This is a genomic window from Streptomyces sp. NPDC001194 (assembly GCF_042896985.1).
Classification (GTDB): domain Bacteria; phylum Actinomycetota; class Actinomycetes; order Streptomycetales; family Streptomycetaceae; genus Streptomyces.
Genome location: NZ_JBIAXU010000007.1, coordinates 39,382 through 270,067, shown reverse-complemented (window position 1 = coordinate 270,067; position 230,686 = coordinate 39,382). Strand labels below are relative to the sequence as shown.

The 230,686-nt window shown below is 72.1% G+C and carries 183 protein-coding genes, 1 tRNA gene, 6 pseudogenes and 1 riboswitch (1 of these 191 cut by a window edge); of the genes and pseudogenes, 93 read left to right on the top strand and 97 right to left on the bottom strand.

The features are described from left to right. The 3 genes from ACFY1T_RS18465 to ACFY1T_RS18455 all read left to right on the top strand — a co-directional run. On the top strand, positions 1–359 hold the final stretch of the coding sequence (locus ACFY1T_RS18465; RefSeq protein WP_390789076.1) for a SpoIIE family protein phosphatase. 1,705 nt of this gene lie to the left of the window's left edge; only the last 359 of its 2,064 coding nucleotides appear in the window; the start codon falls outside the window, past its left edge; it ends in the stop codon at positions 357–359. Between the two features lie 48 nt (positions 360–407). Beyond that, entirely contained in the window at positions 408–1,268 is an 861-nt protein-coding gene (locus ACFY1T_RS18460; protein WP_390789075.1) for an Fpg/Nei family DNA glycosylase, read from the top strand. Positions 1,269–1,381: 113 nt separating this feature from the next. Further along, positions 1,382–1,738, top strand: a complete 357-nt coding sequence (locus tag ACFY1T_RS18455) for a hypothetical protein (protein ID WP_390789139.1) — start codon at positions 1,382–1,384, stop codon at positions 1,736–1,738. A gap of 79 nt (positions 1,739–1,817) precedes the next feature. On the opposite strand, the gene ACFY1T_RS18450 is transcribed toward ACFY1T_RS18455, so the two are convergent. Next, complete coding sequence (locus tag ACFY1T_RS18450; RefSeq protein ID WP_390789138.1) at positions 1,818–2,282, bottom strand: hypothetical protein; 465 nt, start codon at positions 2,280–2,282, stop codon at positions 1,818–1,820. Between the two features lie 201 nt (positions 2,283–2,483). Next, complete coding sequence (locus ACFY1T_RS18445; RefSeq protein WP_390789074.1) at positions 2,484–3,023, bottom strand: sigma-70 family RNA polymerase sigma factor; 540 nt, start codon at positions 3,021–3,023, stop codon at positions 2,484–2,486. Positions 3,024–3,309: 286 nt separating this feature from the next. Between ACFY1T_RS18445 and ACFY1T_RS18440 the strand changes: the two genes are divergently transcribed. Beyond that, a complete protein-coding gene (locus tag ACFY1T_RS18440; protein ID WP_390789073.1) occupies positions 3,310–4,524 on the top strand; it encodes a CapA family protein in 1,215 nt (404 codons plus the stop codon). Between the two features lie 24 nt (positions 4,525–4,548). Here ACFY1T_RS18440 and ACFY1T_RS18435 read toward each other — a convergent pair whose 3' ends face one another. Beyond that, positions 4,549–5,010, bottom strand: a complete 462-nt coding sequence (locus ACFY1T_RS18435; RefSeq protein ID WP_366102102.1) for a universal stress protein — start codon at positions 5,008–5,010, stop codon at positions 4,549–4,551. Between the two features lie 59 nt (positions 5,011–5,069). Between ACFY1T_RS18435 and lysX the strand changes: the two genes are divergently transcribed. Both lysX and ACFY1T_RS18425 read left to right on the top strand, forming a co-directional pair. Continuing rightward, a complete protein-coding gene (lysX, locus tag ACFY1T_RS18430; protein WP_390789072.1) occupies positions 5,070–8,375 on the top strand; it encodes a bifunctional lysylphosphatidylglycerol synthetase/lysine--tRNA ligase LysX in 3,306 nt (1,101 codons plus the stop codon). A gap of 70 nt (positions 8,376–8,445) precedes the next feature. Then, entirely contained in the window at positions 8,446–9,378 is a 933-nt protein-coding gene (locus tag ACFY1T_RS18425) for a polysaccharide deacetylase family protein (RefSeq protein ID WP_390789071.1), read from the top strand. Positions 9,379–9,445: 67 nt separating this feature from the next. On the opposite strand, the gene ACFY1T_RS18420 is transcribed toward ACFY1T_RS18425, so the two are convergent. Further along, complete coding sequence (locus ACFY1T_RS18420; protein ID WP_390789070.1) at positions 9,446–10,141, bottom strand: class F sortase; 696 nt, start codon at positions 10,139–10,141, stop codon at positions 9,446–9,448. Positions 10,142–10,496: 355 nt separating this feature from the next. Here ACFY1T_RS18420 and ACFY1T_RS18415 point away from each other — a divergent pair, with 355 nt between their 5' ends. Beyond that, entirely contained in the window at positions 10,497–11,072 is a 576-nt protein-coding gene (locus ACFY1T_RS18415; protein WP_390789069.1) for a hypothetical protein, read from the top strand. Positions 11,073–11,387: 315 nt separating this feature from the next. Here ACFY1T_RS18415 and ACFY1T_RS18410 read toward each other — a convergent pair whose 3' ends face one another. From ACFY1T_RS18410 to ACFY1T_RS18400, 3 genes are all read right to left on the bottom strand, one after another. Then, positions 11,388–11,960, bottom strand: a complete 573-nt coding sequence (locus tag ACFY1T_RS18410) for a hypothetical protein (RefSeq protein ID WP_390789068.1) — start codon at positions 11,958–11,960, stop codon at positions 11,388–11,390. A gap of 180 nt (positions 11,961–12,140) precedes the next feature. Beyond that, positions 12,141–12,911, bottom strand: coding sequence for a hypothetical protein (locus ACFY1T_RS18405; protein ID WP_390789067.1), 771 nt, complete (start codon positions 12,909–12,911; stop codon positions 12,141–12,143). Between the two features lie 56 nt (positions 12,912–12,967). After that, the gene (locus tag ACFY1T_RS18400; RefSeq protein ID WP_390789066.1) at positions 12,968–13,093 is read right to left on the bottom strand and encodes a hypothetical protein; all 126 of its coding nucleotides are present in this window, start codon (positions 13,091–13,093) and stop codon (positions 12,968–12,970) included. A 920-nt stretch (positions 13,094–14,013) separates the two neighbouring features. Here ACFY1T_RS18400 and ACFY1T_RS18395 point away from each other — a divergent pair. Further along, positions 14,014–14,844, top strand: coding sequence for an SAM-dependent methyltransferase (locus ACFY1T_RS18395; RefSeq protein WP_030862109.1), 831 nt, complete (start codon positions 14,014–14,016; stop codon positions 14,842–14,844). A gap of 107 nt (positions 14,845–14,951) precedes the next feature. Then, complete coding sequence (locus tag ACFY1T_RS18390; protein ID WP_390789137.1) at positions 14,952–17,123, top strand: putative bifunctional diguanylate cyclase/phosphodiesterase; 2,172 nt, start codon at positions 14,952–14,954, stop codon at positions 17,121–17,123. 60 nt (positions 17,124–17,183) lie between these two features. On the opposite strand, the gene ACFY1T_RS18385 is transcribed toward ACFY1T_RS18390, so the two are convergent. After that, a complete protein-coding gene (locus tag ACFY1T_RS18385) occupies positions 17,184–18,254 on the bottom strand; it encodes an FAD-dependent monooxygenase (protein ID WP_390789065.1) in 1,071 nt (356 codons plus the stop codon). A 120-nt stretch (positions 18,255–18,374) separates the two neighbouring features. Here ACFY1T_RS18385 and ACFY1T_RS18380 point away from each other — a divergent pair, with 120 nt between their 5' ends. Beyond that, complete coding sequence (locus ACFY1T_RS18380; protein ID WP_390789064.1) at positions 18,375–19,019, top strand: TetR/AcrR family transcriptional regulator; 645 nt, start codon at positions 18,375–18,377, stop codon at positions 19,017–19,019. Positions 19,020–19,165: 146 nt separating this feature from the next. Here the strand turns inward: ACFY1T_RS18380 and ACFY1T_RS18375 are convergent, their stop codons facing one another. Continuing rightward, positions 19,166–20,044 (bottom strand): LysR family transcriptional regulator, encoded by an 879-nt coding sequence (locus ACFY1T_RS18375; protein WP_390789063.1) that lies wholly within the window; start codon positions 20,042–20,044, stop codon positions 19,166–19,168. A gap of 94 nt (positions 20,045–20,138) precedes the next feature. Between ACFY1T_RS18375 and ACFY1T_RS18370 the strand changes: the two genes are divergently transcribed. The 5 genes from ACFY1T_RS18370 to ACFY1T_RS18350 all read left to right on the top strand — a co-directional run bounded on the left by ACFY1T_RS18370 (position 20,139) and on the right by ACFY1T_RS18350 (position 26,339). After that, positions 20,139–20,843 (top strand): succinate dehydrogenase, encoded by a 705-nt coding sequence (locus ACFY1T_RS18370; RefSeq protein ID WP_390789062.1) that lies wholly within the window; start codon positions 20,139–20,141, stop codon positions 20,841–20,843. A 1-nt stretch (position 20,844) separates the two neighbouring features. Further along, entirely contained in the window at positions 20,845–22,848 is a 2,004-nt protein-coding gene (locus tag ACFY1T_RS18365) for a fumarate reductase/succinate dehydrogenase flavoprotein subunit (RefSeq protein WP_390789061.1), read from the top strand. Then, positions 22,845–23,594 (top strand): succinate dehydrogenase/fumarate reductase iron-sulfur subunit, encoded by a 750-nt coding sequence (locus ACFY1T_RS18360; protein WP_384706941.1) that lies wholly within the window; start codon positions 22,845–22,847, stop codon positions 23,592–23,594. The genes ACFY1T_RS18365 and ACFY1T_RS18360 overlap by 4 nt, the downstream gene beginning before the upstream one ends. 180 nt (positions 23,595–23,774) lie before the next feature. Beyond that, positions 23,775–25,556 (top strand): Stealth CR1 domain-containing protein, encoded by a 1,782-nt coding sequence (locus ACFY1T_RS18355; protein ID WP_390789060.1) that lies wholly within the window; start codon positions 23,775–23,777, stop codon positions 25,554–25,556. 117 nt (positions 25,557–25,673) lie between these two features. Further along, entirely contained in the window at positions 25,674–26,339 is a 666-nt protein-coding gene (locus ACFY1T_RS18350; protein WP_390789059.1) for a hypothetical protein, read from the top strand. A gap of 22 nt (positions 26,340–26,361) precedes the next feature. On the opposite strand, the gene ACFY1T_RS18345 is transcribed toward ACFY1T_RS18350, so the two are convergent. The 3 genes from ACFY1T_RS18345 to ACFY1T_RS18335 form a co-directional block, all read right to left on the bottom strand. Next, positions 26,362–27,939 (bottom strand): serine/threonine protein kinase, encoded by a 1,578-nt coding sequence (locus tag ACFY1T_RS18345; RefSeq protein ID WP_390789058.1) that lies wholly within the window; start codon positions 27,937–27,939, stop codon positions 26,362–26,364. A gap of 141 nt (positions 27,940–28,080) precedes the next feature. Then, entirely contained in the window at positions 28,081–30,477 is a 2,397-nt protein-coding gene (locus tag ACFY1T_RS18340; RefSeq protein ID WP_390789057.1) for an ABC transporter, read from the bottom strand. Positions 30,478–30,504: 27 nt separating this feature from the next. Next, on the bottom strand, positions 30,505–31,521 hold the full coding sequence (locus ACFY1T_RS18335; RefSeq protein ID WP_390789056.1) for an LLM class flavin-dependent oxidoreductase: 1,017 nt from the start codon (positions 31,519–31,521) through the stop codon (positions 30,505–30,507). 53 nt (positions 31,522–31,574) lie between these two features. Between ACFY1T_RS18335 and ACFY1T_RS18330 the strand changes: the two genes are divergently transcribed. Beyond that, positions 31,575–32,069, top strand: coding sequence for a hypothetical protein (locus tag ACFY1T_RS18330; RefSeq protein ID WP_390789055.1), 495 nt, complete (start codon positions 31,575–31,577; stop codon positions 32,067–32,069). A gap of 8 nt (positions 32,070–32,077) precedes the next feature. Here the strand turns inward: ACFY1T_RS18330 and ACFY1T_RS18325 are convergent, their stop codons facing one another. Beyond that, the gene (locus ACFY1T_RS18325; protein WP_030862070.1) at positions 32,078–32,293 is read right to left on the bottom strand and encodes a dodecin; all 216 of its coding nucleotides are present in this window, start codon (positions 32,291–32,293) and stop codon (positions 32,078–32,080) included. Between the two features lie 167 nt (positions 32,294–32,460). Here ACFY1T_RS18325 and ACFY1T_RS18320 point away from each other — a divergent pair, with 167 nt between their 5' ends. The 3 genes and pseudogenes from ACFY1T_RS18320 to ACFY1T_RS18310 form a co-directional block, all read left to right on the top strand. Beyond that, complete coding sequence (locus ACFY1T_RS18320) at positions 32,461–33,723, top strand: extracellular solute-binding protein (protein WP_390789054.1); 1,263 nt, start codon at positions 32,461–32,463, stop codon at positions 33,721–33,723. A 197-nt stretch (positions 33,724–33,920) separates the two neighbouring features. Continuing rightward, the gene (locus tag ACFY1T_RS18315) at positions 33,921–34,775 is read left to right on the top strand and encodes a GNAT family N-acetyltransferase (protein ID WP_390789053.1); all 855 of its coding nucleotides are present in this window, start codon (positions 33,921–33,923) and stop codon (positions 34,773–34,775) included. Beyond that, a pseudogene (locus ACFY1T_RS18310) lies at positions 34,772–35,302 on the top strand (lysophospholipid acyltransferase family protein); the annotation flags it as partial. The gene ACFY1T_RS18315 and the pseudogene ACFY1T_RS18310, both read left to right, overlap by 4 nt. Positions 35,303–35,538: 236 nt before the next feature. Here the strand turns inward: ACFY1T_RS18310 and egtD are convergent. Genes egtD through egtA form a run of 4 tightly spaced genes read right to left on the bottom strand, consistent with a single transcriptional unit; the run spans position 35,539 to position 40,086 of the window. Then, a complete protein-coding gene (gene egtD / locus ACFY1T_RS18305; RefSeq protein WP_390789052.1) occupies positions 35,539–36,615 on the bottom strand; it encodes an L-histidine N(alpha)-methyltransferase in 1,077 nt (358 codons plus the stop codon). Continuing rightward, positions 36,612–37,370, bottom strand: coding sequence for an ergothioneine biosynthesis protein EgtC (gene egtC, locus ACFY1T_RS18300; RefSeq protein WP_390789051.1), 759 nt, complete (start codon positions 37,368–37,370; stop codon positions 36,612–36,614). The genes egtD and egtC overlap by 4 nt, the downstream gene beginning before the upstream one ends. Continuing rightward, positions 37,370–38,746 (bottom strand): ergothioneine biosynthesis protein EgtB, encoded by a 1,377-nt coding sequence (egtB, locus tag ACFY1T_RS18295; protein ID WP_390789050.1) that lies wholly within the window; start codon positions 38,744–38,746, stop codon positions 37,370–37,372. The genes egtC and egtB overlap by 1 nt, the downstream gene beginning before the upstream one ends. Next, positions 38,743–40,086, bottom strand: coding sequence for an ergothioneine biosynthesis glutamate--cysteine ligase EgtA (egtA, locus tag ACFY1T_RS18290; RefSeq protein WP_390789049.1), 1,344 nt, complete (start codon positions 40,084–40,086; stop codon positions 38,743–38,745). The genes egtB and egtA overlap by 4 nt, the downstream gene beginning before the upstream one ends. Positions 40,087–40,220: 134 nt before the next feature. On the opposite strand from egtA, the gene ACFY1T_RS18285 reads away from it, so the two are divergent. After that, entirely contained in the window at positions 40,221–41,081 is an 861-nt protein-coding gene (locus ACFY1T_RS18285) for a TIGR02452 family protein (RefSeq protein WP_390789048.1), read from the top strand. Between the two features lie 33 nt (positions 41,082–41,114). Here ACFY1T_RS18285 and ACFY1T_RS18280 read toward each other — a convergent pair whose 3' ends face one another. Together ACFY1T_RS18280 and ACFY1T_RS18275 are read right to left on the bottom strand one after the other, a co-directional pair. Next, the gene (locus ACFY1T_RS18280; RefSeq protein ID WP_030862046.1) at positions 41,115–41,579 is read right to left on the bottom strand and encodes a type II toxin-antitoxin system PemK/MazF family toxin; all 465 of its coding nucleotides are present in this window, start codon (positions 41,577–41,579) and stop codon (positions 41,115–41,117) included. A 41-nt stretch (positions 41,580–41,620) separates the two neighbouring features. Further along, positions 41,621–42,283 carry an O-methyltransferase gene (locus ACFY1T_RS18275; RefSeq protein WP_390789047.1) on the bottom strand — a complete coding sequence of 221 codons (663 nt, stop codon included), beginning with the start codon at positions 42,281–42,283 and terminating at the stop codon, positions 41,621–41,623. A 190-nt stretch (positions 42,284–42,473) separates the two neighbouring features. Between ACFY1T_RS18275 and ACFY1T_RS18270 the strand changes: the two genes are divergently transcribed. Further along, a complete protein-coding gene (locus ACFY1T_RS18270; protein ID WP_390789046.1) occupies positions 42,474–43,031 on the top strand; it encodes a pyridoxamine 5'-phosphate oxidase family protein in 558 nt (185 codons plus the stop codon). 76 nt (positions 43,032–43,107) lie between these two features. Here ACFY1T_RS18270 and ACFY1T_RS18265 read toward each other — a convergent pair whose 3' ends face one another. The 3 genes from ACFY1T_RS18265 to rox all read right to left on the bottom strand — a co-directional run bounded on the left by ACFY1T_RS18265 (position 43,108) and on the right by rox (position 47,598). Next, entirely contained in the window at positions 43,108–43,731 is a 624-nt protein-coding gene (locus tag ACFY1T_RS18265) for a histidine phosphatase family protein (protein ID WP_390789045.1), read from the bottom strand. A gap of 128 nt (positions 43,732–43,859) precedes the next feature. Further along, positions 43,860–45,905, bottom strand: coding sequence for a calcium-binding protein (locus tag ACFY1T_RS18260; protein WP_390789044.1), 2,046 nt, complete (start codon positions 45,903–45,905; stop codon positions 43,860–43,862). Between the two features lie 214 nt (positions 45,906–46,119). After that, positions 46,120–47,598, bottom strand: a complete 1,479-nt coding sequence (rox, locus tag ACFY1T_RS18255) for a rifampin monooxygenase (RefSeq protein WP_390789043.1) — start codon at positions 47,596–47,598, stop codon at positions 46,120–46,122. Positions 47,599–47,854: 256 nt separating this feature from the next. Here rox and ACFY1T_RS18250 point away from each other — a divergent pair, with 256 nt between their 5' ends. Both ACFY1T_RS18250 and ACFY1T_RS18245 read left to right on the top strand, forming a co-directional pair. Continuing rightward, positions 47,855–48,520, top strand: coding sequence for a DUF5701 family protein (locus tag ACFY1T_RS18250; RefSeq protein ID WP_390789042.1), 666 nt, complete (start codon positions 47,855–47,857; stop codon positions 48,518–48,520). 375 nt (positions 48,521–48,895) lie between these two features. Beyond that, positions 48,896–50,818: a hypothetical protein gene (locus ACFY1T_RS18245; protein ID WP_390789041.1), complete on the top strand. Its 1,923-nt coding sequence runs from the start codon at positions 48,896–48,898 to the stop codon at positions 50,816–50,818. A 90-nt stretch (positions 50,819–50,908) separates the two neighbouring features. Here ACFY1T_RS18245 and ACFY1T_RS18240 read toward each other — a convergent pair. The 3 genes and pseudogenes from ACFY1T_RS18240 to ACFY1T_RS18230 form a co-directional block, all read right to left on the bottom strand. Then, positions 50,909–51,220, bottom strand: a pseudogene (locus ACFY1T_RS18240) (amidase family protein); the annotation flags it as partial. A gap of 69 nt (positions 51,221–51,289) precedes the next feature. Further along, positions 51,290–52,024 (bottom strand): alpha/beta fold hydrolase, encoded by a 735-nt coding sequence (locus ACFY1T_RS18235; protein ID WP_390789040.1) that lies wholly within the window; start codon positions 52,022–52,024, stop codon positions 51,290–51,292. 120 nt (positions 52,025–52,144) lie between these two features. After that, on the bottom strand, positions 52,145–53,422 hold the full coding sequence (locus ACFY1T_RS18230) for an MFS transporter (protein WP_390789039.1): 1,278 nt from the start codon (positions 53,420–53,422) through the stop codon (positions 52,145–52,147). Between the two features lie 331 nt (positions 53,423–53,753). Between ACFY1T_RS18230 and ACFY1T_RS18225 the strand changes: the two genes are divergently transcribed. The 5 genes from ACFY1T_RS18225 (at position 53,754) to ACFY1T_RS18205 (ending at position 59,967) form a co-directional block, all read left to right on the top strand. After that, positions 53,754–54,767 carry a LacI family DNA-binding transcriptional regulator gene (locus ACFY1T_RS18225; RefSeq protein WP_390789038.1) on the top strand — a complete coding sequence of 338 codons (1,014 nt, stop codon included), beginning with the start codon at positions 53,754–53,756 and terminating at the stop codon, positions 54,765–54,767. A gap of 271 nt (positions 54,768–55,038) precedes the next feature. After that, positions 55,039–56,256, top strand: coding sequence for a thiolase family protein (locus tag ACFY1T_RS18220; RefSeq protein WP_390789037.1), 1,218 nt, complete (start codon positions 55,039–55,041; stop codon positions 56,254–56,256). 163 nt (positions 56,257–56,419) lie between these two features. Then, complete coding sequence (locus tag ACFY1T_RS18215) at positions 56,420–57,859, top strand: aldehyde dehydrogenase family protein (protein WP_390789036.1); 1,440 nt, start codon at positions 56,420–56,422, stop codon at positions 57,857–57,859. Between the two features lie 121 nt (positions 57,860–57,980). Continuing rightward, positions 57,981–58,370 carry a thioredoxin family protein gene (locus ACFY1T_RS18210; protein WP_390789035.1) on the top strand — a complete coding sequence of 130 codons (390 nt, stop codon included), beginning with the start codon at positions 57,981–57,983 and terminating at the stop codon, positions 58,368–58,370. Positions 58,371–58,527: 157 nt separating this feature from the next. Then, positions 58,528–59,967 (top strand): dihydrolipoyl dehydrogenase family protein, encoded by a 1,440-nt coding sequence (locus ACFY1T_RS18205; protein ID WP_390789034.1) that lies wholly within the window; start codon positions 58,528–58,530, stop codon positions 59,965–59,967. On the opposite strand, the gene ACFY1T_RS18200 is transcribed toward ACFY1T_RS18205, so the two are convergent. Beyond that, positions 59,939–60,259 (bottom strand): DUF2087 domain-containing protein, encoded by a 321-nt coding sequence (locus tag ACFY1T_RS18200; protein ID WP_390789033.1) that lies wholly within the window; start codon positions 60,257–60,259, stop codon positions 59,939–59,941. The two genes, ACFY1T_RS18205 and ACFY1T_RS18200, sit on opposite strands and share 29 nt — an antisense overlap. Before the next feature lie 165 nt (positions 60,260–60,424). Between ACFY1T_RS18200 and ACFY1T_RS18195 the strand changes: the two genes are divergently transcribed. After that, positions 60,425–63,181: a penicillin acylase family protein gene (locus tag ACFY1T_RS18195; RefSeq protein WP_390789032.1), complete on the top strand. Its 2,757-nt coding sequence runs from the start codon at positions 60,425–60,427 to the stop codon at positions 63,179–63,181. A 102-nt stretch (positions 63,182–63,283) separates the two neighbouring features. Here the strand turns inward: ACFY1T_RS18195 and ACFY1T_RS18190 are convergent, their stop codons facing one another. From ACFY1T_RS18190 to ACFY1T_RS18165, 6 genes are all read right to left on the bottom strand, one after another. Then, the gene (locus ACFY1T_RS18190; protein ID WP_390789031.1) at positions 63,284–63,934 is read right to left on the bottom strand and encodes a hypothetical protein; all 651 of its coding nucleotides are present in this window, start codon (positions 63,932–63,934) and stop codon (positions 63,284–63,286) included. After that, the gene (locus tag ACFY1T_RS18185; protein WP_390789030.1) at positions 63,931–64,398 is read right to left on the bottom strand and encodes a DUF6114 domain-containing protein; all 468 of its coding nucleotides are present in this window, start codon (positions 64,396–64,398) and stop codon (positions 63,931–63,933) included. The genes ACFY1T_RS18190 and ACFY1T_RS18185 overlap by 4 nt, the downstream gene beginning before the upstream one ends. Beyond that, positions 64,389–65,051 (bottom strand): DUF6230 family protein, encoded by a 663-nt coding sequence (locus tag ACFY1T_RS18180; RefSeq protein ID WP_390789029.1) that lies wholly within the window; start codon positions 65,049–65,051, stop codon positions 64,389–64,391. The genes ACFY1T_RS18185 and ACFY1T_RS18180 overlap by 10 nt, the downstream gene beginning before the upstream one ends. Positions 65,052–65,189: 138 nt before the next feature. Further along, entirely contained in the window at positions 65,190–65,984 is a 795-nt protein-coding gene (locus tag ACFY1T_RS18175) for a MerR family transcriptional regulator (RefSeq protein WP_390789028.1), read from the bottom strand. Positions 65,985–66,036: 52 nt separating this feature from the next. Next, the gene (locus ACFY1T_RS18170; protein WP_390789027.1) at positions 66,037–67,233 is read right to left on the bottom strand and encodes a methyltransferase; all 1,197 of its coding nucleotides are present in this window, start codon (positions 67,231–67,233) and stop codon (positions 66,037–66,039) included. A gap of 48 nt (positions 67,234–67,281) precedes the next feature. Further along, entirely contained in the window at positions 67,282–67,671 is a 390-nt protein-coding gene (locus ACFY1T_RS18165; protein WP_390789026.1) for a tetratricopeptide repeat protein, read from the bottom strand. 119 nt (positions 67,672–67,790) lie between these two features. On the opposite strand from ACFY1T_RS18165, the gene ACFY1T_RS18160 reads away from it, so the two are divergent. Then, positions 67,791–68,756 (top strand): pirin family protein, encoded by a 966-nt coding sequence (locus ACFY1T_RS18160; RefSeq protein ID WP_390789025.1) that lies wholly within the window; start codon positions 67,791–67,793, stop codon positions 68,754–68,756. Between the two features lie 422 nt (positions 68,757–69,178). On the opposite strand, the gene ACFY1T_RS18155 is transcribed toward ACFY1T_RS18160, so the two are convergent. Together ACFY1T_RS18155 and ACFY1T_RS18150 are read right to left on the bottom strand one after the other, a co-directional pair. Next, positions 69,179–69,967, bottom strand: coding sequence for a hypothetical protein (locus ACFY1T_RS18155; RefSeq protein ID WP_390789024.1), 789 nt, complete (start codon positions 69,965–69,967; stop codon positions 69,179–69,181). Then, on the bottom strand, positions 69,964–70,509 hold the full coding sequence (locus ACFY1T_RS18150; RefSeq protein WP_390789023.1) for a hypothetical protein: 546 nt from the start codon (positions 70,507–70,509) through the stop codon (positions 69,964–69,966). The genes ACFY1T_RS18155 and ACFY1T_RS18150 overlap by 4 nt, the downstream gene beginning before the upstream one ends. A gap of 624 nt (positions 70,510–71,133) precedes the next feature. Between ACFY1T_RS18150 and ACFY1T_RS18145 the strand changes: the two genes are divergently transcribed. Next, positions 71,134–72,036, top strand: a complete 903-nt coding sequence (locus ACFY1T_RS18145; protein ID WP_189733929.1) for a helix-turn-helix domain-containing protein — start codon at positions 71,134–71,136, stop codon at positions 72,034–72,036. Between the two features lie 162 nt (positions 72,037–72,198). Further along, entirely contained in the window at positions 72,199–73,176 is a 978-nt protein-coding gene (locus tag ACFY1T_RS18140; RefSeq protein WP_390789022.1) for a hypothetical protein, read from the top strand. Between the two features lie 145 nt (positions 73,177–73,321). Here ACFY1T_RS18140 and ACFY1T_RS18135 read toward each other — a convergent pair whose 3' ends face one another. Beyond that, entirely contained in the window at positions 73,322–73,837 is a 516-nt protein-coding gene (locus ACFY1T_RS18135) for a helix-turn-helix domain-containing protein (RefSeq protein ID WP_252310438.1), read from the bottom strand. A gap of 100 nt (positions 73,838–73,937) precedes the next feature. Here ACFY1T_RS18135 and ACFY1T_RS18130 point away from each other — a divergent pair, with 100 nt between their 5' ends. The 3 genes from ACFY1T_RS18130 to ACFY1T_RS18120 all read left to right on the top strand — a co-directional run bounded on the left by ACFY1T_RS18130 (position 73,938) and on the right by ACFY1T_RS18120 (position 76,048). Continuing rightward, a complete protein-coding gene (locus ACFY1T_RS18130) occupies positions 73,938–74,723 on the top strand; it encodes an SDR family oxidoreductase (protein WP_390789021.1) in 786 nt (261 codons plus the stop codon). 25 nt (positions 74,724–74,748) lie between these two features. Beyond that, a complete protein-coding gene (locus ACFY1T_RS18125) occupies positions 74,749–75,108 on the top strand; it encodes a nuclear transport factor 2 family protein (protein WP_390789020.1) in 360 nt (119 codons plus the stop codon). A gap of 463 nt (positions 75,109–75,571) precedes the next feature. Next, complete coding sequence (locus ACFY1T_RS18120; protein ID WP_266782098.1) at positions 75,572–76,048, top strand: cupin domain-containing protein; 477 nt, start codon at positions 75,572–75,574, stop codon at positions 76,046–76,048. 410 nt (positions 76,049–76,458) lie between these two features. Here ACFY1T_RS18120 and aspA read toward each other — a convergent pair whose 3' ends face one another. The 5 genes from aspA to ACFY1T_RS18095 form a co-directional block, all read right to left on the bottom strand. After that, positions 76,459–77,868 carry an aspartate ammonia-lyase gene (gene aspA / locus ACFY1T_RS18115; protein ID WP_073772927.1) on the bottom strand — a complete coding sequence of 470 codons (1,410 nt, stop codon included), beginning with the start codon at positions 77,866–77,868 and terminating at the stop codon, positions 76,459–76,461. Positions 77,869–77,939: 71 nt separating this feature from the next. Next, positions 77,940–78,962: an asparaginase gene (locus tag ACFY1T_RS18110; RefSeq protein WP_390789019.1), complete on the bottom strand. Its 1,023-nt coding sequence runs from the start codon at positions 78,960–78,962 to the stop codon at positions 77,940–77,942. An 84-nt stretch (positions 78,963–79,046) separates the two neighbouring features. Then, entirely contained in the window at positions 79,047–80,486 is a 1,440-nt protein-coding gene (locus tag ACFY1T_RS18105) for an amino acid permease (protein ID WP_073796631.1), read from the bottom strand. Further along, a complete protein-coding gene (locus tag ACFY1T_RS18100; protein WP_073796630.1) occupies positions 80,483–81,214 on the bottom strand; it encodes a FadR/GntR family transcriptional regulator in 732 nt (243 codons plus the stop codon). The genes ACFY1T_RS18105 and ACFY1T_RS18100 overlap by 4 nt, the downstream gene beginning before the upstream one ends. A gap of 32 nt (positions 81,215–81,246) precedes the next feature. After that, positions 81,247–82,038 carry a gamma-glutamyl-gamma-aminobutyrate hydrolase family protein gene (locus tag ACFY1T_RS18095; protein ID WP_390789018.1) on the bottom strand — a complete coding sequence of 264 codons (792 nt, stop codon included), beginning with the start codon at positions 82,036–82,038 and terminating at the stop codon, positions 81,247–81,249. A 247-nt stretch (positions 82,039–82,285) separates the two neighbouring features. Between ACFY1T_RS18095 and ACFY1T_RS18090 the strand changes: the two genes are divergently transcribed. The 5 genes from ACFY1T_RS18090 (at position 82,286) to ACFY1T_RS18070 (ending at position 85,754) form a co-directional block, all read left to right on the top strand. Then, positions 82,286–83,194: a LysR family transcriptional regulator gene (locus ACFY1T_RS18090; RefSeq protein WP_390789017.1), complete on the top strand. Its 909-nt coding sequence runs from the start codon at positions 82,286–82,288 to the stop codon at positions 83,192–83,194. A gap of 214 nt (positions 83,195–83,408) precedes the next feature. After that, entirely contained in the window at positions 83,409–84,674 is a 1,266-nt protein-coding gene (locus ACFY1T_RS18085; RefSeq protein WP_390789016.1) for a hypothetical protein, read from the top strand. A gap of 49 nt (positions 84,675–84,723) precedes the next feature. After that, positions 84,724–84,975 (top strand): hypothetical protein, encoded by a 252-nt coding sequence (locus ACFY1T_RS18080; RefSeq protein ID WP_390789015.1) that lies wholly within the window; start codon positions 84,724–84,726, stop codon positions 84,973–84,975. Beyond that, positions 84,909–85,559 (top strand): aldo/keto reductase, encoded by a 651-nt coding sequence (locus tag ACFY1T_RS18075; protein ID WP_390789014.1) that lies wholly within the window; start codon positions 84,909–84,911, stop codon positions 85,557–85,559. Before ACFY1T_RS18080 ends, ACFY1T_RS18075 begins: the two co-directional genes overlap by 67 nt. A 72-nt stretch (positions 85,560–85,631) precedes the next feature. Next, positions 85,632–85,754 carry a hypothetical protein gene (locus tag ACFY1T_RS18070; RefSeq protein WP_390789013.1) on the top strand — a complete coding sequence of 41 codons (123 nt, stop codon included), beginning with the start codon at positions 85,632–85,634 and terminating at the stop codon, positions 85,752–85,754. On the opposite strand, the pseudogene ACFY1T_RS18065 reads toward ACFY1T_RS18070, so the two are convergent. After that, positions 85,745–86,606: pseudogene (locus ACFY1T_RS18065) on the bottom strand (hypothetical protein). The gene ACFY1T_RS18070 and the pseudogene ACFY1T_RS18065 sit on opposite strands and share 10 nt — an antisense overlap. Positions 86,607–86,783: 177 nt before the next feature. Between ACFY1T_RS18065 and ACFY1T_RS18060 the strand changes: the two are divergent. The 4 genes from ACFY1T_RS18060 (at position 86,784) to ACFY1T_RS18045 (ending at position 89,549) form a co-directional block, all read left to right on the top strand. Next, a complete protein-coding gene (locus ACFY1T_RS18060) occupies positions 86,784–87,221 on the top strand; it encodes an NUDIX domain-containing protein (protein WP_390789012.1) in 438 nt (145 codons plus the stop codon). Positions 87,222–87,777: 556 nt separating this feature from the next. After that, the gene (locus tag ACFY1T_RS18055) at positions 87,778–88,026 is read left to right on the top strand and encodes an ABC transporter permease (RefSeq protein ID WP_229344821.1); all 249 of its coding nucleotides are present in this window, start codon (positions 87,778–87,780) and stop codon (positions 88,024–88,026) included. Between the two features lie 29 nt (positions 88,027–88,055). Next, on the top strand, positions 88,056–88,316 hold the full coding sequence (locus ACFY1T_RS18050; protein WP_229335148.1) for a hypothetical protein: 261 nt from the start codon (positions 88,056–88,058) through the stop codon (positions 88,314–88,316). Between the two features lie 15 nt (positions 88,317–88,331). Further along, positions 88,332–89,549, top strand: coding sequence for a hypothetical protein (locus tag ACFY1T_RS18045; RefSeq protein ID WP_229335147.1), 1,218 nt, complete (start codon positions 88,332–88,334; stop codon positions 89,547–89,549). On the opposite strand, the gene ACFY1T_RS18040 is transcribed toward ACFY1T_RS18045, so the two are convergent. The 3 genes from ACFY1T_RS18040 to ACFY1T_RS18030 form a co-directional block, all read right to left on the bottom strand. Further along, positions 89,477–90,103, bottom strand: a complete 627-nt coding sequence (locus ACFY1T_RS18040; RefSeq protein WP_390789011.1) for a cadmium resistance transporter — start codon at positions 90,101–90,103, stop codon at positions 89,477–89,479. The two genes, ACFY1T_RS18045 and ACFY1T_RS18040, sit on opposite strands and share 73 nt — an antisense overlap. An 86-nt stretch (positions 90,104–90,189) precedes the next feature. Next, positions 90,190–90,684, bottom strand: coding sequence for a GNAT family N-acetyltransferase (locus ACFY1T_RS18035; RefSeq protein WP_390789010.1), 495 nt, complete (start codon positions 90,682–90,684; stop codon positions 90,190–90,192). Continuing rightward, positions 90,681–91,043, bottom strand: a complete 363-nt coding sequence (locus ACFY1T_RS18030; protein WP_390789009.1) for an ArsR/SmtB family transcription factor — start codon at positions 91,041–91,043, stop codon at positions 90,681–90,683. Before ACFY1T_RS18030 ends, ACFY1T_RS18035 begins: the two co-directional genes overlap by 4 nt. Before the next feature lie 114 nt (positions 91,044–91,157). On the opposite strand from ACFY1T_RS18030, the gene ACFY1T_RS18025 reads away from it, so the two are divergent. The 4 genes from ACFY1T_RS18025 to ACFY1T_RS18010 all read left to right on the top strand — a co-directional run bounded on the left by ACFY1T_RS18025 (position 91,158) and on the right by ACFY1T_RS18010 (position 97,653). Beyond that, complete coding sequence (locus ACFY1T_RS18025; protein ID WP_390789008.1) at positions 91,158–92,519, top strand: NAD(P)-binding domain-containing protein; 1,362 nt, start codon at positions 91,158–91,160, stop codon at positions 92,517–92,519. Positions 92,520–92,524: 5 nt separating this feature from the next. Then, positions 92,525–93,742 carry an MFS transporter gene (locus ACFY1T_RS18020; RefSeq protein ID WP_390789007.1) on the top strand — a complete coding sequence of 406 codons (1,218 nt, stop codon included), beginning with the start codon at positions 92,525–92,527 and terminating at the stop codon, positions 93,740–93,742. Between the two features lie 399 nt (positions 93,743–94,141). After that, positions 94,142–96,850: an IPT/TIG domain-containing protein gene (locus tag ACFY1T_RS18015; protein WP_390789006.1), complete on the top strand. Its 2,709-nt coding sequence runs from the start codon at positions 94,142–94,144 to the stop codon at positions 96,848–96,850. Positions 96,851–97,464: 614 nt separating this feature from the next. Beyond that, a complete protein-coding gene (locus tag ACFY1T_RS18010) occupies positions 97,465–97,653 on the top strand; it encodes a hypothetical protein (RefSeq protein WP_390789005.1) in 189 nt (62 codons plus the stop codon). A gap of 34 nt (positions 97,654–97,687) precedes the next feature. Here ACFY1T_RS18010 and ACFY1T_RS18005 read toward each other — a convergent pair whose 3' ends face one another. The 5 genes from ACFY1T_RS18005 to ACFY1T_RS17985 all read right to left on the bottom strand — a co-directional run bounded on the left by ACFY1T_RS18005 (position 97,688) and on the right by ACFY1T_RS17985 (position 109,388). Next, entirely contained in the window at positions 97,688–99,853 is a 2,166-nt protein-coding gene (locus ACFY1T_RS18005; RefSeq protein WP_390789004.1) for a PQQ-binding-like beta-propeller repeat protein, read from the bottom strand. Positions 99,854–99,957: 104 nt separating this feature from the next. Further along, a complete protein-coding gene (locus ACFY1T_RS18000) occupies positions 99,958–102,321 on the bottom strand; it encodes a PQQ-binding-like beta-propeller repeat protein (RefSeq protein WP_390789003.1) in 2,364 nt (787 codons plus the stop codon). Between the two features lie 65 nt (positions 102,322–102,386). Beyond that, entirely contained in the window at positions 102,387–104,414 is a 2,028-nt protein-coding gene (locus tag ACFY1T_RS17995; RefSeq protein ID WP_390789002.1) for a PQQ-binding-like beta-propeller repeat protein, read from the bottom strand. A 455-nt stretch (positions 104,415–104,869) separates the two neighbouring features. Then, positions 104,870–107,236 carry a non-reducing end alpha-L-arabinofuranosidase family hydrolase gene (locus ACFY1T_RS17990; protein ID WP_390789001.1) on the bottom strand — a complete coding sequence of 789 codons (2,367 nt, stop codon included), beginning with the start codon at positions 107,234–107,236 and terminating at the stop codon, positions 104,870–104,872. A gap of 592 nt (positions 107,237–107,828) precedes the next feature. Further along, entirely contained in the window at positions 107,829–109,388 is a 1,560-nt protein-coding gene (locus ACFY1T_RS17985; RefSeq protein WP_390789000.1) for a sigma-70 family RNA polymerase sigma factor, read from the bottom strand. A 676-nt stretch (positions 109,389–110,064) separates the two neighbouring features. On the opposite strand from ACFY1T_RS17985, the gene ACFY1T_RS17980 reads away from it, so the two are divergent. Then, entirely contained in the window at positions 110,065–112,611 is a 2,547-nt protein-coding gene (locus ACFY1T_RS17980; RefSeq protein WP_390789136.1) for an RICIN domain-containing protein, read from the top strand. 152 nt (positions 112,612–112,763) lie between these two features. Here the strand turns inward: ACFY1T_RS17980 and ACFY1T_RS17975 are convergent, their stop codons facing one another. From ACFY1T_RS17975 to chvE, 8 genes are all read right to left on the bottom strand, one after another. After that, entirely contained in the window at positions 112,764–113,573 is an 810-nt protein-coding gene (locus ACFY1T_RS17975; protein WP_390788999.1) for a hypothetical protein, read from the bottom strand. Next, on the bottom strand, positions 113,570–114,103 hold the full coding sequence (locus ACFY1T_RS17970) for a SigE family RNA polymerase sigma factor (RefSeq protein WP_390788998.1): 534 nt from the start codon (positions 114,101–114,103) through the stop codon (positions 113,570–113,572). The genes ACFY1T_RS17975 and ACFY1T_RS17970 overlap by 4 nt, the downstream gene beginning before the upstream one ends. 125 nt (positions 114,104–114,228) lie before the next feature. Next, the gene (locus ACFY1T_RS17965) at positions 114,229–115,131 is read right to left on the bottom strand and encodes an expansin EXLX1 family cellulose-binding protein (RefSeq protein WP_390788997.1); all 903 of its coding nucleotides are present in this window, start codon (positions 115,129–115,131) and stop codon (positions 114,229–114,231) included. A gap of 187 nt (positions 115,132–115,318) precedes the next feature. Then, a complete protein-coding gene (locus ACFY1T_RS17960) occupies positions 115,319–115,780 on the bottom strand; it encodes a helix-turn-helix domain-containing protein (RefSeq protein WP_390788996.1) in 462 nt (153 codons plus the stop codon). Between the two features lie 211 nt (positions 115,781–115,991). Further along, the gene (locus ACFY1T_RS17955) at positions 115,992–116,117 is read right to left on the bottom strand and encodes a hypothetical protein (protein WP_390788995.1); all 126 of its coding nucleotides are present in this window, start codon (positions 116,115–116,117) and stop codon (positions 115,992–115,994) included. A gap of 186 nt (positions 116,118–116,303) precedes the next feature. Beyond that, a complete protein-coding gene (mmsB, locus tag ACFY1T_RS17950; protein WP_229335131.1) occupies positions 116,304–117,539 on the bottom strand; it encodes a multiple monosaccharide ABC transporter permease in 1,236 nt (411 codons plus the stop codon). A gap of 3 nt (positions 117,540–117,542) precedes the next feature. Further along, on the bottom strand, positions 117,543–119,090 hold the full coding sequence (gene mmsA, locus ACFY1T_RS17945) for a multiple monosaccharide ABC transporter ATP-binding protein (RefSeq protein ID WP_390788994.1): 1,548 nt from the start codon (positions 119,088–119,090) through the stop codon (positions 117,543–117,545). A gap of 105 nt (positions 119,091–119,195) precedes the next feature. Beyond that, positions 119,196–120,287: a multiple monosaccharide ABC transporter substrate-binding protein gene (gene chvE / locus ACFY1T_RS17940; protein ID WP_308284550.1), complete on the bottom strand. Its 1,092-nt coding sequence runs from the start codon at positions 120,285–120,287 to the stop codon at positions 119,196–119,198. 459 nt (positions 120,288–120,746) lie between these two features. Here chvE and ACFY1T_RS17935 point away from each other — a divergent pair, with 459 nt between their 5' ends. Further along, entirely contained in the window at positions 120,747–120,935 is a 189-nt protein-coding gene (locus ACFY1T_RS17935; RefSeq protein WP_390789135.1) for a substrate-binding domain-containing protein, read from the top strand. Between the two features lie 1,052 nt (positions 120,936–121,987). After that, the gene (locus ACFY1T_RS17930; protein ID WP_390788993.1) at positions 121,988–122,530 is read left to right on the top strand and encodes a hypothetical protein; all 543 of its coding nucleotides are present in this window, start codon (positions 121,988–121,990) and stop codon (positions 122,528–122,530) included. 81 nt (positions 122,531–122,611) lie between these two features. On the opposite strand, the gene xylA is transcribed toward ACFY1T_RS17930, so the two are convergent. Next, entirely contained in the window at positions 122,612–123,784 is a 1,173-nt protein-coding gene (gene xylA / locus ACFY1T_RS17925; protein ID WP_390788992.1) for a xylose isomerase, read from the bottom strand. A 92-nt stretch (positions 123,785–123,876) separates the two neighbouring features. On the opposite strand from xylA, the gene xylB reads away from it, so the two are divergent. Together xylB and ACFY1T_RS17915 are read left to right on the top strand one after the other, a co-directional pair. Beyond that, positions 123,877–125,307, top strand: coding sequence for a xylulokinase (gene xylB, locus ACFY1T_RS17920; protein WP_390788991.1), 1,431 nt, complete (start codon positions 123,877–123,879; stop codon positions 125,305–125,307). 13 nt (positions 125,308–125,320) lie between these two features. Further along, positions 125,321–126,538, top strand: coding sequence for an ROK family protein (locus ACFY1T_RS17915; protein WP_390788990.1), 1,218 nt, complete (start codon positions 125,321–125,323; stop codon positions 126,536–126,538). 96 nt (positions 126,539–126,634) lie between these two features. On the opposite strand, the pseudogene ACFY1T_RS17910 reads toward ACFY1T_RS17915, so the two are convergent. Next, positions 126,635–127,234 (bottom strand): annotated as a pseudogene (locus ACFY1T_RS17910) (ABC transporter permease); the annotation flags it as partial. Positions 127,235–127,323: 89 nt separating this feature from the next. On the opposite strand from ACFY1T_RS17910, the gene ACFY1T_RS17905 reads away from it, so the two are divergent. Further along, entirely contained in the window at positions 127,324–127,602 is a 279-nt protein-coding gene (locus ACFY1T_RS17905; RefSeq protein WP_390788989.1) for a hypothetical protein, read from the top strand. Positions 127,603–127,678: 76 nt separating this feature from the next. Here ACFY1T_RS17905 and ACFY1T_RS17900 read toward each other — a convergent pair whose 3' ends face one another. The 4 genes from ACFY1T_RS17900 to ACFY1T_RS17885 all read right to left on the bottom strand — a co-directional run bounded on the left by ACFY1T_RS17900 (position 127,679) and on the right by ACFY1T_RS17885 (position 132,625). Next, on the bottom strand, positions 127,679–129,121 hold the full coding sequence (locus ACFY1T_RS17900) for a GH1 family beta-glucosidase (RefSeq protein WP_390788988.1): 1,443 nt from the start codon (positions 129,119–129,121) through the stop codon (positions 127,679–127,681). Between the two features lie 110 nt (positions 129,122–129,231). Then, positions 129,232–130,125: a carbohydrate ABC transporter permease gene (locus tag ACFY1T_RS17895; RefSeq protein ID WP_229335124.1), complete on the bottom strand. Its 894-nt coding sequence runs from the start codon at positions 130,123–130,125 to the stop codon at positions 129,232–129,234. A 4-nt stretch (positions 130,126–130,129) separates the two neighbouring features. Beyond that, a complete protein-coding gene (locus tag ACFY1T_RS17890) occupies positions 130,130–131,170 on the bottom strand; it encodes a carbohydrate ABC transporter permease (RefSeq protein WP_229335123.1) in 1,041 nt (346 codons plus the stop codon). A gap of 105 nt (positions 131,171–131,275) precedes the next feature. Beyond that, the gene (locus ACFY1T_RS17885) at positions 131,276–132,625 is read right to left on the bottom strand and encodes an ABC transporter substrate-binding protein (protein ID WP_390788987.1); all 1,350 of its coding nucleotides are present in this window, start codon (positions 132,623–132,625) and stop codon (positions 131,276–131,278) included. 431 nt (positions 132,626–133,056) lie between these two features. Between ACFY1T_RS17885 and ACFY1T_RS17880 the strand changes: the two genes are divergently transcribed. After that, positions 133,057–134,112, top strand: a complete 1,056-nt coding sequence (locus tag ACFY1T_RS17880; RefSeq protein ID WP_390788986.1) for a LacI family DNA-binding transcriptional regulator — start codon at positions 133,057–133,059, stop codon at positions 134,110–134,112. Positions 134,113–134,219: 107 nt separating this feature from the next. Here ACFY1T_RS17880 and ACFY1T_RS17875 read toward each other — a convergent pair whose 3' ends face one another. Continuing rightward, positions 134,220–135,956, bottom strand: a complete 1,737-nt coding sequence (locus ACFY1T_RS17875) for a glycoside hydrolase family 6 protein (RefSeq protein ID WP_390788985.1) — start codon at positions 135,954–135,956, stop codon at positions 134,220–134,222. Positions 135,957–136,627: 671 nt separating this feature from the next. On the opposite strand from ACFY1T_RS17875, the gene ACFY1T_RS17870 reads away from it, so the two are divergent. Beyond that, positions 136,628–139,552: a glycoside hydrolase family 48 protein gene (locus ACFY1T_RS17870; protein ID WP_390788984.1), complete on the top strand. Its 2,925-nt coding sequence runs from the start codon at positions 136,628–136,630 to the stop codon at positions 139,550–139,552. 156 nt (positions 139,553–139,708) lie between these two features. Here the strand turns inward: ACFY1T_RS17870 and araA are convergent, their stop codons facing one another. Together araA and araB are read right to left on the bottom strand one after the other, a co-directional pair. After that, positions 139,709–141,220: an L-arabinose isomerase gene (araA, locus tag ACFY1T_RS17865; RefSeq protein ID WP_390788983.1), complete on the bottom strand. Its 1,512-nt coding sequence runs from the start codon at positions 141,218–141,220 to the stop codon at positions 139,709–139,711. A gap of 82 nt (positions 141,221–141,302) precedes the next feature. Next, positions 141,303–142,997 (bottom strand): ribulokinase, encoded by a 1,695-nt coding sequence (gene araB / locus ACFY1T_RS17860; protein ID WP_390788982.1) that lies wholly within the window; start codon positions 142,995–142,997, stop codon positions 141,303–141,305. Positions 142,998–143,536: 539 nt separating this feature from the next. Between araB and ACFY1T_RS17855 the strand changes: the two genes are divergently transcribed. From ACFY1T_RS17855 to ACFY1T_RS17835, 5 genes are all read left to right on the top strand, one after another. Next, on the top strand, positions 143,537–144,532 hold the full coding sequence (locus ACFY1T_RS17855) for an ABC transporter substrate-binding protein (RefSeq protein ID WP_390788981.1): 996 nt from the start codon (positions 143,537–143,539) through the stop codon (positions 144,530–144,532). 94 nt (positions 144,533–144,626) lie between these two features. Further along, on the top strand, positions 144,627–146,189 hold the full coding sequence (locus ACFY1T_RS17850; protein WP_390788980.1) for a sugar ABC transporter ATP-binding protein: 1,563 nt from the start codon (positions 144,627–144,629) through the stop codon (positions 146,187–146,189). A 58-nt stretch (positions 146,190–146,247) separates the two neighbouring features. Next, entirely contained in the window at positions 146,248–147,282 is a 1,035-nt protein-coding gene (locus ACFY1T_RS17845; protein WP_390789134.1) for an ABC transporter permease, read from the top strand. Then, positions 147,279–148,301 (top strand): galactofuranose ABC transporter, permease protein YjfF, encoded by a 1,023-nt coding sequence (gene yjfF, locus ACFY1T_RS17840; RefSeq protein WP_390788979.1) that lies wholly within the window; start codon positions 147,279–147,281, stop codon positions 148,299–148,301. Before ACFY1T_RS17845 ends, yjfF begins: the two co-directional genes overlap by 4 nt. 105 nt (positions 148,302–148,406) lie before the next feature. Then, positions 148,407–149,531: an aldose epimerase family protein gene (locus ACFY1T_RS17835; RefSeq protein WP_390788978.1), complete on the top strand. Its 1,125-nt coding sequence runs from the start codon at positions 148,407–148,409 to the stop codon at positions 149,529–149,531. 144 nt (positions 149,532–149,675) lie between these two features. On the opposite strand, the gene ACFY1T_RS17830 is transcribed toward ACFY1T_RS17835, so the two are convergent. Then, entirely contained in the window at positions 149,676–150,698 is a 1,023-nt protein-coding gene (locus tag ACFY1T_RS17830; RefSeq protein WP_390788977.1) for a LacI family DNA-binding transcriptional regulator, read from the bottom strand. Positions 150,699–151,089: 391 nt separating this feature from the next. On the opposite strand from ACFY1T_RS17830, the gene araD reads away from it, so the two are divergent. Both araD and ACFY1T_RS17820 read left to right on the top strand, forming a co-directional pair. After that, positions 151,090–151,827, top strand: coding sequence for an L-ribulose-5-phosphate 4-epimerase AraD (gene araD, locus ACFY1T_RS17825; RefSeq protein ID WP_390788976.1), 738 nt, complete (start codon positions 151,090–151,092; stop codon positions 151,825–151,827). Positions 151,828–152,377: 550 nt separating this feature from the next. Then, positions 152,378–154,849: a glycoside hydrolase family 9 protein gene (locus ACFY1T_RS17820; protein WP_390788975.1), complete on the top strand. Its 2,472-nt coding sequence runs from the start codon at positions 152,378–152,380 to the stop codon at positions 154,847–154,849. Between the two features lie 662 nt (positions 154,850–155,511). Here the strand turns inward: ACFY1T_RS17820 and ACFY1T_RS17815 are convergent. Further along, positions 155,512–156,035: pseudogene (locus tag ACFY1T_RS17815) on the bottom strand (glycosyl hydrolase); the annotation flags it as partial. 163 nt (positions 156,036–156,198) lie between these two features. Then, positions 156,199–156,272, bottom strand: a tRNA-Met gene (locus ACFY1T_RS17810). A 182-nt stretch (positions 156,273–156,454) separates the two neighbouring features. Here ACFY1T_RS17810 and ACFY1T_RS17805 point away from each other — a divergent pair. The 3 genes from ACFY1T_RS17805 to ACFY1T_RS17795 are packed head-to-tail and all read left to right on the top strand — an operon-like array spanning position 156,455 to position 158,523. After that, a complete protein-coding gene (locus tag ACFY1T_RS17805) occupies positions 156,455–156,778 on the top strand; it encodes a type VII secretion target (RefSeq protein WP_390788974.1) in 324 nt (107 codons plus the stop codon). A gap of 3 nt (positions 156,779–156,781) precedes the next feature. Beyond that, positions 156,782–158,083: an amidase domain-containing protein gene (locus ACFY1T_RS17800; RefSeq protein WP_390788973.1), complete on the top strand. Its 1,302-nt coding sequence runs from the start codon at positions 156,782–156,784 to the stop codon at positions 158,081–158,083. After that, positions 158,083–158,523 (top strand): hypothetical protein, encoded by a 441-nt coding sequence (locus ACFY1T_RS17795; RefSeq protein WP_390788972.1) that lies wholly within the window; start codon positions 158,083–158,085, stop codon positions 158,521–158,523. Before ACFY1T_RS17800 ends, ACFY1T_RS17795 begins: the two co-directional genes overlap by 1 nt. Before the next feature lie 330 nt (positions 158,524–158,853). On the opposite strand, the gene ACFY1T_RS17790 is transcribed toward ACFY1T_RS17795, so the two are convergent. Then, complete coding sequence (locus ACFY1T_RS17790; protein WP_390789133.1) at positions 158,854–159,264, bottom strand: NUDIX hydrolase; 411 nt, start codon at positions 159,262–159,264, stop codon at positions 158,854–158,856. Between the two features lie 1,213 nt (positions 159,265–160,477). Here ACFY1T_RS17790 and ACFY1T_RS17785 point away from each other — a divergent pair. The 4 genes from ACFY1T_RS17785 to ACFY1T_RS17770 all read left to right on the top strand — a co-directional run bounded on the left by ACFY1T_RS17785 (position 160,478) and on the right by ACFY1T_RS17770 (position 168,210). Then, positions 160,478–162,373 (top strand): ATP-binding protein, encoded by a 1,896-nt coding sequence (locus ACFY1T_RS17785; protein WP_390788971.1) that lies wholly within the window; start codon positions 160,478–160,480, stop codon positions 162,371–162,373. A 95-nt stretch (positions 162,374–162,468) separates the two neighbouring features. Further along, positions 162,469–163,638, top strand: a complete 1,170-nt coding sequence (locus ACFY1T_RS17780) for an exonuclease SbcCD subunit D (protein ID WP_390788970.1) — start codon at positions 162,469–162,471, stop codon at positions 163,636–163,638. A 67-nt stretch (positions 163,639–163,705) separates the two neighbouring features. Next, positions 163,706–167,158, top strand: a complete 3,453-nt coding sequence (locus tag ACFY1T_RS17775; protein WP_390788969.1) for an AAA family ATPase — start codon at positions 163,706–163,708, stop codon at positions 167,156–167,158. Then, positions 167,155–168,210, top strand: a complete 1,056-nt coding sequence (locus tag ACFY1T_RS17770; RefSeq protein ID WP_390788968.1) for a hypothetical protein — start codon at positions 167,155–167,157, stop codon at positions 168,208–168,210. The genes ACFY1T_RS17775 and ACFY1T_RS17770 overlap by 4 nt, the downstream gene beginning before the upstream one ends. A gap of 68 nt (positions 168,211–168,278) precedes the next feature. On the opposite strand, the gene ACFY1T_RS17765 is transcribed toward ACFY1T_RS17770, so the two are convergent. From ACFY1T_RS17765 to ACFY1T_RS17750, 4 genes are all read right to left on the bottom strand, one after another. After that, positions 168,279–170,276 (bottom strand): N-6 DNA methylase, encoded by a 1,998-nt coding sequence (locus ACFY1T_RS17765; protein WP_390788967.1) that lies wholly within the window; start codon positions 170,274–170,276, stop codon positions 168,279–168,281. Continuing rightward, positions 170,267–170,899, bottom strand: a complete 633-nt coding sequence (locus ACFY1T_RS17760; RefSeq protein WP_390788966.1) for a restriction endonuclease subunit S — start codon at positions 170,897–170,899, stop codon at positions 170,267–170,269. The genes ACFY1T_RS17765 and ACFY1T_RS17760 overlap by 10 nt, the downstream gene beginning before the upstream one ends. A gap of 103 nt (positions 170,900–171,002) precedes the next feature. After that, positions 171,003–171,218, bottom strand: a complete 216-nt coding sequence (locus ACFY1T_RS17755; protein ID WP_390788965.1) for a hypothetical protein — start codon at positions 171,216–171,218, stop codon at positions 171,003–171,005. A 307-nt stretch (positions 171,219–171,525) separates the two neighbouring features. After that, complete coding sequence (locus tag ACFY1T_RS17750; protein ID WP_390788964.1) at positions 171,526–172,101, bottom strand: dihydrofolate reductase family protein; 576 nt, start codon at positions 172,099–172,101, stop codon at positions 171,526–171,528. A 284-nt stretch (positions 172,102–172,385) separates the two neighbouring features. Here ACFY1T_RS17750 and ACFY1T_RS17745 point away from each other — a divergent pair, with 284 nt between their 5' ends. From ACFY1T_RS17745 to ACFY1T_RS17735, 3 genes are read left to right on the top strand one after another with little or no spacing between them, the layout of a single operon-like run. Then, positions 172,386–175,739: a CHAT domain-containing protein gene (locus ACFY1T_RS17745; RefSeq protein ID WP_390788963.1), complete on the top strand. Its 3,354-nt coding sequence runs from the start codon at positions 172,386–172,388 to the stop codon at positions 175,737–175,739. Beyond that, on the top strand, positions 175,736–176,242 hold the full coding sequence (locus ACFY1T_RS17740) for a hypothetical protein (protein ID WP_390788962.1): 507 nt from the start codon (positions 175,736–175,738) through the stop codon (positions 176,240–176,242). The genes ACFY1T_RS17745 and ACFY1T_RS17740 overlap by 4 nt, the downstream gene beginning before the upstream one ends. Next, entirely contained in the window at positions 176,239–177,252 is a 1,014-nt protein-coding gene (locus ACFY1T_RS17735; RefSeq protein ID WP_390788961.1) for a hypothetical protein, read from the top strand. Before ACFY1T_RS17740 ends, ACFY1T_RS17735 begins: the two co-directional genes overlap by 4 nt. Positions 177,253–177,408: 156 nt before the next feature. On the opposite strand, the gene ACFY1T_RS17730 is transcribed toward ACFY1T_RS17735, so the two are convergent. Beyond that, positions 177,409–178,428, bottom strand: a complete 1,020-nt coding sequence (locus tag ACFY1T_RS17730; RefSeq protein ID WP_390788960.1) for an MASE1 domain-containing protein — start codon at positions 178,426–178,428, stop codon at positions 177,409–177,411. Positions 178,429–178,527: 99 nt separating this feature from the next. Then, positions 178,528–179,862 (bottom strand): PP2C family protein-serine/threonine phosphatase, encoded by a 1,335-nt coding sequence (locus ACFY1T_RS17725; RefSeq protein WP_390789132.1) that lies wholly within the window; start codon positions 179,860–179,862, stop codon positions 178,528–178,530. Between the two features lie 270 nt (positions 179,863–180,132). On the opposite strand from ACFY1T_RS17725, the gene ACFY1T_RS17720 reads away from it, so the two are divergent. Then, a complete protein-coding gene (locus ACFY1T_RS17720; RefSeq protein WP_390788959.1) occupies positions 180,133–182,613 on the top strand; it encodes a SpoIIE family protein phosphatase in 2,481 nt (826 codons plus the stop codon). Positions 182,614–182,632: 19 nt separating this feature from the next. Next, positions 182,633–183,367, top strand: coding sequence for a CPBP family intramembrane glutamic endopeptidase (locus ACFY1T_RS17715; RefSeq protein WP_390788958.1), 735 nt, complete (start codon positions 182,633–182,635; stop codon positions 183,365–183,367). Positions 183,368–183,381: 14 nt separating this feature from the next. Here the strand turns inward: ACFY1T_RS17715 and ACFY1T_RS17710 are convergent, their stop codons facing one another. After that, positions 183,382–185,079 carry an alpha/beta hydrolase gene (locus ACFY1T_RS17710; protein WP_390788957.1) on the bottom strand — a complete coding sequence of 566 codons (1,698 nt, stop codon included), beginning with the start codon at positions 185,077–185,079 and terminating at the stop codon, positions 183,382–183,384. A gap of 222 nt (positions 185,080–185,301) precedes the next feature. On the opposite strand from ACFY1T_RS17710, the gene ACFY1T_RS17705 reads away from it, so the two are divergent. Continuing rightward, entirely contained in the window at positions 185,302–186,639 is a 1,338-nt protein-coding gene (locus tag ACFY1T_RS17705) for a diacylglycerol/lipid kinase family protein (RefSeq protein WP_390788956.1), read from the top strand. 100 nt (positions 186,640–186,739) lie between these two features. Here ACFY1T_RS17705 and ACFY1T_RS17700 read toward each other — a convergent pair whose 3' ends face one another. The 9 genes and pseudogenes from ACFY1T_RS17700 to aceA form a co-directional block, all read right to left on the bottom strand. Next, a complete protein-coding gene (locus tag ACFY1T_RS17700; protein ID WP_390788955.1) occupies positions 186,740–188,584 on the bottom strand; it encodes a SulP family inorganic anion transporter in 1,845 nt (614 codons plus the stop codon). 13 nt (positions 188,585–188,597) lie between these two features. After that, on the bottom strand, positions 188,598–191,318 hold the full coding sequence (locus tag ACFY1T_RS17695) for a cation-translocating P-type ATPase (protein WP_390788954.1): 2,721 nt from the start codon (positions 191,316–191,318) through the stop codon (positions 188,598–188,600). A gap of 66 nt (positions 191,319–191,384) precedes the next feature. Then, positions 191,385–192,374, bottom strand: a complete 990-nt coding sequence (locus ACFY1T_RS17690; RefSeq protein ID WP_390788953.1) for a polyphosphate kinase 2 family protein — start codon at positions 192,372–192,374, stop codon at positions 191,385–191,387. A gap of 175 nt (positions 192,375–192,549) precedes the next feature. Continuing rightward, positions 192,550–193,980, bottom strand: a complete 1,431-nt coding sequence (locus ACFY1T_RS17685; RefSeq protein WP_390788952.1) for an MFS transporter — start codon at positions 193,978–193,980, stop codon at positions 192,550–192,552. 83 nt (positions 193,981–194,063) lie between these two features. Continuing rightward, positions 194,064–194,399 carry an antibiotic biosynthesis monooxygenase family protein gene (locus ACFY1T_RS17680; RefSeq protein WP_390788951.1) on the bottom strand — a complete coding sequence of 112 codons (336 nt, stop codon included), beginning with the start codon at positions 194,397–194,399 and terminating at the stop codon, positions 194,064–194,066. 16 nt (positions 194,400–194,415) lie between these two features. After that, positions 194,416–194,661 (bottom strand): annotated as a pseudogene (locus tag ACFY1T_RS17675) (ECF transporter S component); the annotation flags it as partial. A 319-nt stretch (positions 194,662–194,980) separates the two neighbouring features. Further along, positions 194,981–195,850 carry a 3-hydroxybutyryl-CoA dehydrogenase gene (locus ACFY1T_RS17670; RefSeq protein ID WP_390788950.1) on the bottom strand — a complete coding sequence of 290 codons (870 nt, stop codon included), beginning with the start codon at positions 195,848–195,850 and terminating at the stop codon, positions 194,981–194,983. Next, positions 195,847–197,439, bottom strand: a complete 1,593-nt coding sequence (gene aceB, locus ACFY1T_RS17665; protein WP_390788949.1) for a malate synthase A — start codon at positions 197,437–197,439, stop codon at positions 195,847–195,849. Before aceB ends, ACFY1T_RS17670 begins: the two co-directional genes overlap by 4 nt. Before the next feature lie 163 nt (positions 197,440–197,602). After that, positions 197,603–198,892, bottom strand: a complete 1,290-nt coding sequence (aceA, locus tag ACFY1T_RS17660) for an isocitrate lyase (RefSeq protein WP_390788948.1) — start codon at positions 198,890–198,892, stop codon at positions 197,603–197,605. Between the two features lie 374 nt (positions 198,893–199,266). On the opposite strand from aceA, the gene ACFY1T_RS17655 reads away from it, so the two are divergent. Continuing rightward, entirely contained in the window at positions 199,267–200,703 is a 1,437-nt protein-coding gene (locus ACFY1T_RS17655; RefSeq protein WP_390788947.1) for a short-chain fatty acyl-CoA regulator family protein, read from the top strand. 81 nt (positions 200,704–200,784) lie between these two features. On the opposite strand, the gene metE is transcribed toward ACFY1T_RS17655, so the two are convergent. After that, entirely contained in the window at positions 200,785–203,109 is a 2,325-nt protein-coding gene (gene metE / locus ACFY1T_RS17650; RefSeq protein WP_390788946.1) for a 5-methyltetrahydropteroyltriglutamate--homocysteine S-methyltransferase, read from the bottom strand. A gap of 189 nt (positions 203,110–203,298) precedes the next feature. Further along, positions 203,299–203,454, bottom strand: a riboswitch (cobalamin riboswitch). Between the two features lie 155 nt (positions 203,455–203,609). Further along, on the bottom strand, positions 203,610–205,175 hold the full coding sequence (locus ACFY1T_RS17645; RefSeq protein ID WP_390788945.1) for an oleate hydratase: 1,566 nt from the start codon (positions 205,173–205,175) through the stop codon (positions 203,610–203,612). 452 nt (positions 205,176–205,627) lie between these two features. Here ACFY1T_RS17645 and ACFY1T_RS17640 point away from each other — a divergent pair, with 452 nt between their 5' ends. Together ACFY1T_RS17640 and ACFY1T_RS17635 are read left to right on the top strand one after the other, a co-directional pair. Further along, the gene (locus ACFY1T_RS17640) at positions 205,628–206,053 is read left to right on the top strand and encodes a subtilase-type protease inhibitor (protein WP_390788944.1); all 426 of its coding nucleotides are present in this window, start codon (positions 205,628–205,630) and stop codon (positions 206,051–206,053) included. Between the two features lie 103 nt (positions 206,054–206,156). Further along, entirely contained in the window at positions 206,157–206,717 is a 561-nt protein-coding gene (locus tag ACFY1T_RS17635) for a hypothetical protein (RefSeq protein WP_390788943.1), read from the top strand. Here ACFY1T_RS17635 and ACFY1T_RS17630 read toward each other — a convergent pair. Continuing rightward, complete coding sequence (locus ACFY1T_RS17630) at positions 206,704–207,642, bottom strand: helix-turn-helix domain-containing protein (protein ID WP_390788942.1); 939 nt, start codon at positions 207,640–207,642, stop codon at positions 206,704–206,706. The genes ACFY1T_RS17635 and ACFY1T_RS17630 overlap by 14 nt on opposite strands. 275 nt (positions 207,643–207,917) lie before the next feature. Here ACFY1T_RS17630 and ACFY1T_RS17625 point away from each other — a divergent pair, with 275 nt between their 5' ends. The 5 genes from ACFY1T_RS17625 (at position 207,918) to ACFY1T_RS17605 (ending at position 212,060) form a co-directional block, all read left to right on the top strand. Then, on the top strand, positions 207,918–209,384 hold the full coding sequence (locus tag ACFY1T_RS17625; RefSeq protein WP_390788941.1) for a lamin tail domain-containing protein: 1,467 nt from the start codon (positions 207,918–207,920) through the stop codon (positions 209,382–209,384). Between the two features lie 117 nt (positions 209,385–209,501). Further along, a complete protein-coding gene (locus ACFY1T_RS17620; protein WP_390788940.1) occupies positions 209,502–209,924 on the top strand; it encodes a GNAT family N-acetyltransferase in 423 nt (140 codons plus the stop codon). An 84-nt stretch (positions 209,925–210,008) separates the two neighbouring features. Beyond that, positions 210,009–210,407 carry a VOC family protein gene (locus tag ACFY1T_RS17615; RefSeq protein WP_390788939.1) on the top strand — a complete coding sequence of 133 codons (399 nt, stop codon included), beginning with the start codon at positions 210,009–210,011 and terminating at the stop codon, positions 210,405–210,407. An 89-nt stretch (positions 210,408–210,496) separates the two neighbouring features. Further along, complete coding sequence (locus ACFY1T_RS17610) at positions 210,497–211,468, top strand: arylamine N-acetyltransferase (RefSeq protein ID WP_390788938.1); 972 nt, start codon at positions 210,497–210,499, stop codon at positions 211,466–211,468. Positions 211,469–211,556: 88 nt separating this feature from the next. Continuing rightward, the gene (locus ACFY1T_RS17605; protein WP_390788937.1) at positions 211,557–212,060 is read left to right on the top strand and encodes a MarR family winged helix-turn-helix transcriptional regulator; all 504 of its coding nucleotides are present in this window, start codon (positions 211,557–211,559) and stop codon (positions 212,058–212,060) included. 18 nt (positions 212,061–212,078) lie between these two features. Here the strand turns inward: ACFY1T_RS17605 and ACFY1T_RS17600 are convergent, their stop codons facing one another. Continuing rightward, the gene (locus tag ACFY1T_RS17600) at positions 212,079–213,113 is read right to left on the bottom strand and encodes a medium chain dehydrogenase/reductase family protein (protein WP_390788936.1); all 1,035 of its coding nucleotides are present in this window, start codon (positions 213,111–213,113) and stop codon (positions 212,079–212,081) included. A 174-nt stretch (positions 213,114–213,287) separates the two neighbouring features. Here ACFY1T_RS17600 and ACFY1T_RS17595 point away from each other — a divergent pair, with 174 nt between their 5' ends. After that, entirely contained in the window at positions 213,288–213,965 is a 678-nt protein-coding gene (locus ACFY1T_RS17595) for a TetR/AcrR family transcriptional regulator (RefSeq protein WP_390788935.1), read from the top strand. 112 nt (positions 213,966–214,077) lie between these two features. Beyond that, complete coding sequence (locus ACFY1T_RS17590) at positions 214,078–215,604, top strand: hypothetical protein (protein WP_390788934.1); 1,527 nt, start codon at positions 214,078–214,080, stop codon at positions 215,602–215,604. A 54-nt stretch (positions 215,605–215,658) separates the two neighbouring features. On the opposite strand, the gene ACFY1T_RS17585 is transcribed toward ACFY1T_RS17590, so the two are convergent. Together ACFY1T_RS17585 and ACFY1T_RS17580 are read right to left on the bottom strand one after the other, a co-directional pair. Continuing rightward, positions 215,659–216,312: a sigma-70 family RNA polymerase sigma factor gene (locus ACFY1T_RS17585; RefSeq protein WP_390788933.1), complete on the bottom strand. Its 654-nt coding sequence runs from the start codon at positions 216,310–216,312 to the stop codon at positions 215,659–215,661. Positions 216,313–216,468: 156 nt separating this feature from the next. Next, positions 216,469–217,131 (bottom strand): hypothetical protein, encoded by a 663-nt coding sequence (locus ACFY1T_RS17580; protein WP_390788932.1) that lies wholly within the window; start codon positions 217,129–217,131, stop codon positions 216,469–216,471. Positions 217,132–217,301: 170 nt separating this feature from the next. Here ACFY1T_RS17580 and ACFY1T_RS17575 point away from each other — a divergent pair, with 170 nt between their 5' ends. Beyond that, complete coding sequence (locus ACFY1T_RS17575) at positions 217,302–218,516, top strand: MFS transporter (RefSeq protein WP_390789131.1); 1,215 nt, start codon at positions 217,302–217,304, stop codon at positions 218,514–218,516. Further along, positions 218,513–219,583, top strand: a complete 1,071-nt coding sequence (locus tag ACFY1T_RS17570; RefSeq protein ID WP_390788931.1) for a sugar ABC transporter permease — start codon at positions 218,513–218,515, stop codon at positions 219,581–219,583. Before ACFY1T_RS17575 ends, ACFY1T_RS17570 begins: the two co-directional genes overlap by 4 nt. Positions 219,584–219,589: 6 nt before the next feature. Here the strand turns inward: ACFY1T_RS17570 and ACFY1T_RS17565 are convergent, their stop codons facing one another. Further along, positions 219,590–220,798 carry an acyl-CoA dehydrogenase family protein gene (locus ACFY1T_RS17565; RefSeq protein ID WP_390788930.1) on the bottom strand — a complete coding sequence of 403 codons (1,209 nt, stop codon included), beginning with the start codon at positions 220,796–220,798 and terminating at the stop codon, positions 219,590–219,592. Between the two features lie 120 nt (positions 220,799–220,918). Here ACFY1T_RS17565 and ACFY1T_RS17560 point away from each other — a divergent pair, with 120 nt between their 5' ends. From ACFY1T_RS17560 to ACFY1T_RS17550, 3 genes are all read left to right on the top strand, one after another. Then, positions 220,919–222,769, top strand: a complete 1,851-nt coding sequence (locus ACFY1T_RS17560; RefSeq protein ID WP_390788929.1) for a CoA transferase — start codon at positions 220,919–220,921, stop codon at positions 222,767–222,769. Then, complete coding sequence (locus tag ACFY1T_RS17555) at positions 222,766–224,463, top strand: class I adenylate-forming enzyme family protein (RefSeq protein ID WP_390788928.1); 1,698 nt, start codon at positions 222,766–222,768, stop codon at positions 224,461–224,463. Before ACFY1T_RS17560 ends, ACFY1T_RS17555 begins: the two co-directional genes overlap by 4 nt. Positions 224,464–224,578: 115 nt before the next feature. Next, positions 224,579–225,322 (top strand): DJ-1/PfpI family protein, encoded by a 744-nt coding sequence (locus ACFY1T_RS17550; RefSeq protein ID WP_390788927.1) that lies wholly within the window; start codon positions 224,579–224,581, stop codon positions 225,320–225,322. Between the two features lie 61 nt (positions 225,323–225,383). On the opposite strand, the gene ACFY1T_RS17545 is transcribed toward ACFY1T_RS17550, so the two are convergent. The 4 genes from ACFY1T_RS17545 to ACFY1T_RS17530 form a co-directional block, all read right to left on the bottom strand. Further along, a complete protein-coding gene (locus tag ACFY1T_RS17545) occupies positions 225,384–226,202 on the bottom strand; it encodes an ABC transporter substrate-binding protein (protein ID WP_390788926.1) in 819 nt (272 codons plus the stop codon). Beyond that, positions 226,160–227,038, bottom strand: coding sequence for a metal ABC transporter permease (locus tag ACFY1T_RS17540; RefSeq protein WP_390788925.1), 879 nt, complete (start codon positions 227,036–227,038; stop codon positions 226,160–226,162). The genes ACFY1T_RS17545 and ACFY1T_RS17540 overlap by 43 nt, the downstream gene beginning before the upstream one ends. Then, a complete protein-coding gene (locus tag ACFY1T_RS17535) occupies positions 227,035–227,670 on the bottom strand; it encodes a metal ABC transporter ATP-binding protein (protein ID WP_390788924.1) in 636 nt (211 codons plus the stop codon). The genes ACFY1T_RS17540 and ACFY1T_RS17535 overlap by 4 nt, the downstream gene beginning before the upstream one ends. 100 nt (positions 227,671–227,770) lie before the next feature. Further along, positions 227,771–228,457, bottom strand: coding sequence for a DUF4389 domain-containing protein (locus ACFY1T_RS17530; protein WP_390788923.1), 687 nt, complete (start codon positions 228,455–228,457; stop codon positions 227,771–227,773). Between the two features lie 214 nt (positions 228,458–228,671). On the opposite strand from ACFY1T_RS17530, the gene ACFY1T_RS17525 reads away from it, so the two are divergent. Both ACFY1T_RS17525 and ACFY1T_RS17520 read left to right on the top strand, forming a co-directional pair. Continuing rightward, entirely contained in the window at positions 228,672–229,652 is a 981-nt protein-coding gene (locus ACFY1T_RS17525) for a GlxA family transcriptional regulator (RefSeq protein ID WP_030872781.1), read from the top strand. Between the two features lie 118 nt (positions 229,653–229,770). Beyond that, positions 229,771–230,418 carry an isochorismatase family protein gene (locus tag ACFY1T_RS17520; protein WP_390788922.1) on the top strand — a complete coding sequence of 216 codons (648 nt, stop codon included), beginning with the start codon at positions 229,771–229,773 and terminating at the stop codon, positions 230,416–230,418. The last annotated feature ends 268 nt before the right edge of the window (positions 230,419–230,686 follow it).

Here is a 230,686-nt window from a genome sequence, read left to right as displayed (position 1 = left end):
CCCCGGGAGACCCGGAAGCCCTGGTCGCGGCCCGCCACATGATCGGCGCGGCGGTACGGGCGTGGGGCGCGCGGGAACGGTCCGACGAGATCGAACTGGTCGCGGACGAGCTCATCGTGAACGCCCTGATGCACACGGACGGCCCGGCCATCGTGACCCTGCGGGTCCTGACGGGCCCGCAGCGGCGCCTGCGCGTCGAGGTGGCGGACCGTTCCAGCGCCCTCCCGCGCCGCCGCGAAGCGGGTGAGTCCGGCGTCTCGGGCCGCGGCCTGATGCTGGTGGACCGCCTGGCGGACGTCTGGGGAGTGGAACCCCGGGGCAGCGGCAAATGCGTCTGGTGCGAGTTCGTGATGTCCTGAGCCCGCGCCCGGGTCGCCGGGGCGGGGGCCCAGGGGGAGGGTGGGGGTATGCCCGAGCTGCCCGAGGTCGAGGCCCTGAGGGAGTTCCTCGACGAGCACCTCGCCGGGCGGGTGGTGGAGCGAGTCCTCCCGCTCGCCGTCAGCGTGCTCAAGACGTACGACCCGCCGCTCGGCGCCCTCGAAGGGCAGCGGGCGGGGGCCACCGCCCGCCACGGGAAGTTCCTGGCGGTCCGGATCGGCGAGCTCCACCTCGTCACCCACCTGGCCCGGGCCGGCTGGCTCCGCTGGCAGGACGCCCTGCCCGACAAGCTGCCGCGTCCCGGCAAGGGGCCGCTCGCGCTCCGCGTCGCCCTGGAAGGGGGCGGAGGCTTCGACCTCACCGAGGCCGGGACGCAGAAGCGCCTGGCCGTCTACGTCGTGCGCGACCCGCAGGAGGTTCCCGGCATCGCCCGCCTCGGACCGGACCCGCTCGCCGACGGGTTCGACCGGGACGCGTTCGCCGCGCTCCTCGCGGGGGAGCGGCGGCAGATCAAGGGGGTGCTGCGCGACCAGGGCGTCATCGCGGGCATCGGGAACGCGTACAGCGACGAGATCCTGCACGCCGCGAAGGTCTCGCCCTTCAAACTGGCGGCCTCCTTCGACGAGGACCAGGTCACCCACCTGTACGAGGCCGTCCGGCGGACCCTGCGCGAGGCCGTCGAGCGGGCGCACGGCGTGGCCGCCGGGAACCTGAAGGCCGAGAAGAAGAGCGGGCTGCGGGTGCACGGCCGGGACGGGGAGCCCTGCCCGGTGTGCGGGGACACCGTGCGCTCGGTGTCGTTCGCCGACTCCTCGCTCCAGTACTGCCCGACCTGCCAGACGGGCGGCAAGCCGCTCGCCGACCGCAGGCTCTCCCGTCTCCTCAAATGACCTCCGCCTGCGTAGACTGCCGCCCCATGGCCGAGCAGCAGCAGCCGCGCCCGCAGCAGCCCCGCGCGCGCCCGCAGCAGGCGCCGCCGCCCCGGCGCGAGGTCGTCACGGGCGTGCCGCGGGGCACCCGGCGCCGCCCGCCCGCGCACACCCCGGCCCGCTCGGAGATCTCCGAGCAGACCACCCTGGGCGCCACGTACGTCCGGGCCCTGATGCGCAGTCAGCTGCGGGCCGGACTCGGTGCGCTGGGCGCCCTCGCCCTGCTCGTCGGGACGCTGCCGGTGCTGTTCACCCTGTCGCGCGCGGAGTCGGGGCCGCTGGTCTGGGTGGCGCTCGGCCTGGCGGCCTATCCGGTGATGTGGCTGATCGCCCGGTGGTACGTCACCCGGGCCGAGCGCAACGAGGCCGATTTCACCGGGCTGGTGATGGATCCGGCCGAGGCGCCGAGCATCCACCGACGGCCCGGCTGACCCCCGACCCGGCTGACCCCCGGCCCGCTGTCCGCCGTCCGCTGTGCGCAGCCTCCGGTCGGCGGGTCCGGTGTCCGCCTCAGAACAGGTGCATCGCCAAGTGCCCCAGCGGCAGGCCGAGCTGCCACGCGGGGGTCCACACCCGCGCGTTCTCGTCCAGCCCGGCCGGGGTGTCGGCGTGGCCGGTCCGGCCCGGGTCGAGGTTGGTGGCGAACAGTTCGGTGCGGTCCAGCCAGTGCCAGGCCGCCCGGGCCAGCTCCAGGTCCGGGTCCTCGCCGCCGCCGCGCTCCCGGGCCTCCTCGCCCAGCGCGAGGAACCGGGTGTCCACCCAGTCGCGCCAGGGGTGCCCGTACGCCGTGAGCGACATCCACTCGTCGAGCTGCGAGACCACCCGGATCCCGGAGAGCTGGCCGGCCGCGTCGGAGAGGTAGATCGTCAGCGCGAGCGTGTCCCGCCCGGCACGGAACTCCAGGGTACTGACCGGGATCAGCCGGCCCGTGCGCAGCAGTTCGTCGGCGATGTACTCGGCGTAGAGCCATGCCATGGGCACCGCGAGCCCGCCGTCACTGGTGCCGTTCGTACCCTCGGGCTGCACCGTTCCACCTTCTCCCGCGCGTCGAGCTTCCCGTCGTCAGCCATGAGCCTTCACCGAGCGACTCGCGGAACGTGGCATGTTTACCCAACTTGAACGCTCTGAGGCCGATTTCGATGCGTTTTGTGTCCGATCCGCATGCATTCGGTTCGTTCAGGCGCCGAGGCCGTACCCGTATCCCTGGAGGCCCTTCCTGAGGGCACGCAGGGCGTAGTACGTACGGGACTTGACCGTTCCGGCCGGAATCCCGAGCTCCGCCGCCGCCTCGGCCACCGAGCGGTCCTGGAAGTAGACCTGCATCAACACCGCGCGGTGCTCCGGCCCGAGGGAGCCCACGGCCCGGCGGACGTCGATCGCCGTGACCGAGCCGGCCACCGCGTCCTCGGGCGCGGGCGCCTGCTCAAGCCCTTCCGGGTCCACCTCCTGCGGGCGGGACAGCCGTGCCCGCCGGGCGTCGATCGCGAGCCGCCGCGCCACCGTGAACAGCCAGGGCCGCATGGAGTCGTGAGCGCTCTCCAGCACCTCGGGGTGCTGCCACACCCGCACCAGCGTCTCCTGCACGAGGTCCTCGGCGCGTTGCGAGTCCCCGGCCGTGAGTCCGAGCAGGAAGCCGAACAGGGCTCGCCCGTGGTCGCGTTGGAGCTCGGCCAGCGCCTCGGGATCCGTGCGCAGGAGGGTGGGGGAGAGGGGCACGAGTGGCTCCTTCCTGGGTCCGTTCGGCTCCGACGCACCCACCCTCACCTGCGCGGAGCGTCCCGGGAACCGTCCGGTGGCGCCGTTGCGCCCAAGCGTCCGGGTCGTCCGGTGGGCGGCCGTGCCCGGCGGTGAACGGTCGAACGGCGCGGCGAACGGCCGCCCGGGGCGCGGGGGGCGTCCCGGAGATCCCCCGGAGATCCATCGGAGCCGCCGGCCGACTGGTGACCTCTCTCCCCATGGATTACAGATAGTCAGATAGTCCTACTAATGAGAGCTGGCTCAGATGACCAAGCGCACCCGGCGGGCCCTCGCGCTCCTGTCGGCCGTCCTGCTGGCCGCGGCCGCCGCCGGCTGTTCCTCCGGCAGGGAGCCCGCGCCGGCCCGCCTCGGCGAGCCGCGCGCCCCGTCGCCCTCCACAGGCTCCGGGGCGAACTCGGCGCCGGCCGAAGGCTCCGCGAAGGGCTTCACCCTGGTCGCGTCCGGCGACGTACTGCCGCACGACTCGGTCATCAAGCGGGCGGCGGCGGACGCGGACGGCGACGGCCACGACTTCAGGCCGATGTTCTCCCTGGTCAAGCCGGTGGTCTCGGCGGCCGACCTGGCCCTGTGCCACATGGAGACCGTGTACGGGGAGGACGGCGGTCCGTTCACCGGCTACCCGGCCTTCCAGTCCCCGCCGGAAGTCGCCGACGGTCTCAAGGACGCCGGGTACGACGGCTGCTCCACGGCCTCGAACCACACCCTCGACGCCGGAGCCGAAGGACTGAAGCGCACCCTCGACAGGTTCGACCGGACCGGGCTGAAACACGCCGGTTCGGCCCGTACGGCGGCCGAGGCGGCCACGCCCACCCTCTACACGGCGGGGTCGGCGAAGGTCGCGCACCTCGCGTACACCTACGACACGAACGGCTACCCGATGCCGGAGGGGCAGCCCTGGGCGGTCAACCTGATGGAGAAGGACAAGATCATCGCGGACGCGCGGGCCGCCCGGAAGGCCGGCGCGGACGTGGTCCTGGTCAGCGTCCACTGGGGCACCGAATGGCAGACCGAGCCGGACGAGAAGCAGCTGTCGCTCGGCAAGGAGCTGACGGCCTCGCAGAGCGGCGGGCGCCCCGACATCGACATGATCCTGGGCACGCACGCGCACATCCCGCAGGCCTACGAGAAGGTCAACGGGACGTGGATCGTCTACGGCATGGGCGACCAGGTCGCGGGCGAGATGTTCAACTACTCCGGCGCGCGGGACATGCGCGGAAACTACGGCTCGATCGGCCGCTTCACCTTCGCCCCGCCGGCCGCCGCGGGGCAGCGCTGGCAGGTCACCAAGGCCGAGTTCATCCCGCAGATGATGGACCTGTCCGCCGGGAAGGTTGTCAACCTGCCCGCCGCCCTCGCCCAAGACCCCGGCGACGACGAGTACGAGAGCGCGCGGGACGCCGTCGCCGAGGCCGTCCTCGGCCGCGGCGCGGCCAAGGACGGACTGACGATGGCCAAGTAGCCGCCCCCTGTCAGGGCGCGCCGGTCACGGAACCACCGTGACCGGCCAGCGGCCCGCCTTCACCAGGCGGACCGCCACCGAGCCGACGATCCTGTGCCCGGCCTGCTCCGAGGCGCCGACCACCACCGCGTCCGCCTTCAGCTCGTCCGCCGCGCCCACCAGTCCCGCGTACGGGTCGCCGCGGAAGGTGTGGAACTGCCAGCGCACGTCGTAGACGCCCTTGACCCGCTCCGCCGCCTCCCGGATCTCGGCGACCAGACCCTCCGCGATCTCCCCGGTGGTGTCCGCCACCGGCGCGCCCAGCGAGGCCCCGGCCGGCATCACCGGCTGGACGTACACCAGCGCCAGCAGCGCGTGCTGCCGCCGGGCCAGACCCGCCGCGTACGCCGCCGCCCGCAGCGAGGACTCCGAGCCGTCCACCCCGGCGAGGATCACCTTGGGGCCGTCGGTACCGCGTTCGAATCCCGTGTTCACGTGCTCAGTCACCTCCCCACGGTATGTCCTTCGCCGCGCGCGGCGGCGCGGGCCTCCCTACAGTGCGAACCATGAGTGCCACCGTGGAGGAGACACGGGGCACCCGGAACCGCTTCCTGAACCGGGTGCCCGACGCGTTCGCCGCGTTCTTCGGAACGCTCGGACTCCTGTGCGCCGTACTGGCGCTCTCCCCGACGCTGCGGCACCTGCTCCGGCACATCGTGCGCTTCCTCGACGAGATCGTGGTGCCGGTCAGCGCCAACCTGGCCTACGCGGTCTTCCTCTTCCTGCTCGCCGCCGCGCTCGGCACCCGCAAGAAGGTCGCCTGGTGGATCGTCGTCACCTATCTGGCCCTGCTGGTCCTGGTCGACGTCCTGATCATCGCCGACGAGTACTACTGGATCGGCGGGCCCTCCATGGTCCTCGCCGTGGCCGCCCTCGGGATCCTGATCGCCGCCCGCAAGGAGTTCTACGCCGCGTCCCGGCCCGGCGCTTTCTGGCGCGCGATGCTCGTCCTGGGCCTCGGGCTGCTCGTGGCGGTGCTCGTCGGCTGGGGGCTGGTCGCCCTGTTCCCCGGCACCCTGCCCAAGGGGCAGTGGCTGGACTGGGCCGCCCGGCAGGTCTTCGGCGGGCTCGTCTCACCCCGCCAGTTCGACGGCCACCCGCCCCGCCCGCTGTACTTCTTCCTCGGCCTGTTCGGCGCCCTCGCCCTGCTGAACGCCGCCTCGACCCTGTTCCGCTCGCAGCGGCTGACCGCCGCCCTGCACGGGGACGAGGAGCCCCGCATCCGGGCCCTGCTCGGCGCCTACGGCCGGGGCGACTCCCTCGGCTACTTCGCGACCCGCCGCGACAAGGCCGTCGTGTTCGCCCCCAACGGCAGGGCCGGCGTCACCTACCGCGTCGAGGCCGGGGTCTGCCTCGCCAGCGGCGACCCGGTCGGCGACCCCGCCGCCTGGTCCGCCGCGGTCGACGCCTGGCTCACCGTCGCCCGCCGCCACGGCTGGCAGCCGGCCGTCATGGGCGCCTCCGAGGAAGGGGCCACCGCGTACGCCCGCTCCGGGCTGGGCGCCCTCCAGCTCGGCGACGAGGCCATCCTGCAGGTCGCCCACTTCGACCTCGACGGCCGCGACATGCGGGTCACGCGCCAGGCCGTCAACCGCGTCAAGCGCACCGGGGCCACCACCCTCATCCGCCGCCACTCCGTCCTCAGCGAGGAGGAGATGCAGCGGATCATCGAGCGTGCCGACACCTGGCGCGACACCGAGACCGAGCGCGGGTTCTCCATGGCGCTGGACCGGCTCGGCGACCCCGCCGACGGGGACTGCCTGCTCGTCGAGGCCTTCGACGCACAGGGCGAGCTGATCGCCCTGCTGTCCTTCGTCCCGTGGGGCAAGGACGGCATCTCCCTGGACCTGATGCGCCGCGACCGCACCGCCCCCAACGGGGTCATGGAGTTCATGGTCGCCGAGCTGTGCGCCGCCGCACCGGGCCTGGGCGTCCGGCGGATCTCCCTGAACTTCGCCGTCTTCCGCTCCGCCTTCGAGGAGGGCGGCCGGATCGGCGCCGGGCCGGTGCTCAAGCTGTGGCGCAAACTGCTGCTGTTCTTCTCCCGCTGGTGGCAGCTGGAGGCCCTGTACCGCTCGAACGTCAAGTACGGGCCCGAGTGGTACCCGCGGTTCCTCTGCTACCAGGACGCCGGCTCGCTCGCCCGGGTCAGCCTCGCCTCCGGCATCGCGGAGGGCTTCGTCTCCGTACCGAGCCTGCGCAAACTGTGGGGCAACGGGCACGCCAAGGGGCTCATCGCCCCCACCAGCACCGAGGGTCTGCCCTCCATCGAATCCCTGGCCCTCGACCTCGTCGGGATGGCGGACGGCACGGCAGCGCGGGGCGAGCGCCTGCCCGACCAGGTGCGCGTCCGCCACGACAAGATGGAGCGGATCCGGGCGGCCGGCACCGACCCGTACCCCGTGGGCATCCGGCAGCGCACCCACACCGTGGCCGAGCTGAAGGCAGCCCTCCCCGGGCTCGCGCCCGGCGCCCGCTCCGGGGAACAGGCCACGCTCGCCGGACGGGTGATGCTCGTGCGCGACCTCGGCGGCGTGGTCTTCGCCGTCCTGCGGGACTGGTCGGGGGACGTGCAGCTGATGCTCACCCGCGACGAGAGCGGCGCCGGGGCACTGGACTCCTTCACCTCCCAGGTCGACTTCGGCGACCACGTGGTCGCGAGCGGCGAGATCGGTGCCAGCCGCAGCGGCGAGCCCTCCCTCGTGGTCTCCTCCTGGCAGCTCACCGGCAAGTGCCTGCGCCCGCTGCCGGACAAGCGCAAGGGTCTCGCCGACCCCGAGGCGCGCGTCCGGCGCCGCTACCTCGACCTGGTCGCGAGCCCCGAGGCGCGGGACGTCGTACGGGCCCGCTCCGCGGCCGTGCAGGCACTGCGCCAGGGGCTGCTGGACCGCGGCTACCTGGAGGTCGAGACCCCGATGCTCCAGCAGATCCACGGAGGGGCCAACGCCCGGCCCTTCCGGACCCACATCAACGCCTACGACCTCGACCTGTACCTGCGCATCGCGCCCGAGCTGTACCTGAAGCGGCTGTGCGTCGGCGGCCTGGAGAAGGTCTTCGAGATGGGCCGCACCTTCCGCAACGAGGGCGTCTCCTACAAGCACAACCCCGAGTTCACGATGCTGGAGGCCTACCAGGCCTTCGCCGACTACGACGTGATGCTCGACCTGACGCGCGAGCTCATCCAGGGCGCGGCGACCGCCGCCTTCGGCTCTCCGATCGCCCACAAGGCGGGCCCGGACGGGAAGCTCGTCGTCCACGACATCTCCGGGATCTGGCCGGTCAAGACGATGTACGGGGCGATCGGCGAGGCGCTCGGCGAGGAGGTCGACGCCGACACCGAGGAGCACGTGCTCAGGCGGCTGTGCGACCGGGCGTCCGTCCCGCACACACCCGAGAACACCCGCGGCGACGTGGTGCTGGAGATGTACGAGCGGCTGGTGGAGGAGAAGACCAAGCTGCCCACCTTCTACAAGGACTTCCCCACCGACGTCTCCCCGCTGACCCGGCAGCACCGCAAGGACCCGCGCCTCGCGGAGCGCTGGGACCTGGTCGCCTTCGGGACCGAACTGGGCACCGCCTACTCGGAGCTGACCGACCCGGTGGAGCAGCGGCGCCGGCTCACCGTCCAGTCGCTGCTCGCGGCGGGCGGCGACCCGGAGGCGATGGAGCTGGACAACGACTTCCTGGACGCGCTGGAGTACGCGATGCCGCCGACCGGCGGCCTGGGCATCGGCGTGGACCGGCTGGTCATGTTCCTCACGGGCCTCACGATCCGCGAGACGCTGCCCTTCCCGCTGGTGCGGCGCGGCTGATCGGGTGAGGAGGAGCGCGCGCTTTCGCGCCTCTCGACATCCGCGTGGATGTCGTTGATACGTAGTAATAATGAAAAATGACGAGCCGACAGTAGGGCGACGCGTGCTCCTGCGTACCGCCGTCTTCCTCGGAGTCGCCGCGGCCTCCGGACTGCTCAGCGGCGGCGAGACCGGAGCCCCCGGCCAGAACGCGGCCGGCGGTGCACCCGGCGCAGGCCTCGGCGCCGCCCCCGGCAGCGGCCCGGCGGCCGGGCAGCCCGGACCCGGCGGAGCCGCCGGACCGGGCGGCGTCCGCGCCCTGCGACCACAGGCGCCCGGGCAGGCGGCGTACCGGCTGAGCCCCATGACCGGAGAGGCCCCGCTGCGGCCGCCCGCCGCGCGGCCCGCCGTACGGACCCGGCCCATCCTCGAACTGCCGGCCGACGCGAGCACGGCGAGCGCCATGGTGCTCACCTTCGACGACGGGCCCGACCCGCGCTACACGCCCGCCATCCTCGACACCCTCGCCCGGTACGGGGTGCGCGCCATGTTCTTCGTGTGCGGGGAGATGGCCACCGACAACCGGGACCTGCTGCGCCGGATGGCCGCCGAGGGCCACCTCATCGGCAACCACACCTGGACCCATCCGCTCATCCCCACGCTGAGCCGGCCCGCCCTCGCCTCCGAGATCGCCCGGACGAGCGAGGTCGTACAGCAGGCGGTGGGGGAGGCGCCGCAGTGGTTCCGGGCGCCCTACGGGGCGTGGAACCGGGCGGCGTTCGAGATCGGGGCCGAGCTGGGCATGGAGCCGCTCGCCTGGACGGTGGACACCCTGGACTGGAAGGAGCCGGGCACCACCACGATCGTCTCGAACGTCCTCAAGGGCGCGGCGCCCGGTGTCATCGTGCTCAACCACGACGCGGGCGGCGACCGCTCGCAGAGCGTGCAGGCGGTGAGCACCTACCTGCCCCAACTGCTGGCCCGGGGCTACCGGATGACGCTGCCCGCCCTGCCGCCCCGCTGAGGATCCTCCTCCTCGGCGGGGCGGGGCGGTGTCCGGGCGGGGCCGCGCGGCCGGGCGGCCCCGCCCTTCAGCGGGCCTCCACCAGCCGGGCGAAGACGACGACGTTGCCGTCGTAGCCACGGGCCTTGGAGTAGCCGCCGCCGCAGGTGATCACCCGCAGCTCCGCGTGCCCGTTGTCCCCGTACACCCGGGCTCCGGGGAAGGTCTCCTTGGAGAAGACCTCCACCCCGTACACCTCGAACACCGCCGTGCGCCCGTCGTACCGCTCCACCTCGATGTGGTTGCCCTTGCGCAGCGAACCCAGGCCGTAGAAGACCGCCGGGCCGCTCGCGTTGTCCACGTGGCCCACGATCACCGCCGAGCCGCGCTGGCCCGGCGAGATGCCGTTGAGGTACCAGCCGGCCAGATTCGGGTCCTGCGGCGGCGGGGCCTCGATCCAGCCCTGCGCGTCCAGCCCGACCGTCATCACCGGCGCGTCCACCTTGATGTTGGGGATGCGGATGCGCTGCACCGACGAGTGCTCCAGCGGTGCCACCTCCGCACGCGGCTGAGTCTGCTGCATCGGCTGCTCACCCTGCGCCGGCGGATTCGCCGGCAGCTGCTCGGCCGGCACCCCGACCGCCGCCGCGGCGGTCGGCTGCGGCGGCCCGTCGCCGATGTCCGCTCCGTTGCGCATCATGGCGAGGCCGCTGAGCATGACCAGTGCCAGCACGCCCCAGGGGGATCGTCTTCTCGGTGGCTGCTCGCTCTCGTCCTCGGTCATGGCTCTCCCTTCCCGACGCGGGGGTCCCGACCCGCGTTCTTGTCCCACCCCTGTACGCCCTTCCTCACGCACGCTAAGGCTGCGTGCGCAAGACGGCGATCGCTGAAGGGCGAACGGGTGGCGGGACGGCCGGAAGGGGTGCGCCCATCCAGGTATTCGTCACATAAATGCCTGACGGGTCGTGACCTGCGGATCCGTCAGCAGAGCCGCGCGCGCCTCGGCGTGTCGCTCAACCTTGCGGCCCAAAGCCGGAAATGCGCTGGTTGCGAGCCGCCCTGAGGGTTCGTCGTGGGAGGCGTTCTCGTCGATCTTCCCGGGCGACCGCTCCGGGGCGCTTCCCGCTGGAGGTTCCACCATGCGTGTTCTCCGCGCCCTCACCGTGGCCGCGGCGGCTGTCGTCGCCGTCGGGCTCAGTACCCCGTTCGCCGCCGCGAACCCGTCGGACCCACTGGGCGGAGCCCCGTTCGGCGGATCCCCGTCGGGCCAGGGCGGCAACGGCGGCAACAACGGCAACGGCGGCAACAACGGCAACGGGCCCAGCAATGTCACCGTCAACCCGTACTCCGTGCACCAGGGCTCGACGATGCAGGTCAGTGCGGCCGGCTGCCGCCACGGCGGCACGGTCTGGTCGGCCGGCAACTTTCCCCAGACGAACCTGTCGGCCGGCTCCATCGGGTTCGCCACCGTCCGGATCTTCAACCACGCCTCGCCCGGCAACCACACGCTGTCGGTCAAGTGCCACGACAACAGCCTGGTCGCCACGCACCGGTTCACCATCCTCCGGGGCAACGGCGCACAGGGCGGTATCGGCGGCTCGTTCGGCCCGTCCACCGCCGAGACCGCCATCGGGTCGAGCCTGGTCGGCGCCGCTGCCCTGGGCGCGGGCGTGCACGTGATGCGCCGGCGCCGTCCGCTGCGCGGGCGGGCCTGACGGCCGGGCCTGCCCGGTCGAGCCCTTCGCAGTCCGCAGTGGCCCGGGAACCGCCGGTCGCCCCCCCACCACCAACGGGTGGGGGGGGCCCCCCGGGGGGGGGTGCCGGCCGCCGGCCCCCGGCGGGGGGGGGGGCGGGGGGGGGGGGGGGGCCGGGGGCGCCCCGGGCGCCCCCGGGGGGGCCGCCCCCCCGCGGGCCCCCCCCCCCCCGGGGGGGGGGGGGGGGGCCCCCGGCGGTCGGTGCTCCGGGCCTCGGGCCTCGGGCGTGGTCGTGGCTGTGCAGGGCGTGCTGCCGTACGGGGCCGGCGGGCCGGGTCAGTGGCCGCGGGTGGAGGCGCGGCGGCGCAGTGCGTACGCCGTACCGCCGGCGGCCGCGAGGAAGAGGGCGGCGCCCGCGCCGAGCTCACGGGGATCCATCCCGGCCACGCTGCCGCCCAGACCGCCGCGGACTCCGAGGGAAGCGCCCCGGGTGGCCGCGGAGGCGGCCGTCGCCGTGGAGGTGGAGCTGGTGGTGGGTTTGGTGGTGCCGCCGGTGATGGTGAGGTCCGTCGAACCGGTCTCCCCGTTGCAGGTGAAGGAGACGGAGTACACGGCTCCGCGCCGGGCGTCGCGGTCCACGGTCACCCGGGCGGTCTGGCCGCGCGCGACGCTCACGGTGTCGAAGACTCCGGAGGAGACGGTGGCGTAGGCGGCGTTGCAGCCGGTGACGGAGAGCACCGTCTGGCCGCCCGGGGCGACCGTGGACGGGGTCAGGGCGAAGCCGAACGAGGTGACGGGCTGAGCCTCGGCCGCGGTCGCGGAGGGCGCGCCGAGGGCGCCGAGCGCGAGTACGGCGCTCATGGCGCCGGCGCTCAGCAGGGCGGTGGCGTTGCTGCGTATCGCACCCATGGTTGGTCTCCGGATCTCCGAGGAGCAGCCGCGGAACGGTTTCCGCACGTGGGGGGTCGTGCGCCTCGATGTCCGACACGCTAGGTCCGGGCGCGGTGAGCCGCGATCAGGAACGGGCGAATGGGGCACGGGGGTAGGCCGAACCGGGGACGGGGGGCCCGTCCCCGGTTTGCCGGACGCTCAGCCGCCGAGCGGCAGATGCGGGAACTGGGCGAGGAACGGCTCGGCGGTCGCCGCGACACCGCGGCCGAACGGTGCGTCGAAGTCCCAGATCAGGAACAGCAGGAACGCGATCAGCGCGCTGAACAGGCCCGCCAGCAGCAGCTCCCGGAACGAGCGGCGGATCTGCAGGGTGAAGATCAGGCCCACCGTCACGAGCGCCCCGGCGATCAGCCCGAACCACACCACCCCCGGCATCGTCGCCCCGGCGCTCTGGCCGCGGGCGCTGCGCGCGTCGTCCACCAGCGCGACCTGGTCCACGAGCGGCTGGTACGCCTGCCCCTCGTGGTCGGTCTGCGGGTCGTAGTCCGTGACGTCGCGCCGGATGCGCTCCAGCAGTTCCCCGCTGTGGTCGGTGAGATCGCCGTGGTCGGCCATCTCCTTCCATTCGGTGTCCACCACGTACGTCACGTACGCGTCGACGTCGGAGCGGATCCTCTTGCGCACCTCCGCCGGGTAGACCTCCGAGCGGACGCTGATCTCGTGCAGGGCCTGAGCCTCCTGGCGCACGTACTCCTGGGCGGCCCCGCGGCCCTCCCAGACACCGGCGATCGCCAGGCCCAGCACGATCGCGTAGATCACACCGATCATCATCGTCATGTACTCGATGACGTCCGGGGTCTCGTTGGGATCGTCGTCGTCGCCGATCCGCCGGTGGTTGAAGAAGGTGATGGACAGCACCACGGCGCAGGCCGCGGCCATCGCGAGGGTCAGGACGAGCCATTCCGACAAGATGACTCCCAATCGGGTCACGAGGGTGGTGTGCGGGGCAGCGGGTCAAGCCCCGTCTAGCGCGGGCGCAGCGCGACGATCGCGAGCACCGCGGGAGCCGCGGTCATCAGGGTGAAGGTCACCGGTGAGATGTGGTGCTCGGGCCGCTTCGCGGCAGCCGTGCGGTAGGCCGGCCTCGCCACCGGCTTCTTCGACGGCGGGGGCGGGGGCGGCGGTGTCACCACGGGGGCGGGCAACTTCACCTGGAGCGGGGGCGGTGGCACCGGCTTCGGCGGGGCCGGCACCGGCGGCCTCGGCTGCGGCTTCGCCTGCGGAGGGGGCGGGGGCGGTGGCGTGGGCTTCGGCGCGGGCGGAGGCGGCGGGGTCGGCTTCGGCGGGGGCGGCTTCGGTGTCGGGGTCGGCGTGGGAGTCGGGGTGGGGGTCGGGGTCGGCTTCGGCGGGCACGGCGGGGGAGGCGGGGGCGGGCAGTGGTGTCCGCCGTGCCCGTGGTGTCCGTGGTGGCCGCCGTGGCCGTTCCCGTGCCCCGGGCCGTTCCCGTGTCCCGGAAGGTGACCGTTTCCCGGGCCGTTTCCCGGGCCGTTTCCGTGGCCGTCGCCGTGATGTCCGCCACCCCGGCCGCTCGCTGCGGCGCCGCTCGCGGCGGTCGCGACCAGCTCGACGGCGTTCGCGCCGTCCCCGGCGTCGATCGTCGCGTAGGCGCTGCTATCAGCCACGGCCGGTGTGGCGGACAGCGCCGCCCACAGCAGGACCGGGACCACCAGCAGGCGTCTGGTACAGGCTCTGTTCACCCGGGGAGCATGGGCTCACGTGCGCCCGCGCACGCGGAGCTCGGCTGTGGTTCGCCTGAATGGGTGGCGTGAAGACCGTAGAGGTTTGAGCCACGGAATGAAGAATTCCGATCATCTACCTGCGCATTCCCAAAAGCGACTTGTCGGTTTCGGTCATTCGCTGCGGGAGGGGCCTTGGAGGCCTTTGGTGTGTGATGAAGAACGGATCACCAATTTCCGCTTTTGCTCGCTCCGTTGGGCAATGATCAGTACATTCGGCTCGGACAGGCGTCCGATCCCGGACGACCGCGCAGGACTACGGCTTGGAGACCCCGATGGAGCGCCCCGCCTGGGCCCCGCCAGGTATCGACATATCGGTGCCGAGCGTGTCCCGCATCTACGACTACTACCTGGGCGGCTCCCACAACTTCGAGGTCGACCGCCAGGCCGCCCGCCGAGCCATGGAGTTCCTGCCGGGCCTGCCCAAGATCATGCAGGCCAACCGGGCCTTCATGCGCCGTGCCGTCCGCTACGCGGTGGCCCAGGGCGTCACCCAGTTCCTCGACATCGGCTCCGGGATCCCGACCTTCGGCAACGTCCACGAGATCGCCCAGGCCGCCAGCCCCGAGGCCCGCGTGGTCTACGTGGACCACGACCCGGTCGCCGTCGCGCACAGCCGGGCCGTCCTCGGCGGCGACGAGCGCAGCGGCATCGTCGCCGCCGACCTGCGCAAGCCGCAGGACATCCTCGCCGCCCCCGAGGTCGCGCAGCTGCTCGACCTCGAACGCCCCGTCGCCCTGCTGCTCGTCGCCGTCCTGCACTTCCTGGAGGACTCGGACGACCCGTACGCCGCCGTCGCCGAGCTGCGCGACGCGCTGGCCCCCGGCAGCCTCCTGGTGGTCACGCACGCCTCCTACGAGGGGATCCCGCTCTCCCAGGAGGTCGCGAGCGGCACCGTCGGCGTCTACCGGGACATCCGCAACCCGCTCGTCATGCGCAGCGGCGAGCAGATCGGCCGCTTCTTCGACGGCTTCGAGCTCGTCGAGCCCGGCGTCGTGTTCATGCCGCTGTGGCACCCCGAGGGCACCGAGGACCCGGAGGACGGCGAGGCGCCCGAGGACCCGTACTCCTTCTCGGGCTTCGGCGGAGTGGGACGCAAGGCGTGAGATCCACGGCCGCGGTGCCCTCCGGCACACCGACCCCGAAGAACGAGGGGCCCGCGCAGACGGCGGAGCCCACCGCCCCTCCCACAGGCCCGCCGACTCCGGCGGGCCTGTCGGCGAGCGCGGGCCCGGCCGCGCTGCGGAGCGGGCTGGAGGACAGGATCGGGCGCTTCGCGACCATCTGGGGACGGGCGATCTTCCCCGTCACCGCGACCTCGCTGACCCGCGTCGAATTCGAACAGCACCTCATCCCGCTCGCCCGGACCCTCGCCGAGGCCCTGCACGCCCGGCCCTTCGACGCGGGCGTCGCCCAGCGGGTGGGCGCCGAACTCGTCGCCGTGCACTGCACCGACCCGGAGGCCCTGGCCGGCACCCTCGGCGTGGTCGAGTCCTACCTCGTGCTCTACTGCGGTCCCGACGGCGTCGGCGTGGAGGGCACCGAGGAGTACCGATCCCGCTGCGCCCGGCTCCAGCACGGGATCGCGGCGGGATTCGCCCGCGCCCTGCGCGAGCGCACCCTCAAGGAGCAGGAGGCCATCGCCCGCTCCGCGCTGACCGCCCGCATCGACGCCCAGCAGGCCCTGCACGCCAGCGAGGAGCGCTTCAAGGCGGTCTTCGAGGGCGCGGCCGTCGGCATCGGCATCGCCGACCTCGAAGGCAACATCCTCGAGGTCAACGACGCGCTGCTGCAGATGTTCGGCGGGATGCACGGGCACATGCGGGGCCGCAACGTCAGCGAGTGGGGCCACCCCGACGACGCCCCGCACGTCTGGCGGATGTACGGCGAACTCGTCCGCGGGGAGCGCGAGAGCTACCGCGTGGAGAAGCCGTACTACCGCCACGACGGAACGGTGCTGTGGACCAACCTGACGGTGTCGCTGCTGCGCGACGCAGAGGGAGTGCCCCAGTACCAGCTGGCGCTGATGGAGGACACCACCGAACGCCGCCTGCTGAACCTGCGGCTGCGCTACGAGGCCACCCACGACGCCCTGACCGGGCTGCCGAACCGGACGCTCTTCTTCGAACGCCTGGAGAAGGCCCTGAGCGGGGCCGGCGGCAGCCGCTTCGGCCTCTGCTACCTGGACCTCGACGGGTTCAAGGCCGTCAACGACAGCCTCGGCCACTCGGCGGGGGACCGGCTCCTGGTGGAGGTCGCCGACCGGCTGCAGAGCTGCGCGACGGGCCCCGGCGAGGTCGTCGCACGCCTGGGCGGAGACGAGTTCGTGGCGCTGACCACCGGCTCGGACACCGAGGAGAAGGTGACCGAACTGGCCGTCCGGATCCTGTCCGCCCTGTCGGTGCCCATCCGGATCGAGGGCCGCGAGCTGTCGGTCCGCGGCAGCATCGGCATCGTGGAGGGTCCGGCCCGCGAGCGCACCGCCGCGGAGGTGCTGCGCAGCGCCGACATCACGATGTACCGGGCCAAGGCGGCGGGCGGCAACCGCTTCGAGTTCGCCGACGCCGAGGCCGACGCCCGCGCCATCACCCGGCACGGCCTGACCAATGCGCTCCCGGCCGCCCTGGAGCGCGGCGAGTTCTTCATCGAGTACCAGCCGCTGGTCCACCTGCACGACGGCAGCGTCCACGGAGCCGAAGCCCTCGTCCGCTGGTCGCACCCGCAGTACGGGGTGCTGGGGCCGGACCGCTTCATCCCGCTCGCCGAACGGACCGGGCTGATCGTGCCGCTCGGCCGCTGGGTCCTGGAGGAGGCCGTCCGCCAGGCCCGCAACTGGCAGCGCCAGCACGGCGGCTCCGCCCTGCGGATCAACGTCAACCTCTCGCCGACCCAGCTGCACCACCCCGGCCTGGTCGCCGACACCGTCGCGGTGCTGGAGAACTCGGGCCTCGCCCCGGGCGCCCTGTGCCTGGAGGTCACCGAATCGGCGCTGATCGGGGCCGACGACGAACTCCTGGAACCGCTGCGCCGGCTCGCGGCCCTCGGCGTGGACATCGCGCTCGACGACTTCGGCACGGGCTACTCGAACCTGGCGAACCTGCGCCGCCTCCCGGTCAGCGTCCTGAAGCTGGACCGCTCCTTCACCAAGGGGATGCAGCAGCAGCCCGCCAACCCGGTCGACGTCAAGATCGTGGAGGGCATCGTGGCCCTGGCCCACAGCCTCGAGCTGGCGGTCACGGTCGAGGGGGTGGAGACCGGCGCCCAGGCCGCCCAGCTCCGCGACCTCGGCTGCGACACCGCCCAGGGCTGGTACTACGCCCGCCCCGGCGCACCCGACCGCATCCACACCCTCTCGCTCTCGGACGCCGTGCCCACGCCTTCCTGACGCCCGTCCGGCACCGGCCTGTCCGGCACGGACCCGTCCGGCACCGGCCCGGCCGTCCGGTCAGTCCAGTCCGGCCTCCGTCCCCACGCCGGGGGTGCGGACGGCCGACACGACCCGGTCGTACCGCCGCGCCGTGTCGGCCACGACCTCGACGGCCACCGGCAGGCGCTCCGCCTCGTACACGTCGAGCACCTCCTCCGCGCCCGGCCCGGTGAGGGCGGCGGCCAGGGTCCGGCCCAGGGCGGCCGCGTCGCCGATCCCCGTGTTCATGCCCAGCCCGCCGGCGATGGGGTGGACGTGCGCGGCGTCCCCGGCGAGGAAGACCCGGCCCTCGCGCATCCGGGTGACCACGCGGACGCTGACCCGCCAGGCGGAGAGCCAGGTGGCATCCGCGAGCCGGATCCCCGGTATCCGGGCGTGCCGGTCGAACAGCCGCTGGAAGGTCTCCAGCGAGGGCGGCACCGGTTCGCCGTGCTCGGCCTGCTCGGGTGAGGCCTGCAGCTGGAAGGTGTCCGTCCCCGGCATCGGGCAGAGCATGATCCCGCTGCCGTCGGAGCTGAACCACTGGTGCCAGAAGTCCCGGCTGAGCCCGGGGGCGCGGACGTCCCCGATGACCATGGCGGGCTCCTGCTCCGAGTTCCCCTCGAAGGGGATGCCGAGCAGCTTGCGGGTGGCGCTGTGCCCTCCGTCGCACCCGGCGAGATAGCGGGCCCCGATCACGGTGCCGTCCGCCAGCTCCGCGCGGACCCCGGCCGGGTCCTGGGTGATTCCGGTGAGCCGGGTCCCGTACTCGACCGTCACGCCCAGGCCGCCGAGCCGCTCGCGCAGCGCCTCCTCGATCTGCCACTGGCCCAGCAGCAGCCCGTTGCCGCCGACGGGGGTGTCGTTGACGTGCGCTCCGTCGAAGTACTTGCGCAGGACCACCTCGTCCTGGCCGACGGCGGCCAGGGACTCGGCCACCCCGAGCTTCTCGAAGATCTCCACGCTGCTCGGCCGGAGCCCCTTGCCGCGGGACTCGCGGTGCGGCCCGGTGCGCTGGTCGATGACGCGGACGGCGGCTCCGCGCAGGGCGAGGTCGCAGGCCAGGGTGAGTCCGGTGGGGCCGGAGCCCACGATCAGTACGTCAGTCATCGGATGTCCTCTCGGGTCGATCTCCGGTCTCGTCGATGTCTCAAGGAAAGCGGCTCCCGCCCCAAAAAGCAACCCGGTCAAGAAATTAACCGAGTCATGCTCTCGTGCTATCCTCGGGGCATGGAGAAGACGACGGGTCTGCGCGAGAACAAGAAGCTTCATACGCGCCGCCGGCTGGCGGCCACGGCGCTCGAGCTCTTCCTGGAACGGGGCTTCGATGCGGTGTCGGTGGCCGATGTCGCCGCCGCGGCCGAGGTCTCCAAGCCCACCCTCTTCCGGTACTTCCCGAGCAAGGAGGACCTGGTCCTCGACCGGTTCGCCGACCACCAGGACGAGGCGGCGCGCATCGTGCGCGACCGGCCCGCCGGGGGGACGCCGGTGGGTGCGCTGCACGCGCACTTCCTCGCGGCCCTCGCGGACCGGGACCCGATCACCGGGCTCTGCGACCATCCCGGGGTGGTCGCGTTCCAGCGCCTCCTCTACTCCACCGCCAGCCTGGAGAGCCGCATGTCCCACTACACCGACCGCGAGGTGGAGCTGCTGGCCGCCGTGCTCGAGGCGGAGTCGGTCCGGCCGCTCGCCGCGCGGCTGGCCGCGGTGCACATGGTGGCGGTCCGCCACGAGCTGGGCCGGGAGAACTATCTCCGCATGGCCGCCGGCCAGAGTGCCGACGAGGCACATCCGGCCGCCGTCGCCGATGCCGACCAGGCCTTCGCGATGCTGGCCGACGGGCTCGACAAGGCCCTTCCCGCAGCCGGAGGCTGAGGGGCGGGCCGCCCCCGGCGCCCCCGCCGGTGCCGCTCCCGCCCGCTCCATGCCGCGCGGAGTGCCCCGCCGCCCCCGCTCCACCCCGCACGGAGCGCCCCCTCGGCACGGCCCCCGCCCGCGGCCCCGCGCAGCGCGCACCCGGGTCAGCCCAGCAGGACGCGCTTCAGCTCGCGGGCCGCGCGCGGGGGAGCGACGTCCGTGCGGTGCGCCAGGGCGATGGTGCGGCGCAGCGGAGAGCCCGCCAGCGGGGTGGCGTGCAGCCCCGGACCGCCGTGGTCGACGACCATCGCGGGGACCACCGCCACGCCGAGCCCCGCGCGCACGAAGCCCAGCACCGCGTCCATCTCCCCGCCCTCCACGGTGAACGCCGGCTCGAAGCCCTCCGCCCGGCAGGCGGCCACCGTCAGGTCCCGCAGGTCGTAGCCGTGGCGGAACATCACCATCGGCTCGTCCCGGAGCGCGGACACCGTGAGCGGCCCTCCGCCCGCCGGTGGCGGCAGCTCCGCCGACGAGACCACCACCAGGTCCTCCGTCAGCAGCTCCACCGTGGTCAGCGCCGGGGCCGAGGGCGGCAGCGGAAGCGCGATGAGCGCCAGGTCCAGGGCCCCGCGCGCCAGTTCCCGTACGAGGTCCAGCGAGCCGCTCTCCTCGATCAGCAGCTCGATGCCCGGATGTGCGGCGTGGAAGGTGCGCAGAACGCCGGGCAGCAGCCCCGTGCACACGCTCGGCGTCGCCCCCAGCCGCACCCGCCCCCGCCGCAGCTGCGCCAGCTCCTGCACCTCCAGCCGCGCCGTGTCCGCGTCCGCGAGGATCCGCCGGGCCAGCGGCAGCAGCGTCTCGCCCGCGTCGGTCAGCGTGATGTTCCCGCGCGCCCGGCTGAACAGCTCTGCCCCCAGCTCCCGTTCCAGTGACTTGATCTGTTGCGAGAGCGACGGCTGGGCGACGTGCACCCGCTCCGCGGCCCGGCTGAAGTGACGGGTTTCGGCAACGGCCACGAAGTACAGGAGCTGCTGGAACTGCATCGCCCCAGGATACGCCGCCCATAGGAAGCCCCTATTGACATAAGCGCCATCATGTCTTGGACCTCTGGGGACTTTGGTCCTTACCGTCGGTGGCATGGCTCTGGCAACGCGGACGGGCCGACGGCCGTCCACCACGCGCACGCTCTGGGACTCCACCGTCGGCAAGAAGTCCGTGATGGCGGTGTCCGGGCTGATCATGCTCGGATACCTGGTGGTCCACATGCTCGGCAACCTCAAGATCTTCTTCGGGTCGGACGAGTTCAACGGCTACGCCCACTGGCTGCGCACCCTCGGCTCGCCCTTCCTCCACCACGAGTGGGCCCTGTGGATCGTGCGCGTGGTGCTCCTCGCCGCGGTCGTCGGCCATGCCGTGTCCGCGTACCAGCTCAGCCGCAGGGACATCAAGGCCCGCCCGGTCAAGTACGCCCACAAGCGCCGCCGGGCGAGCTACGCCACCCGCACCATGCGCTGGGGCGGCATCATCCTCGCCCTGTTCATCGTCTGGCACCTGCTCGACCTCACCACGCTCACCGTGAACGAGCGCGCGTGGGCCGGCCACCCCTACCAGAACGTCCTCGCCACCTTCTCCACCTGGTACGGGAACACGATCTACATCGTGGCGATGGCCGCCGTGGGCCTGCACGTCCGGCACGGCTTCTGGAGCGCCGCCCAGACCCTCGGCGCGGGCAACGCCCGCCGCGACCGGGCCCTGAAGTTCCTCGCCAACGCCCTCGCCCTCGTCCTCTTCACGGGCTTCGTCTCCGTGCCCGTCGCCGTCATGACCGGAGTGGTGAGCTGACATGAGCAACTACGCCCACGCAGACCACGCAGACCACGCCCACACCGACTACACCCACACTGACTACACCCACTACGGCACCGGCGAGCCCATCGCCGACACCAAGGCCCCCGAAGGCCCCATCGCCGAACGCTGGGACCGCCGCCGCTTCGAGGCCAAGCTCGTCAACCCGGCCAACCGCCGCAAGCACACCGTCATCGTCGTGGGCACCGGCCTGGCCGGCGGGGCGGCCGGCGCCACCCTCGCCGAACAGGGTTACCACGTCGTCCAGTTCTGCTTCTCCGACTCCCCGCGCCGGGCCCACTCCATCGCCGCGCAGGGCGGCATCAACGCCGCCAAGAACTACCGCAACGACGGCGACTCGGTGCACCGCCTCTTCTACGACACCGTCAAGGGCGGCGACTTCCGCGCCCGCGAGTCCAACGTCCACCGACTCGCGCAGATATCCGTCGAGATCATCGACCAGTGCGTGGCCCAGGGCGTCCCCTTCGCCCGCGAGTACGGCGGCCTCCTCGATACCCGCTCCTTCGGCGGCGTCCAGGTCTCCCGCACCTTCTACGCCCGCGGCCAGACGGGTCAGCAGCTCCTCCTCGGCGCCTACCAGGCGCTGTCCCGGCAGATCGCCGCCGGCAACGTCGAGATGCACGCCCGCACCGAGATGCTCGACCTGATCACCGTCGACGGCGTGGCCCGCGGCATCGTCGCCCGCGATCTGATCACCGGCAAGGTCTCCACGTACTACGCCGACGCCGTCGTCCTCGCCTCCGGCGGCTACGGCAACGTCTTCTACCTCTCCACCAACGCCATGAACTCCAACGCGACCGCCGTCTGGCGGGCGCACCGGCGCGGCGCCTACTTCGCCAACCCCTGCTTCACCCAGATCCACCCCACCTGCATCCCGCGCACCGGCGACCACCAGTCCAAGCTCACGCTGATGAGCGAGTCCCTGCGCAACGACGGCCGCATCTGGGTCCCCAAGGCCCAGGGCGACACCCGCCCCGCCGCCCGGATCCCCGAGGCCGAGCGCGACTACTACCTGGAGCGGATCTACCCCTCCTTCGGCAACCTGGTGCCCCGCGACATCGCCTCCCGGGCAGCCAAGAACGTGTGCGACGAGGGCCGCGGCGTCGGCCCCGGCGGCCAGGGCGTCTACCTCGACTTCGCCGACGCCATCCGCCGCATGGGCCGGGACAAGGTCGCCGAGAAGTACGGGAACCTCTTCGACATGTACGAGCGGATCACCGCGGAGAACCCGTACGAGGTCCCCATGCGGATCTACCCCGCCGTGCACTACACGATGGGCGGCCTGTGGGTCGACTACGACCTCCAGACCACCGTCCCCGGCCTCTTCGCCATCGGCGAGGCGAACTTCTCCGACCACGGGGCCAACCGCCTCGGCGCCTCCGCCCTGATGCAGGGGCTCGGCGACGGGTACTTCGTGCTCCCGTCCACCATCAACGACTACCTGGCCCGCCACCCGCACCAGGAGGCCGTCGACGACACCCACCCCGAGGCCGCCGCCGCGGTCCGGGAGGTCCGCGACTGCCTCGCCAAGCTGCTCGCCGTCGACGGGGACCGCACCCCGGACTCCTTCCACCGCGAGATCGGCGAGCTCATGTGGGAGTACTGCGGCATGTCCCGCACCGAGGAAGGCCTGCGCAAGGCCCTCGCCCGGATCCCGGAGATCCGCGAGGAGTTCTGGCGGCGGATCAAGGTCCCCGGCAGCGGAGAGGAGTTCAACCAGTCGCTGGAGAAGGCCAACCGCATCGTCGACTACCTGGAGCTCGCCGAGCTGATGTGCCTCGACGCCCTCCACCGCGCCGAGTCCTGCGGCGGCCACTTCCGCGAGGAGTCCCAGACCCCGGACGGCGAGGCCGCCCGCCGCGACGAGGAGTTCGGCTACGCCGCCGCCTGGGAGTACCGGGGCACCGGCGCGGCCCCCGTCCTGCACAAGGAAGACCTCGTCTTCGAGTACGTCCACCCCACCCAGCGGAGCTACGCATGAGGCTCAACCTGCGCGTCTGGCGCCAGCAGAACCCCGACGCCCCCGGCGCCATGGTCACGTACGAGGTCGACGGCATCTCCCGCGACATGTCGTTCCTGGAGATGCTCGACACCCTCAACGAGGACCTCATCCTGCGCGGCGAGGACCCGGTCGCCTTCGACCACGACTGCCGCGAGGGGATATGCGGGGCGTGCAGCCTCGTCATCAACGGCGACGCCCACGGCCCCGAGCGCACCACCACCTGCCAGCTGCACATGCGCTCCTTCGCCGACGGCGACACCATCGACGTCGAGCCCTGGCGGGCCGCCGCCTTCCCGGTCGTCAAGGACCTCGTCGTGGACCGCGGCGCCTTCGACCGGATCATCCAGGCCGGCGGCTACATCACCGCCCCGACCGGCTCCGCCCCCGAGGCGCACGCCACCGCCGTGCCCAAGGCCGACGCCGACTCCGCCTTCGAGCACGCCGAGTGCATCGGCTGCGGGGCCTGCGTGGCGGCCTGCCCCAACGGCTCGGCGATGCTCTTCACCTCCGCCAAGGTCAACCACCTGAACGTGCTGCCGCAGGGCTCGCCGGAGCGCGAGACCCGCGTCCTCGACATGGTGGCCCGCATGGACGACGAGGGGTTCGGCGGCTGCACCCTCACCGGCGAATGCGCCACGGCCTGCCCCAAGGGCATTCCGCTGCCGTCCATCGCCGCCATGAACCGCGAGTGGCTGCGGGCGGTCCGCAGGCACGGAGGAAACTGAGAAGTGCCTGTGAGACGGGGATAACGGACTCCCGGCCCTTGCGTGAAAAATGAACCAAGGGAAAGGTGGAGGTGAACGAGGCATCCGCCCCTGCCTGCCGGACGGCACCGCACCCCCGCACGCCGGGTGCCGCCCGCATCCTCGGGTGCCGCACACCGGCGCCGTCTCGCGAGGTCGTATATGCAGGGCCTGTCCCGTCTTCCCCTTCCCGTCGGCCTGCGCCGGATCGTACGGACACTGCGCAGGCCGGGCGGCGTGCCGCGGCAGCCGGACGCCGCGCAGCGGGAGCGGACGGGGAGCGGGAGCCGGGTGCCGCCCCCGCCCGGCCGGGCCCGTGAGGACGAGCTGCTGGCGGCTGCGGCGGACCTGGTCCGCCACCGGGGCCGGCTCTCGCGGGTCCGCGACGACCTGCTGCCCGCCGGAGCCCGGGACGCCAACCTGAGCGCGGTCGCCGCGGCACTCGAGACGGCCGCCGTCCCGTACGGGCTGGTCCCCGACGGAGAGCTGCGGCACCGGGTCGCCATCGCCCCCGGCGACCGCGAGGCCGCCCTGAAGGCGTGCGCCGCGGCCTTCGCCGGGCTCCCGGTGTACGCCCGGCTCCTCGGCGACGGCGACGGCGACGGCGACGGCGACCGCTCCGGCGACGGCGACCGCTCCGGCGCAGCCGGGGAACCCGCCGAGGTCCTCGCCGAATCCCTCCCCGAAGCCGTCGCGGCCCGGGAGGACGCGCCCGCCGGCGCCCCCCACCCGAAGATCAAGGGCATCCTGCTCTTCCAGCCGGTCGTCACCTCCGGCCGGACCGTGGTCTACGGCCCCGAAACCGGCTGCGACCTGGAGTTCTGGGAGGCCGCGGAATCGGGCATCGGCGCGATCGCCGGACTGCGCGAGACCCCGTACGGCTGGTGGGTGCCCACCCTCGAAGCCACGTCCACCACCCGCGTCGGCGACCGCGAACACCCCGTCGTCGACGCCTTCGCGGGCCGCTTCCCCGACGACATCGACTTCCCGGTCGACGCCGTGATCACCTGGGTCGACGCCGCGGATCCCGCCTGGCGCCGCCGCCGGGACCGCGCCGCGGAAGCCGTGGCGGGGGCCCGAACAGGAGCCGGCGGGCGCGCCCCCGTCGACCACGCGGAGAACCGTTACCGCGACCGCGGGGAGCTCCGCTACTGCCTGCGCTCCATCGCCGCCCACGCGCCCTGGATCCGCCACGTCTTCCTCGTCACCGACGACCAGACCCCGGCCTGGCTGGCCGCCGACCACCCCCAGGTCACCGTCGTCGACCACCGGGAGCTGTTCGCCGACCCCGCCGGCCTCCCCGTCTTCAACTCCCACGCCATCGAGAGCCGGCTCCACCACATCCCCGGCCTCGCCGAGCACTTCCTCTACTTCAACGACGACATCTTCCTCGGCCGCCCGCAGCGCCCCCAGAACTACTTCCTCTCCTCGGGACTGCCCAAGGTCTTCCACGACCGGCGGGCCGTGGCCCCCAGCGCCCCCGGCATCGACGACGACGACGTGTTCACCGCCTCCCAGAAGGCCACCCGCCACGCGATCGAACAGGCCGTCGGCCGCACCTACCCGCACATCCTGGCCCACACCCCGTACCCGCTCAGCCGCTCCCTCTTCGCCCACGTCGAGGAGCGGCTGCCCGGTCGGCTGACCACCATCAGCCGCTCGGTCTTCCGCAGCGCCGACGACCTCGCCCCCGTCACCCTCGCCTCCCACCTGGCCCTCGCCGACGGCCGCGCCGTGGAGGGCGAGCTGCACCACGCGTACGTCAGCACCGGCCGGGCCGAGGAGATCGCCCGGCTGCCCGACCTCGCGGCCGACCGCCGGTCCGACGCGATCTGCCTCGCCGACGACGACACCGCACCCGGGCTCTCCCCCGAGGAGCAGCAGCGCGCGGTCACCGCCTTCCTGGAGGCGTACTTCCCGGTGCCCTCGCCCTACGAGAGGTGAGGGCCCCGCGGGCCCCTCGGCCGATCGGCTGACCCGATCGGCCGACCGGGCGCTCGTGGCGGCCCTACGACGCGCCGCGCCGTGGCGGCGTCGGGCCCGTGGGGGACAGTGGGGCCCATGCCAGAAGCCCCCGCCGGGTCCGGACCGCGCCGCCGCACCCTCCTGGCGGCCGCCGCGCTCGCCCCGCTCGCGCTGACCGGCTGCTCGGCGCAGGACCCGTCCGGGGGCGCCGCGCGCGGCCCGGAAGCCGCACCGAAGGACGCCCTGGTCATGGTGATCCGGCACGCGGAGAAGCCGTACGCCGGGGACCTGGGCGAGGACGAGGACGGCAACGAGGACCCCGGATCCCTCGCCGGGCGCGGCCGCCGCCGGGCCGAGGAGCTGCACCGTCTCTTCCCGCCCGCCGGTGGATCGTCGCTGCCGCGCCCCGCCGTCGTCTTCGCGGCCGGCGGCCCGGCCGGTGCCGGCGGCCGGCCTCCCGCCCGCTGCCGTCAGACGGTCGAGCCGCTGATCGCAGCCCTCCGCACGCCCCTGCGCTCCGAGTTCGGAGTCGGCGCCGAAGAGGCCCTGGCACGGGCCGCACTGGCGGGGCCCATGCCCGTACTCGTCTGCTGGGAGCACACCGGCATCCCCCGCCTGATCCACGCCCTGGGCGCCCACCAGGTCCTCGGCGTCCCCGCCGTCTGGCCCGACCGCCACGACCTGGTGTGGATGTTCACCCGGCGGCAGGGGAAGTGGAGCTTCCGCGAACTCGCGCAGCACCTGCTCCAGGGCGACGCGTAGGCCGGCTGCCGCCGGGCCGCCCTCACCTCCGCCAGGACTGGCCGGTCTGCTGTGAGCAGGGGTTGAGCACCAGGTACAGGTTGAGTGCCGGGGGGCCGTTCGTGTCCAGGCACAGGCCGCTCGCCGGGTTGACGAACCGGCCGGCTCCGGTGTCGTAGCGCCATTGCTGGCCGCTGTAGTAGCCGCACGGATTGAGCACGGCCATGACGCCGGTGGCCGGGGGACCGTTCGTGTCCAGGCACAGGCCGCTGGGCGGGTTCGTGAGGTGCAGGCTCGTCTCGTCGTGGCCCCAGATCTGGCCGCTGTAGTTCCCGCACGCGCGGAGCACGACTTCGAGTCCGGGCCGCTGCGGTCCGTTGGTGTCGATGCACAGCCCGCTGTGGGTGTTGGCGATCGGGCCCGTGGACGCGGGGGGCGGGGACGGGGACGGGGGCAGGGGCGAGGGGATCGAGGCCGGGGTGGCCGGCGCCGTCGTCCGGGGAGCGGTCTGCCGGGGAGCCGATCCGCTCGGATCGGGGGCCGTGCGCGTCGCCGGGGCCGGCGCGGACGAGGAGGGCGCCGTGTTCGCCGGCCGGCCCGAAGGCGCGGTCGTGCCGGAGGCGGTCGGATCCGCGCCGCCGGGAAGCACCCCCCAGACGATCCCTGCGGTCGAGAGCAGCAGCGCCGCCGCCGCGGCGGCGACCAGCGCGGTGCGCCGCCCCGCCGCCGAGGCCGGCGGAGCCCCGGTCGCCGGCATCCGCCACGCGGTGGCGAGCAGCGTGCTGACGGCCTCGGCGTCGGCGACCGTCCCGGGATCCGTGGCACCGGTCAGCGCGGCGAGCAGGTGCCGGGGGGCGGGCCGCCGCTCGGGCGCCCTGTCCAGGGCCTGCGCCAGCAGTGTCCTGAGACGTGCCGGAACACCGTCGAGGTCGGGTTCTTCGTGCAGGACCCGGTACAGCAGGGCCTCGGACGGTCCGGTGCCGAACGGGTGGCGTCCGGTGGCGGCGTAGGCGACGGTCAGCGCCCACGCGAACACGTCGGCCGCAGGTCCCGCCTGCCCGCGCGCCTGTTCCGGCGCCATGTAGCCCATGGTCCCGACCACCACGCCGGGGCGGGTCAGCGCCGTGGCGTCGGCGGCCTGCGCGATGCCGAAGTCGATGACCTTCGGGCCCTGGTTCGACAGCAGCACGTTGCCGGGCTTGAGATCGCGATGGACGAGGCCGGCCCCGTGGATCGCCACGAGGGCCTCGGCGAGCCCGACGGCGAAGCCGTGCGCCATGTCACCGCGCAGCGGCCCGTGTTCGCCTACGTGCTCCGCGAGCGTCGGGCCCTGTACGTACTCCATGACGACGAACGGGCTGCCCGCCCCGGTCTCGACCGCCAGCACCCGGGCCGTGCAGGCGCCCTGGACGCGGAGCAGCGCCGCCGCCTCACGCCGGAACCGTGCCCGGAACTCGAGGTCCGAAGCGAACTCCTCGCGCAGCCGCTTGACGGCGACGAGCCGGCCGTCGGGCCCCTGTGCCAGGTAGACGACACCCATGCCGCCCGCGCCCAGCCGGCCGACGAGCGTGAAGCCGCCGATCCGCTCCGGATCCCCCGCCCGCAGCCCACCCAAACCCACTGGCTCCTCCTGAGACGCAGGGTCTTCGCGGACCGCGGGGGGCACGAGGACCTGCTGGTCCCGGCAGGACCGCCCCCTCGATCCGGCTCAGGATCAGCATGCCAGTACGTCAACTCGCTTGGCGGCGAACTTCGTTGAAACCTAAGGCCGGTCGAGCGCCCGCGCGAGGTGGCCCGCCGTGCGGCCCCCGCCCGCGGCGGCGACCTCCGCCGGTGTGCCGGCCGCGACGATCCGGCCGCCGTCCGCCCCGCCGCCCGGGCCCAGGTCGATCACCCAGTCCGCTCCCGCCACCACGTCCATGTCGTGTTCCACGACCACCACCGAGTGCCCGGCCTCCACCAGTCCGTGCAGCTGCCGCAGCAGCACCCGCACATCCGCCGGGTGCAGCCCGGTCGTCGGCTCGTCCAGCACGTACAGGGTGTGGTCGCGGCGCTGCCGCTGGAGCTCCGTCGCCAGCTTGATCCGCTGTGCCTCGCCGCCCGACAGCTCGGTCGCGGGCTGGCCCAGCCGCAGGTAGCCCAGCCCGATGTCCTCCAGCGCCCGCAGGCTGCGCGCCGCCGCCGGGACCCCGGCGAAGAAGGCCGCCGCGGACTCCACCGTCAGGCCGAGCACCTCCGCGATGTTCAGCCCCTCGTACCGCACGTCCAGGGTCTCGGTGTTGTACCGGGCTCCGGCGCACTCCGGGCAGGGGGCGTACGTACTGGGCAGGAACAGCAGCTCCACCGAGACGAACCCCTCGCCCTGGCAGGTCTCGCACCGGCCGCCCGGGACGTTGAAGGAGAACCGGCCCGCCTTCCAGCCGCGCTCCCGAGCCTGCGGAGCCGCCGTGAAGAGCTTGCGCACGACGTCGAACAGCCCCGTGTACGTGGCCAGGTTGGACCGCGGGGTCCGGCCGATCGGCTTCTGGTCCACCTCCACCAGCCGCCGCACCGGGAACCCCGGATCGGCGATCCGCTCCCCGACCTCGCGGGCGAGCACCTGGCCCACCAGTGTGGACTTCCCCGACCCCGACACGCCGGTGACCGCCGTGAACACCCCGAGCGGGAACTCCGCGTCCACACCCCGCAGGTTGTGCCGCTCCACTGCGGTGAGCCGCACCGATCCGTTCGCCGTCCGCACCGGCCGCCGCCCCCGCTCCTCCCCGCCCTGCGCGAACAGGTGGCGCGCCGTCGCGGACCCGGCCACCCCGGCCAGTCCCGCGGGCGGCCCGCTGTACAGCACGCGGCCGCCGTGCTCCCCGGCCAGCGGACCCACCTCCACCAGCCAGTCCGCGTGCCGCACCACGTCCAGGTGGTGCTCGACCACGAACACCGTGTTCCCCGCAGCCTTGAGCCGGTCCAGTACGCCGAGCAGCGCCTCGGTGTCGGCCGGGTGCAGCCCCGCCGACGGCTCGTCCAGTACGTACACCACCCCGAACAGCCCGGACCGCAGCTGCGTCGCCAGCCTGAGCCGCTGCAGCTCGCCCGCCGACAGGGTCGGTGCGGTGCGGTCCAGGCTCAGATAGCCGAGCCCCAGCTCCACGACCGGCCCGATCCGGCCCCGCAGGTCCTCGGCGAGCACCCGCGCCGCCTCCCCGTCCAGGGGCGCGCGGGCCAGTACGGCGTCCAGGGCGGTCAGCGGCAGCGCCGCCAGCTCCGCGATCGTACGGCCCGCGAACGTCACGGCGAGAGCCTCCGGCCGCAGCCGCCGCCCCTCGCACACCGGGCACGGGGAATCGGTCAGGAACCGCTCCGCGCGGGCCCGCAGCGTGGCGCTCTTGCTGTCGGAGAAGGTCCGCATCACATGGCGGTGGGCGCTCATGTACGTGCCCTGGTACGGCCGTTGGATGCGGTCCGCGTCGCGCACCGGGTGCACCGTGACCACCGGCTGCTCCTCGGTGAACAGGATCCACTCGCGGTCCTTCGCGGCCAACTCCCGCCAGGGCGCGTCCACGTCGTACCCGAGCACCTCCAGGATGTCGCGCAGGTTCTTGCCCTGCCAGGCCCCGGGCCAGGCGGCGATGGCTCCCTGGCGGATCGACAGCCCCGCATCCGGCACCAGGAGTGCCTCGCTGGTGCGGTGGATGCTGCCGAGCCCGTGGCAGGAAGGGCAGGCGCCGGCAGCGGTGTTGGGGGAGAAGGCGTCGGAGTCGAGCCGCTCGGCGCCGGGCGGGTAGGTGCCGGCGCGCGAGTACAGCATCCGCAGGGAGTTGGACAGCAGGGTCACCGTCCCGACCGAGGAGCGCGAGCCGGGGGAGGAGCGCCGCTGTTCCAGGGAGACGGCGGGCGGCAGCCCGGTGACGGAGTCCACCTTCGGGGCGCCGATCTGGTGGATGAGGCGGCGCGCGTACGGGGCCACCGACTCGAAGTACCGGCGCTGTGCCTCGGCGTAGAGCGTGCCGAAGGCCAGGGAGCTCTTCCCGGAGCCGGAGACCCCGGTGAACACGGTCAGGGCGTCGCGCGGGATGTCCGCGTCGACGCCGCGCAGGTTGTGCTCCCGGGCTCCCCTCACCCGTACGAAGGGGTCGCGGTGGGCCTCGGGCGCGGTGGAGTGGTGCATTCGCCCCAGTTTACGGGCCGCCCGCGGTCAGGGCCCGGCCGGCCCCGCCGCTCCCGTCAGCCCCGCCACCCGGGCCAGCCGCTCGAAGGAGTCCAGCAGCGCCGTGCGGTCGTACGTGGAGGTGGTGACCAGCAGCTCGTCCGCGCCCGTCCGCCCGGCCACCTCGGCCAGCTCCTGCGCGACCTGCGCCTGCGTACCGTGGATGTGCCCGGCGAGCCCGCCCTCGTACAGCTCCCGCTCCTTCGGGGTCATGGTCATCGCCTCGACCTCCTCCGCCGGGAGCAGGGGCGGGAAGCTGCCCCGGGTGCGGGAGTACGCGAGGGACCAGGCCTCCGGGACGAGGATGCGCCGGGCGGCGCCGGGGGTGTCCGCCACGGCCACCGTCCCGGAGACCATCACGTACGGCCGCGAGCCCGCGGCCGAGGGGCGGAACTCCGCGCGGTAGCGCTCGATGGCCTCCGTGACCCGGTCCCGGGCCCGCAGGTCGCCCACCACCAGCGGCAGCCCGGCCCGGGCGGCGATCCCGGCGCCCTCGCCGGTGGCCAGCACGTACGCGGGGATCCGCAGCCCCTCCGCCGGGTGGGCGTGCACCTCGGGATGCGCCCGCTGGGTGCCGTCCAGCCAGCCCAGCAGTTCCGCCAGCTGCTCCTCGAAGAGGTCGGCGTCCCCGGTGCCGCGGCCAAGAGCCCGCCGGATCCCGCCGGTGAAGCCGACCGAGCGGCCGAGCCCCATGTCGATCCGGCCGGGGAAGAGCGACTCCAGTACCCCGAACTGCTCCGCGACCACCAGTGGTTGGTGGTTGGGCAGCATCACCCCGCCGGTGCCGACCCGGATCCGCCGGGTGGCCGCGGCGACCGCCGCGGCGAGTACGGCGGGTGCCGAGCCCGCGACTCCGGGGACGCTGTGGTGCTCGGACACCCAGAAGCGGTGGTAGCCGAGCCGCTCCGCCGCGCGGGCGAGCTCCACGGTGTCGCGCAGGGCCTGCGGGGCGGTGTGCCCCGCGCGGGTGCGGGACCGGTCGAGGATGGAGATTCTGCGGATCACACCAGGCTGTAACGCACGGGCGCCGAAAGGATTCCCTGCCTACTCTGACCCGCATGAGTGACAGCAACGACAGCCGGCCGCTGGCCGTCTTCGACATCGACAACACCCTGGCCGACACCGATCACCGCCAGCACTTCCTGGAGGGCCGGCCCCGGGACTGGGACGGCTTCTTCGGCGCGGCCCCGGCCGATCCGCCGCTGGCGCGCGGGGTGGCACTGGCGGTGGAGCGGGCGGCCGACTGCGAGGTCGTGTACCTGACCGGGCGCCCGGAGCGGTGCCGCGCGGACACGCAGGAGTGGCTGACCCGCCACGGGCTGCCCGAGGGCCGGCTGTGGATGCGCGGGAACCAGGACCGCCGGCCGGCCCGGGTGACCAAGCTGGAGGTGCTGCGGCGGATCGCCCGGGGCCGTGAGGTGCGGATGCTCGTGGACGACGACGAGCTCGTCTGCCAGGCGGCGCGGGCCGCGGGCTTCAAGACGGTCCTGGCGGACTGGGCGGCGGACGCGCCGGAGCTCAAGTCCGCCCAGGAGGGTGAGGGGCGCACCTGAGACGGTGATCAGTCCTCGCCGTCGAGGCGGAACCCGACCTTGAGTCCCACCTGGTAGTGCGCGACCGCGCCGTTCTCGATGTGTCCGCGCACTTGGGTGACCTCGAACCAGTCCAGGTTGCGCAGCGTCTCGCCGGCCCGGGTGATGCCGTTGCGGATGGCCTGATCGATGCCCTCGGGGGAGGTGCCGACGATCTCGGTCACCCGGTAGGTGTGGTTCGACATGGGTTCTCCCGACGGTGGGGGGGCTTTTGCCTCGTTCCACGGTGCCCCAGTAAGTCCGACTCCGCGAACTTTGTGTGAACAGTCCCGAGTGAAAGGGCCTTGACCCACCCATTGGTCTATGCCAATTTCAAGCCATCTCCGAGACCGGACTCCAGAAGGTGACCTTCGTGAAGATGCGCTTCCTCGTCATGTGCACGGCTCTCGCGGCCGCGACGGCCCTCACCGGCTGCAGCCGGCTGGCGGGATCGGCCGGAGGAACGCAGAAGGTGACGCTCTGGCTCATGAAGGGCAGCGCCTCGGAGGACTTCATCGCGAAGTTCACCTCATCCTTCGAGAAGGAGCACCCGGGCGTCGACCTGGACGTCAGGATCCAGGAGTGGACGGGCATCGGCGACAAGGTCAACGCCGTGCTCGCGGGCAAGGGCGCGGAGAGCGCCGACGTCATTGAGGTCGGCAACACCCAGGTCGCGCAGTACATCGAGACCGGCGGCCTGTCCGAACTCACCCTCGAAGGTCTTCGCGAGTGGGGCAGCAAGGACTGGCTCAAGGGCCTCTCGGACCCGGCGAGCATCGACGGGGCCCAGTACGGCGTCCCCTGGTACGCCGCCAACCGCGTGGTGATCTACAACAAGGACCTCTTCGCGAACGCCGGCATCAAGACCCTGCCCAAGAACCGCCAGGAGTGGATCCAGGCCACCCAGAAGCTCGACAAGGGAGGCCGGCAGGGCATCTACCTGCCCGGCCAGAACTGGTACGTCCTCTCCGGGTTCATCTGGGACGAGGGAGGCGACCTCGCCGTCGAGACCGGCGGGGAATGGGTGGGCACCCTCGACGACGACAGGGCCCTGGCCGGCATGGACTTCTACAAGCAGCTCCAGGCCCTCGGCGACGGCCCCAAGAACGCCGACGAGGAGACGCCACCGCAGTCCGAGGTGTTCGCCGGGGGCGACGTCGCCCAGATCATCGCCCCGCCCGGCCAGGCCGCCGCCATCGAGGCCGCGAACCCGGCCCTCAAGGGAAAGCTGGGTTTCTTCCCGGTCCCCGGCAAGACCTCCGACAAGCCCGGCGCCGTCTTCACCGGCGGCTCCGACCTGATCATCCCGGAGCGGACGAAGCACCGGCGCCAGGCCGTCGACGTGATCAGTGCGCTGGTCAGCGAGACCTGGCAGACCGAACTGGCCCGCACGATGAGCTACGTACCCAACAAGGCCACCCTCGCGCACGTGGTCGACGGCAACGAGGGCGCCGCGAGCATGGCGCCGGGAGCCGCCCAGGGGCGCGCCACCCCGAAGTCCGCCCGCTGGGCCGAGGTCGAGGGCAAGAACCCGATCAAGCCCTACATGACGGCCGTACTCACCGGACAGGACCCCAGGCAGGCGGCCAAGACGGCCTCCGACACGATCAGCAAGGTGCTCAGCTCCGACCGCTGAGCGCCCCGGCGCCTTTCGCGCGCATGTCGAGTGCCCGTCGAGCGGGTGTCGAGCCGCGCCGCGCCCGCCGAGTTCAGCGTTCGCACATCCAAGTGCCGCTGAGCGGTCATGTCGAATCCAGCCGGTCACGGAAGAAGTAAAGGAGCCAGGCCGCACCACCCGACGGCCTGGCTCCCGTGCCCGGATCAGGAGCCGCCATGACCATCGCCCCCCTGTCCCCGTCCACCCTTCCCCCCACCGCGACCCCGGCCGTCACCGCCCTGCGCACCACGGCCGCCGTCCCCGCGGCCGCACCCGTCGCGGCACCCCCGGCCCTCCCCGCCACCCCCCACTACACCGTCCGCCTCGCCCGCGACGAGGACGAGGTGCGCGCCGCCCAGCGCCTGCGCCACCTGGTCTTCGCAGGCGAGCTCGGTGCCCGCCTCGACGGGCCCGAGCCGGGCCTCGACTCCGACGCCTTCGACGCCTACTGCGACCACCTCCTCGTCGTCGAGGAGGAGACCGAGCGGGTCGTCGGCACCTACCGGCTGCTGCCCCCGGAGCGCGCCGCCGTCGCAGGCCGCCTCTACTCCGAGGGCGAGTTCGACCTCTCCGCCCTCGCCCCGATCCGCCCGGACCTGGTCGAGGTCGGCCGCTCCTGCGTCCACCCCGACCACCGCAACGGCGCCGTCATCGCACTGATCTGGGCCGGCCTCGCCCGCTACATGGACCGCTCCGGCCACAACTGGCTCGCCGGATGCTGCTCGATACCGCTCGCCGACGGCGGGGTCCTGGCCGCCGCCACCCGCGAGAACGTCCTCACCCGCAACCTCGCCCCCGAGGAGTACCGGGTCACCCCGCACCTCCCCTGGAACCCCGAGGGCATCACCTTCCCGCCCCGCGTGGAACTGCCCCCGCTGCTGCGCGGCTACCTGCGCCTGGGTGCCTGGGTCTGCGGAGAGCCCGCCCTCGACGCCGAGTTCGGCTGCGCCGACCTGTACGTCCTGCTCTCCCTGCGGCGCACCAACCCGCGCTACCTCAAGCACTTCCTCTCGCTCGTCCCGGCCGCATGAGCGTCTGGCTGCCCACCTCGCCCTGCACCCCCGAGGCCTGCGCCGGCCACGAGGGGGAGCGGGCGGGCCCCGCCCGCGCGGTGCTCCGGCTCACCGCCGCCACCGCGCTGATCCTGCTCGGGATCCTGGGCTGCCAGCCGGTCCGGCTGCTCCCCGCCCGGCCCCGCCAGGCCCTGGTGCGGGCCTGGGCGACCGCCCTGGTCCGGGCCTTCGGGATCCGGATCACCGTGCACGGGAGCCCCGGCCCGGACGGCGGCCGCCTGATCGTCGCCAACCACGTCTCCTGGCTGGACATCGCGCTCGTCGCCGCCGCCATGCCCTGCCGGATGCTGGCCAAGAGCGACATCAGGAACTGGCCGGTGCTCGGCCCGCTCTCCCGGCAGAACGGCACCCTGTTCATCGAACGGGAGCGGATCCGCGCCCTCCCCGCCACCGTCGAGACCATCACCCACGCCCTGCTGGCCGGCGACCGCGTCACCGTCTTCCCCGAGGGCAGCACCTGGTGCGGCCGCGCCCGGGGGCCCTTCCGGCGGGCCGTCTTCCAGTCCGCCCTGGACGCCCGGGTGCCCGTACAGCCCGTGCGGCTCTCCTACCGGCTGGCGGACGGGAGCCTCGCCGCGGCGCCCGCCTTCGTCGGGGACGATCCGCTGACCGCGTCCCTGTGGCGGATCGCCCGGGCCCGCGGGGTGCGGGCCGAGGTCCGGCTGCTGCCGCGGATCCCGCCGGGCCGCCACGCGGACCGGCGGGAACTCGCGGCCGCGGCTCAGGCGGCCGTCGCCGTCGAATCCGCGCCCGTCACACCCGTCACACCCGTCACACCCGTCACCCCGATCCCCGCCTCCTCACTCCTGGCGGGCGTGCCGGCCCAGCCGAGCTCGCCGTCGGCGACCGACAGGGACAGCGCGAACCGGCCCTCCGCATCCGTCCACCACTGAGTCAACTCCAGACCGGCCTCGGCGAGTTCCTTCCGCACGCCCTCCTGGCGGAACTTCGCGGAGACCTCCGTCAGGATCTCCTCGCCCGCCGCGAACGGCACCACCAGATCCAGCGCCCGGACCTTCACCACCAGCTCCGCCCGGGCCCGCAGCCGCATCTCGATCCACTCCTGCTCCCGGTTCCACACCGCCACGTGCGCGAAGTCCTCGGTGCGGAAGTCGGCGCCCAGCTCCCGGTTGACGACGGCCAGCACGTTCTTGTTGAACTCGGCCGTCACCCCCTGCGCGTCGTCGTACGCGGCCACCAGCACGGCCTCGTCCTTCACCAGGTCCGTCCCCATCAGCAGGGCGTCCCCGGGCGACAGCATCGCCCGTACGGAGGCCAGGAACACGGCGCGCTCCGGCGGCAGCAGGTTGCCGACCGTGCCGCCGAGGAACACCACGAGCCGGGGCCCGGGCGTGTCGGGCAGCCGCAGCGGCTTCGTGAAGTCGGCCACCAGCGCGTGCACCCGCAGTCCCGGGTGCTCCGCCTGCAGCGTCCGTCCCGCCCCCTCCAGGGCGCTCCCGCTCACGTCCACCGGGATGTACGTGTCCAGCGCGGGCATCGCCTCGATCAGGTGCCGGGTCTTCTCCGAGGAGCCGGAACCCAGCTCCACCAGCGTGCGCGCCCCGCTGGCCGAGGCGATCTCCCCGGCCCGCGCCAGCAGGATCTCCCGCTCGGCGCGCGTCGGGTAGTACTCCGGCAGGCGGGTGATCTCCTCGAAGAGTTCACTGCCCCGCGCGTCGTAGAACCACTTGGGCGGCAGCACCTTGGGGGACACCGTCAGCCCGTGCAGGACGTCCGCGCGCAGCGCGGTGTCGGCGGAGTGCTCGTCGAGGGTGCGGGTCAACTGGAAGTCGCTCACGGGGAGGTCTCCTTCAGCGGGGTCAGGTCGACCCGTGTGCCACGGGCGGTCAGCAGGGTCCGGTCGGGTACTGCGCACCAGCGGGAATCGTCGTCGTAGGGTTCGGACGCCACCACCGTGCGCTCGGCCGCCGCGTCGGTCAGGTACCAGAGCGAATCGCCCCAGGCCGTCGCGGCGATGCCGGTGCCGTCGGTCAGCAGCAGGTTGAGCCGGGAGCCGGGCGCGGCCGCCGCGATCTCCCGCACCGGCTCGGCGAGCGCCGAGCCGAGGTCGTCCCCCCGCTGCAGCCGGTGCAGCACCAGCGCCCAGACCAGTGCCGAGTCGGTGCTCGCGGCCAGGGAGAGCAGCTCCGCGGGCGGCAGGGTGGCCGCGAGCGGCGCCACCGCGTCCGGCCAGTCCCGTACCGCGCCGTTGTGGCTGAACAGCCACGGCCCGGCGGCGAACGGCGCCGCCGCGGCCTCCCCGTCCGCCCCGAACACGGTGGCGTCCCGTACGGCGGCCAGCGCGGCCCGCGTACGGACGACCCGGGCCAGATCGGCGAGGTTCGGGTCCCCCCAGATCGGCCCGGCCCGCCGGTACCGCGCGGGGGCCGGGTCGCCCTCCGCGTACCAGCCGACGCCGAAGCCGTCGGCGTTGACCGTGCCGTGGCGCTGCCGGCGCGGCTCCCAGGACTGGCGCACGAGGGAGTGCTCCGGCTCGGTCAGCATCCGGGCCAGGGGTATCTCGGGCCCCACGAAGGCGATGTGGCGGCACATCAGGCATCCCTCGCGGTCCGGAACCCGGAGAAGATCTGCCGGCGCACCGGCAGGTCCCAGTTGCGGAAGGTGCCCCGGCAGGCCACCGGGTCCACGGCGAACGAGCCGCCGCGCAGGACCTTGTGCTCCGGCCCGAAGAACACCTCCGAGTACTCGCGGTACGGGAAGGCCCGGAATCCCGGGTACGGCAGGAAGTCGGAGGAGGTCCACTCCCAGACGTCGCCGATCAGCTGGCGCACCCCGAGCGGGGACGCCCCGGCCGGGTAGCTGCCGGCGGGGGCCGGACGCAGGTGGCGCTGGCCGAGGTTGGCGTGCGCAGGGGTCGGGTCCTCGTCGCCCCAGGGGTAGCGGGTGGAGCGGCCGGTGGCCGGGTCGTGCCGGGCAGCCTTCTCCCACTCCTCCTCCGTCGGCAGCCGGCGCCCCGCCCAGCGGGCGTACGCGTCCGCCTCGTACCAGCTGACGTGCAGCACGGGCTCGTCGGCGGGGACCGGCTCGGTCACGCCGAAGCGGCGGCGCAGCCACTGGCCGGCCTCCCGGCGCCAGAACAGCGGTGCCTCGATCCCGTGCCGGTGGATCTGGTCCCAGCCCTCGGGGGCCCACCAGCGCTCGTCCCGGTAGCCGCCGTCGGCGATGAAGGCCTGGTACGCGGAGCCGGTCACCGGCACCGTGTCGATCCAGAACGCCCCGGTGTCCCGCTCGTGCGCGGGCCGCTCGTTGTCCAGCGACCACGGCTCGGCCGAGGTGCCCATCGTGAACGGGCCCGCGGGGACGAGCACTTCGGTGGCCGCGGGCGGCGGGCCCTGCGGGGGGCCGGGGTCGGGGGCGGTGAGCACCGGTTCGCCCCGGCGCAGCTGATGGGTGATCAGCATGGTCTCGTCGTGCTGCTGTTCGTGCTGGGCGATCATCCCGAACGCGAAACCGTCGTCCAGCAGCGCGGAGCCCTCCAGCGCGGTCCGCTCCAGCAGGTCGAAGACCCGGCCCCGCACCTCGGCCGCGTAGCGGCGGGCCTCCGCCGGCCCCAGCAGGGGAAGCTTCGGCCGCTCGGCGCGGGGGTGCTGGAACGCGTCGTAGAGCGGGTCGATCTCGGGGTGCAGGGAGTCGTGTCCGGCGACGTTGCGCAGCAGCCAGAGCTCCTCCTGGTTCCCGATGTGGGCCAGGTCCCAGACGAGCGGGGACATGAGGGGGGAGTGCTGGGCGATCAGGTCGGGGTCGCTCACGGCGTCGGTGAGCAGGGCCGTACGGGCGCGGGCCGCGGTCAGGGCCGTGAAGGCCCGCTCGCGCAGGTCGGCGCGGTCGGCGTGTCCGGGGCGCCCGGCGCGGCCCACGAGCCCGGCGGGTGTCCGCCGGGTGGAGTCGGCTGAAGGCGATGCGGTCATGAGCGGGCCCCCGTCCCGGTGAGCTGCAGGTATCCGTCGTCGGCCGGGCAGCGGCCGCGCAGGGTGAAGCGTTCGGTGAAGGCGCCGACCACGTCCTGGACGTGCCGGCTCGCGCCGAGCCGCGGCAGCGCCTCGGCCGCGGCCCGGAAGCAGGCGGCCGCTGCCGTCCGCAGCTCCGGGTCGGCGAGGCCGTGCCGGGCGGCGGACTGCCAGAGGGGATTGCGCGGCGAGGGCCGCGGCCCGTGGGTGTCGGCCAGCGCCTTCGCCACCCGGTACGCGCTCTCGGCGGCCTCCGGATCGTCGAACAGCGCGTGGACGACCGCCACCGGCACCAGCCATCCGTCGTCGCCGGGCTGGGCGTCGATCATCCGGAACTCCAGGTGGCCGCGCGGGCGTACCGGCGGGAACAGCGTGGTCAGGTGGTACTCCAGGTCCTCGGCGGTCGGCGGCCGGAGCCCGTCCGTGCGCGGGGTGCGGGTGCCGCCCCCGCCGGCGGCCTCCTCCCCGGCGCGGAGCCAGTCGCGGAAGGTCATGCCGTACGGGACCGGCCACGGCTCCTCGCCGGCCGACCGTACGCACATCACCTCGGTGTCCAGCGCGTGCCGGGTCCAGCCGGCCCGCGGTTCGGCGTCGAGCGGCGGGGCCAGCGCGCGCCGGGCGTCGATGTCGCGCCAGATGCCCTGTCGCGAGCACCTCCAGCCGGCGTACGGGCCCCCGTGCGCGGGGGAGTTCGCGAAGGCCGCCACGAACACGGCGCCCAGCAGGTGCGCCAGCCGCCAGCGCCGGCCGTACCCGAGCGGGCCCGGTTCCTCGTACCCCGCGTCCACGCAGACCTGTACGGAGGCGGAGGAGCGCATCATGGCGCGCCCCGCCGGGCCGGTGCGGTCGAAGTAGGTCTCCATCGCGTCGTAGCGCGGGCTGCGCAGCATGCGGCGCAGTGGCCGGCGCGGGTCGCGGCCGGTGCCCCGCAGGACCAGGCCCCGGGACCGCAGGGCGGCCCGTACGGCGGTGAGATCGGCCTGCAGGCCGTCCACGCAGCCGGAGAGGGAGGGGGCGGGCGCGGAGCTGAGCTCCAGCTGGCCGCCGGGCTCGATGGTGAGCCGGGAGTGCAGGGGCAGGGCGCGGGCCGCGTCGTGCGCGGCGGTCAGCCGGTCCGGCGGGAGTATCGCGCCGGGCCGGTCGGCGTCCAGTACGAGCCATTCGAGCTCGGCGCCGAGGGTGCGGGGCGGTCCCGTTTTGAAACAGATGCCGTGGACCAGGTCCTCGGCCGCGGTTTCGCCGAGTGCGAGCGTGTCGCCCTGGGCCTTCGTGTCCGGTGGTGCGTAGGCGTCCTGTGGCATGGCAGGGTCTCCTGTCCACGGGTGTGACCTGACCATGCCTACCTACCCGTCCTCGTCGGCCTGAAAAGGGGGGCGCGCGCCACCCGGCGGAAAATCTCTGGCCCCGGGTGGTTCCTGCTGCCGATGATGGCGTCGTGAGCAGCAGATTGCGCGAGATCGCGCGGGAGAACGCGACCATCGTGGCGGCCGGCGGATACCGGACGCGGTCGGGGCGGCACGTCTCCCTGGCCGCCGCCCTGGAGGAATCCAGGGCCGGAACCAGAATATATGGGCCAAACCAGGTGATTCCAGACGAGAAACTTCCCGTCGAGCGGTGTGAGACGGCCGTCGAGGTCACGGGGGAGAGCAGCACGGTCGCGGCCCGCAGGCTCGCCGGGGCCGGTCCGGGACCGGTCGGCGGGGCCTCGGTCGCCGTCCTGAACTTCGCCTCGGCCCGCAATCCCGGGGGCGGATACGTCCGCGGGGCCAAGGCGCAGGAGGAGGCGCTGTGCCGCGCCTCGGCCCTGTACGAGACCCTGCTGGAGGCCCCGGAGTACTACGAGGTCCACCGCGCGGGGCGCAGCACCTTCTACACCGACCGGGTGATTCACTCCCCCGGGGTGCCCGTCTTCCGCGACGACCGGGGCGAGCTGCTGGACACCCCCTTCCGGGCCGGCTTCCTGACCTCGCCGGCTCCCAACGCGGGCACCATCCGCCGCCAGGAGCCGGAGCGCGTCGCCGAGATCCCGGCGGTCCTGGCGCGGCGGGCGGAGCGCGTCCTGGAGACGGCGGCGCTGCACGGATATCCGCGGCTCGTGCTGGGTGCGTGGGGGTGCGGAGTGTTCCGGAACGACCCGGCGCAGGTCGCGGAGGCCTTCCGGGCCCTGCTGGCCGGGCGTTTCGCGGGGGTCTTCGAACGGGTGGCGTTCGGGGTGCTGGACCGCGACCCGGGGCCGCGGGAGGCGTTCGAACGGGCCTTCGAGGGCTTGCGGGGCCCAGGGGGCTCCGCCGCGTAGGGGCCGGGGCCCCCGCGCGAGGCGGGGAGCCCGCTACCGCCAGCCGTAACGCTCCCGCAGCCGGTCCACGACCAGCTGGAACCTGCCCCGGTCCAGGGCGCAGGCCTCACGCCGCATGCCGTCCTCGTGTACGCGCAGCACCCGGTCCACGTCCACCCAGGACTCCCGCCCGGCGCCGTCCCACGGCCCGGTCCCGATCGGCACCCACTCCCGGTCGTTGTCGTGCCGCTTGCTGGACAGCTGTACGGCGAGCAGCGTCCGCCCGCCCGCCTCCCGGGCGACGACCAGTACCGGCCGGTCCTTGCCGCGGCCGTCGTTCTCCTCGAACGGGACCCAGGTCCACACGATCTCGCCGGGGTCGGGGTCGCCGTCCTTGTCGGGCGCGTACTCGGTGCGCACGGGCCCGATGGCGTGCGGATCGGCCTCGGTGGTGGCGGTGGCCCCGCCGCGCCCGGGCTGCTCGATGGGGTCGGAGCTGTGGTGGGAAAGTGCCGTCATGCGGCTGAGGTTAGTGGTTCGGGCTGTCGCCGCGCTGCGGGTCAGTCGGTGACCAGGGCCATGACGAGGCCGTCGTACCCCTTGCCGCCGACGGTCTGGAGGGCCGTGGCGGTCAACCGCGGGTGCTCGGCGATGAGTTCGGTGAACCGGCGGACGCCCTGGACGCGGGGGTCGGTGCTGTCGGGGTCGACGACGGCGCCGTCGCGCACGACGTTGTCGCCGATGATGACGCTGCCGGGCCGGGTCAGTTTGAGGGCCCACTTCAGGTAGTCCGGGTTCGACGGCTTGTCGGCGTCGATGAAGACCAGGTCGAACGGGGCGAGGTCCGTGAGCCCGGGCAGCAGGTCGACGGCCCGGCCGCGCCGGATGTCGACGACGTCCGCCAGCCCGGCCCGCGCGATGTTCGCAGCGGCTACGTCGGCGCACCGCGGGTCGGCCTCGAGCGTGACCAGCCGCCCGCCGGCCGGCAGGGCCCGGGCCAGCCAGATGGTGCTGTAGCCGCCGAGGGTGCCGATCTCCAGGACGGTGCGCGCGCCGCGGATCCGGGCGAGGAGGTGCAGCAGCTTCCCCTGGTTGGGAGCCACCTGGTGCGCGGGCAGTCCCGCGGCCGCGGCGTCCGCGTTGGCGGCGAGCAGTGCATCGTCCTCCTCGACGAGCAGCCCGTCGAAGTAGTCGTCGACGGCCGTCCACGTCTGCTGCCCCATGAGCTCTCCCGATCCCTTCGCCGATCCGACAAGCGGGTCCCGAAACTGGTTGGTTCCCAAAAGGAACTTACATGAACGGCGGATCTTCCAACAGACCGCGGCCGCGATGGGGCACACGGGCGAATGCGGGCCCGGCGACGGTTTCCGCGCGGGCGGCCGGTCGTTACGGGGAGAGGAAGGGAGGTCCGCCATGCCGGCACAGGGACCCGCGCAGCACCCCACGACCGAACTCGACGCCCGCTACAGCTCCGCCCTCAACCCCCGCCCGGGCGCCGAGGACGTCACCGCCACCGACTGGGCGCAGGCCCGGCGGCAGTTGGACGCCGCCGAGATCTTCTGGGTGTCCACGGTGCGGGCCGACGGCCGACTGCACGTCACCCCCGTGATCGCCGCCTGGCACGACGGGGCGCTGTACTTCTCGACCGGCCCGGGCGAACAGAAGGCGAAGAACCTCGCCCACAACGGCCACTGCGCGCTGACGACCGGGGGGAACTCCCTCACCGAGGGGCTCGATCTCGTGGTCGAGGGCCCGGTGGAGCAGGTCGCCGATCCGGCGCTGCTGGAACAGGTGATCACGGCGTACGAGACGAAGTACGGCTCCCACATCACCTCCTCCGAGGGCACCTTCCACGGCATCGGGGACGCGCTCCGCAAGGGCGACGTGGTGCTCTTCGGCGTGCACCCGGCCACGGCCTACGGCTTCGGCCGCGCCGACGGGGTCTACACCCACACCCGCTGGACCTTCTGAGCGGTGCACCCGGCCGCAGCGGGCGTCGCCGGCGTCCCGTCGGGGCGGCGCCGCTCGGCGCCGCTCCCCGGCTCCCTCAGGCCCGGAGCTCGGGCGGGAAGCCGGTCCAGCGCAGCTCATCGGGGAGGTGCGCCATGTCGTTCGAGAAGAGCACGGAGGCGGGCCGGTCGGGCGAGTACCGGATGACGGTCAGCGCGGCGTGGGCCTGGTTGAGGCCGATCCAGCGCCAGTTCGGCGCGTCGAGGGCGGCCCGGACGAGCCAGCCGATGAGGAAGTTGTGGGTGACGATCAGCTCGTGACGGGGCCGGTCGCCGTCGACGGGCCGCGCGAAACGGGCCAGAGCCGCGCGGGCCAGCTCCGGACCCCCTTCGCGCTCCTCGGCCGAGAACTGCGACAGGTGGGCCAGCGTGGCGTCGGCCGAGACCGAGGGCAGTTCCTCCCTCCGCGGCATGTACGGGATGTAGTCCCCGGCCAGCTTCGATTCCTCCAGGGCCACGCCGTCGAGCCGGTCGTGGACCAGCCGCGCCGTCTGCGCCGCCCGGGGAAGCGGGCCGTGGTAGACGGCGGACAGCGGAGTGTGCGCAAGCCGCTCGCCCAGGAGGGCGGCTTGACGGCGCCCGTCCGCCGTGAGCTCGCTCTCGTCGGCCGTGGCCTCACCGTGCCGTGCGAGGTAGAGGTAGCGGGCGGCTGTTCCTGTCATGGGCGGGTCCCTCTCGGCGTTCGTGATCTTGCGGATGCGTGAAGGGACGCCGACGTCGGTCGTGCGGTTCCGACGGGGGAGAGCCGCCGCCACGGGGGTGGCGACGGCTCTCCGGGGCAGGGGGCGGGTCAGGGGCAGCTGATGCGGGTGTCGCCCGGGTCGGTGGTGCAGGTGTCCGTGCCGGGGCCGCCGTTGGCGGTGTCGTTGCCGAAGACGGAGTCCGTGGTCGTGAGGCGGTCGTTGCCCTGGTCGCCCGTCACGGTGTCGTTGCCCGGGCCGCCGGTCACGGTGTCGTTGCCGAAGCCGCCGTCGAGGTTGTCGTTGCCGTAACCGCCGTGGACGGTGTCGTTCCCGTAGCCCGCGCGGACGGTGTCGTTGCCGCCGAGGCCGCAGATCACGTCGGTGAAGTAGCCGCCGGTCAGGGTGTCTGCCCCGGTGGTGCCGATGATCGTGCAGCCGTGGGCGTTGTTCGCCGAAGTCGTCCTCGCGGACGTGTTGTCGGAGGTGACGGGGTCCGGCTGCGCCGCGCTGGCGACGGCCGTGTTCGTGACCGTACCGGTGGCCCGGGGCTCGCCGGTCACCGTGACCGTCGCGCTCGCGCCCGGTGCCAGGGAGCCGAGGGCGCAGCTGGCGCCCGTCGCCGTGGTCGTGCACGTACCCTGCGAGGCCGTGGCCGAGGTCAGGCCCACGCCGGCTCCGGAGAGCGTGTCCGAGAGGGCCACGCCGGTGGCGGTGGCGGTGGAGGCCGCGGAGTTGGAGACCGTCACCGTGTACGAGGCGCGGTCGCCGATGCTCACGGCGGCCGTACCGGTCTGCGTCACCGACAGGTTCGCGCTCGGCGGCGGGGGCGTCGTGCCGTCACCGCCCTGGTAGCGGGCGAGGGCGAAGGCGAAGCCCGCCCCGAAGCCCGCGGCGACGATCTTGCCGTCCGGCTGTACGAGCACCCCGCGGGCGTCGTCCCAGTCCTGGAAGCCGGTGACCACGAAGCCGTCGCCGCCGAAGCCGGTGTCCACCGTGCCGTTGGTGTTGAAGCGGGCCAGGCCGAAGTCGTTGGCCTCCTGGCTGTTCGGGTCGTCGGCCTGCCCCGCGATGACGATCTTGCCGTCCGGCTGGAGCGCCAGCGCGTTCGCGCCGCCGCCGTCGCCGGGGAAGTGGACCGAGGTGCGCCCGCCGGTGCCGAAGCCGCCGTCGGGGCTGCCGTCGGCGTTGTAGCGCAGCAGGGCGACGCCGACACCGCCGGATCCCGCGGCGACGATCTTGCCGTCCGGCTGCACCGCGACGGCGTTGCCGAACTCGGTGCCGCCGAAGTTCGCCGTCACCGTGCCGTCACCGCTGAACGTGGTGTCGAGGGTGCCGTTGGGCAGGTAGCGGGCCACGCCGATGTCGAAGTTGGTGTTGCCCACGTACCCGACCGAGACGATCTTGCCGTCCGGCTGGAGGGCCATGCGGCGGGCGATGCCGCCGGCGTCCTGGGGCGAGGCGGGCGTGAAGCCCGCGACGACCGCGCCGTCGCCGCCCAGGCTCGGGTCCAGGTTTCCGGCGGTGTCGAGTCGGACCAGGGCGAAGCCCCCGCCGCCGCCCTTGCCCGCAGCGATGATCTTGCCGTCGGGCTGGACCGCCACGTCGGCGCCGTCCGCTGACCCGCCGAACTCCTCGACCCGTACGAGCCCGCCGTCGCCGAAGCCGGTGTCCGGGCTGCCGTCCGTGTTGTAGCGGGCCACGGAGAAGAAGCAGCAGCCGCCGCCCTCCTCCGCGATCACCTCGGTGGTGCCCGCCACGACGATCTTCCCGTCCGAGGGCTGGATCGCCACCGCGTTGGCCGTGTCGGAGCCGCCGCCGAAGTCGCCGGTCACCGTACCGTCCCCGCCGAAGCCGGAGTCGAGGCCGCCGTCGGCGTTGTACCGGGCGAGCGCGAAGTCGCCCTCGCTCAGGCCCGCCACGACCAGCTTGCCGTCGGCCTGCCGCGCGATGTCGTGGCCTTCCGCGTACCCGGGGAACGGGGTGACCACCCGGCCGTCGGGCCCGAAGGAGGGGTCCAGGTCGCCGGGGGCGGCCAGCGCGGATCCGGGCAGTGCGAGGACGAGCGCCAGGCCGAGCGCGGCGGCCAGCACCCCGGTCGTCCCGCCGGGTCCGCGGCGCCGGCGCCGGGCCGGTCTCAGGTGTGTGTCGGTCATGGCGTACGAACCTCCGGCCTCGCGGGGTGCAGGGAGCAGCGCACAGCTTCGTACGGGAGCCCGCCCGCGCCCCGCGAGACGTGCCGTACCGCGCCCGCCCGGCCACGGGAACCACCCCGGCGGAGGAGCGCGCGGGGGTGATCGCGGGTCGGTCGCCCGCGGCTGCGTGCCGGGCCGCGTGCGGCCGCGTGCGGCCGCGTGCGGTGCCGCGTGCTCAGCCGGCGGCGGCGCCGAACCACTTGGGCAGGTGGCCGAGCAGATCCCGCTGGTCGTCGCCGACCCAGGCCACGTGGCCGTCCGGCCGCAGCAGCACGCCGGGTGCGTCCGGTTCCGTACCGGTGTCGACGACGTGGTCCACCCGGTCCGCCCAGCCCGCCACCGAGAGCCGGCCGGTCCGGTCGAGCAGCAGGCCGCGGCCGCCGTGCATCAGCTCGTAGAGGCGGCCGCGCCCCAGCGTCACGTCCCGCATCCGCCGGCCGAGCAGCTCGTGGCCCTTCCCGCCGGCGTCGCCTTCGCCCCCTGAGCCCCCTTCGCCCCCTTCGCCCCCGCCGAAGTCATACCGGACGGAGATCGCGGCGATCTTCTCGATCAGGTGCCGGTTCACCTCCTCGAAGGCCATGAGTTCCGCCAGCAGCCGGCGCACCGCCTGCGGGCCCGGCTCGCCCGACATCAGCTGCATCTGTGCGCGGGTGTTGTCCAGTACGGCGGCGGCCACCGGGTGGCGTTCGGCGTGGTAGCTGTCCAGCAGCCCCTCCGGCGCCCAGCCGGCCACCTCGGCGGCCAGCTTCCAGCCGAGGTTGAACGCGTCCTGGATGCCGAGGTTGAGCCCCTGCCCGCCGGTCGGCGGGTGGATGTGCGCCGCGTCTCCGGCCAGCAGCACGCGGTCGACCCGGTAGCGCTCCGCCAGCCGGGTGGCGTCGCCGAAGCGGGACAGCCAGTGCGGCGAGCGCGCGCCGAAGTCGGTGCCGGCGAAGGCGCACAGCTGCCGCTTGAACTCGTCGAGCGTCGGCGGCGTGGCACGGTCCTCGGCCACGCCCCCGGCGGGCACGACCACGCGGTAGACCCCGTCCCCCAGGGGCATGGCACCGAACCGCATCTGGGTCTTGCGGACTTCGGCCCCCACGGCGGCGATCGTCTCCGGGGCTTCGGTCAGCTCCATCACGCCCAGCAGCGTCTCGACCCTGGAGGGCTCGCCGGGGAAGCCGACCCCGAGCAGTCTGCGCACCGTACTGCGGCCGCCGTCGCAGCCGACGACGTAGCGGGCGCGCAGTCGCGTGGCGTCGGCCAGCTCGACGCTCACGCCGTCCCCGTCCTGGCTCAGCGCGACCAGCTCGCAGCCGCGCCGGATCTCGGCGCCGACCTCGGCCGCGCGCTCGGCCAGCAGCCGCTCGGTGATCTCCTGCGGGATGTGGAGGACGTACGAGTGCGCCGTGTCCAGCCCCTGCGGCCAGGAGGTGCCGAGGCCCGCGAAGAAGCCCCCGACCGTGAACTGCCGCCCGAGCGGCAGGAACCGCTCCAGCAGGCCGCGCTGGTCCATCACCTCGATGCTGCGTACGTGCAGACCCTGCGCGCGGGACTGCCGGGTGGGCTCCCTCTCCTTCTCCAGTACGAGCACCCGCACGCCGTGCAGCCGCAGCTCGCAGGCCAGCATCAGTCCGGTCGGCCCGCCGCCGACCACGATCACGTCCATCATGAGAACCCCAGGTACGTCGACAACGGCACATGTTCTGCGCGAATCGGTTGTTTCGGCAGGTTCTGGCCTCGGCCGACGATTGTGCGGCATGACGGGACCCTTGCCGCAAGCCCCCCGGTGCGCTATATGTTGAGAGTGGCAAGGAGTGCGTGACCTCCTTGCCTTTCCTTTTGTCCCGCCGGGAACCTTCCGGCGGGCCGTCTCGTTGCTCCGGGGTCCGCTGCTCTGAACCGCGAACCGCAGGAGTGCCGTGCTCGTGGCCGCATCCGAAACCGCGTCCCAGCCCTTCGTGCCCTCACTTCCGTCGCTCGCCGCCCAGGCCGAGCGCCTGATCGAGCTCGGCGTGCACCAACGCGCGGGAATTCCCGCCGATTCGGTGCGCGCGTTCGCCTCCGCCAAGGACGCGGGAACGGGCGGAGGCCTGCTCGCCGTCCATCCGGACCGCGTCCCCGCCTCCGCGCTCGCTCCGCTGCTCCGCCGTGACGGCAGGCCGGGCTTCGTCGTCACCGACATGGCCGATGTCGACGGCTTCGCCCCGCTCGACGGCATGGAGGTGCCCGACGCCCCGCTCTACGTGGTCACCGGTCTCGATCGCGGCGACCACATGTCCAACTGGAGCCCGGAGGAGGCACTTCCGGCCCTGACCGAGGACGCGCGCACTCCGCTGCTGCTCGGTGAGGGCATCCACTGGGTGCTCCAGCAGCCGGCGGCGCTGGAACGCAACCGCTGCTTCATGACCATCGGCTCCCGGCTGCGCAAGCCGAACGGCACCCTGGACGCCCGTACCCCGGCGATCTGGATCAGCAACGGCACGGGACGCGACGGGCGCGACCGGCGCAACGCCCCGAAGGTCGGCTGGTGCTGGTGGGGCAACCGCCACACCTGGCTGGGCTTCGCCTCCACGACGGGCCGCACCCTCTAGGGGGTGTCCGCAAACTCCCGCCTGCCCCGCGACGCCCGGCACGCGCTCTCGGCGCACCGGGCGAAATCCCGAGTACGTCCAGTACGAGGGCTTCCGCCCGGCACGCCGAGAGCACGCACCGGACGCCGCGGGACCGCCCTTCGGGCGGCCGGCGCTACTTTGCGGACACCCCCTAGGGCATGCCCTGGCTCCGCCCTGGCAATTCGGCGCGCCGCCCCCGATGAACACACGGCCCCCCACGCTCCGATGGCCGAGCCGCGAGACCCCAGGGGGCTCCGCGGTCGCGAATCCGCGCTCGGAAATGCGACCCCGTGGAGGGGGCCGTCGGGGCGTTGGTTACCGTCGGGGCGACTACCAGGCGGGGGAGACACGGACATGGACGAGCGGCTCGAGGCCGAGGGCGAGGTCGCGGTGGCGCGGCTCTCCATCGACAGCGGCGACCTGCGGCACGCGGCGGCGCATCTCGGCAACGCCCTGACCGCCGCCCCCCAACTCCCCGACGCCTACGAAGCCCTCGCCGAGCTCGCCGTGGCCGCGGGCGGTCCGGTCGCCGCGCTGGAGCTGTTCTCCGCGGACGAGCCCTACATCGGCACGGTCGCCTGCATCGCCCACCTCCATGCCGCCGCCGGCCACTGGGACTCCGCCCTCCCGGCACTCGCCTCCGTGATCGGTGCCGACCCCGAGCGTCCCTGGGCCGAGGCGGCCTGGCTGGCCGACCCCGATCTGCCCGGCCGGGTCCCGCCGGACGCCGTCACGCAGGCCGTCGCCGTACTCGTACGCACCCTGCCCGATCCGCTGCCGCCGCAGCTCCGCGAAGGCGTCGGCCCCTTCTACGCCCTGGTCCGGGCCTGCGTGGGCGCCCACCCCGGGCACTCGCTGCTGCACACCGTGGGCTCCACCCTGGCCCGCCGCTTCGGCGACTCGTCCGTGGCCGTCGCATGGGCCGAGCGCGCCCGCGACCTCGACCCCGGCCACTGGCAGGCCGTCGTCCTCGGCGGCGCGCTGCGCGCCGCCGGACGACGGGACGAGGCCCTGGCCGTGTGGGAGGCGGAGATCGCGCGCGACCCGTCCGACGTGGACCTGTACGTGGACGTCGCCGAACTCCACCGGGACTGCGGCCGCCCCGCCGAGGGCCTCGCCTGGCTCGACCGCGGCCTCGCCGTCGAACCGGACCACCCCAAGGCCCTGCCCGCGTCGTTCGCCCTGCGCCACGCAGCCGACGGCGGTACGAAGGACCTGCTGGACCTCTCCGACCACCTGCGCTCCCACCCCGAACACGGCTACGCCGCCGCCCTCCTGGCCGAGCTGTGCGAGGACCGGCCGTGGCTCGGTCACGTGCATCCCGCCTCCGAGGCGAGCGTCAACGTGCTGCACCAGATGCTGGCCAACCCCTCGTCCGCCCGCGATCACGAGATCGAGCTGCTCGGCTCCGCCCTGGAGGCGCCCAGCACACGGCTCGCCGTACGCATGGGCTTCCCGAACTCGAAGATCGACTACCAGGCGGTGGCCGAGCCCGACCCCCGGGTCCCGCAGTACCGGACCGAGACGCCCCTGTGGCTGTTCGAGGGCCCCGAGGGGCTCGACGCCCGTCCCGCCCTCGACCCGCCCTCCGCCCGGGCGGCGGAACTCGTACGCGACGTCGCCGAGCCGGCATGGCCCGCGCCGGTCGCCGCGTACGACCACGCCGTCCGCCTCTCCGGCCTGGACCCCGAGGACCTGCTGGCCGTATGCGTGCACCCGCCGCTTCCCCGGGAGGACGAACAGGGGGCGTACCTGCTGGGCCGGCAGCCCGAGATGTGGGTCCGTGCCGTACAGGCCTTCGCCTGCCTCGGGCTTGCGCACCACCGGGCGGACGAGCCCTGGGAGGACTCCCGCCGCCGGGCCCTCCTCCTCGACCTGCTCTTCGGACCCGAGGACTGGACCAACGAAGCAGCCGGCTTCGCACTCCTCGCCACGGCCTGGGCGGACCCGGACGCCCGCGAGGACGTCGGGGCACGGCTCGTCGACCGCATGATGGCGGTCGGCAAGGCCTGGCGGGAGCGCGACGCCACGAGCCTCGCCTCGCTGTGCCGCCTCGTACTCGCCTGCCCGTGGCTGGACGAGACCTTCCTAGGCCTGGCGGAGAAGATGCTGGAGGCGGCCGCGGAGTTCGACGCGCGGACCCCGCAGGACGAAGAGGAACGCCGCACCGGCATCACGGCCGAGCTCGAGGCCCGGGCGTCCGGCGGCGCCGCGGCGCCGCAGGGCGTCCCGGAGCCCCGATCCTTCCTGAAGCGGCTCTTCGGCCGCGCCCGCTGAGGCCGGAGCCGTCCACGAGGGCCGTCCACGAGGGCCGTCCACCAGCCGGCCGGAACCTCTGAGGGCGGCCGGTCGCCGCGCCCGCTCCGCTCAGCCCGCGGCCGGCCGGTGGGCCGTCCAGGGATCCGCCGCCTCCGCCTGCGCCGCCAGGGACAGGAGCAGGGGCTCCGAGTCGGCCGGGCCCAGGAGTTGGGCGCCCGGGGGCCCCGGTGGTGAAGCCGGCCGGGACGTTCACCCCCGGCCAGCCCAGGACGTTCCAGGTCCGGGCGTACGGGCAGGCCGCGATCATCGCCCGGTCCGTGGCCATCGCCCCCGGCCCCGCCAGGGCCCGGTCCGCAACGGGGGAGTGGCCGTCGTCGGGGTCAGGGCCACGTCGAACCGGCCGAAGACCTCCCCGACCCGCCCCACCAGCCCGCCGGAGACGTTCGAAGCCTTCGTGCCTGACGGCGTCACCGATGTCGGACCTCCCCGTTACCGCTCGGGAAGGTTATGGGGAAGGCCCTGGAGCGGTTGGATCCAGCCCTCCAGCGAGGCCATGAACCCGTCGAAGTCGTCCCGGTGGATGGTGTGTCCGGCGCCGGCCACGGCACGCACCTCGAAACCGCGCTCCACGAGCAGCGCGGCCCGCTCCGGGGAGACGAGGAAGCTCGGGTCGGCGAGCTGGACGAGCGAGGGGACCACCGGCGCCGCCGGCAGCAGGTCCGTGCCGAGCAGCGAGGTCAGGCTCAGCGCCGTCCCCTCGTCCCACAGGGCCAGGGTCTCCAGCTCGATGTCGACGTCCGCCTCCTCCCAGCGCGGGTTCATCGCCCGGATCTGCTCCTTGGGCGCGGACTTGAACTGCGCGAACGCCTCCGGCCCCATCCCCTCCACCGGGGCGGCCAGGTGCCAGGCCGGGTCGGAGTACACGGCCCGCCGGGGCCTGAGCCGGTCCACGGCCAGCGAGAGGGCCAGCCCGCCCAGCGAGTGCCCGATGGCGAGGTCGGCCCCGGCCGGCAGGGTCTCGACCAGGTCCCGCGCGAACAGTTCGGAGCCGTACTCGCCCCGCCCGCTGGCGCCGTGGCCGCGCAGGTCCACGGCGATGACGCGGTAGCCGCGCCCGGCGAGCGCCGGCCCCACGCGGCGCCAGGTCCGGTGGTCGGCCATCATGCCGTGGATCAGGAGCGCGACGCGGTCGCCCTCGCCCCAGGTGCGGGTGTGCAGTTGCACGGTGATGCCCTTCTCGGATGTCTCGGATGTCTCGGATGTGTCGGGTGTGTCGGACGCCTTGGAAATCGCGGGACTTGCGGAAATCGCGGATGCCGCGGGGTCTGCGGAAGTCCCGGAGGCTCAGCGGACGCTGCGGATCGGCTTCACCGCCAGTGCGCCCGCCACCGCCAGGAGCGCCGCGACGATGAACAGAGCGGTGTAGCCGCCGCTCAGCGAGACGATCACCGATGCGATGAACGGCGCGACGATCTGCGGCCCCGCGTTCGCGATGTTCAGCACGCCCATGTCGCGGGCCGCGTCCTCCGCCTTCGGGAGCACCATCGTCACGAGCGCCGTGTCCACCGCCATGTACGAGCCGAACGCGAGCCCGTTGACGGCCGCGAAGGCCAGCATCGCCGTCCAGCTGTCCGACACGGCCGGGATCACGAGCGCGACGGCGGACAGCAGCGCGGAGGCGCCGACGAAGAGCTTGCGGCGGTCGAGCCGGTCGGAGAGGTACCCGCCGAGGACCGTGGAGACGACCATCGCCACGCTGGTCAGCGGCATCAGCACCGCCACCGCCGCCTCCGGCTTCATGCCGTCGGGCAGCACGGTGTGGTCCTGGAGGATGTACAGCTGGTACCCGCTGACCGCGAAGTACCCGAGGACGAGCAGCGCCCGGCCGATGAAGGCCCAGCGGAAGTCGTGGTCGCGCAGGGCGCCGGTGAAGGCGGCCAGCTGCTCCCTTACCGGCAGTGGGGCGCGTGCCGGCAGCCGCTCCTCGCGGGTGCAGGCGCTGAACAGGACCGCGGCGCCCGCCACGATCGCGCCGAAGACGAGGTACCCGGTGCGGTAGTCCTCCGAGAACGCCGCGCCGATCAGGGCGCCGGCGGTGGAGCCGAAGGGCAGGCCGAGCCCGACGGCGGCGGAGGCCTTGCCGCGCGCGGACACCGGGACCCGGTCGGGGACCACGGAGGTGATGGCGGCCTGGTAGACGTTCATGACGGCCTGGCCGAGGCACCAGGCGATCGTGATCAGCAGGATGGTGTCGGCGGCGCCGAGCAGGAGCATCGCCGGTACGGCGGCGATCCCGCCGCCCAGGATCCAGGGATTGCGCCGTCCGCTGCGGTCGGACAGGGCGCCGGCGACCGGGTTGAAGATCGTGGCGAAGATCGCCGAGACCCCCGCGATCAGGCCGAAGTTGGCGACCTTGTCCGCCGGGTCGACGCCCTCGACCTGGAGGGCGAGCAGGACGCCGGCGACGCCGATGTAGAGGGAGTACATGGCGCTGTTCCCGACCAGCAGCAAGGGGAACAGCCCGCGTCCGGGAGCGCGGCGGGCTCCGGTGGCGTCGGGTGCGGCGGACGCGTCGTCGGGGGTGGCTCCGGTGGTGCCGGTGCCGGAGGGGGAAAGGGCCACGGTGCCCTCCTGGGCGGGTTCTTCGTACGGATGAGGCTGGGGTGGAGCCGAGGTGGGAGGTGTGGGAGGGGGCGTCGGGAGGTGTGGGGAAGCAGTGCACATCGGGGTACGGGGGGTGCGCGCCGCCCTGCCGTGACGGCGGGGGTGCGTCGGAACACGACAGGACGGCGGCACGGCGGGGACACGGTCGGACACGTGCTGCGCGGACCCGGGGAAGGGGATGTGACGCCCGGGTTACACGTGTCAATGAATCGTGTAACCACTGTGTAGCATCCGTTTCCGGCCATCCGCTAGCCCCCGGGTGCAATCGGTCTGGAAAGATGCCACGGCAATGTCACAGTCATCGAAACCGCCGCAGCCGGCCCCCGTGCCGACCAGCGCCGACGTGGCCCGTCTCGCCGGCGTGTCGCGCGCGACCGTCAGCTACGTCCTCAACAACGCGGAAGCCGTACGGATCAGCGAGCCGACCCGTCGCAAGGTCCGCCGGGCCGCCGAGGAGCTCGGGTACGTACCCCACGCCGCCGCCCGGAGTCTGCGCGCCGGGCACACCCGCATCGTGCTGCTGCCCACCTCGCACGTGCCGATCGGACCGCTCTACAGCGCCTTCCTGAACGAGCTCCAGTGGTCGCTGCGCCGCCTCGACTACACCGTGGTCCAGTACGGCAGCCTCGGCCTCACCGGCGACGAGGCGGCCCGCGCCTGGGCCGAGCTGCGGCCGGTCGCGGTGATCTCGCTCGGTGAGATCACCCTGTCCGCGCACAACGTGGCCACGCTGAAGCGGGCCGGGGCCCGCGCGGTGATAACGATGGGCCCGGTCGGGGTCCCGGGAGCCCACGCGCTGGTCCTGGACCAGAGCGAGGTCGGTGCCCGGGCCACCGCCCACCTCGTCGAGCGCGGGCACCGGCGGATCGGCGTGGTCGTACCGGAGGAGGAGGGGATGGAGCTCTTCTCCACCCCCCGGCTGGAGGGCGCCCGTTCGGTCGCGGGCGCGGAGATCGAACCGCTGCCGATGGCCTACTCGGAGGAGTCGGCCGCGGCGCTGGCGGCCCGCTGGCCCTCCCTCGGCCTGGACGCGGTGTTCGCGTACAACGACGAGTACGCGATGCTGCTGATGCGCGCCCTGCTGGACGAGGGGTTGCGGGTCCCCGAGGACGTCGCGGTCATCGGCGCGGACGACCTGCTCATCGGCAGGCTGCTGCGGCCCCGGCTGAGCACGGTGCAGATCGAGCTGCCGACCGGTGACCACCTGGCCGAGCTGGTGGACCGGGCGGTGCGCGAGCCGGGCGAGATCACGCGGCGGCACGACCTGATCTCCGCCGTGGCCGTCCGGCGGGAGTCGACCTGAAAGGAGCCGTGGCGCCTCGGCCGTGACACCTCGGCCGTGACACCTCGGCCGTGACACCTCGGCCGCGCCGCGCTTCGCCCGCCCGTGGCCGCGGCCCGGGACCGGCACCGTCCGAACGGCCGGTCGTTGGCCGGCAGGGGGCCGTTGACAGCCGGTGACCTGCGGACGGAGACTGCGGGCGCGCCCCACCGGGCGCGCCCGGCGCCGCACCGGGTGCCGACCCCGGCACCGTCCCGGCGCCGCCCGTACGGATCCGCCCAGGAGAGCCCCGATGAGCATCCGCACCGCCCGCGACGGACGTGCCGTCCGCGACGTCTACGTCGTCGACGCCGTCCGCACCCCGATCGGCAAGTTCGGCGGAGCCTACGCCGGGGTCCGCCCCGACGACCTCGCCGCGCACGTCGTCCGCGCGCTGGTGGACCGTACGCCCGACCTCGACCCCGCCCGCATCGACGACGTGGTCTTCGGCGACGCCAACGGCGCGGGCGAGGACAACCGGGACGTGGCCCGGATGGCCGTCCTGCTCGCGGGGCTCCCGGTGTCCGTCCCCGGGGTCACCGTCAACCGGCTCTGCGGTTCGGGCCTCGAAGCGGTGATCCAGGCCGCCCGGGCCATCGCGCTGGGCGACGCCTGCGTCGCCATCGCGGGCGGCGTGGAGTCGATGAGCCGCGCCCCCTGGGTGGTGCAGAAGCCCGAGCGCCCCTTCCCGGCCGGCCACCAGCAGATGTGGTCCACCACCCTCGGCTGGCGGATGACCAACCCGCGCATGCCCGCGGAGTGGACGGGCTCGCTCGGCGAGGGCGCCGAACTCATCGCGGAGAAGCACGGCATCACCCGCGAGGCCCAGGACCTCTTCGCCCTGGAGAGCCACCGCAAGGCCGCGGCCGCCTGGGCCGCCGGGCAGTACGGGGACGAGGTCGTCGCGTACCCCGGAGTGGACCTCGTACGCGACGAATGCATCCGGGAGGGCTCCACGCCCGAGTCGCTGGCCCGCCTGAAGCCCGCCTTCCGGACGGACGGCACGGGTACGGTCACGGCCGCCAACGCCTCCCCGCTCAACGACGGCGCCGCGGCGCTGCTGCTGACCGACGAGGAGGGGCTGGCCGCCACCGGCCGGGAGCCGCTCGCCCGGATCAGTGCCTCCGCGGTCACCGGCATCGAGCCGCAGCTCTTCGGCCTGGGTCCGGTCGACGCCGTGCGCAAGGCGCTCGCCAAGGCGGGCCGGAGCCTGGCCGATCTGACCACGCTCGAACTCAACGAGGCTTTCGCGGCCCAGGCGCTCGGCTGCGTCGCGGCCTGGCCGGAGCTGGACCCGGCCGTGCTCAACCCGCGCGGTGGCGCCATCGCGATCGGCCACCCGCTCGGCGCCTCCGGAGCCCGGCTGGCCGGTTCGGTGGCGCACCAGCTGGCCGCGGCCGGCTCCGGCACGGGCATGGCCACGCTGTGCATCGGGGTCGGGCAGGGCATCGCGCTCGTCCTGGAGCGCTGAGCCGGCGCCCCGAACTCCCGTACGCCGCACCGCCGTCGATCGTTTCCGGTCACTGCGGCGCGTCAACTGCCCAATAACTGAACAGATGTGGTGCCTCCGGTCTGGCACGATGGCGCGTGCTGCCGCCCCCCGCCCCGCCCATCCCCACCGGAGGCCCCGCGCCATGCCGCTCCTCGATCCGACGCTCTGGCAGGACGGACCGACCCTCACCGGGGGCACCGCCCCCGTCGTCGAACCCGCCACCGGCCTCACGCTGGCCACCCTCGCCCTGGCCGCGCCCGCCGATGTCGCCGAGTCCGCCCTGCGGGCCCGCGCCGCCCAGGAGGAGTGGGGGCGGGCCGGGCACATGGAGCGGGCCGCCGTCCTGCGCCGTGCCGCAGACCTGTTCACCGCCCATGCCGGGGAGCTGCGGGACTGGCTGGTGCGGGAGTCGGGCTCCATACCGGGCAAGGCCGACTTCGAGCTGCACGTCGCCGCCCAGGAGTGCTACGAGGCCGCCGCGCTGGCCTCGCGCCCGACCGGGCAGGTGCTCCCGAGCGAGGCGCCGCGGCTCTCCTTCACCCGCCGGGTCCCGGCCGGGGTGGTGGGCGTGGTGGCCCCGTTCAACGCGCCGCTGATCCTGTCGGTCCGCTCGGTCGCCCCGGCGCTCGCCCTCGGCAACGCGGTGCTGCTCAAGCCGGACCCGCGGACCGCCGTGAGCGGGGGCCTCGCGCTCGCCGCCGTCTTCGCGGCCGCCGGACTGCCGGACGGGCTGCTGCACGTGCTGCCCGGGGGCGCCGGGACCGGGGCGGCGGTGGTCGCCGATCCCCTGGTCCGGGTGGTGTCCTTCACCGGGTCCACGGCCGCCGGGCGGCTCGTCGGGGAGCTGGCGGGCCGCCATCTCAAGCGGGCGCACCTGGAGCTGGGCGGGAACTCGGCCCTCGTCGTGCTCAAGGACGCCGATGTCGAGGCCGCCGTGGCGCAGGCCTCCTGGGGCTCGTTCTTCCACCAGGGCCAGATCTGCATGACGGCCGGCCGGCACCTGGTCCACGCCTCGCTGTACGACGAGTACGTGGAGCGGCTCGCCGCGCGGGCCGAGGCGCTGGCGGTGGGGGACCCGTACCGCGAGCGGGTGCACCTGGGGCCGCTGATCGACCGCGGCCAGCTGGAGCGGGTGCACGCTCTGGTCGAGGCCAGCACGGAGCAGGGGGCCAAGCTCGTCGCCGGCGGCACGTACGAGGACCTCTTCTACCGGCCCACCGTGCTGGCGGGCGTCGCCGACGACACCCCCGCCTACGCGCAGGAGGTCTTCGGCCCGGTGGCGCCCGTACGCTCCTTCGCGACGGAGGAGGAGGCGGTGGCCCTGGCCGCCGCCGGCCCGTACGGCCTCTCCCTCGGGATCGTGACGCGCGACGCGGCCCGGGGGATGGACCTGGCCGAGCGGATTCCGACCGGGATCGCGCACGTCAACGACCAGACCGTGAACGACGAGGCCGTGGCCCCCTTCGGCGGGGTGGGCGCCTCCGGCACCGGGGCCCGGTTCGGCGGCGAGGCGAACCTGGACGCGTTCACGGAGCTGCGCTGGACGACGGTCCGCTCGACCCCGGCGGGGCACCCCTTCTGAGACGGCGCGTGCGCGCGGGCCGCGGACGTCCCGCGGCCCGCCCGCCGGCGCGCCGCGGCGGAATGCGCGGGGCGAGCCGATCGTTCAAGGTGCATACAAGGCAATCAGGAGGTCTGGAACCGTGGCTACTGTCGAGCTCACCAAGGAGAACTTCGACCGGACGGTCAGCGAGAACCCGTTCGTGCTGATCGATTTCTGGGCGGGCTGGTGCCGGCCCTGCCTCCAGTTCGCCCCGGTCTACGAGAAGGCCTCCGAGGCCAATCCGGACCTGGTGTTCGCCAAGGTGGACACGGAGGCGCAGCAGGAGCTGGCCGCCGCCTTCCAGATCACCTCGATCCCGACGCTGATGATCGTCCGGGACCAGGTGGCGATCTTCTCGCAGCCCGGCGCGCTGCCGGAGGCCGCGCTGACCGACCTGATCGGGCAGGCGCGGTCGCTGGACATGGAAGAGGTGCGGGCGAAGATCGCCGCGTCGCAGCAGGACGGCCAGGCGGGTACCGCGCAGGCCTGAGCCCGCAGCGTCGCCCCGGTGCCCCGGTGCCCCGGTGCCCCGGTGCCCCGGTGCCCCGGTGCCCCGGTGCCCCGCGGGCCGCGCCGCCGCGCGTCTGCGGCGCGCCCCACGGTCCGCACGTAAGGTGACAGGGAAACAAGAGCCCCTGGAACCACGGATGGTGACTGTGTCGGAAGCGGTGGAGTACGACGTCGTGGTGCTCGGCGCGGGACCGGCCGGCGAGAACATCGTGGACCGGACCCGCGCCGCCGGGCTGAGCACCGCCCTGGTGGAGGCCGAGCTCGTCGGCGGCGAGTGCTCGTACTGGGCCTGCGTCCCGAGCAAGGCGCTGCTGCGCCCCGCGCTGGCCAGGGCCGAAGCCCGCCGGGTGCCCGGGCTCGCGGGCTCCGCGGCGGGGCCGCTCGACGCGGCGGCCGTGTTCGCGCACCGCGACTACTGGACCTCCAGCTGGAAGGACGACGGCGCGGTCGACTGGGTCGAGTCGACCGGCGCCCACCTCTACCGGGGCCACGGCCGCCTCTACGGCGTCCGCAAGGTCGCCGTCACCAGCCCCGAGGGCGAGCACGTGGTGCTCGCCGCCCGGCACGCCGTCGTCGTCGCCACCGGCACCCGCGCCCTGGTCCCGGACGTGCCCGGGCTCGCCGGGGCGCGGCCGTGGACCAGCCGCGAGGCCACCTCCGCCGGGCAGGTGCCGGGCCGGCTGCTGATCGTGGGCGGCTCCGTGGTGGCCGTGGAGATGGCCACGGCCTGGCAGGCCCTCGGTTCCCGGGTCACCGTCCTCGTGCGCGGCTCCGGGCTGCTGCCGCGGATGGAGCCCTTCGCCGGGGAGCTGGTCGCCGAGGCGCTGCGCGAAGCCGGCGCGGTGGTCCGTACGGACGTCGCCGTCGAGGCGGTCGTACGGGACGGCTCGACCGGGCCGGTCCAGGTCGTACTGGAGGGCGGCGAGATCCTGGAGGGGGACGAGCTGCTGATGGCGACCGGCCGTACCCCGCACACGGAGGACATCGGGCTGGAGACCGTCGGGCTGACGCCCGGGGGCTGGATCCCGGTCGACGAGACCTGCCGGGTCGAGGGCCACGACTGGCTGTACGCGGTTGGCGACGTGAACCACCGTGCGCTGCTGACCCACCAGGGCAAGTACCAGGGCCGGATCGCCGGGGCCGCCATCGCCGCCCGCGCGTCGGGCGCCCCCGCGCTCGACACGGGCCGCTGGGGCGCGCACGCCGCGACCGCCGACACGCAGGCCCTGCCGCAGGCGGTGTTCACCGACCCGGAGGCGGCCGCGGTGGGCCTCACCCTCGCCGAGGCCGAGCGGGCGGGCCACCGGGTCCGCGCCGTCGACTACGACCTCGGCAAGGTCTCGGGCGCCGGCCTGTACGCCGACGGGTACCGGGGCCGGGCCCGGATGGTCGTCGACCTGGACCGGGAGGTGCTCCTCGGGGCCACCTTCGTCGGCCCGGGCGCGGCCGAGCTGCTGCACGCGGCGACGATCGCGGTCGCGGGGGAGGTGCCGATCGCGCGGCTGTGGCACGCGGTCCCGGCGTTCCCGACGATCAGCGAGGTCTGGCTCAGGCTGCTGGAGACGTACCGGGGATAGCGGACGCACCGGCTCCGGCGCGCTCCACGGCGTCGGCCCGCCGGTAGCTGCCGCCGTCCCGGGTGCGGGTCAGCAGGCCCGAGGTGACCAGGTGGCGCCGCAGCGCCGAGCAGTCCTCGTGCACCGTGCGCAGCGCGTCGTTCACCTCGGGCTCCGTGTACGTCCGGCCCTCCTCGAAGAGTGTCTCGGTGAGGTGGGCGAGCAGCTGCTCGCGGCGGGCGGCCCTGCGCGGGACGGCGATGAGCCGGCCGCCGGAGAAGAGGTCGGCTACGTGGCGCTCTTTCTGTGACATGACAGCGACCCTCTCCGACGTTCCGCACGTCCGGCAACGCATTTATGCCGTCGGCCGGGGGTCGGCGTCAACTCTCCTCAAAAGTGACGGTCGTTCATCTTACTGAGTGGTAGGCCCGCCAGTACCCTCCCCCGTGACCGCTTCCCGCCCCACGGAGGAGCACGCATGCGACGTCCCACCGCCCGCCTGAGAACTGCCGTCGCCGCCGGGGTGATCGCCCTCGGCGCGGCCCTGCTCTCCCCGCTCGCGTCCGCGTCCGCCGCGCCGTCCGCCGACCCCGTCCCGCTGCCCGTCGCCGACTACTGCGGCGGTCAGTGCGCGGACATCCTGCCGCCCGGACAGAACGGCAACGCGACCCTCGCCCAGATCCTCCTGCACAAGGCGTTCGGCACGATGCCCGCCCACGCCTCCGACCAACTGGCCCGCTACGACTCGCTGGTGGCGGGCTACCCCGGTCTCACCGACGCCAAGGTCAACGACTTCTTCAACGACGCCTCGTTCGGGGTCCCCGCCGGCCAGGTCGAGTCGACGAGCAGCCCGCGCTCCGACGTCACCATCACCCGCGACAAGAAGACCGGCGTCCCCCACATCAAGGGCACCACCCGCTACGGGACTTCCTACGGCGCGGGGTTCGCCGCCGCCCAGGACCGGCTGTGGCAGATGGACCTCTTCCGTCACGTCGGCCGCGGAGACCTGACCCCGTTCGCCGGCGGCGCCCTCGCCAACCAGGGCCTGGAGCAGCAGTTCTGGCCGCAGGCCCCGTACACCGAGGCCGACCTGCAGGCCCAGGTGGACCGGATCCGCACCACCGAGGGCGACCGCGGCCGGCTCGCGATGGAGGACGCGCAGGCGTACGTCGACGGGATCAACGCCTACCGCGTCCAGTCCAAGAACGGCCGCTACTTCCCCGGTGAGTACGTGCTCACCGGCCACATCGACTCGATCACCAACGCCGGAGAGATCCAGCCGTTCAAGATCACCGACCTGATCGCCCTCGCCTCCGTCGTCGGCGGGCTGTTCGGCGGCGGAGGCGGCGGCGAGGTGCAGGCCGCGCTCTCCCTGCTCTCCGCGCAGCAGAAGTACGGCCTGGAGGAGGGCACCCGGGTCTGGGAGTCCTTCCGCGAGCGCGACGACCCGGAGGCCGTGCTCACCGTCCACGACGGCACGAGCTTCCCGTACGCGCAGAAGCCGGCGAACCCGCAGGGCACCGCGCTCCCGGACCCCGGATCGGTCACCGCCGAGCAGCTCGTGTACGACCGTACGGGGGCGGCGGCCACGGCGGCCGCCGCGAACCCGCCGAAGCCGGTCAAGCAGAGCATGTCCAACGCCCTGCTCGTCTCGGGGGCGAAGACCGCGAGCGGCCACCCCGTCGCCGTCTTCGGCCCGCAGACCGGCTACCTCGCGCCCCAGCTCCTCATGCTCCAGGAGATCCAGGGCCCCGGCATCAGCGCCCGCGGCGCCTCCTTCGCCGGCGTGAGCATGTACGTCCAGCTCGGCCGCGGCCAGGACTACGCCTGGAGCGCCACCTCCGCCGGGCAGGACATCACCGACACCTTCGCCGTCGAGCTGTGCGAGCCGGGCGGCGGGACCCCGACCACCGCGAGCGCCTCGTACCTCTACCGCGGCACCTGCACCCCGATGGAGAAGCTGGAGCGCACCAACGCCTGGAAGTCCTCGGTGGCCGACCCGACGCCGAACGGCTCGTACCGGATGCAGGTCTGGCGGACGAACTACGGCATCGTGACCCACCGCGCCACGATCGCCGGCAAGCCCGTGGCCTACGCCGCGCTGCGCTCCACGTACCGCCACGAGGCCGACTCGATCATCGGCTTCCAGATGCTCAACGACCCCTCGTACGTGACGGACGCCCGTACGTTCCAGCAGGCCGCCCAGCACATCGGCTACGCCTTCAACTGGTTCTACGCCGACGCGCGCGAAGCGGCCTACTACAACAGCGGGTTGAACCCGGTCAGGCCCGCCGGGGTCGACGCCGCGCTGCCGATCGCGGGCCGGCAGGGCTACGAGTGGCAGGGCTTCGACCCGGCGGCCAACACCGCCGCCTACACCCCGCCCGCGGAGCACCCGCAGTCCATCGGGCAGGACTACTACGTCAGCTGGAACAACAAGCAGGCCAAGGGGTACGCCGCGGCGGGCTTCGGCATGGGCTCCGTGCACCGCGGCGACCTCCTCGACCGGCGCGTCGCGCCGCTCGTCGCCGCGGGCGGGGTCACCCGCGCCAAACTCGCCCAGGCGATGGCGGACGCGGCCGTCACCGACCTGCGGGCCGAGAACCTGCTGCCCGAGCTGCTCGCCGTGCTGCGCAGCGCGCCGGTCACCGATCCGGCGGTGTCCGCCGCGGTCGACAAGCTGGCCGCGTGGCAGGCGGCGGGGACCGAGCGCAAGGAGACCGCCCAGGGCTCGAGGACGTACGCGCACGCCGATGCCGTCCGGATCATGGACGCCTGGTGGCCGCTGCTGATCGAGGCCGAGTTCGAACCGGGCCTGGGGGAGCCGCTGTACGACGCCCTGCGGGCCTCGCTGACCGTGGACGAGGCGCCCAACGCGGGTCACGGGCCCACCGGTTCGCATGCCGGGTCGGCGTTCCAGTACGGCTGGTGGAGCTACGCGGACAAGGACCTGCGCACGGTGCTCGGGCGTCCGGTGGCCGGTCCGCTGGCCAGGGCGTACTGCGGAGGCGGCTCGCTGTCCGCGTGCCGGGACGCGATGGCGGCCACGCTGAAGCAGGCGGCGGCCGCCACCCCGGCGTCCGTCTACCCGGCCGACGGGACCTGCGCGGCCGGCAACCAGTGGTGCGCGGACTCGATCGTGCAGCGTCCGGTGGGCGGGCTGAGCCACCCGCAGGTCAACTGGCAGAACCGGCCGACGTACCAGCAGGTGGTGGAGTTCCCGGCGCACCGCTGAGGATCCGGCCGTACGCGCGGGAAGGCCCGCCGGCCCCGGAGCGCTCCGGGGCCGGCGGGCCTCCTCGTCGCGGCCCCCGTCACGGGTGGCCGCAGCGGCCCGTCAGGGGCCGACGGTGATCTGCTGCGCCGGGTCGGTCGTGTCGGTGACCTTGTACACGGCGTTGAAGACGGACGCGGTCGCGCTGGTCGGGCAGCCGAACCCGCCGGTGACCGTGACCGGCACGGAGGCGTTGGTGAAGGTCAGGCTCGGCGGGGCGCCGTTCGCCCAGCTCCCGGCGACGTTCGCCGGGGCGGTCGGGGCGGCGGTGACCGTACAGGTGGCCAGGCCGGACGTCTGCACGACGAGCCCGCCGGTCGGAACGGTCATGGTGGCGGTGATCGGCGAGCCGTTCTGCATCGACACCGACCAGGCACCGCTGGTGGTGACGGTCGGGGTCACTCCCCAGACGCTGGAGGTGCAGGAGCTGTACGTCGGCGGGGAGATCGGAGAGGAGACGGGACCGGAGGCGTTCTGGTTCCCGGGCGCGGCCGGGACCGTGCCGGTGGAGACGGAGACCGTACAGGTCACCGTCACCGAACCGGCCTTGAGGGTGGCCTTGCCGCTGAGGGTGGCCTTGAACGAATGCCCGGCCGGGGTGACGGTGGTCGATCCGGCCAGCGGCGCGGGCGCGGCGGTGGCGGTGACCGAGGCCACCGACAGCGCTCCGGCGGCGGCCAACCCGAGGGCGAGCGCGGTACGCGTGCGGCTCATGGCTGTGCTCCTTGGGGATCGGGGTGCGCGGTGGTGCCGGTTGGGGTGGGTGCGGTGGAGGTGGTTCCCGTGGGGGTGGGGGAGTGCGGCTCGGGGGAGGGGTGCCGGGCGGCGGCGTTCGGCTGCCAGGCGAACATCAGGCCGCCGCCGAGGATCCCGAGCAGGGTGCCGATCAGGAAACCGCCGAGGTTCGACATGACCAGCGCGGCGGTGGCGATGAGCGTGGTGAGGACACCGGCGAGGCTGCGCTGCGCGGGCGAGAACCAGGCGGTGAGGCCGAGCACGATCATGACGATGCCCATCAGGACGGACGGGATGCCCGCGATGCCCTGCTGGAGCATCACCTTCAGCGGTGCGAGCGGCAGGGCGCAGATCTCCGCCCCGGCGAGGACGGCGAAGAACCCTCCCCAGAACGGCCTGCCCCGACGCCACTGCCGCCACCGCCGCCAGAGGCTCAGAAGCATTCCTTCTTGCCCTTGCTGATGTTCATGCTGAGCCCGGAGAGCTTGAACGTGCCCGCGTTCGTGGCCCAGGCCGTCTGCTGCAGATCGGTGATGGCGACGGTGTCCGCCTGCTGGGCGAACAGGTCCTGCATGCCCACGGCTTCCGCCGGCCCCTTGTCGAGGGTGGAGGCGTCGCGGCCGATCTCGATGTTGCTGAACACGGCGTCACCGGAGAGCTGGGTGGCGTCGACGAACAGGTTGCTGGCCTCGACGGGGGCCTTCTTGCCCGCGGTGAGGTTGAGCGAGATGTCGCCGACGACCGGGAGCGTGGTCACCACCGACTGGCAGAGACTGTGGAGCTTGGCCTCCTTGATGGCGGTGACGGCCACCGGGATGAGCTCCTCGCGGGCGTTGACGTCGATGCTGCCGTACTGGGCGAAGCCCTCGCCCTCCAGGCTCGAAGCCGACACCTTGAACTGCTGGCCCGACACGGCGAAGGAGGCGGCGAGCGCGCCCTGCGCGAGGGCGATGCCGAGGCCCGCGGTCACGGCGATGGCGGGGACGGTCAGGACGGCGAAGCGGCGCCAGCGGACGCGGCCGCCTCCCGCGTCTTCGCTGCCGCCGCCTCTGCCGGGCGGGGCGGAGGAATCCGATAAGTTGGGGGAATCTGCCATGAGATGGTCCCTTATTTCGGCTGTGCACCGTTGTTACCGACGAGTTGAATGTAAGAGTGCCAATGGGGGTTGGCAAGGTTGTTCGACCGTGCCTTTTCGGCCGACTCCTACCGATCGGTCACCGCTTCCGGGGCCGGTTCAGGGGTCCTTGCGGATCAGTTCCGCGACCTCCGCCTCCACTCGCCTGGCCATCGCCCGGGCGAACTCCGAAGCCACGACCTCGCCCGCCACCGGACGCAGCGCCGCCACCGCGTCCGAGATGTGATCCAGTTGGGTGGCCGAAAGTCGCTCCAGTCCGTCCGGTCCGATCACATGCCGCCGGAACAGTCCGACGAACCGGTCGGCGAGCGCGGCCGCCTGCGTCTGCACGAAGTCCCCCGCGTCGAGGATCTCCGCGAGCGGCACGCCCTGGCGCACGAGCGCGAGCGTCGCCTCCAGCAGCCGCCGGCTCTGGTGCGTGACCCGGTCGCCCTCGATCCGTACGTACCCCAGCTCCGCGGCCCGCCGGGTGTCCTCGGCCGTCCCCGCCGGGCCGAACAGCTCGCGCAGCTCGGCCAGGGTCATGGTGACCGGCTCCTCGTGGACCCAGTCGCGGGTCATCGCCCGCTCCAGGCCCAGGAGCTGGGACAGTCCGCTACCCGCCTCCCAGGCGTGCAGCAGCTCGGCGATCCCGTTGACGGTGTACCCGCGCCCGAGCAGATCGCTGATCAGGCGCAGCCGGGTCAGGTGGTCCGCGGAGTACCAGGCGATGCGGCCCTCGCGGCGCGGCGGCGGGAGCAGCCCGCGCTCCTGGTAGTAGCGCAGGTTGCGCACCTTGACGCCGGCCGCGCGGGCCAGGTCCTCCCGGCGGTAGCGCGTGCCGTCGGGGCCGGCGTCCGTACGGCTTCGCGCACTGCCGTCCGTACCGTCGTCTTCTCGTACCTGGCTGCTCACGCGGCCGAGTGTAGGACGAACAGGCGGAGCTACCGGCGGGTGTACCGGCAGGTCACATGGGTCGCCGGCGCTCCTCCTGCTTGACCGCGCGCAGTACGACGAACTTCGGTTCGCTCGCGGCGACTTCGCTGTTGCCGAAGAGGCGGCGCAGGTGGGTGTGGTAGCCCATGTGGCGGTTGGCGACCACCCACAGCTCACCGCCCGGGCGGAGCACCTTGCGCGACTGGGCGAACATGCGCAGCGCCGTGGCGTCCGTCGTCGCCTGGTGGGAGTGGAACGGCGGGTTGCACAGCACCAGGTCGACCGAGCCGGGGTCCAGCATGGCCACGCCGTCGCCGACGAGGAAGTCGGCCCGCTCGCGCTCGCGCTCGACGTTGGCGCGGAAGGTGGCCTTGGCGGAGGCGACGGCCTGGTACGACTCGTCGGTGAAGACGATCTCGGCCTTGGGGTCCGCGACCGCGACCGCCGTGCCGACGATGCCGTTGCCGCAGCCCAGGTCCACGACCCGGGCGCCGCCCGTGTTGTTCGGGATGCTCTGGAGGAAGAAGCGGGTGCCGACGTCGAGCCGGTCGGCGCAGAAGATGCCGGCGTGGTTGACGGCGGTCAGACCGGCGCCCGAGCCCGCGTCCTCGTCCAGCGTGTACGTCACCGGCCACGGGTCGACGGCGCGCGTCGAGGTGGCGCTCGGCGTGCAGAAGATCAGGCGGGCCTTCTTCTCGGCGAGCGAGGTCCTGGTCGGGCCGAGGATCTTCTCGAAGAGCTTCAGGGTGGAGGTGTGGATCTCCTTGACCATGCCCGTGCCCACGATGACCGTGCCGGCGTGCACGTGCGGCGCCAGCCGGTACAGCTGGTCCTCCAGCAGCGCCAGGCTCTTCGGCACCCGTACGAGGAGCACGTCGATCCGCTCGGGCGGCGCGTCCTGCGTGGTCAGCAGCCGCACCGTGGACTTGGCCGTGCCGATCCCGGCGCGGTCCAGGTTCCCGGCGGTGCCGGCCCGGGCGAGGTAGGAGTCGGTGATCTGCGTCGGGTGGTACGCGGCCAAGGCCGTCGTGAGCGCCCCCCAGCGGTCCCCGAGGATCGTGATCTGCCCGGCGCCGGCCAGGTCCACCGGGCCGTGTTCCCCCGTACCGGAGTCGAGGTGGCGCAGCAGGTACTCGTCGGCGGCGTCCCAGGCGCGGAGCTGGTCGCGCGGGTCTTCGGGGAAGCGGGTGAGCTCGTAGGAGCCGAAAGGCGTGGTCAGACGGTTCATCGTGACCCCAGGCTAACCGAGGCGGCGGCCGGGCCCCGCACCACTCGCTCAGTGCTCCGGGAACTCGCCCGCCATCGCGGCGGCCATCCGCAGGTGGGGGCGGGCCTCGTCGGGCCGGCCCTGGCGCTCCAGCGTCCGGCCGAGCATCAGCTGCGCGTAGTCCTCCACCGGCCAGCGCTCGAGGATGGCGCGGAGCTCGCGCTCGGCGCGGGAGAGCTGGGCGGAGTGGTAGTAGGAGCGGGCCAGCAGCAGCCGGGGGGCGAGCTGGTCAGGGGTTTCGCCGGCCAGCCCGTCCAGGATGGCCGCGGCCGTCGCGTACTCCTTCGCGTCGAAGAAGAGCAGGGCGCGCTCCCAGCGCTCGGCCGCCGTGCCGTGCTCGAAGTACGTCGTCGGCGTGTTCGCCGGCGTGTTCGTCGACGAGTCCATCGGCGAGTTCATCGGGATCCCTTCCGCCGTTCAGGTGGCGTCCTTGCCTGACCGTCCGCCTGCCACAACACGTGACGGCGGCCGGACATTCCACCGAACGCGGCACGGGCGGCGGTACTAGGTTGTGCGGTATGAGCAATCTCGATCGCCAGCCCGCTCTCTCCGCCTGCGGCGGCCGTGGCTTCGTCGTGGCCGAACCCGTGCGCGAGCTCCTCAGCCCGCGCACGGTCAAGCTCGGGGAATCCACCGAGGTCCGCCGACTCCTGCCGAACCTGGGCCGCCGCATGGTGGGCGCCTGGTGCTTCGTCGACCACTACGGCCCGGACGACATCGCGGGCGAGCCCGGCATGCAGGTCGCCCCGCACCCGCACTCCGGGCTCCAGACCGTGAGCTGGCTGCACGACGGCGAGGTGCTGCACCGGGACAGCGTGGGCAGTCTCGAGACGATCCGCCCGCGGGAGCTCGGCCTGATGACCTCCGGCCGCGGGATCAGCCACTCGGAGGAGAGCCCGCGCTCGCACGGCCGCATCCTGCACGGCGCCCAGCTGTGGGTGGCCCTCCCGGACGAACACCGGAACGTGGAACCCCATTTCCAGCACCACGCGGAGCTCCCGCAGGTGACCGCCCCGGGCCTGACGGCGACGGTGGTCCTGGGCACCCTGGACACGGCGACCTCGCCGGGCACGGCGTACAGCCCGATCGTCGGCGCGGACCTGGCGCTCGCGGAGGGTACGCAGACCCGCCTCCCGCTCGACCCGGACTTCGAGTACGCGGTGCTGTCGATGTCGGGGGAGGCCCACGTGGACGGCGTCCCGGTCCTCCCCGGCTCGATGCTCTACCTCGGCTGCGGCCGCACGGAACTCCCCGTCCGCGCGGCCTCGGACGCGGGCCTGATGCTCCTGGGCGGCGAGCCGTTCGAGGAGGAGATCGTGATGTTCTGGAACTGGATCGGACGCTCCAACGAGGAGATCGTACAGGCCCGAGAAGACTGGATGAACGGGTCGCGATTCGGTGAGGTGAAGGGCTACGACGGCCCTCCGATTCCGGCCCCAGAGCTTCCCCCAACCCACCTGAAGGCGCGAGGAAGGGTGCGTTGACCTGCTGGTTTGTGCGCGCGAGGGCTGGGTGTGGTAATCGCGCCCGGCCCTCCGGCTTTGGTTTCGCAGGGGAGGCTGTCGAATGCGGGGCGAGAGCCTTCGGCGCCGACGGTCGAGTCTCATGTGTCGCAGGCTGTAACCAGGTTTGGTCGGACGAATGCTGACCTTTTGCTGACCTTACTGACGAGTAGTTAGATCTGGTTGCCGGTTACGTCGCCGCCTCTTGGTAGTCAAGGGCGATGGTGGTCGCCGCCGGGCCGTCGCCTCCCACCACCCTGGCGGCGAACCCGGCCGGGGTCTGCGATCCATGGATGAGGGGGGCGGGTTAGTGCGCGGCGGGTGTTGTGCACAAGTGACAAGACATTGCTCGGCCGGTCCTCTTCGCCGCGCGGAGCTGGAAACGTCGTGTGAGAGCGGGAAGCCTACGGCTCCGATGTGACGGGGCGTTCCAGTGGAGTGCCCTCTTTGAGGAATCGGGTGACCGCGTCCATGCGGTCGGAGAATCCGACTGGTGTGTGGTCCGCCAAGAGGTCGAGGTGATCGGCGGGCCAAGCTTGGGGGTTGCCCTTCAGCAGCACGAGGCGCTGGTCGAAGGCGTAGTCCGCGCGCTCGATGCGCTGCACGAGCGACAGGGCATGCTCCAGGCCCTGCTCAGAGCTGCCGACGGCCTGCACCAGGACTGTTCGCTTGGGCAGGTTGATGCGCGCGGTGGGGCGTACCGTGGCGCCGCGGGGGAGCTCCACGGTGGGGCGCCGGTCGTAGGCGATGCGGGCATCGTCGAGGTACGCGTAGAACTGACGCACGAGCTTGCTGTCCCGGTCAGGGGCTGCGAGCCATCGCAGGCCGTCGGTGGTCAGCATCGCACTACTGATGTCCGATACGAGCGTCGCCGCCTGTTGCAGGGGCCGGCGGCCAACGATTCGTCCGTCCACTTCGCTGAGGCGGAATGCGCTGAGTGTCTCGGTCCAGGCGGTCGCTGCTCGGGTTGGGCCCCAGACGTCGACTCCGGCATCGGCCAAGCGAGAAACCATGGTGCCGCCGTCGCTGGCCAAGGCGTCGTCTCCGGACACTCGGAGAAGGACGGTCAGGCCGTCTCCGTCAGCGAAGTACGAGCGTCCTGTGAGTGCGACGGATCCCGGGCGGCTTGCCGGTGCGATGTGCCAGCAGCGCAAGTCCTCGGTGAGGCGAGGGTCGAGGGGGGAGGCGCTCATGGGTATTCCTCGAATCCCTCTAGCGTCGGGGCCGGTATCGGCGGCGTGGGCGGAACCCAAACGTAGCCTGCGGAGATGTCCATCTTGCATTCCAGGACGAAGTCCCTGACGACGCGGTCGTACTCTTCGTCCATAGAGGTGAGCGTCGCATTGGCGATCGGGTCCGGCGCGTGACGGATGTCGTCCGGGGCGTAGACGTCCCGGTTGCCTCGCTGTTCGCTCCACCTGTGTTTGTGCGTGCGATTGATGAAGTGCTCGCCCGTTTCACGGTCGAGGTGTGTCCCCCGAACATCGAGGCGGCGGAGGACCGTGCGGCTTCCGGGGTGGAGGAGTATCAGGCTGTACTCCCACGGCTTGTCGAGGCCTATTCGGAAGCGGAGGTCGAGGCGGCAGGAGAGATCGGTGCGGACGGGAGTGTTCGCCTCGACGTGGATAGGGGAGTACGCGCGACGCGGAGCATTCTTCTGTTTCCACCGGAACGGAAGGTGGAGAGCGCCTCCGACCTTGCCCCCGAGGATCTTGTCGGCCAGGGCATCGATCATCACGTCGTCAGGTCCATGCACTCCCCCCTCAGCATCGAGACGACGAACATAGAACCAGCACCACGGGATTGATAGTGGAACGGATCAACGTTTTGCGTCTTCCTCAAGGCCTTCGGCCACACCCCGCGCGAGCCTCCACCGCTCCAGCAAGCCGCCGGTGGTCTGGGCTCGGTCGACGCGGAGGGCGGTTCCTCTGTGCGTCGGCGCTGGCAGCAACTTGCCGACCGGGTTCGGAAGTCTGCGCAGTCGCCGTGACAGCCGCCGACACCAGAGAGCCGCGCCGTATGGCTCAGCAGATTCTTCGTCTGCTGGTGGTACACGCGCCACACCCGTCCTGAGCAGGCAAAATGAAGCAATCTACCTTCGATGGCTCGGTACTGGCCCGCATCTGGCCCGGATCGTGGTCGTGGGGGAGCCCAGGCCCCGACCTGGGGCCCGACGCCCTCGCGTTGGGGCTCCAGCGCCCGATGGCGGACACGTCACTGACCAGGTCGTAGACCCGGGCGGCGCGGCATCGACCCAGCCGTGCCGGGTGAAGGTGAAATCCGATGTGTCCAGGACCCGCTGTTGCCTGTCCACGCCAGGGTCAGGCTGTGCGGTCGGGCCCCGCCCATACTCGGATCCATGAAAGCAAAAGTGCGGCTCGGGGAGTTCCTGCAGACGCGGCGATCCCAGCTGCAGCCGGAGGATCTCGGGATACCCGACTACGGCGAGCGGCGCCGGGTGCAGGGTCTTCGACGCGAGGAGCTGGCGTCGCTGGCGGGTGTCAGCGTGTCCTACTACACCCGGCTGGAACAGGGGCAGTCCCTGAACGCCTCACCGCAGGTGCTGGACGCGATCGCACGGGCCCTGCGGCTGGAGGAAGCCGAGCGCCTGCACCTGCAGAACCTGGCCCGATCCTCGGCCACGGGCTCGGTACGAGGCCGCCGGCCCGCCCCGGAGCGGGTGACGGAGGCGACCGGCCAGCTGCTGGAGGCACTGGTCCACGTCCCGGCCATCGTGACCGGCCGCCGCAGTGACGTCCTGGCATGGAACCGGCTGGGCCATGCGCTGTTCGCCGGACACCTGGACCCGGGCACCCCGGACCGGCCGGCACAGCGGCCCAACATGGCCCGGCTGGTGTTCCTCGATGCGCACACCCGTGACCTGTACGCCGACTGGCCGGCGAAGGCCAGGGCCGTGGTGGGGAATCTGCGCCTGGTGGCGGGCCGGCACCCGGACGACACCGCGCTCCATGCGCTGGTGGGCGAACTGAGTGCGAAGAGCGCGGACTTCGCCTCGATGTGGGCCGACCACCGCGTCACGGCCTGCGCCGTCGCGACCTACGAGATGCGGCATCCGCTGGTCGGCCCGCTGACCGTCACCCAGCAGACCCTGAGCCCAGGCCAGGACCCGGATCAGGGGCAGAGCATCGTGGTCGCCACCACCGAGGCCGACTCGCCCGCGCGGACCACCCTGGCCCTCCTCGCCCAGGTCACCCCGCAGCACGACCCGGCGCGCCCGGGAGTCCGGGCCGGGTCGGGCTGACCCGGCCCACACCATCGGACGCCGCACAGACGTCCGCGAGTGCCCGTCCGTCCCTCCACTCGCCCCGGTACGAGCGGCCACCGGCCGCCCTTCCCTGAAGCCATCCCCAACCCCCGCGCGTCGGCGTACCGCTGCCGCATGCCCGAAAACAGTGAAGGAACCATGTTCAAGAACACGTACACGTGGTCCAAGACCGCCACGGCAGCAGCCGTCGTACTGACCGCGGCAGCGGTCCTCGCGGCCACCCCCGGCGTCGCGTCAGCCCTCGCCGCCCCGCTGAGCTGCGCACGCATCGCCACGCACTTCGACCTGGCCCGGCACCAGACGCCGGAGAACATCGCGCTGGCTCCCGACGGCAGCGCGTACGTCACCTTCGCCGCCGCCCGCCAGGTCGCCCGCATCACCCCCGGGGGATCCACGCGGATCCTGGCCACCCTGCCCGCGCCCGCCGACGGCGGCGTCCACACCCCGGTCCTGGGCTTCGCTCTGACCACCGGCATCGTCCGTGCGCACGACGGCACCCTGTACTTCCTGTACGCCACCGGCACCTCCGAACTGACCGGCTTGTGGCGCCTGCGCCCCGGCGGCGTACCGCAGCGCATTGCCGCGCTGCCCGCGGCCGGCCTGCCCAACGGCCTGGCCTTGGACCCGCGGACCCGGACCCTCTACGTCACCGACTCCGTCCTCGGTACCATTTCGAGCGTGCCCACCACCGGCGGCACCCCGACCATCTGGTCCGCCGCCCCCGAACTGGCCTCCACCGGATTCCTCGGCGCCAACGGGCTGAAGATCCGGGGCGGGGCGCTGTGGGTCACCAACCTTGACCGGGGCGTCGTCCTCCGCATACCCGTCCAGCGCGACGGTCGCGCCGGCCAGGTCCAGACCCGGGCCACCGGCCTGGCCGGGATCGACGACTTCGCCTTCACCGGCCACGGCGACCAGATCCTGGCCGCCCGCAACGGCCCCGGCGAGGTCGCCCTCGTCCAGCCCGACGGCACCCACTCCACCGTCCTGACCGCCGCCGATGGCCTGCAGAACCCCACCTCCATCGCCCTGCGCGGCGACACCGCCTACGTCCTGAGCGCCGCGTACGTCACGGCGAAGGACCCCAACCTCCTCCTGGCCCACCTGAACGGCTAGCCCCAATGTCGTGAGGGTCCATCAGGATTCATGGCACTCGCCACCCGCCGTTACGGCCGGTGCGACGGTCCCCGCAGCCGACGCCACATCGGCCGAGGCGCTGATCGCGGTTCTTGGAAACGTTCGGTGCTTGGCCGCGGCATCGCTACGCCTCCGAGGGTGTGGCCGGCCGCGTCGCGTAACGGTGGCGCATGGCGTCGCTGGCTGCGGGGCCTGCGGTGAAGACGTAGGTGTCGCTGTCGTCGAGCCGGCGGCCGGTCTTGGCGTCGACGACGACGGGCTCGACTTCCTCGCCGCTGTGCGCGTTGACGAGGATCATGCTGCGTTCGGCCGGTGTGAGGCGGGAGTTTCCCCACGCGGCCAGGGCGACGATCACCGGTCGCAGGGAGTGTCCGAGTTCGGTGAGGACGTACTCGTGACGCACGGGGTTGGTCTGGTAGGGCCGGCGCTCCAGTAGTCCGTCCGCGACGAGGGTTTTAAGCCGGGTGGTGAGCATGCTGGAGGAGATGCCCAGGCTCTCCTGGAACTGGTCGAAGCGGGTGTAGCCGTCGAAGGCGTCGTGGAGGATCAGCAGCGTCCACCACTCGCCGACGTGTTCCACCGTCGTGGACAGCGGGCATTCCCGGTCCTCCAGCCTGATCCGGCTTGCCAAGGCGACCATCCCCTCAGTTACTGCTAAAGTCGAAGTTAGTGACTTCCATTTTAGCAGTAACAAGGGATGGGGCGCCCTCTGCGCCCCGCACCCGGGAACGGAGCACAGCGTGACCGCATCCATCAGCGAATCTCTCGAAGGCCGGCGCGCTCTGGTCACCGGAGGCACCAAGGGCACTGGAGCCGCCATTGCCCGGCGTCTCGCCCAGGTCGGCGCGACCGTACTGGTCACCGCCCGCAGCCGCCCCGACGACGTGGAGGAGAAGACGTTCATCACCGCCGACCTGTCCACCCCCCAGGGCGCCGCAGACGTAGCCGCCGAGGTGGGGGCCCGCGTGGGAGGCGTCGACATCCTGGTCAACACCCTCGGCGGGTCCGAGGCACCGGCCGGCGGGTTCGCGGCGCTCGGAGAGGACCACTGGGCGAGGGAGCTGAACACGAACCTGCTGGCCGCCGTTCGTCTGGACCGCGCGCTCCTGCCGCACATGATCGCCACGGGCAAGGGCGCAGTCGTGCACGTCACCTCGATCCAGCGCCGCATGCCGCTGTGGAACGGAACTCTGGCCTACGCCGCAGCCAAGGCCGCCCTGACCACCTACAGCAAGGGCCTGGCGAACGAGGTCGCCCCGCACGGCGTCCGCGTCAACACCGTCTCGCCCGGCTTCGTGCAGACCTCCGCCGCCGACAACCTCATCGCCCGGATCGCACAGGAGGCAGACATCACCCAGGAAGCCGCGTTGGGCCGGCTCATGGACTCCCTGGGCGGCATCCCTCTCGGCCGCCCCAACCGGCCCGAGGAGGTCGCCGAGCTCGTCGCCTTCCTCGTCTCCGACCGCGCCTCGGCCATCGTCGGCGCCGAACACGTCATCGACGGCGGCACCACCCCCACCGTCTGAACCCGCCACCACACCGAGGAACGTCATGCACGACAACCAGCCCCGAACCATCACCCCGGACACCCTGCCCGAGGTGATCACCCGCTACCTCACAGCGCACCGCGCCCACGACACCGCAACCGCAATCGCGGCGTTCACCCGCGAAGCCACGGTGATCGACGACGGCAACACCTACGAGGGCAACAAGGCGATCGAGGGGTGGCTCGGCCGATCCGCCACCGAATTCACCTACACCGTCCACCTCGCGAACGCTCAGCAGACCGACGCGACCCACTACATCGCCACCCACCACCTCGAAGGCAACTTCCCCGGCGGCACCATCGATCTGCGCTACCAGTTCACACTCCGTGGCAACCTCATCGAACGCCTTGTCATCGAGCCCTGAGTCCGCTCACCTGTTGCCGCCTGCGCGACAAGCCCCGCTCACCCAGGGGCGCCCCTCCCAGCCGTGCCCAGTATCCGCCCGACCGCCGGGCCAGCCCGCGGTGCTGCCCGCCGGACTGGACGTAGCCGTAGACCTCATGACTGGTCTGGAGCCCGTTCACGACGGGCGGTTCGCTCGTGGAGGTCAGCCGCCTGGAGATACTCGATCGTCGCCTCGGTGTCCGACGTGATCTCGGCGAGCTCCCGGGCAGACGGTCTCACTTGGCTCTGACATCGAAGTCATCAACGTCGACAGGCTCCCGCTCCACTTCGACGCCGAGCTGCCGCGTGTGCCCGGGGCCCGTGGCAGCCCGGCTCGAGTGGCACTGGCGTCGGGCCAAAACATCCCGGTCAGTCTGGAAGGGTTGGCCCGGCGCAAAACCTGTGCCGGAACGCGTACCACCTCCGTCGACCGGGAGAGAAGCATGACCATCAAGGACATCGGGCCCGAACCTCAGAGTTTCGACCTCGAGCAGGCGACGCTGGAGAACACCAGCTACCGCTCGGTCGCCTGGTCAGGGAAGTACCTCCAGCTGACCCTCATGTCGATCCCGGTGGGCGAGGACATCGGCCTGGAGGCGCACCCGGAGACCGACCAGTTCCTCCGGCTCGACGCGGGTCGCGGCCGCGTTCAGATGGGCAGCGCGAAGGACCGCCTCGACTTCGATCAGGAGGTCGAGGACGGCTGGGCGGTCTTCGTACCCGCCGGCACGTGGCACAACGTCACCAACACCGGGGACGAGCCCATGCAGCTCTACGCCGTCTACGCCCCGGTCCACCACGCCCCGGGCAAGATCCACGCAACCTTCGCCGACGCGGAAAGCGACGAAGGGTCGGGCAACGACGAACCCCCGACCTGGTCGGTCCAGCCCACCCACCACCCCGCGGACAAGCACGCCTGACCACAGTGGGGACCCAGGAGAACAGACGAGCACCAGGTCGCTGACCTGGGCTCCGCTATGGAGCGGATGCCGGACCCGGATCGGCTTCCGGCACACGATCCGCTGACCGGGTCCGGTCGGTCCTCGCGGTATGCACCGCGCGTGGCGCCGGTTGCCGCGCAGTCCTCCCGCGACGACACCGCAAGCCCGGTCCCCCTCACCCAGAGGGAGCCGCCGATCGCCGGCGGGTGGCACGCGAGGCGCCATCGCGGCCTCAAGGCGCTGGCCGACGTCGGCGCGGCCCGGGAGGTGCTCGGCGGCGATCGTGGGCGTCGCCACCTCGGGCCGTATCCGCCCCGCACGACCACGTCCACCCGCCGCACCCCGCGCTCCGACCGGGCGGACCCAGTCCGGTCCCAGTCCGGTCCCGGTCAGGGACGGGCCGGGCCGGTTCCCGCGAGCACCTCGGGGCGCAGCAGGGAGGTGAGCCGCTCGGCCGGCAGCAGCCCCCGTTCCAGGACCAGCTCGGCCACGCCCCGGCCGGTGGCCAGGGCCTCCTTGGCGATGTCGGTGGCGGCGGTGTATCCGATGTGCGGGTTCAGGGCGGTCACCAGGCCGATGGAGTTCTCGACGGTGGCGCGCAGCATCTCGGTGTTGGCGGTGATGCCGCTCACGCAGCGTTCCGCGAGGGTGAGGCAGGCCGCGCGCAGGTGAGTGACGGACTTGGACAGCGAGTGCAGGATGACCGGCTCGAAGGCGTTGAGCTGGAGCTGTCCGGCTTCGGCGGCCATGGTGATGGTGATGTCGTTGCCGATGACCTCGAAGGCGACCTGGTTGACGACCTCGGGGATCACGGGGTTGACCTTGCCGGGCATGATGCTGGAACCGGCCTGGACCGGGGGCAGGTTGATCTCGCCGAGTCCGGCGCGGGGCCCGGAGGACAGCAGGCGCAGGTCGTTGCAGGTCTTGGACAGCTTGACGGCGACGCGCTTGAGGACGCCGGACATCTGGACGAAGGCACCGCAGTCCTGGGTGGCTTCGACCAGGTCGGGAGCGGTGACCAGGGGCAGGCCGGTGATGTCGGCGAGGTGGCGGCGGGCGGCCTCGGCGTATCCGGCCGGGGCGTTGAGACCGGTGCCGATGGCGGTGGCGCCGAGGTTGATCTCGTGGATCAGTCCGAGGGCCTCCGCGAGTCGGCTGCGGTCCTCGTCCAGCATGACGGCGAAGGCGGAGAACTCCTGTCCGAGCGTCATCGGCACGGCGTCCTGGAGCTGGGTGCGGCCCATCTTCAGGACATCGTGGAACTCGGCGGCCTTGCGGGCGAAGGCGTTCTGCAGGACGGCCATGGCGTCGAGGAGACCGCGCACCGCGAAGACGGTCGCGATCCGCACGGCGGTCGGGTAGACGTCGTTGGTGGACTGGCCGAGGTTGACGTCCTCGTTGGGGTGCAGGTGTCCGTACTCGCCCCTGGAGTGGCCCAGCAGCTCCAGCGCGCGGTTGGCGATGACCTCGTTGGCGTTCATGTTGGTCGAGGTGCCGGCGCCGCCCTGGATCACGTCGACGACGAACTGGTCGTGGAGCTCGCCGCCGCGGATCTCCTGGCAGGCGGCGACGATGACGGCCGCCTTCGTGGGCTCCAGCAGGCCGAGTTCCCCGTTGGCGAGGGCCGCGGCCTCTTTGACGGCGGCGAGGGCGTCGATCAGGTGCGGGTAGGTGGAGATGGGCGTGCCGGTGATGGGGAAGTTCTCGGTGGCGCGCAGGGTGTGGACGCCCCAGTAGGCGTCGGCGGGGACGTCGCGGTCTCCGAGCAGGTCGTGTTCGGTGCGGCTGGAGGCGGTCAAGGCGATCACGGGTGTACGGATCCTCTTCCTGAGGTGAGCGGATCGAAGGTGGGGAGAGGGGCAGGCGGGTGTCAGGCGGTTGCGGTGACGGGCGCGCCGGGCGGGTTCAGGGCCGCTACCGGCCGGATGCCGCCGACGGTCCGGCCGCCACCGGTGACGGGCTCGCCCGTGAACCCGGCGAGCAGCCGGGGCTCGACTCCCGCACGTGCGAGGGCGGCGGCCGTCACTGCCGTACGCGCGCGGTCGGCCCCGTCGGCGACCTTCACGGCGACGGCCCGGCCGTCGGGCAGCGCGGCCACCTGGACGCCCTCAAAGCCGTCCTTGGCCAGCAGTCCGGGCACCGCGCGAATCAGTGCGGCGGTGTCCCGCCCGGTACCGGAGGCCATCTCCGGGTGGAGGCGCAGTGCGTTCGCCACACGGTGCTCGGCGGTGTCCGGGGCGGCGGTGGCGATGCGGGCGGCGGCGCGGGCCAGGCCGTGCAGGGACACCGCGAACAGCGGGGATCCGCAGCCGTCGACGGTGACGTTCGCGATGTGCTGGCCGGTGAGCTCCTCGACGACCTCGGCGATCGCCCTCTGGAGCGGGTGGTCCGCGTCGAGGTAGCTCTCCGGGGGCCACCCGGACAGCTTGCACAGGTACAGCATCGCCGCGTGCTTGCCGGAACAGTTCTGGGCGAGCCGGGACGGCCCGCGGCCCTCGCGCAGCCAGGCGTCGCGGACGGCCGGGCCGTAGGGCAGGTCGGGGACGTTGCGCAGGTCGGCCTCGGTGAGACCGGCCAGCTCCAGGACCAGCCGGACACCCGAGAGGTGGTGCTCCTCGCCGGAGTGACTGCCCATCGCGAGGGCGAGCAGGGCTCCGTCGAGCGGCAGACCGGCCCGCACCATGGCGACGGCCTGGACCGGCTTGAGTGCCGAGCGTGGATAGCAGGCGGCCTCGATGTCTCCGATGCTGGTCCGGACCTCGCCCTCGCCGTCGAGGACGGCGACGGAACCGTAGTGGATCCCCTCGATCATGCCGCCCCGCATGACGTGGGCGACGGGGGCGTGCCGGGGCTCGCGGATCGCGGGCGCGTCCGCGGGGAAACTGCTGCGCATCACTGCCTCGTTCTGTGGTGGGTCGCTGCTGACAGGGGGTGGCGACCGGCACCCCCGGGCGCAGGGCACGGGCGGGCGCCCGGCTCAGCCGTCGCTCCGGGCGGCGGCGCGCGCCACGCGGCCGCGGACCGCGTACCAGCCGGCGACCAGCGCCGCGGCGATCAGCGGTACGCACAGCACGGTGGTGCGCCCCGCGCCTCCGTCGGCGTACATGAGGACCAGGACGGAGGCGAGGAAGGCCAGCGTCACGAGTTCGGTCCAGGGGGAGCCGGGCAGGCGGTAGGAGGGGCGGGTGAGTTCACCGTCGCGGGTCTTCCGCCAGAAGAGGAGGTGGCAGACCATGATCATGCCCCAGGTGGCGAGGATGCCGATCGCGGCGAGGTTGAGGACGATCTCGAACGCGTCGGCGGGGACCACGAAGTTGAGCCCGACGCCCAGGACGCACATGCCGCTGGTGAGGAGGATGCCGCCGTAGGGGACCTGGGTGCGGCTGAGCCGTGCGGTGAACTGCGGAGCGGAGCCGTTGACGGCCATCGAGCGCAGGATGCGGCCGGTGGAGTAGAGGCCGGAGTTGAGCGAGGACATGGCCGCGGTGAGGACGACCAGGTTCATCACGTCGGCGGCCGCCGGGACGCCGATGTGGGAGAGCACGGTCACGAACGGGCTCTGGCCCGCGCTGTAGCTGCTCCAGGGCATCAGCATCGACAGCAGGACGACCGAGCCGACGTAGAAGAGGCCCACGCGCCACATGATCGAGTTGATCGCCTTCGGCATGATCTCCTCGGGCTTCTCGGTCTCGCCGGCCGTGACGCCGACCAGTTCGACGGAGGCGTAGGCGAAGACGACGCCCTGGATGATCAGCAGCATGGGGAGCAGGCCGTTGGGGAATATCCCGCCGTTGCCGGTGATCAGGGCAGGGCCGGGGACGGCGCCGTCGACGGGGTGCCGGGTCGCCAGGAGGAAGATCGCGATCCCCATGAAGACGACCAGGGCGCCGACCTTGACGATGGCGAACCAGAACTCCAGTTCGCCGAAGATCCGCACCGAGATGAGGTTCACGGTGAGGACCACGGCCAGGGCTATGAGGGCGATCACCCACTGGGGGACATCGGAGAACAGGTGCCAGTAGTGGGTGTATGTGGCGACGGCGGTGATGTCGGCGATGCCGGTGGTCGCCCAGTTGAGGAAGTACATCCAGCCCGCGGTGTACGCGCCCTTCTCCCCCATGAACTCACGGGCGTAGGAGACGAAGGCGCCGGAGGACGGCCGGTACAGGACCAGCTCGCCGAGCGCGCGCACGACGAGGAACGCGAAGATCCCGCAGACGGCGTAGGCGATGAACAGGGAGGGCCCGGCCTCGGCGAGGCGTCCGCCCGCGCCGAGGAAGAGCCCGGTACCGATCGCGCCGCCGATGGCGATCATGTTGACGTGGCGGGGTTTCAAGGACTTGCTGTAGCCGGTGTCACCGGCGTCGACGTGACGGGTCGTGGGGCGCTTCTCGTCTTTGAGGAACTGCTCGCTCACGCCTCGGGTCTGCCTTCTGTAGGGGCGGTCGTGCGCTGGGAGCGCACGATGTCGGTAAGGGTCGTCTCGACCCGGAGCAGGTGGTGGGACATGGCCTCCACCGCGTCGTGCTCGCTGCCGTCGGCCAGCGCCTCCAGGATCGCCCGGTGCTCGCAGTTGGACTGCTCGCGCCGGCCGCCCAGTTCGTTGAGGAAGGTCGACTGACGCGCCAGTGCGTCGCGGATCTCCTCGATGACGCGGCGGAAGACGGGGTTGCGGGAGGCCTCGGCCACGGCCAGGTGGAACACGGTGTCCATCGCCACCCACGCGGTGGTGTCGGTCTCCTGCTCCATCCGGTCCAGCAGATGGCCCAGGTGGTCCAGGTCCTCGGGGGTGCGGCGCAGCGCTGCGTACCCGGCGACCGGGATCTCGACGTGCCGGCGCACTTCCAGCAGGTCGCTGGCGGCGTAGTCGCCGAAGGTGGGCTCATCGACCGTGTTCGCCAGGACGAACGTGCCCTTGCCGCTCTTGGACACGGTCAACCCCATGGCCTGCAGGGCCCGGAGGGCCTCCCGCAGCACGGGTCGGCTGACCTCCAGGGTGCGGCACAACTCGGCTTCCGAGGGGAGCTTGTCGCCCACGGCGTACTCACCGCGCTCGATGGCGCTGCGCAGGTGGCCGAAGACCGCTTCCATGGCACTGACGCGCCGCGGAAGGGGGCCACCTGTCTGGCTGTCTGACAGGTTCACGGTGTGATCCTGGGGGGGTCCGCCCCGGGGTGTCAAGGCACCTGTGCCGGGAAAGTCCGGCCCGGCGCGTTTCGCACCGTGCGCGTGTTCTGTCCGGCCGTCCGTGCAGGACCGGTACCTCCGGCGGAGCCCGCGGCAGCCACCAGGGCCCGCACGACCGGCGCGCCGTCGCCCATCTCCGGGTGCCACTGGACGCCCACGGCGAAGCGGTGCCGGGTGCTCTCGATCGCCTCGACGGTGCCGTCCGCCGCACGGGCGGCGACGACCAGTCCCGCGCCGAGGCGGTCCACCGCCTGATGATGGTGCGTGGCAACGTGGTGCGTCCCCGGCAACAGGGCGCCGACCCGTGTCCCGGGTACGGTGGTCACGGCGTGGGAGCAGAAGTGGCCCCGATAGGGGTTGTGGCCGTCGTGGCCCACCCGGTCGGGCAGGTGCTGGATCAGGGTGCCGCCCTCGTGTACGTTCATCAGCTGCATCCCCCGGCACACCCCGAGCACGGGTATGTCGCGGGCGAGGCCGGCAGCCAGGACGGCCCGCTCCCATGCGTCGCGCTCGCGCACCGGCGGCCCGGTACGCGGATGGGGCACGGCCCCGTACAGGGCGGGATCCAGATCCTCGCCTCCCGCCAGGAGGATCGCGTCCAGACGTTCGACCACGTCGGCCGCGGCTTCCGGCGCGTCCGGTGGCAGCAGTACGGCGCGGCCGCCGACCGCCCGGACGCAGTCCGCGTAGGCCGCGGGCAGCACTGCGGCAGGCAGGTCCCACTCACCCCACTGCGCGTGGGCGAGGTAGGTGGTGAGTCCGATGAGCGGTGGCTGGGGCATACCACTTCCTTTCGGGGCATGAGGGGTGGCCGTCGACAGCCGCAGCCGAACCGCCCGCAGCCGCCACGGCAGGCGGCGGCGGGTGGCGAGGTGGTACGGGCGGAGGCCACCGTGACGGCGGGGGAGGGGTGTTCGCGGTCCAGGAGCGCAGGCTTGCGTTTTCTTGCCGCGAGCAAGAATCCTGCTGGCGTTCATCTCCAATCACAAGAAAACACATCTTCGCGACAGATAAGTGAGCCTTAACTCCGTGCACGGACTCGACCCCCGCCTGCTCGCCACCCTCGAAGCCGTCGTGCGGCACGGCTCCTTCAGCGCCGCCGCACGCGAACTCGGCTACAGCGCGCCCGCCGTCTCCCAGCAGATCGCCGAACTCGAACGCCGCGCCGGCCTCAGGGTGCTGGAGCGGCGACCCGTTCGCGTCACACCGGCCGGCGAAGTCCTCCTCGGCGCGGAGCAGGGCGTCCGCAGCACGCTGGCGGCGGCGTCGGTCGAACTCGGCGCCATGCGCGCCGGGACGGCCGGACGGATCCGGCTCGGCGCCTTCGCCTCGGCCGCCACCGGCATCGTTCCGCAGGCGCTGGCCCGACTCCACGCGGCCTATCCCCACGTGCAGGTCAGCCTCAGCCAGCTGGAGCCCGAAGCCGGCTACAACCGGCTCAAGCGGGGGGACATGGACCTGGCGCTCAGCTACGACTACGACTTCATCCCCGTCCCGCCGCCGCGGATGCTGCGCCGGACGCTGGTCGCACGGGATCCGGTGGTGGCCGTCGTCCCGGCGCGCCACCCCCTGGCCGACCGGGAGGTCATCGACCTGGCCAGCCTCGCCTCCGAGACGTGGATCGCCGCTCCGGAGGCCGCGCTGCGCCTGGAACTGCTCTCGCAGATGGCCAACACGCCCGGCTTCCAGGCCCGCCTGCAATACGAGGGGGACGACTTCAACACCGTGCTGGGGTTCGTGGCCGCGGGCCTGTGCGTGGCCGTCATGCCGCGACTCGCCCTGCCCCGCACCCACACCCAGGTGGTGGCCCGCCCCTTGGCCGAGCCGCAGCTGACGCGCTTCATCTACGCCGTCCGCATCGACACCCGGCACGCCCCGCGCGTCGTCCTGGACCTGGAGGAGATGCTCGCCGCCCAGGCGTTGGTCGCGCTCGCGTAAGGCGCACGGTGTCCCGGGGTCAAGCGGGTGAACGGATCGTGGGGGAACGCGAAAAGCGGCCAACTTGACGGCCGTCGCACGCGCGTAGACCTCACCGGCACGCCGTACTTCCCATCGTGTCCGACTACCGGACACTGTGGCTGAAAGTTAAACTATTGTGTGACAGGCGCACTACGTTTGCCGCGGTTGACGTTCCACCGAGAGGAAACCCCTCATGACCGCAGCCGACAGCGTGCCGGGAACGGCGCACGTCCTCACCGGCTACCGCCCCGAGGACGGCTTCATGGCCGCAGAGCTGGACCCGCCCCCGGCCGAGTACGTATGGCACGACGAGAACGCCGAACAGCAGGACCAGCGTTACGGCCCGGGAGTCGGCTACCAACAGTGGCTGGCGGTGGACGCTCGCGACGGCGCCGTCTGGTTCGGCGACACCGACTGGCGAGCCCCGCAGGAGTCCCCTGGCAGCCGGCTCCCCGGCATCCCCCGCAGGGCACTCGGAGACGGGAACGTCCCCGCCCCCGGCATCATGGTGCAGCTGCTCGGCCACCTGAGCCACGACGAACAGCGCGGCTGTACATGGCGCTTCTTCGACGCCGAGGAACTGCACGCGCTCGCGGTGCGCGTCCTGCCCGCCGTGCAGCGGCTCGTGGACTCGATCCACCGGATCGGGCCCGACGGCGAGCTCGAGTGGTCGGCCGAGGCGGCCACCGCATGGGACGACATCGAACAGGCCGCGACGCCCGCCTTCGACCCCTCCGGGGAACTCCTCTGGCCCAGACCGCGTACCACACCGGTCCCGGCCTGGCGTGTCGAGGTCGGCGCCTTCCTGGCCGCCAACCCCGGGCTGTGCGATCCCTCCTGGGACCTGGCCACGGACGCGGAACTCGACACCTACGCCGACTACAGCCCCCAGAACGGCTACGGCGGCGTACCGGGCCGGATCTGCCGCGACGCCGACCGGCAGATAGAGGACGGCTTCACCTTCTACGGCCACCGCGCCGCCCTGTACGCCCACCGGGCACGGGCCTGCGGCGACCGTACTCCGACAGACGCCCGCGTCTGGCTGGAGACGACGGAGGCCGGGCGGGACACCTGGGAGGCGGCCAAGCCCCTCGGAGCCACCCTCGCCGACGTCCCCGACTGCGTGCTGGTGTCCCTGGCCGAAACGTTTCAGAACGCCGCGCACGAACACGGGCTGGCCCTGACGGGCCTGACCGCCCATCTCCGGCGGCTGCGCGGCGCGGAACGCTCCGCCGTCGACCGGCAACTTGTCCACGAGGGCGAGGAAGTCGAACGCCTCGAAATCATGCTCAAGGACTTTCGAGCCGCACGTAACCGCACCGTGACGCGGATCCTGGCCTGGTCCGACGGACGCGGGGACGCGGAGATCGCCCGCCTGGCCTCCATACCCGATGCATACGTCAGTGACTGGAGGGCCCGCCTCACCGACGAACAGACCACCATGACCCCCGGACCGTGAAGCACGCGCGGCCACTGCCAGAGCGTCAGGCTCCGGCCTTGCGCAGCCCGTGATCGAGCAGCACCACGACACCGTGGACGTGCTCGCCGCGGGCAAGAAGCTCACGTTTGCCGGCAAGGCGTACCCCGCCCTCGCCCTGCTGCTGAGCGGCCACCCCGTCGTCATCGCCGACGCCGCCGAGAAGACCGGCGTAGACGTGGAACAGCTCGCCGAGATCCTGCTGAAGGAGGAACTGTGCACGGAGCTGACCCCCGCCTTGTCCTCGGCCTACATCGGTCTCGTCACCACCGCGACATCCTGAAGGCCGCACTCGACCTCGGCGTCACCGCCCTGGATACGGCGGCTCCCTACCTCGGCTTCCGCTCGCACGCGGTGCTGGCTGAGACGGCGGCCGATCTGCTGCCAAAGTTCGCCCTCTCCACGAAGGTGGGCTTCTTCCCGAGCGCTGGAGGTGCAGACCACTCCCTTGATCCGGTCCGGCTGCGGCTGGCCGTCGAGCGAGCGGCCCGGGAACTCGGCAGGGAACCTGACACCGTGCTCCTCCACAACCCCGAGCGGAGCCTCGCGGGCCTGTCCACTCCCGATGGCCACACCCTTCTCGGCAACGCCTGCACTGCCCTGGCAGATGCCGCCCGCGACGGCCTGTGCGGCGCCTGGGGTGTGGCCTCCTGGGATACCCGGTCGCTCGAGATGGTCCAGGTGGACGACCTGCCGTCCCCGGACCTCTTGATGGTCCGGGCCGGGTTCCTCGTGGGCATCGACCTACTCGACGCCATAAACGTCCTGAGCACGGCCTGGCAGCCGGGCGAGACCTGGGGCATGAGTCCCTTCGGTGGCGGCCACAGGAAGGTGTGGGAGGAATTCGACCCCCGGCCGTTCCTGTGACCGCGTCACGAGGATCTGTCCCGCATACAGGCGGCGTTCCGGGCCTCGTTCCACCTGCCCAGTGCCTCCGCGATGGCGGTCGGTACCGACGACCCCGGGCACCTGGCCCAGTTGGTCCAGGCCCTGGGCGCGGAGGTGGACACCGCCGCCGTCAGTCAGTACCTGCGGGCCCTCCATGGACACCGTCAGAGCTGAAGCTCGGCTACCAGGCGCTCGGCCTCCTTCCGGGCTGGCGCCAGCAGCGGATCCTCCTCGTAGGCGTAGGGTCCGACGATCTTCGACAGGAAGAACAGCGACATCAGCTTGCCGTCCCGGCTCTCCAAATCCGCACGCCGCTCCTGCTGGACGCGGTTCGCGAGCCCTGGGACGGCAAGCGCGTTGCCCCACAGCGTTGCGGCGTCCAGGCCCCGGGGCGCCATGCCCCAGTCCTCCCAATCAATGAGGGAGAACCCCGGCCCCATCACGTTGGCCCAGGTCAGATCTGCATGAGCTGGCCACTACCGCTCGATCCGTGTATCGGCCACCCTGGGGAAGACCGCTCCGAGGGTCTGGGTCACGTGCTCCTGCGTGATCGTCACTGTGTCCGGTGTCGCAATCCGCGGTGTCTGCTGTGAGGCAAGCGCGTTCAGCGAAGCGTTCAGCGCCGCCCACCACTCGTCCGGCAGGCCCGGGTCTTCGAGCACCAGGGCGCCTTTGCCGATAGACGGCGATGGAATCAGTTCCAGCTCATCCGCGCGCCACATCACAGGCTCGCCCGGCTCACGCCACGCCAGGCCCTGGTACCACTCGGGCATCGCGACCCCCTGAAGAACCGCAGCGGCCTCGGTCCCGTTCCAGCCCTGCGTGCCGATCCGCTCAAATCCCCGCCGCTCAATGCGCACCCATGTATTTTTCCCGTTCGGTACGGCAGCCCAGGGAACGGCGCTTGCGTACCAGGGCCTGCCGATCCAGTTGCACGTGCAGGGCCGCTTCTACGCGCTTCAGCACGTCTTCCACCGGCTGACGGCGTAGATCCACCTGGGCAGCAGCGGTCAAGGATCCATTCATCACGACCTCCTCGGCGAACGGATGACCGTAGCAGGAAGAGCCCCGCCGACACGATGCGTCCGTCAACACGGAGCACATCGACTTCGCCGGTCGTCGGCCGTTGCTGGCCAATCCGTCCAAGTCGGTGGCGGCTGGCTGCTGCACCGAGACCGTCAACAAGCAAGGAGACAGGCCGAAATGATCGAACGAGTCCGCGCCGTCCTCGTCACCGCTCACGACACGATGCTGGTCATCCGCCGCACCAAGCCCGGCATCCCCGTGTACTGGGTCCTGCCCGGCGGCGGAGTCGAAGCCAGCGACGAGTCCCGGGAGGCCGCCCTTCACCGGGAGATCCACGAGGAGATCGCGGGGAAGGCCGACATCGTCCGGCTCCTCCACATGATGGAGTCCGTCGACGAGCGTCAGCTCTTCTACCTCGTCCGCATCGCCACCTGGTCCTTCGAGGACCGCACCGGTCCCGAGTTCAGCGCCGAAGGCCGCGGCGAGTACGCGCTGGAGGAGGTCCCGCTGACCGTCGAGGGCCTCGACGGCATCGACCTCAAGCCCGAGGAGATCGCCCACGTCCTCCGGGGCGTCATCGGCGCCGGCGCCCTTCAGACGGAGGCTGGGAAGTAGCTTCCGGATCGGTGGACTTGTCGTCGGGGACCAACACCGAAGTGCGTCGGCCCCGACGGTGCCTGCGGTGCACTGTGGCTGCTGCCAACATGGCTCCGGACTCGGCGTACACCACTGGGCCGTGGAAGGAGCCCTCTCGCGAGCCGCGTACCGGCCACGGCGGCACCGACCGCCGTGGGGGAGGGGGCCACTCGGCGCGACAGCGGCGAGCAGATGGTCGGCGGAGGCCGCGCTCACTGCGCGGTCTCCTGATCCGGCGTCCAGATGCCCCTTCGCCGTATCGCAGACCGACTGCGGATCGGTACCGGTGTCTGCGGAGCCGCCGCACGGACGGCGTTCTGTGGCGCGCACCCGTGCTGGCGCGTTTGACAGTCTCGGGGGTGCGGCGCCTACTGAGAGTGAGGCCTCGGCCCGGCATTTCCTGTTGCCGCCTGCTTGCGGTGGCGGTGCCGCTGATGGGCCGTCGCCGCCCGTCCGTCCGTCGGGCGCGTTCACCCTGGCCTCGGTTGTGGAGCGGCCGGTCCGCCCGTGGAATACCTCGCGAAGGGTGCGCAAGATGATGCGTGATGTGCGTATGCGCGGCTGGATCGAGGCGATCGCCGCCGCGATCAGCGGAATTCTTCTCATCGTGACCCTGGTCTGGCGCGACTGGATCGAAGAAGTCTTCGGGGTCGACCCGGACCAGCACAGCGGGGCGCTCGAATGGGTCATCGTCGCGCTCGCCGCCTGCGCCACGCTCACGTTCTCGCTGCTCGCGCGCGGTGAATGGCGCAGGGCCAAGGCGCTGCAGCCGCGCACGGAGTGAGCTGATCAGCAGGAACCGGAGGCTGTCAGATGTCGAACGAGAAGCGGACCGAGGGTCCCCCGTACGTGGCGCAGGAAGCGAATGTGGGGCATGCCCGCAAGCCGAAGTCCCTGGCGAAGCCCGGAAAGCGGGCCAGGGCCCTGGCCGAGTCGGCGGAGGGCACGCCGACACCCGAGGAGCTCGACGCCCGCGAGGAGAAGGTCAGCCGACGTCGCAAGCCGATGGGCCCCACTCAGGACCAGGTGCCCGAAACCATTCCTCAGGAGCTCGACGAGCCCGAGGAGCAGTGACGGAGGACAGCAGTCATGGCTCAGGTCCGCCTCATCAAGAACATCGGCCTCGACGACAACGCCACCGGCATCCAGACCGGCACCATCCACGAGCCGACCGTCGCGACATCCCACGACAACATCTTCATCACCGGCAACTGGTTCGCCGGCCGCAGCACCGACAACGGCGCGGGATGGACCCTGGTCGATCCGTTCACCACGCTGCCCTCTGCGGCGGGCGGCTTCTGCTGCGACCAGATCGTCCTCTACGAACCCAGCCGGGACCTCTGGATCTGGATCCTCCAGTACAGCGCCAAGGCGGGCAGCAACGTCTTCCGCGTTGCTTACGCCCCAGGTGACGACCCGACCGCATGGAAATGGCAGGACTTCAGCCCGCGGGACCTGGACCACTCGTGGACGGACATGTGGTTCGACTACCCGGACGCAGCGCTGAGTTCGAACCACCTCTACATCACCTTCAACGCCTTCAACGCGGCAGGGAACTGGCAGCGCGCCTTCGCCTTCAAGCTGCCCCTCGACGCGCTCAAGGCCGCTACCGAGCTGACGTACCAGTGGTGGACGACGACGCAGAACGGTTCCCTGCGGCTCACCCAGGGCGCGGTCGGCAGCATGTTCTTCGCCAGCCACAACGGCGGCCGGACCCTCAGGGTGCACGGCTGGCCCGACGCCTCGAACACGGTGGGTTCGTTCGATGTGCAGGTGAGCCCGTGGACCCCCGATCCGTTCTCCGCCCCCGGACCCGGCGGCGTCGAGTGGCTCACCCGTACCGACTCGCGCATCACCGGCGGCTGGGTGAGCGGCACCCGCGCGGGCTTCCTGTGGACGGCCGGTCCCCGATCCGGACGACCCATGCCGTACGTCAAGGGCGCGGTCGTCGACGTGACCACGCAGGCCTTGGTGGAGGAGCCCGACATCTGGAGCCAGGAGTCCGCGTACGCCCAGCCGGCGGCCTGCCCGAACGCCCAGGGAATCGTCGGCGTCACCCTGTTCCTCGGCGGTGGTCCCCGGCATCCCTCGCATGTGGTGGGCTTCCGCGACGGCGGTGAATGGCGGCTGGCCGTCACCGGTACGAGCACACACGGCCCCCTGGGGGGCAAGTGGGGCGACTACCTCACGTGTCACCGCCATGATCCGAATTCCTCGGAGTGGGTGGCCTCCGGCTACACCCTCCAGGGCGGCTTCGACCGCCGCAACGTGGAACCGCGGTACGTGCACTTCGGCATCGGCAGCTGAACCGGTGTGGGCACGGCACTCGGGGCGGTGCGGGCGCCGCGCCGCCCACCGCGCCGTCCAGCAGAGCGGAGGTACGGCTCGAAACCTGGAGGCCGGTCGAGGGCACCGATCCCCGTTGGCCCGCCGCTGTGTCCAGCCAGCTGGACCGATAGCCGTGGAAGGTGGACGGAGCCGGCTCGGAGTCCGATGCCGGCGGTGGCGAACACGGGGACGTAGACGCCGATGTTGTCGCCGCCGTTGGCGAAGGTCACGGCTGCAACCGCCATGGTGGTCGGCCCGCCCTGTGGGGCCTCCCCGTCGTCGTCTCCGTCTTCGTTGCGGTGCTTCCATGCCTGCCAGGCGGCCTTCAGGCCCAAGGCGAGGGGGAGGAGACCGAGGTAGGGGATGGCCGACTCCGGCAGGAATGGGGCGCCGAAGGCTGCGGCCACGGCTACGGCTACGGCCAGGATCGCGGTGAAGCCGAGGTACTGGCCGAGCACGATTTTGCGGGTGGAGCCGCGGTGTCCGGCGCCCTGGGCGAAGAACAGCGCCAAGATCAGGACGCTCGCGGACATCTACCGCTACCCGACGCAGCACTTCGACGTCCATCACCGCCAGCTCACGCTGAACAGCAGTGACGGGCGTGGCGGGAGGGATGACGTCAGCTGATCCGCGGGCTGCGGCGCTCCAACAGCACCACGTCACGCCACGCGCCGTGGTGGCGGCCGATGCGCTCGCGGGTGCCGATGATCCGGAATCCGGCCCGCTGGTGGAGGGCCAGGCTCGCGCGGTTCTCGGGGAAGATGCCGGACTGGATCGTCCAGATCCCCGCGGTCTCCGTCGAGCCGATCAGCGCGGTGAGGAGCCGCATGGCGACCCCTTGCCCGCGGGCGGCGGGGTGGACGTAGACGGAGTGCTCGACCACACCCGCGTACGCGCACCGGTCCGAGACGGCGCTCGCCGCGACCCAGCCGAGGACCTTGCCGTCCGCGCCGACGGCGGCGAAGCGGTGCTCCGGCAGCTTGCCGGCCTCGAACGCCCGCCAGGTCGGGGCGGTGGTCTCGAAGGTGGCGTTGCCCTCGTCGATCCCCGCCTGGTAGATCGCCAGGACCTCATCCGCGTGCGCTTCGGCCAGCGGCGCGATGGTGATGCTCATACGGCGGCCGCGCGGGTCAGGAGCTGTCCCATGGCGGCGAGCACCGCGGGCTCGACCCGGTAGTACACCCACGTTCCGCGCCGCTCGGAGGACAGCAGCCCGGCTTCCCGGAGCTTCTTGAGGTGGTGGGAGACCGTCGGTTGGGATACGCCGACGTCGGAGATGTCGCACACGCAGGCCTCGCCGCCCTCGTGCGAGGCGACCAGCGAGAACAGGCGCAGGCGGACCGGGTCGCCCAGGGCCTTGAACATGGCGGCGGTCCGCTCGGCCTCCTCGGCCGTCAGCGGGCGCTCCGACAGGGGCGGGCAGCACGCCGCCACGGCTTCCGGCTCCAGCAGCGGCAACACCTTCGTAGTCATGCCTCCATCATCGGAGAAATTTCGATGGCTGTCTATGTTGACGAACGTCGATCCAAGGTCCACTCTAGAGGCGTCAGGACATCGACAAACGTCAAATCAACCGGGGAGCCCGCCGTGAACGCCACCACTGAGACCCTGCCCGTCGTCGTGATCGGCGCCGGCCCGATCGGACTCGCAGCGGCCGCCCGCCTCATCGAGCGGGACATCGAGCCCCTGGTCCTGGAGGCCGGCCCGGCCGCCGCGTCCGCCGTGCGCGACTGGTCTCACGTACGCCTCTTCTCCACCTGGTCCGAGGTGGTCGACCCTGAGGCCGAGAAGCTCCTCGCCCCCACCGGCTGGGTGAAGCCGGACGGCGCCACGTACCCGTCCGGCGGTGACTGGGCCGAGCTCTACCTCCAGCCCCTGGCCGATGTCCTCGGCGACCGCGTCCGCTACAACGCGACCGTCACCGGGGTCTCGCGCACTGGCCGCGACCGCATCGTCGACGCCGACCGCGAGAGCCAGCCCTTCGTCGTCCACCTCACCAGCCCTGAGGGCCGTGAGGAGCGGATCTTCGCCCGCGCCGTGATCGACGCCTCAGGAACCTGGTCCACCCCCAGCCCCGCTGGCGGCAGCGGCCTGCACGCACTCGGCGAGAAGAGCGCGGCCGACCGCATCACCTACCGCGTCCCCGACCTCAAGGACCCCGCCGTCCGCACCCGGTACGCCGGCAAGCGCACCGCCGTCATCGGCTCCGGCGCCTCCGCCTTCACCGCGCTCGCCTACCTTGCCGATCTTGCCAAGGCGGAGGACGGCACCGGGACGCACGCCACCTGGATCCTCCGACGCGGGATCTCCGGCTCCACCTTCGGCGGCGGCACCGCCGACCAGCTGCCCGCCCGCGGCGCCCTCGGCCTCGCGGCCAAGGCTGCCGTCGACGGCGGGTACGCCGACGCGGTCACCGGTTTCCGCACCGACGCCATCGAGAAGACCGGGGACGGCCGCCTGGTCCTGGTCGGTGAGGACGGCCGTCGCCTGGACCCGGTGGACGAGGTCATCGTCCTGACCGGCTTCCGCCCCGACCTGACCTTCCTCGACGAACTCCGCCTCGGCCTCGACGAACGACTCCAGGCCCCGGTCGAGCTCGCTCCGCTGATCGACCCCAACCAGCACTCCTGCGGCACCGTCTACCCCCACGGGGCGGGCGAGCTCTCCCACCCGGAGGAGGACGTCTACCTGGTGGGCATGAAGTCCTACGGTCGGGCCCCGACGTTCCTGGCCATGACCGGCTACGAGCAGGTCCGCTCCGTCGCCGCAGCCCTTGCCGGCGACCGCGAGGCCGCCGAGCGCGTCGAACTCACCCTTCCCGAGACCGGAGTGTGCGGCGGCGCGGGCCTGTTCGACCAGCCCGAGGCCGCCGAAGAGACCGGTGGCGGCTGCTGCGCCGCCCCGGCCACCCTCACCATCGGCGCCCCCGCCTCCTCCGGCGGCTGCTGACCACGGTGTCCAACACCAAGGCCGGAGCGGCCGTGACCGGAACGGGGGTCCGGTCACGGCCGCGCGCCGTACTCCCAGCCCTCTGCGCCACGCAGATCACCAGCTGGGGCATCGTCTACTACGCCTTCCCCGTACTCCTCCCACGCCTGACCGCCGGCACAGGCTGGTCCGCCAACGCGGCCACCGGCGCCTTCTCCCTCGCCTTGCTCGTCTCCGCCCTGGTCGGAATCCCCGTCGGCCGGATCCTCGACCGCCGAGGTCCCCGAGCGGTGATGACCGCCGGATCAGGTATGGGCGTGCTCGCCGTCCTGACCGTCGCCGCCGCCCCCAACCTGCCCGTCTTCTTTCTCGGTTGGATCCTGGCCGGAATCGCGATGGCGGCTACCTTCTATCCGCCCGTCTTCGCGGCCGTCACCCGCTGGTGGGGACCGGACCGGGTCCGGGCGCTGACCATCGTCACCCTGGCGGGCGGCCTGGCCTCCACGGTCTTCGCACCGCTCACCGCCACCCTCGCCGAACACCTCAGCTGGCGGCAGACCTATGCCGTCCTCGCCCTCATCCTGGCCGTGATCACCATCCCGGCCCACGCCCTGGCCCTGCGAGCCCCCTGGCCCCCGGCACCTCCGGTCCCGCCCACCACCGACCGCACGCCGGTAGCCAAGACCCGCCCCTTCCTCACGCTCGCGGCGGCTTTCACCCTCTCCGGCTTCGCCATGTACGCCGTCGTCATCGGCCTGATCCCGCTCCTCACTGAACGCGGCGCCGACGCCACAACAGCCGCCTGGGCCCTGGGACTCGGCGGCGCGGGCCAGACGCTTGGTCGCACCCTCTACGCGAGCCTGGCCGGCCATACCTCGGTCACCGCCCGTACGGTGACCCTCATCGCCCTTGGCGGCGCCACCGCTGCAGCGCTCGCCCTCGTCCCGGGCCCCCTGCCCCTGCTGGTCGTCCTCGCCGTCCTGGCAGGAGTCGTTCGCGGCAACCTAACCCTGCTCCAGGCCACCGCCGTCACCGACCGGTGGGGCACCACCCACTACGGCCGACTCTCGGGACTCCTCGCTGCCCCCGCCCACATCGCCGCCGCCCTCGCCCCCTGGGCCGGCGCCGCCCTGGCCGGCCCTCTCGGCGGCTACCCCCAGCTCTTCGGGCTGCTCGCGGCGGTCTCCGGCGTGGCCGCGTGCCTCGCAGGGTGGGGGCGGAGCGACGTGAAATCAGCCCCGTGAGCCGCCGTTTCCCGCGAATCACTCAGATCACCACCTCGTCCCTTGTGCACCTCGACGGCAAGGGCCACGTCTAGTCGCATGATCGGCCGGACAGGACCTGGCCCGGCAGTGTCCGCCCGGCGGGGAACGTCGGCGGAGTGGAAGACAAAACACAAATCAACGATCAACTACTTACGTGAGTCACTAGACCACCAGGGGGAATTGAGGGGGAATTGACGGTGTCCGGCGCCGTGGCCGGAGGCCAGCGAACGGCCCCTTCCGATAGATACCGCCCATGATCATTGCCAACTGCAGCGGATCGGCGGCCTGCCGTCGATCCGTGCGCGGGGCGGGATGTCCGTCGCGAGTGGAAGGGGGAAGTCCATGTCGTCGAGACCGGTTCTCCGAGTGAATCGACGTGTGCTGCGCGCAGCGCGAGAGTGGTCGCGCACGGCGGTCGTCGCACTCACCGTGACACTGACCATCGCCGCCACGGCTACCGGGGCGACCGCCGAGCCGCAGCCCAACGTCCCGCCCGCGGCCAGCAGCTCCTCGCAGCCGGCCGTTGAGGGGCAGGAGGAGACGCGGGTACAGCCGGATGGCCAGGTGGACACGCGGACCCTGCCCAAGCCGAGGCGCGCCGTCGGGGAGGAAGCGGAGCCCCTCCTGCCCGCCCCGAAGCTCGCGCGTGGGGCGAAGCGCGTGCCCAGCCTGCCCGTCGCGACAGGGGCCTTGGTCCCGAAGGCGGCCGCGGGCGCCGCGTCCCCGAAGGCGGTGCCGTCCTCGGCCGTCCTCGAGCGGCTGAAGACCTTCTCGACGCTCGGGAACGTGAACAGCCGTATCCCCTCCGACACGCAGCTCGCGGTGGGGCCCACGCGCATCGTCCAGATGGTCAACCGCACCGGTCAGGTCTACGACAAGGCCGGCAACACCGTGGGCAGCCCCTTCGATCTGGGCACCTTCTTCGGCTTCGGGATGAACACGGGTACCGACCCGCGGGTGCACTACGACGCTTCGGTGGGCCGCTTCTATGCGTCCTACGAGTCGAACGTGGCGGGCGGTGACGAGATCCAGCTCGCGGTCAGCGACGACGACGACCCGGTCGGCACCTGGACCCGCTACAACGTCGGCAGCAACACCTCGAACGTCCAGCACGACCAGCCCAAGCTCGGCTACAGCAACAACAAGGTCACGCTGAGCTGGAACAACTACAACAAGGCCGACGACTCCTTCCAGGGCGTGGTCACCGTGGTCGTCAACAAGGCGGAGTTGGTGGCCAGCGGCACCATCACCTTCACGACCTTCGCGCCCGACACGGGCAAGTTCCAGGTCGTTCCGGCCGTTTCGCTGTCGGGGATCGATGACCAGCTCGCGATGTGGCACGGCGAGAACAGCACGGACGTGCACGTGGTCACGATCACCGGTGTGCCCGGCGATCCGATGCAGCCGGTCGCCCAGAGCGACAACACCATCGCCATCGGCGCCGCCGACCCTCCGCCGATGGCCACCCAGCCGTCCGGCGGCGACGCCAGCATCAACACCAATGACAGCCGGATGCTGTCGGTCGCCTGGCAGAACAACCACCTCTGGGGCGCTTTCAACGTTTCGTGCACTCCACCCGGCGACACGGCGGCCCGCTCCTGCCAGCGCTTCCTCCACGTCTCGACCAGCGGGGGGCAGACCCTCGGGACCAACTTCAACCTCGGTCTCGTGGGCGGTCACCTCTACTACGGGTCGGTGGCGCTGAACGACGAGGACGATCTGTTCTCCGGCTTCACCGCCTCCTCTCCCACCATGTTCCCGACCGCGGTCGCGATCGGAGTTCCGGGCGGAAACTTCCCCGGGACGACGGTCGGCGACTTCTATGCCGCAGGCACGCAGGCCTACTCCGCCGGTTTCCGCTGGGGCGACTACACGGGCATTGCCCGTGACCCGAGCCACCCCAAGGACGTCTGGACGGTCCAGCAGATCGGCGGCCTGGCCGGCGGCGACTGGGGCACCGCGATGGACCGCGTCACGCTGTCCCCGCCCACCGTCACCGGTGTCAGCCCGAACCACGGGCCCGAACTGACGCCGTGCGTGAACACCGTGACGGTGACCGGTACGGAGTTCCCGACGAGCGGCACCACCGTCAAGTTCGGCTCCGTGGCCGCCACGAGCGTGAGCGTCACCGGGCCGGAGCAGCTGACCGCGCAGGTGCCGCCGCAGACCCGGGGCACCGTGGACGTCACCGTGACCACCCCCAACGGCACCAGCCCGACCAGCGGCGCCGACCAGTACACGTACGACGCGGACACGTCCGCGCCGACCGCCTCCGCGAGCATCTCGCCGTCGCCGAACGGCGCCGGGTGGAACACCATCAGCCCGGCGACGGTCAACATCAGCGCGGGTGACGGGTCCTGCGGCTCCGGCGTCCAGAAGATCACCTATAGTGCGAGCGGCGCCCAGCCGATCGCCTCCACCGACGTGTCCGGTGCGAGCGCCGCCGTGCCGATCACGGCGAACGGCGTGACCACGGTGACCTACACCGCCACCGACAACGCCGGCAACACGTCCGCGCCGCAGACGATCACCGTGCGGCTCGACACCGTGGCACCGTCGATCACCGTCGTCCGACCGGCGGCTGGCACCTACCTCTACCGTCAGCCGGTCACCGCGTCCTACTCGTGCACGGATGCCACCTCCGGACTGGCGAGCTGCGTCGGCACGGTTCCCAACGGCAGCCCGGTCAACACCTCGACCCTCGGCTCGCACACGTTCACGGTGAACGCCAAGGACATCGCCACCAACCCGTCGATGAAGAGCGTCACCTACAACGTGGCGTACCGGATCTGCCTGCTCTACGACCCGACCCAGCCGGTCCGCCTGCTCGGCCAGGTCGTGCTCAGCCTGCGGATCTGTGACGCGAACGGCAACAACCTCTCCAGCTCGAACATCACGCTGACCTCCGTCCGGGTCACCGGCCCCGTCACGAGGCCCGTCACCGGCCGGTTCACCTACAGCGCGCTGTTCTCCAACTACAGCCTCCCCGTCAGCACGCGGGGACTGCCGAACGGCAACTACAACCTCGAATTCACCATCAGCGGAGCGGACACCACGACCCACGTGGCCCCGTTCACGTTGCGCTGACACACTCCGCGCACACCGGCCCGGACCCGACCTCGGGTCCGGGCCCTCTGCTGCTCGCGCCCGAACCACGGCTCTATGCGTGGGCCGCCGACTGGGAGCCCGCGTGACCGAGCCGCAGCCGTCCAAGCCTCTTCTGTACGTCGTCGTTTGCGCTGCCGGGATCGCCGGGCTGATGCCATTAAGGGTGCGACCGTACGTGGTGGCTCGCATCGTTCCGCTTCCGAGGGTCGGGCGGGAGCCGACGCGATCTCTGCAGCGGCATCTCGATCTCGAGTCTCATGGGGATCAGGGTGCGGGCAGGTCTGGTCGAACGAATGCTGACCCTTTGCTGACTCTACTGGCGAGTAGAGATATTGGAGGAGAGGCCAGGACCTGCCGTCGAGCAGTGGAACATGACGCCGAACGGGTGTGGCCCGGGCAGCTTGGAGGGCCTCGGACAGACCCGGGCGGGCGGACCCGACCGGCCACGCCTTGCTCTTGTCCGGCTGCGCCGGTTGCCGGTACTCGTGCTCGGTTTCCGCACCCGTTCTGCCGGGGGCGGCGCGCTTGGACGCCTGCCGGACCCGTGTGTGCGGACCGTACGCGGGACGGGGCTGGGCAACAGGCTTGTCGTCATGACGCACCTCGTGAACCTGTTGGTCTTCCTCCTGTTCCTGGCCGTGTCGGTCATCGTCGGCCTCGGCGCCGGCTTCCCCGTGCACGCCGAAGGACTGTCATCCGTGAAGTCGATCTTCACGGCCTTCGGTTCGGCTGGTGCGACGCTCACGCTGTGCTGCGTGGTGTACGCCAGCTTCCGCGTCTGATCCCGGCGGCAGGGGGCCGGGATCGCGGCGGATGTCAATCGAGCGGTACGGCCGCGAGGCGGTCGACGGTCTGGGGGTAGAGCCGATTGCCGCGCTGGACGATCATCGTCGGGCCGTCGGGCATGTTCACGGCGCCCGCGGCGAGCGTCCACGCGACCCGGCGGGCCGCTACGTCCACCGCGACGACCGCCTGACCGGCGCCGCCGACCGCCGCGTAGAGCTCCCCGCGGAACGGGGCGGGAGCCGCCAGCATGGAGACGTACGCGCCCGGGTCGTGGGTCCACACCTTTTTCCCGGTCGACTCGTCGAAGGCCTGGAGCGCCCCGTCCGCAACGTACACCGAGCCGTTCACGCAGACGGGCGCGCTCAGCAGCTTCGTACCCTCCGGCTCCAGCTTCCAGGCCACCGCGCCCGTCACCAGGTCCACCGCAGTGATCCGCTCCTCGAAGTCGAAGACGTGGCGGTCCGAGGCGACCGGAGGGTTGATGCCTCCCGACTGGTTCGGCGACGCCGCCTCCTGGTCGGTGCGGACCCGGCAGGCCCACAGCAGGCGGCCGTCGCGCAGGTCGACGGCGAAGACGCGTGCGGGATCCGAGCAGATCAGGCGGCCGCCGGAGATGATCGCCGACATCATGAGCGCACCGTTCGAGTCCAGGACGGCGCCCTCGACGCGCGTGCGCCAGCGCAGTTTCCGGGCGCCCAGATCGTAGGAGAGCAGCCAGGCCTCCTCCTGCTGTCGCTGGTCGGCGGAGCGGAAGTACGCCTTCAGGTAGAGGCATTCGGCGTCCGCGGCGAGCAGCTGGGTGGTCTGGGCGAGGCCGCCCAGCACGGCCGGGTCGGCCGCGTCGCCGGGGAGGCGGCCGGAGCGCGGGTCCAGGAATCCCGCGCTCGCGTTGCCGTCGTCGTCGAAGACGAAGCCCACGAGGCGGTCTCCCGCCACGGCCACGTCGACCTTGGCGGTCTGGGTCTCCCACAGGATCCGGCCGTCGGCCGTCGAGATGCCTCGCAGGACGTCGCTCGTGTGGATCAGGACCTCGTCGGACGCGACGGCCGGGGCGGCGGAGAACGGGGACGGAACCGACCACACCGGGGCCGGCGGGGTGCCTGGCGGGCGGGAGCTCCGGCCGGGGCCGGGCGACGGCGTACGGTTCCCCGAGCCCGAGCCCGAGCCCGATCCGGGGAGGTTCCCGGTGGCCCAGAGCGCCGAGGCGCCGCCCACGGCGGTGAGCGCGGCGGCCGCCGTGCCCGCGATCAGGGTGCGCCGGGAGAGCGCGCGGCGCGGGGCGGGGGCGCGCAGCGGGGCGGGGGCGAGGGTGGCGACGTCCCCGATCCGGCGGGACAGGTCGGCGAGGAGCGCCTGCGGCAGCAGGTCCGCGAACTCCCCGGGGTCGAACGGCCCCCACTCGTCCCACAGTCGGCCGGGGGCGGGCCGGTCGCCGGGCTCCGGTGACAGGCAGGCGGTGAGCGTCTCGCGCAGCCCGTCCGGCAGGCCCGTCAGGTCGGGGTCGGCGCCGTCCCGCAGCAGTTCGAGGGTGCTCTGCCGACCGCGGGCGTCGTAGGGGCCGTGACCGGTCGAGGCGAACACCAGGACCGCCGCGAGGGCGAACACGTCACCTTCCGGGCCGGGCGGTCCCCCGCGCGCCTGCTCGGGTGACATGTACGCCGGTGTGCCCGCGAGCCCCCCGGCCTCCGTGAGGCGGGGGCTGCCCGGGGCCTGGGCGAGCCCGAAGTCGATGAGCCGCGGGCCCTGCGCGGTGATCAGTACGTTCGACGGCTTGACGTCCCGGTGGACGAGCCCGGCACGGTGCAGGGCGGCGAGGGCGGCGGCGAGCGCGGAGCCGAGTCCGCGGACGACCGGTTCCGGCAGCGGGCCCCCGGCCACCACCGCCTCGGTCAGCGAGGGCCCGATGAGGTACGCCGTGGCCAGCCAGGGCCGGGCCGTGTCGGGGTCGGCGCCGAGGAAGGCCGCGGTGTGCTCCGCGCCCAGGGCCCGCGCGGCCTCGGCCTCCAGGGTCAGCCGCTGACGGTAGCCGGGCTGGTCGCGCAGGTCGGACCGGACGGTCTTGACCGCGGCGAGGCGGCCACCGGTGGTGCGGGCCAGGAAGACGGTCCCCATGCCGCCGCCGCCCAGCCGGCCGAGCAGGGTGTACTCCCCGAGCCGCTCGGGATCGTCGGGCAGCAGGGGCAGGAGCGTGGACATGACCGGTGGACTCCTTCGGGGCGGACGGGCGTATCTGTGAGTGGCTCGCGCGTGCGTGCGTCGGCGGGGGCCGTGGGAAGGCGTGTGGGGGAGGGGGCGCGGGGTCACTCCGCCGGGAGGGCGACGACGACGGACGGCCGGGCGACGAGCAGGGTGCCGGGGACCGCGGCGAGTTGGAACGGTACCCGGGCCTCCACCCCCGCCAGCCCGGTCTGCCACATCCGTTTGCCCGAGGGGATGCCGGTCGCGGTGATCTGGTGCAGGGTCGCGAGGTAGAGGGTGCGTCCGGAGGCGCTCGCGGTCATGCTCCCGAGCTCGTTCCACGCCAGGTTCTCGGTGAGCGTTTGCTCCCACAGCGTCCGGCCGGTGTCCGGGTCGACGGCGACGATGGGGCCGGTGCCGTCGTCGGCGAGGTACAGGGTGCCGCCGCTGAAGAAGGGCGGGGCGTTGGTCCCGGCGACCAGGGCCTGCGACTCCCACAGCCGGGTGCCGGTCTTCAGGTCGTACGCGTGGGCGCGACCGCCGGAGAGAAGGAAGAGCCGCCCTCCGCCCGCCGGGTCCACCACGGAGGCGGGGCCGCCGTGCACGTCGGGGTAGGAGCGGTTCCAGAGCATGTGTCCGCTGCTCCGCTCGAAGCCCGCGATCGCGAGGGTCCGGACGGCCGTGACGTCTCGGAACACCTGCTGGGGTACCTGTACCTCCACGACGACCGTCTCGGGCCCGACGGTGGTGGCGAGTTGCGTGTTGCCGAATCCGCTCGGCAGCGGGGTGCGCCACAACTCCTTGCGATGGTCCAGGTCGAACGCGGCCAGCAGGTATCCGCCCGTCGGACTCCCGTCCCCCGTGAGCAGCCACGCGGTGGCGCCGTCGGCGGCGAGCACCCTTGCGAGCTGCTCGTTGCGCTGGAGCCACTGGGTGCGGCCGTCACGCATCGAGCAGAGCGACAGCCCCTCGCGCGTGGCCGTCAGGAAGCGGTCGCCGGGCACTTGGACGGGCGGGGCGCTGCCGCCGGCGGGCAGCTGCCACACCTCCTTGCCGGTGCGCAGGTCGTGCCCGTACAGGTCGTCGCCGCGCGTCATCAGGCAATGGTCGGCGCTGCCCACCGGGAGGAGCCGGGTGCGGGCCGTCGGGTCGTCCAGGCGCCACAGGGCGGCCGGCGGCATGCCGGGCACGCGGGGGCTCGTACCGGAACCGCCCCCTGCCGCGGACGGCCCGGTGCGGCCGTCCTTGCGCATCAGGGCGGGCCAGGCGAGGGTCCCGGAGACCCCCAGGGCCGCGCCCGCCACGCCGGTGAGCAGACCGGACAGCACCCGGCGGCGGGTGGGCGGGGCGGGCGCGTCGGGGGTGGCCGGGGCCGGAACCGGGCCGGGGGTCGGGGGCGTCGCCGCCTGGGTGGCGGGGTGCGGGGGCTCGTGCGCATCGGCGTCCGCCGGGGCCCGGCCGTCCCCATCCCCGTCCGCCTGCCCGCCCGCGTCCGCATCGGCGATCTCCAGGTCGGCGATCGCCTGCGTGCGTACGGCCAGTGCGGCGACGACCCGGCCGGGCAGCGGGTCCGGCGTCCGCTCCGCGTCCTGCCCTCCGGGGGCCAGAGTCCGGCACAGCTCCGCGGCGGTGGGGCGGTCTGTCGGGGAGGCGGCCAGCGCCGCGGCAACCACCTCGCCCAGCTCTCCCGGCAGGTCTGGCAGTTCGGGCCGGTTGTGGAGGGCGCGGTAGGCCAGCACGGGCGGCGGGCCGTCCCCGAAGGGGAGCCGCCCGGTGGCCGTGTGGAGCAGCAGCACCGCCAGGGAGTACACGTCGGCAGCGGTGGAGGAGGGCCGCCCCGCGGCCACTTCCGGGGCCATGAAGGCGGCGGGCACGGTCGACACCCGGCTGTGCGGTTCGGGTCGCCCGGGCCCTGCGTCGGGTCGCGGCCCCTGGCCCGGCCCGGGCTCCGGCCCCTGCCGTTGCTCCGGCCCCTGCCGTTGCTCCGGCCCCCGGCCCGGTTCGCGAGGCGACGCGGACGGCATGCGGCAGGCGTGCAGGGCCATCAGCAGCGGGCGGGCCGTGGTGAGCCAGACCCCGTCGGGTGCCACCGCGCCGTAGCTGATCCCCCGGGCGTGCAGGGCGGCCAGGGTGTCGGCGACCTCCGCGGCGAGCCGCACCGACTGTTCCAGGGGCAGGATGCCGGACTCCGGTCCGGGCTGCCGCCTCACGTCGGAGAGGGACACGGCAGGGGTGTGAATGAGGGCCACCCACGCGGGCTCGGTCCCGGTGCTCAGGTCCAGTACAGGCGGCACACCCGGCACGGGCCCACGGCGCACCGCCTCGGCCGCCCGGTACGCGCCCGGGGGCAGCAGGCACACCACGGCGTGCCCGTGGTTCCGGTCGCGGCCGACGTACATGCCGCCCCGCGGCGGCACCGGCCGGGGGCCGGGCCAACGAGCCAGCAGCCGGTACGGCCCGGCCGACCGCGGGTCCTCGGGGCGCAAGCCCTCCCCCAGACGTCCGCCCCCCACCTGTTCCCCCCTCACCTCGTGGCCCCGCCCGGGACCGGTCACATGCCCGGCAGGGCGCGGACCGCGCTGCCGCGTTGCCAGATGACGCTGCCTCCGGCGACCGCTCCCCGCCAGGGAACGTCGGCACGGACCTCCCCGGCCGGGGCCGGTGCGAACACGTACTGCTCGGCCGCCAGTCCACCGTGCACCACGAGGATTCCGAGCTCGGGCCTCCGCAGCGGTGCGAAGATCCCGGATCCCGCCACCAACGGGGCCTGGTTCTGGGCCAGTTCCTCGGCGGCCAGCACGGTCCAGGCGGGGGCTCCGGTCCTCGCGTCGATGCTCCGGAGCTGGCGGCCGTCGGCGACGTACACGCTGTCGCCGGCCGACGTGGGCACGCCGAAGCCCGCGCTGTCGTCCGCGGGCAGCGTCCACAGCTGTTCGCCGCGCCCCCGGTCCAGGCAGGTCAGCGTCCGGTCTCCGGCCCCGCCCAGCAGCACTCCGCGCGCGGACAGGGCCGTCCGCGAGCTGTCGGTGCCGGCGGGCCGCCGCCACACGGAGCCGCCGTCGGCGGCGGACAGGGCCACCACCCCGCCGGCGGCGGAGGCCAGGAGCAGCCGCCCGTACCCGGCGGCCGCCGAGAGCACCGTGCCCGACACGGGGACGGGCACGCGCCAGCGCACCCCGCCGTCCGCCCGCTTGAGCGCGGCCAGGCGGCCGTCGGCGTCGAGGACGTACACCTGGTCCTCGTCGGCGGCGAGCAGCCCGGTCACCCCGTCGCGCGCGCGGTGGCGGACCGTACCGCTGCCGGGGTCCAGGAACAGCAGGGCGCCGTCCGGGTCCAGGGCGACGGGTCGGCGGCCGCCGACGAGGTCGCGCACCACCGGGCCTCGCCAGCGCCGTTCGCCCGAGACCGGATCGTGGAGGAGGAGCTCGCCGCCGCCGTCCGCGAAGCACACCCGGCCGTCGACGTCGACCGGCCCGAAGGCCGGCTGCGCCGCGGCGCCGTCGTACGACCACAGGGGCCCCGGCACTGTGCCGGGCGGGCCGCTCCAGCGGGGGGCGGGGGTGCGGCCGGGGCCGTCGTCCTCCTGGAGGGTGCGCAGGGCGGTGGCGCCGGTCGCCGCGAGGAGCACGGCCGCCCCGACGCCGGTGAGCACCCTGCGCCGGGTCGGCAGCCGCGGGCCGGCGCCCAGGGCGGCTGCGGCCCGTGCGATCTCGGCGGCGTCGGCGAGCACCGTGGGCGGCAGCCAGCGGGTGGCGGCGCGCAGGGCGGCGCCCTGCGGGTCGAGTTCCGCGGCCACCTCCGTGGCGGCGGGCCGGTCTTCCGGCTGCTTTTCGAGGCAGCCGCGGATCACGGGCGTCAGCTCGGCCGGCACGCCGGTGAGGTCGGGGGCCTCGTAGGCGATGCGGAAGTCCGAGCGGACCGGGTCTCCGTCGTAGAAGGCGTGCCGGCCGGTCAGTGCGAAGACGAGCAGCGCGCCGAGGCAGAACACGTCGCTCGGCGGCCCGAGGGGCCCCTTCACCACCTGTTCGGGCGACATGTAGCCGGGCGTGCCGGGGCGCTGCCCGGTCGCGGTCAAAGTGGCGTCGCCGGTCACCCGGGCGATGCCGAAGTCGACGACGCGGGGGCGGTCGGCGCCGAGGATGACGTTCGACGGCTTCAGATCACGGTGTACGACCCCGGCCGCGCCCAGGGCCGTCAGGGCCCGGCCGAGCGCCCCGGCGAGGACCCGCACGGCGGGCGCGGGCAGGGCCCCGTGCCGCAGTACGGCAGCGGCGAGGGTCGCGCCGGGGACGAACTCGGCGGCGATCCAGGGCACTTGCCCGGCGGTCGAGGAGCCGAGCACGTTGGCGACGAAGGGGCTGCGGACCGCCGCCGCGGCGGCGGCCTCGCGGGTGAACCGCTCGCGCAGGTCCGCGTCGCGGAAGAGTTCGGGCCGGATGGTTTTCAGGGCGACCGGACGCCCCCGACGGCGGGCGAGGTAGACCGTCCCCATGCCGCCAGCCCCGAGCACCCCCAGGATCCGGTGACCTCCGAGCTGCGCGGGCGTACCGCCCGGCAACGGGGTGATCACTGGTGTCATGCTGTTGATCGTATGCGCGCGGGCATCAACCATCCGTGGAATCAACAAAGTTCACGTATCCCCGGCTGGGCGGGGGCGCACCTCGGCTGCGCCGGGCGCGCGGTGGCGGGGAACCCTTCGCGATGGACCTGGTGCGGTTCGCGATGAGTTGGGGGAAGTTCCGGGGCGGGAATCGGAGCGCCGTCGTAGCCTCCAGACCGCACGCCGCTCCCTGGCAGGGCCGGACGAGACGCAGTTGGACCGGATCGACAAGGCCCGGTGTTCGCGGTGGCGTCGTAGTGCTTCGGTCCGTACCCACGACGAAGTCCACAAGAGAGAGGAACCCCAGCCGACGTACGGCTGGGGTTCCTCGAAGCGGAGGGTATCGGTCAGCAGGTGGGGTTGCCCGGGCCGTGTACCACTCGTCTCCGCGTCGGCAGGCAGCCCCGAATCGCGATCACCGGGGATCGGACGGGTTAGCGCTGCAGGGTGAGGACACCCGGCCGGTACGGCAGTTGGTCGTAGGGGCCGCCCGCGGTGGGGGACTTGCCCTGGTAGAGGAACTGCAGGTTGCAGGGGTCGATGGTCATGGTCTGGTCAGGGTTATTGCGGACCAGGTCACCGTGACTGATGTCGTTGGTCCAGGTGGCACCACTGTTGGCCTTGCCCGCGAAGGGGTTGCTTTCGCTGGTGGCCTGCGGTGTCCACGAACCGCTCAGGCTGGAGGCCGTGAACGAGCGGAAGTAGCGTCCATTCGCACCCCTCGCCTCAACGATCATGAGGTACTGGTTCTGGCCCTGAACCTTGTAGACCTGCGGCGCCTCGAACAGGTTGTCCGCCGAGTCGCTCATGATCGTCGTGTACGACGAGCCGAAGTTGCCCGGGAAGTTCCCGATCGGCATGCTCGCCCGGTAGATCTTGCCGTTGTCACCGGCGAAGAACAGGTACATGTTCCGGCCGTCAGCGATCAGGGTCTGGTCGATCGGGCCGGTAGGGGAGTTGGGGATGCTACCGGTGAACAGCGGCTGCGGCGAGGACCAGCCGTTGGGGTTGGTGGGGTCGCTCGACGTGCGGTAGATGAAGGGCCACGAACCCCACTGGTACGCCAGCACCCAGATGTTCTTGGGCGCGAAGTAGAACAGCGTGGGCGCCACCGCGGCCTGGCTCATCCCGGTCTGGCCGGCCGACGCCATGTCCGGCCAGTTCGTGAAGGGACTGAACATCATCGAGCCGTACGACGACCCCGACGTGTTCGACGCGTAGACCAGGCGCTTGCCGTTGTACACCACGTCGGTGAAGTCCTTCACCGAGCCCCACCCGTTCGCCGGCTGTGCCAGCGCACCCGTCGACGTCCACCGGTACGTCGACGGAAGAGCACACGTGCCGCCCGTCGGCGTGGGCGTTGGCGGGGTCGTCGTCCCGGACGGGCCGGTCCACTGCTGGTTGCTGCCGGTCCAGCAGGAGTACAGCTGGATCTTGGTGCGGTTGGCGGTGGCCGCGCCGACGGCGTCGAGGCACAGCCCGGACTGGACGCCGGCGATCGTGCCGTTGGTGTTGATGTTCCACTGCTGGCCGGCGCCGCCGTCGCAGTCCCCGATGACCACCGCGGTGCCGTTGCCGGTGCCCTTGGCCATGGCGCCCAGGCACTTGTTTCCGTAGATCTTCAGCTGCTTGCCGGAGGTGTAGGTCCAGCGCTGGTTGGTCTGTCCGTTGCAGTCCCACAGCTGCGCCTGGGTGCCGTTGACGGTGGTGGAGCCGTTGATGTCGATGCAGCGACCGGAGGGGACGCCCTTGATCGCTCCGGTGCCAGTGCCGCCGGTGGTACCGGGGGCGGCCTTGAAGGCGTTCACGACGGCGGTGTAGGCGGCCTTGGGGTTCCCGTTGTTGTCGAACAGCAGAGGGCTGTCGCCGCTGCGCCAGGAGTCGCTGTCACGGATGCCCCATACCGTGATGCCGGTGCACCGCCCCACGGCCAGGCAGGCGTTGACCGTGTTGGCGTAGTAGGTGGACGACGCCCGGGCGATGTCCAGCTCGGTGATCTGGACGTCGACGCCCAGGGCGGCGAAGTTGGACAAGGTGGTCTGGAAGCTGGACGGCGGGCCGCCGGTGCCGAAGTGGCTCTGGAACCCGACGCAGTCGATCGGTACGCCGCGGGACTTGAAGTCCTTGACCATGCTGTAGACGCCCTGGGTCTTGGCGTCGGTCCAGTTCTCGATGTTGTAGTCGTTGTAGCAGAGCTTGGCCGAGGAGTCGGCCGCCCGGGCGGTGCGGAACGCTTCCTCGATGAAGCCGTTGCCCAGCACGTTCTGGAACACCGAGTCGCGGTGTTGGGAGGAGCCGTCGGCGAACGCCTCGTTGACCACGTCCCAGGCGTAGATCTTGCCCTTGTAGTGGGTCATCTCAGCGGTGATGTGGTTGTTCATCACGCTGCGCAGCGTGTTCGCGTCGCTGATGGAGCTGACCCAGGACGGGAGCTGCGAGTGCCAGACCGTGGTGTGGCCGCGCATGCGCTGGCCGTGTGCCAGGGCATGGTTGACGATCTGGTCGGCGGGGCCGAAGGTGAAATTGCCGCGGGTCGGTTCGATGGCGTCCCACTTCATCTCGTTCTCCGGGGTGATCATGTTGAACTCCCGGTCCGAGATCGCGGCGTAGGTCGAGTCGCCGAGCCTGCCGGCGGCCACGGCGGTGCCGAAGTACCTTCCCGAGGGGGCCGCCTGCGTACCCAGGTTCGCGGCTCCGGCGGAGCTGGGAAGGAGCGTCACGACACCGGCCACCAGCGCCGCGGCCGACAGTCCTGTCGCCAATGTCCGGCGACGCCGGCTGAGCCGGTGCAGGCCCTTCATGATTCTCCTCGGGGGTCGCGGGTCACCCTGGGTGCCGTGATCGTGCGCGCATCGGCCGGTACGGCCTGATCCGCCGCGGGGTGGGTGCGGTGCAGGACGTGGGGCCGATCCTGCGTACCGGTCGCCCGGGGTTCGTGGGTGTGTCGCGTCATGGGAGGGGCTTTCTTCAGGAGATACGTCAACGGGAGAGTCGGGGAACCTGCCACGCCGGCACGCATGGTGAGCGGCGGGAAAGGCACCCCACGATATGGAGGCCTCCGAACTCGCGGTCTCGTAACAAATAAGTCGCGTCGTCCGGACGATTGCCCGGTGATGCATCTCGCAGGCAAAAAGCGTTATGCGAAGCCCCACGGTCGGGTCGTCCCTGGAGAAAGGGTGCGCCGTCCTGATCATCAGTGAAGGATTGTGGAGTGGCACCGGTGGCGGTTGCGGTGATCAGCCTTCAAGCCGGTCACAGTGGGGCAGCCGTCGCTGAATGCGGATCGGAGCTGGATTCGGCGCAGCACGCTGCTCACTGCCGGGCTGAGAACGGCGTGGTGCAGGACCAAGGTGCAGGATCACCAGCCGTCGCTGCGCGACTCGGTCCACATGCTCAAGGAGCGGTGGCCCAGGCCCTGCGCATGATGAAGGAAGCCTGGCAGGCGAAGGTCCGAGTGCCGTCGGAGCCATCGAGCCAGATGCCGCCGTCGCGGTGGCGTAGGACCGATCCGGGATAGTTGTGCGCGTGGAGGGTCACCGACCCGGCGACCGCCCCGGGGCGCGGACAGAAGGTGGCGTCTTCACGGAACAGCTCGCTGCCGTCGTCGGTGCTCAGCTGGAGCCGCAGGTCACGATGGCGCAGATAGCGGCCGTCGGCGGCGCGGAAGGTGACGCACCGTGTGTCGGCCAGCCCTCCCATGACCGCGAAGGTGACCCGCTGCCGTGTCTGCGTGCTGCTGGACGCGGAGACTCGGGTGAGCGTCGCGAAGTCGTCGGCATACGTGAGGTACAGGGCGGGGTCATCCACGGACTCCAGCGACTGTGCGCCCAGCGGAACAGTGCCTGCTACGGCGGACGGGCTCACCGGGGACGGTCCGGCCGACGTGGTGGTGCGTGACGGGATCGGCGTGGGATCGCCGGCCGGGGGAGCGGCGATGACGCCGGGCACCCGATGCGGCGGTTCGGGCCAGGTCGCGTAGGTGGCGGTCCCGGCGATGAGCACCGCGCCGGTGGCGAGGCCCACCAGCGGATGAGCGGTCACCGCGTGGAGTTTGCCGATCAGCGAGCCGTGCAGAGCGCCTCCCCCCGGCGCGGTGGCGACGGCGAAGTGTGCCGTGGCCAGCCCGGCGGCGCTCGCGGCCGTGCCGGACAGCAGGCCCTTGGCGGCCAGCGCGCCGATGAGTCCGGCCGGGACGGCCAGCGGCGCGAGGCTGAGGAGCAGGAGTTCGGCCGGAACCCGTTCTGTGGTCGTCGCCATGCAGACCGTGCAGCCGCGGGTGTGCCGCGCGATCCGCTTGCGCCACACCGATGCAGGGACACCGTCCCAGCCGCCGACGGTCTCGTTCAACTGCGGGCAGCGCGGGTCGGCCTCCAGTGCGGCGACGATCGCCCGGCTCAGTTCCAGCTGCTCGCGCATGCGCTGCAGGCTCACTCCGACGTGGGCGACAGTCAGCCCCGTCGCGGCGGCGATGTCGTCACGGCTCAGCGAGCCGGCGCATTCCTGCCACCACAGCGACAGCAGCACCCGATGGTCCGGGTCGAGCCACCGGCGGGCTTCGACAACCTGACGACGCTCGTCCGACACGTGCAGACGCAGGATCGTCACGTCCTCAAGTTCGGCGCCGGCGTCCGGTAGCTGGAGTGCCTCGTCGATGACCGTGGTCCGGTCGGCGAAGGCGCGTTGCCGCTGCCAGTGGGCACTGATCTGGCGGAGTGTGATCGACACCAGCCAGGACCGGAAGCTCTCCGGGGAACGCAGGGCAGGCAGGTCGCGCACCACGCGCAGCAGGGTTTCCTGGACGACGTCGTCGACGTCGGCATGTCCGCTCAGCGCTCGCCCGACGATGTTGTAGAGCAACGGCAGGTACGCGGCGATCAGCTTCTCGCGCGCCCGGTCGTCACCGGCCTGCGCCGCGACAACCAGCCCCGCGTGGTCCGCATCCATGAGCCCCATTCCCACCTCCCTCAGGGGAGAGATCCGCCGAGTACGGCGGGCCACACCTTGGCCTCGGGTATTCAACCGGGCTGGGCGATCTGACGACAAGTGAGGAGAAGGCACCCCTGAGCTGCGAGGATTCGAGTGTCTGGGTCACCTTCTCGGTGAGCGAGCGTACAGGGTGGGACCAACGGCTTCCTGTCGCCGCTGACGGGAAGGGGTAGATCCGGCACGCCGGAGCGGTGCTGGAGCACCAGGTCGCGGACCGTGCCGGGTTGACCGCCGCACTGGGTCGGTCGTGGCCGAGGGGTGGGAGCGCAACATGTCCTGCGCTCTGTGTTCAGCCACGCGGCACCACGGTGTTGTACCACTCTCGTGCGTACGCCGGCACGATCGGCGCGCGCCGGGCCAGGCCGTCAGTGGTCCAGGGAGGACTTCGGCGATCGGCAACCTTTCGCGGAGCTGTGGCGACTGACGGGCGACCCGAAGACGATCACACCCACGGATTGTCCGATCACACCGTCGCATGCTGCTGCGCACCGCTGACCTGAGCGGGTGTGCGTGGCAGGCTCGGAGCAAGGAGCACCCCCCCATGAACGAGACGGATCCCACCGCGCACGGTCACGGTCGGCGCACGCACGCGGCCGGTGGCGAGCGACGTACGCGTGGACGCCACCGCCGGCGCTGGACGACGATGGGTCTGGCGCTGTGCGTGCCCGGTGTGCTCGGTCCCTACCTGCTTTTCGTGCAGGCCGACTCGGAGGCCGCGACGTTGGATTCCGACGTCTACTACGAGGTGGTGTCCGTGCGCAGCGACAAGGTGCTGGACGTGCCCGGCGCGGACACGTCGGACGGCGCCTGGACACGGCAGCAGAGCCGCGTGGCCGGTGCTGCGAGTCAGCAATGGCGCCTTAGGCCGACGCGGGACGGCTACTACGGGCTGCAGAACCGCAGCAGCAAGAAGGTCCTCGGTGTGCGGGGTGCTTCCGGACAGTCGGCGGCAGCCGTCGAGCAGCAGTCCGACCACGGCGCCGCCACGCAGCAGTGGAAGATCGAGGACGTCGGCGGCGCGGCGGTGAAAATCGTCTCCCGGAGCAGCGGCATGGTGCTGGACGTGTGGGGCGGATCCAGCGGCGACGGCGTGCCGCTCATCCAGTACGCGGACCAGGGCAGCACCAACCAGCGGTGGAAGCTGGTGAAGGTGGGCGGCTCGGGCAGGTACACCTGGCACAACGCGCAGATCGTCGGTGGCGGATTCGTCACCGGGCTGGTCTTCAACCCCGCCCGCAAGGACCTGCTGTACGCACGGACCGACATCGGCGGCGCCTACCGTTGGGACGCGACCGCCGCCCGCTGGAACTCGCTGACCGACTGGATCGGCGGAGCCGACTGGAACCTGCTGGGGATCGAGAGCCTGGCGACCGACCCGGTCGACCCGAACCGCTTGTACCTCGCGAGCGGCACCTACACCAACGACTGGGCGGGCAACGGTGCGATCCTCCGCTCCACCGACCAGGGCAGGACGTTCCAGCGCACCGACCTGCCGTTCAAACTGGGCGGCAACGAGGACGGCCGGTCCATGGGCGAGCGGCTGGTGGTGGACCCGTCCGCCCACGGCACGCTCTACCTGGGTACCCGTAAGAACGGGCTCTGGCGCAGCACCGACTACGGCGTGACGTGGAGCCAGGTCGCCGGCTTCCCCGTGAAGGACGGTGCGAGCAGCGGCGTCGGCCTCTCCTTCGTGACCTTCGGCCCGTCCGGCAGCCGGACGATCTACGTCGGGGTGGCCGACAAGACCACCTCGCTGTACCGATCCACCGACGGCGGCAGCACCTGGCAGGCCGTGCCCGGCCAGCCGAAGGGGCAGCTGCCGCAGCACGGTGTGCTGTCCGGCGACGGCTCGCTCTACCTGACGTACACCAACGCTCCGGGCCCGAACGGCGTGACGGCCGGTTCGGTGTGGAAGCACACGCCGTCCATCGGGGGCTGGCAGAACATCTCGCCGTCCAGCGGCGGTTACGGCTTCGCCGGCCTGGCGGTCGATCCGCAGCACCCGTCCACGGTCATGGTCACCACGCTGGACCGCTGGTGGCCCTCGGACGAGATCTACCGGTCGGCCGACGGCGGCGCCTCTTGGAAGGCGCTCGGCGCGACCTCGGTGCGGGACAGCTCCGCAGCGCCCTACGTGGGCACCGGCATCGGCCACTGGATGGGCGCCCTGGCCATCGACCCCTTCGATTCCGGGCACGTGCTGTACGGCACCGGATCGGGGATGTGGGGCAGCAACGACGTGACCGCGGCGGACACCGGGCGGGCGACGCACTGGACCGTCCCGGCCAAGGGCCTGGAGGAGACCGCGACCCTCGGGCTGATCAAGCCCCCTGGTCTTCCGCTGATCAGTGCCCTCGGCGATGTCAGCGGGTTCCGGCACGAGGACCTCACCAAGGTGCCCGCCAAGGCGCTCTCCGGACCGCAGTTCACCAACATCACCGGTATCGACTTCGCCCAGTCGAAGCCGCAGTTCGTGGTACGGGTCGGTCTCGGCGGCGAGCAGCACGGTGCCTATTCGACCGACGGCGGAGCCGTCTGGGCGCCGTTCGCCACGGCGCCGACGCGCGACGCGGGCGGCGGTTCCGTGGCCGTCTCGGCGGACGGCGCCGCCGTGGTGTGGGCCCCTGATGGGCAGGTTCCGTATTCCTCGACCAACCGCGGCTCGGCCTGGACGGCGACCTCCGGTCTGCCCAAGGACACGGCCGTGGTGGCCGACCGTTCGGCGGCGAACACCTTCTACGCCCTCAGCGACGGCACCTTGTACGCCAGCACCGACGGCGGGAGGAACTTCACCGCCCGGGCCACCGGTCTGGGTGGCGGGCAGCTCGAGGCGGTTCCGGGCATCGCCGGTGACCTGTGGATCGCCGGCGGGGGCAACGGACTCCTGCACTCCACCAACGGGGGGAAGAGCTTCGGCAAGGCCGGCGGAGTGGAGCGGGCGACCGCCGTCGGCTTCGGCAAGCCGGCCCCGGGTGCCGGGTACCAGGCGCTCTACCTCTCCGGGCAGGTGAAGGGCGTCGCCGGGCTGTTCCGCTCCACCGACGGCGGCTCGGCCTGGGTCCGGATCAACGACGACCAGCACCAGTTCGGCGGCAGCGCCATCAGCGTCATCAGTGGCGACCCCGACGTGTACGGGCGGGTCTACCTGGGCGCCTACGGCCGTGGCGTGGTGTACGGCGACCTGTCCTGATCGCCTCGGCCCGTGGGCGTGCGGCGGTCAGAGCCGTTCCACCCACGGGCCGGGGAAACGGGACCACACGGCGCGCGGCGAGGGTGAGGCACGCGGCGCGCAGGTGCGTGGGCAGGGGCGTGGGCGGCTTCGGCCCGGCTACGGGCACGGCCTCATCGTGTCGGGGTGAAGCCGCCCCAGACCGAGAAGGCGCCGCGGGGACCGTTGGCGTCGACGCGGTAGCCGTCCTGCCCGGCCTCGCGTGCGCCGGCGGCGTGGTTGTACTGGCCGGCGAAGACGTGCTGTCCGGCCGGGACCGTACGGCCCGGCTTGAGGATCCAGCGGTAGACCACTGCTCCGCCCTCGTTCTGCACGGTGACGGTGAAATCCTCGGCGGGCAGCGTCCGCCAGCTGCCGGTGCTCTGCACCGCGCCGGTCTGCGTGATGCGCAGTTCCACGGTGAGGGCGGTGAGCGGCTGCGTGGACTTGAGGGTGATGTCGCTCTGCGCCCAGAAGCTGTTGCTGTTCGCGTCCAAAGCGCCGGCCGACGACAGTGGCCCGTCCTGGACCTGCGCGCTGCCGGGCCGGGCCGAGCCCGCGGAGCCTGACGCCGAAGGGCGGGGGCCCGTCGGGGACGAACGGTCCGGCGTGGTCGGGCTGCCGGTGACGGGCGCCGATGGTGTCGACGGTGTCGAACGGGGGCTCCCGGACGGCGCGGACGGCGCGGCGGGGGTGGCCGAGACCTCCGGCCGGGCCGGCGGTGACTGGACGATGGCGGCGACGGCGAAACCACCGACCGCCAGGGTGCCGACCACGGTGAGGGAGGCGAGCGCGACCCTGGGCCAGGGCCTCGCGCCGGACGGCTCGCGGTGGCGGGCGGGGGCGCCGGACATGCCGCGTTCCACGCGTGCCAGGATCCGGGCGCGGTCGGGCTGGTGGGCCTCGGCGGCTGCGCGCAGCCGCTCGGTGAGCTCCTCGTTCAACGACTCCTCCTCCCCGCCACAAGTTCCCCGGCTGATCCCGCGCTGCCCAGCAGCCGTTCCAGCTCGGCCATCCCCTTCGAGGTCTGGCTCTTTACCGTACCGACCGATATTCCGAGCGCCAGTGCGGTGTCCTTCTCCGACAAGTCGAAGGCGTGCCGCAGGACCACGCACGCCCGCTTCCGGAACGGCAACCGGGCGAGAGCCGTCCGCACGTCCACCACGGCGGCCACGTCCGGACCGCCCGACGGCTCCGCGCCACGGGACCAGAACAGGGCGATCCGGCGGCGCTCGCGCACCGTGCTGCGGATCCGTGACCGTGCCAGGTTGGCGACCACGCCACGGGCGTAGGCGAGTGGGTGCTCGGCCTGGCGCAGCCGGTCCCAGCGCTGCCACAGTGCGGTCAGGGCGTCCGCGGCCAGATCGTCGGCGCCGTCCGCCTCGCCCGTCAGGAGATGGGCGAACCGGGCGAGTTCCGCGTAGTGGCGTTCGAAGAAGTCGTGGAACTCCGCGGACGCGTCATCGAGGACCATGTCCGACGGTCGCCCCTTTCGCAAATGTGTGCGCTAACATCCGGGCGGCAGCGTACCAGCGCCCGGTACGACCCGAGACGCTCCGATCCGCCGGACCGGAGCGGCCACCCGGCCGTGGTGTGGTTTCAGTGCGGGGCGAACTGGACCCGTGTCGGTTGTGCGACGTCCGGGAGCAGCGCGGTGCCCTCGACCGTCAGCTGCTCCCCGTAGATGTCGGTGATCCTCATCGCGCCGCCGCACCCGCTGCCGTCGGCGGAGAGGAAGTAGTTGTAGTCGGTACGGGGCAGTTTCCGCCAGCCCGCGGCGGTGCGTACCTCCAGCCGCGCGACCGGATTGCGGTGGCCGATCACCTGGATGCCGCACCAGTTTGGGCTGGACCCGGTCTTGTACCGGATGGAGAGCGCCCCGGATGTCTGGGGACTCAGCAGGCTCCAGGTGATCGGGATGCGACCGAGCTTGGGGTCGGCCAGTTTCGCGAAGGCCTGTTGGCTGAGGTCCAGTTGTCCGGGCGCGCAGGGCAGCGGGCATTTGTTGGTGATCCGGACCGTGATCGAAGCGCCGTTCGCGGCGCGGACGCGCACGTACGCGCCGCACGCCCTGGACGACTCGTAGTCGGTGGTGTTCATCGCGGCGATCATGAGGTCGTCGCTCGGGCCGAACAGGCAGGCGCCGTTGCCGTCGCCGACGGCGTAGGCGGTGGCGACGCCCTTGTAGGTGGTCCCGGGCTGGATGCGTCCTGCCGACGGCGCCGGGGCGGACGCCGCCGGTGGGGATTCCTTCGCCGAAGGCCGTGGCGTCTGCGCGGTGGCCGTCGCGCCGGCCGCGCTCGGGGTGGCCGCGGCTGGCGAGCTGGCCGCAGGGGACGGGCTCGTCGGGGCCGAGGGCGTGGCTCCCGTCAGGGGGGCGGCGGGGGCGGCCACGTCGGCCGGGGCCACGGCCGCGGCCCCGGCCTTGGGGTCGGGGCGCATGGCCGTCACCAGGCAGAAGAGGACGCCCGCGGCGGTCAGTATCACTGCCGCCCCCAGCATCAGCCTGTGTCTACGCCTGCGTTGCCGCGCGGCCTGCCGTGCAGTCTGCATGTCCGTCCGTTCGAAGATTCGAGTCGAGGTGCACTGCCTGGTCGCCGCAGGACGCGGAAAGGTTGCCGCCGTTGTGGAGCGGGCGTGCGGCGGGTCCTTCGGGGCGGCCGGGCGGCGGTGTCCCGTATCGGTCCGCTCACTGATCGGGGGAGTGCGGGGAGGCGGGCCGGGCGGCACGGATGCCGCGCGGAGAAGCTCCGCGCGTGCGGCGACAAGCCTTGTTGAACACCTGGAGGTCGGGAATGCCGACCGATGCGGCGACGGCGGGGACGGAAAGGGTGGTGGCCTGCAGGCAGTGGCGCGCCCGTTCCATCCGCCGGGCCAGGACGTAGCCGACGACCGCCTCCCCGGTCGCTGCGCGGAAGAGCCGCGTCAGGTGGTTGTGGGAGAAACCGGCCGCCGACGCGATGTCCGGCACCGTCAGAGGCCGCCCCAGCCGTGCCTCGATCAGGGCCACGGCGGCCGTGACCGCCGGGTGGGCGGCCTGTGCGTTCCGCTCCCTCGCGGGCGCGAGCTGGGCGACCCGCCACAGGGCGGCCCACACCTCGGCCGCGGCCCGTGCCGGGACGCTCGGCCAGACGGCCACTGCCTGCCGCAACTGAGTCTTCAGGCGCTTGAGTTCGGGGCCGGCGTGCTGGATAGCCGAGATGCTGCGGGGAGTTCCACCTGAGCCCAGGCGGAGGTGGACGCAGAGGTGTGAGGACCGGCCCCGGTAGCGATAGCGGACTCGGCGCCGGACGGTACGAGGCTGACCCCGCCGGACGGACCGCGTACATCGCGCCGTCAACGGTCAAGTCGGCCTCGTGGTGCTACAGATGGAGCTGCCAGAGGTCCGGCAGGGAGAACACGTCCACGTGACCGGCCGGGCCGTGCACGCCGATGCCGACGGCGGCGAGAGGGGGCTGCTCGTCAAGGTGGGCGAGTGTCGTCTGCATGGTCGCCTTTCCTGCCAGCGCCTCGGTGAGCCGCTGGTAGGACCAGGACCCTGCCGCCCCCGCGTGCCGGGCGCTGTGGTGGGAATCGACCAGCGGAGGGTGAACGTGGCCCACTCGGGGGGCGGCCGCGCGAAGGCACGCCTCCTCGTGCGAGCGGCGGCAGCGCCGAGCCGAGGAGGGACAGGGTCAGCCTCCGGCCTTGCGCTTGTTGTAGACGTCGAAGCCGACGGCCGCCAGCAGTACCAGGCCCTTGATCACCTGCTGGTAGTCGGTACCCACGCCGACCAGCGACATGCCGTTGTTCAGCACGCCCAGCACCAGACCGCCGGTGAGCGCACCGAGGACGGTTCCCACACCGCCGCTCGCGGAGGCGCCGCCGATGAAGGCGGCCGCGATCGCCTCCAACTCGAAGTTGATGCCGGCCTGCGGCGTACCGGCGTTGAGTCGCGCGGCGAAGACCATCCCGGCCAGGGCCGCGAGGACACCCATGTTCACGAAGGCCAGGAAGACGACCCGCTTGCTCTTCACCCCGGACAGCCGCGCCGCCGCCTCGTTGCCGCCGATGGCGTAGGTGTGCCGGCCGAGGATCGAGTTGCGCATCACGTATCCGAAGCCGACCAGCAGGACGCCGAGGATCAGCAGGACGATCGGCACGCCGTGGTAGCTGGCCAGCAGCAGCGTGAAGGCCACCACGGCCGTGGTGATCGCGCCGAGCTTCACCAGGAACAACCCGGCCGGGAGCGGTTCCAGCCCGTACGAGGCGGCCCGCCGCCGTCCGCGCACCTCCTGCAGGATCGCTACGGCCAGCACCGCGAGACCCAGCAGCAGGGTGAGGTTGTGGTAGTTGGTGTGGGGGCCGACCGCCGGGAGGAAGCCGCTGCTGATGTTCTGGAAGCCCTTGGGGAAGGGCGCCACCGACTGCCCCTGCAGCAGGATCTGGGTCCCCCCGCGGAACAGCAGCATGCCGGCCAGCGTGACGATGAACGAGGGGATCCCGAGATAGGCGATCCAGAAGCCCTGCCAGGCTCCGGCGAGAGCCCCGATCAGCAGCGCGGCCACCAGCGCCACGGGCCACGGCGCCTGGTGTTTGACCATCATCACCGCAGCGGTGGCCCCGACGAAGGCGGCGAGCGACCCGACCGACAGGTCGATGTGCCCGGCGATGATGACGATCATCATGCCGATGGCCAGGATGAGGATGTAGCCGTTCTGCTGGATCAGATTGGTGATGTTGAGCGGCTGGAGCAGGATGCCGTCCGTCCAGAACTGGAACAGCAGCACGATCAACGCCAGCGCGAGCAGCATCCCGTACTGGCGCAGGTTGCCGCGCAGCGCCCGGGCCAGTACGGCACCGGCCGACGCACCTCGGCCGGTCTGCGGTGTGCTGGGCGTGGTCTCTGGGGTGGTCTTGGTCTGGGCCATGCCTCACACCTGCTTGTCGGGGTATGCCGCGCTCATGGTCATGAGCCGCATGAGGGATTCCTGGGTGGCTTCCGCACGGTCGACCTCACCGGTGATCCGGCCTTCGGCCATGGTGTAGATCCGGTCGCACAGGCCCAGGAGTTCGGGGAGTTCGGAGGAGATGACGAGTACCGTCTTGCCCTGGGCGGCGAGTTCGGCGATGACGGTGTAGATCTCCGCCTTGGCGCCGATGTCGATGCCCCGGGTGGGTTCGTCGAGGATCAGCACCTTCGGCTCGGCGAAGATCCACTTGCTGAGGACGACCTTCTGCTGGTTGCCGCCGCTGAGCTTGCCGGTCTCCGCGAACACCGAGGGGGCCTTGATGTTCATGGTCCGCCGGAACGATTCGGCGATCCGGGCCTCCTCGTGCCGGTCGACCCAGCCCCGCCGGGCGACCTTGCCGAGGGCGCCCAGCGAGATGTTCCGGCTGATGCCGTCGTTGAGGTTGAGGCCGAGCTGCTTGCGGTCCTCGGTCGCGTACGCGATGCCGTGCCCGATCGCCTCAGGCACCGTGCGGGTACGGATCTCCCGGCCGTCCAGCCGCACCCGGCCGCCGGTCCACCGCCCGTACGAGCGACCGAAGACGCTCATGGCCAGTTCGGTGCGGCCGGCGCCCATGAGGCCGGCGATTCCGACGATCTCGCCTCGACGGACGTTGAGCGAGACGCCGTCGACCACCTTGCGCCGGTGGTCGATCGGGTGCTGGACGCTCCAGTCCTCGATCTCGAAGGCGACCTCGCCGATCTCGGGGGCGCGCTCGGGGTAGCGGTGTTCCAGGTCGCGGCCGACCATGCCACGGATGATCCGTTCCTCGGAGATGCCCTCGGGACCGATCGCGATGGTCTCGATGGTCCGCCCGTCGCGCAGGATGGTGACGGAGTCGGCGACCCGGGCGATTTCGTTCAGCTTGTGCGAGATGAGGATGCAGGAGATGCCCTGGGCTTTGAGTTCGAGGATCAGGTCGAGCAGTTTGCGGCTGTCCTCCTCGTTCAGGGCTGCCGTCGGCTCGTCGAGGATGAGCAGCTTGACCTTCTTGGCGAGCGCCTTGGCGATCTCGACCAACTGCTGTTTGCCCACGCCGAGATCGGCGATCCTGGTGTGCGGGCTCTCGTCGAGTCCGACCTGCCGGATCAGTGCGGCGGCGTGGGTCAGCGTCTTGTGCCAGCTGATGACGCCCCGGGTGGCGTGCTCGTTGCCGAGGAAGATGTTCTCGGCGATGGACAGGTAGGGCACCAGCGCGAGTTCCTGGTGGATGATCACGATGCCGCGCTGCTCGCTGGCCCGGATGTCCCGGAACCGGCAGGGCTCGCCCTCGAAGTAGATCTCGCCCTCGTAGCCGCCGTGGGGGTGGACCCCGCTGAGCACCTTCATCAGCGTGGACTTGCCGGCGCCGTTCTCGCCGCAGACGGCGTGCACCTCACCGGCGGCGACGGTCAGGTTGACCTCGGAGAGGGCCTTGACGCCGGGAAACGTCTTGCTGATCGACCGCATCTCGAGAACGGGTCGGGCCATGGTAGTGCATCCGTTTCGTCGGGGCGGTGCGGCGGCGGCCGGTCTCCCGGGCGTCGCACCGCCGTTCCGTCGTCGCCGGACCCGTCGGTCGGGCTCCGTGGGCTGCTACTTGAGCTGGTCCGCGGTGTACTGGCCGCTGTCCACCAGGACCTCCTGGTAGTTCTCCTTGTCGACGCTGACCGGCTGGAGCAGCTGAGCCGGCACGATCTTGACGCCGTTGTTGTACTGGCTGGTGTCGTTGACCTCGGGCTTGCCGCCGGTCAGCAGTGCGTCGCCCATCTGGACGGCGGCCTTGGCGAGTTGGCGGGTGTCCTTGTAGACGGTCTGGGTCTGCTCGCCGGCGATGATCGACTTCACCGAGGCAAGCTCGCCGTCCTGGCCCGTGACGACGGGCAGTGGCTGGCCGGCGCCGTAGCCGACGCCCTTGAGCGAGGAGATGATGCCGATCGAGATGCCGTCGTACGGCGAGAGCACGGCGTCGACGCGGGCGGCGGTGTACGACTTGCTCAGCAGGTTGTCCATCCGGGACTGGGCGAGACCGCCGTCCCAGCGCAGTGTGGCGATCTGATTGAGGGAGGTCTGGCCGCTCTGCACGATCAGCTTCTTGTCGTCGATGTACGGCTTGAGGACGCTCATCGCGCCGTTGTAGAAGAACGCGGCGTTGTTGTCGTCCGGCGAGCCGGCGAACAGCTCGACGTTGAAGGGGCCCTTGCCGTCCTTGACGCCGAGCTTGTCGACGATGTAGCTGCCCTGGAGGACGCCGACCTTGTAGTTGTCGAAGGTCGCGTAGTAGTCGACGTTCCCGGTGCCGCGGATCAACCGGTCGTAGGAGATGACGGGGACGTGGGCGTCGGCGGCCTTCTGCAGCACGTTGGTGAGCGAGGAACCGTCGATGGCGGCGATCACCAGCAGCTTGGCCCCCTTGGTGATCATGTTCTCCACCTGGGAAACCTGGTTCTCCACGACGTTGTCGCCGTACTGGAGGTCGGTCTTGTAACCCTTGGCCTGGAACTCCTTGACCATGTTGTTGCCGTCGTTGATCCAGCGTTCCGACGACTTGGTCGGCATCGCGATGCCGATGAGGCCGCCTTTGGCGTCCCCGCCACCGCCGTCGCCTGCTCCGTTGGCGCTCTGGCCGCAGGCTGCCAGCGACAGCGTCAGGCCCAGGGTGACAAGGCCTGCTGAAAGCTTTCGCACAGTTCCTCCAGTGATGTTCCGCGACCGGCACGGTGCGACCCGGCTGGGAGAACCGGAAGCGGTCGAGCGGGGCCGGCCGGGAGTCGTTGCTCGCGCTGTTGCGAAGTTCGGGTGTGCAGCGGCTCCGGCTTGGCGATACCTGAGTGTTAACGCTCACAACTGTGTCGTCAAGAGTCTGTTCAGATCACCGTTGGGCAACATCGCCGCAGGCGGGCAGCCTCCTCGTCGGGGCGGACCCACGGCGGGAGGTCCGGGTGTGCCGACCACGGACGGCTTCCGTGGTTTCTGCCGGTTCGCCTGACGCGGCACTAGCTGCCAGGCGGGATTGCGGATCGCCGAACTGCGAGACGTCCCGGCGGTCTTCTGCGCCGGCGATGACCTGGTGCTCGGCCCGCTGCGCGCCCTGCACGAGTCCGGCCGCTCGACCCTGGGAGGCATCGGCTCGTCGGCTTCGACGGCATTGCCGAGTCCACCTGCTTCACTCCGCCCCTGGCCTCTGTGCGGCAGGACTTCGGTGAGCTCGGCCGCCGGGCCCTGGAAACTGCTCGTCGAGGAGTTGGGGGGCGGTGTGCACACCCGCACCCCCACCTGCTGATCTCGCCCGAGATGGTGCTGCGTCGCAGGGCGGGCCCCGAGGGCCGTTCGTGAGCCGGCGCCATCGGACCCGGGGCCGACCGTCGCGTCCGAGGCTCCCCGCCGCGCTTTGTCGAGGCCCCCATCGGTTCTTTGGCGGAAATTGTTAGCGCTAACAATTTGCCGTGTCGAGAGAGGTGCCGCTTGAACTCGGCAGGAACCAATGCCGGTTTCCCGCGCAAGGATGAGGAGGTGGACCGACCCCTGCTGTCCGGGGATCGGGCAGGTGTGTCCTCGGCGCCGACTCCGGCATCCTCACCGGTCGTGCCGTGCTGGTCCGCGTGCGTGGCGGACAGGAGCTCGCGGCCGTCGTGCACGCGTACCCACACGGCGTCATCGAGCGCGAGTTGGCAGGCGCCGGGCGCCCACTGCCGCCTGGCCGGACCTCGCGGCATCCCGAGGACTTGCGCGAAGTACTGAGCACCGTCCTTCCCACCTGCCGTACTCGCCGTCGCCGGCGTTGATCCCGCCCACCTCATCGGCGTCACCACCGACCTCACCACCCGCACGGTCCGGCCGGTGGTCGCCGAGGGCGCCGCGCTCGCCGAGACCGCCCAGTGGGCCGCTCACCCGCACGCCTGCCCCAAGCCGTGGACACGTCACCCGGCCCAGGACCAGGCCGGCCGTATCAACGCCGACACGCCGCCCGCGCAGGGAAGTGGATCTCCCGCTACGGCAGGTTCGGTCCGCGGCTCGGCGATCCACGCCGCTGCTGGCTCCGGGTCGCACCCGGACGTGCGCTCCGCGATGGCGGTCATGGGTCGGGTGATCCGGGGGCGTGCCGGGGTGACCCTGATCCGGTCGGCGCCTACGACGTGCCGTACGCCGAGCACCGCGCTCTGCGGGACCACTTCGGGACCGCTCCGGACGAGCTTGCTCGACCGGCTGGGGCCGAATCCGCCGCGCCGCCCTGACCATGACGGCCGCACCGACCACGGCCTGCCTGTTGGCCATCGTTACACCCTGGGGCGCCAGTTCGTCGTGGGAGACGCCACTCGACCCTCACCCCGTACCTCCAGCGCGCCGCCCAACAGGCCCACGCCGCCGGCGTCCCCGTCCTGCGCGCCATGGTGCTGGAATTCCCCGACGACCCCGCCGCCGCCGCGCTTGACCGGCAGTACATGCTCGGCGACGACCTGCTCGTCGCCCCTGTCTTCACTGACGACGGCACGGTCGAGTACTACGTGCCGGAAGGGACGTGGACGAACGTTCTGACCGGCGCTCGGATCACCTGTCCCCGCCGGGTCCGCGAACAGCACGGCTTCCGCACCCTGCCGCTGCTGGCCCGCCCCGACTCCGTCATCCCGCTCGCCGCCGACGACCAGCGCCCGGTCTCCGCCTGGGCGGACGGCGTCGAACCTCGGGTGCACGCCTTCGCCGACGGCGCCGAGCGCACCGTGGTGATCCCGCGCTCCGACGGCCCGGCGACGTGGCCCGCTTCCACCTGCGCCGCCGCAGCGACCGCCTCCATGCGACCACCGACAGCCCTCATCCGTGGCAGCTCCGGTTCGGCGGGCCGGACGGAACCGTCCACGCCCGGCCCGCCGGCACCCTGGAGGCCGACCTCGCCCACCCGGCCTGAGCGGGGCGGCCCTAGCCGGGCGGCCTGAATCGGAAGGAGGCGCCCGGCGGTCAGCTCGTGGCGGAGCCGGGCCGTGGAACGCCACGGCCCGGCTCATGCGCGCACCGGCTCAGCGGGCTCCGAGGAGGTGTTCGAGGGCGAGCTGGTCCAGCTGTTCGAAGGCCATGCCGCGGCGGGCGGTGGCATCGACGTCGAACTCGTCGAAGGCGGACCGGTCGGCCAGCAGCCCGGCCAGGCCGTCCTCGGCGGTGGGGACGGCGAGTTCGGGCAGTCGGGAGGCGGCGAGCGCGGCCTGGACCTCCGGATCGGACCGGAAGGCGCGGGATCGCTCCGCCAGGAGCAGGTAGTTGCGCATGCAGGCGGCCGCCGAGGCCCAGACGCCGGTGGAGTCCTCGGTGCGCGGGGGTTTGAAGTCGAAGTGACGGGGGCCGTCGTAGCCGGCCGACTCCAGCAGGTCGACCAGCCAGAAGGCCTGGCGCAGGTCGCCCGCGCCGAAACGCAGGTCCTGGTCGTACTTGATGCCGGTCTGGCCGTTGAGGTCGATGTGGAACAGCTTGCCGTGCCACAGGGCCTGGGCGATGCCGTGCGGGAAGTTCAGCCCGGCCATCTGCTCGTGGCCGACCTCCGGGTTGAGGCCGACCCGCTCGGGCCGGTCCAGCTCGTTGATGAACGCCAGGGCGTGGCCGATGGTGGGCAGCAGGATGTCGCCGCGCGGCTCGTTGGGCTTGGGTTCGATCGCGAAGCGCAGGTCGTACCCCTGGTTCTCGACGTACTCGCCCAGCAGATCGAAGGCCTCCTTCAGCCGGTCGAGGGCGGTGCGCACGTCCTTGGCCGCGCCCGTCTCCGCGCCCTCGCGGCCGCCCCAGGCGACGTAGACCGAGGCGCCGAGTTCCACGGCCAGGTCGATGTTGCGGATGGTCTTGCGCAGCGCGTAGCGGCGCACGTCCCGGTCGTTGGCGGTGAAGGCGCCGTCCTTGAAGACCGGGTGGGTGAAGAGGTTGGTGGTGGCCATCGGCACTTTCAGCCCGGCCGTGTCGAGTGCGGTGCGGAAGCGCTTGACCGCCTGCTCGCGGGCGGCATCGCCGGCGGCGAAGGGGACCAGGTCGTCGTCGTGGAACGTGACGCCGTAGGCGCCGAGTCCGGCCAGCCGCTCCACGGTCTCGACCGGGTCGAGGGCGGGCCGGGTGGCGTCGCCGAAGGGGTCCCGCCCCTGCCAGCCGACGGTCCACAGGCCGAACGTGAACCTGTGCGCGGGGGTGGGAACGAGCGGGTCGCTGGTCATGAGGCGCTCCGGATCAGGCCGAGGGTTATTTGTAATGACGAAAAACAAATTAATATGCCGAGACGCCAGAAGGAACCCCACCGGAGGAACGCATGTCTGCTCAGCGCGTCGTGATCGGTGTCGACAGTTCGACCCAGTCCACCAAGGCCCTCGCCGTCGACCTGGAAACCGGCGCGGTTCTGGGCGAGGGCCGCGCCTCGCACGCCGTCAGCGGGGGCTCCGGACGCGAGAGCGACCCCGAGCAGTGGTGGCGGGCGCTCGGCGAGGCCGTGACGGGCACCGGCTGGGCGGATCGCGCAGCCGCCTGCTCGGTCGCCGGCCAGCAGCACGGCCTGGTCACCCTTGACACGGCCGGCCGGCCGGTGCGCCCGGCGCTGCTGTGGAACGACGTCCGCTCCGCCCCGCAGGCCGCCGAACTCGGAGCCGCGTTCGGCCCGGCAGAGCTCGCCCGCCGCACCGGCAGCCTCCCGACGGCCGCCTTCACGGCCGCCAAATGGGCCTGGCTGCACGCGAACGAGCGTGCCGCCGCCGACCGCGTCGCGGCCGTCCGCCTTCCCCACGACTTCCTGACGGAGCGGCTGACCGGCGAGGCGGTGACGGACCGCGGTGACGCGTCGGGAACCGGCTGGTGGGGCCCGGACGGCTACGACCAGGACGTCCTCGGCCGGATCGGCCTCGACCCCGGGCTGCTGCCACAGGTCCTCCCGCCGGGCGCCCTGGCGGGCGCCGTCCGGGCCGGGATGCCACTGCGCGAGGGCGCGCTGGTGGCCACCGGGACCGGTGACAACATGGCCGCCGCCCTCGGCCTGGGCCTGACCCCCGGACGGCCGGTGCTGAGCCTCGGTACCTCCGGCACCGTCTACGCCGTCGGCCGTACCCGGCCCGCCGACCCGAGCGGAACCGTCGCCGGCTTCGCCGATGCCCTCGGCGGCTGGCTGCCGCTCGCCTGCACGCTCAACTGCACCCTCGCCGTCGACCGCTTCGCCGACCTCGTCGGCCGCGACCGCGAGGACGTCGAGGCGGGCGGCACCGTGGTGGTCCTTCCCTATCTGGACGGCGAGCGCACGCCGGACCTTCCGGGCGCTTCCGGCCTGGTCCACGGCCTGCGCCACGACACCACGCCGGGACAGCTGCTCCAGGCCGCCTACGACGGCGCCGCCCACGCCCTGCTCGTGGCCCTGGACGACGTACTGCGTGCCGGAGGCGAGAGCCCCGCCCCCGACGAACCACTGCTGCTGATCGGCGGCGGAGCCCGCGGCGGGGCCTGGCAGCAGACCGTCCTGCGGCTGTCCGGCCGAGCGGTCCAGGTGCCCGCGGCCCGGGAACTGGTCGCGCTCGGGGCCGCCGCCCAGGCCGCCGCACTGCTCACCGGTGAGCCCGCCGACGCCGTCGCCCGGCGCTGGCGGACCGCCGAGGGCCGGGTACTGGACCCCGTACGCCGTGACGACGACACGCTCGAACGGATCACCAGTACGCTGCGGCGGGCGCGGGCCTTGCAGGAGCTCCCGCCGGCAGAACGATAGGAGGGTCGGCTCAATGGCGGGGAACGGCAGGGCGAGCGGGGGCGTGGAGGCCGTGCCCGCCTCGCAGCAGGGCATGCGTCGGCAGAACCTCGCGGTGGTGATCGGCGCGGTCGCCGCGCACGGTCCGCTCTCCCGGGCGGACGTCGCCGGACACACGGGCCTGACCAGGCCGGCCGTCTCCTCCATGGTCGACGAGCTCATCGGCCGCGGCGCGCTGACCGAGACGGAGACCGCGCCCAGCGGACGGGTCGGCCGCCCCGGCCGGGCACTGGCCCTGAACGACCGGGGTCCAGCGGGCCTCGGCCTGGAGATCGGCGTCACCCATCTCGCCGCGTGCGTCGTGGACCTGCGCGGTGAACCCCGGGTGTGGCGCCGGGTGGAGCGGGCCAACGCGGGCCGGCCGGCCGGGCAGGTGCTGGCGGAGGCCGCCGCGCTGGGTGCCGAGGCGGAGGCCGAGGCCGGCGCCCTCGGCCTGCGCGTCGCGGGCCGTGTCCTGGCCGTGCCGGGGGTGGTGCCGAACGAACCGAGCGGGCTGGTCGCGAACGCGCCCAACCTCGGCTGGCAGGCCGTCCGCCCCGCCGATCACTGGCCCGACCCCGACACCGTGCCCGAGCCGGAGAACGAGGCCAACCTCGGGGCGTTGGCCGAACAGTGGCACCAGGGACATCCCGCCGAGACCTTCGTACACGTTTCCGCCGAGGCCGGAATCGGTGGCGCACTGGTCGTCGGCGGGCAGCTGTTCCGGGGCGCCCGCGGCTTCGCGGGCGAACTCGGCCACCTGCCCGTCCACCCGGAGGGCGCCCGCTGTGCCTGCGGGGCACGCGGCTGCCTGGAGCAGTACGCGGGCGAAGCGGCCGTGCTGCGCGAGGCCGGGCTCGCACACGTCGGCGACCCGGTGGCCCTGCTGGCCGAGCGGGCAGGCGCCGGGGACGAGGCGACCCTGCGCGCCCTGGACCGTGCAGGACGGGCCCTGGGCCTAGCCCTCACCTCGGCGGTGAACCTGATCGACCCGGACGGCCTCGTCCTGGGCGGCGCCTACGCCGAACTCGCCGACTGGCTCCTCCCGTCCATTCGCGCCGAACTGGCCGCCCGGATCACCGTCCGGCCCTGGACCCCGGAGGCGGTACGCCCCTCCGCCCTGGGCCGGCGCGGACCGGTGCTGGGCGCGGCGTGGTCGACCGTCCGGCAGATCATCGCCGACCCCAGCCGCCTGCAGGCCCTGGCGCGCTGACCGCGCGGGTCCGCCGGGCTGGTGGCCGCCGTTCCCGGGTGCACCGGGGCGGTCGGTCGTCGATCGCCCGCAGCGGGTCGTCGCGCAGACTGGGGTGCGGTCGACGCGGATGCCCGCCGTGCGGGAGGCCTCGGCATGGCCGCCGATCGCGTACAGTGCCCGGCCGTGCCGGAGCCAGGCCAGCGCACTGCCGCCGATCGCGAAGAGCAGCGGGCACACCCGGATCGCGGCGGGCACGCCCAGGCAGGACCCCCTGCCCAGGTAGGTGAAGGACGAGGGCAGCTCGACGATGGACTGGCCGTCGGAGAGGCGACTTGCAGTCCCCGGAGCATGGTCAGGGCGCCGAGGCCGACGATGCAGCCGTTGAGGCGCAGCTTGAGGTCGAGGAAGCCGCTGGCGGCGCCGATCAGCGCCCCGACCAGCAGGCGGAGCGGATCGCCATCCACTCGGGGAAGAGGCCGAGTCCGGTGAACCGGCCCCCACCGGACGGCGGGATCAGCCACACGGCGATGACGGGATCCACGCCGATGGTGGATTCCAGGGGCAGCTCGATCCGGCCGGCGATCAGGACGAAGGTCGTGGCGAGCACAGCAGGCTCAACCCGGTGGACTGTTGGGCCACACCGATCAGGTTGTCGGTGGTGAGGAAGGCAGGCGAGGCGATGAACCCGATGAGGCGCAGGACGAGGACGCCGGGCCAGCTGCACTGCACGGTGTTCCCGGTCTCCTTGACCCGTCCAGCGGTGTGCACCTGTGTGCTTCGACGGCCGGGTCAGGTGCATCGGCGTGGGGATCGTGCTGGGCGACTCGGCGGCCGGTTGCGACGTCCAGGTCGAAGGAGCCACCGTCGCCACGCCCGCCCGCCCGCCCGGCCGGTACGCCGGCCATGTCCAGCAGGTGGTCGAGGCGCGCAACGACGCCGGCGGCAGCGGGGTCCGCTACTGGTCCCTCGACGACTCGGGCCTGGACTTCCTCGGCTGCGACTGGCACTACGCGGCCCACGACGACCGGCTCATCGCCGACCGGCTCACCTCGTTCATCGCCGGTCTTCCGACGGGCTGGTGACGGGGCGACCGGCCAAGAGCCTGCCGACGGCGTACCGGTGGGCTCGCACTGCCGCCGAGTCCACCGGCACCGCCCGCTACGCCGCGCCGGGAGCGCGCAGTTCTCCCGTCCGGGCCACGCGGGAGTACCAGTGCGCGCTCGATTTGGGGGTGCGCTTCAGGGTGTCGTAGTCGACGTGGATGGCGCCGAAGCGTTTGGCGTATCCGTACGCCCACTCGAAGTTGTCGAGCAGCGACCAGAGGAAGTAGCCGCGCACGTCCGCCCCGTCGGTGATCGCCCGGTGCACCGCGTCGAGGTGGGCGTGGACGTAGGCGGCGCGCTCCGGGTCGTGGACCGTGCCGTCGGGGCCGATGTCGTCCTCGTACGCCGCCCCGTTCTCGCTGACCAAGAGCGGCAGCCCGGGGTACCGGGCGGCGGTCCGGGTCAGCAGGTCGTACAGGGCGCTCGCGTCGACCGGCCAGTCCATCGCCGTACGTTCACCCGGTGCCCGGTGGAACGCCACGCCCTCTGCTCCGGGCCACGGCGAGTGCTCGCTGTTGCCGTGCCCGTCGTACTGCGGCACCGCTCCGCCCTCCGCTGCGTGCGAGACGACCGTCGGAGTGTAGTAGTTCACGGCGAGCAGGTCCAGGGGCCGGTGCACCGTGGCGGTGTCGCCGTCCCGGACGAAGGACCAGTCGGTCAGGTGCGCGGTGTCCACGAGGAGGTCTTCGGGATAGGCGCCCTCCAGCATCGGTCCGAGCCAGATCCGGTTGCCGACGGCGTCGATGCGCCGGGCCGCCTCCTGGTCGCCGGCGGAGGAGGTCAGGGGACGCACCTCGTGGAGGTTGAGGGAGACCGCGACCTGACCGTCCCCGGGCAGCGCCGCCCGCAGGGCCTGGACGGCGAGGCCGTGACCGAGGTTGAGGTGATGGGCCGCGCGCAGGGCGGCGACCGGGTTCGTACGGCCGGGGGCGTGGACGCCGGAGGCGTAGCCGAGGAACGCGCTGCACCAGGGCTCGTTGAGGGTGATCCAGTGCTTCACCCGGTCTCCGAGGGCGTCGGCCACCAGGCTCGTGTACTCGGCGAACCGCTCCGCGGTCGCGCGCTCGGGCCAGCCGCCCGCGTCCTCCAGGTCCTGGGGGAGGTCCCAGTGGTAGAGGGTGAGGGCGGGTGTGACGCCCGCGGCGAGCAGTTCGTCGACGAGCCGACGGTAGAAGTCCAGGCCCTTCTGGACGGCGGGGCCCCGGCCGGTCGGCTGTACGCGTGACCAGGAGACGGAGAACCGGTAGGCGCCCAGGCCGAGTTCCGACATGAGGCGGACGTCCTCGGGGAACCGGTGGTAGTGGTCCACAGCCACGTCACCGGTGTGGCCTTCGAAGACCCTGCCGGGGGTGTGGGAGAAGGTGTCCCAGATGGATGGGGTCCGGCCGTCCTCCCGGGCGGCGCCCTCGATCTGGTACGCGGCGGTGGCCGTGCCCCACAGGAAGTCGGGGGGGAAGGTGCGGGTGGCCGTGAGCGGCCGGGTCTCGGACGCGGTCATAGGAGAGCGCTCCCAACGCAGGATCGGATGAAGTCGTGCCGGATGAAGCGGTGGCGGAAGTCGCGGTGTGTGAACACGCCGGCGGTCCGGCCGGTCCTCGACGAACGCCGTCAGTTCTTGACGGCGCCGGCGGTGATTCCGCCCACGATGTGCTTGCCGAGTACGGCGAAGACCAGCAGCAGCGGCAGGGTGGATATGAGCGCCCCGGTCAGTACGACGGCCTGGTCGACGGTGTGGTTTCCCGCGCCGAGGCCGGCCAGGGCGACCTGGAGGGTGGGGTTCCCGTCGGGGGTCAGCGCGATGAACGGCCAGAAGAAGTCGTTCCAGGCCTGGACGAAGACGAGCATTCCCAGGACCGCCATCGCGGGCCGGGCCACCGGGAAGACCACGTGCCAGATGATGCGCAGGCTGTGCGCGCCGTCCATCCGCGCCGCCTCCACCAGCTCCACCGGCAGGGCCTCGATGAGGAACTGGCGCATGAAGAACACGCCGAAGGCGGCGACCAGCGAGGGCAGGACGACCGACTGGAGCTGGTCGACCCAGCCGAGGTCGGTGATGATCTGGTAGAGGGGGATCACGCTGAGCTGCGGCGGGATCGTCATGGTGGCCACCACGAGCGCCAACAGGGCGCTCCGACCCCTGAAGGGCAGTTTGGCGAAGGCGAAGCCGGCCAGGGTGGAGAACAGGACGGTGGACAGGGCCACGAGCCCGGCCACGATCGTCGTGTTGACCAGCGCCTCGCCCATGTCGACCTGGTTCCAGGCGAAGGAGAGGTTGTCGAAGAGCCGGGGGCCGGGCAGGAGCGGGGCCGGGGCCTTGACCACGCGTTCGCCCGTATGGGAGGCGGCGACCAGGTTCCAGTACAGGGGGAAGAGGGAGACCAGGGCGGCGAGGCCGAGCAGGACGTAGGTCAGCGGTCCGGCGTGGTGCTGGCGGCCGGCCGACGGGCGAAGGCGCCTGGCGCGCGGCGCCCCGGCGGCGGTCGTGTCGAGTGTGCGGCTCATGGGTTCAGCTTCCCGCCTTCGTGCGCATGCGGCCGGCGCGGTTGCGGATGCGGTTCGAGCGGGAGACCAGGGCGTGGAGGCCGCCGATGAGCAGGAGGAGCAGGAGCATGACCCAGGCGATGGCGGAGGCCTGGCCCAGCGCGCCGGTCACCCAGCCCTTCTCGTACATGAGCAGGCTCAGCGTCTGGAACTGGTTCCCGCTCCCGCCGCTGATCCCGACACTGCCGCCGAAGAGCATCGGCTCGCCGAAGAGCTGGGTGGCCCCGATGGTCGAGACGATGACGGTGAACAGGATCGTCGGCCGGATGGAGGGGATGGTCACGCTGAGGAACTGGCGCCAGCGCGAAGCTCCGTCCAACGCCGCCGCCTCGTAGAGGTCCTGGGGTACGGCCTGCATCGCCGCCAGGTAGATGAGGGCGTTGTAGCCGGTCCAGCGCCACGTCACGATCACCGAAATCGCGATCTGAGCGGGCCACTTGGAGGATTCCCAGGCGACCGGCTCGAAGCCGGCCCAGCCCAGGGCCGTGTTGATCAGGCCGTAGTCGGTGTTGAAGAGCTGGGCGAAGACGAGCGTCGCCGCCGCGATCGAGGTGGCGTACGGGGCGAGGACCGCGACGCGGAAGAAACCGCGGCCACGGAGTTTGTAGTGGAGCAGGTGGGCCAGGCCGAGGGCCATCAGCAGCTGGGGAACGGTGGAGATCACGCCGATGGTGAAGGTGTTGGCGAGGGCGTTCCAGAAGAACTCGCTGCTCGCCAGGGAGGTGTAGTTCTCCAGCCCCTTCCACTGCGCGCTGCCGCCGAGTTCCACCCGGTGGAGCGAGAGCCAGCCCGTGTAGATCAGCGGGAAGAGCCCGAAGGCCGCGAAGGTGAGGAAGAAGGGGGCGACGAATACGTAGGGGACCGCCTTCAGATCGAGGCGGTAGAGCGTGCTGCGCAGCCCGCTCCGGCCGGAGGGCGGCCGCTTGCGCGAGCCGGCGCTGGGGCCCGGGGACTGTGCGGCGGGCGGCGGGGAGTCGCCACTGGTCGCCCGTACGGAGGTGGCCACGGGGGCGTTCCTTCCAGGTCGATGCGTGCAGTGGTGCGGACGGCGGCGGCCCGCCGCCACCCGCGGGGAGGCGGCGGGTGGGGGCGGGCCGCCGTGCGGCCTCCGCTACTTGTCGATCTTGTCGTCGACGAGCCTCTTGACGTTCTCCCAGGCCTTCGCCGGGTCGGTGCCCCGCTGCTCGATGTCGAGGATGCCGTTGTCGGTGAGGAACGTCTTCACCTGGCCGTCCCACCGGCTGATGGGCGCGGGCGTGATGCCGGCGGCGGCCTCGGAATAGATCCTGCCGATCGGCGTGTCGCCGAAGTACGGCAGCTTGGCTTCCTGGACCGCCGTGGAGGTGAGCGTGTCCTTGGTGGACGGGATGTTGCCGTTCACACCGAAGACCTTCGCATGCTGCGCCGGAGCGGTGAGCCAGGCGGCCAGCTCGGCCGCCTCCTTGACGTGCTCGCCCGACTTGGGCACGGTGAGGAACGAGCCGCCCCAGTTCCCCGCCACGGGCGGCGCCGCGATGTCCCACTTCCCCTGGTTCTCCGGGCCCGCCTGCTCCTTGATGATGCCCGTCATCCAACTCGGGCAGGCCACGGTGGCGAACTTCGAGTTCTTGAAGGCCGCGTTCCAGGTGCCCTTCTCGTCGAACTGGCGCAGTTTTGCGGTCAGTCCGGCCTGGACCGCCGCCACGGCGGTGTCCCATGCCCGCTTCACGCCCGGGCTGTTCTCGTAGTCCAGCTCGCCCTTGGCATTGGCGTACTGCAGCGGCTCGCTGGATACCACGGCGTTGAAGAGGCCGCTCGCTGAGTCGTGGAAGGCGGTCCCGGCCGGCGCGTTCTTCTTGTACGTCTCCCCGGCCTGGAGGAACTTCGCCCAGTCGCCCGCCCAGAGCTTGGCGACTTCGGTGCGGTCGGTCGGCAGCTTTGCCTGGGCGAAGAGGTCCTTGTTGTAGCAGATGGCCATCGGGCCGATGTCCGTGCCGAGGCCGATGACCTTGCCGTCCCCGGTGGTGGCCTGCTTGACCTTCCAGTCGAGGAACGCGCCGAGGTCCGCGCCGCCCGTCTTGCCGAGGTCGGCCCACTTGTCCGCCATGGCGGGCCCGGTCGCCTCCGCTATGTATCCCACCTCCAGGGCCTGGATGTCCGCGAGACCGCTGTTGCGGGAGAGGCGCAGCTTGAGCGTGTCCCAGTACTTCTGGCCGTCGGCGACGTTCGACTCTTCGATCTTGATGTTGGGGTGGGCCTTCTCGTACTCCGCGTAGAGCTTGGCCCCCGTGGTGTCGTCGTAGCCGAAGGAACCGAAGGTACCGATCCGCAGCGTGATCCGCCCGCCACCGGCCGCGCCGTCGCCCGTGCCGTCGCCACCCCCGCAACCGGTGAGCAAGGCTGCACCGGTCACGACCGCGGCGGCCGCGGCGATCGCGGTCATTGCGGTGCGGCGTCCGCGTCTGCTGCTGGAAGTACGCATTCCACTCTCCTCGTCCAAGGTGCTGCTCGTTGTGCGCCATGGGGTCCGGCGGGCTGTTCGCGGCTCGGCCAGCGGCCCGCCCGGACCTGATGTGAAAGCCGTTGTCGCACCCCTGAGTGGGAGCGCTCCCATGCCGTTGCCGGAAGGTTGCTGCCTGGCGGGTGCGGGTGTCAAGAGACGAACGCGAATTCATTACGCAGAAGCCTCGGGTGCACGCGCCTTCCTTCTCGAGCGCTGCCCGTGTCAGGTTGTGAACGCGACCGTGGTGTCGGGAGGGGATCGAGAGTACTGTGGGAGCGCTCCCACTCCTCGTCGGCGTAACGTGTCCCACGGCTACGGGACGGACGGGTGCACCGTCTTACTTACCTGATCGGCAGGCCGGGCCCGTGCCCGGTGCAGAGTGCGATGGCGCACGAGGGGAGTTCAAGAGCGTGAGCGGACGGCAGAGCGGCGGCAGGCCCACCCTGGAAGAGGTCGCGGCCCTGGCAGGCGTCGGCCGGGGCACGGTCTCCCGGGCCATCAACGGCTCCCCGCGGGTGAGCCGGCAGGCCAAGGAAGCGGTCGCCCGAGCCGTCGCCGAGCTCGGGTACGTGCCCAACCAGGCGGCCAGGGCGCTGGCCGGCAGCCGGACCGACGCCGTAGCCCTCGTCATCCCGGAGACCGAGGCCAGGATCTTCTCGGAGCCGTACTTCCTCGACCTCATCCGCGGGGTCAGCGCCGAGCTGGCCGAGGCGGACAAGCAGCTGCTGCTCACTCTGGTCCGGACCGAGGCCGAGCGGCAGCGGTTCGAGCACTACCTGGCCGCCCAGCGGGTCGACGGCGTGCTGCTGGCATCGGTCCACGGGGACGACCCGCTGCCCGACCGGATCGCGCGGCTGGGCCTGCCGGTCGTCATGAACGGGCGACGTTCGGAGGCCGAGCCGGTGGCCTATGTGGACTCCGACAACATCGGTGCGGGACGGGCGGCCGTCGCCCATCTCGCGGGGCGCGGCCGGTCCAGGATCGCGACCATAAGCGGGCCGCTGGACATGTACGTGGCCCGCGCCCGTCTGGGCGGCTACCGCGCGGGCCTGGCCGAGGCCGGAATCAAGCCCGACGAGTCGCTCGTGGCGACCGCGGACTTCACCGAGGAGGGCGGCCGGCTGGCGATGCGCGAGCTCCTGGAACGCGCCCCCGGCCTGGACGCCGTCTTCGCCGCCTCCGACATGATGGCGGCCGGTGCGCGCGGCGTGCTGCGCGAGGCCGGCCGGCGGGTCCCCGAGGACGTCGCCCTCGTAGGGGTCGACGACTCCACGGTGGCCCGTCTGATGGACCCGCCCCTGACCAGTGTGCGCCAGCCCATCGAGGAGATGGGCCGCACGATGACCCGGCTCCTGCTCCAGAAGGTCGCGGAGGAGTCCCGAGCCGACGCCGCCCCGAGGCAGGGCGAGGGTGAGGAGCCGCGCCGGGTACTCCCGACGGCACTGGTCGTGCGGGATTCCTCCTGAGCCGCTCCGGCAGCCCGCCGGCCGCCCCGCACGGAGCGTGCCGAGGCCCGGAGCCCTGCGGAAGGGAACGCTTCCGCAAGGGCTCCGGGCTCGTCACCCGACCTGCGTCACAGTGCCGGGTAGGCGTTCTTCATGAGCTCCTGGAACTGGGCGGAGAACCACTGGCCGGCGAGCGGTGCGTTCGGGAGGGCTCCCGACATGCTGTTGCCGTTGCGTACGTTGCCCGTGTAAGTGGGGTCGCACATCCGGTCGAATCCCTTGCCCTCGTTGTTCGGGATCTCCTTGCTCGCCCCGTCGGACTCGCCCGGGGGCTTGATCCACACGTAGGCGTCGATGCCGGCGGCCGGGGCCGCTTGCGGTCGTTCGCCGAGTCCGGCGCCGGACTGGTTGCACCAGTTGCCGAGGTGGATGCGCTGGTCGTAGCGGCCGCCGTTGACGTAGGTGTCCACGCTCGTCAGCGCGCCGGGTCCGGTCGGGCGTGCGGTGCCGCCCCAGCCGTTGCGGGAGGTGTCGATGAGCATGCCGATGTGGGCGTCGAAGCCCAGGGAGACCAGCTTGGTCCGCATGCCTTGGGCGTAGGACAGTTCGTCGGTGTAGCGGTTCCAGTCGACCCACTTCGACTGGCGCACGGAGGTGCCGTTGACGGAGTCGTCGATCTTGAAGTTGTCCTCCTTCAGGGCGCTGTAGTTGGCGGTGTTGACGATGAAGCCGTGCACGTTGGAGAGCGTGGAGCCCTCGGCGGTCGCGGCCTGCTTGAACATCTCGGCGGAGGCGCCGAGGTTGTCGTCCCAGCCGAGCCAGCCGTGGTGGCCGGCGTCGACGTAGTTGTAGACGTTGGCGATCGAGCCGAGCTTGTTCAGGGCGTAGCCGACGCCCTTGACGTAGTTGCCGTTGGTCTTCATCACGTCGCAGTTGGCGGTGGCGGTGGGACGGCCGGAGACGTTGGTGACCAGGTTCGGCAGTGAGTCGATCTCGACGGTGGTGACGATCCGCAGCCCTGCGTACTTGGGTTCGGCGAGGATCGCGGCGATCGGGTCGATGTACTGCGTCTTGTACTTGTCGATCTCGGTGGGGCCCAGTTCGCCGTTGGAGGCGAGCGCGGAGCAGTCCCGTCCGGGCAGGTTGTAGATCACCAGCTGGACGACGAGTTCGCCGCTGCCCTTCTGTGTCAGGGCCGCGTCGAGGTGGTCGCGCAGACCCATCGTGCCGCTCGTGCCCGTGACGAGGGCGATGCGGTCAAGCCAGACGGCGGTGGGCTGGTTGGACACCCTGCTGCCGCCCGGTTCGGCGGCGGCATGGGCGGACCACTCGGGGTTTACGTACATCTTGGCGCCGGCGTAGGGGTTGTCGACCTTGCCGCCGGTGGGCGGAGGCGTGGTCGGCGGTGTGGTGGGCGGTGTGGTGGGGGGCTGGGTCGGGTCGGTGGCGCCGTTGCAGGTGACGCCGTTGAGCTTGAAGGTCGCGGGGACGGCGTTCGTGCCGGTGTGTGAACCGTTGAACCCGAAGGACGTCGAACCGCCCGTGGCCAGCGACCCGTTGTAGGACATGCTCTTCGCGGTCACCGCGGCCCCGGACTGGGTGATGGTGGCGTTCCAGCCCTGGGTGACCTCCTGGCCGTTCGCGTAGGACCACTCCAGGGTCCAGGAGGCGACCGGGTCACCGGTGTTGGTGACGATCACGTTGGCACCGAAGCCGGTGTTCCACTGGTTCGAGATCTGGTACTCGACCTTGCAGCCGGCGGTGGCGGCGCCGGCGCTGGTACCGAACGCCGTGGCGGTGGCGCCGGCGGCCGTGACGAGACTGAGGGCCGCCAGTAAGGCGGTGCGGGGGATGGTGCGGCTCATTTCGTGGGGTGCCTTTCAGTTCAGGGTGCGCAGGCGGTCGCGCACCCGGTGCCGAATGCGGGGAGTGCCGTTGTGAGCAGGGGTTCCGTTGTACGGAGCGGATGCGGGCGTCGGAACCGGGCCGTGGCGCGGTCGACGAACGCCTGTCCGCAGGTGTGCTCGCCGCTCTCGCCCGCGACCGGGGGACCCGGCCGGCGGCCGAGGCGAGGATGGGGAAGGGGTGAGCGGCTGGCTCGGGTCGTCGTAGGCGATCCCGGGGACCGGCAGGAAACTGCGGGCCCCGGTCGTATGCACGGCCTCCACCAGGTCCTGCGTGCCGGCGACCTCGTGGCCGATGCCGGCAGGTACCGCCGTCGCGCAAGGTCGGCGCTGCTCCGCGGAGCAGCGCCGGCAGGCGCGGGGCGTCGATGAGCGAGTCCGTGCAGCGAGGTGCGCCCCGGCGGCGCGCCTGCTGATGGAACCGCTCCCACTGGTTGGGGCCAGACCGTAGCGCCAACTGTCGTCATACAAAAGGGGAGTTGAGTAAATTTCTTGCAGATTGCTTTCGACTCTTCACGCGTCTTGACGCCGTCGCGACGCGTCTGCACAGTGGGAGCGCTCCCACTGTTGAGAACTTGTGCGCAGCCGCTTCTCCCATCCCGTCTCCCCGAGCCGCGAGGAGAACCATCCGCATGTCGGCACACCCCCCACGCAGATTCCACGGACGGCGCAAACTGCTGACCGCGTCCGCCACGGCCCTGTCCCTCTCCCTCCCCCTGGGCCTCACGGCCGTCGGCGCCACCACGGCCGCGGCCGCAGCGGTGCAGTGCAGCGTCGACTACAAGACCAACGACTGGGGTTCGGGCTTCACCGCCGAGCTCACCCTCACCAACCGGTCCGCGACCGCACTCGACGGCTGGAACCTCACCTACGACTACTCCGGCAACCAGCAGCTGACCAACGGCTGGAACGGCGTCTGGACCCAGTCCGGCAAGAGCGTCCGCGTCGCGCCCCCGGACTGGAACAAGACCGTCGCTGCCGGCGCGGCCGTCACCGCCGGCGCCCAGTTCAGCTACAGCGGGACCAACGCCGCCCCCACCTCCTTCGCCGTCAACGGCACCCCGTGCACCGGAGCACACCAGCCCCCGGTCGCCGTCCTGACCAGCCCCACCGCGGGCGCCGTCTACACGGCGGGCGCCCCCGTCCCGCTCGCCGCGACCGCCGCCGCGGCCGACGGCGCCACCGTGGGCAAGGTCGAGTTCTACAGCGACACCACGCTCCTGGGCACGGACACCACTGCGCCCTTCACCCTCGATGCCACCGGCCTCGCAGCCGGTTCCCACTCCCTCTACGCCAAGGCCTACGACACCCTCGGGGCCTCCGCCGAGTCGGCCCCCGTCGGCATCACCGTCGCCGCCGGCCCCGCGCTCGTCGCCACCCCCGCGCAACTCTCCGTACGCCGCGGGGAGACGGGCACCTTCGGCCTGAAGCTCTCGGCCCAGCCGACCGCGAACGTCACGGTGAGCGTCGCCCGCACCTCGGGCAACACCGACCTCGCCGCGACGCCTCCCGAGCTCACCTTCACCCCGGCGAACTGGAACACCGCCCAGAAGGTGACGGTCACCGCCGGGACCACTGGCAGCGGCTCCGCCGTCTTCACCGCGACCGCCCCCGGCCACGCCAAGGCCGAGGTCACCGTCGCCCAGCTGGCCGCCGACTCCACGTACGACGCCCGCTTCCTCGACCTCCACGGGAAGATCACCAACCCGGCCAACGGCTACTTCTCGCCCGAGGGCATCCCGTACCACTCCGTCGAGACGCTCATCGTGGAGGCCCCGGACCAGGGGCACGAGACGACCTCGGAGGCCTACAGCTATCTGATCTGGCTGCAGGCGATGTACGGGAAGATCACCGGGGACTGGACCAAGTTCAACGGTGCGTGGGAGACCATGGAGAAGTTCATGATCCCCACCCATGCCGACCAGCCGACGACCGGCTCCTACAACGCCTCCAAGCCCGCCACCTACGCACCCGAGCACGACCTCCCCTCGCAGTACCCGGCCAAGCTCGACGGAGGAGTCGCCGCCGGCGCGGACCCGATCGCCGGCGAGCTGAAGAGCGCGTACGGCACGGACGACATCTACGGCATGCACTGGCTCCAGGACGTCGACAACGTCTACGGCTACGGCAACGAGCCCGGAAAGTGCTCCGCCGGACCGACCGCGACCGGACCCTCGTACATCAACACCTTCCAGCGCGGGCCCGAGGAATCGGTCTGGGAGACCGTGCCGCACCCCACCTGTGACACGTTCGCGTACGGCGGCAAGAACGGCTACCTCGACCTCTTCACCGGGGACTCCTCCTACGCCAAGCAGTGGAAGTTCACCGATGCCCCGGACGCCGACGCGCGTGCCATCCAGGCCGCCTACTGGGCCGACGTCTGGGCGAAGGAACAGGGCAGGGGAAACCAGGTCACCACGACCGTCTCCAAGGCGGCCAAAATGGGCGACTACCTGCGGTACTCCATGTTCGACAAGTACTTTAAGAAGACCGGCAACTGCATCGGCCCGACCGTCTGCCCCGCCGGCACCGGCAAGGACAGCGCGCACTACCTGATGTCCTGGTATTACGCCTGGGGCGGCGCCACCGACACCTCGGCCGGCTGGTCCTGGCGGATCGGCTCCAGCCACGCGCACAGCGGCTACCAGAACCCCCTCGCCGCCTACGCACTCAGCGAGTACGCCCCGCTGAAGCCCAAGTCGACGACCGGCGCCACGGACTGGGCGACCAGCCTCGACCGGCAACTGGAGTTCTACCGCTGGCTCCAGTCCGACGAAGGCGCCATCGCGGGCGGCGCCACCAACAGCTGGCAGGGGCGCTACGCCCAGCCCCCGGCCGGGACCCCCACCTTCCACGGCCTCTTCTACGACGAGAAGCCCGTCTACCAGGACCCGCCGTCCAACCAGTGGTTCGGCTTCCAGGCCTGGTCCATGGAGCGGGTCGCCGAGCTCTACGAGCAGACGGGCGACGCGGCGGCCAAGACCGTGCTCGACAAGTGGGTCGGCTGGGCCCTGTCGAAGACCACGATCAACCCCGACGGCACCTACCGGATCCCCTCCACCCTCAAGTGGTCCGGCGCCCCCGACACCTGGAACGCGTCGGCGCCCGGCGCCAACGCGGGCCTGCACGTCACCGTCGCCGACTACACCGACGACGTGGGCGTGGCCGCCGCCTACGCCAAGACCCTGACCTACTACGCCGCGAAGTCCGGGAACACCGAGGCCAAGCGGGTCGCCAAGGGACTGCTCGACGGCATGTGGGCCCACCACCAGGACCCGCTGGGCCTCTCCGTCCAGGAGACCCGGACCGACTACAAGCGCTTCAACGACCCGGTGTACGTCCCCAGTACGTGGACCGGCAAGATGCCCAACGGCGACACGGTGAACTCCTCGTCCACCTTCGCCTCGATCCGCACCTTCTACAAGAACGACCCGGCCTGGCCAAAGATCGAGGCCTACCTCGCCGGCGGCGCCGCGCCCGTCTTCACCTACCACCGGTTCTGGGCCCAGGCGGACATCGCCCTGGCCATGGGCTCGTACGCGGAGCTGCTCGAATAACAGAGCGCCCCGCCCGGAGACAGCTCCGCGTACGACGAGGCCGGGCAGGCCGTCAGGGCCTGCCCGGCCTCTACGCGTCCACCCGTCATACGGTCTCCCGGAAGCCCGGACCGCGTCGATGTCCGTGACGGAGGGACGCGCCGGGTTTCGAGCGGTTCACAGTCCCAGTGCCAGCCGGTGGTACGCCTGGTTCCAGCGGAGATCGCGCCGGAACTGCTTCGGGGTGGTGGTTTTGTCGATGAGCGCGAGTTCCATGCGGAGCATCTCCGCCAGGTCGTCGAGGTGGTCGGAGGTGAGGGCGGTGCTGAGGACGGTGTGGTGCGGTCCTCCGGCCGTCAGCCAGGATTCGGTGGAGGTCCGCAGGTCGGGGCTGGGCCGCCAGACAGCGCGGGCGACGGGCAGGGCGGGCAGCGGGTGAGGGGGTACCACCAGGTCGATGTCATTGGCGATCAGGCGGAAGCGGTCGCCGAGGTCGGCGAGCCCTACCACCACGGCCGGGCCGGGGGCCGCGTCGAACACCAGGCGCACCGGGTCCTCCCGCCCGCCGATGCCGAGGGGGTGGATCTCACAGCTGGGCCTGGCGGTCGCGATGGTGGGGCAGACTTCCAGCATGTGCGCGCCGAGGATGAGCTCGTTGCCGGGTGTCATGTCGTAGGTGTAGTCCTCCATGAAGGAGGTGCCGCCCGGGAGTCCGGTGGCGGCCACCTTGAGGGCGCGCAGCAGGGTGGCGGTCTTCCAGTCGCCCTCTCCTCCGAAGCCGTATCCCTGGGCCATGAGCCGCTGGACCGCCAGGCCGGGCAGCTGGCGCAGTCCGCCCAGGTCCTCGAAGTTGGTGGTGAAGGCCCCGAAGCCGCCCGTTTCGAGGAAGGTGCGCAGGCCGGCTTCGATGCGGGCCGCGTAACGCAGCGAGTCGTGCCGTTCGCCGCCCGGTCGCAGTTGCGGCGCCAGGCGGTACAGGTCCGCGTACTCCTCGACGAGGGAAGCCGCCTCGCTCTCGTCCGTGCTGTCGACGACCTCCACCAGGTCGTTGACGCCGTAGGTGTTGACGGAGACGCCGAAGCGCAGCTGGGCCTCGACCTTGTCGCCCTCCGTGACGGCCACGTCGCGCATGTTGTCGCCGAAGCGGGCGACCTTGAGGGTGGCCAGTTCGGACCGCGCGGCGGCTGCCCGTGCCCAGATCGCGACGCGTGCGGTCGTCACCGGATCGGTGACGTGGCCGGCGACGGTCTTGCGGGGGACGCCGAGACGGGCCTGGATGTGGCCGAACTCGCGGTCCCCGTGGGCGGCTTGGTTGAGGTTCATGAAGTCCATGTCGATGGTGTCCCAGGGCAGGGCCACGTTCGACTGGGTGTGGAGATGCAGCAACGGCTTGCGCAGCGCGTCCAGTCCGGCGATCCACATCTTGGCCGGCGAGAAGGTGTGCATCCAGGCGATGAGCCCGATGCACCGGTCTTCGGCGTTCGCGTCGAGGCACACTCGGCGGATGGCATCGGCGTCGGTCAGTACCGGCTTCCACACGACACGTGCGGGAATGCCGGGGACGTCGGCCAGGGTGGTGGCGATCTGCCGCGACTGTTCGGCGACCTGCTTCAGGGTCTCCTCCCCGTACAGGCCTTGGCTGCCCGTGAGGAACCAGATTTCCTGGGCGGGAGATGTTCGGCTGGGCACATGGACTCCTGAAGGTGACGTCCCGCAACGGTGGTGAGGGCGGCGGGCGGGTGGGGAAGGGGGTACGAACAGCGGGGCGGGGTCAGCCCCCGGTGTGGGTCGTGTCGCGGATTTTCCTCAGGCGGTGCAGCAGGCCACCGGTACCGAAGTGGTCGTGCAGGAGCTCGTATTCGGCGAAGAGGACGTCGTAGGCGTCGGCCCGGGAGGGGTCGGGCGTGTGGACGGCGGGCAGACGGCGGCCCATGGCGGCGGTGGCCGTGCGTACGTCCGCGTGCGCGCCGGCGGCTACGGCGGCGTGGATGGCCGACCCGAGGGCGGGGCCCTGGTCGGACGCGGCCAGGGAGACGGGGCGGCGCAGCACGTCGGAATAGATCTGCATCAGCAGTTCGTTCTTGGCCAGTCCGCCGGCGACGATGAACTCGTGCACCGGTACGCCGCCCGCCTCCAGGGCCTCCACGATGACGCGGGTGCCGAACGCGGTGGCTTCGAGCAGCGCGCGGTAGACGTCCTCGGGACGGGTCGCGAGGGTGAGGCCCACGATGACTCCGGAGAGGTGGTGGTCGACGAGGACCGAACGGTTGCCGTTCAGCCAGTCGAGGGCGACCAGTCCGTGTCCGCCGACCGGCTGGCCGGCGGCTTTCCGGGTCAGCAGGGTGTGCAGGTCCTCGCCGCGGTCGGCGGCCTCGGTGAGGTAGTCCGACGGGACGCCTTGGTCCAGTACCCAGGCGAAGACGTCGCCGACCGCGCTCTGGCCGGCCTCGTAGCCGTAGGTGCCCTCGACGATCCCACCGGCCACGACACCGCAGATGCCGGGGACGTCGGCGAGGACGGGGGCGTTCACGACGTGGCAGGTGGAGGTCCCCATGATGGCGAGCAGCTGGCCGTCCTCGACGGCCTGGGCCGCCGCCGCGGTGACATGGGCGTCGACGTTGCCCGCGGCCACGGCGATGCCGGGCCGCAGCCCTGTCCACGCTGCCGCCTCGGTACTGAGCGAGCCCACTCGTGAGCCCAGCGCGGAGAGGGGGAATGCGAGGCGGGTGCGTGCGAAGTCGGCGAACCGGGGGTTCAGCGCGGCCAGGTACTCCTCGCTCGGGTAGGCGCCGTCCTGGTGGATGCCCTTGTAGCCGGCCGTGCAGGCGTTGCGGGACTCGGTTCCGGTGAGCTGCCACACGATCCAGTCGGCGGCCTCGATCCACCGTGCGCAGGTTTCGTAGACGAGCGGATCCTCCTCCAGGACCTGGAGGGCCTTCGCGAACTGCCACTCGGCGGAGATCCGGCCGCCGTAGCGGGCGATCCATTTCTCCCCGCGGGCGTGGGCGAGTTCGTTGATGCGGTCGGCATGCGATTGGGCGGCGTGGTGCTTCCAGAGCTTGGGCCACGCGTGCGGCCGTCCGGCGAACTCGGTCTCGGCGAGGGGGGTCCCGTCGGCCAGCGTGGGCAGGACGGTGCAGGCGGTGAAGTCGGTGGCGATGCCGATCACCGCGGCGGGATCGATCCCGGCCGCCGCCACGGCCTGCGGGACGGCGTGACGCAGTACGTCCCGCCAGTCCTGGGGGTGTTGTAGGGCCCAGTCCGGAGGCAGTGGCGCACCGCCGTGCGGCAGGTGCCGGTCGATGACTCCGTGCCGGTAGGCGTGGACCGCGGCGGCCAGCTCCTCACCGTCGCGAACCCGCACCACCACGGCGCGGCCCGACAGCGTGCCGAAGTCGACGCCGACCGTGTACTGCTCCGATTCCTCGGAATGCGGGGTGGGCGCGAGGGGATGGGGTGAGGTCAACAGAGTGCCTTTCGAAGGAGCCGTGAGGCGGCAGGAGGCCCGGCAGACGGCCCGGCAGGAGGCCCCTCAGGAGGCGTTGCCGCCCGCGATCCTGGCGGTCGGCCGGGTGGTCCGATGCCGCCATTGTGAGCGCTAACAATGTCGATGGGCAAGGGGTCTGCGTGGATCACGTGTGAGCTCCATCGGCACGGTTGCCTCCGTATACGGCGGCCCGGATTGATCTGCCGTCGATGTGGCACGGGTTGAGCCTTCAATCCAGGTGGTGGGACCGATGGCCTCGTGAACGGATGGGGGTCCGCCTCGTTGCTGCACCCGAGGTGGTAACGGGGAGGTAACGTGCGCAAGGGGGTTGAGAACCTGGCTTGTTAGCGCTCACAATGCCACGGTGCCCCCTCTCAAGGGGGTCCCTCTCCCGCCGACCCGGACGCGGCCACCCCCGGCCGTCGTGCACCGCGCGGCACTCCTGGGGCTCCTGGTGGGCAAAGCCCGGCCCCGGCCGTGCGGCGCCTCTTCCCGTACCCCCTGAAAGGACACTCGACATGGCTCGCAGAGCAGTTCTCGTCCTCACTGCCGCCCTTCTCGCCTCCTCGTCGACCGCCTGCTCGACCAGCAGCCCCGCCTCCAGCTCCCCCTCCGAAGCCAAGGCGGGATCCGGCAAGACGATCACGCTCGGCTTCGCCCAGGTCGGCGCCGAGAGCGGTTGGCGCATCGCCAACACCAAGTCCGTCCAGGAGGCGGCGAAGAAGGCCGGGATCACCCTCAAGTTCTCCGACGCGCAGCAGAAGCAGGAGAACCAGATCAAGGCGATCCGCAACTTCATCCAGCAGAAGGTCGACGTCATCGCCTTCTCGCCGGTCGTGGAGTCCGGTTGGGACACGGTGCTGAAGGAGGCCAAGGACGCGGGCATCCCGGTCATCCTCACCGACCGCGCTGTGGACACCAAGGACACCTCCCTCTACAAGACCTTCCTGGGCTCGGACTTCGTCAAGGAGGGCAAGTCCGCGGGGGAGTGGCTGACCGCCGCTTATGCGAACGAGCAGGGCCCGGTCAACATCGTCGAGCTCCAGGGCACCACGGGCTCCGCACCCGCCAACGACCGCAAGGCCGGCTTCGCCGACGCCATCCGCGCCGACGGCAAGTTCAAGATCGTCGCCTCGCAGACGGGCGACTTCACCCGCGCCAAGGGCAAGGAGGTCATGCAGGCGTTCCTGAAGTCCCAGAAGGACATCGACGTCCTCTACGCCCACAACGACGACATGGCCCTCGGCGCCATCCAGGCCATCGAGGAGTCCGGCAAGAAGCCCGGTACGGACATCAAGGTGATCTCGGTGGACGGGATCAAGGACGCCTTCGTCGCGATGACCGAGGGCAAGATCAACGTCGTGGTGGAGTGCAACCCGATGCTCGGTGACCAGCTGATGGAGCTGACCAAGAAGGTCGCGGCAGGAGAAGACGTGCCGCCTCGCATCGAGACCCAGGAGGGTGTCTTCCCGCAGGACAAGGCCGCGGCCGCGCTGCCGTCCCGGAACTACTGAAACAGCAGGTTCCGGTGCGAGAGGAGGCCCGGCCTCGGTGCCTCCTCCACCGTCGGCAGCCCGCTCCACCACCCCACCCATGAGAGGAGGGCGGATGGCATCCCCGTCCACCACCCCGCGGCCCACGGACGCGGGCGGCCCGCGGCCCGTCCTGGAAGCCCAGGGCATCCGCAAGCAGTTCCCGGGCGTGCTCGCCCTCGACGGAGTCGCCCTGCGGCTCTTCCCCGGTGAGGTGCACGCCCTGATGGGCGAGAACGGCGCCGGAAAGTCCACCTTGATCAAGGTGCTCACCGGCGTCCACCCCGCCGACGGCGGCACCCTCGTGGTCGACGGCCGGCCCCACGCGTTCGCGGACCCCCTCCAGGCGCAGCAGGCCGGAATCAGCACCGTCTACCAGGAGGTGAACCTCTGCCCGAACATCTCGGTCGCCGAGAACATCCTCATCGGGCGCGAACCGCGCCGGTTCGGTCTCATCCACTGGTCCGCGATGCGGCAGCGGGCGGCCGAGCTGCTGACGGAACTGGACCTCGACCTGGACGTCACCAGTCTGCTCGATTCGCATTCCCTGGCGGTACAGCAACTGGTCGCCATCGTCCGGGCGGTGGACGTCTCGGCGAAGGTGCTCGTGCTGGACGAACCCACCTCCAGCCTGGACCGCGAGGAGGTCGCCCAGCTCTTCACACTGGTGCGCCGCCTGAGGGACCGCGGTGTGGCCATCCTGTTCGTCACGCACTTCATCGACCAGGTATTCGACCTCTGCGACCGCGTCACCGTCCTGCGCAACGGCCAACTGGAAGGCGAGTACCCCATCGGGGAACTGACGCCGGTGACACTGGTACAGCGCATGATCGGAGGGGAACTGGCGACCCTCGACCAGCTGTCCGGCCGTTCCCACGAGGGAGCGGCCGTACGGGCGACCGGCGTGCCGTTCCTCCGGGCACGGCAGCTGACCCGCACGGGCTCGATCGAACCGTACGACCTCGACATCCACGCCGGCGAGGTCATCGGACTGGCGGGCCTCCTGGGGTCGGGCCGCACCGAGGTGGCGCGCCTCCTGTTCGGAGCGGACGGCGCGGACGCCGGGGAAGTGAGCATCGAGGGCGAGAAGGTGGTCCTGCGCACCCCCCGCCACGCCATCGCCCGGGGCATCGCTTTCTGCTCCGAGAACCGCAAGTCCGAGGGGCTGGTGGGCGAGCTCACGGTCCGCGAGAACATCATCCTCGCCCTGCAGGCCGCCCGCGGCTGGACCAGGCCGCTGGCCCGTGCGACGCAGGACGAACTGGCGCGGCACTGGATCGAAGCCCTGGACATCCGCCCCGCCGACCCCGAAGCACAGGTACGCCACCTCAGCGGAGGCAACCAGCAGAAGGTCCTGCTCGCCCGTTGGCTGCTGACCGCCCCCCGGCTCCTGATCCTCGACGAACCCACCCGGGGCGTCGACATCGGGGCCAAGGCGGAGATCCAGAAACTCGTGGCCCGCCTGGCGGGCGAAGGCACCTCCGTGCTGTTCATCTCGGCGGAACTCGAAGAGGTCCTGCGCCTGTGCCACCGCATCGCCGTGCTCCGCGACCACCGCATGGTGGCCACCCTCGCGAACGACGACACCGTCACGCCCGAACGCCTCCTCACGACCATCGCCACGGGAACGGACTCATGACCACCCAGCCCGCCAAGTCCGAGGCGGCCGGCGGAGTCGGGAGACGGCCGGCCACCGCCTGCTGTGGCCCGCGCTCATCCTGCTCGCCCTGCTCCTCGGCAACCTCGCGTTCCACCACGACTTCTTCTCCGTCCGCGTACGAGACGGCCACCTCTACGGCAGTCTCATCGACATCCTGCAGTTCGGTGCACCCCTCATCCTGGTGGCGCTCGGCATGACGCTGGTCATCGCCACCCGCGGGATCGACCTTTCGGTGGGTTCCACCGTCGCCATCGCCGGCGCCCTCGCCTGCGGGCACATCTCCACCGCCGCTCGTCCCGGCAGTGTCGCCACCATGCTCACGGCCGTCGCCCTCGCGCTCGGAGTCGCCCTCGCGCTGGGCCTGGCCAACGGCTTCCTGGTGTCCGGGCTCGGGGTGCAGCCCATCGTGGCCACCCTGATGCTCATGGTCGCGGGCCGCGGTGTCGCCCAGCTGATCACCGACGGCCAGATCATCACGGTGACCAGCGCCCCCTACAAGATGATCGGAGGCGGCTACTGGCTGACCTTCCCGTTCGCCGTCCTCCTGGCAGCCGGCCTCGTCGCGCTCACGGCCTTCGTCACCCGTCGCAGCGCACTCGGCATGCTGATCGAGTCCGTCGGCGGCAACCCCGCGGCCAGCCGCCTGGTCGGCATCCGGGCCGGCGGCCTGCTCGCCCTGGTCTACGTCGTCAGCGCGTTGTGCGCCGCCGTCGCCGGGCTGATGATCAGCTCCAACGTCTCCAGCGCCGACGGCAACAACGCCGGCCTGTGGATCGAACTCGACGCGATCCTCGCGGTCGTCGTCGGAGGCACCGCCCTGACCGGAGGACGCTTCTCCGTCGGCGGCACCGTCCTGGGAGCCCTGATCATCCAGACCCTGTCCACCACCGTCTACACCCTCGGTGTCCCACCCGAGACCAGCCTCGTCTTCAAGGCCTTCGTCGTCATCGTCGTCTGCCTCGTGCAGTCCCCGGTCTTCCGGGCCAAGGTCCTGCGTCGCCGCAGGACGACCACTCCCCGATCCCACACCACGGCGGGCGCCGCCCCGCAGCAGCAGGAGGCAGGCGCATGAGTACCGGCATCGCGAGCGCCGCCGCGCAACTCACCCGTCCCTTCGCGGCCGTGTCCCCGCGCACCCGCACCCGCATCCCACTGATCGTCACGGCCCTCCTGCTGGTCGTCATGTTCAGCGTCGGATCGGTGCGCTACGAGGGCTTCCTCTCCGCGCAAGTCGTACTGAACCTGCTGATCGACAACGGATTCCTCCTGGTCGTCGCGGTCGGAGCGACCTTCGTCATCCTCACCGGCGGCATCGATCTGTCCGTCGGCTCCATGGTGGCCCTGTCGACCGTGCTCACCGCCTGGCTGGTCGAGTCGCACGGCTGGTCCCTGGCCACCGTCATCCCCCTCGTCCTGCTGGTCGGCGCCGCGAGCGGGACGCTCATGGGCTGGATCATCCACACCTTCGAGATCCAGCCGTTCATCGTCACCCTGGCCGGCATGTTCCTCGCCCGCGGGCTCTGCTACACGATCAGCACCGAATCCATCACGATCAGCGACCCCACCACGGCAGGAATCGCGCAGACCCGGCTGTACGGCCCGGGGGGCCTGTTCGTCTCGGTCCCGGTGGTCATCGCCCTGGCCGTGCTGGTGATCGCCTTCGTCGTGCTACACCACACGCGCTTCGGCCGCAACGTGTACGCGCTGGGCGGCAACGAGTCCTCCGCACGCCTGATGGGTCTTCCGGCGGGCTCCACCAAGATCGCCGTATACACCGTCAGCGGCCTGTGCTCCGCACTCGGCGGTCTGCTGCTGACCTTCTACATGCTCTCCGGCTACGCCCTCCATGCCATGGGCATGGAACTCGACGCGATCGCCGCCACCGTGATCGGCGGCACGCTGCTGACCGGCGGTTCCGGCTTCGTCCTGGGCACCGCCGTCGGCGTGCTCGTCCTCGGCATGATCCAGACGGTCGTCAACTTCCAGGGCACGCTCAGCTCCTGGTGGACCCGGATCGTCATCGGCGCACTGCTGCTCGTGTTCATCGTGCTGCAACGTCTGATGAGCGGCCGTCGCCCCGCCGCCGACTGACTCCGGCACCGCAGCCCATCAGCCCGTGCCACCGCGTTCGCACGCCGCGATCACAGCTCGCTTCCCGGCGCGCCCTGCGGTGGACCGACTTCCAGGAATACCGTCATGAAACACGCATACGAATCTGTCGACCAGGCCGCCGAGCCCGGGCAGACTGCCGCCTGTCCGCGGACGGTCCGCCCCCTGCGTCTGGACGATGACGGACCTGGGGAGAGGTGGCGGTTCGGCTTCCCCGGCCGGGCCTGCGCGGAGGTCCACACGCGCGGCGCCCGCCTCCATTCCCTGATCCTGCCGGACCGCTGGGGCCACACCGCCGATGTCGTGCTCGCCGCCCGCGCCCCCGGCGCCTGCGAGGGCTCCGCACGCTACTTCGGCGCGACGGTGGGCCGTTACGCCAACCGGATCGCGCGCGGCCGGCTCGTCGTCGACGGCGTCACCCACCGGATCGCCACCCAGGAGACCGGGCACACGCTGCACGGCGGTCCCGACGGGTTCGACCAGCGCGTGTGGCGGTGCGAACCCTTCCACTCCGCGCACCGCACCGGTGTCCGTCTGTTCTTGCACAGCCCCGACGGCGACCAGGGGTTCCCCGGCGCCCTCAACGTCCGCGTCACCTACACGCTGGACCAGGATGACAACCTGACCCTGTCGTACCAGGCGGTCGCCGACGCGCCGACGATCGTCAACCTGACCAACCACGCCTACTGGAACCTCGAAGGAGAGGGGCGCGGCAACGTCCTGGCCCACCATCTCCAGGTCGAGGCCCCCCTCTACACCCCCGTCGACGCCCAGCTGATCCCCGACGGCCCTCACCGCTCGGTCAGCGGCACCCCGTTCGACCTGCGCCGGAGCCGGCGGCTCTCCGACGTGCTGACCCATACGGATACGCAACTGGCCCTCGCCGGTGGCGGCTTCGACCGCAACTGGGTCCTCGACGGCGCCCCGCGAACCCGTCCTCGCAAGGCCGCCGTGTTGTACGCCCCCGCATCCGGCCGCCGCATGGACGTGCTGACCACGGAACCGGGCATCCAGGTCTACACCGCCCAAGGCCTGACCGGTGACATCACGGGCAAGGGAGGCAGGCCCTACCAGGCCTACGCGGGGGTCGCGCTGGAAACCCAGCACTTCCCGGACTCACCGAACCGCCCCGACTACCCGACGGTCCTCCTGCGCCCGGGCGAGCTGTACCGGTCCACCACGATCCACAGTTTCACCACGGTCAGCGCCTGAGGGGGGCGGCGCCGGCCATCGCCGCTGTTCGGTGCCCTTGCGGCACCGGACAGCGGGTTCCGTGCCCGCGGCGCCTTTCCCCGTACGAGGTGCCCTCGGGGCCCGGCTCCGCGTGGGAGGGGCCTACGGCCGGGCGGGTGGGTGTCATGTGCCGGGGGGAGCGATCCTGCGGGCCGTGCTGGCGCGCACGATGAGCTCCGGCGCCACCACCAGGTGCGTCGACTCGTCGGTCCGGCCTTCGATGTGGTCCAGGAGCAGCCCGATGCTGTCGCGGCCGATCGAGGCGAAGTCCTGACGGATCGTCGTCAGCGGGGGCGGGAAGAACTCGGCCTCGGGGATGTCGTCGAAGCCGGCGACCGCCACGTCCTCCGGCGTGTGCAGGCCCGCCTCCCGCAAGGCCCGTAGGACACCGAGGGCCATCTGGTCGTTCGCGACGAACACCGCGGTGAGGCCCGTTCCCCGCCCTCGCGACGTCCGGAACCGACCCGCGAGCTGCTGGCCGGCCTGGTATCCCGACAGCGGACTCCAGTCGCCGCGCAGCACGGGCGGCACCTCGGCGCCGGCATCTCGTAGCGCGTCCTCCCAACCCTGGGTGCGGGCCTCGCTCTCGAGCCAGTCGGGAGGGCCTGCGACATGCCACACGGTGGCGTGGCCCGAGGCGAGAAGATGCTCCGTGATCATGCGAGCGCCGAGGCTCTGGTCCAGCGACACCCCCGGCAGGTCTAGGTTGTGGCCGCCTTCCACGGTGACCACCGGGCACGGTGCTTCCAATGCCGCCAGGGCCCTCACCGCGGCGCGTTGGGGAGTGACGGCGACGATCCCCTCCACGCCCCACCCGGCGAGGTGCTGCATGGCTTCGGCGAGGGCCGTCTGCGTGGCCGTCCGGAGCGTGACGGCAGACGTCAGATAGCCGCGGTCCCGAGCCGCCTCCTGCACTCCCGCCACGGTGCTGGCGGGACCGTGCAGAGTGGTGTTCACCGCGATGACGCCCAGCGTGTGGGTCCGGCGAGTGGCCAGGGCCCGGGCCGCCGAGTTGCGGCGGTACCCCAGCTGCTCGATGACTTGTGTCACGGCGGCCCGGGTCTTGGCGCTGACGTTCGGGTGGTCGCTGAGCACCCGCGAAACGGTCTGATGGGACACGCCGGCAACACGTGCGACGTCCGTCATGGTGGGCGCTCGCGAGACGTCTGGGAGCTGGGTCAAGTCTCTTCCTTTCCTCATCGAGCGGCCTTCCCTCAAGGTACCGAATCAGCCACCGCCCGCACACATCTCGGACCGACCGGGAGTTTGTCGATCAGGTATCGATGTTGGCGTTCACATTATGCAGCGTTGGTCGCATGGTACGGGCAGGAATTTTCTCGCAAACTCTTGAGATTATCGCTTGTTAGCGTTAACAATTCGGTCGGGGTAGCTGGGTGAGTGGGAGAGCTGCGACGGCGCAGCCGCGATGCCTGGTGCGGCCCCCGGTCAGTCCAGCCCGCTCATGCGCGACTGCCGGGCCGGTGGGACGCCGGTCCAGAGAAACCGCCGCGCATGTCAGACAGACGGTGAGAGCGTAGTGAGCGAGACCATTCTCAAGGACCTCCGTCGCGAGGTCCTCGCGGCCAACCTGCGCATCCCGGAAGCCGGTCTGGCCACCCTCACCTGGGGAAACGTCAGTGGCGTGGATCGAGACGCCGGCGTCTTCGTCATCAAGCCGTCCGGGGTCTCCTACGCCGACCTCACCGAGGAGGGCCTGGTGGTGGTGGCGCTGGAGGACGGACGGGTCGTCGGTGGACACCTCAGGCCGTCCACCGACACCGAGACCCACCGGTGCCTCTACCGGGCCTTCCCCTCCATCGGCGGCGTCACCCACACGCACTCGGCGCACGCCGTCGCCTTCGCCCAGGCGCGCCGCCCGATCCCCGTGCTCGGCACCACACACGCCGATACCTTCAACGGGCCCGTCCCCGTGACGGCGGACCTCACCGCCGAGCAGTGCGCGCAGGACTACGAGTACAACACCGGCCAGGTGATCGTTGCCCGGCTCGACGGCGACCCCCGTCGGGCCGACGAGGTTCCCGGAGCGCTCGTCTCACGGCACGGCCCCTTCACCTGGGGCGCCACCGCGACTGCTGCGCTGGAGAACGCCATCGTCTGCGAGGCCGTGGCGGAGATGGCGCTGCACACGCTGGCGCTGGGCTCCCGCCTCGGAGACACCTCCGAACCGCCGAGGCATCTGCTGGAGCGGCACTTCACCCGCAAGCACGGACCGGACGCCTATTACGGCAACGCCCCTCACTCCCCGGGTGTCTGAGGCCGCGCACCGCCGCGCGACGCGGCGAACTGCGGCGGGCCGCCGGCGACCTGCGGCGCCAGTGGGGGAGGGGCCTCAGATCGCCGCGCAGTACTGTCGCACGCAGGGCGTGACCTCGACCCGCTGGGTGGACGGCCTCATGGTCGCCGATGCCGCGGTGCCGGCCGAGTGTGACCACCTGCACTCCGGCCGCTGGCCCGCCCTCGTCACCCGCCGCGGCGGGGCGGGCCGGATCACCTGCATCGGCCCTGTGGCGGGGCGCGACCTTGCCCGGGAGCTGGGCGTCCGGCCGGCGCCGACTGACCGGCGCCGAAGCCCCGCAGCGGCAGGCGCGACCTGCCCGCGTCCGTCACCGCGGCGACCGGTACCGTCCCGGGTCCCGGGCGGACGCCGCGTCCATGTGGTGCACGACTGGAGCCGGCAGTCCGTCGATATCCAGGCGGGCCGGTCAACTACCGCTTCATGCAGGTGCCTTGACGGGTTCGTCAGGTGCCTGGCTTGATTGGGAGCGCTCCCACTTTGCCCCTCATCCACCGAGGAAGGCTTCACCGTGCCTCCTGTCACCTCCGCCCGCGGCGTGCCACGTCGCGCGGCCGCCGTGCTCGCCGGCTTCGCGCTGGCGGTCGGCGGCCTGTCCGCGACCGCCCTGACCGTTCAGGTCGCGGCTGCCGCCACCGTGGCCGCCGCTGCAGACACGCCCGTCCGGGTCAACCAGCTCGGCTACCTGCCCGACGGCCCCAAGCGGGCCACCGTGGCCAGCTCCGCGACCGCCCCGCTCGCCTGGCAACTGCGCGACGCCTCCGGCGTGGTGGCCGCCTCGGGCGCCACCACGGTACGTGGGGCCGACCAGGCGTCCGGCCAGTCCACGCACCTGGTGGAATTCGGCGCGTACACCGGCGCCGGCACCGGCTTCACCCTGGTCGTCGACGGCCGGACCAGCCACCCCTTCGACATCTCCGCGTCGCTGTACGACGGACTGCGCGCCGACAGCATGTCGTTCTTCTACCAGCAGCGCAGCGGCATCGCGATCGACGCCGCCCTGGCGGGCGGCAGCGCCTACGCCCGCCCCGCCGGGCACCTGGGCGTCGCCCCGAACAAGGGTGACACCGGCGTCCCCTGCCAGACCGGGGTGTGCGACTACCAACTGAACGTGCGCGGCGGCTGGTACGACGCGGGCGACCAGGGCAAGTACGTGGTCAACGGCGGCATCTCCGTCTGGGAGATGGTCAACTCCTTCGAGCGGGCCCGTCGTTCGGGCGGCGACGCGGCCCTCGGCGATGCGACGCTGCGGGTGCCGGAGCGTGGCAACGGCACGCCGGACGTGCTGGACGAGGCTCGCTGGGAACTGGAGTTCCTGCTGCGGATGCAGGTCCCGGCCGGGAAGCCGATGGCCGGGATGGCCTTCCACAAGGTGCACGACGCCAAGTGGACTGCCCTGCCGACCCGGCCCGAACTCGATTCCGAGCAGCGTGAGTTACACAAGCCGTCGACCGCCGCGACGCTGAACCTGGCGGCCTCGGCCGCGCAGTGTGCCCGGGTGTACGCGTCGTACGACGCCGCGTTCTCCGCGCGCTGCCTGGACGCGGCCCGCCGCGCCTGGACGGCCGCCAAGGCCAACCCGAACGTGCTCGCCCAGGCGAGCGACAATACCGGCGGCGGTGCGTACGAGGACGCCGACCTCTCCGACGAGTTCTACTGGGCGGCGGCGGAACTCCTGGCCACCACCGGCGAGTCTCAGTACCGGGACGCCGTCACCTCCTCCCCGCACCACACCAAGCCCGTCGACGCGTTCTGGTGGGGCGGCACCGCGACGCTCGGCCGCATCACCCTCGCCACCGTCCCCGGCGTGTCCCTGCCCGCCGACGACGTGGCCAGGCTGCGCGGCCTGCTGACCACGGCCGCCGACGGCCACCTGTCCACCATGGCCGGACAGGGCTACGCGGTGCCGCTCCCCGCCACCGGGTACGTGTGGGGCTCCAACAGCTCCGTCACCAACAACGCGATGGTGCTGGCCGTCGCGTACGAGCTCACCGGTGAACAACGCTACCGGGCCGGGGCATTGGAGTCCTTGGACTACCTGCTCGGCCGCAACGCGCTCGACCTCTCCTACGTCACCGGCTACGGCGACCGCTACTCCGAGAACCAGCACCACCGGTTCTGGGCGCACCAGAACGACGCCTCACTGCCGCACCCGCCGGCCGGTTCCTTCGCGGGCGGGCCGAACGCCGGGCTGGAGGACCCGGTGGCCAAGGAGAAGCTCGTGGGCTGCGCACCGGCGGCCTGCTACGTGGACGACATCGGCTCGTACTCCACCAACGAGGTGGCCATCAACTGGAACGCCTCGCTGGCCTGGCTGGCGGCCTTCGCGGCTGAGCGGCGCGGCGCCCCGGCGGCGCCGGTGGTCCGGGTGGCACCGGCGGCCGTGACGGTCCCGGAGGGCGGCTCGGCGCCGGTGGGCGTGCGGCTCTCGGCCGCGCCCGCGCAGAACGTGACGGTGACGGTGGCCCGGAACTCCGGCGACGAGGACCTGTCGGCAGCCGCGACCCTGGTGTTCACCCCGGCCGACTGGGCGACGACGCAGCAGGTTTCGGTCCTCGCCGCGCAGGACGCCGACGCGTCGCCGGGCAGCGCGACGTTCACGGTCGGTGGTCCTGGCGTGCAGTCGGCGACGTTCACGGCGACGGAAGCGGACGACGACGCGTCGGCGGGCTCCTGCACGGTGGCGTACCGGATCGACAACGCCTGGGGCAACGGTTTCACGGCGACGGTGACCGTGAGGAACACCGGAACCTCGGCGATCTCCGGCTGGACCCTCGGCTGGAGCTTCGCGGGTGATCAGCGGATCAGCAACGGCTGGAACGCCACGGTGAGCCAGTCGGGCAGCGCGGTCACCGCCCGTGACGCCGGGTGGAACGGCACGCTGGAGCCCGGCGGCAGCGTGGGCTTCGGCTTCCAGGCGACGTATTCGGGTACCAACGCCATCCCGGCGCGCTACACGCTCAACGGTGCACTCTGTTCCTGAGCGATCACCACGACTCGCCCGCCCGCCGCACCTGGAACTCTGGTGCGGCGGGCTGCTCGGTGGGCTCGGCCCTGCTGGAGCGGAGCCAGGGTGAACGCGAAGGACTCCGGGCCGAGTTCGAGCCGCTGCTGAGGCGGGACACCGGGTCCCACGGCGGCGGTGCCGAGGCCCTGGACGGCGTGGTCGGTGTGGAGGTGGATCAGCGGGCCGGGATGAGATCGCTGCGGTGCCGTGCGGCGTCGAGCTGTTGGTCGGCCCAGAGGCGCGCGACGAAATGAAACGGTTCTTCGCCCGCGACGCGCAGTCCGTTGCCGGCTCCGTCGGTGAAGCGAACTCGGTCGGCAGGCGGCTGCCGTAGGTGACGCCCAGCTCGTGGCCGTTGAGCCAGACCCGGGCGCAGGGCAGGTGGGAACCGGAAACGCCCAGTACCCGGTGAGGTCGATTCTGGGGGTATCGGAGTCCAGGGCCGCGCGCGGCGCTGCCCTGCCGTGGCCAGGTGCGTAGTCCTCGAAATGGCGTGCGGACGTGCGGAATCCGTCGGCGGCCGTAGGTGATGCGCGCGACCGCACTGTCGAAGGTGTCTTGCAGGAAGCGCTGCCGTCGATGGACGGCGACGGAGTGGAGCCAGGATGATCCTGGCTCCACTCCATGGTGCGGGCGTGTCACTGGAACTGTGCGAAGAACCTCCAGGTCTCTCCCTTGGTCCAGGTAGGGACACCGCTCTCGTTGGGGGAGCCGTCGCCCGGACCGGGCAAGTGGCCTCCGTCGAACGCGGCCCATTGGACCGGGTACCCGGCACGGCGGCCCGAATAGGTGGTGGTGATGTGCGTCCGGCTGCCCGGCGCGGGCTCGCGCGGGCTCTGGGGAGTGCAGCCGTTGTTGCTGACGGACCTGTCGCGCAGGGACCGTCCTTGCGCGATGGCGAGAACGGAGCCGCTGACGCCGTGGATTCCGAAGGAGGCGATGGGCTGGGTGCCGCCCCTGCACCCGCTGATCTCGCCGCCGGAGATGACCGCGACAGCCCTGAAGGGGTTCGCCCGGGTGCATGCGAGTGCGTAGCTCATACCGCCGCCCCAGGCGGCGTCCTCACCGCCCGAATTGGCCCAGCCGCTGTCGAGGCTCTGGGGGCGACGACGATTGCGCTGTTGTTCGATCGTTCTTGTCGGCCGCAGTGGGACCAGGCATTGCTGTCCACCGTCGCCGCCTTGGCGGGCGCCGGCCTCACCGCGAAGAGCATGCCGATCGCGAGCGTCGCCGCCACCACGACGGCCCCAGGCGGTTCCACGCCAGCACGTCACTACAGCAGAAGGGCCCAGATCTCTATCGGAGATCTGGGCCCTTCAGAGCAGTAGCGGGGACAGGATTTGAACCTGCGACCTCTGGGTTATGAGCCCAGCGAGCTACCGAGCTGCTCCACCCCGCGTCGGTTCCTCCACCATACGGCACCTTTGGCCTGGGCTTCGCCAGGTTTTCCTGCCCGACCTGCCGTCGCAAGCCCTCGCGGCTCGCAGGGGCAATCAGGGCTCCCTGTGCCCAGTTCAACGAATGATCACCCGACGAAGCGGTGTCTTAGGATGTGGACGAAGTGATCATGGGGGAAATTTCGTGGATGTAGACATCAAGACGTATTACGTGCGGCAAGGCGCGGGAGGTGCCGACGCGGCCGCCGAGAAGGCGCTGGAGAACCTCCGCAAGTCCCTCGATTCGAGCGACACGGCGGCCGATGCGCACCACGGCTGGTCCTCCGCGGGGGCGTTGAAGCGGTGTGCGACCGCGTGGGAGGACCACATGGTCGACCTGGGGAAGCAGATGAACACCATGGCCGACAACCTCCACACCACGGCCAACGCCTATGACACCACCGATGCCCAGGCTCAGGACGCCTTCGGCAGGCTCCGGCACGGCCTCGCCGACTTCGGGAGGAACTGATCCGTGGTCGCCTATCACGACCTGTACGACTGCCGGGTGGACCAGTGGCAGAAGGCGGCGGACGACTGGGTCGACCTCGCCCGGCGTTCCTCTTCCGCCTGTGAGGACATCCGCGCGCAGGGCAAGAAGCCACTCGACGACCACTGGGCGGACGCCACCGGCAAGCAGGCCGGCAAGCGCCTGGAGGACCTCGCCGACCGTCTGGAGTCCGGCGGCGACATCATGAAGGGCGTGGCCATGGTCCTCGACGCCCTGGCCCATTCGATGGGATTCGCCCAGCGCACGCTCTTCCACGCGGCCGAGCTGGCGCGCGAGCACGGGCTGAGCATCGAGGACGGCCGCGCGGTGGGCGCGTACACGGGGGCCGCACCCGTCGGCCCGAACGTCCCGCAGAACGTACGCGACGCCTACACCAAGGAACTGGGCCAGATATCCGAGGTCAACGGGCTGATCGACGAGGCCCTGCGCGAGGCTGACCAGGCGGACGCGAAGGCCTCCGCCGAACTGGACAAGCTCGCGAAGACCATCAACGTCTCCGACACCTCCCAGGCGCACAACGAGATCCTCGTCGAGGCGTCCCACATAGAATTCGAGATGCTCCGCGCGGACATCCCGGTCGGCAAGGATCCGAACCTCCAGCGCGCCTGGTGGGACGGCCTGACCCCGCAGCAGCAGAAGGACCTCATGCGGGCCGACCCCGTGACCCTCGCCGACCTCAAGGGCCTGCCGCCCGAGGTCGGGCGCGAACTGCGCGGACCCGACGGGAAGATCGACCGGGTCGAAATGGTGCGGTACGCGCTCGACCACTGGGACAAGAAGGACGACCTCGACTACGGGGCGCTCGGCAACTGCACCAACTTCGTGTCGTCGAGCCTGGAAGCAGGCGGCATGAAGAAGAAGATCGACCCCTGGTCCGGGCTGACGGGCGACGACGCCTGGGGCCGCCAGAGCGGGACCGGGTGGGACTGGCTCGACCAGCACGCGTACCACTCCGAGTCATGGGCGCGGGCCGAGGGACTGCAGAACTTCCTGCTGCGCCACGGCAGCAAGGAGGTGCCGAGGACCGAGGCACAGCCCGGTGACATCGTCTTCTACGAGCAGGTGGCTCCAGGCACGGAAACCGCCCCCGGCGAGACCCACCACGCCGCCGTCGTCACCTCGGTCACCCCGGACGGAGACATCAAGGTGACCCAGCACACGAGCTCGTTCCAAAACGTGAGTCTGGACAGCCGGGAACACATCGCGAACAGGAACGGCGGCGAGCAGCGCATCCGCATCGTCCGCCCCGAACCGGATTGGTACTGATGGCCACCACCTCGCCCTCCCCCGCCGCGAGCGACGGCACGGCGCGCCCGCGCGCCGTCACGCCGGGGACCGTGACGGCGGGGCTGCTGGTGCCGTTGCTGACCGTGGCCGGCGTCGCCACCTCCCTGCACACTCAGGAGATCGAGCACGGGTGGGCCGACCGGCAGCGCGAAGCCTGCCGACACCTGCCCTTCCCGATGACGGAGTACGTCGCGGGGTGGGCCGGTGTGGGCCTCGGCCTGGCGGCGGTGGCCGTGTGCGTGCTGCTCGCGCGGCGGCTGCGCGGACGGTACGGCCGCCGGCTCGGGGAGAGCTGGCCGGGCCTCGTCGCCGGTACCACCGTCTGGTTCAACGTTCTGGCGATCCCGATGGAACTGATCCAGCTGTACGTCGTCCACGCGGCCGCCGCGGCGGGGATCAACCTCGGCGACGGGTGCTGACGAGCGCGTGCACGGTGGGCGTGCCCCGTCGAACGCCGCCCGAAAGGAGCGCAGCCGCCTGAGCCGTGATCCTCAAGCTGCAACCGAGCTTGCCCGATCGCGGGGAAGGTCGACGACCTTGCCGTCGTCCTTGCGATGTGTGGGTGCTCGCAGTCCTTGTAGGAGGTACCCATGCCGTGGGGCAGAGACTTGGTTGCCATGCGGTGCTGGACTCTTGGGGTGCCCACGGTGGTCCTCGAAGCCCCACCGGTGTGTGGGCTGCCACTACAGGGCGACATCCACGGAATGCTGCTGCGGGGCGGCGAGGCATTCTCGTCCTGGTGGCCGTGGTCAAGATCGAAGGATGGCGTCCAGGTGTCGTTGGACTGGCTTGAAGAGGCCGTACGGGATGTACCGCGGGATCTCAGACAGGTTCACCCACGCGACCTCAGCGACTTCATCAGCGTCCGCCACATGTGCGGTCCCGCCGACCACCTCGCAGGCCGTGTAGGACACGTGCCGGCCGGTGAGGGGATGGATCCGCTCGCCCAACCGCACAACGGCGACCACGTCCAGGCCGGCCTCCTCCTTCGTCTCGCGGACGGCGGCTTCATCGCAGGACTCGCCCGGTTCGACTTTGCCCGCCGGGAATTGCCATGAGAGTCGACCCTCCGCAACTCGTCGCCGCACGAGTAGTACGCGACCCTCCTGAACCACGACGGCCCCGGCAACCTGACGCGCAGGTTGGACAGCGCTATCCAGTGACGCCTGTTCCACCGCCGGCGCCGCTGACTCCTGCTGTGCGTGCTCGAGCTCGAGCTGCCACGCCCGCGCCTTGGCGTAAGCGACGTGCATCATGCTGCCCGGACACAGCACGAGGCCCCGCGGCTCGATCTTGTGGTCCTTGACCGATCCGTATCCGATCCGTTTGGTAGGCAGCAAGGCGTGCGGAACGGAGCAAGAAGGGCATGGAGCCTTCGGGAGGGTCGCCATGCCACCAGGATTGACGAATGGGTCCCGGCGCGGCAGGGAGCGCACGAGCGCGCACTGTGGCACGCCGGTAGGCAGCGTCCTGTAACCCATCGTGATCACCGGGGCCAAAGTGTGCAGGGCGAGGGGCATGTCTTGGCCGATGTCCCCGGACGCACCCGCGACCAGTATCGTCCGTCCGGACTGGAGTCGGGATTCGTCGATGTCGCTCGCGGAAATGCTCCTTGCCCGAATGGCAGGTGGCCAGGGATCGGTGAGCGAGGAAGGCCCCACGACCGGGCGCTCATGCCCATGGCGGGCACGTTTCCTGCATCAGTCGCAGTCGGTGCGCAGCGTTGTGGAGCGATGGGTCGAGCTGGAACTCGACTCCCAACGAGAACCAGGTGACCGGGACAGCCTGTGAAATGGCTGGGTGCCTGATCGTGCAATCCGTATGTGGGGTCGGATGAAAATACGTAGGATGCGTCGAGCCGCATGAGGGTGGGGTACTCGAGGCGGATGTCCCGCGTGCGCCTCACAGCGTGTGCGAGCTGCCAACGAGGGGGGCGCGTGCGTCTACAGGTCGGCTTGGGCCCGCTCGCTTATGTTGCCATCGGTGAGGGCGACGGTTGCCGGGACGTCACCGCCTGCCGGCGGGGCCATCCGTCCGTCTCCTCCGGTGCAGATGCTCACACCACGGCACCAGTGTCACCTCTCGCCGCCGATAGACGCTGCACGATCGCCTGACGCTGTCGACCCCGGGGCTCGCCACCATCCGGCCCGACGGGTACCCGAGTTCCAGAGCAGTCCTGAAGCGTGCTGCTCAGTCCACTTGGGCCCATTCCGGCCAGAGCATCCCGCCTCGCGATCACATCGGTAACGCGATCTCTGTGACCGGCACCCGTCGGGCTACAGGGTTCCACAGGGCCACAGCTCGGGGACGGGGCCGCTCCTCAGCCCGCCGTTTCCATGATCAGGTACCGCACCACACAGGGAGAGCCCGCCGATGACCGACACCGATTCCGGGTTGTCCGATGCCGACACCACACTGCCCGGCCACCTCGCCGCAATCGCCGCGGGTCGGAAGGGCAGAACGGCGGAGCAGCAGGTAGGGAAGGTGGCCGGTACCGAGGACTCCACACCCTTGAAGTTCCATGTGGCCGTGGCAGCCGACGCCTACCTCCAACTCGACGACGTCGTCAGCACCCGTCGACAGGTCCCTGGGCGCGGAACCGTTACGACCTCCGGTGTGGTCACCGAGGTTGTCGCCCGCCACGAGGGTGCCGCCTTCGACTCGGACGTGTTCCTCATTGCCGACGGGATCCTGCCGGCGCACATGCAGGAAATAGCCGAGGTCACCACGACTCGCGTTGACCCCGAGTGCTATGTGCCGCCCCGGCCCGGTGAAGTGGCCATCCGGGCGACGGGGGCGGACCGCGACGCCGCGCTGTACTTCGACCGTATGGACACGCGAATCCCCGTCGGAATTGGCCGCGACGGCGAACCGATCTACCTCAACCTTGAGTTCCTCGACGGTACCCGTGGAGCCCATGCATCCATCTCGGGCATTTCGGGGGTGGCAACCAAGACTAGTTTCGCGCTGTTCCTCCTCCACTCCCTGTTCACCTCTGGAGCGTTGGGCGGCCGAGCCGTCAACGCCAAGGCTCTGATCTTCTCCGTCAAGGGCGAGGACCTGCTGTTCGTTGATCAGCCCAACACCTGCCTCAACGATTCCCTACGCGCCGCTTACGGCCGGCTCGGCCTGCCCGCCCGGCCTTTCGTCTCCGTCGGCTTCCATGCCCCGCCGCTCCCCGGCGACACCACCGGCCGTCCCCACGTGACCGGCCGGACCAGCGGCGTTACTGCGTTCTGGTGGACCCTCACAGAGTTCTGTGAAAGCGAGTTACTCCCGTACGTGTTCACCGACGTCGCGGACGAGAAGAACCAGTACACGATGGTGGTTCACCAAGTCACCGGTCGGCTGCGCCGGGAAGCCCGACCTGCCGGGAACGATGGGGCGGTTGCCGTTGACGGAATCGTCCTCCGCACCTGGGAGGAGATGATCGAATTCATCACCGAGCGGGTCACCGACGAAGCCACCCGTCCGCTCTGGGCGGGACCGGCCGTGGGAACCGGCACCGTGAACGCGTTCGTCCGGCGGCTGAGGTCCTCTCAACGGCCGCTCACCCCCTTGCTCCGGGGGGACCTGAGCACGGTCACCGACCATCCGGTTGACCACTCGGTCGACACGTCGCGACACCAAGTCACAGTTGTTGACCTGCATAACCTGCCCGAGCGTGCTCAGCGCTTCGTCGTCGGTGTCGTCCTCGCAGTGGAGACCGAACGCAAGGAACAGGCTGGGCCCGGCGGCCTCCTCTTCACGATGATCGACGAGCTCAACAAGTATGCGCCCCGCGAAGGCTCTTCTCCGATCAAGGATGTGCTGCTCGACATCGCCGAGCGCGGTCGTTCGCTCGGCATCATCCTCATCGGAGCTCAGCAGACCGCCTCCGAGGTCGAACGCCGTATCGTGTCGAACTCTTCGATCAAGATCGTCGGACGCCTCGACCCTGCGGAGGCCACCCGTCCCGAGTACGGGTTCCTGCCCAAGGGGCAGCGGCAGCGCGCCACCCTCGCGAGGCCCGGCACCATGTTCGTCTCCCAGCCGGAGATCCCGGTGCCGCTGGCCGTCGAGTTTCCCTTTCCGGCTTGGGCCACACGGCTCTCCGAGGTCGGCGAACTTGCCTACGCCGAACCCGCCTCCGCCGACGGCTTGGCCTCCCCCAGGGGTGCCGCCGGGGAGATGCGGCCAAGTCCGTTCGACAAGCTGCCGGCCACCGCTGACGACCGCTGGCTCGACGACTGCGACGGCGGCGCCGTCGAGGAGCGCCCACTCTACTGACGGCCCACCATCCGAGGGCTGCCGCGCCCCACACCGCCATCCCACCCCGTACCTGCCCGCCCGGCCTGCTTCGTTCATCCGGAAGGACCGTCCCGGTGAAGTTCCTCCACACCTCAGACTGGCACGTCGGCAAGATCCTCAAGGGCCGCAACCGGCTCGACGAACAGGCTGCCGTGCTCAGCGAGATCACCCGGATCGCGCTCGGCAACGAGGTCGATGCCGTGCTTGTTTCCGGCGACGTCTATGAGCACTCGGCGCCGACTGCCGACGCTCAGAAACTCGTTGTACGCACCCTGATGCAACTGGCCAGGCGGAACATCGAGGTCGTCGTCATCGCCGGCAACCACGACCACGGTGCCACGTTCGAGGCGTACAAGCCGTTGATGGGGGTCGCCGGCATCCACGTCTACGGCCAGGCGCGGCCGGCGGACAAGGGTGGCGTACTCACCTTTCGTGCCAAGTCCACGAACGAGCCCGTCAACATCGCGGTCCTGCCGTTCCTCTCCCGCCGCTACGCAGTCCGAGCCGCCGAGATCATCGCGAACACCCCCTCGCAGAACGTCGGTGCGTACGACCAGCTGGTCCGCGACGTCCTGGGCGATCTGACGGCGGCCTTCACCCCGGATGCCGTCAACATCGTCATGGCGCACCTGACGTGCACCGGCGGCGCCTTCGGCGGTGGCGAACGGGCCGCCCAATCGATCATGGAGTACCACGTCCCTGCCGCGATCTTTCCCGTCGAGGCCCACTACGTGGCCCTGGGCCACCTCCACCGCCGACAGCGGATCCCGGCAGCCTGTCCGGTGCACTACAGCGGATCCCCGTACCCGGTCGACTTCGGTGAGCAGGACAACACGCACGTGGTCTGCCTCGTCGAAGCCTCTCCCGGCACTCCGGCGCAGGTCACCGATGTCCCGGTCACCGCCGGCCGCCGGCTGCGCACGGTCGAGGGGACCGTTGCGGGGCTCATCGCCGACCGAGCGGCCTACGGCGAGGACTACCTCCGGCTCGTCGTCACCCAGCCCGCGTACGCCGGCCTGCGCGACGACCTGACCGAAGCCCTGCCCAATGCCCTGGAGATCCGCATCCACTCCGACTATGCGAGTTCCAGCGTCAAGGCAGGCATGGCCGTCGACCAGCCGGCCAGGACGCCCGCGCAGTTGTTCACGGACTACTGCCACAGCGTCGGCGTCAGCGACGACCGGGTGGTGGAGCTGTTCAACGAGCTGCATGACGACCTCACCCGCTCGACCACCCGTCCCTGAGAAGCTTCCGCGCTCCGCCCTCCGGCACCCAGGTCCCTCACACACCCGGTAAGGAACAACACCCCAGATGCGCCCCGTTCGCCTGGAGCTCAACGGCTTCGCCGGTTTCCGTGTCGCCACCGTGGTCGACTTCGCCGACGCTGACTACTTCGCCCTCGTCGGCTCCACCGGGTCGGGGAAATCCACCGTCCTCGACGCTTTGACGTTTGCGCTGTACGGCTCGGCTTACCGCTGGGGCCGGAGCAACGCCATCTCCTACGCGCTCGCTCCCACCAGCAACCGATGCACCGTCTCGCTCACCTTCGATGTTGCGTCCCAGCGCTATCAGGTGGCCCGCGAGGTTCGCCGGATCGGCCAGCAGGTACAGCAGAAGACCGTCAGCTTGGTCAGGTTCGCCGACCCCGCCGCGACCCTTGTAGACCGGAACGGGCCGCAACCCGAGGTCTTGGCCGGCGAGATCAAGGAACTCAATGCCGCCGTCGAGCGGCTGCTTGGCCTGTCCTTCGACGACTTCTGCCAATGTGTCGTCTTGCCTCAAGGTGACTTCGCCCGGTTCCTCTCCGCGAACAGCGCCGACCGTCAGCGGATCCTGCTGAAACTCCTCGGCGCCGCCCACTTCGAGGGCATCGGCAAGCGTGCCGGCATCCAGAGGGACGCGGCGGCCAAAGAGGTGGACGTCCTCACCGAGCAACTCGGCCGCTACACAGACGCCACCCCCGAAGCCGAGGCCGACGCGGATGTGCGGGTATCGGCATTGGAACTGCTGGCCACCAGCGTCGACGCACTCGTCCCAGGTGTCGACGAGGCTCGTGCCCGTACGGTCGAAGCCGCGTCCCGTGCGGACACGCTTCGCGCCCAGGCCGACCTGCTCGCCTCCGTGAGCCTCCCGCACGGCATCGAAGAGGTCCAGCGCGCTGCCGAAGACGCGAAGACCGCCGTCGAGAAGGCGCGCGAGGCGAGCGACGAAGCCGTCCGGGCCCTCGCCGACGCGCATGCGGCCGACCGGACCGCCCCCGAGCGCGCCGCCCTGGAACACACCCGTGACCTCCACGCGGAGAGGGCGGACCTGGTTGCGCACCGCGAGGGGCTTTTCGCGGCTGCGGACCGTGCTGACCGGAAACTGGCGTGGTGCCTTGAACAGTTACGCAGCCGTGCCGGCGCCGTCGAATCCGCCCGCACGGACGTGGCGGAGGCTCGCGGTAACCTCGAACGTGCCCATCAAGCGCACGATGAGGTCCGGCGCCGCCGGGACCGGTTGGCTGGTGTTCGTACCCCTGAGGGGCTGCCCGTGCTGGCCCGTCGGGCGGCGGAGCTCGCCCGGCAGGCCGAAGAAGCGGAGAGGCGACTCGCCAAAGCTCAGGAACGCCACCAGCAGACGGCTTCCGCGCTCGCAGCGGCCGGCGACGAAAGGCTCCTCACCGATGCCCGCGTGGCACTCGACCAGCTCGACCAAGCCACAGCCGACCTTGACGTCGCCACCGGAGAACTGGACCACGTCGTCCAGACGGCCGCGCGGACCGATGCTGCGGTGACCACTGCGCAGTCTCTCCTCGACGCCGCCGCGACCGCTGTGGAAGAGGCACGTACCCTCGCCGGTGCCGGTCAGCTGCGTCCGGCGCTCCAGGTCGGCCACGCCTGCCCGGTCTGCGAGCAGAACGTCACCGTGCTCCCGACACCCCTGCCTGATCCGGCGCTCGACGCGGCCGAGGCCGCAGCGGTCGTCGCGACCCGCCAACACCGCGAGGCACTGACCCGCCAACAGGAAGCAGCCGCCTCGGTCGCCGGTCGGCAGCGTACCGTCGACACCGTCTCCGGGCGGCGCACCCTGATCGAGCAGCGCCTGGCCGTCCTGCTCTCGGATCTTCCCGGAGCGGCCGTGGGAGAGCCCGAAGTCTTCCCTGGCGCAGTCCATGGCTCCGTTGCGGACGGCAATACCGGGGCCGGAGCCGACCGTATCCGGCTCGACGGGCTCTGTGCGGTACGCGAGCGGCTTGCCGCCGCCGAAGAGCAGGCCCGCGCTGAGGTACGGGAGGCCGGGGCCGTGCACGGGACCGCGTTGACTGCCGCCGGTGCGCTCCTGCGGGAGCTCGAACGGTCCCGCACCGTGCTCGACAGGCAGCTGGGCGCCTTGGCCGACCTCGAACCGCCCACTGCGGAGCGGTCTGTTCCCGCCGATTCCGAACACCGCGGAGCTCGGGGAGCCCCAGCCGACCTGACGGCTGCGTGGGCCGGACTGGAAGCGTGGGCCCGCGCTGCCACCACCGAAGCCGAGGCCGACCTGTTCGCTGCCGCAGGCGCGGTCACCACTGCGGATGAGGCCCACCAGCAGGCTGTCGCCTCCCTCGAATCAGCCGACCGGGCGCATGAGGAAGCAAGGGGTGCGCACACCCAGAGCGTGCGGGACGCCACGACCGCCGAAGCCGACCGTACCGCCCTTACCACCCGGCTTCGCGAGCTCGAGGATCTGCTGTCCGGAGCGCCGTCGGCGCAGGCAATCACCGGCCTGCTCACCGAACGTACCCGGCTCGAAGCCGCCGTGACCGCTGCCACGGCCCGGGCCGACCACACGCGCGACGAACTCGGGGAGGCGCTGGCCGAGAGCCAGCGGTCCGTGACCCGAACCGAAGCCGCCCGCTCCGAACTGACGGCCGCCCGGGACATCGTGGCAGCACTCGCCCCTCCTCGCCCCGACACCGCCGACCTCGCCGCTGCCTGGGCCGAACTCGTGTCCTGGGCTGCCCGTGAGGCCGCTGCCCGCCGGGCCGAAGCGATAGGCAGGCATGCCGAAGCCCAGGCCGCGGCCGACGAGGCCGCCAAGCTCCTGGAGCGACTCGAGTCGCAGCTGAGTGAACACGGTCTGGACCCCGGCAGCTTGGGTGAGGGGCCCGGCCGTGCTGCGCGCGCACCCAGGGTGGTCACGATCGCCGTCGAACGGGCTCGTGCCGAGGCGGAGCGGATCGTACGCGAGCTCGCCGAAGCCGCTTCTGTCAGGGAACGGATCGGCGCCGCGCGCACCCGACAGCACGTGGCCGCCGAACTGGCCCGGCAGATGCGATCGGAACGGTTTCCGCGATGGCTCGCCGAGTCCGCGCTCGACACCCTGGTCGAGGGCGCCTCGGAGTCGCTCCGCCGTCTCTCGGGCGACCGTTTCGACTTGAGCCACCGCAAGGGCGAGTTCTACGTCGTCGATCACTCCGACGCCGATACGGAGCGCTCCGTCCGCACTCTGTCCGGCGGGGAGACGTTCCAGGCCAGCCTCGCCCTGGCGCTCGCTCTTTCCGAACAGCTGGCCGGCCTCGGTGGCGCAACGAAACTGGAGTCCATCTTCCTCGATGAGGGCTTCGGCACACTGGACCCCGAATCCCTCGACATGGTCGCCGACACCCTGGAGACCCTCGCTCAGGGCGACCGTATGGTCGGTCTGATCACCCATGTCTCCGGGCTCGCTGAACGTGTACCGGTGCGTTTCCGGGTGTACCGCGACACCCACAGCTCCGTTGTCACCCGGGAGGGCACATGACGAACACCGCCCGCCTGGCTCCGATGCGGTTCCATGTTGACGGCTGGGACCCCACTTACGGTTCGAGCGTCGAGAACGCCGAAGGTCTTGACGACTCCGTGGGTGGCTCCAGCGCGAGCGTAGTCCTCGACGTCGAGACCGTCACCGCCGACTGGAAGCCGATCTCCCCCTCCTACGGTCCCGCGCCCGGTGCCGTCCTGTTCGTTGACGGCGTGCGTCGAGTCGAGGCCCGTATCTGGATCGAACAACCTCCGCCTGCCGAGCGGCTCGCACCCGTCGCCGCCGACTCGCACCACTCCGCCGCCGATGCCGCGATGGCCCTCTGTGCCTCGTACGCTGCCGGCACTGTGTGCTGCTGTCCCGGCCACGGCGCGCACCTGCTGACGGTGGAGTCACGGCGTGGCCTGTTCACCACCGCCCCCAACGCTGTCGACGTTCCCACCACGGCAGGTACCTACCGGGCGCACGTCACCGCCGACGACATGGAGGAGAACCTGGCAGTTTTGCTCTCGTCGGCGCTCCAGAGCCGCCTCCACGACTTGGAGGTCCTCGTGGCGACCAACGCCCGAACCGCTCTCGACGGGCACGGCGTCGCCGTCGGCTCGGACCTGTTGGTCGTCGACGGCCCGCTGCGCGGCCGCACCCACCTGCCGCGTGCCCTGGGCTTCATCAAGTCCCACCGCACCGCCTACCTACCTCCTGACCTCCATGCGATGGTCGCCCACCTCGCTCCGGGCGAACGTACCCCAGTGTTCCTCATGGGTACCTCCTGGGATCGCCATGCCTGGTATCTGCGCCTGCCGTGCACGCCCGGCCCCCCGTGGGCCGGGGTGGTTCGCCTGGAATGCGCCGCCAATGTCCCGCGGGAAGAGGCGGTGGCTCTGGCCGACCTTTCGCAACGCGTGCTGCCGCGGTACGCCGGCTGCGAGTACAAGGATCCCCGGGCCCCGCAGAACCTCGTTCCGGTCGCCGGTCTGGAACGGGAATTGCGCCGCCGCCTGGGAAACTCGTCCCTCCTGACCAGAGCCCTCCGTACGGCAGCGGCCGCATGACCTCCGGTGGCAGTGCCGATTCCGCTCCGCGCCGGCGATCTCGACGGGCTCGGAGCCTGCATGGGCCATCAGCGGTATCCGAGCCCCCGGAGGCGGGATCGGAGCCGTTCCGCCGCCGCCAGACTCTGCTGCTCCAGGTCTGCGTACGAGGTCTCGTACCGGTCGCCCCACGACCGGTAGAGCGCGACGAGCTCCTGCCGCTGTGCAGCCACGCGTCCCGTGACGCGTGAGCAGAGATCGTGACCGAGGACCTCCAGTACTCGTTCACGAGCCGGGCCCCTGTGCCAGGAGGAATTGCCGTCCGCTGCCACCCATCGGTCGATCACTCCGGCAAAGCCGCGTAGTTCCAGGCTTCTGAGGTCGTCCTGCCGGTCGGACCACCAAGCCGCGAGGATTCCCGTCAACTCGTACCGGTCCAGGATCCCCAAGGGTAGGAGTTCCTCACGGAAGGAAGCCATGAGGTGGGAGCGCGACTCGAACAGCTTCTTTGCAGGCGCGAGTTCGGCGATCTGCACTGCCGCGCCCTCCCACCATTGGCAGCACTGGTCGATGAGCCCGCGCTCGTGGGTGGTCGCGAGCTCCGGGATGCGGGCGGCCGCGGCTTCGCAGCCTTCCGCCGGGAAGCTGAAATAGTCCAGGTCCCTTGGCTGGAAGAGGTCTGCGAGATCGATGCCGAAGGAACGGAACCTCGGCTCCTCCGCCTCCACCTCGCTTCTGGGGACGCCACCGAACAGCGCCGCGCGGACGTCCAGCAACGGCCCTTCCGGCGGGGCGGTGTCCACGTAGCGCGGGATGTTGAGGTTGAAGTCGTTCTCCGCGATCTCCTCCAGCGTGACCACGCGGGAGAAGCCGTTGATGTCAGCCCTCTCCCGGAAGGCACTCGCGATCTTCTCGATGTTCTCCGGCTCCAGGCGGTTCAGTGACCTGCCGGTGACCACTTCGCGCTCGGCATTGATGAACAGCACGGTGCCGCGTTCGCCCACTGGCATTCCGTCACTGCCACGCAGCACGAGGATGCAGGCGGGGAGGGATGTGCCGTGGAATACGTTCGGCCCGATACCGATCACTGCTTCGAGTCGACCGTCTTCGACGATGCCCCGGCGGATCTCGGCTTCGGAGCCTCCCCGGAACAGCACACCGTGCGGGGTTACGACGGCTCCGATCCCGTCCGGGCGCAGCACGGCGAGTACGTGCTGGACGTTCATCAGATCAGCCTTCTTCCCCTGTGCGGGAGTCCAGCCGTATCGCATCCGTTCCGGGTGTTTGATCTCCTTCTCCGCGTAGTTCATCGAGAACGGAGCGTTGGTCAGCACCCGGTCGAAGCGTCTCAGCCGGCCGTCACCGCACAGGTGGAGCGGATCGGCCAGGGTGTCACCGCAGAGCACCGAGCCGTCCGTCACGTTGTGCAGCAATAGGTTCAGCCGGGCGGTGGAGCACGTTTCGACGTTCAGTTCCTGCCCGAAGAGGGCGAGGTCGACGGCGTCCCGGCCGTGCTCGGCGACGTACTCCTTGGCCTGGAGGAGCATGCCGCCGGAGCCGGCGAAGGGATCGTAGACCGACTGCCCGGGTTCCGGACGCACCAGATCCACCATCAGCTGGACCACGGAACGAGGCGTATAGAACTCGCCCCCTTTCTTGCCTGCCGCGTCGGCGAGCCGGCCCAGCGTGTGGTCGTAGGCCCGGCCGACCACATCGCTGAACTCCAGATCGTCGTCACCCAGAGGAACATGGTCGAAGTGATCGATCAGCGCCTTGAGCCGGGCCTGCCCCAGCCCCCTGTTGAAGTCGAGGGCTCCCAGGACTCCGTCAAGTCTGTCCGGGTTGCTCTGCTTCAGTGCCGACAGCGCCGTGTTGAGAATCTCCGGCGCCTTGGTCTTGGAATCGACGATGTGCCGCCAGCGCGACTCGTCGGGCACATTCAGGATGCCGGGCTGGTCAGAAGCACGCTTGAGCAGCAGTATTCCGAAGAGGACGTCGCGGTACTCCGAGGCATCCAGCCGACCGCGCAGGATGTCGGCTGCCTTGAAGAGTTCCTCCGTCAGTCGCCCGACGGTCATCAGCGCCATGTGTCCCTCGTCCCTTGGAGCAGTTCCGTGAAGATGGCCGGCCGCAGGGACTCCAGCCGCTCGACCATCTTCCGTTGGATCCTGATGTGGTCGGCGACGTCTGCGAGTGCTTCGACGACGGCGTACTGCCGGTCCATGGGCGGCACGGTGACCGAGAGCTCCCTGAGCAATGCCGAGTTGAGGGCGGGCACGGTACCGGGGAGGGCCTGGCCCAGCATGGCCCTCTGCACCGGCGGATGCGACAGGTAGGCCGCCAGGAAGGCGGGCAGGACGCCACCGGGCAAGGGCCTCAGGCGCAGGCAGGACGTTCCGTAGAGCCATCCGGACTGAGCCTGGTCGATGAGCGCCAGCCTCCCGAGTGCCCCTTGCCGTACGACGAGCACGTCGCCCTCCCGTACGGCGAACCGCTCCAGCCGGGCCGCGTCGCCCTGCGGCACGCGTCGCACTCTGCGGCTGTCCACCCTGTGGTCCGAGGCGAGGTCCGGTGGCGAAATCACGGGCACACCGTCGGGACCGTCGTGCAGGCGGTCCAACAGCGACCCGGACGGACCGGCCGTCACCTCGCAGAGGTCGCCCAGTTGAATCCGGGCACCATGGGTCGTGGGTGTGTTGCCTTGTGGCACGACACCTCACCTCCTTTCCTCGCTCCTGTGGTTCCGTTCTGCGGTTGGTGTGTGGTGGGGCGCGGTACTGAGCACGGCGCCCCACCGCACACACGTCACATGGTCAGGCGACGCAAAGCCGGTGCCGCATCGCGGCCCGTACCAGCTCCTCCGTCGCTACGGTCAGCAGAACCGTAGCCACTACGGCCAGTGCATCGGCCGCGTGTCCGGTCATCGCGGATCCGAAGACGCAGACCACGATGATCACAACGAGCGGCAGGACACCGCTCTTGGTCCGAGGCGGTAAGGCCCAGGCATTATGGGTATCGACAATCCGCACGGGTTGTCCTTTCCGTTCCCGCGCACGGCGCGGGGATGGTCGTACCGCACCGCCCTGCCGGGCGTCCAAACCACGCGGGGTGGTGCGGTATTTGATGAGCCGGATGGCCTTGTCGATGGCCGTGGGCGGGAATCGGTGCGCTTCTCCCGGTCCATGACCACTCACGAAGCCCCGTTGTTCTCGAGCCTCGATACACCGAAGCGTACACATCGTCAGCCTGCGAAGCTAGCTTCGCAGTTGAAGATGAGGCTGCGTCTCGCTGCACGCAGGCTTGGGCAAGGCGTTCCTCGCCCCGCTATGGTGAGGTCTAGAGCCCGGTCCGGCCCGCCACGCGGTAGCGGAGGTAGACGACTTTCGAGCTGAAGGTGCGGGTCTCGACGAGTTCGAGATCCACCCGGCGCTCGTCCCGGGGAAAGAACGGGATTCCGCCGCCGACCAACACCGGGTGGACGACGGCTTGGTACTCGTCGATCAGGCCCGACGCGGCCGCCTCGGCGGCGAGGGTCGCGCCGCCGATTGCGATGTCGGCTTCCCCCGGCTCGGCCCGGAGCCGCTCGATCTCCTCCGTCAGGCCGCCGGAGAGCAGGCGGGCGTTGCCCTGCACCGCCGACAGCGTGGTGGAGAACACCACCTTGGGGAGCGGGTTCCAGAGGGCGGCCCACTCCAGCTCGGGGCCGCCGAGCGATGGATCCTGGTCGGCGGTCTCCCAGTACAGCATCGTCTCGTACAGCCGTCGTCCCAACAGGTGGACATCGACCTTTCGGATCTCGTCGATCCAGAAGCGGAAGACGTCCTCGTCGGGATCCGTCCAGTCGAACCTGCCATCTGGCCCGACGATGTAGCCGTCAAGGGAGACGCCCATCGAGTAGGTCACGTTGCGCATCGGAAGTCCTCCTCGGAGACAGGATGCGACACTACGACTCCCACTGCCGCAGGCCTCGTCTCGGCTCGCGGGTCGACAGACCGTCCTGGAAGGCGTCTGCCTGCGTTGACCGGATGCGTCGGACGGCCGGGTCTCAGATATCCGGGAGCGCGGACGGGTGCGCTCGGCGTCGGCAGGCGGGGCGCGGTGGCCTCGATCGGGTGACGCGGTTCGGGCGGCCGGTTCCCGCAACGGCGGGCCCCTGGCCTGGTCGTCGACCTGCTTCCCCGCGAAGGGTTCATGCGATGCGGCTGCGCGGCCGGGAGCGGCCTTGGCGCTACGAGGACATCCAGGCGCTCCCCACCCACCTGCACGACCGCGGCTGGCGCGCGGCCCGGCTGGCCGCGGCCGCCGTACCGCTGCTGATCGTGGTCCGGCAGGGGCCGTCGGACCCGTGGTCGGCCCCCGGCGTCCTGCGGTTGCTCCTCGCCGTGCTCATTCTGGTGCGCGTGCTGACCGGCGAACGGCGCATGCGGGCGATCAGCCGGGCCGTGAGGCGCCGTCAGTGCCGCACCGAGGCCCTGCTGCTGTTGGCGGGGACGGGACTCGCGACGCTGCTGCCGCCGGGCAGGGCGGCTCCCTCCCCGGGTGAGGCGGTCGTGTCGGTGGCGGCGGGCGCCGCGGTCACCGTCTTCGGCTGCCTGCGCGAGTTCCGCACGTGGCCGCAGGTGGGGGGAGTGTCGTCACCCTGGGTACGGGGCTTCGGCCGCCTGCGGACGTGGTCCTGCCACGGCTGGACCCCGGCTCTGATCGCCGTGGTCCAGCCTGACGCCGGCGCGCTCCTGCCCGCGGCGACGGCCATGACCGTTCTGGAGATCGGCTTTGCCCTCATCGCGCTGCGGAGCGGCGACTGGGCCCTGCGCGCGGACGCGGCGGTCGCGCTCCTCACGACGCGGATCGCCCGCGACCGTTTCCCCCTCGGCCTCTACGCGATCATGCACGAGCGGTGGTGGGAAACGACGACACGCCCACCGCACCAGCCCGACCTGGCGCTGTGGGAACTGTGGCTGCGCCACCGTGAACTGCTGTCCTCCCGCACGGCATACGCTGCCGTGCCGATGGTCTGGCGGCCCGTGAGCGCCGTACCCGCCTCGGAGGGGGAACCGTGGATCAGCGCCGCCGAGGCGGCCGCCGAGTCGCTGCGCCGGCTCTGCCACCAGCACGTCGGACTGGACTCCACCCGGCACCGGGAACTGTGGACCACCGCCCGGATCGTCACGGCGATGACCGCGATGCTCCGCGCCGAATCGAGCTGCGTCACGGGGGAGTTCGACTACGCACTGCGCAACCGCCTCCACGCCGCCGAGCTGTACGCCGCCGCCGGCCTCGAGGGCAACGCGGCAGCCGCCCGCTGCCTCGCCGCCGACCTGCTGCTCTTCGACCTGCAACGCCCGGAAGAAGCCCGGCACGAGCTGGAAAGGGTCGCCGACACTCCGAATCCGCCCAGGGCCGTGGCCTGCCTGGCCCTGGTGCTGAAGGCGGCGGCGGGCGACAGGGACGCGGGCCGCGCCGCCGCCCGCATGATGCCGCTCGCACTGCGGTCCGCCAAAGGGCTCTTCGACGAGCTGCCGACCTGGCTGCCGTTCGGCAGCCACCTTCATCAGGAGATCGCATTCGTGCGGTTGGTCGAGCAGCGCTTCGCCGGCATCGCCGGCACGCTCGGTCCGGGCCGTCCCGCCCAGGCCCGGGCGCGCAGCATGTACAGCACGTTCCCGGACCGCCACGAGATGCCCGGCGCCCATGACCTGCGGCAGGCGCTCCAGCACGCGCGGGAGTTGCAGGAGAGCGGATCCCCCGCCGCACGGGGCATCGCCGAGGACGTGGCCACCGTCGCCCGCTCCATCGGCGATCTGCCCGGCGAGGCGCAGGCCTGTCGGCTGCTGGCCCGGCTCGCCGAGACGGAGCGCCGCTGGCCGGACCTCACCGCCGAACTCCTGGCCGTCGTGGACCTCGTCGAGCGGCTGCGGGAACGCGTCAGTGACGGCGACACCCGGATCGACCTGGACCTCACCCCCGCCTGCGCGCAGCTGATCGAGCTCATCGTCGACGGACGGGCTTCCCGCCTCACCCCGGCCGACGCCCTCGAGCTGGCCGAACGCAGCCGGTCCCGGCTGCTGCTGGAGGTGTTCGGCTCCTCCGTGTCACCGGAACTCCCGCGGCAACCGGCGAGGTTGCACGAGCGGGAACGCCGGATGGAGCAAGGGCGGGTACGAGGCGGAGTCCTCCCGCGTCCCGGCCGGCCCTCCTCCGCGCACATGGACATCCACCCGGCCCATCAGCGGCGGTACCGGGCGGCCCGCGAAGCGGTCTGGGCGGAACTGGAGGCGTCCGGGCCGCTCGGCGCGGCCTACGCCAGGCACCGGCGCGGAGCACCGGCCACCCACGGGGAACTGCGCGCGGTGCTGCCGCCGGGCGCCGTGCTCTGTGAACTCGTCCGCCGCGGCCCGCGGATGCTGGCGCTGGTGGTGCGCGCCGACCGCCCGGCGCCGGTGGCCTTCGCGGTGCCGCTCGACGAGGACCCCGACCTGCTGTCCCTGCCCTCACCGGACGGTCCGGCCCGTTGGGGTGATCCGCTGCGGCCGCTCCTGCGGGCGGTGGCCGAGCACGCCGCACCCGGAGAGACCCTGTGGCTGGTGCCCGACGGCCTCCTGCACGGTCTGCCGCTGCACGCGGTGGAGGTGGACGGGGTCCCGCTCGGCGAGCGCAATCCGCTCTGCGTCACCCCCAGCGCCTCGCTGCTGCGCCATCGGCTCGGCCGTGACCGGGAGTCGGGCGTCCGGCGGGCGCTGATCATGGCCGATCCGGGCGGCGACCTGCCGCACGCCCGGGCCGAAGCCCATCTCGTCGGAGCGCTCCTGCCCCAGGCCGAGGTCCACACCGGCGGATCCGCGACCCGCAGCCGGCTCCTGGAGAGACTCGGCGGGGAGCCGTACGACGTGCTCCACCTCGCCTGCCACTACGGCATCGACCACGCGGAGCCCTCCGGGTCGGCGCTCCGTCTGGCCGACGGGCGGCTGACCGTCGAAGACTTCCTCCCCGTACGGCTCGACGGCTCCCTCGTCGTCGTGAGCGGATGCGAGACGGGGGGCCAGCAGTACCGCAGGGGCAACGAGCTGATCGGCCTCACCAGGGCGCTGCTGCATGCCGGGGCCCGGGCGGTGGTCGTCAGCCAGTGGGCGGTCAACGACGTCTCCACCGCGCTGCTGATGGCCGGCTTCTACCGGGAGCTCGGGCGGGGCCGCCCCGTCGGCGCGGCTCTGTCCGCGGCGCGCGGCGGTGTGCGCAGGATGAGCTTCCGCGACGCCGTCGCGCAGTGCGAGCGGCTGCGGAACCTGTCGGAGAACCGGCAGATCGCCGTGCGGCTGGGGCACGGCCTCGCCCAGCTGCGACTGCGGGCCGGCGATACGGCGGGGGCCCTGGAGGAGATCCGGAGCCTGCTGCCGGACACCGGGCACGGTTGCGAAGAACACCGCGCCCTCACCGACTTGAAGCGCCAGGTCCGGTTCCAGCACGGTCGGCTGAGCGCCGACTACGCGCTGCCCGCCTTCGCTTCCCCTTTCTTCTGGGCACCGTTCACCCTGGTAGGAGACTGGCGATGACACTCGGCGAACTGACCCTGGCACCCGTCACCCCGTTGACCGAAGCGGTGGCGGACGGCGGCTACGTCATGACGGTGGACGAGGAGGGCCGGCCCACCGCCCTCGGCAGGCTGGACGACGCGGATGCGGGCCTTCCGCCCGCCGTGCTGCTGCCCGCGCCGATGACCATGTCGGCGTTGTGCACCGGCGCTGCGCTCGACCTGCTGGCCCTCAACCCGTACGGCGCTCTGGTCCAGGACGACGATCGCACCCTGGGCGTGCTGGAACGGCACACCGTCTCCTCGTACCTGGTCACCCTGTCGGCCCGGGGCACGCTGCGCAGCGACACCCCGTCGCCCTCGGACGCCGTTCTCGCCGGTGCCTACGCCACCCCCGTCGCGCGGGTCGTCTGCCACTGCGGCCGGCTCACCACACTGACCGCGTACGACCCGGACTTCCCACCGGTCTGTCCCGGCCCGGTGCCGCGGGCCACGCCGCATCCGCTCGCCATCAGGGCGCAGTGAGCGGGATGTTCACGGCGACGCTGGGCGAGGCGGCCCAGTTCGCGGGGCGCCGGTTCGTCCGCGTCGTGCTGCTGCCCAGCCTGGTCTTCTGCTCCTTGCTGGCCTGCGTCGCGCTGGTCGCCGGAGGGCAGCGGCCCGGCGCCGTTGTGGCCACCTGGACGTCCCTGCCCGTCGAGGCCAAGGCGCTGCTGGTGGGGGGCTTCCTGACCGCCGTCCTGCTCGTCTCCGCGCTCTTGGACTCGGCCCAGTCCGCGCTGCTGAGGTGCGCGGAAGGGTACTGGGGCCCGATCGCGGACCGGTCGCTGGGCCGGTTCGGACGCCGCTGCCACCGGCTGCGGCTGCTGAGGTGCGACGACGGACCGGCGCAGCACCTCTACCCGCCGGGATCACGACCGCACGAGGTGAGGCCGACCCGCCTGGGGAACATCCTCAAGGCCGCGGAGCTGTACCCGCAGCTGCGCTACGGCATCGATGCCGTACTCGTCTGGCCCCGTCTGTTCCCACTGCTCCCGGACGGGTTGCGCGGAGCACTGGCGACGGCGCGGGCGGAGCTGACCGCGCTCCTGGTACGCGCCGTCCTCTGCTGCGCCTTCGCCGTAATCGGGGCCGGTTGTGCGGCGGCCCGGGGCGGCCCGCCGGCCCTGCTGCCGTGCTGCCTGTGGGGCGGCGCCCTGCTGGCCTGGGCGTCCTACCGGGGCGCTCTGAACGCCGCGCTGGTGTACGGGCAGCACGTCCGGGTGGCTTTCGATCTGCACCGCACCGATCTCCTGGAGGCGCTCGGCGAAGAGCGGCGCCCCGGTCCGGACGCGGAGCGGGAACGCTGGCAGCGGCTCTGTCTGTTCTGGCACCGGGGCATTCCCACGGATCACGAGGTCCCGCCCGCCGAGAGCCCGCGGACGGCTCCCGACGTTCCGGACGCGTGGACGGGATCGGCCATCTCGCTGACGCAGCTGGGCTTGGCGGTCGCGGCCGCCGCGGGGCTCGCGGGGGCGCTGACCCCGCACGTGTGACGCGGTCGGTCACGGATGCCGTCGATGTCGACCGGCACGTCCCGCGGGCCGCGGAAGACCTGGTTGCGCCGCTCCCGCGCCGGCCGCACGCCGTACGGCAGTTTCACCGCGTCCTCGCTCAGTCGGAGCCCGTGGGCGTGGCGTCCGTGGGGCGCATCATGTCGGTCTGCCGGTTCGTCCGCCGTCCGTTTCCGTCCCGTTCCCGCCGTCGGGGAGCCTCGGGTGGTGGCCCCCGCCGGCGGTGGCCTTGGCGACCATCTCGGCCAGCAGGCCGCAGGCTCGCGCGATCTCCTCCTGGGTCTGGTTGCGCTGGCTGACGGTGGCCGCGACCAGCAGCGCGGTCAGCGAGGAGGAACCGTTGAACGCCTGGAGGGTGATCATGTTGGTGAGCAGGTCGTGGCCGGCGAAGGGGCCCGAGCCGCGGGCGGCGGCGACGATGGCGAAGGTCGACACGGACAGGGCGCAGAGCGCGGCCCCGGCCAGCTGGAAGCGGAAGGCCGCCCAGATGAGCAGCGGGAAGCCGAGGAAGATGAGCGGCGTACTGCTGGTCTCGAGGAAACCGACGCACACCGTGGCCGCCACGAGCAGCAGCCCCTCCGCCCAGCGAGCCGGCCGTGCGCCCTTCGGCCAGCGTGCGAAGCGAAGGACGAGCAGGACGGGCGTCACCACCAGTACGCCCATCGCGTCGCCCGTCCACCAGACCGACCACGTCGGCCAGAAGTCCTCGGCGCTCAGCGCACCGGCGAGGGCCAGCGTCCCGCTGCCCACCGTCGCGCTGATCAGCATCCCGGTGAGCGCGCCCAGGAAGATCAGCCCCATCGCGTCCCGCAGACGGTCCAGTTCCGTACGGAACCCGGTACGACGCAGCAGCACGTACGAGCAGACGGGCGCGAGGGTGTTTCCCGCGACGATCGCGAGGACGGCCGGGATCGACGGGCCGAGCGGGACGTTGACCAGGAACGCGCCCAGCGCGATCCCGGGCCAGACCCGCAGACCGCACAGGAGCAGGCTCGCCAGGGCGATGCCGGTCGGCGGCCACAGCGGTGTGACCTGGCCCCCCACCAGTTGCTGGATCAGTCCCAGCGTGGCCGAGCCGTAGTACAGCGCGGCGACCGCGCACATCTCCAGGGCGGCCAGGCCGGCCCGCCGGAACCGTTCAGGCCGCGCGCCGGTCATCGGGCGACACCTCCGCATCGACATCGTCCCGAAGCCCATCATCCGTCCGATCCCCCCGATCCTCCACGGCACCGTCACCCCGGACCCGACGCACGGGGATCAGGGGTGCGGGGTGCGCAGGGCGAGGATGGCCAGGTCGTCGTGACCGTCGCTGGGGTGGTGATCGGCCAGGGCCTGAACGAACTCCTGGAGGGGCAGGGCGGCGTACAGGGTGGCGAGATCGGTGAGCCGGTCGAGCCTCTCGTCGATGGGGTGCTCGGGGTGTTCGACCAGCCCGTCCGTGAAGAAGACCACGGTGGAGTCCGGGGGAAGGAAGCGGGAGTGGTCCGGGCGGGGCTGCTCGGGGTCGACCCCGAGCGGTACCCCGGGCTCGGCGAAGAGGTACTCCACCGGGCGCCCGGGGGTGATCAGCAGAGGTGGGACGTGGCCCGCGGTGCTCCAGTGGAGCCGCCAGCCCGGCGCCTCGGGTTCGATGCGGGCCAGGGTCGTGGTGGTGACGGGATTGCTCGTGATGGCGTGCAGGGTGCGGTCGAGCTGGGCGAGGATGGCGCTGGGCGGGTTGCTCTGGTCGAAGAGCAGGGCCCGCAGCATGTTGCGGGTGGACGCCATGGAGGCCGCGGCCTTCAGATCGTGGCCGACCACGTCGCCGATGACGACCGCGACGACGCCGTCGGCCAGCTGGATGGCGTCGTACCAGTCCCCGCCGAGCTGGCTGGGCTCGGCGGCGGGCCGGTAGATGGCGGCGGCGGTAAAGGGCCGCAGGTCCGGCAGTGTGGGCAGCAGCAGCCGCTGGAACTGCTCGGCTCCGAGGCGCACCCGTTCGAACAGGCGAACCTTCTCGATGGCGATTCCGGCGGCACTGGCCAGGGCGACGACGACGTTCTCGTCGTGGACGTCGAAGGGCCGCCCGTCGCGCCGCTCGGAGAGGTAGAGGTCCCCGTAGATCTCGCCGCGGACGTTGATGGCGACGCCGAGCAGGGTGTGCAGGTGCGGGTGGCCGGACGGGAACCCGACGGACGAGGGGTGGGCCGAGATGCCGTCGACCCGCAGGGGCTCGGGATGGTGGATCAGGTGCCCGAGGACTCCCAGGCCGCGGGGCAGACCGGTCCCGGCCAGATCGGCGCGTTCCCGTTCGGACAGGCCGGCGGTGATGAACTGTTCCAAGTGCTCGCCCGACTCATTGAGTACGCCCAGTGCCCCGTAGCGGGCGCCGACCAAGTCCATGGCGGTGGTCACGATCCGGTGCAGCACGTCGGTCAGCTCCACCTCCCGGCTGATGGACACCACCGCGTCCAGCAGGCCCTGGAGCCGGTCCATGGCGGCCAGCAGGGAGCGCAGTTGCTCGTCGATCCTGCCCAACTCGGTGCGCAGACGTACGTGCAGGTCGGGAAGGTGCGGCTGCCCCGGCTGCTGCGCTTCCCCGTCTCCTGCCATCACGAACGCCCGGTGCTCCTGACACGACCCTGATCAATCGGGACCACAGCGTGGCACGGCGGCGCGGACAAAACACTCATTACGCCGAAGGCGGCACGCCACCCCCCAGGCCCCTCGGGGCGTGCGGTGGGCGACCTTCTGCCGACGTACGGCGGCGCGGTGATACTGAAGGTGAGCCGACTGCCCGTCCCGTGGTTCGTGGTCACTCCGGGTGGTCGCTGTGGTAATGCCCGCTGTGCGGTCCGTTCGGCAGGTCGAAGGGTGGCAGCGATGGACGCACCGGCGCCTGGTTCGGGCGAAGCGCCCGAGGACCCGTTCGCGCTGCACAACTCCGCCTCCGCCGTTCTGGACGGCCGCGGCAGGGTCGTCGGCTGGAGCGGGCGCGCACAGGAGCACCTCGGCTACCCGCCCGAGGAGGTGCTGGGCCGCGCGGCCTCGGAATTCCTGTTCGACCCCGGTGACCGCGAGGTGGTCCTCGAGGCGGCGGCCGCCTGCGAGCGCGACGGGGGCTGGTCCGGCATCCTGCCCGTCCTGCACCGCAGCGGGCGGCGGGTGGAGCTGGGCTTCCGGGCCCGCGCCGTCATCCGCGCCGGCTCGGCGCGCGAGTGGTTCCTCGTCGTCGCCCCGGCGGAGGAGGTGCTCCGGTGGGAGACCGACCGGTCGGTCCTGGACGGTCTGTTCCGGCGCTCACCGATCGGCCTGTCCGTCCACGCCCCCGACCTCAGCGTCCTGCGGATCAACCGGGCCCTGGCCCGGTTCACGCAGCTTTCCACGGCGGAGATCCGGGGCCGGCGCATCGGCGACTTCCTCATCGGCCCCGACGTGAAGACCATCGAAACCCGGCTGCGCCGGGTGCTGGAGACGGGCGCCCCGCTGATCTTCACCGAGCAGCCCTGCCGCCTGAGGAGCGACCCCGACCACGAGCGGGTGGTCTCGGTGTCGGCGTTCCGCATGCAGGACCCCTCCGGCGGGACCCTCGGAGTCACCCAACTGGTGGAGGACGTCACCGATCGCTACCGGGCACGGCGGCGGCTCGCCCTCCTCAACCGGGCGAGCACCAGCATCGGGACCACACTGGACATCGGCCGGACCACCCGGGAGCTGGCCGACGTCGCCGTCCCCGACCTCGCGGACGCCGTCTCTGTGGATCTGCTGGAGTCGGTGGCCCGGGGCGAAGAGCCGGCCCGGGAGGCGGGCGGACCGGTCCGGAGGATGGCCGTCCATTCGGTCGTGACGGAGGCACTGCGGGTCATGCACTCCGCAGGCGAGCTCTTCCACTTCGATCCCCGCACCCCGCAGGCCAGGTGCCTCGCCGAGCAGAGCTCCATCCTCGAGCCGGTGCTCCGGACCAGCCCCGGCTGGTACTTCAGGGATCAGGAGCGCAGACGGCGCGCCCTCGGTCTCGAGGCCCACTCGCTGATCGTCGTACCGCTGACGGCCCGCGGCGTGCTCCTGGGCCTGCTCAGCCTGTGGCGGGCCGAGCGGCCCGAGCCGTTCGAGGCGGACGACCTCACGCTCGCGGAGGAATTCGCCGCGCGGGCCGCCCTGTGCATCGACAACGCCCGCCGCTACACCCAGCAGCACCAGGCCGCGCTGACGCTCCAGCGCAGCCTGCTGCCGCAGGCTCTGCCCGAGTACAGCGCGGTCGAGGTGGCGCACCGCTATCTGCCGGCCGATCCCGCCACCGGTGTCGGCGGCGACTGGTTCGACGTCATCCCCCTTTCCGGAGCCCGCGTCGCCCTCGTCGTCGGCGACGTCGTCGGCCACGGCCTGCACGCCGCGGCCACCATGGGCCGCCTGCGCACGGCCGTACACACCCTGGCCGGCCTCGACTACGCTCCGGACGAGGTCCTCTCCCACCTGGACGACCTGGTCAACCGCCTGGCGGCCGAGCAGGAGCCCGGCGACGGACACGCGCCGGGCCAGCAGATCGTCGGCGCGACGTGCCTCTACGCGGTCTACGACCCCACCTCCCGGCGCTGCACCCTGGCCCGGGCGGGTCACGTGCCCCCCGTCGTGGTGACCTCCGACGGCACGGTCGCCGTGCCCGACCTTCCCGAAGGGCCGCCGCTCGGCCTGGGCGGACTTCCGTTCGAGTCCGTCGAGCTGGAACTCGCCGAGGGGAGTCTGCTGGCGCTCTACACCGACGGCCTGGTCGAGGCCCGTGGTCTCGACCTCGACGAGGGACTCGCGCGGCTGCGGGAAGCGCTGTCCCGGCCCGGCCGCTCGCTGGAGGAGACCTGCACGGACGTGCAGGACGCCCTGCTGCCCGATCACCCACCCGACGACGTCGCCCTGCTGCTCGCCCGCACCCGCGTGCTGGCGCCGGAGCAGATCGCCTCCTGGGAATTGCCCGCGGAGCCGACCGCCGCCGCCCGGGCACGGCACCTGACGGAGACCACACTGACCGGGTGGGGCATGGAGGAGCTGGCCTTCACCGCCGAACTGGTCGTCAGCGAACTGGTCACCAACGCCTACCGGTACGGCGGCGGCACGCCGTTGACCCTGCGGCTCATCCGCGACCGCAGCCTCGTCTGCGAGGTCTCCGACCGCAGCAGCACCGCTCCGCACCTGCGACGGGCGCGCACCACCGACGAGGGCGGGCGCGGTCTCTTCCTGGTGGCCCAGCTCACCGAACGGTGGGGCGCCCGCTACACCCGGGACGGCAAGACCGTCTGGACGGAGTTCCCGCTCGCCGCGGCAGCGCAGGGGGACCCCGCGGCCGCGCAGGACCTCGTGCTCAACCGGTGACGACACCAGATGGGTTCCCATGACCCGCAGCACCCGCGATGACGCGGCGCCACGTCGACGGCCGATCGGCACCTGGCCGGCCGTGGGAGTCACGGTGGCCGTCCTCGTCGCCGCCAACCTGGCCCTGCACCGCTGGTCGGGCCTCTGGGGCGTGGTGACGTCCCTCGTGGTCAGCGCCGTGCTGCTCGGTGTGCTCCGCCGGGCCGGCGGCACCCTCGAGGACGCGGGGCTGGCACGGGGCACGCGGGCCCGCGGTGCCCGCTGGGCACTGGCCCTGATCGGCCTGGTGGCCGTCGTCTACCTGGCCGGGGCCCTGCTGCCGGCCACCCGGTCGCTGTTCGAGGACCGGCGGTACGCCGCGATGGACGGCGGCGAGGTGATGCTCCGCGTCTTCGTGCTGGTCCCGCTCGGCACGGTCCTCGTGGAGGAGATCGCCTTCCGCGGGGTGCTCTACGGTCTGGTCCGCCGCGACCGCGGGGCCGTGTGGGCGACCGCCGTGTCGAGCCTGCTGTTCGGCCTGTGGCACGTACTGCCCTCGCTGCGCCTGGCGACCGCGAAACCGGCCGTGACCTCGGTCGTCGGCCAGTCCGGGACCGGGGCCGTCCTGGCGGTCCTGGGGGCGGTGCTGTTCACGGCGGCGGCGGGCGTCCTCTTCTGCGAACTGCGCCGCCGCAGCGGCAGCCTGCTGGCGCCCATGGGCCTGCACTGGGCGGTCAACGCGCTCGGCTACCTCGTCGGTTTCCTGCTGCGCTGAGCGGCCCGGCGGGGTCACTTCGGCGGCGGCGAGACGACGTCCTTCAGCCGGTCCAGGTCCTGCGCGGTGAACCCCTGGGGCCGCATGACGGCGTTCCAGGCATCGACGTACGAGGCCTTGTACGTGTGACCGTGGCCGTCCGGCACGCCCGTGGAGAACGGCAGGTCGGCGGTGACCTGCCAGAAGGTCACGAACGGGATCCAGACCATCGCGCCGAGCACGTCCGAGCCGGGCCGCTCGCCGATCCAGTCGGGCTCGGAGAGGGCCAGTCGGGGGCTCCACCAGACGATCGGATCGGACGGGTGCATCAGGTAGAGCACCCGGGGGCCGTCCCACGGCCGGTCCGTCGGAGGGATGCCCGCGGCCGGGTCGTCGGTGAACCGGACGGTGCGGCCGGCCCGGTAGACGGGCTCGATCTCGGGGCTTCCCGTGTCGCGGTGGTCGCTGAACTCGCGGAACAGGGTGTTGAAGTTGGGCGGGCCGGCGAACACGGTGCCGGCGGTGCGGTTGCGCAGGTCGGCCTCCCCGCTGAAGGCCGTCTCACCGCCGAACGAGCCCAGGCTCTCGCCCGCCACGAACAGGCGCGGACGCCGGTCCTGGGGCAGCTTGGACCACTTGTCGTAGACCGCGTCGAAGAGGTCGCGGCCGGCCTCGCGCGCCTTGGACTGGTCCACCAGGTACGACATCCAGGACGGCAGGTACGAGTACTGGATCGCCACGCTGGCCGCGTCTCCGTCGGCGAGGTACTCGAACGAGTCCACGGCGGCGGGATCGACCCATCCGCTGCCCGTGGTGGTGATCACGAGCAGGTTCTCGCGCCCGAAGCCGCCCGCCCGTTCGAGGTCCGCGACGGCCCTGCTCGCCCGGGCCTCCGTGTCGCCGGCGGTCTCCAGCCCCGCGTAGGCCCTGATGGGCTCCCGCGCCGGACGGTGGGTGAACGCGCCGATGGTCTGGGCCGACGGCCCGCTGCCGGTGAACGCCCGGCCCTGGTAGCCCAGCGAGTCCCACGGCACCAGCGAGCCGGGCCCGCCCGAGCGCAGTGTCGACGTGGGCTGGTGCACGCCTTCCGGGGTCTGCGTGTCACGCAGCGAGAACGCCTCGTTGGCCGCGTTCACGATGCCGCTCAGCAGCAGTCCGGAGAACGCGGCCCACGCCAGAGCGGCCACCAGGAGCCAGCCGACCACCCGCGCCGCGCGCCCGCCGATCCAGCGCCCGAGCTGACGGGCGGCCCACCGGTACAGGGCCCGGAGCCCCCGCCCGGCCAGGAGCAGCAGCAGGAAGACGGCAGCGGCGACGAAGGGGCAGGCGACGGTGGCCAGGACATCGGGGTCGGCGACGTCCATGAGGCGGCGGATCTCGTGCTGCCAGTACTGGCCGAGCCCGAACGAGACGCCGAAGAGCACGATCGCGCTGACGAGCAGGGCCGGCCATGACCTGCGCGAGGGGCTGCGCGCCTGTCGGTCGGCGAAAGCACGCCACACGTACGCGGCGACCACGCCCAGCCCGTACCCGATGGCCGCGCTGATGCCGCAGACCAGCCCCTGGAGTACGCCTCCGCGGGGAAGCAGCGACGGGGTGAAGGACAGGCACGCCAGGAGGAGGGCGCCCCAGCAGCCCGGCAGCGTCAGGCGCAGCCGCCGGTGGCGCGTGCGCGGTGCCGGCTCCTCGGACGCGGACGCGGACGCGGGGACCGGCGGGGAGTCAGCGGTCATGGGTGCCTCCGCGGTCATGGTCCCAAGGCCCGGCCGGTCCTGCCATCCGGCGCGGCGGCCGCGGACCGGGTCCGCGGAGGCAGGCCGCGCGGGGTCGTCCGCCGACGGCCGTGGCCGGCCGTGGTCGGCCGTGGTCGGCAGGCCGCGCGGGGTCGGCGCTCGTAGCCTGAAGTGGGTGCCGGCTCCTGTCCGGCGGCCCGTGAAGCGGCGGGAGGTGCTCCCATGAGCAGGCGTTGGACCGCACGTCTGGCCCTGGCGACGGGGCTGGCGGCGCTCGTCGTGCTGGTGGTGTTCGGCGGCCTCGCGAGCCTCCTGCTGATGGCGGTGGGGTGGGCCGGGCTGGTCCTCACGGCCGCCGGCGGCTGGTGGATGCTCACCCACACCGGGTGGATCAGGGTGCTCGCCGGGCTGCTCGCGGTCGGCGCACCGCTCGCCGTCCTCCTCCTGTACTCGGCCGCCGGACTGCTGTGGGTCGTACTGGTCTCGCTCGCCCTGTGGGCGCTGGCCGTCGCCGCGGGCAGCGCCGCCCTCGCCGAGGACGCCCCGGGCATGCCGGAGCACGCCGCCGGCCCGGCCGAGCGGCCCTTCCTGATCATGAATCCGCGCTCGGGCGGCGGAAAGGTCGAGAAGTTCCGCCTGGCGGAGCGGGCCAGGGCCCTGGGCGCCGAAGTCGTCGTACTGGATCCGGCGCGGCACCAGGACGTGGCCGAGCTGGCGCGGCAGGCCGTCGAGGACGGGGCCGACCTGCTGGGCGTCGCGGGCGGGGACGGCACGCAGGCCCTGGTCGCCGCCGTTGCCGTGGAGCACGACCTTCCGTTCGTGGTCATCAGCGCCGGCACGCGCAACCACTTCGCCATGGACCTGGGCCTCGACCGGCAGGATCCCTCCCGCTGTCTGGACGCCCTGACCGACGGCGTCGAACTGCGCGTCGACCTCGGCTACATCCACGAGGGGGAACCGGCGGACGGGAACACCGGGCGGGTCTTCGTCAACAGCGCCTCGTTCGGCGTGTACGCGGAAGTCGTGCAGAGTCCGGCCTACCGCGACGACAAGGCCGGCACCATTTTGGAGATGCTTCCGGAGCTGCTGACCCACGGCAGCGGCTCGCGGCTGAGCGTCCGTGCCGATGCGCTGGTCCTGAACGCTCCCCAGGCCGTACTGGTGAGCAACAACCCTTATCAGAAGGGTGATTCGGCGGGGCTCGGGCGCCGGGAGCGGCTGGACTCCGGCCGGCTGGGGGTGCTCGGCGTCGAGGTCTCGAACGCCGCCGAAGCGGCGGGGCTGCTGCTGCACGGCAGGCAGGGCCGCGGGCTGACCGCCGTGACCGCCCGCGAGGTCGTCGTCGACGCCGACGCCAGCGCCATCCCGGTCGGTGTCGACGGCGAGGCCCTGGTGCTGTCCACTCCCGTGCACTGCCGCATCGCGTCCGGCGCCCTGCGCGTGCGCGTGCCGCGGCACCGTCCCGGTGTGCCGCGGGCCACGCCGCCGATGGACTGGGGCCGGGTGCGGCGGCTGGCGCTGACCATGGGACGGACCGCGGCGGGACACGGCGCCGCCTGACCGGCGGCCGCCGGGCCATCGCGGTCCTTCCGCCCGGCCATCGCGGTCCTTCCGCCCGGCCCGTGGTCACTTCCCGCCCGTGGTCGCTTCCCGCGCGGGGTCACTTCCCGCCGGTGGGCGCGGGACCGGTGGACCCGGGTTCGGGCCCGCCGTCGGGACCGGTGGACCCGGGGTCGGGTCCGTCGGGCGGTCCGGCGGGCATCCCGTCGGGGTCGGGAGACGTCCACCGCGCTCCGGTGCGCAGACGGAAGGCGGCGACGGCCGCCTCCACCGTGGGGAAGAAGTGCCGGGGGTCGATGGTCCGGGTGAGTTCGTACCGCTCGATCTTCCGCCGCACGGGGTCCTTCATCTCGGCGAACACGAGGTGGACGCCTTCCGCGTTGAGCGCCTCGTCGAGCTCCTCCAGCACATCGGCGGCGGTCGTGTCCACGTCGGTCACGGGCTCCGCCGCGACCACGATCCAGCCCGGCCGCGGCTCCGCGCCGGCCAGCCGCCTGACCTCGTCCCGGAAGGCCCTGGCGTTGGCGAAGAAGAGCGGGGCGTCGAAGCGGTAGATCACCAGACCCGGCAACCGCTCGGCCTGAGGATAGGAGCGGATGTCGTGATAGCCCTCCAGGCCCCGCACCCGCCCCAGCACGGTGTCGTACGGCCACCAGGCGCGCCGGAAGACGTTGAGGACGGACAGGCCCACGGCGATGGCGATCCCGGGCAGCACGCCCAGCAGGGCCACGCCGGCGAAGGCGGCGAAGCACAGCAGGAACTCCGCCCGGCCCTGCCGCCACAGCCGTACCGCTCCGGGTACGTCGGCCAGGGACAGTGACGCGGTGATGACCACGGCGGCCAGGGCCGGCTGGGGCAGGTCGCGGAAGAGACCCGGAGCCAGCACGAGCATGAGGACGATGAGCGCCGCGCCCACGACCCCGGTGAGCTGGCTCCTGGCCCCCGCACGCTCCGCCACCGCCGTCCGGGACCCGCTGGTGCTGACGGGGAAGCCCTGGAAGAGGGCGGCCGCCAGGTTGGCCGCCCCGACGCCCGCCATCTCCTGGTTGCCGCGGACCTCCTGCCCCGTACGGGCCGCGAACGCGGACGCGTTGGAGATCGTGTCCGCGAGGGAGACCAGGGCGATTCCCAGGGCGCCGCCGAGCAGCGGCGCGAGGTCGGCGAGCCGCACGTCGGGGATCGTGAACGGAGGGAAGCCCTCGGGCAGCACCCCGACCAGGCCGACGCCGTGCTCGTCCAGGTCGAAGGCGGCGGCCGCGGCGATCGCCAGCACCACCATCACGAGCACCGCGGGGACCTTCGGCAGGAAGCGCTGCAGGACCAGGATCACGGCGATCCCGCCCAGGCCCACGGCGGCGGCGGCCGGCACCGTCGCCCCTTCGGCGATCTTCCGCACAAGGCCGACGCACTCGCCGATCAGGTCGTCCGCCTCGACCTTGAAGCCGAGCAGCTTGGGCAGCTGGCCGATCAGAATGGTCAGGGCCAGGCCGTTCATGTAGCCGATCATCGTCGGCTTGGAGATCAGGTCGGCGATGAAGCCGAGCTTCGCCACCGAGGCGAGGATCATGATGGCCGCGACCATGACCGCGAGCATCGACGCCAGGGCGACGGCCCGGCCGGGATCCCCGCCGGCGGCCACCAGGGGCAGCACGGTGGCGGCGATCATCGGCCCCAGCGAGGAGTCCGGGCCGAGCACCAGGATCCGGGAGGGGCCGAACACCGCGTATCCGAGCATGCAGAGGACGGTCGTGTACAGGCCGGTGATGGCCGGCAGGCCCGCCAGCTCCGCGTACGCCATGCCCTGCGGCACCAGCAGCGTGGTCAGGACGACACCCGCGACCAGGTCCTTGACCAGCCACTCGCGCCGGTAGGACGACACGGCGCGGATCCCGGGAACCGCCCGGAAGCGGGAGAGCACCCCGCGGCCGTCGTGCCGGGTGGTCACGGACGGGCCCTCCTCAGGCGGTCCTGGCCCGGCGGGCCGTGAACTTGCCCAGTTCCCACAGCACCAGGAGCACGAGGGCGGACAGCAGCGCCCAGCCGAACTGCCGCGCGTCGATCTCGGTCGTCCCGAGGATGCGCTGGAAGCCGTCCATCTGCGTCACCAGCACGGAGAGCACGAACTGGGCCAGGGCGACCCAGTTCATCTGCTTGCTGTCGAACGTGGAGGGAGTCAGCACGGACTCCGTCTCGCTGCGGCATTCGAACGCGGCCACGATCAGACAGAGCGAGAAGGCCGTGAACGCGATCGACTGGCCCGTGGCGACGCTGTCGTAGCGGATCCGGCCGAGCTGGATCAGCCCGAGCAGGAGGACGGTGATCGCCAGCCCGCCCAGTCCGACCGTGACGAGTACGGGCCGCGTGAGCACCGATTCCCCGCGCGGGCGGGGCCTGCGCCGCATGAGTCCGGCGCTCTCCCGGTCGAAGCCGAGCGCGAAGCCGAAGGAGGCGTTGACGACGAAGTGGATCCACAGCACCTGCGGCGGGGTGAAGGGCTCGCCCGCGGCGATGTTGAAGACGGTGGCCCCGAGGAAGGTCAGGACGAACGTGACCAGCAGGAGCAGCACGAACCGGATGTACTTGGTGAGGTTGTCGTAGATCGTCCGGCCCTGTTCCACGGCGTAGACGATGGTGGCGAAGTTGTCGTCGGAGAGGATCATGCGGCCGGCGTTCTTCGCCACGTCCGTGCCGCTGCCCATGGCGATGCCGATGTCCGCGGCCTTGATGGCGGGAGCGTCGTTGACACCGTCCCCGGTCATCGCCACGACCTCGCCCTTCTTCTTGAGCGTGTTCGCGAGCAGGACCTTGTGCTCGGGGGCGACCCGCCCCACCACGCCGATGCCCTCGATGCGGGAGAGCTGCTCGTCCTCGCTCATCGCGGCGAAGTCGGCGCCGAGGACGGCCTCGCCGGGGATGCCGATCTGCCGGGCGATCGCCGCCCCGGTGGTGACGTCGTCCCCGGTGACCAGGCGGACGCGGATGTGCGCCGCCTGGGCGTCGGCCACCGCCGCCTTGGCCTCCTCGCGGGGCGGATCGACCATGCCGACGAGGCTGGTCATCCGCAGATCGGTGACGTACGAGAGCAGGTCGCCCTCCGGGTCGAAGCCGGCCGGGTCCAGGTCACGGGTGGCCGCGGCCATCACGCGGCGGCCCTCACCGCCCATCCGCTCGCTCGCCGCCTCGGCCCGGCCGAGCAGTCCGGCGTCCCACGGCACCGTTTCGCCGGCGGCGAGCGCGGTGGCGGCCCGCGCCATCACGGCCGGGGCCGCCCCCTTGACGAAGCAGCGCACCACCTGCCGCCCGGAGGCGTCGGCCGCCGAGTGGAAGGTGGCCATCAGCTTGTACTCGGGGTCGAACGGGAGGGTGGCGAGCCGGGGAAGGGCGTCCCGGGTGGCGTCGGTGTCCAGACCGGCCTTGTGCGCGAGAACCAGCAGCGCGCCCTCGGTGGGATCGCCCACCACCTTGCCGCCCACCAGCTTGGCGTCGCTGGCCACCACGTACGGCAGGATCGCGTCCTCGATGCCCGCGGCGGACCCGGCGGCGTGGTGGACCTTCCCTTCCAGCCCGTAGCCCGTGCCCGACACGGTGTACCGGTCGGTGGGGCTCAGCACTTCGACCGCGGTCATCTGGTTCATCGTCAGGGTGCCGGTCTTGTCCGAGTTGATCGCGGACGTGAACGCCAGCGTCTCGACCGAGGGCAGCTCCTTCACGATGGCGTGCCGCTTCGCCAGGTTCAGGCTCCCGACGGACAGGATCGCCTGGGTCACCGTCGGCAGCGCCTCGGGGATGGCGGCGATGGCCAGCGACACGGCGCTGACGAACAGGACGTCCCACGCCTGGTCCCGCTGGCGTCCCAGGGCGAACATCACGATCATCGTGAGGCCCGCCGCCGCCGTGATCCACAGGGTCAGCCGGTCGAGTTCCTTGGTGAGCGGCGGCACTTCCTTCTCGGTGGCCGAGAGCATTCCGGAGATCTTGCCGAGCTCCGTGGCCGCGCCCGTCGCGGTGACGACCATGACGCCGCTGCCGTGGGTGACCGGCGTGTTCATGAACGCCGTGTTGGTCTGGTCGCCGGGCGACAGCCGCCTGCCCGCCAGCGCACCGGTGTCCTTCGCGGCGGGAACGCTCTCCCCGGTGAGCGCCGACTCGTCGATCTGCAGGGCGCTGGCTTCGATGAGACGCCCGTCCGCCGGCACCTGGTCCCCGGCTGAGATCAGCACGACGTCGCCGTCGACGAGCTGTTCGGCGGGGATCTCGGCCTCCCGGCCGTCCCTGCGCACCCGCGCCGTCGCCTTCATCATCGACTTCAGCGCGTTCATGGCGCTTTCGGCCTTGCCCTCCTGACGCAGGCCGATGACCGCGTTCAGCAGGGTCAGCACGATCAGCAGGATGGCGGTGGTCCACTCCCGGATGGCCAGCGAGACGATCGCCGCGGCCAGGAGCACGATCTGCATGTAGCTGCGGTACTGCGCCAGGAACCGCCGCCAGGCCGGCGTACGGGCCTCCTCGGGCAGCGCGTTCGGGCCGTGCGCGCCCAGGAGTTCCGCGGCCCGCGCCGCGGACAGACCGGCCGACGGATCGACACCGAACGCCGCCACGACCTCCTCGGGCGAGCGCGTGTACCAGCCGTCCCCGGCAGCCCCGGGCTGTTCCGCCGCGGAATCCGACCGCACCGTCATGGTTGTGCCTCCGATCCGGGGCCGCGGACGCATCCGGGCCGGTCGCGCTCCGTCCGAGGAGGGTCGCTATCCGCGCTTCCCGCCCGGCTTCCTCCCGTGCCCGCCGCGCCGGTCCGCCGAAGCGTGCCGGGCGGCGTACGGGTCGGCCGGGGCCCCGGCCGGGGCCTCCCGCTCCAGGGCCCGCTTCGTGACGAGCAGGTCCTTGCGCGCCTCCTGCGCCACCTCGGGGTACTGCGGGTCGATCTCCATCAATGTGTGCGCGAGGACGGCCGCCGCGCAGATGCGCGCGAACCACTTCCGGTCCGCCGGCACCACGTACCAGGGCGCCCACCGCGTGCTCGTGGCGGACAGCATCTCGGAGAACGCGTGCTGGTAGTCGTCCCACCGGCGCCGCTCCCGGACGTCGGCGGCGGAGAACTTCCAGTTCTTCTCCGGCAGGTCGATCCGCTTCAGGAAGCGGGTGCGCTGCTCCTCCTTGGACAGGTTCAGGAAGATCTTCACCACCTTGAACCCGTTGTCCGTGAGATAGCGCTCCCAGCGGTTGATCTCCCGGTAGCGCCGGTCCCAGATGTCCTCGCCGAGCACGTGCTCGGGAAGCTTCTGCCGGAGGAGGACCTCGGGGTGGACCCGTACGACGAGGACCTCCTCGTAGTGCGAGCGGTTGAAGATGGCGATCTCGCCGCGCGAGGGCAGCCGGCGGGCGTACCGCCACAGGTAGTCGTGGTCGAGTTCCTCGGCGGACGGCACCTTGAAGCTGCTGACCCGCACGCCCTGCGGGTTGACCCCGCTCATCACGTGACGGATCGTCCCGTCCTTGCCCCCGGCGTCGAGCGCCTGGAGACAGAGCACCACGCCGTACGTGTCCTGGGCGGCGAGCCGCTCCTGGTACTCGGCGAGCAGGGACACCCCCGTACGCAGCAGCTCGGCGCCCTCCCGCTTCTTCATGCCGGCCTTGAAGCGCGGGTCGAAGTCCCGGTCCAGGCGCACCTTCGACCCCGGCCGTACCCGTAGCGGCTCGATGAAGTCCGCGATGCGTTCGGCTCTCTCGTCCGACATCACCCGTCACCCCTTCTCCGGTCCGGGTCCGGTGCGGCAGGCGGCGCCGAGCGCCGTGCGGACCGACGCTCCGCCAGGATCGGGACGTGTCCCTCGTGGTCATTCTGTGCGCCACTCGACAAGATCGCCCTCCGGACGTACGCCGACGGAGGCGGACCGGCGGCCTCCTCGCGCTCTACGACGAGGGCGGGGTGGCGAGCCCGGGGGCGGGGCCCGGCGCCGCGCCCGGGGCAGGCTTCCGCGGAAGGAGCACCGCGGCGGCGAGCCCGGCGAGCCCGATCACGGCCAGCGTGATCATCGCGGCGGCGTAGGCACCACTGGTGAGGCCGGAGACGAGGATGGTGCCGGCGATCGCCGTGCCGAGGGAGGAACCGAGGTTCGACACGCTGCGGGAAAGGCCGGAGATCTCGCCTTGCCGCTCTTCGGGGAAGCTCGACTGGACGACGTTGACCGAGGGGGTGAGCATCACGCCGAGGCCCAGTCCGATCAGCAGGAGTCCGGGAGTCAGGGCCCACGGGTTCGGGGAGCCGCCCGCCATCGCGATCAGGATGACGATGCCGGCGACGGTGACCACGAAACCCGTCATGATCAGGGTCCGCTGGGACCAGCGCTTTGCGAGGCGCTCGGCGGCGAGCGAGGACGCGAGCAGGCCGAGCGTGGCGGCGGTGAAGATGACGCCGGTCTGGACGGCGTCGTAGCCGCGCACGACCTGGAGGTAGGCCGCGATGGTGAACGAGGAGCCCATCAGCAGCAGCCACTGGACGTTCTGCGTCACGAGACCCAGGTTGGAGGTGCGGTCACGGAACAGGCTGGTGGACAGCAGGGGTTCCTTGCCCGCCCGCTCCTTGGCCCGTACGGACCGGAAGAACCAGAGGAGCACGAGGGAGCCCAGGACGAGCAGCCCGACCATGAGCCAGACGTTGTTGTCGGCCGCGAGGATGCCCATGACGAGGAGGACGAGCCCGGCCGCCGACAGGACCGCTCCGGTGGTGTCGAAGGAGCGCGTCGGATCGGGCGGCAGGGGGTCCTCGAGGTTCCGGCTCAGCACGATGATCACGACGATGACCAGGGCCTGGAACACGAAGGCCGCACGCCAGCTCAGCCACGAGGTGATGAGCCCGCCGATCAGCGGCCCGGCGGCGGCGCCGATGCCGCCCAGCGCCATGATGACGCCGAAGGCGCGGGCCCGTGAGGTCAGGTCCGTGAAGATGAGCGTCGTGAGGATGTAGACCGGCGGGATGAGCAGGGCCGTTCCGATGCCCTCCAGGATCGAGTTCCCGAGGATCAGTACGCCCAGGCCCGGGGCGGCGGCGCTCAGCAGGGCGCCGACGCCGTAGACGACGAGGCCGACCAGGAGGCAGCGCTTGCGGCCGTAGCGGTCGGTCAGCTTGCCGCCGGGGATCATCAGCGCGGCCATGACCAGCAGGAAGATCGTGATGGCGATCTGCACACCCTGCACGGTGGTGTCCAGGTCCTCGCTGATGTCGTTGATCATCACGTTCATGTTGGACCCGGCGAAGCTGCAGATGAACTGCGCGAGCGCCAGCGGAGCGAGTACGCGCCGCTGCGCGCTGGACGGACGCTGCGGGGTTCGTGTCCCGGCCACCGGCCTCACCTCGATGTCTGCCTGCTCCAGCGTGCGCCGAACCCGGCCCCCGTGCACCCCGTCGGCCGGGACGGTCGGGACGTCTAGCCCTTGGGGTGGGTGGAGACGACGTGGAACAGGCGGGGCTGGACGTCACTGGCGATGGTGGCCGCCTGGTCCATGTGGACGCGGGCCTTGGGGTTGGCCAGCATGGCGCGGTAGTGCTGCTCCGACTCCCACTGGGCGTAATTGATCACGCTCTGCCCGTCCTGGCTGGCGTGGAAGTTGGCGCAGATGAAGCCGGGCTGGTGCTTCATCGTCTCCTCGGTGGCCTGGGCCAGCAGGGCGATCAGCTCCTGCTGGCGCTCGGGCGCCACCGTGAAGACGTTGATGAGCGTGGCCACGGGGCGAGTCGAGTCGATGCTCGCGGTAACGGTCATGGATCTATTGCTCCCCTTACGAACTCCCGCCGTTTCCTCCCGCGGCCGACTTTCCCCCGATCGGAGGCGGGGCGGGGTCGAAGCGGACGGGAGCCTGGAAGCGCGCCTTGCGGGCCGCGCGGCGGAACGTGGTGAGGACGGCCTGGCCCGCGAGGGTGATGCAGACGAAGTTGGTGACCGCGCGCCCGGTGTCCCAGCCGAGGGAGGTCGCGAGGTCGAAGGCGAGGTGGCGGTGGAACTGAAGCCCGGGCCGTAGACCAGGCCGGCCAGGACGAGGACGAAGGAGACCGTCTCGGTGACGAGGAAGGGCCAGAAGAATGCGACGACGGCCGTTCACGGTTGCAGGTCAGCGCCGGATTCCCACCGGCTTCCCCCAGTCGTGCGTGCATTCGGTTGTGATCCCCGGCCGTGGTGGGCCGGAGCAGAACGCATCGTACGGCCTGGAGAGCGGAGCGTGGCCGCGAACTCCGATCCGGACCGCCGACGCGGGCAGCACGGCGGGGCGTGACGACACCACTCGTCACGCCCCGCCTTTCCCCGGCTGCCGGGCACCCTCTGCCCGGGCGGCGGACCGGGACCCCTCAGTCCCGGTCGTACGTGTGGAACCCGCGGCCCGCCTTGCGGCCCAGCAGGCCCGCCTGGACCATCCGCAGCAGGAGCGGCGGCGGGGCGTAGAGGGGTTCCTTGAACTCGGCGTAGAGGGATTCCGCGATGGCGGCGACGGTGTCGAGGCCGATGAGGTCGGCGAGCTTCAGCGGGCCCATGGGGTGGGCGCAGCCGAGCACCATGCCGTCGTCGATGTCCGCGGCACTGGCGTGGCCGGACTCCGCCATGCGGATCGCCGACAGCAGGTACGGGACGAGGAGGGCGTTGACGACGAACCCGGACCGGTCCTGCGAGCGGATCGCGGTCTTGCCGAGCGTGTCCCGGACGAAGCCCTCCATCGTCTCGACGGTGCCCGTGGTGGTGTGCAGCGAGGAGACGATCTCCACCAGCGGCAGGACCGGTACGGGGTTGAAGAAGTGCAGGCCCAGCACACGGTCGGCGCGGCCGGTCGCCATGCCGAGGCGCATGATCGCGATGGCGGAGGTGTTGGAGGCGAGGACGGCCCCCGGGTCCTCCACGATCTTGTCGAGCGCGGTGAAGATCCCGGTCTTCGCCTCGGCGTTCTCGACGACGGCCTCGATGACCAGCTGCCGGTCGGCGAGGTCCTCCAGGTCGCCGGTGAAGACCGTCCGGGCCAGCGCGTCCTCGGCGGGGATCCGGTCCAGCTTCCCGCGCTGGACGGCGCGTTCGAGGGAGACGGCGACGCGCTCCCGGGCGCCGCGCGCGGCGGTGGCGTCGGCCTCGCAGACGACGGTGTCGAGGCCGGCGCGGGCGCACACCTCGGCGATGCCCGAGCCCATCTGGCCGCCCCCGACGACGCCGACCCGGCGGATCGGGGTACTCACGAGCGGGCCTCCGTCCGGCGGACGAGGTGGCGGGTGTAGGCCTCGGGGGTGAAGAAGGCGGGCAGGCCGGGGGCGAGGGCGGTGTTCACGAAGACCTCGCGGGCTTCGGCGACCAGGGCCTGCGGGTCCTCCTGCGCCAGCGCCCCGCATTCGGCGTCGAGGAAGTCGAGGACCGCGGAGCGCTCCGCCCTGCCGTGGCGCAGCCACTGCCAGATCTGGACGCGGGCGATCTCGGCGGTGGCCGCGTCCTCCATCAGCCCCGACAGGGCGACCGCCCCGCGCCCGCGCAGCCAGGCGTCGAAGTAGCGCAGTGCGACGGCCACGTTGGAGCGGATGCCCTCGGCGGTCGGCGGGGCGGCGATCCTGCGGACCGACAGCAGGTCGTGGGAGGCGACTTCGACGTCCTCGCGCGTCCGCTCCAGCTGGTTCGGCCGCTCTCCCAGGACGCCGTCGAAGACGTCGCGGCAGACGGGGACGAGCCGGGGGTGGGCGACCCAGGAGCCGTCGAAGCCGTCCTCGGCCTCGCGTTCCTTGTCGAGCCGGACCCTGGCGAGGGAGGCCGCGTCGGCCCCTGCGTCCTTGCCCGGGACCTGGGCGGCCATGCCGCCGATGGCATGCGCGCCGCGCTTGTGGCAGGTGCGGACGAGCAGCTCGGTGTACGCCCGCATGAAGGGGGCGGTCATGGTGACCGAGGACCGGTCGGGGAGCTGGAAATCGGTGCGGTGGCCGAAGGTCTTGATGAGGCTGAAGAGGTAGTCCCAGCGGCCGGCGTTCAACCCGGCGCTGTGCTCGCGCAGTTCGTAGAGGATCTCCTCCATCTCGAACGCGGCGGTGATCGTCTCGATCAGGACCGTGGCGCGCACGGTACCGCGCGGGATGCCGAGCAGGTCCTGGGCGAAGAGGAAGATGTCGTTCCAGAGGCGGGCCTCGTACCGGTTCTCCAGCTTGGGGAGGTAGAAGTACGGGCCGTGGCCGGCGTCGATCTGCCGCTGCGCGCAGTGGAAGAAGTACAGGCCGAAGTCCACGAGCGAGGCGGACACGGGCCGGCCGCCGACCTCCAGGTGTTCTTCGAGGAGGTGCCAGCCGCGCGGGCGGACCATGATGGTCGCGAGGTCCGGCCCGAGCCGGTACTCCTTGCCCTCCGGGGTGGTGAAGTCGATCCGCCTCTCGATCACGTCGAGCAGGGTCAGCTGGCCGCCGATGACGTTGTCCCAGGTGGGCGAGGTGGCGTCCTCGAGGTCGGCCATCCAGACCCGGGCCCCGGAGTTGAGGGCGTTCACCGCCATCCGGCGGTCCGGCGGTCCGGTGATCTCGACGCGGCGGTCGGTGAGACCCGGCGCCGGCGGCGCGGCCCTCCACGCGGCGTCGTGCCGGATCGCGCGGGTGGCGAGGGGGAAGACGAGGGGGGTGCCGCCGGCCAGGTGGGTGGAGCGGCGGATGCGCTCCCTTAGGACCTCCAGGCGCCGGGAGTGGAACGCGGCGTCGAGCCGCGCGATGAACTCCAGGGCCCCGGGGGTCAGGATCTCTTCATGGCGGTCGCCCGGCGTTGCGAGGACCTCGACGTGGCGGGTCGGTGCGTGGGTGGACATGCGGGTCTCCTCCGGGAGAGGGGAGGGCGGGACGAAGGCGGGTCCGGGCCCTCGGGGGACACGGGACGACCGGGGGCGGGGCGGGGCCCCCGGGTACCGCGCGTAGGCGGGCACCCCGCCCGGGTACCGCGCGTACGCGGGCGCCCCGCCCGCACGGGGGTTCCTAGTGGAACTGCTCTTCCTCGGTGGAGCCGGCGAGCGCGGTGGTGGAGGAGGCCGGGTTGACGGCGGTGGACACGAGGTCGAAGTAGCCGGTGCCGACCTCGCGCTGGTGCTTGACGGCCGTGAAGCCCTGCGCCTGGGCGGCGAACTCGCGCTCCTGGAGGTCGACGTACGCCGTCATGCCGTGCTCGGCGTAGCCGCGGGCCAGGTCGAACATCCCGTGGTTGAGGGAGTGGAAGCCGGCGAGGGTGATGAACTGGAAGCGGTAGCCCATCGCGCCCAGCTCGCGCTGGAACTTGGCGATCTGGTCGTCGTCCAGGGCCGCCTTCCAGTTGAAGGACGGCGAGCAGTTGTACGCCAGCATCTGGTCCGGGTACCGCGCGTGGATCGCCTCGGCGAACTCGCGGGCCTGGGCCAGGTCCGGGGTGCCGGTCTCCACCCAGATCAGGTCGGCGTTCGGGGCGTAGGCCAGCCCGCGGGCGATCACCGGGGCCATGCCGTTCCGCACGTGGTAGAAGCCCTCGGCGGTGCGCTCGCCCGTGCAGAACTCCGCGTCGCGCTCGTCGACGTCGCTGGTCAGCAAAGTGGCCGCGAGCGCGTCGGTACGGGCGATGATCAGCGTCGGGGTGTCCGCGATGTCGGCGGCCAGGCGGGCCGCGTTCAGGGTGCGGATGTGCTGCGAGGTGGGGACGAGGACCTTGCCGCCGAGGTGGCCGCACTTCTTCTCGGAGGCCAGCTGGTCCTCGTAGTGGATGCCGGCCGCGCCCGCCGCGATCATCGCCTTGGTGAGTTCGAAGGCGTTCAGCGGTCCGCCGAAGCCGGCCTCGGCGTCGGCGACGATGGGCGCGAGCCAGTCCCTCGTGTCGGCGCCGCCCTCGGCGGTGGCGATCTGGTCGGCGCGCAACAGCGCGTTGTTGATCCGGCGGACCACCTGGGGAACGGAGTTGACCGGGTAGAGGCTCTGGTCCGGGTAGGTGTGGCCGGCCTGGTTGGCGTCGGCGGCGACCTGCCAGCCGGAGAGGTAGACGGCCTGCAGCCCGGCCCGGACCTGCTGGACCGCCTGGCCGCCGGTGAGGGCGCCCAGCGCGTGGACGTAGTCCTGCTCGTGGAGCTGTCGCCACAGGCGCTCGGCGCCGCGCCGGGCCAGGGTGTGCTCCTCGCGGACGCTGCCCGACAGGCGGACCACGTCCTCGGCGGAGTACGTCCGCTCGATGCCGGCCCAGCGCGGGTCGCTCGCCCAGCGCTCGGCGAGGTCCGCTGCCGCCGCCGTCGTGTTCGTCGTGTCTGCCATGACCGTCACCGTCTCCATGAGTCGTTCGGAAATGCCTCCGCACGTCAAAGGTGCGAAGTGTTGGCACCAGGTGCCATCTGTGAGATCGCGGCCCACCGTCGCCGGGTGTGGAACGAGCTGAGCAATGTTGCCGCACCACCTGTCGGAACCTGCCGGGATCTCCGATATCAGGGCGTGAATCGGGCCCCGTTGGTTCTGTCCGTGCCGCCTGGTCCGGCGGGCCGCAGGACGACTCTCCCAGTGACACCCAGTGCCATCAATCAGGGACGCATGCCAAGTTCTGCGCATCTTTTCGCGAGGTTTTGCCAAGGATGCGAAGGCCGTACGGGGCGGTTGTGCGCATAGGCTGGCCGCTCGGCACCAGGGGAGGTTCGGTGGGCAAGACGTACGCGGGCGCGCGGCTGCGCAGGCTGCGCGAGGAGCGGCGGATGAGCCAGGTCGATCTGGCCAGGGTCCTCGCCATCTCGCCCAGTTACCTGAACCAGATGGAGCACGACTCCCGCCCGCTCACCGTTCCCGTGCTGCTGCGGCTGACGGAAGCCTTCGGGGTCGATCCGGGCTTCTTCTCGGAGCGGGACACCGGCCGCCTCGTCGCGGACCTGCGCGAGGCGCTGGCCGGAGAGGTCGCCGAGGCCCGGGTCTCGGCCTCCGACCTCGCCGAGCTGGCCTCGCGGATGCCGGCGGTCGCCCGGGTGCTGCTGGACCTCGGACGGCGTTCGCAGGTCCTGGCCGAGAGCCTGGCCGGCGCGCAGGACGGGCGGGACGCGGTGCCGGGTGCGGCCGGCGGCGCCGCAGGGGCCGCAGGAGCCGTTCCGCGCTCCGCCCACGAGGAGATCCGGGAGTTCTTCTACCGCCGCCAGAACTACCTCCACGACACCGACCTCGCCGCCGAGGAACTGGCCAACGCGATCCGGATCCGCCCCGGAGAGGTGGTCCGGGCCCTGTCCGCGCGGCTCTCCGACGCGCACGGGGTGCGGGTGAGCGCCGACTGCGACCGGCTGCACCGCTACGACGAACGGAGCCGGACGCTGCACCTGTCCGCCCGGCTGCGGCCGGGGCAGCAGGCGTTCCGGATGGCGACGCAGCTCGCCCTGCTGGAGCACGCCGACGAGCTGGACCGGTGCGCCTCGCAGGACTTCCCTGCCGGCTCCACCGCGCACGGCCTGGCCCGGATCGGCATCGCCAACTACTTCGCCGCGGCCCTGATCCTCCCGTACCGGGCCTTCCACGCCGCCGCCGAGGAATTCCGCTACGACATCGAGCGGCTCACCGACCGGTTCGGACTGGGATACGAGACGGTCTGCCACCGCCTCAGCACCCTCCAGCGGCCCAGGCTGCGCGGGGTGCCGTTCTCCTTCGTCCGCGTCGACCGGGCCGGGAACATGTCCAAGCGGCAGTCCGCGACCGGGTTCCACTTCTCCCGGGCGGGAGGCACCTGCCCGCTGTGGAACATCTACGAGGCCTTCGCCGCACCCGGCCGCATCCACGTCCAGGTCGCCGCCATGCCCGACGGGCAGCGCCACCTGTGGACCGCCCGCGCCGTCACCCGCCATCGCGGCGGCTGGGGCGAGCCGGGCAAGACCTTCGCGATCGGGCTGGGCTGCGAGATCCGGCACGCCTCGCGGCTCGTCTACTCCGACGGCCTCGACCTGGACAACACCTCGGCCGACACGCCCATCGGCATGGGCTGCCGGCTGTGCGAGCGCCTGGACTGCCCGCAGCGCGCGGTGCCCCCGCTCGGGCGTCCGCTCGCCGTCGACGAGAACAGCAGCACCTTCGTCCCGTACCAGGTGGCCGACCGCGCGCAGTGACGCCCGAAGGCTCCTCGACGGCCGACGGCCTCCCGGGCCCGGGTCGGACGCCCGTCGGGCGTCCGACCCGGAACTCCTGGGTCAGGAGCCGTCGCCCGTGAGCTCCGCGCGCACCTCGCGCGCGGCCGCGACGAGGTTTTCCAGGCAGGCGCGGGTCTCGGGCCAGCCGCGGGTCTTCAGGCCGCAGTCGGGGTTGACCCACAGCCGTTCGGCGGGGATGGCCGCGAGTCCTTCGCGGAGCAGGGCCGCCGCTTCCGCGGCGCTCGGGACGCGGGGGGAGTGGATGTCCCAGACGCCCGGGCCGGCCTCGCGGGGGTAGCCGTGCCGGGCCAGTTCGCCGGCGACCTGCATGTGGGAGCGGGCCGCCTCCAGGCTGATGACGTCGGCGTCGAGGTCGTCGATGGCCTGGACGACGTCGCCGAACTCCGCGTAGCACATGTGCGTGTGGATCTGGGTGTCCGGCCTTGCACCGCCGGTGGTGAGCCGGAAGGACTCGGTGGCCCAGGCGAGGTACTCCGCGCGGTCCGCCGCGCGCAGCGGCAGGGTCTCGCGCAGGGCGGGTTCGTCGACCTGGATGACCGGAGTGCCGGCGGCCTCCAGGTCGTCGACCTCGTCGCGCAGGGCGAGGGCCACCTGGCGGGCGGTCTCCCCGAGGGGCTGGTCGTCCCGTACGAAGGACCAGGCGAGCATGGTGACCGGGCCGGTCAGCATCCCCTTGACCGGCTTGGCCGTCTGCGACCGGGCGTACGCGGTCCAGCGCACGGTCATCGGCTCCGGGCGGGAGACGTCCCCGGCCAGGACCGGGGGCCGGACGTAGCGGGTGCCGTACGACTGCACCCAGCCGTGCCGGGTGGCCAGGTAGCCGGTGAGCCGCTCGGCGAAGTACTGCACCATGTCGTCGCGTTCGGGCTCACCGTGCACCAGGACGTCGATCCCGGTCTTCTCCTGGAAGGAGAGCACCTCGCGGATCTCGTCCTTGATCCGCTCCTCGTAACCGGCCGTGTCGATGCGGCCGGCCCGCAGGTCGGCGCGGGCGGTGCGCAGCTCGTTCGTCTGGGGGAAGGAGCCGATGGTCGTCGTCGGCAGCAGGGGCAGCCCGAGGAGGGCGCGCTGGGCCGCGGTCCGCTGTGCGTAGGGCTGAGAGCGCCGTCCGTCGGCGTCGGTGATCGCGGCGGTACGGGCGCGCACGGCGGGGTCGTGGGTGATGGCGGAGCCGGCGCGGGAGGCCAGGTCGGCCCGGTTGGCGGCGAGTTCGGCCGCGATGGCGCCGGTGCCCTTGGCGAGTCCGCGGGCCAGGGTGGCGATCTCGGCGGTCTTCTGGCGGGCGAAGGCGAGCCAGCGCCGGACCTGCGGATCGATGTCGCGTTCGGCACTCGCGTCGAGTGGGACGTGCAGGAGCGAGCAGGACGCCGCGACGTCCACCCGGCCGGCGAGACCCAGGAGGGTGCCGAGGGTGGTCAGGGACTTCTGGTGGTCGTTGATCCAGATGTTGCGTCCGTCGACCACGCCGGCGACGAGCCGCTTGCCGGGCAGTCCGCCGACCGCGGCGAGGTCGGCGAGGTTCGCGGCGCCGCGGCCCGTGAAGTCGAGGGCGAGGCCTTCGACGGGGGCCGCGGCCAGCACCTGGAGGGCGTCGCCGAGCCGGTCGAAGTACGAGGCGACGAGCACCTTGGGGCGGTCGGTCGGCGCGCCGAGCTCGCGGTAGGCGCGGGCGGCGGCGTTCAGGTCGGCCGGGGTGCGGTCCTGGACCAGGGCGGGCTCGTCCAGCTGCACCCACTCGGCGCCGGCGGCCCGCAGGTCGGCCAGGACCCGGGCGTAGACGGGCAGCAGCCGGTCGAGCAGGGTCAGCGGCTGGAAGTCGGCGGCCACGCCCGGGGCGGGCTTGGCCAGCAGCAGGTAGGTGACGGGGCCGACCAGGACCGGGCGGGCCGTGTGCCCGAGCCCGAGGGCCTGCTCCAGCTCGGCGACCTGCCGGGTGGAATCGGCGGTGAAGACGGTGTCCGGGCCGAGCTCGGGGACCAGGTAGTGGTAGTTGGTGTCGAACCACTTGGTCATCTCGAGCGGGGCGGCGTCCTGGGTGCCTCGGGCCATCGCGAAGTAGCCGTCGAGGGCGTCGGCGGCGACCGCCGCGCGGTGCCGCTCGGGGACGGCGCCGACCATGACGCTGGTGTCCAGGACGTGGTCGTAGTACGAGAAGTCACCGGTCGGCACCTCGGTGATGCCGGCGTCGGCCAGCTGCTGCCAGTTCGAACGGCGCAGGCCGGCCGCGGTCTCCCGGAGGGCGTCGGCGGTGACGAGGCCCTTCCAGTAGCCCTCGACGGCCTTCTTCAGTTCGCGGCCCCGTCCCTGGCGGGGGTAGCCGTACACGGTGGCTCGTGCTGCCGCGGCTGCGGGCTTCGCTGTCACGGAACTCTCCTTCGCGAGATGTGTCCAGAACATCCCGGACGACGGGACGCGGACGCGAAGGGACGACAGAACGCGCGGACCACGCCGCGGGAGGGAACACCGCACGTGCCGCTCGCTGTGTACGCCGACCCGCCCACGAGGTCACCGGGATGTCCGCATGCGGAATTCGTCCGCGTGCGGGCAACGGGCAGGTCTTCGGACTCGCGGGCACGCCTGCCGGTCTCCCGGCGGGCACCTAGTGGCCGTCGCTTCCCAGGACCGTTGTCCGGTCCCAGTGCGTATGACGGCGGTCGTTCCCGCTCACCGCTGCGGGGCAGTCCCGGATTCCCACCGGGTTCCCTCTTACGACGCATCCCGCCTGGCGGACGGGGCGAACCAGCTGCACCGGCCACCCTAGGACGCGCGGTCTCCCACCGGCGAGCCGTGTCCGTCATTCGGACGAAAAGGTGAGACGCCCTGCCGGTGGCGCGTGGGCCGTCAGCCGTCTCGAGGCGCCGGAGTCAGCGGCGGTGCATCGTGTGCAGGGCTTCGAGCAGGACCTTCGGGTCGTGGGCTCCCTTGTGGACCGGCGGGGGCCGCCGGTCGAGGTGGAGCAGGCCGGCCACGGCGGTCCAGGCGGTGCGGACCGAGTACTCGACGGTGAACACCACATCGTCGGGTACTTCGGCGTACTGGCCGATGAAGGCCAGGTTGGTGGATCCCTCGGGGACGACGTCGGGCCGGTCGCCGGCCTTGCGGACGAGGAACTGGCTGGTGATGTACGGCATCAGGGCCGGCCGTACGACGGACGACTCCAGGATCTGCCCGCTCTGGGCGAGCCGCAGGTGTCCCAGCACCTCGGTCAGCACCTCGCGGCCCGTGCACCGCGCCATCGTCTTGCCCACGTGGTCGCCGGCCTTGTCCGGGAACAGTGCGTAGCCCCACCAGACGTAGGTGTCCTGCGGCTGTTCGTGGAAGTGCGGCTGGTGGTTGAGCACGATGGTGAGCAGCCAGGAGGAGTCCTTGAAGGTGATCAGTCCGCCCTTGCCGGCCTCGCTCCCCGAGAACTCCTCCATGGCCTTGAAGAAGGTCGGGTCCCGGGTGGTGACGGTGAAGGACCCCCAGGTGGAGTCCGCGACGGAGGAGTCGAACACCGAAGGGTCGCCCAGGTGGGGGCGTTTGGCCGCCAGGGCGTGCCACAGCAGCCACGATGCGTCGGGGACCGAGGTGTCCGGTACGGCGGCGGTGTCGGTGGATCCGAGGGCCGAGCGGGCGGTCATCGAGCCGTTGGTGACGAACACCAGGTCCTCGGGGGCGACGGGGATCCGCTCGGTCGTGCCGCCGCGCGTGCAGGTGAGGGAGGTGACGGTGACGCCCTCGCCTTCGGCCAACCCGGCATCGGTGACGGTGGTGTTCATCGCGAAGGTGACGCCCTGGCTCCGCAGCCAGGCCCGCAGCGGGCGCACGATCGAGTCGTACTGGTTGAAGCGCGTGCGGTAGATGCCGGACATGGTGTCGAAGGTCTTGAACAGGTGGACGAACCGGTTGAGGTAGCGCCGGAACTCGATTGCCGAGTGCCAGGGCTCGAAGGCGAAGGTCGTGCACCACATGAACCAGAAGTTGGTGGTGAAGAACTCCGGAGCGAAGCAGTCGGAGATGCGCTTGCCGTCGAGGCGCGATTCGGGGGTCGCCACGCACGCCACCAGGTCGAGCCGGTCACGCTCGGAGAAGCCCATGGAACGGGTGTCGACACGGCGGCCGGCGGCGTCGACGAGGCGGGCCTTGTCGTTCCAGGCGAAGTCCTCGTGGAAGGCGAACGTGTCCTCGGTGACCGAGACGTCCGGCCTGTCGAGGGAGGGGATCGAGCGCAGCAGGTCGTAGGTGCACTCGAAGTGCAGCTCGAACATCCGCCCGCCGCGCATGGTGTAGCCGGTCTCCGGGTCGCCCGCCGCGTCGAGGCTTCCGCCGGTGCGGTCCTGGGCCTCCAGGACGGTGATGTCGCCGCCCGCGAACCCGCCCTCCCGGATCAGCAGCGCCGCCGCCGACAGGGAAGCGATGCCCGCACCCACCAGATAGGCCTTGGCCACGACGCGTCTCCGCTCGCCGGGGGCCGCGTGCCGGCCCCGGTCGGCCGTGCGGTCACCCCGGCCAGCCCACCACCCCCGCCCCGGCGGCCGCAATCCGGGTGGGCCATCGGTGGGGCCGCCGGGGTTCGGTCCCCGCGCGGGGGCCGAACCGCATCGATCCGGTCACTCTGAGGAGACGTCCGGTGAACCGTGAGTGGCCGTCACCTGGGCAGGAGGTACAGGAGGCGGGGTCACGCCGGTCGACGCGGCGGGCTCCCGCGGGGCGCGGGCCTGCGAACACCCGGCGCGAGCTGCGCGAAGACGCCCCTCCGCTCCGATATGCGAACCAACTGTCCGTAAATCGACCGCCGATGTGCGGCTGTCCTTCATGCCTGGCAGGCTCAGCCCCAGTTGAGCGCTACATGAAAGCCACAGCGCCCCAAATTACCTTCGAATCGAAAGTGAGTCCTCTCATGCGTCACCGCATAGCCACCGTCTCCGCCGCAGCTCTCCTCTGCCTCGCCGGCGCCACGGGTGTGGCGGAGGCGAGCCCCGAGAGCCTGTACGCCCCCTCCGCCATGGTGTTCACCATCACCCAGGGCGACAACGCCGCCGCCGGTACGGTCCTGCGGGCCACCGTCCTCAGCTGCGCCTACACCGCGGAGGGCACGCACCCCGCCCCCAGGGCCGCGTGCGACGCCCTCAACGCCACCGGCGGCGAGTTCAACCGCCTGCTGGCCGCGCCGAACCCGGACCGGGCCTGTCCGATGCACTACGACCCCGTCACCGTCACGGCGGACGGCGTGTGGCGCGGGGCCCACGTCGCGTGGAAGCACACCTTCCCCAACGCGTGCGCGATGTCCGCGACGCTGAACGGCAACCCGGTCTACGCGTTCTGACGCAGCGGGGTGCGCGTTTGTTCAAGAACGCGGGGCGGCGGGGGTTCCAGGATGGGGGCTGCCCGGCAGATGCCGGGCGGTACCTCGTGAAGGGACGCATTCCGTGTCAGATACGCGCAAGGCGGCGTTGGGCGTCGTCGCGGTGGGAACGCTCGCGGCCTCCGTGCTCCTCGGTGCACCCGCCGGAGCGGCCACCGGCCCCGCGGCGGACGCCACGGCCCGGTACGCCTCGTTCGAGGGGCGGACCCTGGACCTGTCCGGGGACTGGGGCGAGGCCAGGGTCTGCATGGTGTGGCAGGGGCGCGGGGCGGTGGAGTGCTTCCGTACCGCCTCCGAACAGGAGGCGCGGGCAGCGCAGTTGCGCGCCACCGCCACGACGCGGCAGGTCCTCGCCGCCTGCTCCACACCGCTGGACCTGTACCAGTACACGGGCAAGGGGGGCCGCGACCTGAAGTTCTACGACCGCGGGTACTGGCAGAACCTCTCCGCCTACAACTTCGACAACTCCACGTCCTCCTACTGGACCGGGGCCTGCACGGCGCACCTCGCCGAGAACCCGGGCGGCGGCGGGTACTGGTACCCCGGCAACACCGGGCCGAACCACATCGAGGACTCGATGCGCAGCGGCTGGGACAACCGGGTCAGCTCCATCAAGATCGACTGAACCGGTCGGGCAGCACGATGCTGGTGACCTGCCCGGTCACCCGGTCCACCCCGGCCGGGTCGCCGGGCAGGGCGGCGCCCCGCTCCGAGCGGAACCGCCGCGGCGTGCGCCCGCTCATCGCCTTGAACTCCCGGTTCATGTGGGCCTGGTCGCTGAACCCGCAGGCGACGGCCACGTCGGCGAGCGGGCGGCCGCCGTGGTCGACCAGCCACAGCGTGCGCTGGAAACGCAGCACGCGCGCCGCGGTCTTCGGCGTCAGACCGATCTGCTCCCGGAAGAGGTACTCCAGCCGCCGCTTGCCGCGGCCGCTGCGTACGGCCAGTTCCTCGACGGGCAGGCAGCCGCCGCTGCGGACCAACTCCCCCCACGCACGCCGCAGCGGCGCGGCGGCGCACGCACGGGCCGCCTCCGTCCAGGTGCGGAGGGCAGCGTCCAGCAGGGCGAAGCGCGCTTCCCATCCCACCGCTTCGTACAGGGCCTCGGCCAGCAGGTCGGCCCGCCGGCCGAGGAGTTCGACCGGATCGGCCATCCGGTCGGCCAGGTCGCTCATGGGCTGTCCCAGGAGCCCGAACGCCGCCCACGGCGCGAGGAGGACCTCCACGCCCTCCACCCGGCCCGCGTGTTCACCGAGCGTGGGCCGGGTCTGGAGGCCGGAGACGAGCGCGGTGTAGGGGCGGGCGGTCGCGTCGAGGCGCGTGCCGAGCGTCACCCACACCGGGTCGGCGAGGTTGAAGACCAGCGAGACGCAGGCGTCCGGCACCTCCAGCCGGCGGCGGCCGTACCCGAGGTCCATGCGGTGGCCCCGGTACCCGCGCACACCCGGCCTGAGCTGCGGATGGGGCCGTCCGCGGACCACTTCCCACGTGCCGTGGGGGCAGGCGTCCCTGGTGAGGGCCCGGGGCGAGGGGGATGGGCGGGCCGGCATGTCACGCCTCCTTCGGCCCCGGGGCTGTGCGGCGGGACCCTGTCGCGTCGGCAGGTGGTACGGACGGTCGCGCGCGGCCCCCGGAGGCGGGCGCAGCGTCCCGGCTCCGACGGGGGCACGCGGGCATCGGTGCCCCGACGCCCGCCGCTCCATGCGCAGCGCTCCCGGAAGGGCTCGATCGCGACGCCGGGCGACGTGCCGTTCGGCGTGCGTTCACGGGACGACCCGGCGGAAGCCGGCCGGAGTTCGGGGTCGGCCGCGACCCTCGTGTGGCCATGCCCCAGCCCCCCACCCTCCCCGGGACGGTCACCGTGCTCGAAGCAGGCACATCCCGTAAGCGTCCCCGCCCCGCCCCGATCCGCCTCGCCCTCGCCGGCTCCACGCTGATGGCCGCCGCGCTGCTGCCCGCCCCCGCGGCGCAGGCGGCGCCCGCCGATGACATCCGCATCAACGAGGTGGTGACGACCGGCAGCGTCGACGACTCGATCGAGCTGTTCAACAAGGGAACGGCCACCGTCGACGTCTCGGGCTGGATCCTCAAGGACGACGACAACGGCTCGAAGTTCAAGATCCCGTCCGGTACGGGTCTGGCCCCGGGGGCGGCCCGCGCCTTCGACGTGGACGCCCGGTTCGGTCTCGGATCCGCGGACAAGGCCCGCCTGTACCTTCCCGACGGCAGCACCCTGGTGGACAGTTTCGGCTGGAGCAGCCACTCCGGCCCGTCCTGGTCGCGGTGCCCCGACGGCACCGGCTCCTTCGGCAAGGCGGCCCTGACGCTCGGCGCGCCGAACGACTGCGGCTCCGGGGGCGGCGGTACGAACCCGGTGGCCTGGCCCGGCGGCAGCTCCGTGGCGACGGCCGACGGCCAAGGCGTTTTCGGCCAAGACCTCAGCGGCCTCTACCAGGAGGGCCCCGTGCTGTGGGCCGCCCAGAACTCCGGCAGGCTGTGGCGCCTGGTCCGCGACGGCTCCGGCGGCTGGCGCCCGGACACCGAGAACGGCTGGTCCTCCGGCAAGACGCTGCGCTACCCCGGCGGCGCCGGGAGCCCGGACGGCGAGGCCGTCACCCTGACCGCGGCGGGCGCGGCGGCCGGTGCGTACGTCGCCGCCGAACGCAACGGCGACGCGTCCGGCACCAGCCGGCTGTCCGTCCTGCGCTACGACGTCACCACCGGCCCGGGCGGCAGCCTGACCGCCACGAAGGAGTGGAACCTGACGGCCGGCCTGCCGGCCGTCGGCTCCAACCAGGGCTTCGAGGCGATCACCTGGATCCCCGACGCCACCTTGACCGCGGCCGGATTCAAGGACGAGTCGACCGGCGCGGCGTACGACCCGGACCGGTACGGCGCGCACACCGGCGGGGTCTTCTTCCTCGGGGTCGAGGGCACCGGCACCGTCTACGGCTACGTCCTGCAGGACGGCGGGGCCGCGGCCCGCGTCGCCACGATCGCGAGCGGCATGCCCGCGGTGATGGAGCTCCAGTGGGAGCCGCAGGCCGCGCGGCTGTGGCTCGTCTGCGACGACACCTGCGACGGCCGCCACCGGACCATGAAGATCGGCGCCTCCGGCACCTTCGCGCCCACCGCCGCGTACGACCGTCCGAGCGGCATGCCGGACCTCGACAACGAGGGCTTCGCGCTCGCCGGATCCGACGAATGCGCGGGCGGCGCCAAGCCCGTGTACTGGTCCGACGACGGCAGCACCGGTGGCCACGCGCTCCGCAGGGCAACCATCGCCTGCTGACCCCGTCGCGAACCGGAGCCCGCCCTCCTCCCCGTCCCCGCACGGGACCTGACGGCAAAGAAGGCGGATCGGGCCCGCGGGGGCGGCAAGTCCGCGGCGGCGTGCGACCCTTCCGGCATGGATGTGATCTTTGCCGAGGACGAGATTTCCGTACGCCGCTGCTGGCCGGTCTTCTCGCAGCTGCGCCCGCACCTGGACGAGGACGGGTTCGCCGAGCGCTGGCGGACGCAGTCCGCGGAGGGCTACCGCATCGTCTACCTGGAGGAGGACGGCGAGGTGTGCGTCGCCGCGGGCTTCCGCGTCATGCACACGATGATCTCGGGCCGCATCCTGTACCTGGACGACCTCGTCGCCGACGAGTCCGTCCGCGGCCGGGGACTCGGCAGCCGCATGCTCACCGCCCTCAAGGCCATCGCGGCCGACGAGGGCTGCGAGGAGTTCCACCTCGACACGGGCCACCAGCGCCACGCCGCGCACCGGACCTACCTGCGCAACGGCTTCCGGATCGATGCCCACCACGTCTCCATGACCCTGCGCTGACGGGACCCGCTTCCCGGCACCGACCTGCCACACCCTGCCCGGGCCCCCTGGCCCGGGCCCAGGCGCGCCCGTACCCTCTGCGCCATGATCAATTCACGTACCCACGTCCGTGTCGCCCGCCCCTCCCTCGACCTGAAGGCCGCCGAGCGGTTCTACGTCGACGGACTCGGCCTGGAAGTGCAGTGGCGCAGTACCGAGCGCGTGCCCGGCGCACACGACCTGCTCATGGTCGGGCCGGCCGGGGGCGGCTGGCACTTCGAGCTCACCCACGATCCCGAGAACCCGGTCGTGCCCGCCCCCACCGTGGACGACCTCTTCGTCGTCTACCTGGGCGAGGCGCCCGACGAGGACCTCGTCCGCCGGCTCGTCGAGCACGGCGGCACGCGCGTCGCCTCGCACAACCCGTACTGGGACGAGTGGGGCGTCACCGTCGCCGACCCGGACGGCTACCGGCTGGTGCTCTGCTCCCGCACCTGGGGCTGAGCCGGCCCCGCGGGGGGTTTCCCGGGGACGTGACTTTCTCTTCCCCGGGCTCTCCGGCCATGACCGGTTTTGTATGCACCATGGCTGCCATGACGACGAACGACGATGCCACGGCCTGGCAGGGCGGCAGCCTCGACCTGGATGCCTACCTCCGGCGTACCGGCTATGACGGAGAGCTCGCGCCCACACTCGACGTTCTCCGGGCGCTGACGCGTAAGCACATCACCTCGATCCCCTTCGAGACCGTCGAGATCGTGCTCGGGCGGCCGATCTCCCTCGAACTGCAGGACATCCAGGACAAGTTGGTCCACGGACGCCGCGGCGGCTACTGCTACGAGCACACCGTGCTGCTCGCGGCGGTGCTGGAGCGCGTCGGCTTCCGGGTGACGGGGCTCGCCTCGCGGGTCCGCATCGGCTCCGAGGGGGTGGTCCGCGCGGCCACGCACGCGATGCTGCGCGTGGAGACGGCCGAGACCCCCGAGACCGGCAAGGTGTGGGTGTGCGACCCCGGTTTCGGCCGCAACCCCATCGAGCCCATCGAGCTGGTGGAGGGCTCCGAGACCTCGTTCGGCGGCTGGGGCTTCCGGCTGGAGGGCTCCACCACCGAGACGGGCGACCGGCTGTACGTGATGCGGACGCGGGGCGCCGAAGGCTGGTACGACCTGCACGCCTTCACCCTCGACCAGCGGTATCCGCAGGACTGGATGGTGGCCAACCACTTCCTCTCCACGCATCCGCGTTCGCCGTTCGCGGGCCGGCTGCTCGTCCAGCAGATGCGCGAGCAGGAGCACGTCTTCCTCGACGGCAGCGTCCTCACCCGGACCCTGCCCGACGGCACGGCCACCGCGCAGACCTACACCCCGGAGGAGATCCCCGGTCTCCTGCGCGACCTGTTCGGCATGGAGGTGCCGGAGACCGACCGCGACGAGCTCATCGCCCGTGTGTACGTGGCCCGTCAGGCCGCCGCGATGTACCCGACGACCGTGCAGCCGTCGACGGTGCCCATCCAACAGCTGCGGGCGCACCGCGCCGGACGCAGGAGGGCGGCGCCGGTCAGGTGAGATCGGAGGCAGTGTTCCCGGTTCCTTCGGCCGTTCAAACTCCACAAGCAACTTCCCAAAGTTGCTTGCGGGGTTTCACGGAGAAGTCATGATCACGAAACCCGGCCGGCAGGCGTCGGCGTCCGCCGTGACCGCGCAGCGGCTCGACGACGCGATCAAGCGGCTGCGCGCGCGGCAGCGCGCGGAGTCGGGACAGGACGCGACGGGCCTGACCGTCACGCAGCTCGCCGTCCTGGCGAGCGTCGTACGGGAGGGCCCGGTCACCGCGGCCCGGCTCGCTTCCCTGGAGCACGTGAGCCCGCAGTCCATCGCGCAGAGTCTGGCGGTCCTCAAGGCCGCCGGGCTGGTGCACGGCGAGCCCGATCCGTATGACGGCCGCCGGAAGCTGATGAGCGCGGATCCCGCCGCCGCCGAGCTGATCGACAAGCTGCTGGCGGGCCGTGCGGCCTACCTGGCCCGTGCGATCGACCGGCGCGTCCCCCCGGACCGGCTGGCGGACGTGGAGAGGGCCGTCGAGCTGCTGGAGCGACTGGCCGCGGCCGACGTGCCCGGCCTGACGGGCAGGGCGGCTCCCAGGAGCGGCAGCGGATGAGGACCGGCGCCGGCCGGGTCAAGGGACCAGGACCACCTTGCCGGCGACCGTTCCCGACTCCGCCAGGCGCATCGCCTCGGCGGCGCGGGCCAGCGGGATCCGCGCGGCGACCTTCGCCGTGATCTCGCCGCGCTGCAGGGCGGTGAACACCTGGGTCAGGTCGGAGCGCAGCCGGGCCCGGAAGCGGTTCTTGGCGTAGGCGCGACCGGCCCACACGTTGTAGAAGTACGCGCGGCGCCCGTTGGGCAGCGCGTTCCACAGCCACACCCGGCCCAGCAGCTTCAGCACCGGCAGCGAGCCGGAGCCCTGGTCGTCCCGGGTGGCGGCGGTCCCGTACGAGACGAGGGTGCCGCCGGGCGCCAGCAGCTGCCAGGAGTCGACGATGCCCTCGCCGCCGACGTGGTCGAAGACCGCGTCCACCCCGCCGGGCGCGAGTGCCCGTACCCGTGCGCAGACGTTGCCGGAGCGGTAGTCGATCGGGGTCACCCCGAGCGCACGCAGCCCGTCGTGGTGACGGGTGGATGCGGTGCCGATCACCTCGGCCCCGGCGGCGAGCGCCAGCTGGACCAGGATCGAGCCGACCCCGCCGTTGGCGCCGTGGACCAGGACGGTCTGGCCGGCGCGCACCCGGGCCTTGCGGTGGAGCATCTGCCAGGCGGTGATGCCGTTGACGACCGCGGTCTCGGCGTCCACCGCCCCGACGCCGTCCGGTACCTCCACCGCGTCGGCGGCGTCGAGCGCGATGTGGCTCGTCCAGCCGCCGGTCTTCGTCAGGGCGGCCACCCGCCGGCCGAGGAGTCCGGAAGGGACGCCGTCACCCACCGCCTGCACCGTCCCGACCAGGTCGTATCCGGGGACGAAGGGGAAAGGGGGCTGGTCGTAGTACCGGCCGCGGCGCATCTGCTGCTCCGCGAAGGAGACCCCCGTCGCCTCCATCGCGATGACCACCTGCCCGGCCGCGGGCGCCGGGACCGGGCCCCGGTGCAGTTCCAGCCCCTCGGGCTCGACCTTGCCCGGCAGGACGATCTCCACGCGCTCGACGGTGTTCACCATGACCTCCAGAGGGGGTTGCCGTTGTTTGTACATCTCGTGTTCGTTAGAAGCTATAACCAGAATGAGCGGGTGTGGAGGTGATGTCAAGCGAACGGCTCGTCCGATCGTGAACGGTGCTGCCGATGGTGATAGCGTCTAACTGAATTGAGTGGCGGGCGATGAAAGGCGGCGGGCATGGGAACGACCGGGCGTACGGAGACCCCTCGCGAGCGGTACCGGCAGCAGGTGCGCGAGGAGGTCAAGGAGAAGGCCTGGCAGCAGATCGCCGGCTCCGGCGCCTCGGCGCTGTCCCTGAACGCCATCGCCAAGCAGATGGGCATGAGCGGACCGGCGCTGTACCGGTACTTCGCCAACCGCGACGAGCTGATCACCGAGCTCATCCGGGACGCGTACCGCAGCCTCGCCGACGCCTTCGCCGGTGCCGGTGCCGGTGCCGGTGCCGGTGGCGGGGGAGCGGGCCGGCCCGGCATCGCCGCACTGGCGCAGGTGCTGCGCCGCTGGGCCCTGGAGGACCCGCACCGCTACTTCCTCGTCTACGGCACCCCGGTGCCGGGCTACCACGCGCCGCAGGACACCACCGCGATCACCGCCGAGATGATGTCCGTCCTGCTCGACGCCTGCACGGCCGAGGCCCCGGGGGAGGGGGCCGGCTCCTTCGAGGAGCACCTGTCCGGCCACCGGGAATGGGCCGGCAGCCACCCCGACGCCCCGCCGGCGGCCCTCCGCCTGGCCCTGGCCTTCTGGAGCCGCCTGCACGGCGTGCTCTCCCTCGAACTGGCAGGCCATTTCACCGGTATGGGCCTGGACCCCGCCCGGCTCTACGCGGCAGAGGTGGACACCCTGACGCGCTGACCGCCGAGTGGATGACAACTCCACGTGCCCGGTACAGAATTGGGCAGGCTGACGTCGGGGGGCGGTCATGGGACAGACAGCGCGGGCATCGCAGGTCTCGCGGGCATTGTGGGTGGGGACACCCGTTCTTCTGGCGGGGCTGTTCTTCTGGTGGGCCTCCTACGCCACCACGATCATCGTCTGGGAAGGCCGCAAGCTCCTGTCCTGGCTGGCCGCTCCGCTGCTGCTCGTCGCCTTCCTCCTGCTGGTCGGGATGGTGCTGAGGCTGCTGCGGCGCAAGCGGGACGGCGGCCCGGGCGGCGGGAGCGCCGGGGTGGTCCTCGGATGGCTGGGTGCCGTCCTGGGGCTGGGCCTCGGGATCTGGTGGCTGGTGTACGGGTCGTACCTCCAGGACCGGGCGTACATGCAGAACGTGCAGATCGTGAGCGAGCCCGTGCCCGAACTGGCGGCCCGCGCGCCCTACGTGGTCGGGAAGGCGCAGGCCGCCCCGCACCTCGGAGACGTCACCGGCGAGATCTCCGACATCACCTACCTGCCCGACTCGGACCGGTTCGCGACCCTCGTCGAACGGCGCGGCTGGCTCGCCGGATACGAGGTCGGCCTCGAACAGGACGTCCCGCTCGGCGGCAACAGCCGCAGTCAGCAGCGCTGTTCGTTCGACATCGACAAGGCCGACGCACGGATCGGCGGCTGGTTCGGCCACAACCTCGGCCGGAAGATCTCGGCGCAGCAGCGCTGGGTGCGGTTCGACTCCGACGACGCGTACGTGACCTGCGAGGGCGACACCCCGACCGTGGTCGTCCCCCTCAAACGGCAGACCGGGATCCTGGTCGTGACCGAACGGCCCGCCGGGCTCGCGCTCTACAACGGGCGGACCGGGAAGCTCACCATCACCACCGACACGGCGAAGGTGCCCGGCCCCTCCTACCCGCTCAGCCTCGCGGCACGGCAACGGGAGGGAACCGCCGCCGTGGGCAGCTTCAGCGACTGGTGGTTCGAGCGCAGCGGCTGGGACGCCTCCGAGGACGGGGCCAACGCGGGCAACGAGTCGGAGTTCACCCTCAAGTACCGCGACACGAGCGGGCGCAGCGCGTACGTCACCCCCCTCACTCCCCAGGGTGAGGCCAGCTCGGTGGTGGCCGTGTCGACCGTGCCGACCCGCCACCAGGGCGGCGCACTCGCCCCGATGACGGTCCACCGGCTCAATCCGACCTGGTCCTCACCGCAGGCGCTCGTCGCGCTGATCAAGGCCGAGTACCGGGACGTCTGCTGCTACAACGACGACCAGGTGTTCGAGGTGGTGCCGACCGGAGGCGGCACCTGGACCGCCACGGTCGGCAGCGCGCAGAACATCCGCTACCGGGTGGAGGGCCGGGGCCAGGTGGGCGGACGCGAGGCGACCTGCCTGAAGGCCGCCGACGGGGCCCTCATCAAGTGCGCGTACGCCGCGCCCGGATCACCGGAGGAGCAGGAACTCCAGCGCCGGGAACAGGAGAAGCAGAAACAGCAGCAGGCGGGCCAGAGCCCGGGCGGCGCCAAGGACCCCGGCGACCTCACCGCCTACACCCCGGAACAGCTCGCCGACCTCCAGCGGCGCGTGTCCGACGAGGTCGTCCGCCGGCTGAAGGGCAGCGGGTAGGGCCGGGGCGCCGGGGCGAGGTCTCGCCCCGGCCGGCCGGCGGGAGGCCGCGGGTCAGGCGGCCGCCGGGGCCGCGAGTGCGGGAGCGTCACCTCCCGCATCGGTGTCGGCGTCCGTGAGCAGCTCCATGAGCGAGGTGCGGGCACGGGCCACGCGGGAGCGGACCGTGCCGATCGGGCAGCCGAGCGCGCTCGCCGCCTCCGCGTACGGGAGCCCCAGGACCTGGGTGAGGACGAAGACCTCGCGGCGTTCGGCGGGGATCGTCCCCAGCAGCTCCGCGAGGGCGATTCCGTCCTCGAAGCCGGGCAGGCCGCGCGGCTGGGCCCGCTCCGCGGCGCTCTGCCAGTCGTCGCGGTCCGAGATCCTGGGCCGGGCCGCCTTGTGGCGGAGGCTGTCGATGACGGTGCGCCGGGCGATCGACAGCAGCCACGTACGGGCGGAGGAGCGGCCCTCGAAGCGGTGCAGGCTGCCCAGGGCGCGCAGGAAGGTCTCCTGGGTCAGGTCGTCCGCCGACTGCGGATCGGCGCTGAGGTAGGCCACGTAGCGGCGGACGTCGCGGTGCAGGGCGCGTACGAAACGGTCCACCGCGTCGGGGTCGCCGTCCCGCGCGGCGAGTGCCAGCAGGGTCGTCGGCTCGTCCGGGCCGCCGTCGCGGCGTGCGGGTGCCGCCTCGGCGGCGGTCGGACGGGGAAGCAGGGCAGGGGTCATCGCCTGATGTCCTTCTGGGAATCCGGGATCCGGGTCCGGCGCCGCGTGCGCACTGCGGGGCGAGGCGGGCCGGTGAGCGGTACGGCCTGCCGGACGGCAGGACCGATGACCGAGGCGCGCGGCGGTGCGGCGTGGCGCGCGTCGGTGAGCCGGCTGTCAGATGACAGCGGTCCCGGGAGGCGGCCCCCGTGAGGTGATGGCGTGGACGAGGAGCAGCCCGCGCAGCGTGCCGGCCCGGCGGCCGGGGCGTACGCGCGGGCGCGGCCGGTCGGCCGGCGCGGGGAGCCGGAAGGCCCAGCGCAGCGGTACGAGCAGCAGGCAGGCCAGGGCGCGCAGGACGCGGAACGCCCCCTGCTCCCCGTACGCGAGCCAGAGCCCGCAGAGCAGGGCGGCGAGGAGGTGCGCGGCCAGCATGCCGGCCGGCGAGCTGGAGCCGGGGACGTGCCCGGCGGGCATCTGCATCGGCATCTGCATGGCCATGCCGCCGTCGGCCATCGCGTGCGCGGCGTGGTGGGCGTGCCCGCCCGTGCCCGGCGGAGGCGGTGGGACCGCCTGGGGGCGGGCCGCTGCCTGGGCCATCGAGAACGCGGTGTGCAGGACGGCCTGGACCGCGATGGTCGCGCAGGTGACGGTCAGGAGGCCGCGTTCGCGATCGGCGAGGAACCAGGCGAGCGCCCCGGTGGCCGCCGCGGCCGCTGCCAGCGCCCACCAGGGGACGGTCGCACCCGACATGAGGAGGTGGCCGAGGGATGCGAGCAGCACGCAGATGGCCGCGAACAACGCGGCCCTGAAGGCTCGGCAACATCGACCGGGAGTCATGGCGGGCTCATCGTCGCACCCCTCTCAACAGGGCTACAGAGGGGCGTCGAGAATTGGCACGACCGGACAAAACCATATGTGTCGCACGCCACAACAGGCCGCTGGAACCCGGTGGTTCACCGCCACGACTCCTGCCCTGGACCGAAATGAGGGCCACGGAAACGGAGTCGATGGTGGGGGAGCGGACGGCATCGCCGAAGCCGGCGGAGGCAGGTACCGAGGGCCGGCTGACGGCGTTGCTCACCAGTGCCATGGCCTTCTCGATGCTCCAGCTGTTCCTGCTCGGTGCGCTCGGACCGCGCCTCGTGGACGAACTGGGGATCTCGCCGGCCGCCCTCGGTCTGACGACCGCCGTCGGCTTCGCGGCGGCTGCCGTGCTCTCGCCGGTCGGCGGCCGCATGGTGGACCGGACGGGCCCGCGCCGCTCCCTCGTCCTCCTGCTGCTGGTGTCCGCGGCCGCGCTCGCACTGATCGGAGCCGCGCCGGGCCCCGGGTTCCTCCTCGCCGCCGTGGCACTGGGCGGACTGCCGCAGGCGCTCGCCAATCCCGCGACCAACAAGGCGATCCTGGCCTCCGCCCCGCCCGCCCGGCGCGGGGCGATGACCGGCATGAAGCAGTCGGGCGTCCAACTCGGCGCGTTCGCAGCCGGGTTGCCGCTGGCGGCGCTGGCCGGCGGTGTCGGCTGGCGCGGGGCCGTGTGGACGGCCGCCGCCGCGGCCGCGCTCTGCGCGCTCTGGGCCCATCACTCCCTGCCGGCCGACCCGCCGGCGAAGGCGGCGATGGTGCGCGCCTCGCTCGTCCCGCGGGGCGCCATCGCCTGGCTGGCGGTCTTCTCCCTCTTCCTGGGGTGCGCGATCGCCTCGGTCAACACGTACGTCGCCCTCTTCGGTGCCCAGCGGCTCGGCATGGGGCCGACGGCCGCCGCGGCCCTGGTGGCGGTCCTCGGCGTCGCGGGCATCGCCGGCCGGGTGGGCTGGTCGAAGGCGGCCCGGCCCGGGCGCGCCGAGTGGCTGCCCGGCGCTCTGGCGGCAGGCGCCGTGGCGGCCGCCTGCCTGCTGGCCGCGGCGCTGTACCTGCCGGCGCTGGTCTGGGTCGCCGCCGTCGCGGTCGGGGTGTTCGCCGTGTCCGGCAACGCCGTCTCGATGGTGCTCGTGATGCAGCGGGCCGCCCCGGGCCGGGCGGGCCAGGACTCCGCGCTCGTCGCCGCCGGGTTCTTCGCCGGATTCGCGGTCGGGCCACCGCTGTTCGGGCGGCTGGCGGAAGCGGGCCGGTACGGGCCGGGCTGGCTGCTGGTCGCCGCCGAGTTCGCCGTGGCCGCCGCCGTCGCCACGACCTGGGCCGTACGGGAACGGCGGCGCGGCGCGCGTACGGAGGTCCCGGCATGATCCTGCGGACATCCCGTGACTGGGCCGGGCGGGCGCTGGCCGACGTACTCGACCGCGCCGCCGTCACCCGCGCGCAGACCGGCGACCGGTTCCCGCTGTACGCCGACCCGGACACCGGCCGCTGGACGACCACCGGCCGCGGTGCGTGGACCGGCGGGTTCTGGGCCGGGCTGCTGTGGCTGCGCGCCCGGCACACCGGGGACGCGGCCGACCGGGCGGCCGCCGCCGCGTGCACGGCGCGGCTGCACGGCTGGGTCGGGGCCGACACCGCGACGCGCGGGCTGATCCTCTGGTACGGGACGGCCCTCGCGGCCGGTGACCCCGGCGCCCGCGAGCTGCGGACCCGGGCGGCCGGGGCCGCCCTCGCCGCGCTGGACCCCGAACTCGGCCTGGTGCCCTGGGGATCGGCCTTCGGCGGTCCCCGGCTGCTGGCCCGGGTGGACGGCGTGCCGGGCATGGTGGCGCTGCTCGCCGCCGGGGGCCCGGAAGGCGAACGGGCCGCCGCCTCCCACCTCCACCGGCACCTCGACCTGTGCCTCGCAGCGGGCGGACGCACCGTACCGGCCTGGGAGTTCGACCCGCGGGCGGGCTGGCGGGCGTACGAGGAGCCACCGGCCGGCTGGAGCCGGGGCGGCGCCTGGCTGCTCCTGGCGGTGGCCGACGCCCTGCACCGTCCCGAAGTCGCCGGCGGCGCCCCGGACCGGCTCGAAGCCGCGGCGGAGCGGCTGGCCGGCGCCTGGACCCGGCCCTGCGCCCCGCTCGTCCCCCCGGCGGACGAGGCGCGGCCGGCCGGCCCGCTGGACACGTCGGCCGCCGCCATCGCGGCCGTCGCGCTGCTGAAACTCGCCGCGGTGCCGGGCTGCCGGGCCGCTTCGCAGTACGCGTACCGGGCGGCGGCGATCCTGGAGCGGCTGGTGGGCGAGCACCTGACCCGGGGCATGCTGCTGGACGGCTGCTACGACGCCGGGAAGGGGATGGCGGTCCGGCACGAGCTGGTGTGGGGCGACTTCTTCCTGGCACTCGGCCTGGCGGCGCTGACCGGGCTCGCCGACATCACGGAGAGCTGACGCCCGCTACCCCGCATCGTGCCCGTACGCCGCCTGCTCCTTGTACGCCTCGTACGTCTCGTGCTTCTCGTACGTACGCAGGACCCGGCGGGCCACCGAGGTGACGTGGAGTTCGTCGGGGCCGTCGAGGATGCGGGCGGCGCGGCCGGTGCGGAAGAGCGCCGGGAGCGCGGTGTCGGGGCCGAGGCCGGCCGCGCCGTGCACCTGGATGGCCGCGTCGGCGACCTGCTGGAGCATCCGGGCCGCGGCGACCTTGGCCAGCCCCACCTCCACGTGCGCGTCCAGCCCGGCCGCGATCTTCGCCGCGGCCTCGTGGACCAGCGGGCGGGTGGTGCGCAGCGCGAGCAGGGCCTCGAAGACGTGGCTCTGCACGAGCTGGTGCCCGGCCAGCGGACCGCGTGATCCCGTACGGGAGTTGGCGCGCAGGCACATCAGGTCGAAGGCGCGCCGGGCCTGGCCGAGCCAGCGCAGGCAGCGCAGGGTGCGGCCCAGCTGCAGCCGCTCCGCGGCGATGGACAGGGCCTGGCCGCGCCGGCCGAGGAGGTGGTCGGCGTCCACCGGGACCCGGTCGAAGTCGACCTCCCACTGGCCGCCGGCCCCGAACACGGGCAGTTCGCGTACGACGCGCAAGCCCGGCGAGCCGGTGGGAACCACCAGCAGGGAGAGGCCCTCGCGGTCTCCCGGCTCCCCGTCGGTGCGGGCGAGGACGGTCACCAGATCGGCCCCGGCCGCTCCCGAGACGAACCACTTGCGGCCGCTGACGCGCCAGCCGCCGTCGGGCCGTTCCTCGGCGCGGGTCGCGGTGCGCAGCGGTTCGGTGCCCGGGGTGTCCGGTTCGGTCATGGCGTAACAGGCGCGCAGTTCCCCCGCGGCCAGCCGCGCGGGGTACTCCTCGCGGATCCGGCGGCTGCCGTGCTTCCACAGCATGGCCGCGTCGAGCAGGGACGCGGAGCCGAGGGCCGCCGGCCCGTGGTCGCTCGCCCCCTCGGCCTCGGCGAGCGCCGCGTACTGTGCGAAAGGGAGCCCCTGGCCGCCGAGTTCGGCGGGGAGCGGCAGCGCCCAGAGGCCCTCCTGCTTCGCCCGGGCCCGCAACTCCCGCAGGGCCGAGGCGGCCCCCGGGCCGCCCGCGTCGAGTACGGGCTCGCAGGGCATGACCCGGCTCCGGACGAAGTCCGCGACCCGGTCCCTCAATGCGTCTTCGCGGCTCTGCACCACTTTCCTCCAACGTGCCGGGAACCCGTGGGAACGGCAGTCCGACTGCCTCTCCGAGGAACTGGTCGGGTGCGCGCCCGGCCTGGTTCCCCCGCGTCGCGCACATCCGAGAAGAGGAGAGGCATGGCTTCACCAGCCGTCACCCGCACGGTCCGGCCGCTCGAAGGACTGCACCTCGCCACCTCGGGCCCGCCCGGGCCGACGGGCCCGGCCCTGGAGCACCTCAGGCTCCTCGGCGCGGTCACCCGAGCCGAAGCCGAAGCCGAAGCCGAATCCGAAGCCGGGTCTGGGTCGGGGCCGGAGCCGGACGGGCCCCGCGACGGCCGTGCGCCCGCCCGCATCACCTTGTCCGGCGCCGACTTCGACCGGCAGGAGGCGGCCGTCCGCTGGTCGGCGCACCCCGCGAGCGGCATGACCGACGAGGCCACCGTCCAGGCGGCCACCGGCATCATGGCCGTGCACGGGCGGCGCGACGGCGCGCCCCGGGGCCTGGCCGTGGACTACGCGGCCACCGCCACGGGCGTACTCGCCGTACAGGGGATGCTCGCCGGACTGCTGGCGCAGGCCCGCGGCGGCCGGGCGGTCAGGGTGACCACGGGCGCGGACCGGGCCGGGCTGCTGGCGGTGTCCCAGTATCTCGCCGCGGCCGGGGCGGATGAGGGCGAAGCCGCCGAACTGGCGCCTGGAGGACCCCCCTTCACCTCGGCCGACGGCGTCCTCTTCGAGCTGGAGACCCTCGAACCGGCTGCCTGGGCCGCGTTCTGGCAGGCCCTGGAGGCCCCCTTCGGCGCCGTGCGCGCCGGGTGGCGGCCGTTCCAGTTCCGGTACGCCACCGCCTGCGCCCCCTTCCCGGCGGCCCTGCACACCACGGCCCGTACGCACACCTGGCGGCGGATCGAGGCGGCGGCCGCGGCCTGCGGCGCCGAGGTCTGCCGCCTGCGGACCCTCGCCGAACGGGCCGCCGAACACGACGGCGCCGCCCCCTGGTCCCTCACCCCGTACGGATTCGGCCACCCCGCGGCCCCCCACCGCGACCCCGGTGCCCCCACGCCCTCGCGGCCGCTGGCCGGGCTGACCGTGCTCGAAGCGGGCCGCCGGATCCAGGCTCCCCTCGCCGCCCACCTGCTGGGCCTCCTCGGCGCCGATGTCGTGCGGATCGAGCCCCCGGGCGGCGACCCGCTGCGCGGGATGCCGCCCGCCTGCTCCGGGATCTCCGCCCGCTGGCTCGCGCTGAACCGCGGCAAGCGGGCCGTCGAGGTGGACATCAAGTCGGTCGCCGACCGGCGCCGCCTGCGCCAGATGGCCGCCGGGGCCGACGTCTTCCTGCACAACTGGGCCCCCGGCAAGGCAGCCGCGCTGGGCCTCGACTCGGCCCATCTGTCCGCCGTGAACCCCGGGCTCGTCTACGCGTACACGGGCGGCTGGGCGGGCCGGATCCCCGGCGCCCCGATGGGTACGGACTTCATGGTCCAGGCCCGCACCGGCGTCGGCGAAGCCGCCCGGCCGCAGGACGAGCCGCCCGCACCCTCCCTGATGACCCTGCTCGACGTACTGGGCGGGCTCCTGGGCGCCGAGGCCGTACTGGCGGGGCTGCTCCTGCGGGAGCGCAGCGGCGGAGCGGGCGTCCGCGTCGACTCCTCGCTGCTCGGCGCCGCCGACGCCCTCACCGCCCCCGCCCTGCGCCGGGCGCTGCGCGGGCAGGACCCGCGCCGGCCGGCCGGCTTCCGGCGCCCCCTGCGCACCGCGGACGGATGGATCGCCCCCACCGACACCTGCGCGCCCGCGGCCGCCGCGTACGACCTGCGCGAACTGCCCACCGCGGAGGCCCTGGCGCAGCTGCGCGGCCACGGCCTGTCCGCGACCGGCGTCACCGCCGATCCGGCCGACCTGCACCACGACCCGCGCTTCCCCGGCTCGATCAGCCGCGACGCGCACGGTGCCCCCGCCGTTCCCGACCCCTGGAGCTTCCTGTGACCGTCGCACTCCACGACCTGCTGCCCGCCGGACTCCGCCGCGGGTGGGCGGTCGACGGCACCTGTCCCGACCTCGACCTGTACAGCCTGTTCCGGGCCCGCCGGATCGCCGATCCGCACGCCGCCGCAGTCATCGACGCCAAGGGCAAGCTCTGCCACACCGCGCTGGACCGCAAGGTGCGATGTCTGGCCGCCGGGCTCGCCGGCCTCGGCATACGCCCCGGCGAGGTGGTCGGCGTCCAGCTCCCCAACGGACGCGGGGCGGTCATCGCCGACCTGGCCCTGGCGGCCCTCGGCGCGGTGGCGCTGCCCTTCCCCGTCGGCCGGGGGAGTCTGGAGGCCGAAGCCCTGCTGCGCACGGCGGAAGCCGTCGCGGTCATCGCGGCGGCGGAACACCGCGGCAGCCACCCCGCCGCCGAACTGCGCGCCCTGGGCCCGGCCCTGCCGGGGCTGCGCCACGTCATCGCCGCGGGGCGGGTCGGCAGCGCGCCCGAAGGAACGATTCCGCTCACCGGGCTGCTGCGCTCCGACCCGGCCGCGTTCGTGCCCGCCCGGCCCGACCCCGACAGCGCCGCCCGCATCCTCGTCTCCTCCGGCTCGGAGGCGGAGCCGAAGATGGTCGCGTACTCGCACAACGCGCTCGCCGGGGGCCGGGGCAACTTCCTCGCCTCGCTCATGCCCGACGGGACCCCGCCGCGCAGCCTGTTCCTCGTACCGCTCGGGTCGGCGTTCGGGTCCAACGGCACCGCCGTCACGCTCGCCCGGCACGGCGGCACGCTGATCCTGCTCGACCACTTCACCCCGGAGGCCGCCCTCGCCGCCGTACGCGAGCACCGCCCGACGCACGTCCTGGGCGTCCCCACGATGGTCCGCATGATGCTGGACCGGCTCGAAGGACTCGGCCCCGACGCGGGCGAACTGCCCGCGCCCACCGCACTGGTCCTCGGCGGCTCGGCCCTGGACGCGACCACGGCCGAGGACGCCGCCCGCGCCTTCGGCTGCCCGGTCGTCAACCTCTACGGTTCGGCCGACGGGGTCAACTGCCACACCGGCCTCGGGGAGGAAGCCCACGGGGCCGACGCCGCGGGGGTGGTCGCGGGCCGCCCCGACCCCCGCGTCGCGGACATCCGCATCGCCGACCCCGACACGCACGAGCAGCTCCCGGACGGGCACATCGGCGAGATCATCGCCCGCGGCCCCATGACCCCGATGTGCTACGTCGCCTCCCCGGAGCTGGACGCCCGCTACCGCACCCCCGAGGGCTGGGTCCGTACCGGGGACCTCGGCCTGATCGACGAGGACGGGGTCCTGCACCTCGTCGGCCGGCTCAAGGACATCGTCATCCGCGGCGGGGCCAACATCAGCCCCGCCGAGGTCGAGCGGGAGCTCGCCCCGCATCCCCGCGTACGGGACGTGGTGTGCGTCGGCATCCCGGACCGGCTGATGGGGGAGCGCCTGGCGGCCTGCGTCGTACCGCGCGGCCCCGAGGCGCCGACGCTCGCCTCGCTGGGCGAGCACCTCACCCGCCGCGGGCTCGAACAGCGCAAGCACCCCGAGCGCCTGCTGGTGCTCGCGGAGCTCCCGCTCACGCCGGCCGGCAAGCCGGACCGCGCCGCCCTGCGCGAGCGCCTCACGCGGTCCGCGCCCGCCGCCCCCCGGCCGGCCCAGGCCGCGCCGCTCGCCCCCACGGGCTGACGGAGCCCAAGACCCCGACTGGCCCGACAGGCAACGACAGACCGCGACAGGCCATGACCGACCACGACAGAACACGACGGAAGCACGACGGAACACGCATGGACAGGACGATCGGATGAACCGCAGGAACCTCCTCCGCGCCTCCACCGCGATCGGCGCCGCGGCCACCGTAGCGGGCGCCGCCGCGGTGCCGGCCGCCGCCGCGGCCCCGAGCCCCGCCGCGCGACCGGCCGGACCGCTGCGCGTGCACATCGTCATGTACGAGGGAGTGGAGGAGCTCGACTTCGCCGCCCCCTACGAGGTCTTCTCCGCCGCCCGCTTCTTCACGGACCGCCCCGTCGAGGTCCGCTACGTCAGCACCTCCGGCCCGGGCCCCGTGCACGCCGCGTACGGGACGCAGGTCCGGGTCGACCACGCATGGGAGCCGCGGTCGGCGGACATCGTCCTCGTACCCGGCGGCGGATACGCGCGCCGCGACAGCCCCGGCGTGTGGGCCGAGATCCGGCGCGGCACGCTCCCGCGCGGCCTCGCCGCGGCCGTACGCCCCGGTCTCACCCTCGGCGCCGTCTGCACGGGCACCATGCTGCTGTCCGCCGCCGGACTGACCGGGAACCGCCCCTGCACCACCCACCACAAGGCGCGCCCCGACCTCGAACAACAGGGCGGCCTGCTCAAGACCGCACGCGTGGTGGACGACGGAGACCTGGTCACCGCCGGCGGCATCACCTCAGGCCTGGACCTCGCCCTGTGGCTCGTGCGCCGGGAGCTCGGCGCCGACACGGCCACGGGGGTGGAGGCGATGCTGGAGTACGAGGCCCGCGGCACGGTGTGGACGCGGCCCGCGGACCCGCGGCCGTAGTCGCGCGAGGAGGGGCGGGAGAGCGGCCCTCGCTCTCCCGCCCCTCCTCGCGCACCGCGGGTCAGGAACTGCCCATGGCCTTCTTCAGCTCGACCGCCGCATTGCGGTACACGGGAAGCAAGTCGAGATCGGCCCCCGGGTAGTTGACGATCTCGATCTGCCGGGCACCGGAGTCGGGCAGGACCGTCCCGGTCGACATGTGGGCATTGTCCAGTACCAAGGCGGGCTTCTTGCCGGAGAGTTCGGCGAGCTGCGCCGGGGTGACCGCCTCCGGGCCGTACGTGCCGACCGGCGCGGCCCCGGCCAGCTTCGCGGACCAGGTGGTGAACACCTGGCTGACGACGGCCGGGCTCTTCCCGCCGGGCCAGGAGCCCTGGACGTCCTTCGAGAGCTTCGCGTACTCGGTGTCGAACGACGCCGTCCAGCGCGCGGCGGCTTCCTCGGTGCCGAACAGCTTGCCCAGCTTGGCCACTTCGGCCTTGACCTTGTCGGCGTCGTTGTCGAGGTTCACCTCGACCAGTTCGGCCTTCGAGCCGGCCGCCTCCTTGATCTTCGCCGCGTACGGCTCGAAGGGCGCGTAGAGCACGAAGTCGGCCTTGCCCACGGCGGCGAGGTCGGAGGGCTTCGGGTCGTAGTCGGGTGCGTGGTGCACCGACTGCGGCACGATCACCTTGACCTCCTCGGCGCCGGCGGCCTTGGCGAAGGCGCCCTCCCAGGTGGTGGTGACCACGACGACCGGTTTCCCGCCGCGGGGGCCGGTCGTGGCGTCCTCGGAAGCGGTGTCGCCGTTGCCGCCGCCGTCTGCGCAGCCGGTGACGAGGGCCGTCAGTGCCGCGCTCAGTGCGAGGAGGGAAGCGAGTCGGACGCGGGTGCGCGCCATGTGCTGATGCTCCGTTCGGGGATGAGATGGACCGCGAGGACGAGCGCCCCCGCGGTGAGGACGAGAACCGGCCCCGGCGGCCAGTCCAGCCGCAGGGCCACGAGGAACCCGGTCAGGTTCACGGCCACCCCGATGCCGACCGCCCACAGGGTGATCGACCGCAGCGAGGTGCCCAGGCGGCGGGCCGCGAGGGCCGGGAGCAGGGTGAGGGCGTCGACGAGCAGCGCCCCGGTGAGCTTGATCGCCCCGGCGACCGCGACCGCGACCAGGACCAGCAGTACGGCGGTCAGCGCCCGCACCGGAACCCCCGAACACTGGGCCAGCTCCCGGTCGTACAGCAGCAGGGCCACATCGCGCCGCCGCCACCAGAACAGCCCCGGTACGAGGGCCGCCAGCGCTGCGAGCACCACGAGGTCGGCGGTGCCCACGGACAGGATCGAGCCCCACAACAGGGCGAACGCACCGGAGGCGTTGACCCCCGACACGGCCAGGACGAGCAGGGCGGCCGCGATGGCCAGGCTCATCAGCAGGCCCATCGCCCCCGACAGCCCGTCCGGGGTGCGGGCGAGCGGTGCCACCCCCGCCCCGGCCAGGGCGCACGCGACGAGCGCGCACAGCATCGGATCGAGCCCGGTCAGCAGCCCGACCGCGATGCCCAGCAGCGCGACGTGCATCATCGCGAAGCGCACCGGCATGATGTCGAGTCCGACGACGACCACGCCGATCACCGGCAGGCCGACCGCCGCCAGCAGCAGGGCGAAGCCCGCCCGCTGGACGGGGAGCAGCCCCAGCAGTTCGCCGAGGTCGGCGCCGGCGAGGACGCCCGCGAGGATCACGCGGCCTCCCGCAGCCGGCCGGCCGCCATCTCCAGTACGCGGTCACAGCGCTGCGCGAGCGCCCGGTCGTGCGTCACCACGACGAGGGTCACCGGCAGCGCCGCCAGGACGTCCGCCGCCTCCTCCTGGCCGCTGAAGTCCAGGGCGGCGGTCGGCTCGTCGGCCAGCAGTACCTCGGCCCCCGCGGCCACCGCTCCGATCGCCCGGGCCAGGTACATCCGCTGCAACTGCCCGCCGGACAGCGTGTGCAGGGGCCGGCCGAGCAGCGCGCCGACACCGAGCTTCCGTGCCGCTTCGGCGGCCTCGGCCGGTGCGCCGCCGCTGGCCAGCAGTTCGTCCCCGAGGAGCGGGAACCGGCCGGCCGCCGGCTTCTGCGGGATCCAGGCGCAGCAGCGCCGCCGCCAGGCCCATTCGGCGGCCGAGCCGGTACCGCGGCCGCCGACCGTGATGCTCCCGGTCACCTGGCGGTGCAGCCCGAGGACCGCGCGCAGCAGCGTGGTCTTGCCCGAGCCGTTGGTCCCGGTCAGCGCGACGCGCTCGCCCGCCGCGATCTCCAGGTCCACGTCGGCGACCGCCTCGACGCGGCCGTGGCGGCAGGCGACCCCCCGCATGCGTACGTCCAGCCCGCCCATCCGTGGCCCTCCCGTCGTCCGGTGCCGGGTGGCTCCCCGCACACGGAGGTGGTCGGACGACGGCGCCCCCCGGTTCCGGCGGAGACGGACCGGGTTCGGATCACGGTGAGGGGGCCGGGGCCGGCGCCTCGGCCGGGGCGGGCGCCGGGTCGTCACCGCCCTGGTCGAGCCGGAACGGCGGGTACTCGTCCGTCATCAGCGCGGCGTACGCGGCGACGCGCAGCACCCACCGGTGCAGCCCCACGATCAGCTCGAACAGGCCGCGCGGGTAGGTGGAGGTGAAGGCCAGCGCCACCCCCGCGAAGAGGGTCAGCAGCATGATCAGACCGCCGCCCCCGCACCAGCCGTGGCGCATGCCGCCGGTGAAGAAGGCGATGATCAGGTAGTGGGGGATGGCCAGCAGCCACCACTTCACCAGGACCAGGGGCCGTGACAGGCGCTCCGGATAGGCGATCTCGAGACGTGCCGGGTAGCCGGGCTCGGGGCCCAGGCTGAACGGGGGGTACCGGTCGGTGCCGAGGGCGCCGTACGCGTAGTACGAGACCCGCCACGTCCAGCGGAGCACGCCGACGTTGAAGTCGAACAGGCCGCGCGGGTAGCGCTCGGTGAACAGGATCGCGAAGAAGGCGATCACGCTGACCACGATGAAGGCGATCCACAGGAAGAACAGCACGATGTAGTGCGGGATCACCAGGATCCACTTGACCAGCCAGAGCCAGCGCGACAGCGGGGTGTCGAGGGCGGCGCCCACCCTGACCGAGCGGTACCGAGGAGTGTTCGCGGACATGATTGCGTCACCGTCCCGTGTCCGGCGCCATGAGCCACCCGGGACCTCGGATGTGTCCGCGAAGTCCCGCCTGTCCCGCGACGCCCTGGGCCGTGTCCGGCCGTCCCCACCATCATCCGCGCGGTGCGGGACATGCTCCAGTCGGCGTCCGGGTGTCCGGATGTGACAGAGAGCCGTCATTGCGGACACCTGCCCGTCCGGCCAGGATGGACACATGTCCACGCCCCACCGCGTAGTGATCGCGGTCTTCCCCGATGTCGACCTGCTCGACGTCACCGGCCCCGCCGAGGTCTTCGCCCTCGCGAGCCGGGAGGCCGGGCGGCGGCTGTACGACGTGCGGCTGGCGGGCCCGGACGGGGGCCAGGTCACCACCTCGGCCGGCGTCCGGCTGGTCACCGACCTCTCCTTCGGCGAGGTCGGGGCCGCAGTGGACACCCTGGTGGTGCCCGGCGCCGTGGAGCCGACGGAGGACGGCCCGGTCGCGCGGGTCGACGAGGCGGTGGTGCGGTGGGTCGCCGCCACCGCCCCGCACGCCGGGCGCGTGGCCTCGGTGTGCGTCGGCGCCCACTTGCTGGCGGCGGCCGGCCTGTTGGACGGGCGACGGGCCACCACCCACTGGTCCACGGCCCGCCAGCTGGCGGCCGAGCACCCGCGGGTGGAGGTCGACCCGGACCCGATCTTCGTCCGGTCCGGCCGGGTGTGGACCGGGGCCGGGATCAGCGCCTGCATGGACCTGACGCTGGCCCTGGTGGCCGAGGACCACGGTGAGGAACTGGCCCTCGCGGTCGCCCGGCAGCTGGTCATGTACCTCAAGCGGCAGGGCGGCCAGAGCCAGTTCAGCGTGCCTCTCAGCCGCCCGGCGGCCTCCCGCCGGGACATCGACGCCCTGCGGGTCCACATCGCCGAAAACCTCGGCGCGGACCTGTCGGCGGCCGCGCTCGCGCAGCGGATGAGCCTGAGCGAACGCCATTTCGCCCGTACGTTCCGCAAGGAGCTGGGCACCAGCCCCGCCGCCTACGTGGAGGCCGTACGGGTGGAAGCCGCCCGCCGGCTGCTGGAGACCACCGACCAGCCGCTCGAGCAGGTCGCCGAGGCGGCCGGCCTGGGCTCGGTGGAGACCCTGCACCGGGCCTTCCGCAAGCAGATCGCCACGACCCCGGCCGCGTACCGCCGCCGCTTCCGCACCGCCCACTGACGTCCGGACCCCCTGACCGTCCAGACCCGCCGACCCTCTCTGCCCACCGACCGCCCGGCGCGACCGCGCGCCGGAGCGCGGCTTCGCCGTGCCCGTTCCCACAGAAGGAAGTTCCGCCATGTCTGCATCCACCGTTTCCACCGCTTCCACCACCTCGACCGCATCCACCCCCTCCACCACCCTGCGCGACGTGATCGGCCTGCCGGGCACGCTGCCCCGCCTGGCCGACTCCGTCCTGATCATGGTCGACTTCCAGAACACCTACCGCTCCGGCGTGATGGCCCTGGAGGGTGCCGAGGAGGCCCTGGCGGCGGCCGCCCGGCTGCTGGCCGCGGCCCGGGAGGCCGGCGCGCCGGTCGTCCACGTCGTCAACGACGGCGGCGAGGGGACCCCGTACGACATCCGGGCCGAGATCGGTGCCATCAGCGCCGAGGTCGCGCCTCGCGAAGGGGAGCCGGTCGTGGTCAAGCAGGTCCCCAACGCCTTCCACGCCACGGAGCTGGAGAAGACCCTCCGGCAGCTGGGCGCCGGCCCGGACCTGGTGATCGCCGGCTTCATGACCCACATGTGCGTCACGTTCACCGCCCAGGGCGCCTTCAACCTGGGCTACCGCCCGACGGTGGTGGCCGAGGCCACCGCGACGCGCACGCTCACGGCGCCCGACGGCACCCTGATCCCGGCCGCCACCCTCCAGGCGGCGAGTCTCACGACGATCGCCGACCTCTTCGCCCCGGTGGCCCCCACCGTCGACTCCCTCCCGGCCTGACGCTGGAACGCGCGAGGCCCCCGGACCGAAACGGCGCCCCGAGAACGCCGTGTCCCGGGTCTCGCGCGGAGGGACATCGTCCCCACCGCGGGCGCCACGTGAACTGCGGGACGACCACGCACGCATCGCCGTCGGGAAGCGGTCGGCCGAGCAGGCGGCACGCCCCGTATCCGGCAGCCCCGCCGGGGGCGGGGCTGCCACCGACGTCGGGACGGCCTGGTCCCGGCACTGAGCTGACGCCGCCCGAAACCCCCGTTCCCGGGCGGCG

Excerpts from the sequence above, each read along its gene's own strand:
- ACFY1T_RS18425 (WP_390789071.1), top strand. The coding sequence starts at position 8,446 with ATGAAAAATGACGAGCCGACAGTAGGGCGACGCGTGCTCCTGCGTACC.
- ACFY1T_RS18410 (WP_390789068.1), bottom strand. The coding sequence starts at position 11,960 with ATGGGTGCGATACGCAGCAACGCCACCGCCCTGCTGAGCGCCGGCGCC.
- ACFY1T_RS18085 (WP_390789016.1), top strand. The coding sequence starts at position 83,409 with ATGACCGCAGCCGACAGCGTGCCGGGAACGGCGCACGTCCTCACCGGC.
- ACFY1T_RS17745 (WP_390788963.1), top strand. The coding sequence starts at position 172,386 with ATGCGGCTGCGCGGCCGGGAGCGGCCTTGGCGCTACGAGGACATCCAG.
- ACFY1T_RS18245 (WP_390789041.1), top strand. The coding sequence starts at position 48,896 with ATGGACGAGCGGCTCGAGGCCGAGGGCGAGGTCGCGGTGGCGCGGCTC.
- ACFY1T_RS17570 (WP_390788931.1), top strand. The coding sequence starts at position 218,513 with ATGATCCTGCGGACATCCCGTGACTGGGCCGGGCGGGCGCTGGCCGAC.
- ACFY1T_RS17990 (WP_390789001.1), bottom strand. The coding sequence starts at position 107,236 with ATGAAGGGCCTGCACCGGCTCAGCCGGCGTCGCCGGACATTGGCGACA.
- ACFY1T_RS17730 (WP_390788960.1), bottom strand. The coding sequence starts at position 178,428 with ATGACCGGCGCGCGGCCTGAACGGTTCCGGCGGGCCGGCCTGGCCGCC.
- ACFY1T_RS18190 (WP_390789031.1), bottom strand. The coding sequence starts at position 63,934 with ATGAGCCGCACGCGTACCGCGCTCGCCCTCGGGTTGGCCGCCGCCGGA.
- ACFY1T_RS17785 (WP_390788971.1), top strand. The coding sequence starts at position 160,478 with ATGACCGACACCGATTCCGGGTTGTCCGATGCCGACACCACACTGCCC.
- ACFY1T_RS17535 (WP_390788924.1), bottom strand. The coding sequence starts at position 227,670 with ATGGGCGGGCTGGACGTACGCATGCGGGGGGTCGCCTGCCGCCACGGC.
- ACFY1T_RS18440 (WP_390789073.1), top strand. The coding sequence starts at position 3,310 with ATGACCAAGCGCACCCGGCGGGCCCTCGCGCTCCTGTCGGCCGTCCTG.
- ACFY1T_RS17870 (WP_390788984.1), top strand. The coding sequence starts at position 136,628 with ATGTCGGCACACCCCCCACGCAGATTCCACGGACGGCGCAAACTGCTG.
- ACFY1T_RS17900 (WP_390788988.1), bottom strand. The coding sequence starts at position 129,121 with ATGACCGCGTCCGAGACCCGGCCGCTCACGGCCACCCGCACCTTCCCC.
- lysX (WP_390789072.1), top strand. The coding sequence starts at position 5,070 with ATGAGTGCCACCGTGGAGGAGACACGGGGCACCCGGAACCGCTTCCTG.
- ACFY1T_RS17830 (WP_390788977.1), bottom strand. The coding sequence starts at position 150,698 with ATGACGGACGTCGCACGTGTTGCCGGCGTGTCCCATCAGACCGTTTCG.
- ACFY1T_RS17855 (WP_390788981.1), top strand. The coding sequence starts at position 143,537 with ATGGCTCGCAGAGCAGTTCTCGTCCTCACTGCCGCCCTTCTCGCCTCC.
- ACFY1T_RS18395 (WP_030862109.1), top strand. The coding sequence starts at position 14,014 with ATGGAGCGCCCCGCCTGGGCCCCGCCAGGTATCGACATATCGGTGCCG.
- ACFY1T_RS18030 (WP_390789009.1), bottom strand. The coding sequence starts at position 91,043 with ATGACTACGAAGGTGTTGCCGCTGCTGGAGCCGGAAGCCGTGGCGGCG.
- ACFY1T_RS17530 (WP_390788923.1), bottom strand. The coding sequence starts at position 228,457 with ATGTCCGCGAACACTCCTCGGTACCGCTCGGTCAGGGTGGGCGCCGCC.
- ACFY1T_RS17770 (WP_390788968.1), top strand. The coding sequence starts at position 167,155 with ATGACGAACACCGCCCGCCTGGCTCCGATGCGGTTCCATGTTGACGGC.
- ACFY1T_RS18280 (WP_030862046.1), bottom strand. The coding sequence starts at position 41,579 with ATGACGGCACTTTCCCACCACAGCTCCGACCCCATCGAGCAGCCCGGG.
- ACFY1T_RS18150 (WP_390789023.1), bottom strand. The coding sequence starts at position 70,509 with ATGATCGATGCCCTGGCCGACAAGATCCTCGGGGGCAAGGTCGGAGGC.
- ACFY1T_RS18325 (WP_030862070.1), bottom strand. The coding sequence starts at position 32,293 with ATGTCGAACCACACCTACCGGGTGACCGAGATCGTCGGCACCTCCCCC.
- ACFY1T_RS17980 (WP_390789136.1), top strand. The coding sequence starts at position 110,065 with ATGGGTCTGGCGCTGTGCGTGCCCGGTGTGCTCGGTCCCTACCTGCTT.
- ACFY1T_RS17725 (WP_390789132.1), bottom strand. The coding sequence starts at position 179,862 with ATGGCAGGAGACGGGGAAGCGCAGCAGCCGGGGCAGCCGCACCTTCCC.
- ACFY1T_RS18450 (WP_390789138.1), bottom strand. The coding sequence starts at position 2,282 with ATGGCATGGCTCTACGCCGAGTACATCGCCGACGAACTGCTGCGCACG.
- ACFY1T_RS18180 (WP_390789029.1), bottom strand. The coding sequence starts at position 65,051 with ATGGCAGATTCCCCCAACTTATCGGATTCCTCCGCCCCGCCCGGCAGA.
- ACFY1T_RS17930 (WP_390788993.1), top strand. The coding sequence starts at position 121,988 with ATGGTGCTGGAATTCCCCGACGACCCCGCCGCCGCCGCGCTTGACCGG.
- ACFY1T_RS18340 (WP_390789057.1), bottom strand. The coding sequence starts at position 30,477 with ATGCACCACTCCACCGCGCCCGAGGCCCACCGCGACCCCTTCGTACGG.
- rox (WP_390789043.1), bottom strand. The coding sequence starts at position 47,598 with ATGATGGACGTGATCGTGGTCGGCGGCGGGCCGACCGGACTGATGCTG.
- ACFY1T_RS18420 (WP_390789070.1), bottom strand. The coding sequence starts at position 10,141 with ATGACCGAGGACGAGAGCGAGCAGCCACCGAGAAGACGATCCCCCTGG.
- ACFY1T_RS17545 (WP_390788926.1), bottom strand. The coding sequence starts at position 226,202 with ATGGCGCGCACCCGCGTCCGACTCGCTTCCCTCCTCGCACTGAGCGCG.
- ACFY1T_RS17915 (WP_390788990.1), top strand. The coding sequence starts at position 125,321 with ATGGCGGGGAACGGCAGGGCGAGCGGGGGCGTGGAGGCCGTGCCCGCC.
- ACFY1T_RS18125 (WP_390789020.1), top strand. The coding sequence starts at position 74,749 with ATGCACGACAACCAGCCCCGAACCATCACCCCGGACACCCTGCCCGAG.
- ACFY1T_RS18215 (WP_390789036.1), top strand. The coding sequence starts at position 56,420 with ATGCCGCTCCTCGATCCGACGCTCTGGCAGGACGGACCGACCCTCACC.
- ACFY1T_RS17995 (WP_390789002.1), bottom strand. The coding sequence starts at position 104,414 with ATGACACCAGTGATCACCCCGTTGCCGGGCGGTACGCCCGCGCAGCTC.
- ACFY1T_RS17720 (WP_390788959.1), top strand. The coding sequence starts at position 180,133 with ATGGACGCACCGGCGCCTGGTTCGGGCGAAGCGCCCGAGGACCCGTTC.
- ACFY1T_RS18220 (WP_390789037.1), top strand. The coding sequence starts at position 55,039 with ATGAGCATCCGCACCGCCCGCGACGGACGTGCCGTCCGCGACGTCTAC.
- ACFY1T_RS18005 (WP_390789004.1), bottom strand. The coding sequence starts at position 99,853 with ATGTCCACGCTCCTGCCCCTGCTGCCCGACGATCCCGAGCGGCTCGGG.
- yjfF (WP_390788979.1), top strand. The coding sequence starts at position 147,279 with ATGAGTACCGGCATCGCGAGCGCCGCCGCGCAACTCACCCGTCCCTTC.
- ACFY1T_RS18360 (WP_384706941.1), top strand. The coding sequence starts at position 22,845 with ATGAGGCTCAACCTGCGCGTCTGGCGCCAGCAGAACCCCGACGCCCCC.
- ACFY1T_RS18170 (WP_390789027.1), bottom strand. The coding sequence starts at position 67,233 with ATGAACCGTCTGACCACGCCTTTCGGCTCCTACGAGCTCACCCGCTTC.
- ACFY1T_RS18275 (WP_390789047.1), bottom strand. The coding sequence starts at position 42,283 with ATGGGGCAGCAGACGTGGACGGCCGTCGACGACTACTTCGACGGGCTG.
- ACFY1T_RS18040 (WP_390789011.1), bottom strand. The coding sequence starts at position 90,103 with ATGTCCGCGAGCGTCCTGATCTTGGCGCTGTTCTTCGCCCAGGGCGCC.
- ACFY1T_RS18385 (WP_390789065.1), bottom strand. The coding sequence starts at position 18,254 with ATGACTGACGTACTGATCGTGGGCTCCGGCCCCACCGGACTCACCCTG.
- aceB (WP_390788949.1), bottom strand. The coding sequence starts at position 197,439 with ATGTCCACCCACGCACCGACCCGCCACGTCGAGGTCCTCGCAACGCCG.
- egtA (WP_390789049.1), bottom strand. The coding sequence starts at position 40,086 with ATGCCACAGGACGCCTACGCACCACCGGACACGAAGGCCCAGGGCGAC.
- ACFY1T_RS18205 (WP_390789034.1), top strand. The coding sequence starts at position 58,528 with ATGGTGACTGTGTCGGAAGCGGTGGAGTACGACGTCGTGGTGCTCGGC.
- ACFY1T_RS18370 (WP_390789062.1), top strand. The coding sequence starts at position 20,139 with ATGGCTCTGGCAACGCGGACGGGCCGACGGCCGTCCACCACGCGCACG.
- ACFY1T_RS18070 (WP_390789013.1), top strand. The coding sequence starts at position 85,632 with ATGGCGGTCGGTACCGACGACCCCGGGCACCTGGCCCAGTTGGTCCAG.
- ACFY1T_RS18200 (WP_390789033.1), bottom strand. The coding sequence starts at position 60,259 with ATGTCACAGAAAGAGCGCCACGTAGCCGACCTCTTCTCCGGCGGCCGG.
- ACFY1T_RS18355 (WP_390789060.1), top strand. The coding sequence starts at position 23,775 with ATGCAGGGCCTGTCCCGTCTTCCCCTTCCCGTCGGCCTGCGCCGGATC.
- ACFY1T_RS18195 (WP_390789032.1), top strand. The coding sequence starts at position 60,425 with ATGCGACGTCCCACCGCCCGCCTGAGAACTGCCGTCGCCGCCGGGGTG.
- ACFY1T_RS18120 (WP_266782098.1), top strand. The coding sequence starts at position 75,572 with ATGACCATCAAGGACATCGGGCCCGAACCTCAGAGTTTCGACCTCGAG.
- ACFY1T_RS17750 (WP_390788964.1), bottom strand. The coding sequence starts at position 172,101 with ATGCGCAACGTGACCTACTCGATGGGCGTCTCCCTTGACGGCTACATC.
- ACFY1T_RS18330 (WP_390789055.1), top strand. The coding sequence starts at position 31,575 with ATGAGTGACAGCAACGACAGCCGGCCGCTGGCCGTCTTCGACATCGAC.
- ACFY1T_RS17775 (WP_390788969.1), top strand. The coding sequence starts at position 163,706 with ATGCGCCCCGTTCGCCTGGAGCTCAACGGCTTCGCCGGTTTCCGTGTC.
- aceA (WP_390788948.1), bottom strand. The coding sequence starts at position 198,892 with ATGGCAGACACGACGAACACGACGGCGGCGGCAGCGGACCTCGCCGAG.
- xylA (WP_390788992.1), bottom strand. The coding sequence starts at position 123,784 with ATGACCAGCGACCCGCTCGTTCCCACCCCCGCGCACAGGTTCACGTTC.
- ACFY1T_RS18155 (WP_390789024.1), bottom strand. The coding sequence starts at position 69,967 with ATGAGCGCCTCCCCCCTCGACCCTCGCCTCACCGAGGACTTGCGCTGC.
- ACFY1T_RS18260 (WP_390789044.1), bottom strand. The coding sequence starts at position 45,905 with ATGACCGACACACACCTGAGACCGGCCCGGCGCCGGCGCCGCGGACCC.
- ACFY1T_RS18380 (WP_390789064.1), top strand. The coding sequence starts at position 18,375 with ATGGAGAAGACGACGGGTCTGCGCGAGAACAAGAAGCTTCATACGCGC.
- ACFY1T_RS17520 (WP_390788922.1), top strand. The coding sequence starts at position 229,771 with ATGTCTGCATCCACCGTTTCCACCGCTTCCACCACCTCGACCGCATCC.
- ACFY1T_RS17575 (WP_390789131.1), top strand. The coding sequence starts at position 217,302 with ATGGTGGGGGAGCGGACGGCATCGCCGAAGCCGGCGGAGGCAGGTACC.
- ACFY1T_RS17715 (WP_390788958.1), top strand. The coding sequence starts at position 182,633 with ATGACCCGCAGCACCCGCGATGACGCGGCGCCACGTCGACGGCCGATC.
- ACFY1T_RS17965 (WP_390788997.1), bottom strand. The coding sequence starts at position 115,131 with ATGCTGGGGGCGGCAGTGATACTGACCGCCGCGGGCGTCCTCTTCTGC.
- egtC (WP_390789051.1), bottom strand. The coding sequence starts at position 37,370 with ATGTGCCGCCACATCGCCTTCGTGGGGCCCGAGATACCCCTGGCCCGG.
- ACFY1T_RS17885 (WP_390788987.1), bottom strand. The coding sequence starts at position 132,625 with ATGCGTACTTCCAGCAGCAGACGCGGACGCCGCACCGCAATGACCGCG.
- ACFY1T_RS17850 (WP_390788980.1), top strand. The coding sequence starts at position 144,627 with ATGGCATCCCCGTCCACCACCCCGCGGCCCACGGACGCGGGCGGCCCG.
- ACFY1T_RS17600 (WP_390788936.1), bottom strand. The coding sequence starts at position 213,113 with ATGGTGAACACCGTCGAGCGCGTGGAGATCGTCCTGCCGGGCAAGGTC.
- egtB (WP_390789050.1), bottom strand. The coding sequence starts at position 38,746 with ATGACCGCATCGCCTTCAGCCGACTCCACCCGGCGGACACCCGCCGGG.
- ACFY1T_RS18350 (WP_390789059.1), top strand. The coding sequence starts at position 25,674 with ATGCCAGAAGCCCCCGCCGGGTCCGGACCGCGCCGCCGCACCCTCCTG.
- ACFY1T_RS18050 (WP_229335148.1), top strand. The coding sequence starts at position 88,056 with ATGTCGAACGAGAAGCGGACCGAGGGTCCCCCGTACGTGGCGCAGGAA.
- ACFY1T_RS17985 (WP_390789000.1), bottom strand. The coding sequence starts at position 109,388 with ATGGGGCTCATGGATGCGGACCACGCGGGGCTGGTTGTCGCGGCGCAG.
- ACFY1T_RS18010 (WP_390789005.1), top strand. The coding sequence starts at position 97,465 with ATGACGCACCTCGTGAACCTGTTGGTCTTCCTCCTGTTCCTGGCCGTG.
- ACFY1T_RS18035 (WP_390789010.1), bottom strand. The coding sequence starts at position 90,684 with ATGAGCATCACCATCGCGCCGCTGGCCGAAGCGCACGCGGATGAGGTC.
- ACFY1T_RS18110 (WP_390789019.1), bottom strand. The coding sequence starts at position 78,962 with ATGCGCAGCAGTTTCCCCGCGGACGCGCCCGCGATCCGCGAGCCCCGG.
- ACFY1T_RS17690 (WP_390788953.1), bottom strand. The coding sequence starts at position 192,374 with ATGTCGGACGAGAGAGCCGAACGCATCGCGGACTTCATCGAGCCGCTA.
- ACFY1T_RS17875 (WP_390788985.1), bottom strand. The coding sequence starts at position 135,956 with ATGAGCCGCACCATCCCCCGCACCGCCTTACTGGCGGCCCTCAGTCTC.
- ACFY1T_RS18140 (WP_390789022.1), top strand. The coding sequence starts at position 72,199 with ATGTTCAAGAACACGTACACGTGGTCCAAGACCGCCACGGCAGCAGCC.
- ACFY1T_RS18160 (WP_390789025.1), top strand. The coding sequence starts at position 67,791 with ATGAGCAATCTCGATCGCCAGCCCGCTCTCTCCGCCTGCGGCGGCCGT.
- ACFY1T_RS17625 (WP_390788941.1), top strand. The coding sequence starts at position 207,918 with ATGCCCCAGCCCCCCACCCTCCCCGGGACGGTCACCGTGCTCGAAGCA.
- ACFY1T_RS17680 (WP_390788951.1), bottom strand. The coding sequence starts at position 194,399 with ATGACCGTTACCGCGAGCATCGACTCGACTCGCCCCGTGGCCACGCTC.
- ACFY1T_RS18265 (WP_390789045.1), bottom strand. The coding sequence starts at position 43,731 with ATGACAGGAACAGCCGCCCGCTACCTCTACCTCGCACGGCACGGTGAG.
- ACFY1T_RS18315 (WP_390789053.1), top strand. The coding sequence starts at position 33,921 with ATGACCATCGCCCCCCTGTCCCCGTCCACCCTTCCCCCCACCGCGACC.
- ACFY1T_RS17710 (WP_390788957.1), bottom strand. The coding sequence starts at position 185,079 with ATGACCGCTGACTCCCCGCCGGTCCCCGCGTCCGCGTCCGCGTCCGAG.
- ACFY1T_RS17610 (WP_390788938.1), top strand. The coding sequence starts at position 210,497 with ATGACGACGAACGACGATGCCACGGCCTGGCAGGGCGGCAGCCTCGAC.
- ACFY1T_RS17630 (WP_390788942.1), bottom strand. The coding sequence starts at position 207,642 with ATGCCGGCCCGCCCATCCCCCTCGCCCCGGGCCCTCACCAGGGACGCC.
- ACFY1T_RS18460 (WP_390789075.1), top strand. The coding sequence starts at position 408 with ATGCCCGAGCTGCCCGAGGTCGAGGCCCTGAGGGAGTTCCTCGACGAG.
- ACFY1T_RS17765 (WP_390788967.1), bottom strand. The coding sequence starts at position 170,276 with ATGGCGCTGATGACCGTCGGGCGACTGACGGAGGAACTCTTCAAGGCA.
- ACFY1T_RS18185 (WP_390789030.1), bottom strand. The coding sequence starts at position 64,398 with ATGCTTCTGAGCCTCTGGCGGCGGTGGCGGCAGTGGCGTCGGGGCAGG.
- mmsB (WP_229335131.1), bottom strand. The coding sequence starts at position 117,539 with ATGGCCCAGACCAAGACCACCCCAGAGACCACGCCCAGCACACCGCAG.
- ACFY1T_RS18145 (WP_189733929.1), top strand. The coding sequence starts at position 71,134 with ATGAAAGCAAAAGTGCGGCTCGGGGAGTTCCTGCAGACGCGGCGATCC.
- ACFY1T_RS17560 (WP_390788929.1), top strand. The coding sequence starts at position 220,919 with ATGGCTTCACCAGCCGTCACCCGCACGGTCCGGCCGCTCGAAGGACTG.
- ACFY1T_RS17795 (WP_390788972.1), top strand. The coding sequence starts at position 158,083 with ATGGCCACCACCTCGCCCTCCCCCGCCGCGAGCGACGGCACGGCGCGC.
- ACFY1T_RS17615 (WP_390788939.1), top strand. The coding sequence starts at position 210,009 with ATGATCAATTCACGTACCCACGTCCGTGTCGCCCGCCCCTCCCTCGAC.
- ACFY1T_RS17525 (WP_030872781.1), top strand. The coding sequence starts at position 228,672 with ATGTCCACGCCCCACCGCGTAGTGATCGCGGTCTTCCCCGATGTCGAC.
- ACFY1T_RS18095 (WP_390789018.1), bottom strand. The coding sequence starts at position 82,038 with ATGCCCCAGCCACCGCTCATCGGACTCACCACCTACCTCGCCCACGCG.
- ACFY1T_RS17595 (WP_390788935.1), top strand. The coding sequence starts at position 213,288 with ATGGGAACGACCGGGCGTACGGAGACCCCTCGCGAGCGGTACCGGCAG.
- ACFY1T_RS18135 (WP_252310438.1), bottom strand. The coding sequence starts at position 73,837 with ATGGTCGCCTTGGCAAGCCGGATCAGGCTGGAGGACCGGGAATGCCCG.
- ACFY1T_RS18415 (WP_390789069.1), top strand. The coding sequence starts at position 10,497 with ATGCGTGTTCTCCGCGCCCTCACCGTGGCCGCGGCGGCTGTCGTCGCC.
- xylB (WP_390788991.1), top strand. The coding sequence starts at position 123,877 with ATGTCTGCTCAGCGCGTCGTGATCGGTGTCGACAGTTCGACCCAGTCC.
- ACFY1T_RS17895 (WP_229335124.1), bottom strand. The coding sequence starts at position 130,125 with ATGAGCCGCACACTCGACACGACCGCCGCCGGGGCGCCGCGCGCCAGG.
- ACFY1T_RS17605 (WP_390788937.1), top strand. The coding sequence starts at position 211,557 with ATGATCACGAAACCCGGCCGGCAGGCGTCGGCGTCCGCCGTGACCGCG.
- ACFY1T_RS17705 (WP_390788956.1), top strand. The coding sequence starts at position 185,302 with ATGAGCAGGCGTTGGACCGCACGTCTGGCCCTGGCGACGGGGCTGGCG.
- ACFY1T_RS18375 (WP_390789063.1), bottom strand. The coding sequence starts at position 20,044 with ATGCAGTTCCAGCAGCTCCTGTACTTCGTGGCCGTTGCCGAAACCCGT.
- ACFY1T_RS17580 (WP_390788932.1), bottom strand. The coding sequence starts at position 217,131 with ATGACTCCCGGTCGATGTTGCCGAGCCTTCAGGGCCGCGTTGTTCGCG.
- ACFY1T_RS17585 (WP_390788933.1), bottom strand. The coding sequence starts at position 216,312 with ATGACCCCTGCCCTGCTTCCCCGTCCGACCGCCGCCGAGGCGGCACCC.
- ACFY1T_RS17955 (WP_390788995.1), bottom strand. The coding sequence starts at position 116,117 with ATGCAGACGACACTCGCCCACCTTGACGAGCAGCCCCCTCTCGCCGCC.
- ACFY1T_RS18225 (WP_390789038.1), top strand. The coding sequence starts at position 53,754 with ATGTCACAGTCATCGAAACCGCCGCAGCCGGCCCCCGTGCCGACCAGC.
- ACFY1T_RS17640 (WP_390788944.1), top strand. The coding sequence starts at position 205,628 with ATGCGTCACCGCATAGCCACCGTCTCCGCCGCAGCTCTCCTCTGCCTC.
- ACFY1T_RS18045 (WP_229335147.1), top strand. The coding sequence starts at position 88,332 with ATGGCTCAGGTCCGCCTCATCAAGAACATCGGCCTCGACGACAACGCC.
- ACFY1T_RS17970 (WP_390788998.1), bottom strand. The coding sequence starts at position 114,103 with ATGGTCCTCGATGACGCGTCCGCGGAGTTCCACGACTTCTTCGAACGC.
- ACFY1T_RS17835 (WP_390788978.1), top strand. The coding sequence starts at position 148,407 with ATGAAACACGCATACGAATCTGTCGACCAGGCCGCCGAGCCCGGGCAG.
- mmsA (WP_390788994.1), bottom strand. The coding sequence starts at position 119,090 with ATGGCCCGACCCGTTCTCGAGATGCGGTCGATCAGCAAGACGTTTCCC.
- ACFY1T_RS17550 (WP_390788927.1), top strand. The coding sequence starts at position 224,579 with ATGAACCGCAGGAACCTCCTCCGCGCCTCCACCGCGATCGGCGCCGCG.
- ACFY1T_RS18165 (WP_390789026.1), bottom strand. The coding sequence starts at position 67,671 with ATGAACTCGCCGATGGACTCGTCGACGAACACGCCGGCGAACACGCCG.
- ACFY1T_RS18055 (WP_229344821.1), top strand. The coding sequence starts at position 87,778 with ATGATGCGTGATGTGCGTATGCGCGGCTGGATCGAGGCGATCGCCGCC.
- ACFY1T_RS18060 (WP_390789012.1), top strand. The coding sequence starts at position 86,784 with ATGATCGAACGAGTCCGCGCCGTCCTCGTCACCGCTCACGACACGATG.
- ACFY1T_RS17620 (WP_390788940.1), top strand. The coding sequence starts at position 209,502 with ATGGATGTGATCTTTGCCGAGGACGAGATTTCCGTACGCCGCTGCTGG.
- ACFY1T_RS17740 (WP_390788962.1), top strand. The coding sequence starts at position 175,736 with ATGACACTCGGCGAACTGACCCTGGCACCCGTCACCCCGTTGACCGAA.
- ACFY1T_RS18270 (WP_390789046.1), top strand. The coding sequence starts at position 42,474 with ATGCCGGCACAGGGACCCGCGCAGCACCCCACGACCGAACTCGACGCC.
- ACFY1T_RS18365 (WP_390789061.1), top strand. The coding sequence starts at position 20,845 with ATGAGCAACTACGCCCACGCAGACCACGCAGACCACGCCCACACCGAC.
- ACFY1T_RS17695 (WP_390788954.1), bottom strand. The coding sequence starts at position 191,318 with ATGACGGTGCGGTCGGATTCCGCGGCGGAACAGCCCGGGGCTGCCGGG.